This window comes from Pseudomonas sp. NFX224, assembly GCF_048565165.1.
Lineage (GTDB): Bacteria > Pseudomonadota > Gammaproteobacteria > Pseudomonadales > Pseudomonadaceae > Aquipseudomonas.
In genome coordinates, this window is record NZ_CP183416.1 from 461,371 (window position 1) to 689,573 (window position 228,203).

Below are 228,203 nucleotides of genomic sequence, written 5' to 3' on the forward strand. Positions count from 1 at the left end.
TCGACCACGCTGTTTACCGCCTCGGTTTTACCTCTGAGTCGCTGGGCATACTTCACCGCGCAAATCATCACGTGGGCGTTCCTTAATCCCTTCTACGATACCGGCATCGAAACGCGGACGCTCTCATGGGTGATGGCCCTCAGTTACACGACGTTCATTTGCGCACTGACCATCTACAGTTTCATCACCTTGCGCAAAGCCAAACTCTACAACTTCATCATGTCCAAGCTTCTACTGGATCAGGCGTACATCGACACACTGACTGAAATCCCCAATCGCCGATCGTTCATGACCCGCGCCGGCGAGCAATTGCACGCCACGCCGCGCGAACACGATCACTACCTGGCAATGATCGATATCGACAACTTCAAGAAGGTCAACGACGTCTACGGCCACGACATTGGCGATGAAGTGCTAAAGCGCATCGCGCAGGACATCAAAGCAGTGATGAGTCACTACGAATACGCGCGCCTGGGCGGTGAAGAGTTTGCAATTTATCTGGCGGGGGTACGCCGGGAAGATGTCGAGGCGTTGGCCGGCGAGCTTTGCCGGGTGGTGCGCGAGCAGCCGACACAGCATCCGGTGACCATCAGCATCGGCCTGGCCCGGGTGCTGGATGACGACACCTTGAATCAGGCGCTGGTCAAGGCCGATGCGGCGTTGTATGAGTCAAAACAAACGGGGAAGGATCGGTATACGTTTCATCAATAACCCTTGAATCGTCAGGCAGTCCACTATCGCCGGCAAGCCAGCTCCCACAGGGTTTACGCTGAACCTGTGGGAGCTGGCTTGCCAGCGAAAGGGCCCTAAAACCCGCGGCTAAATCACCCGCCGATGCGCATCAGCAATACCCGCTTCACCCGCCGCTCTTCCACCGACGTGACCGTCAAGCGCCAGCCTTCCCACTCATGGCTGTCACCGATCATCGGCAATCGATCCAGCAGACTCACGACCAACCCGGCCAAGGTTTGATAGTCCTCGGTTGATTCTGCGGAAAACCCGGTGTGCTGTCGAACCCGCGCCAGGTTCAATGCGCCGCTGACCACAAATCCGCCCTTCTCTTCGATCACGTCCGGGCCTTCGATTTCGCTGGCATCGGGTAGCTCACCGGCAATCGACTCAAGGATGTCGGTCATGGTCAGCACGCCGACGAAATCGCCGAACTCGTTGACCACGAACGCAATGTGCGTCGACGCCTTGCGCATCTGCTCCAGGGCATTGAGGATCGAATAGCTCTCCAGCAAATTGATCGTCTGGCGTGCAAGATGCGCCAGATCGGGTTCGTTGCCGGACAGGAACTCCTTGAGCAGTTCCTTCTTGTGCACGAAGCCCAACGGCTCATCCACCGCGCCGTTGCGAATCAGCGGCAGGCGCGAGTAGGAAGAATGCATCAGCCGCGTACGAATCGCCTCGGGGTCATCGGCCAGGTCAATGTGATCGACATCGGCGCGCACCGTCATCAGCGTGCGGATCGGCCGCTCCGCCAATTGCAGCACACCGCTGATCATCACCCGTTCGCGGCGGTCGAACAGTTCCTCGTTGGGCGCCTCTCCGTTGTCGAGCATGTCGGCAATGTCCTCACCGACTTCTTCCACGGCCAGCTTGCGCCCACCGAGCAAACGCATCACTGCGTGGGCAGTTCGTTCGCGCATCGGTCGCACGCCCTGCATCGAGCGTTTGCGCCGGGCCCGGGCGATCTGGTTGAACACCTCGATCAGGATCGAGAACCCGATGGCCGCATACAGATAGCCCTTGGGAATGTGGAAGCCCAGGCCTTCGGCGGTCAGCGCAAAGCCGATCATCATCAAAAAGCCCAGGCACAGCATGATCACAGTCGGGTGCGCGTTGACGAAACGGGTCAGCGGTTTGCTGGCGACGATCATCAGGCCGATGGAAATGATCACCGCGATCATCATCACCGCCAATTCATCGACCATGCCCACGGCGGTAATCACCGCATCAAGGGAGAACACCGCATCCAGCACCACGATCTGCACCACGATTGGCCAGAACAGCGCATAGGCCGTATTGGACGAACGCTGGCCGACATGCCCTTCGAGCCGTTCATGCAACTCCATGGTGGCCTTGAACAACAGGAACACACCGCCGAACAGCATGATCAGGTCACGCCCGGAGAAGCTCTTGTCGAACACCTCGAACAGCGGCTGGGTCAGGGTCACCAACCAGGAAATACTCGCCAGCAGGCCCAAACGCATCAACAACGCCAGGGACAAACCGATGATCCGCGCACGGTCGCGCTGATGCGGCGGCAACTTGTCCGCCAGGATCGCGATAAACACCAGGTTGTCGATGCCCAGCACCAGTTCCAGCACAATCAGTGTCAACAAGCCCAGCCATGCGGTGGGGTCAGCTAACCATTCCATAAAAACGTCTCGATCTCGTCAGTGAATTCAGAATGCCGGGCACGGCAAGGCGCGGCGCAGAGGCCGTGGAGTTGCAGTGTCATGGATGATCGAATGCCGAAAGACCGGGTGTTTTGCGTGCGTCAAGACCGCGCGCTGGCGCGAGAAGGAAGGATAACTGGGGGGCTCCGTGAGGGTGTTCATGCAAGTCCTGAAAGGAAAAAAGGACTTGAATCGTACAGCTACTGGCGACAAATCCTACAGCCGAAAATCATTTCAAGATCTGTAGGAAATCAAAAGATCGCAACCTTCGGCAGGCTAACTCGAATGTTTGATTCGTTCGATATACCGCACCACCGCTGGCGACTTCTCAAACCGCCGATGAATCAACGCCAGCCACGATGACGTGTTGCAGTCCGAAATTTGCCGATACACCACATTCGGCAAACTGACATGCCCGACCACCGACTCCGGCACCACCGCAACGCCCTGCCCCAGCGAAACCAACGCAATCACCGCCACCAAACCACCCGGTTGCGCGCCCAGCTTCGGTACGAACTCACCCTGCGCGGCCACTTGCAAAGTGCCGATCACTTGCTCTGGAAGGATGAAGTTTTCGTTTTGCAGATGCGCCGAAGTGATCACCGGCAAGCGAGTCAGCCACGAGTCGACCGGCAGTGCCAAGACAAAGCCCTCATCATCGAGGCGCACGCCTTCGACGCCCTCGGGCAAGGCCATCGGGCAGCGGATGTAACCGAGGTCGAAGCGCCCTTCGAGTATCATGTTCGGCAGGCTGGCCATCGGGCTTTCCCGCACGTTTAGGCTCACATCCGGGTATTCGCTTGCAAAACCCTGCACCTGTTTTTGCAGCAGCCCCAAGTACACCGCCGAGGCCACATAGCCCAATTCGATATGGCCGATATCGCCGCGACCGGCGCGCTGGGCATTGCGCTGAGCGGACTCGAATTGCCGCACCGTGGCTTCGGCCTCGATGACCAACGCCGCCCCCGCCTCAGTCAGGCTGACATCTCGCGCCTGGCGCAAAAACAGCCGCGTGCCCAGTTCCGCTTCCATGTCCTGAATCTGTCGGGTCAACGTCGGTGGCGCAATACCCAGTTGCTCGGCGGCACGGGTGAAATTGCGCTGCCGCGCGACGGCCAGGAAATAGCGGAAGTGGCGGATGTCCATATTGGCATTAGCTCAAAGGTAATGAAGTGATGATTGGCACCTAACAAAGCGCCGCTCAGCCAGCGATAAGCTGCACGCACCCTCACAGTAGAGAAGCCCTGCCATGTCCGTCAAACCCAAGGTGAGCCCACGTCTGACCTTGCTCACCGCCTCAGCCGTGTGCTCGCTGATCGTGCTCGACACCAACATCGTCGCCGTTACCTTGCCCAGCATCGCTCGGGACCTGGGGGCGAATTTCGCGGACATCGAATGGGTCGTCAGCGCCTACATGCTGGCCTTCGCCGCGCTACTGTTACCCGCCGGCAGCCTGGCCGACCGTTTTGGCCGACAGAAAACCTTGATGTGGGGGCTGGGCATTTTCATCCTCGCATCGCTGGGTTGCGGTGCCGCGCCGAATGCACTGTTTCTCGATATCGCCCGCGCCATCAAAGGCGTCGGCGCTGCGCTGCTGCTGACCTCTGCGCTCGCGTCCATCGGCCATACCTTTCACGATGAAATCGAACGGGCCAAGGCCTGGGCGTTCTGGGGTGGTTGCATGGGCGTGGCGATGACTGCGGCGCCGACCTTGGGCGGATTGATCACCGAATACGTCGGCTGGCGCTGGATTTTCTACCTCAACCTGCCGGTCGGTCTGTTTCTGATGTACATGGTCTGGCGCGCGGTGCCGGAATCCCGCGACGCCCAGGCTGCGCGCCTTGATCCGTGGGGCAGTCTCGCGTTCAGTGCCAGTCTGTTATGCCTGATCTGGGGCCTGATCGAGGCCAACCGAATCGGCTGGAACAACCCGCTCACTTATGCGCGCCTGATCGGCGGCGCGGCGCTGCTGGGGTTGTTCGTGGTGATCGAGCGCCTGCAGCAGCGGCCGATGATCGACTTACAACTGTTTCGCCATCCGCGCTTCATCGGCGCCTTGCTCGGGATGTTCTCCTACGCCGCGTGCGCCCAGGTGATGATGACGATGCTGCCGTTTTATTTGCAGAACGGTTTGGGTTTTACCGCGATTTCGGCAGGATTAGGCATGCTGCCGTTTGCAGTGACCATGTTGATCTTCCCGCGCATCGGCGCACGCCTGACTGGACGTGTGACCCCGGCGAACATGATGGCAATCGGCTTGACGCTGGTGGGCAGCGGTAATTTGCTCAGCGCCTGGGCGGTCAACAGCGGCGGTTACCCGCTCTTCGCCCTCGCAATTGCCGTGACCGGCGCCGGTGCCGGTTTGCTCAACGGTGACACGCAGAAAAACATCATGGCCTGCGTACCTCGGGAACGCACCGGCATGGCCTCGGGCATGAGCACCACCATGCGCTTCAGTGCGGTGATGCTGGCCATCGGCGTTTACGGCGCCCTGCTCGCCGGCCACACCGAACAACAGCTGTACGCTGGTCTGTCGAGTCAGGCTCCGGCGCTGCTCGAACAATCGAAGGATGTCGCCTCGCGGGTGGTGGCCGGTGACATGAGTGCGGCAATGAGTGTGTTGCCCGAAGCGGCGCGGACACTGGTCGAATCCCTGGCCCGGCAGGCTTTCGTCGCAGGTTTCGGTCTGCTGTTGTGGGTCGCGGGGCTCGCGGCATTGCTGGGTGCGCTGGTGGTGGGCACGCTGATGCGCAATCCGATTCCTGCGCCCCAACGGTCGTTAGTGCTTGAATGACGCCAGCACCCGCTCGGCGTTCGCATCGCAAGCCATGCCTTCGGGGCGTGTCTGGATGTTTTCGATCAAGTCCAGCAACTGCGCTTTGCTTTGAGCAAGGTGCAGTTGCATGGCTTCGATCTGCTCGATCTTGCGTTGCAGGCTGAAGCCGGCCTGTTGGGCGCACTGGATGACCCGCCATTTGACCCATAAAAAAGCCGCAACCTGAGTTGCGGCTTTTCTGTTTTACGCGGGAATCAGTGAGCGAACAGCGAGTTGCCCTTCTGCCCCGCCAATTTCTCCGGCTTGATCAGGAACCGTGCCAGTGCCGGCAACAGCCACAGTGCACCGAACATGTTCCACAGCAGCATGAAGGTCAGCATCAGGCCCATGTCGGCCTGGAACTTGATGGCCGAGAAGATCCAGGTGCACACGCCGATGGCCAGGCACAGACCGGTGAACAATACCGCTTTACCGGTGGACTTCAGGGTCTGGTAGTAGGCTTCTTGCAACGGCAGGCCGGCACGCAGGAAGCTTTCCAGACGGCTGTAGATGTAGATGCCATAGTCCACGCCTATCCCCACCCCAAGCGCCACGACCGGCAAGGTCGCGACTTTGACGCCGATGCCCATGAAGGCCATCAGGGCGTTGCCGAGCACCGAGGTCAGTACAAGCGGCAGCACGATGCACAACGTCGCCGCCCAAGAGCGGAATGTGATCATGCACATGACCGCCACGCAGATGTAGACCAGGATCAGGATGGTCAGTTCGGACTTCTTGATCACTTCGTTGGTGGCCGCTTCGATCCCGGCGTTACCGGCAGCGAGGATGAACTCCAGGTTTTCGGTGTTGTGCTCCTTGGCGAATTCCTGCACGGCATGCACCGCACGATCCAGGGTTTCAGCCTTGTGATCGTTGAGGAACACCAGCACCGGTGCCAGCGAGCAACTGTTGTTGTACAGGCCATCGGCACGGGCAATCGAGTTGTTCAGCACGTCCGGGTTGCGCGACAGGGTTTCCCACTTCAGGTTGCCCTCGTTCATGCCCTTGATCATTTGCTTGGACACGGTCACCAGGGAAATCGCCGACTGCACGCCCTCGGTGTTCTGCATCTTCCACATCAGCTCGTCGATCGGCGCCATGGCTTCATAGCGCGAGCAGCCTTCAGACTTGGTCTTGACCATCACCACCAAGACATCGGAACTGGTGGAGTAATTGCTGATGATGAAGTTGTTGTCCTTGTTGTAGCGCGAGTCCGGACGCAGTTCCGGTGCGCCTTGGTCAAGGTCACCGATCTTCAGGTTCTGGCTGCACCAGAGACCGCCGCCGAACGCGATCAGGGCCAGGGCGATCGACACCGGGGCCACTTTCGGGCTGGCGAAGTTCGCCAGCAGGCGCCAGAACGGATGCTCGCGGGTCGCGTCTTTCTTGCTGCGGGCCACGGCACGTTTGCTGATGCCGACGTAGGAAATCGCTACCGGCAACAGGATCAGGTTGGTGAACACGATCACCGCCACGCCGATGGACGCGCCGATGGCCAGTTCACGGATCACACCGATGTCGATGATCAGCAGCGTGATGAAACCCACGGCATCGGCGAGGATCGCGATCATCCCCGGCAGGAATAACTGGCGGAAGGTGCGACGCGCTGCGGTCAGGGCGTTGTCGGCCTCACTGGATTGCAGGGCAATACCGTTGATCTTCTGCACGCCGTGGGAAATACCGATGGCGAAGATCAGGAACGGCACCAGCATCGAGTACGGATCAAGCCCGAAACCGAAGAAGTGCATCAACCCCAACTGCCAGATCACCGCCACCAGCGTCGTGCTCAACACTGCCACGGTACTGCGCAGGCAGTTGGTGAACCACAGCAACAGGATCAGGGTAATGACGAAGGCGATTCCGAAGAACATCACCACCATCACCAGGCCATCGATCAGGTCGCCGACTTTCTTGGCGAAACCGACGATGTGGATCTTGACGTTGGGGTTCTGCGCTTCGAACTTGTTGCGGATCTTGTCTTCGAGTTCATGGGAGAACTTGCGATAGTCCAGCGCCAGCAACTTGCCCTGGTCCTGCGGGTCCGGATAGGACTCCAGCAGCGGGATATCGACAATGCTCGACTTGAAGTCATTGGCCACCAGGCGCCCGACCTGACCGGACTTGAGCACGTTGTTGCGCAGCAGGTCGAGGCTGGCCTGGGAACCGTTGTAGCTCTGCGGGATCACTTCACCGCCGGCGAAGCCTTCCTCGGTCACTTCGGTCCAGCGAACGCTCGGACTCCACAGTGACTTGAGGCCGGAACGATCGACGCCAGAGATGTAGAACACCTCGTCGTTGATCTGGCGCAGGGTCTCCATGTATTCCTTGGAGAAAATGTCACCGTCGGTGGCTTCCACAGAAATCCGCACGGTGTTGCCCAGGTTCGCCAGATCGTTGCGGTGCTCCATCATCTTCTGGATGAAGGGATGCTCCAGCGGGATCATTTTTTCGAAACTGGTGGACGGCCGGATCAGCGTCGCCTGCCAGAACAGGAAAATACTGACCAACAGGCAGATGACAATCACTGCCGGGCGGTTGTTGAAGATCAGGCGCTCAAGGAGTGTCGCCTTTTCCTGGTGGTGAGTACTCAAGGAAGTCATAGCTGCGCCTTCTTATTATTAACCCGGTTCACTTGCCCGATTCGGTGCCATTCGGCGAAGTGACGCGAACGCCGCCCTGTCCTGCCAGAACCAGATTGCCATTGCCTGCTGCCGTGACCGCCGAGACGGAAATGCGATCCGCACGGTTGACCACTTTGAAGGATTCGCCATCGTCGCCGCTGCGAATCACCGAACCGCCGTTACCGACGATCACGATGGAACCATCTTCGAGCAGCGTGCCACCGGACAGGCCAAACTCCAGGTCACCACGTTCGGCCTTGAGTTCGACTTGTTCCCAGTTACTACCGAAATCGGTGGAGCGATACAGATTGCCGCGCAGGCCATAAGCCAACAGCGTAGAAGGTTGTGCGGTGCCGATCACACCAAAAAGCGAACCTTCGTACGGGCCTTCGAGTTTTTCCCAGGTCTGGCCCCCATCGGCGGAGCGGAACATGCTGCCCTGCTCACCGACGATGAACAGACCGGAATCCTTGACCGCAGCGATGGCGTTGAGGTGGAACTGGTCTTCGTTGTCCAGGCGATCACTGACGTCTTCCCAGTGTTTGCCGCCGTCAGTGGTTTCCAGCAGCGCACCGTATGCGCCCACGGCAAAGCCGCTGTTGACGTCCTGGAACCAGACATCGAGCAGCGGCGATTCGCGTTTCAGATCTTCGAATTGCTTGGTCCAGGTGACGCCGCCGTCCTCGCTGGCGAGGATCTGCGCGTCATGGCCGACGGCCCAGCCGTGTTTGTCATCGACAAAAAACACTGAGGTCAGCAGTGCCCGGGTCGGCACCTTGGCTTGAGTCCAGGTTGCGCCCTGGTCATCGGAATAGAGAATGTGCCCGCGATCCCCGACCGCCACCAGACGCTTGCCTGCGTGGACGACATCGAGCATCAGGCTTTTGCTGGCCTTGGCCGATTCAATCGAATAAACAACGTCGGATGCCGGCGCGGCCGCGGCCAGCGCAGGTGCTGACAGCATGGCAGAGCCCAACAGCGAGAGCGCTGTAGCCAGCAACGCGAATTTGCGTAATGCCGGCGGGCGGCAGATACCCACACCCATGACAGGCTCACTCATAGACCTTCCCCCATTATTATTGTTAGGTCGTTCAACCTTTCTGGGCGCCGCAAGGGTGCTGACCGGGATCACCTGTTTCAGAGCATAGTCCTGAAACCCGCAATCCAGAGCCCCTTCGGAAGCTGGCTTATCCTATCGGTGTTTTTGAAGGGCTGACAATCGACGGCACGTTATGTTTTGTTAACCGGGGGCGTATGTGTTTTTGCTGAATGGTTGGGTATTAGGTGGGGTGATTGGGTTTTTGTGTTCGGTGTTCGGTGTTCGGTGTACATATCCATTTCTGCGGTAAAGGCCGCTGGCGGTTTCGCTCTTACAGCGACTCACTTTTCCAAACGCCGGAGTGCCGGCCCAGCGAAAAGTAAGCAAAAGGCTTTGCCCCAGCGAGGGGCCGGACGTTCGGGGCGAGACCTTTTGGTTCCTTTTGGGGCGTTTGCCAAAAGGGACTCGCCACAAGGGCGAAACCATAAGCCGCCGTTACCGAAGCAACGGATATGTACTCAATCAGCCAAGGCCTTGGTCGGCCCAAAGGCCGCCAAGTCCAAAAAAGCCAAGATCAAGCCAAACTCTTGCTAACCACCTCAAACACATCACTAGACAACTGCCCCGAAGCCCGAATCCGCTCCAGCTCCCCTTTCATCAACGCCTGACGAGCATCGTCATACTTGCGCCAGCGGGTCAAAGGCGCCAATTGGCGAGAAGCAATCTGCGGATTAAACCCGTTCAGCTCAATGACCAGATCCGCCAGGAAGCGATACCCGGAACCATCCGCCGCATGGAAGTTGATCAGGTTCTGCCCGGCAAACGCACCGACCAGCGCACGCACTTTGTTCGGGTTCTTGATGTTGAACGCCGGGTGCTGCATCAACTGACGAACCCGTTCCAGACCACCCGGCAACACACTGCCGGCCTGAACGCTGAACCACTGGTCCATGACCAATGGATTGTCCTTGAAGTGCTCGGCGAAGCTCGCCAGTGCCTTGGCTTTTTGCTCTTGGAACGGCGAATTGACCAACACGGCCAGCGCAGTCAGGCGTTCGGTCATGTTGTCGCACGCATCGAACTGCTCCAGCGTCGCGGCCAGCACTTCCGGTTTGCCGCTGAGCATCAGGTACGACAGCGCAATGTTCTGCAAGGCACGACGGGCAAAGTGCTCGGCTTCGGCCACGTATGGCGTTTGTTTGGACAGATCACGGTTGGCCTGATAACGCAGCCACAAGCCTTCGAACAACGCGTCCGCCAGTTGCTTGCGGGCAAATTCGCGGGCGGTGTGGATGGCGTCGACTTCCGCCACTTCGCTGATTTCGGTCAGGTACGCTTCGCTTGGCAGCGAAAGCATTTCGGCGACCATTGCCTGATCCAGCGACTCATCGGACAGCACGGTGCGCAAGGCCGAAACCAGGCGCTGATCCAGCACCAGCGCTTCGCCCTTCTGCTGCTGGGCAATCAATTCTTGCAGCACCTGCACCGACAGTTGCTGACCTGCATCCCAGCGATTGAAACCGTCGCTGTCATGCTGCATCAGGAACATCAACTGGTCGCGGTTGTACGGGAAGCTCAGTTTCACCGGTGCGGAGAAACCACGCAGCAACGACGGCAGCGGGTGTTCAACGATGTCGACGAAGGTGAAGGTTTGTTCGGCTTCAGTCACCGAGATCACACGGGTGATGCCCTGGGCGGCGGCTTCACCGGCCAGGCGCAGGGCAATCTCGTTACCTTTGCTATCAAGCAAGCCCAGTTCGACCGGGATCACGAACGGCAGCTTTTCCACTTTATCTGGGGTTTGCGGGCAGCTTTGACGGAAGGTCAGGCTGTAGGTTTTTGCCGCTGCGTCGTAGGACTCGCTGACCGCCAAACGCGGCGTGCCGGCCTGGCTGTACCAGCGTTTGAACTGGGTCAGGTCCACGCCATTGGCGTCTTCCATGGCCTTGATGAAGTCATCGCAAGTCACAGCTTGGCCGTCGTGGCGTTCGAAGTACAGGTCGCTGCCCTTACGGAAGCCTTCGGCGCCAAGCAAGGTGTGGATCATGCCGACCACTTCCGAGCCCTTTTCGTACACGGTCAGGGTGTAGAAGTTGGAAATCTCGATAAAGCTGTCCGGGCGCACGGCGTGGGCCATGGGGCCGGCGTCTTCGGCGAACTGGTGGGTACGCAGGTAAGCCACGTCCTGGATGCGCTTGACCGTGGCCGAGTTCATGTCGGCGGAGAAATGCGAATCGCGGAACACGGTAAAGCCTTCCTTGAGCGACAACTGGAACCAGTCGCGGCAGGTCACGCGGTTGCCCGACCAGTTGTGGAAGTATTCGTGGGCGACGATCGCCTCGACCCGCTGGTGCGCGGCATCGGTGGCGGTTTCGGCGCGGGCCAGCACGGCGCTGGAGTTGAAAATGTTGAGCCCCTTGTTCTCCATGGCGCCCATGTTGAAATCGTTCACGGCGACGATCATGAAGATGTCCAGATCGTACTCGCGACCGTAGACCTCTTCGTCCCAGCGCATGGATTTCTTCAGGCTGTTCATGGCGTGCTGGCACTTGTCGATGTTTTCCGGCTCGACATAAATGCGCAGCGCCACGGTGCGGTCGGTCATGGTGGTGAAGGTGTCTTCGACACACCACAGATCACCGGCCACCAGCGCAAACAGGTACGCCGGCTTCATGAACGGGTCTTCCCAGGTCGCCCAGTGCCGGCCGTCTTCACCGGGACCGCTGGCAACCGGATTGCCGTTCGACAGCAGCACCGGATAGCTGTGCTGCTCGGCGACCACGGTGGTGGTGAACTTGCTCATCACGTCCGGGCGATCAAGATAATAGGTGATTTTGCGGAAGCCTTCGGCCTCGCATTGGGTGCAGAACATCGTGCCGGACTTGTACAGGCCTTCCAGCGCCGTGTTGGTTTCCGGGTGGATGCGCACGCTGGTGTCGACCGTGAACGTGGTGCTGGTCGGGTGCAGCGTCAGGTGGTTTTCGGTCAGTTGGTAGTCAGCTTCGCTCAGCTCGCGGTCGGCCAGGGTCACCGACAGCAGGTCGAGTTGCTGGCCGTCCAGCACCAGCGGCGGCAGGCCCGGGCCACGCTCGGGGTTGCGGCGCATCACCAGTTGCGCGTGGACCAGGCTGTGGTCCTCGAACAACTCGAAGGTCAGGTGTGTTTCGTCAATCAGGTACTCGGGCGCCTGATAGTCCTTGAGGTAGATCATCTTCGGTTGTTCGGTGCGCATGCTGGAGTCCTTACTGATGCACGGCGAGCTGGTAGGCCGTGTACTTACGAATATTGATCACGCCGGTGTCGAAGATCAGGTACTGGCCCTTGATTCCCATCAGCGTGCCTTCGGCAATCGGCTGCTTGTCCAGGTTGAAGCTGACAATCTTGGCCGGGTATTGCTCGACCGGATAGCGGATTTCGAGCGGTTCAACATCGGTAATTGTCTGGATTGCTTGTAGGCCAAATCGTTCCTGCAATGTTTTCAGGCCATCGGCGCAGCTGTCGAACAACTGGTCGCGCACCTGCGGTAGATTCACCGACACCGCATCGCCCTTGAGCAAGGCGCGCCAGTTGGTCTTGTCGGCCACCTGACTGCGGAACAGGTCCTCGACGAAACCCGATTGCTGGCGGGTCGCGACGCGCATGATCGGCAAGGCCTGACTGGCGCCCTGATCGATCCAGCGCGTCGGCAACTGGGTGGCGCGGGTGATCCCGACTTTCACCCCGGATGAATTCGACAGGTAGACGATGTGATCGGTCATGCAGAACTTCTCGCCCCACTCCGGCTCCCGGCAAGTGCCGGCGTCGAAATGGCAGCGTTCCGGGCTCATGATGCACACGTCACACTGGGCCAGTTTGGTCATGCACGGGTAGCAGTAACCCTGGCTGAAACTGGTTTTGGTCTTGCGCCCGCAATGGGTGCAGTGGATCGCACCCAGGTATTCCAGGCGCACCGTGGTGCCGATCAACGGATTGACCGGAACTTCGGTGTCGCCCAGGCGAAATGCGTATTGCACGTTCGGCCCGTCCAGGCGCGCCGACATTTTACTGATTGCACCGCGGCCAATCTCGATCAATGGATGGCATCCGACTTGAACAGGATATTCGGCACCTGAATCGATTTTGAGCTGCATTCTTGCGGGCCCATGTAACCCGTGCGCTCTTCCTCGGGCAGGTTCTGGATTTCCCAGGCAATCATCGCTTGCAGCGACAGTTCGCGCTGTTCGGCGGTGAGTTTGCCACCGTCGGACCATTTACCGATTTCCACCGCCAGTTTCAGGCTCTGGTAAATGTCCGGGGTGATGTTCTTGATCATTTCGTTAAAAGAGGACATGGGGTCTCCGTCTCTTTATTGCATGTTCTGAAATTAGGCAGCCAGTTTACGGCGGTTGTACAAACCACCCAACAAACCGGTCAAGCATCCGACGAGCAACCCGCTGACATGGGCCGCGTTGGCGATTTCGCCGAAGCCAATCATCGAGACCAGCCCGGACAGGCACAGCAGCAGCCAGACCAGCATCATCACCAGCACGCCTCGGGGCAGGCGATAGGCGGGGTTTGGCGCCAGCAATTGAAATATCCAGCAGTGCCCAAGCAGGCCGTACAGCACGCCGGATAATCCGCCAAACAGGCTCGGGCCACTGAAAACGTATTGGGTGTAGTTGGAAACCAGGCTGAACAGCAAGGTCAGACCGACCAGATTGATGCTGCCCTGGCGCGATTCAATGCGCCGCCCCAGTTCCCAGTACCACATGCCGTTCATGGCCAGGTGCAGGATGCCGAAGTGGATCAGCATCGGTGTGACCAGACGCCACCACTGCCCCGCCGCCAGGCTATCGGCCAGTGGTGTGAAATGGATGTATTCACCGACGATGCGAAAATCAAGGAAGGTCAGCCAGCGCATCGTGTTGAGGTTGTCGCCGAGCATCGTCAGCGCACCGACCAGCACGCTCAGCAGCAGAATCGCAGCAGTTGCCTTGGCATAGCTCACCTGCTCGACGAAACCCGGGCGCTTCCTGGTTTGTGTCACCGGGATGTCCAGTTGCAGGTCGGGATCGCCCGCGGGAAAACGTTCGTACAAGGCGCGCACGTCTTCGCTGATGTTGTCCGGCACCCACAACACCTGCTCGCCCGACTCTTCGCTGACCCGATGCGGCACCTGCATGCGTTGCAGCAATTTGACGAAGCCGCTCAGGTCCACCGCCAGCGGCAGACGCAATACCGCCACAGAACTCATTGCAAAACCTCCGGTCGCTCGACATCGACCCAGACAAATTTATGCGGATCGAGCCGCGTTTCCTGATCCAGCCGATAGGCGACCAGTTTGCCGTAGAGCACGGCGCTGTAATCCAGACACGCCAGGTTCGGACGGATTGGCGCCGGTTTTCCGCTGCGCCAGTAGTGGCCGACGAACAGCAACGGCTCGTCGCTACCGTAGCGCAGCAAGCTGTTCTTTTCCGTCGAAGTCAGGGGCGTCCGGGCTACCGGCTCAGGCAAGGCATCTGGCTGAAACACGATATCCCCGTAGGTTTTCGGGTCGTCTTCCCAGAACTTGGTGCGGAAGAACGAACGCACCAGGCCATCGCCACTGGTCATGGTCAAGCCATGAGGCAGGCGCATGTCGGTGCCACGCAGCAGGCGGTCGAACACGGTGCAGGCAAAAGAGCCTGACTCGGCCGAAGCCTGGAGGAAATGTTCGTCGATACAACCGTTGGGGAACAACGCCCGCAGCGGTTCGATCAGACCGGCGTCCCAACAGGCATGCACCACGCGGAAACGCCCGGCATCGAGGAACAGCGGCAGTTCATAGAACCACTGCTGGAAGTCATGCCAGTCACCCGGATGGTGTTCAAATTGGGTCAGGGTTTCATGCAGCAAACGGGCATGGCGCGGCGTGTGTTCGCGCACGAACTGCTTGCCGCTGCCGGGAAGTGCTGGCGTGGCCCAGCCCAGTGCGTTGAATTCATGGTTGCCCATGATGCACAGCGCCTGACCGGCCTCGACCATGTCGTGGACGATGTGCAACGCCTCGCGAATCCGCGGGCCGCGGTCGATGATGTCGCCGACGAACACCGCCATGCGCGAGGCATGGCGCCAGACGCCACCTTGTTTGTGATAACCGAGCCGGTCGAGCAAATGCTCAAGGGTCAGAGCGCAACCGTGCACGTCACCGATCAGGTCGTAGCTACGCGCGGGATCGAGCATCAGTCGCCTCCACCACCCAACTTGCTGCCCCAGCCGAGCTTGGTCCGGCAGACTTCGTAGTAGTTGTGGTCGAGCGGATGGATCAGCCGCAATTTCTGCGCTTTCTTGCTGACGGTGATGGTGTCACCGGGCGCACAGGTAAAGTGGTTCTGGCCGTCACACGAGACTTGCGGGTAAATCTGCATATCCTTGGACACGACGATTTTCAGCTCACTGTTGCCATCGACCACAATCGGCCTGCCCGACAAGGTATGGGGGTACATCGGCACAATTACAATGGCGTCGAGCTTGGGATGCATGATCGGACCACCGGCGGACAGCGCATACGCCGTCGAACCGGTCGGCGTGGCAACAATCAGGCCGTCGGCCTTCTGGCTGCAGACGAACTGACCGTCGATGTACAGCTCGAATTCGATCATCCGCGTCGATTTACCGGGGTGCAGCACCACATCGTTCAGCGCATCGCCCTGACCGATGGCCTCGGCGTGACGACGGACTTCGGCCTGCAGCAGGAAGCGGTTTTCCACCAGATAGTGGCCGTCGAGCACTTCGGCGACTTTGATTTCCAGCTCGTCGGGGCGGATGTCAGTGAGGAACCCGAGGCTGCCACGGTTGATGCCCAGCACCGGAATATTGTGCTTGGCCAAGGCCCGGGCGGCGCCCAGCAGGCTGCCATCACCACCGACCACAATCACCATGTCACAGACTTCGCCGAGCATCTTGCGCGAAGACGTTTGCAGGCCGTGGCCCGGCAGGACTTCGGCGATGGTGTCTTCGAGGATCACGTGCAGGTGACGGTCGAGCAGAAAGCGTTTCAGTCGGCGGACGGTATCCAGCACTTGAGAACTGCCGAGGCGTCCGATGATGCCGATATTACGAAATTGCTCCATGGGGCTCCTGCTGGGAATCTGTGCGCGACGAAAAACACGATTATGGGTGAAAGCTGCGGATAGACAAAATCCTTTCAGCGCCAAGGATGTACTCCTGTTTGAGGCTATGCTCGCAAGATGATCCTATTTCCAGATTTGCTGCAGTTGCCCCACCAGTTGCGCCACCCCGAGGTGCGCGACCTGGCGTGGGTCATCCTCGCGCCGCCGATGCTCGCCGACACGCCGTGGCCGCAACGCCATCCGCTGGCCGGCAGCGACTGGGTGCAGGCACCGGAGCACCTGGAACACTGGCTGCGCCGACTGGATCAGGACAGCTACGGCCTGCTGCACTGGCTGGCCCAGGCCCGCACCCGGCGACTTGGCCTGTATTACGAACGCCTTTGGCAATTTGCCGTGCAGCATGCGCCCGGCATCGAACTGATTGCCGCCAACATGCCGATCCGCCGCGAAGGCCACACGCTGGGCGAACTGGACATGCTGCTGCGCGATCGCGACGGTGTGCATCACCTGGAACTGGCGATCAAGCTGTATCTCGGCCCGCAGCAGGGCGACGGGCACGACGCCGCGCAATGGCTCGGCCCCGGCTGCCATGATCGGCTGGACCGTAAACTGGCCCATCTGAGCGAGCATCAGCTGCCGATTTCGGCGCGCCCGGAGAGCCGCGAAGTGCTGGCGGCGCTGGATATCCGCCAGTTCAGCGCGCATTTGTGGCTGGGGGGTTACTTGCTTTATCCATGGCCGGGACCGGCGGCGTCTCCCCGTGGCGCACACCCGCAGCATTTGCGCGGTCGCTGGCTGCATCAAAAGGACTGGCCGGATTTTATCGAACAAAGCCCGCCCGGCCACTGGCAACCCCTGCCCCGCCATGCCTGGCTAGCGCCGGCGCACTACACCGCGGAGCACACTTGGGGCGCCGAACAACTGAAAGCATGGATGGCTGACCTCGACCCGTTGGCACCGGCACAATTACTGGTTCGACTGACGGAAAATGCCAGCGGTGACTGGGAAGAGGCCGAGCGGCTGTTTCTGGTGGCGGATCTTTGGCCGAATGTGCCGGGGCAAGGTTGAGCAAGGAGTTGAATGAACTACCGCTATCGCGAGCAGACTCGCTCCTACAGGGGAATGCATTTCAAATGTGAGGGAGCCTGCTCGCGATAGGGGCGACCCGGTCTAGAGGGACAACCGCACAGCCAGCGCTGCCAACGTCGCCAGCAACACCGGCACCGTCAACACGATCCCGACTTTGAAGTAATACCCCCAGCCGATCCGAATGTTCTTGCGCTCCAGCACATGCAGCCACAGCAACGTCGCCAGACTGCCGATCGGGGTGATTTTCGGCCCCAGGTCACTGCCGATGACGTTGGCGTAGATCATCGCCTCTTTCACCACGCCCGTTGCCTGACTCGCATCAATGGACAACAACCCGATCAGCACCGTCGGCAAGTTGTTCATGATCGACGACAGCAACGCGGTCAATACGCCGGTGCCCATCGCCGCGCCCCAGACGCCGTATTCGGCAAAGCCGTTGAGCCAACCTGCCAGATACCCGGTAAGTCCGGCATTGCGCAGGCCGTAGACCACCAGGTACATGCCCAACGAGAACACCACGATATGCCACGGCGCTTCTTTCATCACTTTGCGCGTGGAAATCTTTTGGCCGCCGGCCGCGATGGCCAACAACAAGGCAGCGCACACCGCTGAAATCGCGCTGATGGGAATGCCCAACGGCTCCAGCGCAAAACAGCCGAGCAACAGAATCACCAGCACCACCCAACCGGCATAGAACGTCGCCTTGTCGTGGATTGCACTTTCAGGGTGCTCCAGTTGTTCGGGATCGTAAGCCTTGGGAATGTCACGCCGGAAAAACCACATCAGCATCGCCAGAGTCGCGGCCACACTCACCAGATTGACCGCAATCATCACCGCCGCATAACGGTTGAAGCCGATGTTGAAGAAGTCTGCGGAAACGATGTTCACCAGGTTCGACACCACCAGCGGCAGGCTCGCAGTGTCGGCGATGAAACCCGCGCCCATGACGAACGCCAGGGTCGACGTCCTGGAGAAACGCAACGCCAATAGCATGGAAATCACGATGGGCGTGAGGATCAGCGCCGCGCCGTCATTGGCGAACAACGCCGAGACCAGCGCGCCAAGCAGCACCATATAGGCAAACAGCTTGCGCCCGTTGCCTCGCCCCCAACGGGCCACGTGCAGCGCAGCCCAGGCAAAAAAACCGGCCTCGTCCAGCAACAGGCTGATGATGATCAACGCGACAAAGGTGCCGGTGGCGTTCCAGATGATCTGCCACACCAACGGAATGTCAGTCAGGTGCACCACACCAAAAATCAGCGCCAGCACTGCGCCGAATACCGCGCTCCAGCCGACGCCGAGGCCTTTGGGTTGCCAGATCACCAACGTGATGGTCAGCAGGAAAATCAGTGACGCTACGAGCATTCAGGGCAACCTTGAAAAAAGAAAGACGGGCCGCCCCGGAACTCGCAGCAGCGACCCGTCACAACCGAATCACATGCCCCTCGATTGGCGGGACCTGCCCATGAAACAAGCGGGAAACCACGGCTTGCGCCGCTTCATAGCCGTGGCTCTCTTTCACCTCCAGCAACGGTCGTTCGCTGGCCGTCACTTTTTTGAAAAACTGCAGCAAGCCCTCGCCGATATGCTGGCTGACCCCTTCCGGCCCCCAATCTGCATTACGTTTGCGTATCTGGATCGGCGCAAAAAAGAACACCGGCTGCGGTCCCTCGATCGCCGTCAGCCGCGCTTCATGGGTGCTTTGCGCGGAGCCGGCGAAGCAACTGTAAATCAACTGTCCGGCAAAATGCTGGTGCACACTGTCTCGCAAATCAAGGTTGCCGGAAAAATCCACGTAAAGCGTTCGACGGTCGTTGGGCAGGCTCGCCAGTTCCTCGTACGACACCGTACGCTCGTAACAATCCAGACTCTCGACAAAGGCTTTGTTGCCGGCCGAGGTCAACCCCACTCTTTCCAGATCTGGGTGATTTCCCAAGCAGACGGCAGTGCCGTAGGCGGTTTTGCTCGATGCACTGGAAAACACCAGCCGAGTCGCACCGAAGAACTGCTTGTCTTGCAGGAAGTCGGCAAGCATCGAAGATGTCAGGAACAATGGCTTGAGCAAAATCTGCAGGTGCTCGGTATCGGGGCTGTAGTACGTGTCCCAACTGCAGCGGGTGTACTGGTTATAGGCCGACGTCAAACCTTGCCGGTGTTCGGCGCCGTCGTAGAAACCGCGCTCGGTCACCCGTTCCGGGCGCATCCACAGGTGGCTGGCAATCGGGAAATAGCCGTAGAAGCGCTCTCCGACCTTGATGCCCGGGACATCCGACGCGATGACATCGGCAAAACCCCAGGCCGGTACGTGGCCCCATTCCGCTAACCCGGTAGGAAAGAAGCCCCAGTAGTTCATAGAATTGCCATAAGCGGCGTAGGTAATGTTGTTGGTGGTCAGCGCGCAACGGTCAATCTTCAGAATGACTTCGCCCGCGGCGGGAACGAAACTGCGCGGAATCTGCTCGATGCGGCTTTGGTCCAGGGCATCTTTACGGGTAATCAGCCGTGTTACCGTGCTTGTGATTTGCATCCTTCAATCTCCTGCTGCGACACAGTGGCGGGTAGCACCAGCGTAGTGGCCGCCGATGAAGAACGGGTTCGGAAACAGCAAGGGCCGGTTGCCCACCCTCAATCCCCGTGCAAAACCGCTGAAACGGCCGACTCAGGCCCGGGCGATTTTCACCGTCGATGCGATTTATGACGCATTTGTTCGGATTTGGCTGCGAGACGGCTGGTCAGGCCTGACCACCCGCGAGGTGGCACTGGAAGCAGGTGTTGCGATCGGCACACTCTACGACTACTTCCCGAGCAAGGAAGCCCTGCTGTCGGGCTACATCCGCCATCGACTGGATATCCTGCTACAGGAACTGGATGAATTTGTCGTACAAGCCAACGACCAGGACTGGCCAACCCGGATCAAGCGTCTCATTCGCCTGACCTGCAACCCCGACGATGAGCGCCAACCCTTGTTCAACCACGCCGTGCTGCTCATCGAACACCAGATCGCCGAGCCCAAGCATCATCGAAGAGTGTTCGATGAGCTGACACAAAAATGGCGTGAAGCCTTCGCGGCCTGTGGCGACCTGCCAGCCCACCCCTCAGCAGCAACCATAGATGCCTGGGTAATCATGGCCTGGGGCGGCCGCCGGTATTGCGTGACCGCACAACCGGCGGCGGCACAAACCGCCGCCTGGTTGTCGGAAATGGAAACGATGATCAGTAGCCGACTGGCCAGCGCTCCGTAGCCTGGAGCGCTGGAAAACCGCAATCACATCTTTTTGTGTTGCTCGACCCACTGCCCGTAGGCATTGATGAAACTCTGCAGGAACGGCTTGACCGATTCCGACAGCTTGCCTGCCTCATCAAACGCCGAACCGGCTCCGCCCAGATAGGCTTCCGGTTGCTGCATCAACGGCACGTTGAGAAAAACCATGGACTGGCGCAAGTTGTGGTTGGCGCCGAATCCGCCAATCGCACCCGGCGATGCACTGATCACCGCTCCCGGCTTGCCGCTCCAGGCACTCTTGCCATAAGGGCGCGAGCCCACGTCAATAGCATTCTTCATAGGCGCCGGCACCGAACGGTTGTATTCCGGGGTCACGAACAGCACCGCGTCGGATGAACTCACTTGTTGTCGGAAAGTGCTGTAGGCTGCCGGCGGTGAATCACCATCGATGTCTTCGTTGTAGAGCGGCAAATCGCCTATTTCGACGATAGTGAGTTTGAGGTTGGCCGGCGCCAGATCAGCCAGGGCCAACGCAATCTTGCGGTTGATCGATGCTTTGCGCAGGCTGCCGACCACAACGGCGACGTTATAGACATTGCTCATGGAAGACTCTCGATTGTCCGTGGGGGGAGCCTGTAGTTATAGATGATCGGACGACGGTTCAACCAGTGAACTCAGGTATATCTGCGTCCTGATTATTTTTTTTATGTAGGAAAACTTACCGTGCTCGATGGCGGTCTACAAAGCCGCAAATCAAGCGTTTTATCTCCAGAGGTTCTAAGCAGATGGCAGCAGTACTCGTCGGTCAGTTCCATGCAAGAGACGCGGAAGGCCGCATTTATTCCGTGCATGAGTTCCACGACTCCACCCCGTCGGCAGGTTCGGCGCCTGTTACCACCTACAAACTGGCCATTGGCGATCGCGTCAACAAACTCGATGAAAACGAGTTTCAACTGGTGCAAACCGGCGTCACCCTGACCCGTGAACCGGAAACGAACGTCGTTTCATAACTCGATGTTATGAGCAGAAGTCATATGCGCGGACTTGGGTTAGGATTCAGCCACTGACTCCTTCACCTGCTGAACATGGACTTCACGCATGCGCTTACGCCATATCGAAGTGATCCAGGCGCTCCTGCAGACCGGTCACCTGGGCACCGCCGCCGAATGGCTGCAGTTGCCGGTGACCGAGGTCGAGCGCATTTTGCGCGACGCCGAGGATCAGTTGGGCTTCATGCTGTTCTCCAGCGTGCGCGGGCGCTTGCAGGCGACGCGCGAGGCGCGGGAGTTGCAGGTCGAAATCGCCCATGTCTACGACGCGCTCGAACCTGTGCAGCGTCTGGCCAACAGCCTCAAGCAATACCTCGCCCCTCCATTACGTATCATCTGCACCCCGCCGCTGGCCCAGCAATTGTTGCCGCAAAGCATTGCAGCACTGCGTCGACGCGTGCCCGATGCGCCTTGCACCCTTCTCAGCCAACCCACCCGTGACATCGTCAAAAGCCTGTTGCTGCGCGAAAGCGATCTGGGCCTGAGCCTGCATGATCCGGATCGTGCCGAGATTGATTGCCAGGTGATTGCCCAGGGCAAACTGCAACTGCTGGCGCCCCATGGCTGGCTGCAACCGAAACAGAAATACATCTCGCTGCAGGATCTGGCCGGTCAAGCGATGGTGGGCCTGGACGGTCATGACCCGCTCAGCCCGGCCCTCGAGCATAAACTGCACGCGCTGCGGCCGGCACCGGTGATTCAGACCCGGGTCCAGACCCATCAAATGATGCGCAGCATGGTCGAGGCCGGTGAAGGCCTGGCCATCGTCGACCCTTTCACCGCCCTCGGCGCCAAATCCGCCGGGCTCGATGCCTGCCCGCTCGCCCCCGCCGTTCCAATCAGCGTCTACGCCCTGACGTTGAAAAATGGCGAGCCTTCGCCCGCCGTCCAGACCTTGCTGGCAATCATCACGGAACAAGCCGCGGCGATGCTGGGGAACTGATCGGGTTTTCCAGTGCGTTATCGAACACGCGATACCAGAACAGCGCCACCTCGGCAGTATTGGGGTCGATGCCGCGATAGCGCATGTGGTCGATGCCGCCGATCACGTAACCGCACCGCTCATACAACCGGCACGCGCCAAGGTTGTTGTTCTGGGTTTCGAGCATGATGCCCGGCAGTTTTTTCTTGCGGCTCCAGAACTGCGCCACCTCCAGCAACGCCTTGGCCACGCCATGGCGTCGCGCCGGGGCATGCACGGCCAGTTCGTCGATGTGGGCGAAGCCGTTCCAATTGGTGCTGATCACTAGGTGGCCGACGGGTTCGTCATCCAGATAGGCCATGAAAATCGCACTGTCGGTGGCGTCACGAAAACTGCTGAACTCTTCAGGATCGATGCCATAGCATTTGCGGTAAGGCGTGATCGGCATGACCGGCCATTGCGCCACCGGCTGGCCTATTTTCGGCGCCCCGTAGACGGCGACTTCGAAACTGAAATCACTGCCCCAGATATAAGCGGCAAAACCTTCGTCGGCAACACGCACCGACAGCCCTGGATGATTTGGATTCATGACCGGTTGCATACTGGGAAAGGTCCTCATTCCTTGATGCAATCGACGGTGTAGTGCCGCCCACTGCCCTCGTCTTCATGTTGCAATCCGTGCACATCGGCGACGAACCCCGGGAAACTGCTATCGAATGTGCGAGCAAACGCCAGGTAGTCGATGATCGAGCGGGTTGACTCGGTAAAACGTTCACCGGGCATGATCAACGGAATGCCCGGAGGATACGGCACCAGCATCACGGCCGCGATCCGCCCGTCCAGAGCATCGATCGACACCGCCTCGACTTCGCCGCGCACCAGGTAATCATAGGCGTCCGCCGGCTTCATGGCGATTTCCGGCAGTACCGTGTACATGCGCTTGAGGTGTTTGGCCGTGGCATTGCTGCGATAGCAGGCGTGCAGTTGATCGCACAAGTCGCGTAGGCCCATGCCTTGATAACGCGCCACATTCTGCTGCGCCACGCACGGCAGGCAGTTCGCCAGACTGACATTGGCGTCGTAACTGCGCTTGAACTCCAGCAACTCGGTCAGCAGCGTGCTCCATTTGCCCTTGGTGATGCCCATGGAGAACAGCACCAGGAACGAATACAACCCGGTCTTTTCCACCACCAGCCCGCGCTCCCAAAGGAACTTGCTGACCACCGCCGCCGGAATTCCACGCTCGCTGAGTGCACCCCCGGCGGTCAAACCCGGCATCACCAGGGTGACCTTGATCGGATCGAGCAATACGTAATCGTCGGTCACGTCGCCGAAGCCGTGCCAGTCATCCTCCGGCTGCAACAGCCAGTCGTCAGTCACAACCCGGTCGATACCTTCCACCGACGGCGGCTGCCAGATAGAAAACCACCAATCATCCGCCGCGATGTGCTGACGCAGATTGGCCAGCGCCCGGCGAAAGCTCAAGGCTTCGTCGAACATTTCCTGCAACAGCGAACGTCCGGCCCCGCCCTCCATCATCGCCGACGCAACGTCCAGCGAGGCGATGATGCCGTACTGCGGCGAGGTGGAGATGTGCATCATGAACGCTTCGTTGAAGCGGTCACGGTCCAGTTGCCGGGCGCCACCGTCCTGCACGTGAATCATCGATGCCTGGCTGAATGCCGCCAGCAGTTTGTGAGTGGAATGGGTGGTGAACACCAACGGGCCATCGTCACTGCGGGACGTGCCCATGCCGTAACGCCCGGCGAAAAACTCATGGAACGCCGCGTAGGCGTACCAGGCCTCGTCGAAGTGCAGCACCTCGACACTGTTGCCCAGTTGTTGCTTTATCAACTCGGCGTTGTAACAGAGGCCGTCATAGGTCGAATTGGTCACCACCGCGAGCTTGACCTTCGGTGCCCGGCCTTTGGTCAGCGGACTGGCATCGATCTTGGCCTTGATCGCCTGCGGGCTGAATTCGCTCAGGGGAATCGGGCCGATGATGCCCAGCTCATTACGCTCCGGGCACAGGTACAACGGAATGGCCCCGGTCATGATGATCGAGTGCAGCACCGACTTGTGGCAGTTGCGATCCACCAGCACCAGGTCATCACGCGCCACCATGGAGTGCCAGACGATCTTGTTGGCGGTCGAGGTGCCGTTGATGACGAAGAAGGTATGATCGGCGCCGAAGTTGCGCGCCGCCCGGGCCTCGGCTTCCGCCAGTGGCCCGGTATGATCCAGTAGCGAGCCGAGCTCCGGCACCGAGACCGACAAGTCCGAACGCAGGGTGTTTTCCCCGAAAAACTGGTGAAACGCCTGCCCCACCGGGCTCTTGTGATACGCCACGCCGCCGCCATGCCCAGGGGTGTGCCAGGAATAATTGGAATCGGCAGTGTGCTGCACCAGCGCCTTGAAGAATGGCGGCAGCAGCCCGTCCAGATACTTGCGCGCTGCCCGCGCCACCTGCCGCGCCAGAAACGGCACGGTGTCCTCGAACAGGTAAAGAATCCCGCGCAGCTGATTGAGCTCGGCCATGGCGTCGGCGGGCGCGTTTTCCAGGGTCACTTGCTCGCCGAGGGCGAAGATCGGCAAATCCGGCGCACGCACACGCGCCAGACCGATCAACTCGGCCATATTCTGTAATAAATGAGAATGGGCGCTGGCGTCTTCCGCGGCGATCAGCATGCACGAGAGGCCGTGATGCGTCGACGCGACCAGGCGCCCTTCGGTGTAATCCATCGCCGAGACGATGCTGAAACCTTCCTGTTCCAGCTCCCGGGCGATACCCCGCACGCGATCGCCGGCGACAGTGTCGGCCTTGATGTCGCGATGGACAATCAGGACCGGGAATTTCAGATCTTTGTACATGAGGCTCAGTGTCCCGAAGCGGCAGACCAGAGCCTGCCAATCACCTCAGGGTAGAGGGTTGAAGCGGATGTGGCGAGCGCGACGCCCGTACTCGGTCACAAGATGCACCGTTTTGCGGCGAGGGAGCTTGCTCCCGCTGGGGGAGTTTGGTGACCGCTTCGCAGTCAAGCGGGAGCAAGCTCCCTCGCCACAAAAAGCATTTATAGGAAAATGAAGACCTACGCCTGCGCGTCCGCCTCGGCCAGTTGCAACCACAATGCCGGGGTTCCGGCGGATTTGCTGATGATTTCCAGGCGCGCTGCGTGCTGTGCCAAATCGTCTTCACTGGCGCGAATGATGCGGGCCGGCTTGCGGTCGGCCGGCAGACGACGGATTTCAGTGGCGGAGTTGTCCGAGCCATCACCGGAGCCATTGCCGTCGGATGCATTACCGGCCAGGGATAGGCTGGTCTGGCCGCCGGTCATGGTCAGGTAGACGTCGGCGAGAATCTCGGAGTCGAGCAAGGCGCCGTGGAGTTCACGGCCGGAGTTGTCGACGCCATAACGCTTGCACAACGCATCGAGGCTGTTGCGCTGCCCCGGATGACGTTCCCGGGCCATCATCAAGGTATCGAGGATCGAGCAGTGTTGCGTGATGTCCGCACGTTCGTGCTGGCCCATCAGGGCAAATTCGTTGTTGATGAAGCCAACGTCGAACGCCGCGTTATGGATGATCAGCTGCGCGCCCTTGATGAACTCGAAGAACTCTTCGGCCACCTCGGCGAAACGCGGCTTGCCCACCAGGAATTCGTTGGTGATGCCGTGGACGCCGATGGCGCCTTCGTCACTTTCGCGGTCCGGTTGCAGGTAAACGTGAAAATGCCGGCCGGTCAGGCGCCGACCGATCAACTCGACACAACCGATTTCGATAATCCGGTGGCCGTCGGTCACCGGCATGCCGGTGGTTTCGGTATCGAGTACAACTCTTCTCTCACCTGACATTTTTAAACCTCAAACTACTTGACCTATGCAATGCCGCGCATCTTAACATGAAAAGAAAATTTCGCCCTTGCAGAGCGGGTGCAATGATGAAAGCGCCAACCTAAAAAAATTTCAACTCCGCCTAAACACTATATGAATTGGCTACCCTCGAAAGGATAGACCTAGGCACTCCATTAATGGGAAAGAAAATATTTAGGGAGCAACCTTACAAAAAATCAGACTGAAAATTAAACGGACATTAATTGTCCCCTCAACAACCCGGCGCTAAACATTAGCAAAACCTTCCCACACTGCAAAAACTGTCGCACAGCTAAGATCCCGCAAAATCCATACAAAAAAAACATTACCCAAAGTCATCGATTTTGGCGCACCCAATTAAACATTATTCCGGAGCAACAGCCCCTCCTTTTAGTTTTTTTAGCGTGCCCACGTCGACGATGGAAGACAACAGCATCAATGCACGTGTCGCAATACGCTTCGACAAACTCACAAAAAGCTTTGCAGAAATCTCACCGGCGTGAATCATGCCGTGTTAGCGACTTTACTTCTAATACAGAGCCTAAGGTTGTCGAATATCAGACAATTCCGGCCCCCGTATCCGCGCCTCGGCCCTTTCTATTACAGCATTTAACATTTCTTTGAGATGGGGAGATGATTTGCCATCGAACAGACTCAACTCCAACTTGGCAATTACTTTGTTTTGTACGGCCTGCTCCAGCGATATCTCCTGAGGCGTCACTTCTTTATTAACAACTTTAGCAACCCCGGTAACCTTATCAAACTTATTAACCTTAACAACCTTATTAGAATCGGGAATCCATCGAATCTTTGGCGGCCCCATCACTTCAGTTATCTGCAAGCGCAGACTTTTGAGTTCTTTGCGCGTAGGACCACTGAACGTCTGTACCTGCGTTGGTGTTCCGTTTGTTCTTGCAGTTCGAGCTGCGTCTCTAAAGGCACCACTTTTCATAAGCCGAATTACAGTACTCCACGCTCGACCATTTGGATCAACACGATTTATTGGGTCCCCCGCACAATATGCATATGTATTCATTCCCCCTTTCCCAAACGGACTCAAACTGTCCGGACTGTTAAAGCGCTTCAATACCGGATTAAACGCCCGATAACCATTGCCCAAAAAATAATGCCCTGTCACTGGGTCCGGCCATTCGCCATTGAAGCCAACCAAGCTAAGTAAGCCACCTTCCGGGGTACGGTGGCCGTAGGGAGAGTAAGCAAATGCCTGGCGGTCAGTAGGGCGCAAACTGTGCAGAACTGAGCGTTGCAGGTCGGTGGCGAGCAAGGTGGAACAGGTAATGCCGCAGTCCCGTTGTTTTTGCGCCAACAGGAAAAGGTCGTGCTGAAAGATTGAGCATTGAACCTTGTCCTGCACTAAAGTGGCCACTCGGGATTTGTTGTAAAAGATCTGGTTATTTGACAGCAACGTCGGTTGTGCTTGAACCAGGCGATCCAACGGATCATAGCGATAGCGGCATAGCAAAGTAGCGTTCATAAATAGCTCTTAACGAACGTAAATCGAACGTTTAAGCTCAACGAATTTTACCAGTCTGTCTAGCTAGCAGAACTGCTAGGTACAACATCCGCAACGCTCATTTCACCGGTGCAATCGCAGCAATACGGGCACGGTCACCGAGGCCTTTTAGGTAGCCCCATTTAGCCCCCACCGCGATGTCAGCGACGCGGTAATCAATCCTGCTTGTACCCGCGCACTTCATCCACGCCACGGTTGGCCAATTGGTCGGCCCGTTCGTTGCCATGATGGCCAATGTGCCCGCGCACCCATTTCCAAGTGACGTTGTGGCGGTTGACCTGTTCGTCGAGCAGTTTCCACAGGTCGGCGTTTTTCACCGGTTCTTTCGCTGCGGTTTTCCAGCCGCGCTTTTTCCAGTTGTCCATCCACTCATTGATGCCTTTCATCACGTACTGGGAGTCGGTCACCAGCAACACATCGCACGAACGCTTGAGCTCTTCCAGGCCGCGAATCGCGCCCATCAGCTCCATGCGGTTGTTGGTGGTGTTGGCTTCGCCGCCCCAGAGTTCTTTTTCAACGCCCTTGCACACCAGCAACGCGCCCCAACCACCGGGACCGGGATTGCCTTTGCAGGCGCCATCAGTGAACAGTTCTACGCTATCGCTCATGCCAATCTATCCAGAAAATGCGTGACCCGCCGATCGTTGACCGACGACGCCCGAAGCCGGGACTTGCCCGGCCGAAAAAAAAGAAAAATCACGGTTCGATATTACGGCGGTTGACCTTGGCCATCGGCAACGGAATCAGCTTGCCCATCGGTTCGCGGCGTTCCTGGCGGACCGGTCGCAGCCCTACGACGATCTTGCGCGCGACCAATAGATAGAAGCCGCCGCCGGACAATTGCCAGTCACCGGCCTTGCGCTCCCAACCGGCCAGACGGGTCTGCCAGGCAGGTGAAGCCAACGGCGGACGATAGCACCCGAAGCGGCGTTTCTCCAGCGCGAAGCCCAGCAGGTTCAGCCAGTCGGCCACTCGTGACGGCGAAATGCAGCGAGCCTTGCCCAACCCGTCATGAGCAAACACATGACGCAGTCCCCACGTGCTCCATGGATTGATGCCGATGATCAACAGATGCCCGCCGGGCCGTACGCTGCTCGCGGCTTCACGCAGCAAACCGTGGGGCGACAGGCAAAAATCCAGCCCATGCTGCAACACCACCACATCGGCGGCATGCTCGCTCAACGGCCAGGCTTGTTCCTCACAGACAATCTCGACCCCCGGCAACGGCGCGCCCAAGCGCACATTGCGCTGGACTTGCGGCGCCGACGGCGGGGCCTGGGCCGACGGTCCGTAATGCACCAGATAGCCGCCGAAGAATCGTCCAAGCTCCTCTTCGAGCATGCGCCGTTCTTCGTCCAACAAAAATTGCCCGATAGGACCGGACAGCCACTCGCGGGCCGCGCTGATCAATGCCAGCCAGTCAGGATCGGCCTGAGCGAACGCTTTATCGGTCATTGCATTCTCCAACGCGCCAGGAAGCTCTAAGATGCGCCATTGTTTTCCGCTTGGCGAATCCGACGATGATACAGATCACTGCCCTGCCCGCCTTCACCGACAACTACATCTGGTTGTTACAAGACCCCGACACCCGGCGTTGCGCGGTGGTCGATCCGGGCGATGCCGCGCCGGTACAAGCCTGGCTCGCGGCAAATCCGACGTGGGTGCTCAGTGATATTCTGATCACTCACCACCATCATGACCATGTCGGCGGCGTCCAGGAACTGAAGAAAGCGACGGACGCAAACGTCTATGGCCCGGCCAGCGAAAACATCCCGGCGCGGGACGTAGCCCTCAAGGACAATGATCGCATCAGCGTGCTGGGCCATGATTTTGATGTCATTGCCGTGCCCGGCCATACCTTGGGCCATATTGCCTATTATCACAGCGGCCTGCTGTTTTGTGGCGACACCCTGTTCGCTGCCGGTTGCGGGCGTTTGTTCGAAGGTACGCCACAACAAATGCACACCTCGTTGTCGCGCCTCGCGGCTCTTCCCGAGGATACGCGGGTGTACTGCACCCATGAATACACCCTGAGCAATCTGCGCTTCGCCGCCGCCGTCGAACCGGGCAACCCGGACACCCTCGGACGCCTGGCCACCGTCACCCGACAACGGGAAGCCGGGGTCATCACGCTGCCCTCCACCGTCGCACTGGAAAAGCGCACAAATCCCTTTTTACGTACCGGCGAAACATCCGTTAAAGAAAAAGCGGATGAACGGACCGGCACCGATAACTCCGCGCCCGATATGGTTTTTGCTGTTTTGAGGGCGTGGAAAGACACGTTCTGAACAGCTTGCACGATGGTCCTAAAACGCGCAAAGGTTGACCGCAAGGGGGGCGCTTTCTAGAATCGCCCGACATTTTTGCCCGGAACTTACTTCCAGCCAATGTCGTCATCCATACGTAAGTCCATCAATTCAGACGCATTGACCCGCTTGGCTCAAGCCATAGCGGTGGCTGTGTCCGCCACATTGGCGGGCTGCTCCAGCCACGCTCCGCAGACTGAAGCGACACATACGCCAAACATTGCTGCCCGCGCCAAGCAGAAGCCCGTTTGGCTCAGCGAAAAGCCTAGCCCGCAGATCCCGCAGGATGTCTGGGAGCGCATGCGCCAGGGCTTCCAGTTGCAGGACAACCTGGGCGTCAACCCGCGCATCGAGCAACAGCGCCTGTGGTTCGCCAGCAATCCGTCGTTCCTTGAAAACGCCGGCGAACGCGGCAGCCTCTACATTCATTACATCGTCGAACGCCTTGAAGAACGCAACATGCCGCTGGAACTGGCACTGCTGCCGGTGATTGAAAGCGCCTACAACCCGATGGCCTACTCTCGCGCAGATGCAGTTGGCTTGTGGCAGTTCATCCCGTCCACCGGGCGTTACTTCAACCTGCGTCAGACCCGTTTCTATGACGGCCGTCGCGACATTACCGCGTCGACCACCGCAGCGATGGATTACCTGACCCGCCTGCATGATATGTTCAACGGCGACTGGCTGTTGGCCCTGGCTGCTTACAACGCTGGCGAAGGCACGGTCAGCCGTGCCATCGAGCGTAACGAAAAGCTTGGCTTGCCGACCGACTACTGGAACCTGCCGCTGCCCGCCGAGACCCAGGCCTACGTGCCGAAGCTGCTGGCCCTGTCGCAAGTGGTGATGGCACCGGAAGCCTACGGGGTGAACCTCAACCCGATCGCCAACGAGCCGTATTTCCAGGTCGTCGAAATCAACCAGCGCATGGACCTGTCCAAGGTCGCCGCGGTGGCTAATATCGACGAAGACGAACTGTTCCAGCTCAACCCGGCCTTCAAGCAACGCACCACCATCGACGGCCCCCAGCATCTGCTGGTGCCTACGTCCAAGGCGCAATTGCTGACCACCAGCCTGCAAACCATGCGTCCGGAAGAGCTGATCAGCAAGAAGTCGCTCAAGCCAGTGTTCGACGGCGCAGACAACACGGCAGTGGCCAGTGCCAAACGCAACTATCGGGTCAAGCGCGGCGACAACCTGGGCTCCATCGCCAAGGCCAACAACGTCGACGTCAAGGATATTCAGCGCTGGAACAAGCTCTCGGGCAAGAACCTCAAGCCCGGCCAGACCCTGGTCTTGCAGGACACCAGCAAACGCAGCTCGGGTCGCGTCAACACCGTGGTCGCGGCCAACTCCAAGACCAAAACCAAGAAGTCGCAATCGCAGTACAAAGTTCAGCGGGGCGATTCGCTATACATCGTGGCCAAGCGCTTCAACGTTGAAATGCAGCACCTCAAGCGCTGGAATCCGCGTGTCGGCCAGGCGCTGAAGCCAGGTCAGATGTTGACGGTGTCCAACCCGCATTGATCTCAAAGCCCCTTCCGAGGGGCTTTTTTCTACCCGCCCATCACAACCTGTAGCCGCTGGCGAAACCTGCGTCCGGCTTCGCCAGCGGCTACAAAAAGGCATCCCGTCATTCGGCTTGCGTTAGAGCATTAACGGCGCATTAACCCCCCGTCTTTTTCCTGTCCATACAAGCTGTTACTGTACGGGCCACCAAGCCCAAGCCGCCCGGATCGGATTTCTTATTTGAAGCGTCCCCTGCTCCTGCTCCTGATCAGCCTGGCCTTGAGTTCCACCGCAAGCGCGACGATCAGCGAAAGCCATGGTTATGCGCAGTTCGGCACGCTCAAGTATCCGGCCAGATTTACCCACTTCGATTGGGTCAACCCGCAAGCGCCCAAGGGCGGTACGTTGCGGGTGATGGCGTTTGGCACGTTCGATACACTCAATCCTTATACCTTCAAGGGCACCAGTCCGGTTGCCACGCCGAACTTCCTGCAATACGGCATCAACGAACTCAATGAACCGCTGATGGTCGGCACCGGCCAGTACGCACCGTCGGGTGACGAGCCCACCTCCAGTTATGGCCTGATCGCCCAGTCGGTGGAGTACAGCGAAGACCGCAGCTGGGTGGTGTTCAACCTGCGCCCCGAAGCGCGCTTCCACGATGGCACGCCGATCACCGCCTACGACGTCGCGTTCTCCTACCGCTTGCTGCTCAAGGAAGGCCATCCGCAGTACCGCACCAATCTTCAGGAAGTGTTGCGGGTCGACATTCTCAACCCGCAGCGCATTCGGTTCGTGTTCAAGCGCGCCGGCAATCCTTTGCTGATCCTGCGTCTGGGCGAGTTGCCGGTGCTGCCGCAGCACTACTGGAAAGGTCGCGACTTCAAGGCGACCACCTTCGAGCCGCCGCTGGGCAGCGGACCGTATCGCATGACCTCGGTGACACCGGGCCGGCAGATCGTCTTCGAGCGGGTCAAGGATTACTGGGGCAAGGATCTTTCGGTCAACCGTGGCAAGTACAATTTCGACCGCATGGAGGTCGAGTTCTACCGAGACAGCGACGTCGCGTTCGAAGCGTTCAAGGCCAGCGAGTTCGACATCTACATCGAGCATCAGGCAAAGAACTGGGCCAATGGCTATGGCTTTCCGGCGATACGCCGTGGCGAGGTGATCAAGGCGCAGATCCCGCACCAGATCCCGACCCAGACCCAGGGCCTGTTCATGAACAGCCGCCGCGCGACGTTTTCCGAGCCGCGGGTTCGCGAAGCGCTGGGGTTGATGTTCGACTTCGAGTGGACCAACCGCACACTGTTCAGCGGCGCCTACAAACGCGCGATGAGTTACTACCCCAACAGCGAGTTCTCCGCCACCGGCCTGCCGGTCGGCCGCGAATGGCTAATGCTCAAGCCGTACCGCGAACAACTCCCCGCCCGATTGCTCACCGAAGCGTTCAACCTGCCGCAAACCCAGGGCCAGGGCATTCCTCGCGAAACCTTGCGCAAGGCCTTGAGCCTGCTCGCCGAGGCGGGCTGGAAGCTCAACGGCCAGCGTTTGCAGAACGCGGCCGGGCAACCGTTGCGCCTGGAGATTTTGCTGGTCAATCCGAACCTGGAACGCATCCTCCAGCCTTACGTCGAGAACCTCGCCAGCATCGGCATCGACGCCCGGCTGCGCACGGTCGATCGCGCCCAGTACAAACAGCGCCTCGACCAGTTCGATTTCGACATGATCCTGATGACCCTTAACCAGACGCTCAGCCCCGGCCTGGAACAGTGGCAGTACTTTCACTCAAGCCAGGTCGGGATCAAGGGCAGCAAGAACTACGCGGGCATTGCCAATCCGGTGGTCGATCACCTGCTCGAACAACTGCTCGCGGCCAAGACCCGCGATGAGCAAGTCGCCGCCGGCAAGGCCCTCGACCGGGTGCTGCTGTGGCAGCACTACATCATTCCCAACTGGTATCTCAATTATCACCGCCTGGCGTACCGCAACCGGTTCGCCTTCGTCACCACGCCGCCCTACACCCTGGGCTTGAGCGCGTGGTGGTTGAAGTCTTCGGAGAAAGATCGATGAACCCCATCAGCGCCCTGCTCTTGCAGGCCAGCGCCCTGTTGTTCGTCGGGCTGGCCAGTGCCGCCCCGCAACATGCGTTGACCCTCTACAACGAACCGCCGAAGTACCCGGCCAATTTCAAGCACTTCGATTACGTCAACCCGGACGCGCCCAAGGGCGGCATCTTTCGCCAGGCCGGCTTCGGCGGTTTCGACAGCCTCAACCCGTTTATCAGCAAAGGCGTGTCGGCCAACGATATCGACCTGATCTACGACACCCTGGCCAGGCAGAGCCTGGACGAACCCTTCACCGAATATGGCTTGATCGCCGGCAAGATCGAAAAGGCCCCGGACAACGACTGGGTGCGTTTCTATCTGCGGCCCGAAGCGCGTTTCCATGATGGCCATCCGGTGCGCGCCGAAGACGTGGTGTTCAGCTTCCAGACGCTGATCAAGGACGGTGCGCCGATGTACCGCGGCTACTACAACGACGTCGAAGATGTGGTTGCCGAAGACCCGCTCACCGTGCTGTTCAGGTTCAAGCATAAAAACAACCGTGAGTTGCCGTTGATCCTCGGCCAATTGCCGGTGCTGCCCAAACACTGGTGGGCAACCCGTGACTTCAACAAGGGCAACCTGGAGATGCCACTGGGCAGCGGACCGTACAAGGTCGCCGAAGTGAAAGCCGGACGCTCGGTGCGTTATGAACGGGTCAAGGACTATTGGGGCAAGGACCTGCCGATCAATCGCGGGTTCTACAACTTCGATGTGATGACCACCGACTACTACCGCGACAACACCGTGGCGCTCGAAGGCCTCAAGGCCGGGCAGTTCGATTACTGGCTGGAGATGACCGCGAAGAACTGGGCCAACGCCTACAACATTCCGGCGGTCACCGAGGGCCGGCTGATCAAGGAACAAATCCCCAACGGCAACCCCACCGGCATGCAAGGCTTCGTCTTCAACTTGCGCCGCCCGGTGTTCCAGGACGTGCGCGTGCGCCAGGCCCTGACGCTGCTGATGGACTTCGAATGGACCAACAAGCAGTTGTTCAACGGTGCCTACGCACGCACCCGCAGTTATTTCGAAAACTCGGAAATGGCCGCCACCGGCCTGCCGGACGCCGATCAACTGGCGATACTTGACCCGTTCCGCGGCAAGATCCCCGAGCAGGTGTTCACCGAGGCGTTCCAGAATCCGGTCACCGACGGCAGCGGCATGATCCGCACCCAGCAACGCAAGGCCTATCATCTGCTGCAAGAAGCCGGCTGGCGCATCGTCGATGACAAAATGGTCGACGCCACCGGCAAACCGGCGAGTATCGAATTCCTGTTGGCCCAGACCGAATTCGAACGGGTGCTGCTGCCGTTCAAGCGCAACCTGAGCGACCTGGGCATCGAACTGGTAATCCGCCGGGTCGATGTCTCCCAGTACGTCAACCGTGTGCGCTCCCGGGATTTCGACATGATCGTCGGCAGCTTCCCGCAGTCCAACTCGCCGGGCAACGAACAGCGTGAATTCTGGATGACCGCCGCCGCTGACAAGCCCGGCAGCCGCAACTCCATGGGCCTGAAAGACCCGGTGGTGGACCAGTTGGTCGAGCAACTGATCAACGCCGATTCGCGCAAAAGCCTGGTGGCCCACGCCCGTGCACTGGACCGCGTGCTGCAATGGGGTTATTACGTGATCCCCAACTGGCACATCAAGACCTGGCGCGTGGCGTACTGGAACCACATCGGCCATCCGAAGGTCTCGCCTAAATATGACATTGGCACCGCCACGTGGTGGGTCAAGCCCGATGCCAAACCGGCGATAGAAATCGAAACCAAATTGCAAGCCGACCCTGCGGGCACGGAGTAATCAGATGCTGGCGTATATTTTTCGGCGACTGCTGCTGATCATTCCGACCTTGTTCGGCATTTTGCTGATCAACTTCGTGATCATCCAGGCCGCCCCCGGCGGGCCGGTCGAGCAGATGATCGCCAAGCTAGAAGGCTTCGAAGGCGCCACCAGCCGCATTGCCGGCGGCGGTGCCGAAGTGTCGGTGGCCGGTTCCGCCTATCGCGGCGCCCAAGGCCTCGACCCGGCGCTGATCAAGGAAATCGAGCACATGTACGGCTTCGACAAATCGGCGCCGGAACGCTTGTGGATCATGGTCAAGAACTATGCCTCCCTGGATTTCGGCGACAGCTTTTTCCGCGATGCCAAGGTCATCGACCTGATCAAGGAAAAGATGCCGGTGTCGATCTCGCTCGGGCTGTGGAGCACGCTGATCATGTACCTGGTGTCGATCCCGCTGGGGATCGCCAAGGCCACGCGACATGGCAGCCACTTCGACGTCTGGACCAGTTCGGCGATCATCGTCGGCTATGCGATCCCGGCGTTCCTGTTCGCGATCCTGTTGATCGTGGTGTTCGCCGGCGGCAGTTATCTGGACTGGTTCCCGTTGCGCGGGCTGACCTCGAACAACTTCGATGAGCTGAGCATGGGTGGCAAGATCCTCGACTACTTCTGGCACCTGGCCTTGCCGGTGACCGCGTTGGTCATCGGCAACTTTGCGACCATGACCCTGCTGACGAAAAACAGCTTCCTCGATGAAATCAACAAGCAGTACGTGGTCACCGCCAAGGCCAAGGGCCTGACCAATCACCGCGTGCTCTACGGCCACGTATTCCGCAACGCGATGTTGCTGGTGATCGCCGGTTTCCCGTCGGCGTTCATCGGGATTTTCTTCACCGGTTCGTTGCTGGTGGAAGTGATCTTCTCCCTCGACGGCCTCGGCCTGATGAGCTTCGAAGCCGCGATCAACCGCGATTACCCGGTGGTGTTCGGCACGCTGTTCATCTTCACCCTGCTGGGTCTGGTGGTGAAATTGATCGGCGACCTCACCTACACCTTTGTCGATCCGCGCATCGACTTCGAAAGCCGGGAGCATTGAGATGAACCTGTCCCCTCTCAATCGCCGCCGCTTCGAACTGTTCAAGGCCAACAAACGCGGCTGGTGGTCGCTGTGGCTATTTTTGATCCTGTTCGGCGCCAGCCTCGGCGCCGAGCTGATCGCCAACGACAAGCCATTGGTGGTGCATTACGACAACGGCTGGTACTTCCCGGCGCTCAAGCGCTACCCGGAAACCACCTTCGGCGGCGAATTCCCGCTGGAGGCCAATTACAAGAGTCCGTACATCCGCGAACTGCTCAAGGCCAAGGACGCCTGGGTGCTGTGGGCGCCGATCCCGTTCAGCTACCAGAGCATCAACTACGACCTTAAAGTCCCGGCCCCGGCGCCGCCCTCGGCGGACAACCTGCTGGGCACCGATGACCAGGGCCGCGACGTGCTGGCCCGGGTGATCTACGGCTTTCGCGTTTCGGTGCTGTTTGCCCTGACCCTGACCGTGCTCAGCTCGATCATCGGCGTGATTGCCGGTGCACTGCAGGGCTTCTACGGCGGCTGGGTCGATCTGGCCGGGCAGCGTTTCCTGGAGATCTGGTCCGGGCTGCCGGTGCTGTACCTGCTGATCATCCTCGCCAGTTTCGTCCAGCCGAACTTCTGGTGGCTGCTGGGGATCATGCTGCTGTTTTCCTGGATGAGCCTGGTGGACGTGGTGCGCGCCGAGTTCCTGCGCGGACGCAACCTGGAATACGTCCGTGCCGCCCGGGCGCTGGGCATGCAGAATGGCGCGATCATGTTCCGCCACATCCTGCCCAACGCCATGGTCTCGACCATGACCTTCATGCCGTTCATCCTGACCGGCGCCATTGGTACGCTGACCGCTCTGGATTTCCTCGGCTTCGGCTTGCCGGCCGGCAGCCCGTCGTTGGGTGAACTGGTGGCCCAGGGCAAATCTAACCTGCAAGCACCGTGGCTGGGCATGAGCGCGTTTGCAGTGCTGGCGTTGATGTTGAGCCTGCTGGTATTCATCGGCGAGTCCGCTCGCGACGCCTTCGACCCGAGGAAGTGAAATGAATCAGGACAATCTGATCGAAGTACGCGACCTCGCCGTCGAATTTATCGTCGGTGATCACAGCCAACGCGTGGTGGAAGGTGTCAGCTTCGACATCAAGCGCGGCGAAACCCTGGCCCTGGTAGGCGAAAGCGGTTCCGGCAAATCAGTGACCGCACACTCGATCCTGCGCCTGCTGCCCTACCCGCTCGCCCGGCATCCGTCCGGCACCATTGAGTACGCCGGCCAAAACCTGCTGAACCTGAAGGAAAAGACCATTCGTCACATCCGCGGCAACCGGATTGCGATGATCTTCCAGGAGCCGATGACCTCGCTCAATCCGTTGCACTCGATCGAGAAGCAGATCAACGAGGTGCTGGGCATCCACAAGGGGCTGGTCGGTAAAGTCGCGACCAAGCGTACCCTTGAGCTGCTGGAAATGGTTGGCATCCCGGAGCCGGAAAAACGCCTGAAAGCCCTGCCCCATGAGTTGTCGGGTGGTCAGCGTCAACGCGTGATGATCGCCATGGCCCTGGCCAACGAGCCGGAGTTGCTGATCGCCGACGAGCCGACCACTGCGCTGGACGTGACCGTTCAGCTGAAAATCCTCGAATTGCTCAAGGAATTGCAGGCTCGTCTGGGCATGGCGCTGCTACTGATCAGTCACGATTTGAACCTTGTTAAAAGAATTGCGCATCGCGTATGTGTCATGCAGCGCGGTTGCATCGTCGAACAGGCATCGTGCGAAGAGTTGTTCCGCGCGCCGCAGCATCCTTACACTCGGGTGCTGCTGGCAGCGGAACCCAGCGGGACACCGGCGACCAATGAAATCGGCCCGCCACTGCTGGCAGTCGAGGACCTGAAAGTCTGGTTCCCGATCAAGAAAGGCCTGCTCAAGCGCACGGTGGATTATGTCAAAGCGGTGGACGGCATCAATTTCAGCCTGCCCCAAGGCCAGACGTTGGGGATTGTGGGTGAAAGCGGTTCCGGCAAGTCGACGCTGGGGCTGGCGATCCTGAGGTTGATCGGCAGCAAAGGTGCGATCCGTTTTGAAAGCAAACAGCTAGACTGCCTGACGCAGCAACAAGTCAGGCCGCTTCGTCGAGAGATGCAGGTGGTGTTCCAGGACCCGTTTGGCAGCCTGAGCCCCCGGATGTGCGTAAGCCAGATCGTTGGCGAGGGTCTGCGGATCCACAAGATCGGCACCGAGGCGGAACAGGAACAAGCGATCATTGCGGCACTCAAGGAGGTAGGTCTGGACCCGGAAACCCGGAACCGCTACCCCCACGAATTTTCCGGTGGGCAACGGCAGAGAATCGCCATTGCCCGGGCATTAGTGCTAAAACCGGCGTTGATTCTGCTGGACGAGCCGACTTCGGCCCTCGACCGCACCGTGCAACGCCAAGTGGTGGAACTTTTGCGTTCACTGCAAAGCAAGTACAACCTGACGTATCTGTTTATCAGCCATGACCTGGCTGTGGTGAAAGCGCTGAGCCACCAGCTGATGGTGGTCAAGCATGGCCAAGTGGTCGAACAGGGAGACGCGCAAAGCATTTTTGCCGCCCCCCAACATCCCTATACACAGCAGTTGCTGGAAGCCGCTTTTTTGGCACCAGCCACTGCGCAATAACCTGAAAAGAGGAGCAACACATGGGTTTTCTCGCCGGTAAGCGCGTACTGATCGTCGGTGTCGCCAGCAAGCTGTCCATCGCATCCGGCATCGCTGCCGCCATGCATCGCGAGGGCGCTGAGCTTGCCTTCACTTATCAGAACGACAAACTCAAAGGTCGTGTCGAAGAGTTCGCACAAGGCTGGGGTTCGAGCCCTGAGCTGTGCTTCCCTTGCGACGTGGCCAGCGATGCAGAAATCGCCAAGGTCTTCGAAGAACTGAGCAAGAAGTGGGACGGCCTGGACTGCATCGTGCACTCCGTCGGCTTCGCCCCGGGCGACCAACTGGACGGCGACTTCACCGAAGCCACCACCCGTGACGGTTTCCGCATCGCTCACGACATCAGCGCCTACAGCTTCGTGGCCTTGGCCAAGGCCGGCCGCGAAATGATGAAAGGCCGCAACGGCAGCCTGCTGACCCTGTCGTACCTGGGCGCCGAACGCACCATGCCGAACTACAACGTCATGGGCATGGCCAAGGCTTCGCTGGAAGCCGGCGTTCGTTACCTGGCCGGCTCCCTGGGCCCGGACGGCACCCGCGTCAACTGCGTATCGGCCGGCCCGATCCGTACCCTCGCCGCTTCCGGCATCAAGAACTTCCGCAAGATGCTGGCCGCCAACGAAGCGCAAACCCCGCTGCGTCGCAACGTCACCATCGACGAAGTCGGCAACGCCGGTGCGTTCCTGTGCTCGGACCTGGCGTCCGGCATCAGCGGCGAAATCATGTACGTGGACGGTGGCTTCAACACCACGGCCATGGGCAACATCGAAGAGTGATCTTCGGTTAGCCATTAAAAAACCCGCCTGCTTTGGCGGGTTTTTTATGCCTGGGATTCAGTAGGCAAGCTCCTACTGGGGTTGTATCAGGCAATTGGCAAACAACTGCTGAATCGGCTGTTGTCGCTGGCTGTAGCGCTGCAACAAGACGATCTCTCGATAAAAGGTCAATTCGCCCAAACGGATCACCCTCACCTTTACCCCGCGCTCAAGCCACAACCCGGCCTCGGGCAACAGCGAAACACCCAAACCACACTCCACCATCTTCACAATGGCTTCCAGCTCATCCAGTTCCAGCGCAACGTGCACATCAATCTGTTGTTCACGCAGAAACCGCGTCACCAGTCGCCCGCCGAACGAGTTGCGGTCGTAGCGCACATGGGGGTGTTTGGCGAGTAACTGCAACGGGTCGTCGCCTTCCAGGTCGGCCGGCACGATCAGCACGAATGGTTCGCGGCGGATCACCTGTGCCGACAGCTCCTTGGGCAATTCGAATGGCGGTTTGATCATGATCGCCAAGTCCACTTCGCCAGTGTCCACCTGGCTCAATAAATTCAGCGACACACCGGGCACCAGTTTTGGTTCCAGCAACGGTGCTTGCTGGCGCAATCGCAGCAGCGTCTGGGGCAGTAACCCGGTTTGCACCGTCGCGACCGCGCCGATTTTCAGTTCGCCCCGGTACTCGCTAACGTCGTCGCTGACCGCCATGCGACTGAACGTCTCGAGCATTTCCCTGGCCATCGGCAGCGCGCGCTGCCCCGCCGCATTGAGCAGCGCCTGACGCCCGGTGCGATCGAACAAACGAATGCCGAGGGCCTGTTCCAGGTTGCGGATCTGCGCGCTGACCGCCGACTGCGTCAAACCGATGTGCATACCCGCCGCAGCGAACGTGCCGTAGCGTGCCACGGCGATAAAGGTCTTCAACTCGCGCAGCATGGCACACCTCGATTGATCGAAATAATTTGAGCTCGACGCAAAAACTATCGTCTTTCAATCAAAATGCATAGAGCTAAACTCGACTCAACTTCCCATGATCGAGGCTCGCCTGATGCAACTCTCTCCTTTTCACCTGGCCATTCCTGTCTACGACCTGGCCGCCGCACGGCACTTTTATGGCTCGGTGTTTGGCCTAGAAGAAGGTCGCTCCAGCGATCATTGGGTCGATTTCAACTTTTTCGGCCATCAACTGGTGATTCACCTGGCGCCGAAAAACGCCTCGCAGGAAGCCGCGCACACCAACGCCGTCGACGGCCATGACGTGCCGGTGCCGCACTTTGGTGTGGTGTTGGGGATGGCGGAATGGGAAACGCTGGCGGAGCGTTTGCAGTCGCTGGGGACGCGCTTCGTGATTGAGCCAGGGATTCGTTTTCAGGGGCTGGTGGGCGAACAGGCAACGATGTTTTTGTTCGATCCTTGTGGAAATGCGCTGGAGTTCAAGGCGTTCAAGGATATTGGGCAGTTGTTTGCCAAATAGCAGGATGAATGCGCAGGTTCGCATACACAGATCCTCTGTGGGAGCCAGCCTGCTGGCGATGGCGGTGTGTCTGCTGACACTTCTGTTGGATGTGCCGGCCTCATCGCCAGCAGCTAGCTCCCACAGGGGGGATGCATTCCAAATGTGGGCTATCGGCCCATCACCTTTTCAGCCCCAGCCAAAAGCTCTTCCACCGAACCATGCAGCGTCGGATCAAACTCGATCTGCCCGATGCTGAAACGAATATCAAACCCGCGTTGCACCGTGGCATTGCGTTCGTCGAGCATCTCTTCCAGCCGTGCCTTGATCGCCGTGAGATCCACGCTGCCGGAACCGGTCAGCAACGCGACAAAGGTCGCGCCTTCCAGCCGGCCGATCACATCGCTTTCCCGAAAGCCAATGCGCAGCACATCGGCGAAGGTTTTCAGAGCATCGTCGCCCTCGGCGCGGCCAAACAGGTAGTTGATGCGTTTGAACTCATCGAGGTTGAAAAACAGCAGCGTCGCTGGCCGCTCCAGTTGTGCGCTGGCCTCCAACCCCATATGAGCCAGCGCAATGAAACCGTGGCGATTAGGTAACAGCGTCAGCTCATCCATGCTTGCCATCTGCACACCCGTCAGCTCTTTTTCAGCCTTGCGGGCCAGGTCGCGCAGCAGTTCGCGTTCCTGTAACGGCGTGCGCAAAGGGTCTGCGCCTACGCCTTTTTTGTGCGGCTTACCTGAAATCAGCATCACATACTCCAGTGTGGGTATGTTCTTTAGAGCCCTCGATACCGGGTTTAACTCCCTGTTTACGGGCCGTTGGTCAGCTACCCACCACCGGACACGGCCCACCGGCATCCGCCCAGAGCTTGAATTGCGTGACGAATATGTCGTGCGCAACGGGCACCGGCGCGCGATTACCGCCCGGATTCCAGCCCCACAACACCAGTTTGTCTTCGCTGACATGTTTGATCAGCGCGGCGAAATCCCGGTCACCGTTGGCCTTGCGGTCCTTGATCATGCTGCACAGCTTGTCCGCTGGCAGGCCGATCCAGGCCATTTTGTGCGCCGCCGGCGGCAGGCTCCAATGCGGCGCACCTGGCGGCGCCTTGGGACCGTAACTGGCCGGTGGATTGGCTTCGGCGTGGCAAGTGGCGCAGGGCAAACCGGCCGCCCCTTTGCCGTCCATGCCGCGCACGACGTTCATCGCATGGGGCGTTCCGGCGTCGAACTGCAACGGCGAATCGCCGGGAATGTGGCAGTTCTGGCAACGCGGGCTCTGGAAGACTTGTCTCACGGTGTCGAAGGCTTTCAGCGCCTCCTTGTCATCGGCGAACAGCTCCGTTGCATAGATAAACAGGCAAAACAACAGTACCGAACCGAGCAACCAATGATGTCGTTTCATCTCACACCCCCGACAGCTGCAACGGCAGCTCACGCAGGCGTTGACCCGTCAGGGCGAATACCGCGTTGGCCACCGCAGGCGCCGTGGGCGGTACGCCGGCCTCGCCGATGCCACCGGGTTTATCGCTGCTGGGCACGATGTGCACTTCAACCACCGGCATCTCGTTGAGCCGCAGCACCTGATAGTCGTGGTAGTTGGATTGCACCACTTGGCCGCCCTTGAACGTCAGGTGACTGTGCAAGGTAAAGCCCAGGCCGAAGGCGATGCAGGACTCCATCTGCGCGGCAATACTCTGCGGATTGACCGCAATCCCGCAATCCACAGCGCACACCACCCGATGCACGCGAATCGCCAGGTTGTCCTGAGACACTTCGGCGACCTGCGCCACGTAACTGCCGAACGACTCATGCACCGCCACGCCCAAGGTATGGCCGTCCGGCAGCGGTGCTTTCCAATTGGCTTTTTCCACCGCCAGGTTCAACACGCCCAGGTGTCGCGGATGCTCCTTGAGCAGCGTTCGCCGGTACTCCACCGGGTCTTTGCCCGCCGCGCTGGCCAGTTCATCGATCAACGACTCCATGACAAACGCCGTATGACTGTGCCCCACCGAACGCAGCCAGAGCACACTGATGCCGGTTTTCGGTGAGTGCAGTTCAACCTGATGGTTGGCCATCCCCTCAAGATAGGGACTGTCCGCCACACCTTCGACCGAGGTCTTGTCGATACCGTCCTTGACCATGGCCGCTTCGAGCATGGTGCCGGCCATGATCGACTGGCCGACCATCACATGCTTCCACGCCACCGGCATGCCATCGGCGCCCAAACCGACCTGCGCCTGATGCAGGAAGGCCGAGCGGTAGTAGCCGCCACGGATATCGTCCTCCCGCGCCCACACGGTTTTCACCGGCCCGGCTGCGGCTTTCGCAACCTGTACCGCTTCGGCGACAAAATCCGAGGTGGGATTGGCCCGCCGACCAAAACCGCCGCCAAGAAACTCGGTATGGATCTCTACCTGCTCGGGTTTGAGCCCGGTGATCTTCCCGGCAATCATCTGATCCAGAGTCTGGAACTGCGTACCGGTCCAGATTTCGCACTTGTCCTTGCTGATTTTCACGGTGCAGTTGAGCGGTTCCATCGGCGCGTGGGCCAGGTAGGGCACGCTGTACTCGACGTCGATTTTCTTCGCCGCGTTTGCCAGCGCCGCCTGGGTATCCCCTGCCTGACTGGCCGGCAGACCGGGGGTAGCGGCGAGTTTGCGGAAGTCATCAAGCAGTTTCTGACTGTCGAGCCCGGTGTTCGGTCCCAGGTCCCACTCGACGTGCAGCGCATCGCGCCCCAGCTTCGCCGCCCAATAGTGATCGGCAATCACCGCCACGCCAGTCGGCACCTGCACCACTTTGTGCACGCCGGGTATGGCCAGCGCTTCGGCGCCTTCGAAGGATTTGACGCTGCCGCCGAACACCGGCGAACGGGCAACCATGGCGGTCATCAGCCCTTCGAACTGCACATCCATGCCGAATTTTGCACGCCCGGTGATTTTCTCCGGTGTGTCCAGGCGCTTGGTGGGCTTGCCGATGAGCGTCCAGTCCTTGGCTTCTTTGAGCTTGATCGACGCAGGGGCCGGCACCGGGAGCTTGCCGGCATCATCAGCCAATTCGCCGTAAGTAGCGTGCTGGTCGCCGGCAATCACCACGCCCGATTCGGTGCGAATCTGCGATGGCGCCACGTTGAAACGCTTGGCCGCCGCCTCGATCAACATCAATCGCGCTGCCGCACCGGCCTGGCGATAGCGATCGAACTCCATCCAGGTCGAAGTCGAACCACCGGTAATCTGCATCCCGCCAAAACCGGCCAAACCATAATCGGCGGCTGAGGCTGGCGAATGTTCGACCTTTATTTTCGACCAGTCGGCGTCCAGCTCTTCAGCGATCAGCATGGTCAGGCCCGTCCAGATGCCCTGGCCCATTTCCGAATGGCCGAGCAATACCGTGACGCTGTTGTCATTGCCGATGCGCAGGAAAGCGTTGGGTGCGAACACGTTGCCCTGGTTCTGCGCCGCCCCGGCAAAACGATGGGCACCGGGAATGACAAACGCCACCACCAGCCCGCCGCCCAACACGGCAGAACCCTTGAGAAAACCGCGACGCGATAACGGGTTGAGACTGTTCATGACCACCTCAACCCAACTCGGCGGCGCGTTTGACTGCCGCGCGAATTCTGGGATACGTGCCGCATCGGCAGATATTGCCCGACAGCGCCTGGTCGATGTCGCTGTCGGTGGGTTGTGGAATCTTCGCCAACAATGCTGCTGCCGACATGATCTGCCCGGACTGGCAGTAACCGCACTGCACCACGTCGAGCTCAGCCCAGGCTTGTTGCACCGGGTGCGAGCCGTCGGTGGACAGGCCTTCGATGGTAAGAATTTTCTGCCCATGGGCTACGGCCGTGGCGGGGGTGATGCAAGAGCGCAATGGAGCGCCATCGACGTGCACGGTGCAGGCGCCGCATTGGGCCATGCCACAGCCGAATTTGGTCCCGGTCAGGTGCGCGACATCGCGCAAGACCCAGAGCAACGGCATGTCCGCAGGGACATCCAGCTCCTGGTCCTGACCATTGATGTTCAGGGTCAACATTGCGAAGGTCCTCAGACTCACGGTGTTCTGAAGGGGGCGTCGCTGTGGTGATCTGGAACCTACGCGCGCCTCGGGTTATCCCTACAGCTAAGCGCAAATTGATCGGGTGGCTGGGGTGTATCGACCACCGGTCACGGAAGTTGTGTGGGCTCAGGTGTCCATTTCGGTTATTCAGGTAACGGCGACCTAAGGTTTGACCTGATTGCTAGCTCGCACTCATTTCTCTGTTGGAGCTGTCGGGTGCAACGAGGCTGCGATCTTTTGATGTGATACAGCCGCGATATCGGGTCGGCTGCCCGGCCGTCATCGCCAGCAGGCTGTCTCCCGCAATGGGTCAGTGTACATGCACCATAAACCGCCATTACCGCAGCAACGGATTTGTACCCAGTACAAAAACCTAAACCCTTGGCCGAAACAAAACCCCGCTATAACGCAACAAAAACACCCCAAACGCCAAACACCAAAGCAACGCCGACAACCCCAGCCCCCACCCGGAAAACGGCACCAACACCACCCGCAAAACACCTGCAAACAACACCAGAACAAACCCCGCGACAATCGCTCTCGAAGGATGCAAAGCGCGCCCGGTATGCCCCAGACTGACCCGCGCAATCATCGCCAGAATCAACCCACCCACACCACCCACCGCCAGCGAATGAGTCGCCAGACTCTGCTGCGGCAACCACCCCACGTGCCACGCCACCATGGCAAAAACTGCCACCACCAGCCAGGCATAAGACAAATACAACGACCACAACAACGGCACGCCCCACATGCCGAGGTCATGCCATCGCCACAGACGCAGCAGATGCAAACCACCCATCAACCAAAACACCGCTGCCAGCCAAAACCTGGGCACGTCATGCAAGCCAAGGGCAAATGTCAGCGCAACAAAAAAACCACTCACCATCAGGACCCGCGTGGGCCATGGATTGGCAATCGGTGAAGGCGGACGATTCAAACCACGCTGGATAAAAAACGGAATCACCCGCCCGCCAATCACACTCATCAGCGCCGCCACCAGCCACAACGCAGCCAACACACCACGCCGTTGCAGGCCGACGTCGTCGATCCAGAGGGCCCACAGCGTCATGGCCTGACACCCGGCCAACAGCGTGACCATCAACAGAATCGGATAATTGTCGCGCTTGCGGGCGGCCACCAGGTCGCGACCCAGCACCCCGGCCAGCAGTGGCAGGAAAGGTGATTGCAGCAACAGCAACACCGCAGGAGAAACCGGCAACAACCAGACGATCCGTGCCAGCAGCCAAACCAGCACCAGCCCGATCAACGGCCAGCCCTTGAGCCCCGGTCGGCCCGTCCAGTTCGGCACCGCCGTCAGCAGGAACCCGGCGATGATCGCCACAGCGAACCCGAACGGCATTTCATGCCGGTGCCAGGCGAGCATGCCGCCCACCGGTTGCGCGCCGGGTAATCGGCCATACAACCACAGTGCCCAGATCGCTACCGCCAGTGCGGCGAACGCGGCTCCCGCCAGGAAGAACGGACGAAAGCCAAGACTGAAGACGGGGGCAGCGGCCAGTTTGCGCATCAGGCCAGCGCCACTTTCAAAGGCTTGCTCAACCGGTGCTGGGACAACAGGCGCATCACATAGCCGATTTTCAGCAAGGTCGGGCCAACAATGGTCATGGCGTGCAACGACACCAGCGCCAGGATCGACAGGTGACCGTCATAAAGGTAAGCGCCATAGATCCCGGCCAGCAGCATCGCCAGGCCGACGCCGAGTACACGGCTTGAGAGCTGCAGAACATTCTGAGGATTGCTGAAGAAATGGAACATTTTCCGTACTCCTGTCGCAGTTCAGTTGTACGTCAGGTGTATCAAGTCCCGTGCCAGATTTTTAAGCCTTATAAATCAATTGCCTGATAAGACATGTGTCATATCGACTCGACCCATGAATAGTCTTAACGACAAATACCTGAGTCAAATTGACTTCTTTTTACACATCTCCCAACACACTTGTCGATCTACGGCACAACCAGACAAGCCGAGGCTGGCTACGCTGATAGTCCAGCATGCAAAAACCTGCCAAGGAGACCCGCCATGCTCCACGTTCAAAAACTCACGCCCTGCCTGTGGTTCGATGGTCAGGCTGAAGAGGCTGCGACGTTCTATTGTGCGATTTTCGATCACGCAAAAATCACCGCCATCACCCATTACGGCAAGGCTGGCCAAGAGGTTCACGGTCACGCCGAGGGCTCGGTACTGACGGTCAGTTTCGAACTCGATGGACAGACGTTCACCGGCCTCAACGGTGGCCCGAACTTTAAGTTCAACGAAGCGATCTCGTTCCAGGTCAATTGCCAGACCCAGGAAGAAGTTGACCATTTCTGGGGCCGGCTGTCTGCTGGCGGGCCGGTTGAGGCGCAGCAGTGCGGTTGGCTCAAGGATAAATTCGGCGTGTCGTGGCAGATCGTGCCGGTGGCGATGATGGAGATGCTCAAAGACCCCGACACGACCAAATCCCAGCGTGCCATGGCGGCGATGATGCAAATGAAAAAACTGAATATCGCCGAACTGCAACGAGCCTTTAATGGCGAGAGCTAATACACTCCGACGCTCATCTGCCAAGGACTGACCATGAAGCTCTCCAAGCCCAGGGACACCGACAAGGCCCCGCGTTTCTGGCGCGATGACGCCCTGCCCTTCATCGAGGCGCGCGCGATCGCCGATGGGCGCGAGGTCTGCTACACCCGGCACTCCCACGAGCACTTTTCCATCGGTGCGATCACCGCCGGGCGCAGTACTTATGTCCATGAGCAATCGCACTTCGAGGTCAGCGCCGGCACCGTGGTGCTGATGAATCCCGGTGACGTGCATGCCTGCAATCCGATCGACGACCAGCCCTGGTCGTACTTGATGCTGTACGTCGATACCGCGTGGCTCACTGACGTGCAGCATCAGCTCGGCTTCAGCGATGACCTGGCGTTTCGCCGATTTTCGATCACCCATACTGCTGACGTTGACCTGTTTGCGGGTCTGGATGGCTTGTATGACGTGCTGGTCGATCCGCAGCAGGATGTACTGCGCAAACACAGCGCGGCGGTGGAGTTTTTCAGCGAAGTGCTGCTACGCCTGAACCCCATCGATCAGCCATTGCGCGAGCCTAATTTCAAACTGGAACGCGCCGCCGATTTCATCCGCGAACACTGCACGCAGATGCTCAAGCTCGAAGACATTTGCGAGGCGGCGCAGTTGTCGCCGTCGTACCTGATCCGCGCGTTCAAGCAGCATTACGGCATGACGCCCCATGCCTTCCTGGTCAACCGGCGCATCCAGTTCGCCCGGGATCAGTTGCGCAACGGCAAGCTGATCGCCGATGTTGCACTCGAAGCAGGATTTGCCGATCAGGCGCATTTCCAGCGAGCGTTCAAACAGCATCTGGCGGCGACGCCGGGACAGTACCGCGGCTGATCAAGGCAACAACAGATACACCGCACTCACCGCCAGCAACACTGCCATGACCCGGTTGAACCAGCGCATGCCCGCCGGATTGTTCAGATAGCCACGCAAGAACGTCCCGGCATAGGCCCAGCACCCGACCGACACATAGCAGATCACCAGATACACCGCCGCGAATTGCCAGACTAAACGCGCCTCGCCATCGGCAACGAATGCGCCCATGCCGGCCACGCAGGCCAGCCAGGCCTTTGGATTGAGCCATTGCATGACCGCGCCATACAGCATCGACGGCGCGCGCCCCGAATCCTTCGCATCCAGTTGCCCGTTGTCGGCCGCCAGCTTGAAGGCCATGTACAACAGGAACGCCACACCGGCCCATTGCACGACCTGGGTCATGGCCGGCCAAATCTGCAACAGCTCGTGCAAGCCGAGCCCCATCAGCACCAGCAGCAACACAAACCCCAGGGTCGCCCCGGCCACGTGCCGCTGACTGGCCTTGAAGCCGAAACGCGCCCCCGAACTCAATGCCACGATATTCACCGGCCCCGGCGTGATCGAAGCGGCCAGCGCAAACGCGGCCATGGACATAATCAAACTCATCGCACACCTACTCTCAGTCAATTGAACCAGGCCCCAAGGTAAAGAGCCCGGTGGTGCACGTATTGAAGAAAACTGCCCTGAGCGCGTCTGTTACGAGTAATAGCCAACCACCCGCTTCACCTTCACCAACGCTTGGCGCAGCGAGCCCATATCCACCGAGCCCAGCGCCAGTCGGATCGCGTGCGGTACATGGGGGGTAATCGCAAAAGGTTCGGCGGGCGACACCGACACCTGCTCGCGCATCAACGCCATGGCGATCTGGTCGGCACGGGCGTCTTCGGCCAGCGGCAGCCAGATGAAATACGACGACGGATGGCTGATGGTCCTGAGCCCCCCAAGCACCTCCCGCGCCAGTGTTTGCCGGGCCTGAGCGTCCGTACGCTTTTGCGCTTCCAGTTTGAGCACGGTGCCGTCGTCGAGCCAGGCCGTGGCAATGGCCGTCATCACGCCCGGGGTGTTCCAGGTGGTCGCCATGATGGTGCGTTCAAATCCCGCGATCCATTGTGTCGGCGCAGCGATAAAGCCAACGCGCAAACCGGTGGCGATATTCTTCGATAAACCGCTGACGTACACGGTTCGCTCCGGCGCCATTTCAGCCAGCGGTGGCGGTACGTTTTCGGCGAGAAACGCATAGGCAGCGTCCTCGATGATCATCAGGTCGTGCTGACGCGCAATCGCCACCAACCGTTCGCGTTGCTCGACATCCATCACCCAGCCCAGCGGATTGTGCAACGTCGGCATCGCGTACACGGCGCGTACCGGACGGCTGCGGCACAGTTTTTCCAGCGCGGCCAAATCAGGTCCGTTGTCCGTCACGGGAATGGGCAGGACTTCAAGGTGCAGTGTCTCGGCCAGTGTCTTGAAACCCGGATAGGTTAGCGCGTCAGCGGCGATCACGTCGCCGGGCTTGAGCAGCGTCATCATCACCACCGCCAGGCCATGCTGGGCGCCACTGACGATCAACACCTGTTCGGCCGGCACATTCAAACCCCGCTCGTCCAGATGCCGAGCAACCGAAGCGCGCTCGTGCAGACGCCCGGCGTGGGGCTGGTAGCGCAGGAGAGCTTCCAGATCGCCGGACAACGCGAGCTGACGCAGCGCACTGCGCAACAGGTCGGCCTGACCGGGTAATGACGGATAGTTGAAGTTCAGATCGATCATGCCCGCCGCCACCACGGACTGCGAAATGCCCTGCCCCGGCGGCAGCGAAGTTTCCCTGACAAACGTCCCCCGCCCGGTTTCGCCGCTGACCAGACCCATGCCCTCAAGCTCGGCATACACCCGACTGGCGGTGACCAGCGCCAGACCGTGCTCGGTAGCCAATTGCCGGTGCGTAGGCAGGCGCGTACCGGGCGGCAGTTGCCCCGAGCGAATGTCGGCGGCAAAGGCGTCAACCAGGGTTTTGTAGCGGGAACGAGGCATGTCGAGATGTATCCATGACAATTTTTTGATTGTATTGATACTCAGCCATACGATGGCTTTCGTGCAATCAATAAGTGAGCGTGAGCCAAATGGAACGGACATCGAACCTGCAAAACCAGGTGCTGGACAGCAATGCCAGTGGCTGGATCAACGGTCTGATCGGTGTGGTGATCTTCAGCGGTTCGCTGCCCGCGACGCGGCTGGCGGTGCTCGAATTCGACCCGGTTTTCCTGACCGTGGCCCGCGCCACCATCGCGGCGATTCTGGCGCTGTGCCTGTTGCTGTTGTTCAAGGAAAAACGCCCTGCACGCCATCAAATCGTGCCGCTGATCATCGTGGCCCTGGGCGTGGTGGTCGGCTTTCCGCTGTTGACCGCGCTGGCCTTGCAGTACGTGACTTCGGCTCACTCCATCGTCTTCGTCGGCCTGCTGCCACTCGCAACAGCGGGGTTCGGTGTGCTGCGCGGCGGCGAGCGTCCACGACCGGTGTTCTGGATTTTCTCGGTGCTGGGCAGTCTGCTGGTGGTCGGGTTCGCCGCCTCCCAAGGCCTGACCGCCTCACCGCAGGGCGACATCCTGATGTTGTTGGCGATCCTGGCCTGCGGCCTCGGGTATGCCGAAGGCGCGAAGTTGTCGCGCACGCTTGGCGGCTGGCAAGTGATTTCCTGGGCGCTGGTGCTGGCGTTGCCGGTGATGGCGGCGCTGACCGGGTGGCGGATGCCGGCGTCGTTCAGCGGGATCAGCACGCCAGCGTGGTTCAGCCTGGCCTACGTGTCGCTGTTCAGCATGCTGATCGGTTTTGTGTTCTGGTATCGCGGCCTCGCCCAAGGCGGCATTGCCGCCGTTGGCCAACTGCAACTGCTGCAGCCGTTTTTTGGCTTGGCCCTCGCGGCGACCTTGCTGCACGAACACGTCAGCATTGGCATGCTTGGCGTCACGCTCGCGGTGATTCTCTGCGTCGCCGGGGCGAAGCGCTTCGCCAAATGAGCTCAAGGCACGGTGTCGACCTTGTGCGTTGTCACCGCAGGGTCCCGCCGGGCATTTTCCATGGCGGCCACCAGGTCCTTGGCACCCGAGCCCCATTTCGAAATGACCTTGAAGGCGTCGGTGAAGGAAACGTCCAGCGGATGCACACGGCTGGCTTCGAGGATGTACACCGCACCGGCCAGCGGCGTGGGCACCGACGGCACGAAAATGGTGTAACGACCGTCTTCAAACACTTCGATGATGAAGGCCGGGACCAGCGCCTCTTCGATCTCGACCAGCGCAGGTTTCCACACCGTTTGCTGGCTGTCTCCCGCCACCTGCTGCGTCAGGCTGCGGAACAGTCCGTAGCCGGGAATTCTTTCGAACACACCCTTTTCCGCTCGTTCGCGGGCCGCTCTACCCAATCGCGTGCGCAGGCCCGCGCCGATCAGGAAGCAGATCAACAACACCAGAATCAACGACAGGAATTGTTCGGCAGGCAGCCAATCCGGAAGGATTTTGGTGAAGGGCCGCACCAGTTGCCCGAGGGATTTCATGCCCTTGAGCAACACCAGAATCGCCAGGTAGATCGGGATGATGACCAGCAGACCAGCGATCACCCGCTTGGTGAAGTACGCAAGGACCTGTTTCATGTGCACTACCCTCGTCTTGGGACCGGGCCGCACGAACCGACGTCGGCTGATTGACGATAGTACGAGACCGCCAGCCTCACAAGGACAGTACCGGCACTGGGAAACAGCCCCTTGTACGGCGATTTCTGCCCATGACTGTATGGGTCAGGCACCCCGAAAGTCGTGATAAAAATACGGTTCTCGCTACAGGAGCCGCCCCCATGGACCTCGCCACCCTCACACTCTTCCTCCCGGCCTGCTTCGCCCTGAACATGGCGCCGGGGCCGAACAACCTGCTATCGGTCAGCAACTCGACCCGCTACGGCTACCGCACCGCGTGTGTGGCCGGGGTCGGCCGTTTGCTGGCGTTCGCCGGAATGATCGCCCTCGCCTCGGCGGGCCTGGCGGTGGTGCTGCAAACTTCGGAACTGCTGTTCTACGGAATCAAGATTCTCGGGGCTGCGTACCTGTTCTACCTCGCCTGGCAACTGTGGCGGGCGGACCCCGATATAGAAAACGTATCGACCGGTGCACAAGCCGGATTGCTGGCATTGGCCCGACAGGAGTTTCTGGTAGCGGCGGGCAACCCGAAAGCGATCCTGATTTTCACCGCGTTCCTCCCGCAGTTCGTCGACCCGACTCAAGCCATCACCGCGCAATTTGCGGTGTTGGGCGCAATGTTCCTGGTGCTGGAATGGATCGCCATCGCCGCCTACGCCTACATGGGCCTGCACATGCGCCGCTGGTTCGCCAAGCCGTCGGGAAAGCGGCTATTCAACCGTTGCTGCGCGGGTTTGTTGTCGGCAGCGGCCTCGGTATTGTTAATGGCACGGCGGGCCTGAATTCCCTGTCGATTTTCCGGTGGAGGCCGGCCATGACGCGTTCTATGCTGCGCCCATGAACCTACCAAACACGCTGCTTCCGCCCCACGCCGAGATGGTTCGCGCCATGCTCGAACGAGACACCGCCTACGAGGGGGTGTTCTTTACGGCGGTCAAGACCACCGGGATTTTCTGCCGCCCAGGCTGCACCGCACGCAGCCCGAAACCGGAGAATGTCGAGTTCTTCGCCCACGCCAATGAGTGCCTGGCGGCGGGCTATCGCGCGTGCCTGCGCTGCAAACCCATGGACGCCGCCGCGATCGCGCCGGACTGGGTGCAGAAGCTATTGAAATCGGTCGACATTGATTCCGAGCTGCGCTGGACCGATGCTCAGTTGCAGACCGAAGGCATCGAACCGCTGAAGTTGCGGCGCTGGTTCAAGCAGCATTTCGGCATGACCTTTCATGCCTGGCTGCGCACCCGGCGCCTGGGCATGGCGTTAGGCGGGATCAAGCAGGGCGATTCGATCGACAGCGCGGCGTTCGATTCAGGTTACGAATCCCTGAGCGGGTTTCGCGATGCGTTTCAGAAGTCCTTCCACATCACTCCAGGTCGCGCCGCCAACAGTGAGCCCTTGCTGTTCACCCGGCTGACCACGCCGCTGGGGCCGATGATCGCCATGGCCGAGCGTCGTGGACTGGTGCTGCTGGAGTTTCTCGACCAGCCTTCGCTGACCCGTGAAGTGGATGCGCTACAGAATCGCCATGGGTACGCCGTGGCACCGGGACACAACAGGCATTTGCAGCAAATCGAAGAGCAACTGGCCGCGTATTTTGCCGGTAACCGCACTGAATTCAGCGTGGCCCTGCACATGCCCGGCAGCGAGTTCTCCCGACAAGTCTGGGCCGAACTGGCAAAAATCCCCTACGGACGGACCACGTCCTACGGCGCTATCGCAGCGACGCTCGGCAAGCCTGGCGCCAGTCGCGCCGTGGGTCTGGCCAACGGGCACAACCGCCTCTCGATTGTCGTGCCCTGCCATCGGGTGATCGGTGCCGACGGCTCGTTGACGGGCTACGCTGGAGGCCAACCGCGCAAGGCGTTTCTGCTCAGGCTGGAACACGCGGCGGTGCAGATCACTGAACAACTCGCACTCTGATCCCCATAAGGAAGGAAATCCGATGGACAGGCTCGACAACCAACTCCACCAACTGCACCACGACGGCCTGCTGATCCTCACCAACGTCGCCGATGCCGCCGGGGCGCGGTTGGTGGAGCAACTGGGCAACAAGGCAGTGGCCACCAGCAGTGCGGCGGTGGCCTGGGTGCATGGCTATCCCGATGGCAACACCTTGCCCCTTGAGCGACTGGTGTCGACGGTCGAGTCCATTGCCCGGGTGATTTCGGTGCCGCTGACCGTAGACATCGAGGCCGGTTACTCCGATGACCTGGAGCGGGTTGCGCAGGTGATTGACGCGGTGATCGTCGCTGGCGCTGTCGGGATCAATATCGAGGACGGTTCTTCGCCACCCGAACTGCTGGTCCGCAAGATCGAGACCGCACGCCGGGTCGCCAATGAGCGCAAGGTGAATCTGTTTATCAATGCCCGCACCGATGTCTATCTCAGAGGCCTGGTGCCGGCCGAAGACCGGGTGGCCGAAACCCTCAGGCGGGCCACGCTGTATCAGGCGGCCGGTGCCAACGGGCTGTTTGCGGCAGGGGTCACCTCCGAGTACGAAATTGCGGCGCTGTGCAAGGGCACGTCGCTGCCACTCAATGTTCTCGGTTTCCCCGGCTTGCCATCGCCGCAAGCCTTGAAAGCCCTCGGCGTGCGTCGCTTGAGCGCCGGTTCGGGCATCGCCGAATTCCTCTACGGTGCCATGGCGGGTCTGGCCAAGGGTTTTCTGGAAACCGGAAAGCTCGACAGCCACGACCTCAAGGCACTCACCTACGGAGAAGTGAACGCGCTATTGCAGCCGTCCGCAAAAGCCTGAGCCCATGCCCGACCGTTATCGCCCCGCCACCGAGCTTCTCTCGTCTATCGATGACGATTGGCGTCGGCATATCACTGCCGTCGGCCCGTGCCTGCACCAACCCCACCCGGCGCGTGATCCCTATGAGTCGCTGGTGCGGGCGATTGCCTATCAACAACTGCATGCCAGGGCCGGGGATGCGATTGTCGGACGGCTGCTGGCGCTGTTTCCAGCGAGTGCGTTCCCACGGCCGGAGCAAATCGTCGCCACTGATTTTGACCGACTGCGCGGTTGCGGTTTTTCCGCCAGCAAGATCGCGACCATCCAGGGCATCGCCCAGGCGACGCTGGATGGCGTGGTGCCGGATTACGCCACGGCGCTGGCCATGGAGGATGAGGCGCTGATCGAGCGCCTGATCACGTTGCGCGGTGTGGGTCGCTGGACCGTCGAGATGCTGTTGATCTACAGCCTCGAACGGCCGGACATTTTGCCGGCCGATGACTTTGGCGTGCGTGAGGGGTATCGGCGGCTCAAGGGGCTGGAGGTGCAGCCGACGCGCAAGCAGATGATTGAGATCGGCTTGGCGTGGAGTCCTTATCGGACAGTGGCTGCGTGGTATTTATGGCGGGTTCCCACCCGATAGACCGCATCTCCCCCCTGCCGGAATCGGGGTGACCTCACAACCCCGATTTCAACCGACTGAACGCCCGGATCAATGCCCGGTTGAACGCCTTGCCATTGTCATTCTTGCTGTACAACGACGCACGAACCGCCTGCGCCGGATAGGTCCCCGGATCGTCTCGAATCGCCGGGTCGATCAGGCCATCCGCCGCCGTGATTGCATTGGCGTAGTGGATGGTGTCGGTGATCGGCGCGATCACTTCAGGGGTCATCAGGTAGTCCATCAATGCCAGTCCGGCCTGAGGATGCGGCGCGTCCTTGGGAATGACCATGGCATCGAACCAGATCAACGTACCCTCCTTCGCAATCCGGTATTTCAATGTGTATGGCTTGTTCGCCGCTTCCGCCTGACCTGCCGCGATAGCCACGTTGCCGTTCCACGACATCGCCACGCAGGTGTTGCCATTGGCCAGGTCGCTGATGTTCAGGTCGTTGTCGAAATAGCGGATGTACGGGCGAATTTTCGCCAGTTGCTGCTCGGCCAGTTTCAGGTCGTCGAGGTTCTGGCGATTGATGTCCAGGCCCATGTACTTCATGACGGCGGCGAACACTTCATTGGGATCGTTGAGCAGGCTGACCCCGCAATCGGCGAATTTCGACACCACGGCCGGGTCGAACAGCATCGCCCAACTGTCCGTGGGCGCATCGGCCAGACGCTGCTTGACCGCCTCTTGCTGGTAGCCCACACCGGTGGTGCCCCAGGCGTAGATGCCGGCGTAACGATTGCCCGGATCGAACACCGCCATGTGCTGGCGAAACTCCTCGCTGACCCCGGCAAAGTGCGGCAGTTGCTGCTTGTCCACAGTCTGGATCGCGCCGCTCTGAATCGCCCGGGACAGATGTTGCCCCGCCGTCAGTACCAGGTCATAGCCACTGCGGCCGGTGAGCAGTTTGGTCTCGACGGTTTCCAGGGAATCGAAGTGATCGACCACCACATGGATGCCGGTTTTCGCCTCGAAATTCTTCAGGGTGTCCGGGGCCAGGTACTCGCCCCAGATGTAAAGATTGACCACCGGTTTGGCGGTGTCAGCGGCCTGCACACACAGGGGTGCAAGCACCAGCATCAACGCTTGAGTCAGTTTGTGCAGGCCCATGGTTTACGCTCCCTTTTTGTTGCTGGAAGTGCCGGCGTATTGCGGCATGGTGATGCACGCGACGTTGCCGCCGCCGAGGAGAATTTCCCGGGAGTTCTCGATGCCGACGATAGTGTGCTGCGGGAACAGTTCGGCGAGAGTCGCCATCGCCACTTTGTCGTTACGGTCACCGAACAACGGCACCACGATCGAGCTGTTGCCGGCGTAGTAGTTGATGTACGACGCGCAGATTTTCGTCCCCGCCTGACGGGTATGGGTGCTGTCCTGTTGGTCCAGGCCTTCAGCCTCTTCAGCGGTCCATTCCAGCACATCCGGTTGCGGCAGTTTGTGCACGGTCAACTCACGGCCACGGCTGTCGCGCGTGCTGCGCAGGATGTCGTAGGCCTCCTGATAAATTTCCCACTGCGGGTCATCGCGATTGTCGGTCCATTGCAACACCACTTCACCGGGGCGCACGAAACAGGCGAGGTCGTCAACGTGGCCATCGGTTTCATCGAACTTGCAGCCGCGAGGCAGCCAGATCACTTGCTCGGCGCCGAGGTAGTCGGTCAAGCGGCGGGTGACTTCATCCTTGCCCAGATGCTGGTTGCGATTGCGGTTGAGCAGACACTGTTCGGTGGTGAGGATGCTGCCCTGGCCGTCGCTCTGGATGCCGCCGAGCTCGGCAATCAACGGTGCGCGATAACGGTCGAAGCGTTCGATTTCGAGGATCTTGCTGGCGATCTGATCGTCCTTGTCCCACGGGTAGTACAAGCCACCGTCGAGACCGCCATAGGCGTTGAATTCGAAGTCGACACCACGCACTTCGCCGCTTTGGTCGTTGGCCACAAAGCACGGGCCGCTGTCGCGGAACCAAGTGTCGTTGCAGGTCATTTCCACCACCCGCACTTGCGGCGGCAACTGCCGGCGGGCAGTGGCGAACTGCGCGGCGGAGGCACACACGGTGACCGGTTCGCTCATGGAAATCGCCGTGACGATCTGCACCCAGACTTTCTGCGCAGGCTTGGCGCCATTGCGCCACACGTCGGTGCGCTCCGGCCAGCCGAGCCAGCAACCGGACTTGGCTTCGAATTCGCCGGGCAGGCGGAAACCGTCGAGTTTGGGCGTGGAATCGAGCAAACGTGCCATGGGCAAACCTCATCAGGGGGATTGGAATGACCACAGGCTAAAGTCGCCGGCACCCTCCTCGCCAACGATGATTATTTCGGAACACTTGAATTTAACTCATCAATCAATCAACTGATCGTTGAACCATTGCAGCATCTGCGTCACCGCCGGGCGCTCCAGCCGCACGCGTTCGCACACCAGCGCATATTGGCCCAACGCAGTCATGCTCGAAGTAAACGGCCGTACCAGTCGACCGCTGAGCAGGTCTTCCTGCGCCGTCAGGTTGTCGCCCATGGCCACGCCCTGCCCCTGCGCCGCCGCTTCCAGCGCTAACCCGGCGTGGGCGAAATACAGTTGTCGTTCGGGGCGTTGATCGCCGGCATGACTGGTGAGCCAGGCGGTCCAGGTCTTGCCGTCCTGATCGTCGTGCAGCAGGCAATGGCGCGCGAGATCCTTTGGTGTTTTCAGCGTGCCCTGGTTGAACAGGCCGGGGCTGCACACCGGAAAGAACTGCAAAGCCGGCAATGGCCGGACGAAATACGCGCTGCTGTCCACCGGCCCGGTGCCGTAAGTGATTGCCAGGTCGATGTCCTCTCCCGGCGCCGTGGCGTCGATGGGCTGTTCGTAGAGATGCAGGGTGATGTGCGGATACCGCGCGTAGAAATCCGTGAGGCGGCTCATCAGCCATTTCTGCGCCAATTCAGCCGTCACGGCCAGGCGCAACACGGCGAGGGATGACGGATCGCGCAATTCGTCGCACGCCTCGCCGATCAGTTCGAAGGCTTGCTGCAGGCTTTGCATGAGGCGCCCGGCGGCCATGGTCGGGCGAATCTGCCGGCCTTCACGCACGAACAGCGACACACCGAGCTGCTCTTCGAGCTGGCGGATCTGGTGGCTGACAGCGCTGTCGGTCACGCAGAGCTCGACGGCTGCCCGGCCGAAGTGAGCGTGGCGGGCGGCGCATTCGAAGGTTCTGAGGGCTGCCAGGGAGGGTAAGCGTCGCATCGGGTCAAGTCCGGGGTTCGGGGATGTCCATGCTGACTTGATGGCCCCTGAGCGTCCAGTGGGACCGACCGAGTCGATTGCGCAACGGCATGAGCGGTTGGGGTTGAGTAAATAACGCCAACGACAACTTCCCACAAACCTTTTGCAATACACGTTACTTAACGCCAGAAAACAAAACTGCTTAATCTAGGCGTGCAGCACAACCCCACATCAAATCATAAGCATGGATAGCAAAATGAACATCGACACTGAACAATCGTTCGTCGCGACACTTAATATGTTCGACCACAAAGTGAATCTTCTTGAACTACTGCATGGCAAGCCTGCACTGGCCACCATCCACCTGTTCAGCGGTGGATTCTTTACCGGAAAACCTCAGACTCGTGATCACTCGAGTCTGTTAGGCATCCGGCCAAATGCCCAGTCCGGCCCAGTGCAACCACTGAAGTTGCACTTTCAGTACACCACCGCCGGTTACGTGATTTCCATAAGAAACGAAGGAGAACACTACAACAAGAAAATCAGCGAAAGTTGGATGGAAGTGCTCGGCACGGCGGATTCGGAAGATGATGAGCCGACAGTTTTTACTCTTGTGAATCAACAAAACAAGCCCGTCACCTTGAAAGACTTGCGGACAGTCCACATACCCATATCTCTAATGACTGAAGACAAAAAATATGTAGGCGGGTTTACTGTAAGGGGCTCACCTTATATTTACCTTGCCAACACCCATGAGCGTTCAAAAATAACCTTCATCGTCAGTATCCTGGAAAGAAAGGTGTCTCACTCTGTGGCCTGAGCCCTTCATTGATGGCAAAAAAAATCGGCCTGGATGGCCGATTTTTTCTGGGCATTTTTCGTCGATTACGCCGCCGGCACACCGCTGTGAAAGCGGAATTCCACGTCCGGCGATTCGATCAGTTCCTGCTCGGCAGCCCGGACCTTGTCGATCACCTGGGCGATGTCCTTGGCGTCGCCATACTGGTAGGCCAGTTTCAGGTAACCCTGGAAATGCCGCGCCTCGCTTTTGAGCAGGCCGAAATAGAACTTGCCCAGCTCTTCGTCCAGGTGCGGCACCAGCGCCTCGAAACGCTCGCAACTGCGGGCTTCGATGAACGCGCCAACCACCAGCGTATCCACCAGTTTCACCGGCTCATGACTGCGCACCACTTTGCGCAGGCCCGAGGCGTAACGCCCGGCGGACAGCTGACGCAGTTCGATCTTGCGCTTTTTCATCAGGCGCATGACTTGTTCATGGTGCACCAGCTCTTCCCGGGCCAGACGCGACATCATGTTGATCAGATCAACGTGAGAGTGATACTTGGCAATGAGGCTCAGCGCGGTGCTGGCAGCCTTGAATTCGCAATTCTTGTGGTCGATCAGCAGGGTTTCCTGATCGGCCAGCGCAGCCTGGACCCAGCCGTCGGGGGTGCGACAGCCAAGGAATTCGTGAATTTCGGGAAGGATCATGGGGCCCACGGGATAAAAGGTTCAAAACGAAGGGCGCCGATTATACCGGCCTGCGGGCAGACCACCAGTCGCCGACCGTTGATATGTATCAACACCCAGGCCCGCGGGCAGCAACTATAGTTGTGCAACGCCGTGCTTTTTCAAATTCAGGAGATCCCGATCATGCAAGCCATACGCAGCATTCTGGTGGTCATCGAGCCCGAACACGCGGAGAGCCTGGCGCTCAAACGGGCCAAGTTGATTGCCGGTGTGACCCAGGCGCATTTGCACCTGCTGGTGTGCGATCCAAAACATGATCACAGCGGCATGCTCGGTGTGCTCAAGGCCGCATTGCTGGAGGACGGCTACAGTGTCACCACTGAACAGGCCTGGAACGAAAGCCTGCATGAAACCATCGTCGATGTGCAGCAGGCCGAAGGCTGCGGACTGGTGATCAAGCAGCACTTCCCCGACAGTGCGTTGAAAAGAGCCCTGTTGACCCCCGCCGACTGGAAGTTGCTGCGCCATTGCCCGACTCCGGTGCTGCTGGTGAAAACCGCCGGCTCATGGAAGGACAAGGTGATCCTGGCGGCCGTCGACGTCGGCAACTCCGACCCGGAACACCGTCACCTGCACAACACCATCATCGATCACGGCTATGACATCGCCACCCTGGCCAAGGCCCACTTGCACGTGATCGCCGCCCACCCGTCACCGATGCTGTCGTCGGCCGACCCGACGTTTCAGCTCAGCGACACCATCGCGGCGCGCTATCGTGAACAGTGCAAGGCGTTCCAGGCGGAATTCGATATCGACGATGAGCACCTGCACGTCGAGGAAGGCCCCGCCGATGTGTTGATTCCGTTCATGGTGCACAAGCTGCAGGCAGCAGTGACGGTGATCGGCACCGTGGCGCGCAGCGGGTTTTCAGGGACGTTGATCGGCAATACGGCGGAAGTGGTGCTCGATGCGGTGGAGAGCGATGTGCTGGTGCTCAAGCCGCAGGAGATCGAGGACCATCTGGAGGAGATTGCCGGCAAACATTGAAGCCTGCCGGACATTTGTGGCGAGGGAGCTTGCTCCCGCCGGGTTGCGAAGCGACCCCTGCATTCGCGCAGACACACCGTGTCAGCCGAATTCGCGACGGCTACGCCGCCGAGCGGGAGCAAGCTCCCTCGCCACAGTTCGGTGGGTCAGCTGCCAAAGGCGTCCTGCAGGAATCCCGGCGCAATGTAGCGCTGGTAATGCGCCTCGGAGAGCAGGAAAAACTCCCGATCAATGGCATCGCGCAACGCCGGCAGGTTCCAGTCGCGGAACTCCGGCAACAACACCATCCCGTAGGCTTCCAGATTGTTGATCACCCGCGCGCCCCGCGCGATCAACTGATAGGCCCAGCAATACTCGGACTGATGCGGCACAAAGCGGATCTTGCGTTGTTCGAGCTGCGTTCTGAGCAGCGCCGGGTCAAAAATCTCCACCTTGGCCGCCATTACCTGAGACAACAGCTGCTCAAGACGCAGCCACACCGCGCGTTTTTCTTCCTCGTTGTAGCCGTTCCAATGAATCACTTCGTGGTGGAAACGCTTGCAGCCACGGCACACCAGGTCACCGTAAACAGTGGAGCAAAGGCCGACGCAGGGGGTCTTGATGGTCTGATTGGGCATAGGTAGGCAGAACGCGAAAAAGCAAAACAGGCCGGCATGTTAGCCCTTTGTCCGATATTCATCACCCCTCAAACTCAAGGGGTTAAGGTCTATGGCCCCCTGCCGGGCGCCACCACCAAAGTCCAATAAACACTGACTTACCTTTAATTTTTTTTTGCCGTAGAATCAGCCTGCCTTTTTAGGCGCCAATGTCCGTTAGAAGCTGTTTTCAAAGCGTCACGAGCACAGTCGTTCCTTCAGAGCGGTGTTGGCGAGGGGTTTTTCCAGCGGGGAAAAGCCCAACGCCAACCCTCATCAGCTCCCGTTCTGCAGGCGTAAAACTTTGAAAGCAGCTTCTGTAAGGAATTGTCGGTAATTCTGGCTAAGTGGCTCACAACGCCATGCAGCGCATGAGTACGGCAATTTCGGGATGAGCGTCCCGGACACCCATTTGGGACCACTGATGAGGGTAATAACTGTGCTTGAAGCCTACCGCAAACATATCGAAGAGCGTGCAGCACTGGGTATCGTTCCCCAGCCGCTTAACGCCGAACAAACTGCAGGCCTGGTCGAGCTGCTGAAAAATCCTCCGGCTGGCGAAGAAGCATTCCTCGTTGACCTGATCACCAATCGCGTTCCGCCTGGAGTGGACGAAGCAGCCTATGTAAAGGCCGGCTTCCTGTCCGCCATCGCCAAAGGCGAAGCCAAATCCCCCCTGATCGACAAGAAGCGCGCTGTTGAACTGCTCGGCACCATGCAGGGCGGCTACAACATCGAGACGCTGGTTAACCTGCTGGACGACGCCGAACTGGCTCCAGTGGCTGCCGAAGAACTCAAGCACACCCTGCTGATGTTCGATGCGTTCCACGACGTCGCTGAACGCGCCAAGAAAGGCAACGTTCACGCCCAAGGCGTGCTGCAATCCTGGGCTGACGGCGAGTGGTTCAAGAACCGCCCTACCCTGGCCGACAAGATCAGCCTGCGCGTATTCAAGGTCACCGGCGAAACCAACACCGACGACCTGTCCCCTGCTCCGGATGCCTGGTCCCGCCCGGACATCCCGCTGCACGCCCTGGCCATGCTGAAAATGGCTCGCGACGGCATCGTGCCTGACGCACAAGGCGTCACCGGTCCGATGAAGCAGATCGAAGAAATGCGCAACGCCGGTTTCCCTATCGCTTACGTCGGTGACGTGGTCGGTACCGGTTCTTCGCGTAAATCGGCCACCAACTCCGTACTGTGGTTCTTCGGCGACGACGTTCCTTACGTACCGAACAAGCGCGCAGGCGGCTTCTGCTTCGGCAGCAAGATCGCTCCGATCTTCTACAACACCATGGAAGATGCCGGCGCACTGCCAATCGAATTCGACGTTTCCAACATGCACATGGGCGACCTGATCGACCTGTACCCGCATGCTGGCAAAGTCTGCAAGCACGGCACCGACGAAGTCCTGACCACCTTCGAAATGAAGACCCCGGTCCTGTTGGACGAAGTTCGCGCCGGCGGCCGTATTCCGCTGATCATCGGCCGTGGCCTGACCGAGAAGGCTCGCGCCGAACTGGGTCTGCCAGCGTTCGACCTATTCAAGAAACCTGAAGCACCAGCCGAAAGCACCAAGGGTTTCACCCTGGCGCAGAAAATGGTCGGCAAGGCTTGCGGTCTGGCAGAAGGCAAAGGCATTCGTCCTGGCACCTACTGCGAACCGAAGATGACCACCGTAGGTTCTCAGGACACCACCGGTCCAATGACCCGTGACGAACTGAAAGACCTGGCGTGCCTGGGCTTCTCCGCTGATCTGGTGATGCAGTCCTTCTGCCACACCGCGGCTTATCCAAAGCCGATCGACGTGACCACCCACCACACCCTGCCTGACTTCATCATGACCCGCGGCGGCGTTTCCCTGCGTCCGGGCGACGGCATCATCCACTCGTGGCTGAACCGCATGCTGCTGCCGGACACCGTCGGTACCGGTGGTGACTCGCACACCCGTTTCCCGATGGGCATTTCGTTCCCGGCCGGTTCCGGTCTGGTCGCGTTCGCTGCCGCCACCGGCGTCATGCCGCTGGACATGCCGGAATCGATCCTGGTGCGCTTCAAAGGCAAAATGAAACCTGGCATCACCCTGCGCGATCTGGTTCATGCCATTCCTTACTTCGCCATCCAGAACGGTCTGCTGACTGTCGAGAAGAAAGGCAAGAAAAACGCCTTCTCCGGCCGCATCCTGGAAATCGAAGGCCTGGAAGGCCTGACGCTGGAGCAAGCTTTCGAGCTGTCCGACGCCTCGGCCGAACGTTCGGCTGCCGGTTGCACCATCAAGCTGTCGAAAGAGTCGATCACCGAGTACCTGCAGTCCAACGTGACCCTGCTGCGCTGGATGATCGGCGAAGGCTACGGCGATGCGCGTACCCTGGAACGTCGTGCCCAGGCGATGGAAGCCTGGATCGCCAACCCTGAGCTGATGGAAGCCGATGCCGACGCCGAATACGCTGAAATCATCGAAATCGATCTGGCCGACATCAACGAGCCTGTGCTCTGCGCGCCGAACGATCCGGACGACGCTCGTCTGCTCTCCAGCGTTGCTGGTGAGAAGATCGACGAAGTGTTCATCGGTTCGTGCATGACCAACATCGGTCACTTCCGCGCTGCCGGTAAATTGCTGGAACAGGTCAAGGGTCAGTTGCCAACCCGTCTGTGGCTGTCGCCGCCGACCAAGATGGACGCTCACCAACTGACCGAAGAAGGCTACTACGGCATCTACGGCAAGGCTGGCGCGCGCATGGAAATGCCGGGCTGCTCGCTGTGCATGGGTAACCAGGCACGTGTTGAGCCGAACTCGACTGTTGTGTCGACTTCGACCCGTAACTTCCCGAACCGTCTGGGTGACGGCGCGAACGTCTACCTGGCTTCGGCTGAGCTGGCTTCCGTGGCTTCCATCATGGGTCGCCTGCCGACCGTTGAGGAGTACATGGAATACGCTGGCAAGATCGACAGCATGGCGGCCGATGTCTACCGCTACCTGTCCTTCGACCAGATCGCCGAGTTCCGTGAAGCTGCAGCGAACGCCAACATCCCGGTCGTTCAAGCCTAACGTTACACAGCAATAAAAAACGCCGCCCATCGTGAGATGAGCGGCGTTTTTTTATGCCTTTCGAATCAAAAGATCGCAGGCTGCGATCTTTTGATCTTTACCTGTCAGGCACTCAGCGAGTAGACCAGCGCCGAAATGGCCACCAGGCCCACCGCCGTCACGAAGACGTTGGAGGCCTGACCACGATAACGAGCCATGGCCGGTACCTTGCGGATGGCGTACATCGGCATCAGGAACAGGATCGCCGCGATCACCGGGCCGCCGAGGGTTTCGATCATGCCGAGGATGCTCGGGTTGAGCGTGGCGACGATCCAGCACACCACCAGCATGAACGCAGCGGTCATGCGGTCCAGGGCCTTGGCCGACGGACGCTTGCCGCTCTTGACGATCAGGCCCTTGAGGCCTTCGCTGGCACCGATGTAGTGCCCCAGGAACGACTTGGAAATGGCCACGAAAGCAATCAACGGCGCCGCGAAAGCGATAGTCGGGTTGCTGAAGTGGTTGGCCAGGTACGACAGGATCGACAGGTTCTGCGCTTTCGCTTCAGCCAGTTGCGCTGGCGACAGGGTCAGCACGCAACTGAAGACGAAGAACAGCACCATCACCACCATCAAGGCGTGGGCGCGGGAGAGGATCTGCGAGCTGCGTTGTTCGGCGTGTTCGCCATAACGACGCTTCTGGTCCACGGCGAATGCCGAGATGATCGGCGAATGATTGAACGAGAACACCATCACCGGGATCGCCAGCCACAGGGTATGCAGCAGCGCCGATGGCGCCGGCACGCTGCTCGCGGTGGCGAGGATGCCGCCATTCCAGTGGGGAACCAGGTAAACCGCCAGGAACAGCAGCGCGACGATGAACGGATAGACCATCAGGCTCATGGCTTTGACGATCAATTGCTCACCGCAACGCACCACCGCCAGCAGGCCGAGGATCAGCACCAGCGACAGCACGGCGCGCGGTGGTGGCATGATGTGCAGTTGATGTTCGAGGAAGCTGCCGACGGTGTTGGTCAGCGCCACGCTGTAGATCAGCAGGATCGGGAAAATCGCGAAGAAGTACAGCAAGGTGATCAGCGCGCCGGCCCTGATGCCGAAATGCTCTTCCACCACTTCGGTGATGTCCGCGCCTTCACGACCGGACAACACGAAGCGGGTCAGACCGCGGTGTGCGTAGAAGGTCATCGGGAATGCCAGCAAGGCGAGGATCAGCAGTGGCCAGAAACCACCCAGACCCGCGTTGATCGGCAAAAACAGGGTTCCCGCACCAATCGCCGTGCCAAACAGGCCCAGCATCCAGGTGGTGTCTTGGCGATTCCAGCTCGAAAGGGTCGCTGGTGTCGCGTCTACATAGCGTTCGTTAACGCTATTGGCCTGATCATTCATCCGGTGGGATCTCCACATTCCGGTCACTTGCCACCCGGCCAGAACACGTCGGAGTACCCGACAGGCAGCGCCCTGGCCGAAACAGGGGCGCGATTCTGGAGTATTAGTGAACAGAAGCAAAGACTTAGGTGAGGAACGGTGGTGCCAACTCACGGTTTCTGGCCACATTAATCCCTGCTCGCGCCTACAGGGTTATGTGCACTGCCTGTCGTTGCGTTTCATCGCCGAACGACAATCCTCGCTTGATAAAGGTTTGGCGTCATGTATTTTAGACGCATCCACATCCCTTCTGGAGTCCTCACATGCCACTGGTTCGCGTCGATCTCAAGAAACAGCAGGACCCCACCTACGCCAAACGTGTTGGACAGTTGATCTACGCGGCCCTGCGCAGCGCCATTGATGTACCGGAAAACGATAACTTCCAGATTCTCAACGAACACGATGAGCAGCATTTCATCTTTGACCCGCAGTACCTGGGCATCCAGCGCACCGACAATCTGGTGATCATCCAGATCACCCTGAGCGAAGGCCGGACCCTGGAAAAAAAGAAACTGCTCTACAAAACCATCGTCGATGGCCTTAATGAGCAACTGGCAGTGCGTCCGGAGGATGTTTTCATTAATCTGGTGGAAGTGAAGAAAGAGAATTGGTCGTTCGGCAATGGCATTGCCCAGTACGCCCTCTGATTTTCAACTTTGATACCTGTGAGCCGCCAATGCCCCGAGTTTCCCGCAAGCAAGCCGACCTCAACCGCGAAATCATCGTCGACGCCGCCACGCGGCTGTTCCGCGAACGCGGCCTGCATGGCATCAGCGTTGTCGATGTGATGGCCGCGGCCGGCCTGACGCATGGCGGCTTCTATGGTCATTTCGAATCCAAGGAAGCGCTGGCCAGGGAAGCGAGCGAGCGGGCATTCAAACAGGTGGGCGAGCGCTGGCGGGAACGGGCCGCCTCCGGTGAGGATAAAGCCGCCTCGCGCCGGGCGCTGATTGACCCTTACCTGTCTGCGCACAGCCGTGACAACCCCGGTGACAGCTGCCCCGTCGTGGCCTTCGCCGGGGACATGTGCCATGAAAACGCCGACAGCGGCCTGCGCGAACCGTTCATGGAAGGCCTGAATCGACTGCTCGATTCATTCAGCAAACTGATGGACTCCGACGATGCCAGCGAAAACCGCCAGCAGGCGCTGGTGCAATATTCGATGATGGTCGGTGCATTAACGCTGGCCCGGGCCAGTCGGGGCGAAGCCCTGTCGGATGAAATCCTTGAGGCTACACGCCGTTTTCTGACAGCCGAAAAGCCTTGATCCCGCGCTTTCTCCTGAATATTCGGTATCGACAGAAAAATATCGCAGGCTTCGCCAGCTCCTACAATGAGTAGCACGGCTCCAGAAATGCTTGGCTTTGATCGTTGCCAAATCGTCCCGGAGCCAGCAATCTCAAGCGACGTTCGAGCCCGATATTCGATGCCCACAGGAGCCACGCATGCCCGCAACCGTTCTGGTACTGGTTGAAACCATCAATGATTACCTGCCTATCCTCGAACATCAGGGTTTTCACCTGATATTGGCCCCGACGCCCGCCGAGCGCGCCGAAGCCATTCACCGCCACAGCGGCCAGATCGATGCAGTCCTGACCCGTGGTCCGCTGGGCCTCTATGGCGACGAAATCGCCGCCCTGCCCAACCTGAAAATCATCTGTGTGATCGGCGCCGGCTATGAGATGGTCGACCTGCAAACCGCCGCCGACCGGGGCATTACCGTCACCAATGGCGCCGGGGTCAACGCCTCGTCCGTCGCCGATCACGCCATGGCCCTGCTGCTGTCACTGGTGCGGGATATTCCTCGCTGCGACGCCGCTGTGCGCCGGGGCGAGTGGCCGAAAATCATGCGCCCGTCCCTCGCGGGAAAACGCCTGGGCATTCTCGGCCTCGGCGCCGTCGGCATGGCCATCGCCAAACGCGCGGCCGCGGGCTTCGACATGAGCGTGTGTTACCACAATCGCCAACATCGCAGTGACGTACCCTACGATTTCTGCTCGACCCCCACCGAACTGGCGCGCGCCTCGGACTTCCTGGTCATCGCCACTCCGGGCGGCCTCGGCACCAAACACCTGATCAACCGCCAGGTTCTCGATGCCCTCGGTCCCAAGGGTTTTCTCGTCAACATCGCCCGCGCCAGCGTGGTAGTCACCGCCGACCTGATCATCGCGCTTGAGCAACGCCGAATCGCCGGTGCCGCACTGGATGTATTCGATGACGAACCCCAGGTGCCGGACGCGCTGAAATCCCTGCCCAACGTGGTGCTGACCCCGCATGTCGCCGGATTGTCGCCGGAAGCCACCCAAGGCACCGTCGAACTGGTGGGCCGCAACCTCGTGGCGTTCTTTTCCGGCCAACCCGTACTGACCCCCGTCGAGTTGCCGAAGAGCGTCACCAGCGCGGTCGTGTAGGACAATTCAAACAGCTGTATCAAAAGCAATGATTGCCCGGCAACACGATCACCTATAAGGGTCGCTCGTGGTTGTGGGCGCCGGGTGTGCGCATTAGATTAGCCAATAGTTTCAGGCCTCCAGAATAAGCAGAAGGGATAAGCATGGCGCTTACTGACCAGTCCACCCGTATCCGCTCCGGCGAAGAACTCGATGCCAGCCTGATCGATCCTTACCTCAAGGCGCACATTCCAGGGCTCAGCGGCCTGCCGCAAATCAGCCAATTCCCGGGCGGTGCCTCCAACCTCACCTATTTGCTCGAATACCCCGAACAAGAGTTCGTCCTGCGTCGACCGCCCTTCGGTCACAAGGCCAAGTCCGCCCATGACATGGGTCGCGAATTCCGCATCCTCAATCAATTGCGCGACGGCTTTGCGTATTGCCCGAAAGCCTACGTGCACTGCACCGACGAATCGGTGATCGGTGCCGAGTTCTACGTGATGGAGCGCGTCAACGGCATCATCCTGCGCTCGGAATTGCCAGCGGAACTGGGCCTGGATTCAGCGAAAACCGAAGCCCTGTGCAAGAGCTTCATCGACAAGTTCGTCGAGCTGCACCGGGTCGACTACAACGCCTATGGCCTGGGCGACCTCGGCAAACCGGAAGGCTATGTGGCGCGGCAGATCAAAGGCTGGAGCGATCGCTACGAAAAAGCCCTGACGCCCGATGCGCCACATTGGGAAGTGGTCAAGGCCTGGCTCAACGACAAGATGCCGGCCGATCACCCGACCTCCAGCATCGTGCATAACGACTATCGCTTCGACAACGTGATCCTCGACCCGAACAACCCGATGCAGATCATCGGCGTGCTCGATTGGGAACTGACCACCCTCGGCGATCCGCTGATGGACCTGGGCAACACTCTCGCCTACTGGATCGAAGCCGGCGACCCGGCCCCCGTGCAACTGATGCGCCGCCAGCCGAGCCACGCACCGGGCATGCTCACCCGCCGAGAATTCGTCGATTACTACGCCCAGAGTTCAGGTATCCAGATCGACAATTTCGATTTCTACTACACCTACGGCCTGTTCCGCCTGGCCGGCATCGTGCAGCAGATCTACTACCGCTTCTACCATGGCCAGACCCAGGACGAACGCTTCGCGCAGTTCATTCACATGAACAAGCTGCTGGAGCAGATGAGCCTGCAGGTCATCCAGAAATCCAGCCTCTGATCCGTTCCATTACAAGACTTACAACAAGGGAATCCCATGTCCAAGACTCAGTTGTTCGACCTCGACGGCAAGATCGCTTTCGTCTCCGGCGCCAGCCGTGGCATCGGTGAAGCCATCGCCAAACTGCTGGCCCAGCAAGGCGCCCATGTGATCGTGTCGAGCCGTAAGCTCGACGGCTGCCAACACGTGGCCGACGCGATCATCGCCGCCGGCGGCAAAGCCACCGCCATCGCTTGCCACATCGGTGAAATGGAACAGATCAGCCAGGTCTTCGCCGGTATCAAGGAACAGTTCGGGCGCCTGGACATCCTGGTCAACAACGCAGCGACCAACCCGCAGTTCTGCAACGTGCTGGACACCGACCTCAGCGCCTTCCAGAAAACCGTCGACGTCAACATTCGCGGCTACTTCTTCATGTCGGTGGAAGCCGGCAAGCTGATGCGCGAAAACGGTGGCGGCAGCATCATCAACGTCGCCTCGATCAACGGCGTGTCGCCGGGAATTTTCCAGGGCATCTATTCGGTGACCAAGGCTGCCGTGATCAACATGACCAAGGTCTTCGCCAAGGAATGCGCGCAGTTCGGCATCCGCTGCAACGCCTTGCTGCCGGGCCTGACCGACACCAAATTCGCGTCGGCACTGGTAAAGAACGAAGCGATCCTGAACACCGCGCTTCAGCAGATTCCGCTCAAGCGTGTAGCGGACCCAAGCGAAATGGCCGGCGCCGTGCTGTACCTGGCCAGCGATGCCTCCAGCTACACCACCGGCGTTTCGCTGAACGTCGATGGCGGCTTCCTGTCCTGATCCCTTTGGCAGGAGCGAGCTTGCTCGCTCCTGCAGGGAGCGCCATGTTACTGCGTCACGCAGCGCGTAGTGGTCGTAACCCGAGTCACCTCACCGTTTTCACCACGCACATCCCCCATCACATCGGTTTTATCCATAGGGCTCTGGCAGGTGCGCACGGGCGGTGGCAGCGCGGCGGGAGGTGGTGGCGGACTGGCACAGCCACCGAGAATCGCCACGCAGAATGCCAGCGACACAAGTGTACAAACGCGTTTCCCAAGAGTTTTCATAGGTTGACCCGCGATAAGTGAACGACACATTTTTTGTGACAACAGAACCGGCGTGCAAAATCCTCACACCTGTCATAAAAAAATAAATGCGAATCACCTAAAGCCCAATCATTGACCAATCCTTTGAAAACCTGGCATTTCTTACATCACCGGATCCGGGCGATGCAGGGTATTGCTCTCCAGTTCATAACGCAGTTCTTCGATCAGCGCTGTTGCCGCTTCCGCTGACTGCAGCTTCGCCATGTTCAAGCCACTGACCACCAGATCCACCTGCCCCGACACTGGGTGGTAGAGCTTGACCGTCAATGAGTGATCGCCGGTGATGCTGCAATCACAGGCCCGCGGAGAAAAACTGTGCTCGATCAGCATCCGTAACTGGGCCAGCGTAATCATTTCGATTGACCCTGGCGGCGTAATCCGTGGGGTTGCAGGTTCATCAGGCCGTTCCTTTAGCGGTTTCGAAGGAGGCAGGCAGGCCATCCAAAGACAACCGCCCGACGCCACCAGCCTAAAAGCCGCCACACCTGGACAACACATTAAATTGCACCCGGTGCCTTAGTGCATTTGCACCTTAACGCTGCCCCGTGTTTCGCCCTGCCCCTGCAAACAAACCACGCTCACGCGCCCAGACAATCGCCTCACTGCGGCTGTGCACATCCAGCTTTGAATAAACCGTTGCCACGTGATTACGCACGGTATTGGGCGCCAGCTTCAAACGGGCGGCGATTTCCTTATCGGCCAGGCCTTCACAGATAAGGCCCAGCACATCGCGCTCCCTGGCCGTCAGATCGGTGAAGGAGACGCTGGGTAATCGCGGTGAATTGACGCTTTTCACATTGGCCAGTTTTTCGATCAGCGTGCGGCTGAACCACGACGCGTCTTTCATCACCTCTTCGATGGCCGAGACCAATTCCAGCTCAGTGCGTTTGCGCTCGGTGATGTCCATCAACACCAGCAGGTAGCAGGGGCTGTCCTGAATGTTCACCGTGTCTGCCGACACCGCGCAATCAATCAATTCGGTGTCTTTGCGGCGCACGCGAACATCGATGCGATCCAGGCTTCCGGTTTTTTCCAGTGCTGCAAACAGCCGCCCCCGCGCGCTCTTGTCATCGAAGAAATCGATCTGCGCGATGCTCTCGCCCAGGACTTCTTCACTGGGGTAACCGAGGGTGCCGAGGAACGCTTCGTTGACATCCAGCACGATCTGATCCCCCGCACCGCACAGCAGAATCGGCACCGGTGACAGGCGAAAGGCCTTGGCAAAACGTTCTTCACTTTGGCGCAAGGCGACTTCAGCCTTGTGCCGCGGCTCCATGTCAACGAAGGAAAACAACATGCAAGGCTCATCGTTGAGCTCAAGGGGTTGGCCGGCAACGATCACCTGTTTGCCAGCGCCGTCCGCCATGCGCAACTCGGCCTGCATCTGCGGAATGGTTGCACCTTCACGCAAGCGTTGTTTGGCCAGGTCCTTGTTTTCGGCCTGTTCCAACACATCCAGCTCGTAGGCGGACGTGCCGATCACTTGGTCGCGGGCAAACCCGGTCATTTCGAGGAATCCGGGATTGACCTTGATGTAGCGCAAATCACTGAGGCGACAGATCACAGCCGGCGCGGGGTTGGCGGCGAAGGTTTTTTCGAAGCGCTGCTCGGCGCTGGCCCAGTCGGTGACGTCGTCCATGATCAACACCAGCGACTCGGGCTCGCCACGGCTGTCGGCCAGCACCAGACTGCGCACGCGATGAACCCAGTTGCGCTGTTCTTCCTCCTGCGCACAGGTCACATCGACCAACACGTCGCTGAAGGTTTCGCCCCGCGCAACGCGGTTGATGGGATAGCTATCGACGGGCACCACATGATTATTGCGATAGCGCAGGGCAAAGCGTTTGGCATAGGCCTTGGCATCGGCCCCGAGATCGCTGACTTGCTCGACGCCGTGCATGGCCAGCGCCGCGTCATTGGCCCAGAGAATGCTCTGGTCGGGGTCGAGCACAATCACCCCGTCGGACAGACCGGCGATGATCTGCTGCAACTGGCGGCGATTGGTTTCGGTGGTCAGGACGTCCAGGCTCATTGCGACTCCACACGTTGGGTAACCCTGTGAAATCTCCGACCGCCCGTTTTTCGGATAGTGCAAAGTACCTTGTGGGAGCTGTGCGTTAAGCAGGCCGATCTTGCAGGACCAGTTCGCGCAACGTATCGAGAAACAGCTTGAGCACCGGTGAATCATCGTCCGCACGGTAGGTGGCGTACAGCGGCACTTCCGGCAGCGCAGGTGTCAGTCGGCGAAACACCAGCCCGGCCGGCGCCAGTTGCTCGATGGAGGCCGGCAACAAGGCCACGCCGAACCCGGCGCGCACCAGGCTCAGCAGGGTTTGCACCTCGATCACTTGCTGGCGGATCTGCGGGGTGAAACCGGCCTGGATGCAGCACTGGAACAGAAAATCGGCGAACCGCGATTGCTTCAGCTCCAGAGCCACGAAGGGCTCCTGGGCCAGGTCTGCCGGCGCCAGGGTTTCACGGCTCGCCAACGGATGATCGACCGGCATCACCACGCGGATCGGCTCATAGATCAACAGTTCGTTGCGCAACTGTGGATCGTCATAACCGACCCGGAACACACAGGCGTCGATGCGTTTTTCCTTCAATGCCTTGACCTGCGCCGCCGGGGTCATTTCATGCAAGCGCCAGTTGACCTGCGGATAGCGCTCGCGAAACAAGTGCAAGGCCCGTGGCAGTACCCCCACCATCACCGAACTGATCATGCCGATTTCCAGCTCGCCCAACTGGCCGCGGCCGGTCTGACGCGTCAGGTCCAGCGCACGGTTGAGTTGCTCGAAAACCAGCGGCGCCTGCTCCTTGAGCATTTGCCCGGCGGCCGTCAGTTCGACCCGGTGATGGCTGCGTTCGAACAACGGCGTGCCCAGCTCCTCCTCCAGCAAACGAATCTGTTGGCTCAGGGGTGGCTGGCAGATGTGCAGCCGGGTGGCGGCACGACCGAAATGCAGCTCTTCGGCCAGCGCCATGAAATACCTCAACAAACGCAAGTCCATGCCCGTTATCCCAGGTTCAGTGGCGTTGAGCGCTGGCGCACCCCGGTCAGGCTGAATAAGGCATTGGCGATGGCCGGCGCCACCGACGGGCTGCCTAACTCGCCAACACCACCGGGTTTGCTCGGTTCGCCGTCGACCACCAGGATGTCCACCGCTGGCATGTCCGACATGCGCGTCACTCGATAATCGTGGAAATTACTCTGCACCACCCTGCCCTGTTTGATGTCCATTCGGTCGAACAACGCATGGCCAAGCCCCCACATCAAGCCGCCATAAATCTGCTCTTCAACACCACCGGGCGACACCGCCAGACCGCAATCGACCACACAGGTCAGTTTGTCGACCCTGATCACGCCGTCCTTTTTCGACAGGCGCGCCACCACCGCGATGAAGCTGGTGTAACCCTGATGGGTGGCGATTCCCAGCGCTGTGCCTTCCGGCAGTGGCTGGCCCCAACCGGCGCGCTCGGCGGCGCTTTTCAGCACCGCGACATGCCGTGGCCGATCGTGCATGTTGGCCAGGCGAAAGGCCAACGGGTCTTGCCCGGCGCCGTGGGCCAGTTCATCCATGAAACTCTCCACGGCGAACACATTGGGAATGAAACTCACCGAGCGATACCAGCCGCTGGGCACGTCGCTCTCATGCTTGACCCAGACCAGGTCCAGGTTCGCCGGCCGATAGGCAAAGTCCCACGCAGTGATGGCTTCGGTGGTGCTGTAATCCATCTTGTCCGGGCGCTCGAAGTAGCCCGGTTCCCATTGTTCCGGTGAAGCAGGCGACACCGCATTGAGTTGCAACGCCGTCAGACGACCCTGGCCATCCAGCGCGCCTTTGGCGCGGTGCAGCGTGGCCGGATGCATGAACAATGAACGCATTTCGTCTTCGCGGCTGTTCATCAGCTTCACCGGCACTTTGGCTTGCTGCGCCAGATAGGCGACTTCAAACAACCAGTATTTGGCCTCCCGCGCACCGAAGCTGCCGCCGGACACCAATTCGTTGATGGTGACGTTGGCCTTGTCGATCTTGCACACGGTTTGTGCCGCCTCCAGTGCCGATGACGGCACCTGCATCCCGCCCCAGTAAGTGATGGCGTTGTCCTTGACCTGCGCGGTGATGCAGATCGGCTCCAGCGGATTCTGCACTTTGTACGGCATGTGGTAGTCGGCTTCGAGCAGCTTCGCGGCACCCGGCCATTGTGCATTCACATTGCCCGCCGCCATGGTGGATACCCGTTGCGCGCCTGGGTCGTCCAGCGCTGCCGCCTGGGCCTTGGCCAGTTCATCGCTGTCGAAACCGGCCAGGGGCGAGTCGCTCCACTTCACGTTCAGTAGCGCTCGGCCCTGATGCGCCGCCCAATAGTTATCGGCCAGCACCGCAACGCCTTCCACGTTGCCGCCGAGCACATCCGGCCGCCCCGGCACCGCAATCACCTTGCGTACGCCGGGCACTTGCAACGTCGCGGCGGCATCCACCGACAGCACTTTTGCCCCCACCACCGGCGTGCGTTGAATCACCGCCACCAACATGTCCGGTAGCACCACGTCGATGCTGTATTTGAAGCGGCCGCAAACCTTGGCCTGGGCGTCGCGTTTATGCCGCAGTTTACCGATGTACTTGAACTGCGCCGGTTCCTTGAGCGTGACCTTGGCCGGTGTCGGCAGATGCACGGCAACATTGACCAGTTCGCCGTAACCGAGGCTGCGCTTGCTCGCCGCATGGACAACACGGCCCTCTTCGGTTGCGCAGCTGTCCGGACTGACTTTCCACTGTTTGGCCGCCGCCGCGATCAATAGCGCCCGGGCCGTGGCACCGGCCATGCGCAGACGATCGTATTCCAGCGAGACGCTGGTGCTGCCGCCGGTGGAAAAGACTTTCCAGACCGGATGAATGTAGGTCTCGAAAAACGGATCTTCCGGCGAGATCACCTGCACGGTCATCGGGTTGACGTCCAGTTCCTCGGCCACACAAGCGGCCAGGGCCGTGTGCGTTCCGGTGCCGGAATCGTGCTTGTGCACCACCAGTTTCACGGTGCCGTCGGGCAGGATTCGCACCCAGGCGTTGGGTTCGAACTCACCGGCCGGCGCCGGGGCTTTCGGGTCAGTCGCGGCCAGGCCCGAAGGCAGATAAAACGCAATCGCCAGCCCGCTGGCAACCGTCGCGCTGTGCTTGAGAAATCCGCGCCGCGAAAGGTCCATCGAAGGGATCGTCATCACGCCTCCTTCGGCGTGGACGCCGCGCGTTTGATGGCTTTGTTGATCCGCCCGTAGGTGCCGCAGCGGCACAGATTGCCGGACATGGCATTGCGAATCGAATCGTCGGTGACCGCCGCGCCGGTATTGAGCAGCGCGGCGGCGGACATGATCTGCCCGGATTGACAGTAACCGCATTGCGGGACATCTTCGGCAACCCACGCCAGTTGCAGCGGATGCTGTTCAGTGGCTGACAAGCCTTCGATGGTGGTGATGCTGTGCCCCGCCGCTGCGGCGACCGGTAGCTGGCAGGCACGCACCGCGACGCCGTCCAGGTGCACGGTGCAGGCACCGCACAGGCCCATGCCGCAACCGAACTTGGTGCCGGTGAGTTTCAAGTGGTCACGCAATACCCATAACAAGGGCATGGAGGGCAATGTCTCTACCAGCTCGTGTCGTTCGCCGTTTACCGTGAATTCGATCATTGTCAGGCTCCAAGAGAGCGGCCCGTCTTTGTGCAGGCCTGGTGATCGATTATTGGAAGCCTTGTGAAAACGGGGCCAGCGACGATTTCTGCCATCCTGTGTAAGTAGGACTAACAGCATGTACAAGCGATACCCGTCGGTGCAGTCCATGAGCGCGTTTATCCAGGCGGCGCGCAGCGGCAGTTTCTCCAGCGCGGCGCGCAAACTGGACCTGACCCACAGCGCCATCAGCCAGCAGATCCGCGCCCTTGAAGACTTCATCGGCCAGCCGTTGTTTGTGCGCGAAGGCGGCGGCAGCAACCTGACCGACGCCGGGCAGTTGTTCGCCAGTGTGCTGTCGGACGGCCTGGCGCAGATCGACCGGGCGCTGTCTTCGGTGAAGAACCGCAGCGTGGCGCAACGCCTGACGCTGGATATCGACAGTGAACTGGCCCAGAGCTGGCTCAACCCGCGCTTACCGCAACTGCTGGATCTGTTGCCCGATCATGAGGTGGTGTTGCTGTCGATGCCGCGCTCGGACCGCAGCGCGTTCGAACGCGTGGACCTGGCGTTGCGCTACGGTTATGGCGATTGGGACGATTGCGAGATGACGCAGATCTGCGGTGATCGGGTGATGGCGGTGGCTTCGCCTGAGCTACTGGAGCGCTATGGTTTGCAGCTGCCGTTGAGCCCGGCGCAGATCCTCGAATTGCCGTTGCTGGGTTACACGCGGCGCTCGTGGATTCCGTGGCTGGACGCGGCAGGCATGGCCCCCACCGAACCGCCGGCGCGGGTGGTGTTTGACAATGCGGCGAACCTGATTGCCGCTGCCGAGGCTGGCGTCGGTGCCGGATTGGTGCGTGGTTTGCTGGCGGCGGACGCATTGCGCAGCGGGCGTCTTGTGGCGTTGAACGAGGCGCAGATTGCGGCGCATTACAACCTGTATGCGGTGTGGCCGCCGGGGCAAGCCGAACGGGTGGCGCCGGTGGTTGAGGCGGTCAAGCAGTTGGCTTTGCGTACACAATCTTGACGCCATCGCTGGCAAGCCAGCTCCCACAGGTTTTGTGGTGTGTTTGACACCATCGATCACTGTGGGAGCTGGCCTGCCAGCGATGAGTCCCGCCCAGACATTACAAAACCATATCGAACACGTATCAACCCCTCGCCCAATTAATATTGTACGAACCCGACACCCCCTTCCAATACTTCCCCCCAAGCAGCCAGCGTCCCGAGCCGGATGCGACCAGGCGAGGGAATGCGTGATTGTTTGCGCATAGAAATGGCCGATTGCCCGGGACGTGGCTGCTGTGAACCGCAAGGTTCCCTACCCCGCTATCAGGAGATCGACTTCAATGATCATCGATATCAGCTGCTATCCCACCGATCTGGTGGACCTCGCCTGGAGGCATGACGGTGACCCGTTCACCGGCGAGCGTCTGCTGGAGATGATGGATGGCCCGTACATGGTCAACGGCAAGCCTCGCCGCATCGACAAAGCCTTCATCCAGCCCCCGCAAGGCAACACCATCTACACCTGGACCGACGGTGACCTGACAGGTCGCGAGTCCATCGACGCCTACATGGCCTACACCCTGAAAATGGTCCAGACCTACCCGGACCGCTTCATCGGCTGCTTCGTCTACAACCCGCGCTGCGGCGTGGAGAACGGCGTCGAGGCGATCGAGCGCTACGTCAAGGAACACGGTTTCAAGATGGTCCAGATGCAGGCCAACATGCACGCCTACCGTCCAGACCGTGCCCTGGACTGGGTGCGCCCGGCTTTCGAGAAATGCGCCGAGCTGGGCATCCCGGTCAAGCTGCACACCGGCGACGGGCCCTACAGCATCCCGTCGGAGTGGGTGCCGATGATCAAGGAATTTCCCAACGTCGATTTCATCATGGCGCACTTCGGCGTGCAGACCGGTGGCGTCTACGTGTTCGAACCGATGCAATGGGCGATGGAGCTGCCCAACGTCTACTGCGAATCGGGCTGGTGCCTGCAATCGCGGATCGTCGAGTTCGCCAAGGTTCTGCCGACGCACAAAATCCTGTTCGGCACCGACACCCCGCCGAACGAACCGGGCATGTGGCTGCGCCTGCTTGAAGTGTTGTGCCACGAGCCGCCTCAGGGCCTGAACCTCGACGAGGACACCCTCGAAGAATACCTGGGCAACAACACCGCCCGGATGATCGGCCTCGAACCGACCCCGCCGCCACGCACGGTTTGCGAAGCAGAGGCGCAGCTCAAGCGCCCCGTCACCACGCAACTGGCCAGGAGCTGAACCGATGATTATCGATACCCATCTGCACCCTACCAACCTGGTCGACGAGGCCTGGCGCCACACCGGCGAACCGTTCACCGGCGAGCGCATGCTCAAGCTGATGGACGGCCCGTACATGATCAACGGCAAACCGCGCCGCATCGACATGGGCTTCATCCAGCCGCCACCGGGTAACACCGGTTATCGCGACGGCAACCGCCGCGGACGCGAGGGCGTGCGTGACTACATGTCCTACGTCGCCGAACTCTGCGTGAAGTACCCGGACCGCTTCATTGGCAACTTCAACTTCAACCCGCGCTGGGGGCCGGAAAACGGTGCGGCGGAGCTGGAATTCCACATCAAGGAATACGGCTTCAAGATGCTCAAGCTGCACGCCAACATGCACGGTTATCGCCCGGACCGGGCGCTGGACTGGTTGCGTCCGGCGATGAAGGTCTGCGCCAAGTACAACATCGTGGTGCTGATCCATACCGGCGACGGCCCGTACACCATTCCGACAATGTTCTACCCGATCATCCGCGAATTCCCGATGGTCAATTTCATCATCGGCCACTTCGGTATCCAGACCGGAGGCAACTATTCGTTCGAAGCGTTCTGGATGGCCATGGACACACCGAACGTGTACTGCGAATCCGGCTGGTGCTTCCAGTCGCGGATCGTCGAGTTCGCCAAGGACCTGCCGCGCAACAAGATCGTGTTCGGCACCGACTCGCCGCCGAATGAACCAGGCATGTGGCTGCGTGAACTGGAAGTGTTGTGCTCGCCGGCGCCGCAAGGGTTGGGCATTGATGAGGATCACCTTGAGGATTACCTGGGCAACAACATTGCCCGGTTGTGCGGCATCGAACCGACGCCGCCACCCAAGGACCTGATCGAGGCGGACATTCGTCTGACCACGACGTACCTGTAACCCCGAAAACCTGCAGGAGCGAGCAAGCTCGCTCCTGCAACGAGGTGAAACCATGACCCTCCCCACACTCGGCGATACCCAGGACTTTCACGATTTTATCGATGCGTATCGCCGGCAATACCCGGACGATGTGCTCACGGTCCAGCATGCCCTTTCTGCCGATCAGGACGTCACCGCCCTGGTCGATGCCCTCGCCATCCAAGGCCGCGATCCGCTGCTGATCTGCGAAAAAGTCGGCAACTTCAGTGCGCCGGTGGCCACCAATCTGTTCGCCTCGCGCACCCGCATTGCCCGGCTATTTGGCGTCACCCCGGCGCAATTGCACGAGACGTTCCAAAAGCGCGCCAACAGCCCCATCGCCCCGCGCTACGTGGAAACCGGCCCGGTGCTGGATGAGATCTACGAAGGCGAAGCCGTGGACCTGGCGCTGCTGCCGATGCTCAAGCACTTCGACAGCGACCGCGGCCCGTACATCACCAACGCGATCATCATTGCCGAAGACCCGGCCACCGGCATTGCCAACATGAGCTATCACCGCTCGATGCGCCATACCCGGCAGACCCTCGCCACCAGCCTGCATTCACGCGGTCACCTGTGGCGCATGCTGCAAACCGCCCGCGAACGGGGCGAAGAATTGCGCGTGGCCATGGTGGTGGGCGCGCACCCGCTGTTCATGCTGGCGGCGGCGGCCCGTTTGCCGTTCGGCAGCGATGAACGTGCGGTGGCGGGCGGTTTGTTCGGTGCGCCACTGGAGCTGGTGAAAACCCCGCGTTATGGCATCGGTGTACCGGCCAGTGCGGAGTTTGTCCTGGAAGGCGCCATCGACCCGGCGGCTTATGCCGAGGAAGGCCCGTTCGGTGAGTTCAGCGGTTATTCCTCGGATCGCTCGACCAACAACGTGCTGCGCATCGACACCCTGATGCGACGCAAGGACGCCTGGCTGGTGGACGTGGTCGGCGGACGCTACGCCGAACACCTGACCCTGGCGCGGCTGCCTCGGGAAGCGGAGATGAGCGAGAAACTCAAGGCACGCTTCCCTGCTGTCACCGCCGTGCATTACCCGAATTCCGGCACGCATTTTCATTGCTATGTGGCGCTGGACCAAAGCCGTGACGGCGAGGCGCGGCAGATCATGCTAGCCCTGCTCGGCTGGGACCCGTACCTGAAAACCGTGATTGCGGTGGACAGCGATATCGACATCAGCGACGACAGCCAGGTGTTGTGGGCGCTGGCCACGCACTTCCAGCCGCACCAGGACATTTTTGTCATCGATGGTTTGCCCGGCAGCCCGCTGGACCCGTCGTCCTCGGTCAACGGCACCACCTCGCGCATGGGCCTGGACGCCACACGCGGCTCGGGTTTCGACGGCATCAAGGCGCAGCTGGATCAGGACGTGGTCGAGCGCGCGCGCCAACTGCTCAAGAGCTACGCGTCATGAACCGCCAACGCATGGTGGTTGGCATCAGCGGTGCATCGGGATTCATCTACGGCGTGCGCCTGCTGGAGTTGCTCGCCGAACTGAACATTGAAAGCCACTTGATCATCAGCCGCGCCGCGCTGCTGACCATGGCCCACGAAACCGACTACAAACTGGCCGACGTCACGGCGCTGGCCAGCCACTATCACCGCGCCGACGACGTGGCCGCCGGGATCGCCAGCGGTTCGTTCCGCTGCCTGGGCATGGTGGTCGCGCCTTGTTCCATGCGCACCCTGGCGGAAATCGCCACCGGCACCTCTTCAGGCCTGATCGGCCGGGCCGCCGACGTCACCCTCAAGGAACGCCGCACGCTGGTATTGATGGCCCGGGAAACGCCGCTGACCCTCGCCCACCTGCGCAACATGACGGCGGTCACCGAGATGGGCGGGATCATCGCCCCGCCCGTGCCGGCTTTTTACGCCCGCCCGCAAAACCTGGCGCAAATGGTCGATCACAGCCTCGGCCGTGTCCTCGACCTGTTCGGCCTTGATGCCGGCACCGCACGACGCTGGAGAGAACACCCGAATCCCTGTGGGAGCGAGCCTGCTCGCGATGAGGCCATGCCTGTCGCCAGCAGTGTTGGCTGACCCACCGAAATCGCTAGCAGGCTAATTCCCACAGTTGATCGCACTTCGACAAAACACAGGTAAGGAGCATCACATGAACACGCCATTCAACGCCCCAACCCCGAACACCAAAATCCCGGTGACCATCCTCACCGGCTTTCTCGGCGCCGGCAAAACCACCCTGCTCAACTACATCCTCAAGGAAAACCACGGACGGAAAATCGCCGTGATCGAAAACGAATTCGGCCAAGTCGGCATTGATGGCGACCTGGTGCTCAGTTCCGAAACCGAAGAGATCTACGAGATGGTCAACGGCTGCGTGTGCTGCACCGCCGAAGTCCGCGAAGACCTGGTGCGCATCGTCCGTGAACTGGTGGCGCGCCCGGTGCGCCTCGATCACATCCTGATCGAAACCAGCGGCCTGGCCGACCCGTATCCCGTAGCCCAGAGTTTCTTCATCAACGACCCGATTGCCGATGAAGTGGAGCTGGACGCCATCGTCACCATGGTCGACGCCAAGCACATCGCCCAGCACCTGGAAGACCTGCAACTCGACGGCGTCGACAACCAGGCCGTGGATCAGATCGTCTGCGCCGACCGCATCGTGATCAACAAAGTCGATCTGGTCAGCGCCGCCGAAGTGGCCTCCCTGAGCGACAAGATTCGCGGCCTGAACGCCACGGCGGATCTGGTGACCTCCAGTTATGCCGAGATCGACCTGTCGAAAATCCTTGGCATCGGCGCCTTCGAGTCCTCGCAAAAGCTCATGGAAATCGGCGCCGAACACAACCATCACGCCGATGAACAGCACCACGAACACGATGACCTGGACCATGAACACGACGCGAGCGTCACCTCGGTGGGCATCGCCGTGGACGGCGCGGTCAACCTGGGCGACTTCCACCGCTGGATCACTCAACTGCGCACCGAGCAGGCCGACACCCTGTACCGCATGAAAGGTGTGCTGGCGGTCGCCGATCAGGACCAACGCTATGTCCTGCAGGGCGTGCACAGCCTCGTCGAGTTCCGCGCCTCCACCTTGTGGGGCAACGAACCGCGCTCCAGCAAGATCGTGTTCATCGGCCGCGACTTGGACCGCGCGGCGTTGAACCAGGGCTTTACCGCCTGCCTGGCAGGTTAAAAAAGGCATCGGAGCCGGTGGATGGCGGTTCCGGGCACATGAATGACTGATGCCAGACAGTCAAGGCAACACCGAACCTGCGAGCGGCATCAGAACGAATACCCCTCTCTACCGAATGACAACAACAAGAGGTGTTTCCCCATGTCGTCAGCCACTACCCCGTCAAAACCCATCGCCACCCTCCATCCCGTCGACCAGGTGTTATCGGTGCGACAAATGCTCACCCTCGGCCTGCAACACATGGCCGTCTCGTACATCGGCGCCATCGCCGTGCCGTTGATTGTCGCCAGCGCCTTAAAGATGTCCCAGGCAGACACGGTGGTGTTGATCAGCACCACGCTGTTCTGCTCCGGCATCGCGACCTTGCTGCAAACCGTCGGTTTCTGGAAATTCGGTGTGCGCTTGCCGATTTTGCAGGGTGTGGCCTTCAGCAGCGTGGGCCCGGTCATCGCCATCGGCAGCAACCCGGAAGTCGGTTTTGCCGGGGTGTGCGGGGCGGTGATCGGCGCGGGGATTTTTACCATGCTCGCCGCGCCGTTCGTGGGGCGCTTGCGTCGCTTCTTCCCACCGGTGGTCACCGGTTGCATCGTTACGGTGATCGGTTTGCAGCTCTTCCCGATTGCCTACGAATGGGTCGGTGGCGGGCGGCATGCCGCGGACTTCGGCGCACCGACGTACCTCGCGGTGGCGGCGGTGGTGTTGCTGACCATTCTACTGGTCAACCGTTATGGCAGCCCGATGCTGCGCAACATGGCGGTGCTGGTGGGCATGCTTGTCGGTGCGGGCCTGGCTTACGGGATGGGCATGGGCAGTTTTCACAGCGTGCAGGAATCACCGTGGCTGACCGTGCCTTACCCGTTCTATTTCGGTCTGCCGACTTTCAGCCTGATTCCCATCGCCACCATGGTGGTGGTGATGATCGTGCAAATGGTCGAGTCCATGGGCCTGTTCGTGGCCATCGGTGACATCGTCGACAAACCGGTGGAAGACAAACAAGTGATCAACGGCCTGCGCGCCAATGGCCTGGCCAGCACCATTGCCGGGATGTTCGCTGCGTTTCCGTTCATTGCCTTCATGGAAAACGTCGGGCTGGTGATTCTCACCGGTGTGCGCAGCCGCTGGGTAGTGGCCGTCAGTGGCTTGCTGATGTGTTCGGTGGCGCTGGTGCCCAAGGCCGGCGCGATCATTGCGTCGATGCCGACCGCCGCCCTCGGTGGTGCCGGGATCGCCATGTTCGGCGTGGTCGCCGCCGCGGGGATTCAGACCCTGGCCAAGGTCGACTACGAGCGCAATCGCTACAACGTGCTGATCGTCGGCTTCACCATCGCCGCCGCCCTGGTGCCGGTGTTGGCGCCGGCCTTGTTCAAGCAATTACCTGAGTGGTCGCAACCGTTCCTGCACAGCAGCGTGGTGATCGCCTGCCTGGTGTCGGTGTTGCTCAACGCCACCCTCAACGGCGTCAGCGTACCTGATGCCACCGCCAGCAAATCCGCCACCCACAGCCTCTGACTGGAGCCGACCATGACTCAACTGCAAAACATCCTGATCAAGAACCCGGCGGCGGTGATGACCGGCCTGCGTGGCCCCCGTGCCCGGGCCGGGGCCGTGGACATCCGCATCGTCAACGGGCGCATCGCCGAAATGGCCGCAGGCCTTGAGGCGCAACCCGGTGAACGGGTGATCGATGCGCGCCATTCCATCGTTTATCCGGGCTGGATCAACACTCACCATCACCTGTTCCAGAACCTGCTCAAAGCCGTGCCTGAGGGTTTGAATCAAGACCTGCAAGGCTGGCTGGCCAGCGTGCCTTACCCGCGCCTCAACCGCTTTACGCCTCAACTGGCGCGGATCGCCGCACGGCTGGGCATGGCCGAACTGCTGCTGTCGGGGGTGACCACCTGCGCCGATCACCATTACCTGTATCACGCCAACGGCACCACCGAGACCGGCGACCTGCTGTTCGACATGGCCGATGAATTCGGCCTGCGTTTTGTGCTGTGCCGTGGCGGTGCGCTGGAATCAGCCAGCGCCCATCCAGGGTTTTCGAAAACCGCGCTGCAACCGGAAACCCTGGATCAAATGGTCGGCGATATCGAACGCCTGAAGTCGCTGTATCACCAGGACACCCCGAACGCGATGCGTCGGGTGGTGGTGGCGCCGACCACGCCAACCTTTTCGCTGCCGCCGACGCTGCTGCGCGAACTGGCGCACACCGCACGCGGGCTTGGCTTGCGCCTGCACACGCACTTGTCCGAGACGCAGAACTACGTGAATTTCTGCCGCGAAAAATACAACTGCCTGCCGGTGGAGTTCGTCGCTGAACACGAATGGCTCGGCCCGGACGTGTGGTTCGCCCACGCGGTACACATGCAGCCTGGTGAAATCCGCATGCTCGCGCAAACCGGCACGGGTGTGTCTCACTGCCCGGTGAGCAATGCCCGCCTGGGCAGCGGCGTGGCGCCGATCCCGCAGATGTTCGAGGCCGGGGTGCCGATTTCCCTGGGCGTGGATGGCGTGGCGTCCAACGAATCCGGGAGCATGGTCGGTGAAGCCAACACGGCATGGCTGATTCACCGGGCCGAACAAGGCGCCGCCGCGACCACCGCCGAAGACGTCATTCACTGGGGTACGGCGGGTGGAGCGCAGGTGCTGGGGCTTGGCTCGGTCGGAACGCTTGAAGCTGGGCAGGCAGCGGATCTGGTGATTTATGGCCTGGATCATCCACGCTTCTTTGGCTTCCACGACATTGCCGTTGCCCCCGTGGTGGCGGGTGAACCGATTGCGGTGAAGTACAGCCTGGTCGGTGGCCGGGTGGTGGTCGATGACGGCGTGATTCCGGGACTGGATGTGCAGCAGATGCGCGCCGAGGCGTGGGATGGGGTGCGGCAGTTGATGAGTGTGGATGACTGATCCAATCCCCCCGCAGGAGTTGCCGAAGGCTGCTCCTGCGGGGATCGCCTTCACTTTCAGGAACAGATGCCATGCCCGGTCTCAATGATCTTCTGCAAGCCATCGACACCGCCGCCCAAACCGGCGAAGAAACCATCCTCGCCACCGTGGTCAAGGTCGAAGGCTCGGCCTATCGCCGGCCCGGTGCGCGCATGCTCATTCCGCTGCATGGTCGTACCGTCGGCACCGTCAGTGGCGGTTGTCTGGAACAGGATCTGGCGAAAAAAGCCTGGTGGCTGACCGATTCCGGCGAACCTGTGGTACGTCGCTACAGTACCGGCGCCACCGAAGACGAGGACGACGAACAAAGCGCCCTGACCTTTGGCCTGGGCTGCAATGGTACGGTGTTCGTGCTGCTCGAACGCCTGCGCGCGAAAAACCCGTCGCCGGCTATCGACCTGTTGCGCCGAGTCCGCGACCGCCAGCAACCCGCCGCCATGGCCACGGTCATTGCCACTTCGCGCAATGCCTCGGCGCGGGTCGGTGACCGATGGTTGTCTGGTTTTGAGCCTGCCATGCGCAACGCGCCCTTGAACAACGCCATCGGCAACGACCTGCACAAGACCCTACTGCAGAAAAAGTCATCGATTCGGCTGTACACCGACGCCCGTGGCGAGATCGAAGTGTTCTTCGAATACATCGCGCCACCGCCACGGTTGGTGATCTTCGGTGCCGGTCATGACGCGCAACCGCTGGTGCGCATGGCCAAACTGCTGAACTGGCATGTTACGGTCATCGACAGCCGCAGCCACTTCGCCCGCCCCGAGCGCTTCCCCCAGGCCGATGCCGTGATCTTCGCCAACCTCGACAACCCGTTAGACCTGCACCCGCTGATCGACGGCGCCGCCGTCGCCGTCATGACCCACAGCTATCGCCAGGACCGCCATTGGCTTGCTCAAGCACAGCAAGGCGCGCCCGCCTATCTCGGCCAACTCGGCCCCAAGGAACGCACCGAACGTTTGCTGACAGACATCGGCCGCAGCCCTTCGGCGCTGCACTACCCGATGGGCCTGGACCTGGGCGGCGATGCCCCGGAAAGCGTGGCGCTGGCGATCCTCGCGGAGATGACCGCCGTGTTGAACCAGCGCCAGGGCGGGATGCTCAGGCACCGGGTCAAGCCGATTCATCAGGCGGATCTGGTGGTGAGTGAAAGTCTTCAGGTTGCAACGATGATTTGAAAATCAAAAGATCGCAGCGCAACGTTGCGATCTTTTGCTGTTTCAAGCCGCCAACTCGCCTTTTGCCACGGCTGCCGACGCCGCCAGCATCGCTCGCAACAACACCGCGCACCCGGCGGCCAGGTCATCCGGTGCGGCGTTTTCGATTTCGTTGTGGCTGATGCCGCCTTCGCACGGGACGAAGATCATCCCGGCCGGGCCGAGTTCGGCGAGGAAGATTGCGTCGTGCCCTGCTCCGCTGACGATGTCCATGTGCGACAGGCCCAGGCCTTGGGCGGCGGCGCGCACGGCTTCGACGCCCCCCTTGTCGAAGTACAGCGGCGGAAAGTCTGCCGTTGGCGTGAGTTCGAAGGTCAGGCCGTGTTCTTCGCAGGTGGTTTCGATGACTTCGCGCACTTCGGCGATCATCGAGTCCAGTCGCGCCGGTTCCAGGTGACGGAAATCCAGGGTCATGCGCACTTCGCCGGGAATGACGTTGCGTGAGCCCGGGTACGCTTGCAGGCAGCCGACGGTGCCGCAAGCGTGGGGTTGATGACCGAGGGCGGCACGATTGACCGCACCGACGATAACGGCGGCGCCGACCAATGCATCTTTACGCAGGTGCATCGGGGTCGGGCCGGCATGGGCTTCGACGCCGCGCAGTTTCAGGTCGAACCATTTCTGCCCGAGCGCGCCCATCACCACGCCGATGGTTTTGCGTTCGTCTTCGAGGATCGGGCCTTGTTCGATGTGCGCTTCGAAATAGGCGCCCACGGCATGCCCGCTGACTTTGCGCGGCCCGGCATAACCGATGGCGTTGAGCGCCTCACCGACGGTCACGCCCTCGGCGTCGACCTTGGCCAGGGTTTCTTCAAGGGTGAATTTTTCCGCGAACACGCCGGAGCCCATCATGCACGGGGCAAAGCGCGAGCCTTCTTCGTTGGTCCACACCACCACTTCCAGCGGTGCTTCGGTTTCGATGTTCAGGTCGTTAAGCGTACGCAGCACTTCGACGCCAGCGAGCACGCCGAAACAGCCGTCAAACTTTCCGCCGGTGGGTTGGGTGTCGATGTGGCTGCCGGTCATGACCGGTGGCAGGTTCGGATTGCGGCCAGGACGGCGGGCGAAAATGTTGCCCACGGCGTCAATGCTCACGGTGCATCCGGCCTCCTTACACCAGTTGACGAAAATGTCCCGCGCCTGCCGGTCGAGATCGGTCAGGGCCAGGCGACAGACGCCGCCCTTGACCGTAGCGCCGAGCTTGGCCAGTTCCATGAGCGACTGCCACAAGCGATCGCGGTTGATGTGCTGATGGGTGGACTGCAGAACGTCTACGGCCGCGTTCATGATGATCTCCTCAGGCTGTTCTTATGGATTTCTTCAGGCAATTTTTCGGTGTTTGTGCCACCGCTATCGCGAGCAGGCTCGCTCCTACAGGGGAATGCATTGCAAATGTGTGCGAGCCTGCTCGCGATGAGGCCAGTCCTCACACCGCTGATTTCGCAACAGACGGGCTAGGTCGCATCACGCTCAACCCGTAATAAATCAACCCGCCCAGCGCCGAACCGGTAAACCAGCCGTAGCTGTAGAACCAGCTGAACGCGTGGCTGCCCAACGACAACAACGTCAGCACCACCGGCACGCCAAACGCGATGAAGCCGCTCCAGTTCCACGCCGGGTACACGTCATCGCGATAAAGACCCGCCAGGTCCAGTTGCTGCTTCTTGATCAGGAAATAGTCCACCACCATGATCCCGGCGATCGGTCCGAGCAGGCTGGAATAACCAAGCAGCCAGTTGGAGTAGACCGACTCGAGGCTGACGTCCGAGACGATCAGGCCAAGCTTTTTCAACAACTCGTGCGCCATCAACCCCAGGCCGACCAGGCCGGTCAGGACCACGGCCTTGGTGCGGTTGATCACCTTGGGCGCAATGTTCTGGAAGTCATTGGTGGGCGAAACGATGTTGGCTGCCGTGTTGGTCGACAACGTGGCGATGATGATCAGCGCCATGGCAATGGCCACCCACACGGGGCTCTGGATATGACCGATCAGGGTCACCGGATCAGACACGGTCACGCCCACCAGCTTCACGGAAGCCGCGGTCATCACCACACCCAGGGACGCAAACAGGAACATGGTCAGCGGCAGGCCGATGATCTGCCCGACGATCTGATCCTTCTGGCTGTTCGCGTAGCGGCTGAAGTCCGGAATGTTCAGCGACAGTGTGGCCCAGAAGCCGACCATCGCCGTCAACCCCGCAGCGAAGTAACTGGCGACACCGGCGCCTTCGGGACGTTTGGCCGGGATCGCCAGCAGTTCGGTCATCGACACGTTCGGCATCGCCCACACCAACAGCCCCGCACCTACCGCCACCAGCAGCGGTGCGGACAGGGTTTCCAGCCACTTGATCGACTCGGCGCCGCGAATCACCACCCACAGGTTCAACGCCCAGAACACCATGAAGCCAATGACTTCACCGGTGCCGCCCAGGGATTTCCACCCCTCGAACACCGAGCCCAGAAACAGATGAATCGCCAGGCCGCCGAACATGGTTTGAATGCCGAACCAGCCACACGCTACCAACGCACGGATCAGGCACGGGATGTTCGAACCCAGGACGCCGAAAGACGAGCGCAGCAACACCGGAAACGGAATTCCGTACTTGGTGCCGGGGAAGGCGTTCAACGTCAGGGGAATCAGCACGATGATGTTGGCAAACAGAATCGCCAGCAGCGCTTCACCGACGCTCAGTCCGAAGTACGCGGTCAACACGCCGCCGAGTGTATACGTCGGCACGCAAATCGCCATGCCGACCCACAGCGCAGTGATGTGCCATTTATTCCAGGTTCGCTCATGCACCTTGGTGGGCGCAATGTCGTGGTTATAACGGGGACTGTCGAGGACATCGCTGCCGGCTTCAAGCTCAAACAAGCCGTCGCGCTCGGTCACTTGCGATCTGATCTGTTGCATGGCCGCTCCACTGTTCTTTTGATTATTGTTGCTCATCAGGGACTGGCGGAATCAATAAACGTGCCGAGTGCCCCGCTTGCGCATCGGGCAGTTCCATAAACACTTTGCAACTAACTGATGTTTATCAGTTTTATTCACTGACTCGACTATTTGCCGTGCCACTCAGGCCGAATGCCAGGCAAGTTGTCCGAACAGTCAGGACTCAATCTGGTGCGTTGATCTTTTTTTCAAAGTCGCGCATCAACCATAGACCGTACTCAAACAGCTGATTTCACATAAGAAATCTTGACCATTTTTCGATCCTGTCAAGTGCGTCAAATTGGTGAGAGGCCTCACCAATTTGGGGATTTACAGTTTTAGTTGTTATTTATCAGATAGTTAAAACAATCATAAGCTTATAAAAAATATTCTTGCTGATTCCTTCAACTGCAGCTAGCGTTTAATCCTGACAGCGTTGACAGGAATAACCCTGTTAGCACTTGCTTTATATAAAACACTAGAACCGGCATCAGCCGGTCATTGCCTGCGAGGAATCCGGAATGTCTCTGTTGATCCGTGGCGCTACCGTTGTGACCCATGATGAAAGTTATCGCGCCGATGTGTATTGCGCAGACGGCGTGATCAAGGCCATTGGCGAAAACCTCGATATTCCCGCAGGTGCCGAAATACTCGATGGCAGCGACCAATACCTGATGCCCGGAGGCATCGACCCGCACACCCACATGCAATTGCCCTTCATGGGCACCGTCGCCAGTGAAGACTTTTTCAGCGGCACGGCGGCGGGTCTTGCCGGTGGCACGACTTCGATCATCGACTTCGTCATTCCCAACCCGCAGCAATCCTTGATGGAAGCCTTTCATCAGTGGCGCGGCTGGGCCGAGAAGTCGGCGTCCGACTACGGTTTTCACGTCGCCATCACCTGGTGGAGCGAGCAGGTTCGCGAAGAGATGGCCGAGCTGGTCAGCCATCACGGCGTCAACAGCTTCAAGCATTTCATGGCTTACAAAAACGCAATCATGGCCGCCGACGACACGTTGGTGGCGAGCTTCGAGCGCTGCCTGGAATTGGGCGCCGTGCCGACTGTTCACGCGGAAAACGGTGAGCTGGTTTATCACCTGCAACGCAAGCTGATGGCCCAGGGCATGACCGGTCCGGAGGCGCATCCGCTGTCACGTCCGTCTCAGGTGGAAGGCGAAGCCGCGAGCCGGGCGATCCGAATTGCCGAAACCCTGGGCACGCCGCTGTACCTGGTGCACGTGTCGACCAAAGAAGCGCTAGACGAAATCACCTATGCCCGCAGCAAAGGCCAACCGGTCTACGGCGAAGTGCTGGCCGGGCATCTGCTACTGGACGACAGCGTCTACCAGCACCCGGACTGGCAGACCGCTGCCGGTTACGTGATGAGCCCGCCGTTCCGCCCACGCGGTCATCAGGAAGCGCTTTGGCATGGTCTGCAAGCGGGTAACCTGCACACCACCGCCACCGACCACTGCTGCTTCTGCGCCGAGCAAAAAGCCGCCGGCAAGGACGACTTCAGCAAGATCCCCAATGGCACCGCCGGCATTGAAGACCGCATGGCCGTGCTCTGGGATGAAGGGGTGAACACCGGGCGTTTTTCGATGCAGCAATTCGTTGCCCTCACCTCCACCAACACCGCGAAAATCTTCAACCTCTACCCGCGCAAAGGCGCGATCCGCGTCGGTTCCGATGCCGACCTGGTGCTGTGGGACCCACAAGGTACACGAACAATCTCGGCCAAGACCCATCACCAGCAAGTCGACTTCAACATCTTCGAAGGCAAGACCGTGCGCGGCGTGCCGAGCCATACCGTCAGCCAGGGCCGGGTGGTCTGGGCCGATGGTGATCTGCGCGCCGAGCGTGGTGCCGGGCGCTACATCGAACGGCCGGCGTATCCGGCGGTGTTTGATTTGCTGAGCAAGCGGGCTGAGTTGAATCAGCCAGTTGCCGTGAAACGCTGAGAGCGGCCTTCGGCCTATGGCGAGCAAGCTCGCTCCTACCGGGGAGCGAGCACGAAAAAAAACATGCCCATCAGAGGCAGCACCTCAATCACCGTGAGGCCAAAACCGTGATCAAGACCCTGACCCACCTCCCGCATCCTTACGAGAACGCGGCCGTTCTCGCCGGCCATTTCACCGATCTGGCGCCGCCGCTCAATGACCGTCAGGCACATCTGGAAGCCTCGCGCTGCCTGTATTGCTACGACGCGCCGTGCGTGAATGCCTGCCCGAGCGAGATCGATATTCCCTCGTTCATCCGCAACATTCATCAGGACAACGTGCAAGGCGCGGCACAGAAAATCCTCTCGGCCAACATCCTCGGCGGCAGTTGCGCCCGGGTCTGCCCGACGGAAATCCTTTGCCAGCAAGCCTGTGTGCGCAACAACGCCCACGAGTGCGCGCCAGTTTTGATCGGGCTGTTGCAGCGCTATGCCGTGGACAACGCGCACTTCAGTGAACACCCCTTCCCGCGCGCCGCCACCACCGGCAAACGCATCGCCGTGGTCGGTGCCGGTCCGGCCGGGTTGTCCTGCGCCCACCGCAGCGCCATGCACGGGCATGACGTAGTGATTTTCGAAGCCAGGGAAAAGGCCGGTGGCCTGAATGAATACGGCATCGCCAAATACAAACTGGTGGACGACTACGCACAAAAGGAACTCGATTTCCTGTTGGACATTGGCGGCATCGAAATCCGTCATGGACAAAAACTTGGCGAGAACCTGAGCCTCAGCGACCTGCATCAACAATTCGACGCCGTGTTCCTCGGCCTTGGCCTGGCCGCCAGCAAACAATTGGGCCTGGCCCATGAGGATGCACCCGGCCTGCTCGCCGCCACCGAGTACATCCGTGAATTGCGCCAGGCCGATGACCTGACCGAGTTACCGCTGGCCGACCGCTGCATCGTGCTCGGCGCCGGCAACACCGCCATCGACATGGCCGTGCAAATGGCCCGCCTCGGCGCTCACGACGTGAACCTGGTGTACCGCCGTGGCATCGAGGACATGGGCGCCACGCATCACGAACAAGACATTGCCAAAGCCAATCAAGTGCGTCTTTTGACGTGGGCGCAACCGGAAGACGTGTTGCTCGATGACCAAGGGCATGTGCGCGGCATGCGTTTCGCCCGCACGCATCTGGTTGAAGGCCGCCTGCAATCCACGGGTGAAACGTTCGAACTGGCGGCTGACGCGATCTTCAAGGCCATCGGCCAGGCCTTCGACGGCAGCGCCCTCGCCGACCCGCTGGCCCGTGAACTCAAACGTCAGGGCGAGCGCATTGAAGTGGACGAACACCTGCGCACCAGTATTCCCGGCGTGTATGCCGGTGGTGACTGCACCAGCCTCGACCAGGACCTCACCGTGCAAGCGGTGCAACACGGCAAGCGCGCCGCCGAGGCGATCAACGCTCAACTGATGCTCAACGTGGAGGCTGCGTAAATGGCCGATCTGTCGATTGTCTTCGCTGGCATCAAATCCCCGAACCCGTTCTGGCTGGCCTCCGCGCCGCCGACCGACAAGGCTTACAACGTGGTCCGCGCCTTTGAAGCGGGCTGGGGGGGTGTGGTCTGGAAAACCCTGGGTGAAGACCCGGCGGCGGTGAACGTGTCATCGCGCTACTCGGCGCACTTTGGTCCTAATCGCGAAGTGCTGGGCTTCAACAACATTGAACTGATCACCGACCGCTCGCTGGAGATCAACCTGCGGGAAATCACCCAGGTGAAAAAGGACTGGCCGGACCGCGCATTGATCGTGTCGTTGATGGTGCCTTGCGTCGAGGAATCCTGGAAACACATCCTGCCGCTGGTGGAGGCCACGGGCGCCGACGGTATCGAACTGAACTTCGGTTGCCCCCACGGCATGCCGGAACGCGGCATGGGCGCGGCGGTGGGTCAGGTGCCGGAGTATGTCGAACAGGTCACGCGCTGGTGCAAGACCTATTGCTCGCTGCCGGTGATCGTCAAGCTCACGCCGAACATCACCGACATCCGCGTCGCCGCCCGCGCGGCCCATCGCGGGGGTGCGGATGCGGTGTCGCTGATCAACACGATCAACTCGATCACCAGCGTCAACCTGGAGCGCATGGTTGCCAATCCCATGGTCGGCAGCCAGAGCACCCACGGTGGCTATTGCGGTTCGGCGGTCAAGCCGATTGCCCTGAACATGGTCGCCGAAATCGCCCGCGACCCGCAGACCCAAGGCCTGCCCATCAGCGGCATTGGCGGCATCGGCAACTGGCGCGACGCGGCTGAATTCATCGCTCTGGGCTGCGGCTCGGTGCAGGTGTGCACGGCGGCGATGCTGCATGGTTTCCGGATCGTCGAAGAGATGAAGGACGGCCTCTCACGCTGGATGGACAGCCAAGGCTACGCCAGCATCGCCGAATTTTCCGGGCGCGCGGTGGCCAACACCACGGACTGGAAGTACCTGGACATCAACTATCAGGTGATCGCGAAAATCGACCAGGAGGCGTGCATTGGTTGCGGTCGCTGCCATATCGCCTGCGAAGACACCTCGCACCAGGCCGTGGCCAGCCTGAAAAAAGCCGACGGTACCCACAGCTATGAAGTGATCGATGAGGAATGCGTGGGCTGCAACCTGTGCCAGATCACCTGCCCGGTCGAGGACTGCATCGAGATGGTGCCGATGGAGAACGGCAAGCCGTTTCTGGACTGGAATCATGACCCGAGGAATCCCTACCATGTTGCCGTCTGATCGCTGAAGATCAAAAGATCGCAGCCTCGTTTCACTCGACAGCTCCTGCAGTCGAGTGAAACGAGGCTGCGACTTATGGCTCCAACCCGATCCCCCGCAAAATCACACTCGTCACCGTCTGCACCGCCCGTTCGAACTGCATGTCCGACAGCGGTTGATGGTCATTGAGAATGTTCACCTGGTGATCGAAGTCGGCGTAGTGCTGGGTCGAGGCCCAGATCATGTACAGCAGGCTCGACGGTTCCACCGGCAGGATGCGTCCATCGTCCACCCATTGGCGGATCTTCGCTTCTTTCATCTTGGCCCAGTCGTACAGGCTCGCGTCCAGCGCCGTGCTCAGGGTCGGCGCGCCGTGGATGATTTCGTTGGCCCAGACTTTCGAACCATGCGGCCGGCTGCGGGAGTGGTTCATCTTGGCGCGGATGTAGCTACTGAGCACCACCCGCGGATCGTCGAACATCTCGAAGCACAGCGCGTCCTGTTTCCACACTTCCAGCAGATCGAACAGCACGGCGCTGTACAGTTCGGTCTTGGTGCTGAAGTAGTAATGCAGGTTGGAGCGCGGCAGTTGCACTTCGGCGGCGATGTCGGCCATGGCGGTGCTGCCGAAACCTTTCTCAGCGAAGACCTTCTCGGCCCCCAGCAGAATTTTCTCGACGTTACTGCGACGAATCTCGATCTTGTGATTGCCCATGAGGGCTCCCTGACAACAGCGTTAAACAAGACTAGCATCCGCTCTAGCTGGCGGCGACAAGGGAAAAGCAAACTTCGTACAACCCGCGTCGCCCGGCTAAACTGCCCCGAACCCACCGCTGAGGGACTCACCATGCGCATGAAAAAAACCCTGACCGCCGCCGCCCTGCTCGGTTCGCTGCTTGCCGCTTCATCGGTGTTTGCCCATGCCCATTTGCAAAGCCAGACACCCGCCGCCGACAGCACCGTGAAAGCCCCGGCGGAGCTGAGCCTGGTGTTTTCCGAAGGCGTCGAAGCCGACTTCTGCAAAGTCACGATCACCCACGACGGTGCCGATGTCCTGGTGAAAAGCCTGGCCACTCAAGGCCCGGATAAAAAGACCCTGGTCGTCACCCCGGCTGTGCCGTTGACTGCCGGTGACTACAAGGTCGAGTGGCATGTCGTGTCGGTCGATACTCACAAGAGTGAAGGCGCCTACGCGTTCGAGGTTGACCAGTAACACATGACCAGCGCGATGGTGCTGTGCCGTTTCCTGCATTTCACCGTGGTGCTGATGCTGTTCGGGATCTGGGTGTTCAGGCCGCTGCTCTTGGGGCGCGTCTCACACTTGGATCAGCCGCTGGCGTGTGCCAGTCGTTGGCTGGCCGCCGTGGCATTGGTCAGCGGGGTCGGTTGGTTGCTGCTGGTCACCGCGAGCATGGCTGGCGCCTGGGATGCGGCGCTCGAACCATCGACCCTGCGGCGGGTGCTGGGCCGGACTTTTTTCGGTGAAGTCTGGGGCTGGCACCTGCTGCTGAACGGTTTGCTAATGATCTTGCTACTGCTGCCATGGCCATCCAGTCGCCTCCTGCAGCTAACCCTGAGCGGCCTGTTGCTGGCGACCCTGGCGCCCGTCGGTCATGGCGCCATGCTTGATGGCATCGAAGGACGGTTGCTGATTCTCAATCAACTGATGCACCTTGCCTGCGTCGGCACCTGGCTCGGTGGCTTGATGCTGTTGGTCATGATCCTTCGGCAGCCTGAAGGCTATTCGGTCCGCGTGGTACTGCAGCGATTCAGCGGCGTCGGTTACGCCTTGGTCGCCGGGTTGCTGATCACCGGATTGATCAACGTACGGGCGCTTACCGGTGCATTCTGGCCGACGCCGATGCTGTCCGGTTTCGCGTTGATTCTGTTGATCAAGGTCGCGCTGGTGGCTGCGATGCTGGGATTGGCGCTGTTCAATCGGCTGCGCATCAACGACTGCGAGCAGCGGATGGCGACGTTGCGCAACAGTGTGATGCTGGAGTGGTTGCTGGGGCTTGGTGCGGTGGCTGCGGTCTCGCTGCTCGGCACCCTGCCGTCGATGATGTCGAACTGACCACCTCGCTTCTGCACGTTTTGTCATGGCCTCTGCAAGTCATCGTATAACTTCCGATTGACAACCCTCAAAAATCCCGCAAATATTCGCCCCAATGTTGTACGACGACGTATAACAAACAATAAAAACAAAAAAGAAATGGAGCGTTACAGTGAGCAAACTCGCCCGCAATTTTTCCGCCCGTAGTCCACGTCACACCTTCGCCCGTCGCCACACCCTTAGCCTGATCGGTTGCAGCAGCCTGGCCCTCGCCCTGCCCATGGCCAGCCACGCCGAAGGTTTCACCGATGACGCGAAAGCCACGCTGAACCTGCGCAACGCCTACTTCAATCGTAACTACACCAACCCGGCCTATCCGCAAGGCAAGGCTGAAGAGTGGACGCAGAGCTTCATCCTCGATGCCAAATCCGGTTTCACCCAAGGCCCGGTCGGCTTCGGCGTGGATGTGCTGGGGCTGTACTCGCAAAAACTCGACGGCGGCAAAGGCACTGGCGGCACGCAACTGCTGCCGATCCATGGTGACGGTCGTCCGGCCGACAACTTCGGTCGCTTGGGTGTCGCGCTCAAAGGCAAGATTTCGAAAACCGAATTGAAGGTCGGTGAATGGATGCCGGTGCTGCCGATCCTGCGTTCCGATGACGGTCGCTCGCTGCCGCAAACCTTCCAGGGCGGCCAGATAACCTCCACCGAAATCAGCGGCCTGACGCTCTACGGTGGCCAGTTCCGTCAGAACAGCCCGCGTAACGATGCGAGCATGGAAGACATGTTCATGAACGGCAAATCGGCGGCCTTCAGCTCGGACCGTTTCAACTTCGGCGGCGGCGAATACGCCTTCAACGAAAAACGCACTCAGGTCGGCGTTTGGTACGCCGAGCTCAGCGACATCTATCAACAGCAGTATTTCAACCTGAGCCACAGCCAGCCGATCGGCGACTGGACCCTCGGCGCCAACCTCGGCTACTTCATCGGCAAGGAAGACGGCAGCGCCCTGGCCGGCGACCTCGACAACAAGACCGCATTCGCCCTGCTCTCGGCCAAGTACGGTGGCAACACCTTCTACGTCGGCCTGCAAAAGCTCAGTGGCGATGATGTCTGGATGCGCGTCAATGGCACCAGCGGCGGCACCCTGGCCAACGACAGCTACAACTCCAGCTATGACAACGCCAGGGAAAAATCCTGGCAGGTGCGCCACGACTACAACTTCGTCGCCCTCGGCGTGCCCGGCCTGACCTTGATGAACCGCTACATCAGCGGTGACAACGTGCACACGGGAACCATCACCGACGGCAAGGAATGGGGTCGCGAAACGGAACTGGCCTACACGGTGCAGAGCGGTCCGCTGAAAAGCCTCAACGTCAAATGGCGCAACGCGAGCATCCGCAAGAACTTCAGCACCAACGAGTTCGATGAAAACCGGTTGTTCATCAGCTATCCGATCAGCCTGCTGTAAACACAAAACCAATGTAGGAGCGAGCCTGCTCGCGATGGCGGAGTTTCAGTCGACTTCGATGTTGAATGTCAGGCCGCTAATCGCGAACAGGCTCTCTCCTACAGGGTGCGCGGGGCATTGAAGAATTACCGCAGGCCTTCAGGACACGACCCTCCGTCCACTTCCACCAAAGTCGCGTTGACAAGCACCGGAAAGCCTAACGATACTTCTGCTTAGTCGTACGACAACCTACAACGATTCAATAACAATAACCGCTTGTCCAGGGATTCCCATGACGACCACTGCAACCGCCCGCACTCCCTTCAATCGCCTGCTGCTGACCGGCGCCGCCGGTGGCCTGGGCAAAGTCTTGCGCGAAAGCCTGCGCCCGTATGCCAACGTCATTCGCCTGTCGGACATCGCCGACATCGCCCCGGCCATCGATGACCGCGAAGAAGTCGTTCCCTGCGACCTCGCCGACAAGCAAGCCGTGCATCAACTGGTCGACGGCGTGGACGCGATCCTGCACTTCGGCGGCGTGTCGACCGAGCATTCGTTCGAACAGATCCTCGGCGCCAACATCTGCGGTGTGTTCCACATCTACGAAGCGGCACGCCGCCATGGCGTCAAGCGCGTGATCTTCGCCAGCTCCAACCACGTCATCGGCTTCTACAAGCAGGACGAAGTCATCGACGCCCACTCCCCTCACCGTCCTGACAGCTATTACGGTTTGTCCAAGGCCTACGGCGAAGACATGGCCACGTTCTATTTCGATCGCTACGGCATCGAGACCGTCAGCGTGCGCATCGGCTCGTCGTTCCCGGAACCACAGAACCGCCGGATGATGAGCACCTGGCTGAGCTTCGGTGACCTGACCCAACTGCTCGAACGTGCGTTGTACACCCCGAATGTCGGCCACACCGTGGTCTACGGCATGTCCGACAACAAGGACATCTGGTGGGACAACCGCTACGCCACGCACCTGGGTTATGCGCCGAACGACACTTCGGAAGTGTTCCGCGAAAAGGTTGAGGCCCAGCCGATGCCGGCGGTCGATGACCCGGCGCGCGTCTACCAGGGCGGCGGGTTCTGTGCAGCCGGCCCGTTCGGCGACTGACCCTGAAACGCTTACCACTTGATCCCCACAACAAAAACCAAAGGGAATGAGTTGCCATGCAAGCCGAATTGATTGTCGATGCCCGCAATGCCGTCGGTGAAAGCCCGGTCTGGGTCCCCGAAGAAAACGCCCTGTATTGGGTCGATATTCCCGCTGGGGGCCTGCAGCGCTGGAGCGCCGAAACCGGGCATGTCCACGCCTGGAAGACGCCGGAAATGCTCGCGTGCATCACCCGTCATCGTGACGGTGGCTGGGTCGCGGGAATGGAAAGCGGGTTCTTTCATCTGCACGCGCATAGCGATGGCAGCCTCGACAGCGACTTGCTCGCACACGTTGATCACGCCCGCACCGACATGCGCCTGAACGATGGTCGCTGCGACCGCCAAGGGCGTTTCTGGGCCGGCAGCATGGTGCTCAACATGGGCGCCAATGCCGCTGACGGTACGCTCTATCGCTACAGCGCCGGGCAACACGGACCGCTCGCTGCGCAACTGGGCGGCTTCATCGTGCCCAACGGCCTGGGTTTCAGCCCGGACGGTAAGACCATGTACCTGTCGGACTCGCACCCCAACGTGCAACTGATCTGGGCCTTCGACTACGACATCGCCAGCGGCACACCGTCCAACCGCCGCGTATTTGTCGACATGAATGACTACAGCGGTCGCCCCGACGGCGCGGCGGTGGATGCCGAAGGCTGCTACTGGATCTGCGCCAACGACGCCGGGTTGATTCACCGCTTTACCCCCGACGGCCGACTGGATCGCTCACTCGCCGTACCGGTGAAAAAACCCACCATGTGCGCCTTCGGCGGCAGTCGACTGGACACGTTGTTCGTGACCTCGATTCGCCCCGGTGACGACCACGACGAACAGTCGCTGGCCGGTGGTGTATTCGCCCTCAACCCCGGCGTCAATGGCTTGCCGGAACCTGTATTCAGCGATTTGCCTTAACCCCCTCTGCTACACCGCTGTGCCTTGAACAAAAAAACAATAAAACCGGAGACACAAACATGGACTTCAAACGCACCTTGCTCGCCGCAGCACTCCCGCTCGCCTTCTCGCTCAGCAGCGCCGCCCATGCGCTGGAAATCAAATTCGCCGACATCCATCCCGCCGGTTATCCGACCGTGGTGGCTGAAGAGCAACTGGGTAAAACCCTGGTGGCCGACAGCGACGGCAAACTGACCTTCAAGATGTTCGCCGGCGGTGTGCTGGGTTCGGAAAAGGAAGTGATCGAGCAGGCTCAGGTCGGCGCCATCCAGATGGCCCGCGTCAGCCTCGGGATCGTCGGCCCGGTCGTGCCGGACGTGAACGTGTTCAACATGCCGTTCATATTCCGTGACCAGGCGCACATGCGCAAAGTCATCGACGGCGAAGTCGGTGACGAGATCCTCGACAAGATCACCAATTCCGAATTCAACCTGGTCGCCCTGGCCTGGATGGACGGCGGCACGCGCAACCTCTACACCAAGAAGCCAGTACGCACCCTCGCAGACCTCAAGGGCATGAAAATCCGCGTGCAAGGCAACCCGATGTTCATCGAAACCATCAACGCCATGGGCGGCAACGGCATTGCAATGGACACCGGCGAAATCTTCAGTGCCTTGCAGACCGGCGTGATCGACGGCGCAGAAAACAATCCGCCGACCATGCTTGAACACAACCACTTCCAGAACGCCAAGTATTACAGCCTGACCGGCCACCTGATCCTGCCTGAGCCGATCGTGATGTCGAAGATCACCTGGAACAAGCTCACCCCTGAGCAGCAGGCGCTGGTGAAGAAAACCGCCAAAGCCGCACAGGCCCAGGAACGCACCTTGTGGGATGCGAAGTCGGCCAGCAGCGAAGAGAAGCTCAAGGCTGCGGGCGTCGAGTTCATCACCGTCGACAAGAAACCTTTCTATGAGGCAACCGCCTCGATCCGCGAGAAGTACGGCGCACCTTACGCCGACCTGATCAAGCGTATCGAAGCCGTTCAGTAACTCTCCCTGTATTCAAGAAAGGCCCGGCGCCACGGACGCAGCTGTATGTCCGTGTGCGCCCGGTTACGGTGGAACCCGATGAAGAATCTGCTGCTACGTTTCAATGACAAGCTCTACATGACCTGTATCTGGGTCGCCGGGCTCTCCGTACTGGCCATTGCGCTGATCATCCCTTGGGGCGTATTCGCCCGCTATGTACTCGGTACCGGCTCCAGCTGGCCTGAGCCCACTGCCATCCTGCTGATGATGGTGTTTACCTTCATCGGTGCCGCCGCCAGCTATCGCTCCGGCTCGCACATGGCGGTGGCAATGCTCACCGATCGCATGCCGCCGAATCTGCGCAAAGCCATGAGTGTGCTCTCCCAATTGCTGATGGCAACCATCTGCCTGTTCATGGCCATTTGGGGCACAAAGCTGTGCCTGTCCACCTGGAACCAGTTCATGAGCGCCCTTCCCACCCTGCGCGTCGGCATCACGTACATGCCAATTCCGCTGGGTGGCGTGCTGACGCTGATTTTTGTTCTGGAAAAACTCTTGTTCGGTGACCAGAGCAACCGTCGGGTCGTGCGTTTCGACATCGTTGAAGAAAACGAAGGGGCTGCCTGAATGGACGCTTTTATTCTGTTGGGCAGCTTTATCGTGTTGATCCTCGTCGGCATGCCAGTCGCTTACGCACTGGGGCTATCGGCATTGATCGGTGCGTTCTGGATCGACATTCCGTTCCAGGCACTGATGATTCAGGTCGCTGGCGGCGTGAACAAATTTTCGCTCTTGGCGATTCCGTTCTTCGTGCTGGCCGGTGCGATCATGGCCGAGGGCGGGATGTCCCGGCGTCTGGTGGCGTTTGCCGGGGTGCTGGTCGGCTTTGTGCGTGGCGGCCTGTCGCTGGTCAACATCATGGCCTCGACGTTCTTCGGCGCGATCTCCGGTTCTTCGGTGGCGGATACCGCTTCGGTCGGTTCGGTGCTGATTCCTGAAATGGAACGTCGCGGCTATCCGCGGGAGTTCGCCACCGCGGTGACGGTCAGTGGTTCGGTACAAGCCCTGCTGACCCCGCCAAGTCACAACTCGGTGCTCTACTCGCTGGCCGCGGGCGGCACGGTATCGATTGCCTCGCTGTTCATGGCTGGCGTAGTACCGGGCCTGATGATGAGCGCGTGCCTGATGGTGCTGTGCCTGATCTTCGCCAAGAAGCGCGACTACCCGAAAGGCGAAGTCATTCCGATGCGCGAAGCGCTGAAGATCTGTGGTGAAGCGTTGTGGGGCCTGATGGCGATGGTCATCATCCTCGGCGGCATTCTCTCGGGGATTTTCACCGCGACCGAATCGGCGGCCATCGCCGTACTGTGGTCGTTCTTCGTGACCATGTTCATCTACCGCGACTACAAGTGGAGCGAACTGCCGAAACTGATGCACCGCACAGTGCGCACGATCTCGATCGTGATGATCCTGATCGGTTTCGCCGCCAGCTTCGGCTACATCATGACCCTGATGCAGATTCCGGCGAAGATCACCACGATGTTCCTGACCCTGTCGGACAACCGTTACGTGATCCTGATGTGCATCAACGTCATGCTGCTGTTGCTCGGCACCGTGATGGACATGGCGCCGCTGATCCTGATCCTGACGCCGATCCTGATGCCGGTGATTCTCGGCATTGGCGTGGACCCGGTGCAATTCGGCATGATCATGCTGGTGAACCTGGGGATTGGTTTGATAACGCCGCCGGTGGGCGCGGTACTTTTTGTGGGGTCGGCCGTGGGTAAAGTCAGTATCGAATCAACCGTGAAGGCGCTGCTGCCATTCTATGGCGTGCTGTTCCTGGTGCTGTTGGCCGTGACTTACATTCCTGCTATCTCGCTGTGGTTGCCACATCTGGTGTTGTAATCCCTAAAAAAGATCGCAGCCTGCGGCAGGCTGCGATCTTTTCCTCCATTCAGCACAAGACAAAAACCATGATCCTTCTCGAACTCGAAGACGAATCAACTCGCCTCACCCTCGCTCCGGAGCTGGGCGGCAGCATCGTCAACTGGACCGTGCGCAGCACTGGCCAGCCGTTGTTGCGCCACGCGGATGCCCAGGCACTCAACACCGGATTACCGGGCAAGCTCGGTTGCTTCCCGCTGGTGCCGTGGTCCAACCGGATTGCCCAAGGCGGCTTCGACTGCCCCGATGGCTGGCTGGCCCTGCCCCCCAACAGCCTGACCGATCCCCTGCCGATTCATGGCAGCGCCTGGCAGCAACCTTGGCAAGTGGTGTCTTCCACCGCGCATGAAGTGGTGCTGCAACTCAACAGCGCCTGCCCCTTCGCTTACTGCGCCCGCCAACGCTTCCATCTGAGCGAAGGCAAACTGAGCATCGAATTGAGTGTGACCCATCAGGCCGAACAAGCGGCCTGGCATGGCCTGGGGTTGCATCCGTATCTACCCCGCACCGCCAACACCCGATTGCACGCACCCGCTCGTCAAGTCTGGCTATGCGATAGCGCCAAACTGCCGACACAGCTCGACAGCCTGCCCGCCGATTGGGATTTCCAGGCGCTCAAGCCGCTCCCCGACACACTGGTCGACAACGGCTTCTGCGAATGGGATGGCCACTGCCTGATCCGGCAACCGGATCTCGGTTATGAATTGCACTGCCAGGCAACCGGCAGCGATTACTACCTGCTCTACTGCCCGGTTGGCCTGGAGTTTTTCTGCATCGAACCGGTGAGCCATCCGGTCAATGCGCATCACCTGCCCGGCCGTCCGGGGTTACGTTTGCTGGAGCAAGGGCAAACCGCTGATTTGGGTTTCAGCCTGCAATATCGGGCGCTATAACGCACGCATCAACATGTAGATCGCGACCACCAGACAAACACTGGCAAACCCCACTTGCAACGCTCGCGCCGGCACCCGCGCGCAGAACCTGCGGCCAATGACCATGCCGACGATGCTGGAGACGATGAAGGCAATGCCCAACCCGTCGATGCGCACCCCGGCATGGAACGCGCCGATCACACCAATGGCCGAAATCAGACTGATCACCATGAGCGATGTGGCCACGATCCCGCGCATCTGCACGTCGGTCAGTTGCTTGAAGGCCGGCACGATCAGGAAGCCGCCGCCCACCCCCAGCAGCCCCGATACCACACCGGTCACTGCGCCGAGGGCGGCCAGGGTCGCGGTGCATTTGGCGGTCCAGGAAAAGCGTCCGGTGTGCTGATCGAGCATGCAGTTTTTCTGGCCCCAGTTGGCGTGACCGTGATCGCTCGGCCCCTCGTCCTTGCGCTCACGCCGCAGCATCCGCGCTGCCACCATGACCATCAGCAGGCTGAACAGGATCATCAGGATTTTTTCCGGCAACTGATGGGCGAAGTAGATGCCCACCGGCGAAAACACCGCGCCGAGTGCCGCAATCAACAACGCCGCGCGATAGCGCACCAGGCCATGCCGCAAACCGTCGATGGCCCCCACCGCCGCCGCGCTGCCCACCGCGAACAGCGCAACGGGCGCCGCCGTGGTCATGCTCCATCCCAGGCCGAGTACCAATGCCGGCACGGCGAGAATGCCGCCGCCGGCCCCGGTCAAACCCAGTACCAGCCCCATGACCACACCAAAAAAACTCGCCAGCAACATAAAACGCTCGTAATCCATGACAAAGGCCGGGAACGCCCGGTATCGATAGAGTGACAGGATAGAGCCCGTCCGGATTTTTCGTTAACAGAATTGACGCGGGGCTGGTCAGCGCAAGGAAAATGAAACTAACCTCATGACTTGTCCACGAAGAAACAACCCTCATGCCTGCCCTGATTGAAGCCTTTTTCGACGATGCCTCGTCCACCTACAGCTACGTGATCTACGAAGCGGATGGCGGGCAATGCGCGATCGTCGACCCGGTGCTCGACTACAACCCCGCCGCCGGGCGAACCACTACCGTGCAGGCCGACCGGATCATCGCGTTCGTGCGCGAGCACCGCTTGCAGGTGCAATGGTTGCTGGAAACCCATGCTCACGCCGATCACCTGTCCGCCGCACCGTACCTGCGCCGGGAACTGGGCGGCCAGATCGCCATCGGCCAGTCGATCTGTAAGGTGCAGAACGTGTTCAAGTCCCTGTTCAACCTTGAGCCGGAGTTCTGCATAGATGGCTCACAATTCGATCACCTGTTCGCCCCGGATGAATCATTTTCCATCGGCAACCTGAAGGCCACGGCCCTGCATGTGCCCGGCCATACGCCGGCGGACATGGCCTATCTGATCGGCAACGATGTGATTCTGGTCGGCGACACCCTTTTCATGCCGGACGTCGGCACCGCACGCTGCGACTTTCCCGGCGGCAACGCCAATCAGATGTTCGCCTCGATCCATAAACTGCTGGCCTTCCCCGCCAGCGTGCGCCTGTATGTCTGCCACGATTACCCGCCCGAAGGCCGCACCCCGCAGTGCGTGACCACCGTTGGCGAGCAGCGTAAAAACAACATCCACGTGCGCGACGGCATCGACGAAGCAGCCTTCGTCGCCATGCGCACCCGACGCGATGAGGGGTTGGGAATGCCGACGCTGTTGCTGCCGGCGATCCAGGTCAATGTGCGGGCGGGGAATTTGCCACCGGCCGAAGACAATGGCGTGACCTACCTGAAAATCCCGATCAATCAGCTGTGACGTCGGATCCTGCGACCTGCTTTTCCCATAGGCCGCTTGCCGAATTAAAGGTAAACGCCAGAGACTGGCCGTGGGAGATCAGATGTTCGGGTTCCCCCGGTTTCTGATGATGGCTGATTCGGGTGTCTGAGGTCGCCTTGTTGACGACCACCACCACACTCGTATCGGGTGCCAGAGTTGGCAGACAAATCAATGGCGCGTAATTACCAATCGACAGTGTGTAACGCACAAATTTCTCGCCGTCGCAGGGCGCCGGAATCAGATAGCCCTGTTCGTTGGGAGAATAGTCGCGAACCTGCAATTTCCATTGACGATTACCGTCTAAACACACGAAAGCCACAGCATCGCCCTTCGACAAACGAACTCGCGTCAGCCGGACATCACTGCCACTCATATCCAACTCAAATTCGCGAGAAGATTCCATACAAATCAGCAGTCGATGGAATTGTTCGTCGAGAATTCGCGGCAATGCGACGGTTTCGGCAGCGTGTTCGTCGCTGATCTTGAAAATGAGATGCCGTGCATCGCTCTGAATGCTGGCTTCGGCCGGACGGGCCAACTTGACGTCCGGAATGCCAAGCGCGCGGGCACGAAATTGGTTCGAATATATGATGTTATCCACTAATCGATGCCGAAGTGACCAATCCGTATGAATGATGAAATGCTTCATGATCGGATGATTGGCACTGCCCGCAGCAAACCACGACATCAACGAACCAGAAATGTCTTTGGCCCCATCGAAAGGCAAACTCATTCGGTGAGCCTGGATTGATCTGACTTCACCTGTCGGTTTGGTTTCATTGCCAACTCTACTGATAAAGGCGCCAAGTTCCCGGTCCGAAGGTGTGTTTGAACCAATCCAGCGCTGATTGACACCCGGCCAGAAAACTTCGTCTCTGGGTGTTGCGTAATAGGCAATAACGACATTTTTAAAGTTTGGCAAGGCCCATATTTGGGAGATTGTCAGGTTTTTGTATACCTGAGAAATAATCCTGTCGCCGAATTGTGCTTTAAGGATACCTGCCAGTTCATTATGGGCAGCTTCGGTAAATCCCTTAAATTGATGAAAGTCCAGTATTACAACTTCCCGTCGACGATCCCAGCCTACGCCATAATGAAAAGATTTCACGCCAGCAATGATATCGCCCTGAACAGTTCTCCCATTTACTGTTGAATGAAAAATACTAAACCGCCGAGGATCGCCCCATGGATAACCCGTAAAATGTTGGACCCTGAGATCCAGCACGCGGATACCTGCATTCAACTGATCATGGGGTGATACGTCCTGACAAACCTCCAGACTGGGTGCCCATTGGGCTTGTTTATCGAAACCGGCGTTGTGGGTGCCAGGCAGGATTGCCATATCAATCGGCAAGTTTCTCACGCCTATGTACGTGCTCATCCAGTGCGTTCGGTTATTATTGAAGGGTTTGCAAATTCCGCCGCTCCAACTCCCACCAGGGCACCACCCGGCGGTTACCGACACATCCCCGTCGTCCTGAGAAGGACCTGGCCCACCCTCCATTAAAGATTGAGGGTCAATTGACTGAATTTCAAAATCCCTCTCAAAAAATGGTTCAAAAACGGGTGTCACATACTCCTTTATATTACCTTCATCATCAAGATCATCAGGATGTATGTCCATTGTGCAAGCCAAGAATATTTTATCTATTGAACTTCCCATCTTTTTATTCGCCTCTAATTAATTAAGGAGCGATAAACATACTATTTACTTTCAAACCGGGCCTCGTAGAATAACTGTAAAGGCGGCGCTTACAACCCATACTAAATTTGTCGATGCACCGTCTTAATCATCACTTATCCAGCGTCATTCCATTCGCGGGCAATGGCAGTGCAGTTTTGTACCGCACCTGCTTGAGCGCAAAACTCGACCGAATGTTCGCCACCCCCGGCACCTTGGTCAGAAAGTCCATCATGAAGCGTTCCAGCGACTGAATGGTCGGCACCAAAACGCGGATCAAGTAATCCGGGTCGCCGGCCATTAGATAGCACTCCATCACCTCGGGGCGGTCTGAGATCGCTTCCTCGAAATGCTGCAACGCCTCTTCCACCTGCTTCTCCAGGCTGACGTGGATGAACACGTTCACGTGCAGCCCCAGCAGGTCAGCGTCGAGCAGCGTTACCTGCTCGCGAATCAGGCCCAACTCTTCCATCGCCTTGACCCGGTTGAAGCACGGTGTCGGCGACAGGTTGACCGAGCGTGCCAGGTCAGCATTGGTGATCCGCGCGTTCTCCTGAAGGCTGTTGAGAATGCCAATATCGGTACGGTCCAGTTTGCGCATGAGATAAAACCACCTGTTTTTTATGTTTATGCAGATTTTTTATCTGCAAATGATCTTTAGCGCAACGAAACAGAGAGAAATATTCTTCTTGGCCGGGCCTATGATTGTTGTAGGACAAGATTTCTTCCACAGAACGAAATCTGTCAGCTCACTACAAGAAATTCACAAGATCGAGCGTAGAAGCCATGACCCAAGCGTACGAACCGCTGCGCCTGCACGTCCCTGAACCTTCGGGCCGTCCCGGTTGCAAAACCGACTTCTCCTACCTGCATCTGACCGATGCCGGCACGGTGCGCAAACCCCCAATCGACGTTGAACCGGCCGACACGGCAGACCTGGCCCGCGGCCTGATTCGCGTGCTTGACGATCAGGGCAACGCCCTGGGTCCGTGGGCCGAAGGCGTGCCTACCGAGATTCTGCGCAAAGGCATGCGCGCCATGCTCAAGACGCGCATCTACGACAACCGCATGGTGGTTGCCCAGCGTCAGAAGAAAATGTCGTTCTACATGCAGAGCCTCGGCGAAGAAGCCATCGGCAGTGCCCAGGCCCTGGCCTTGAACATCGACGACATGTGCTTCCCGACCTACCGTCAGCAAAGCATCCTGATGGCCCGCGACGTACCGCTGGTGGACCTGATCTGCCAACTGCTGTCCAACGAGCGCGATCCGCTCAAAGGACGCCAGCTGCCGATCATGTACTCGGTGAAAGAGTCCGGTTTCTTCACCATTTCCGGCAACCTGGCCACCCAGTTTGTCCAGGCTGTGGGCTGGGGCATGGCCTCGGCGATCAAGGGCGATACCAAAATCGCCTCGGCCTGGATCGGCGACGGCGCCACCGCTGAATCTGACTTCCATACCGCCCTGACGTTCGCCCACGTTTACCGTGCGCCAGTGATCCTCAACGTGGTCAACAATCAATGGGCGATCTCCACCTTCCAGGCGATTGCCGGGGGTGAAGCCACCACGTTCGCCGGTCGTGGCGTCGGTTGCGGCATCGCTTCGCTGCGGGTCGACGGCAACGATTTCTACGCGGTCTACGCCGCCTCGGCCTGGGCCGCCGAACGCGCCCGCCGCAACCTCGGCCCGACCATGATCGAGTGGGTTACCTACCGCGCCGGCCCGCACTCCACCTCCGATGACCCATCGAAATACCGTCCTGCCGACGACTGGAGCCACTTCCCGTTGGGCGACCCGATCGCGCGTCTCAAGCAGCACCTGATCAAGGTCGGCCAGTGGTCCGAAGAGGAACACACCGCCGTCAGCGCCGAACTGGAAGCCGAAGTGATCGCCGCACAGAAAGAAGCCGAGAAATTCGGCACCTTGGCCGGTGGCCAGATTCCAAGCGCCGCGACCATGTTCGAAGACGTCTACAAAGAGATGCCGGAGCACTTGAAGCGCCAGCGTCAAGAGCTGGGGATCTGACATGAACGATCACAACAACAATATCCAGTTGGACACCGCCATGACCACGACCACCATGACCATGATCCAGGCCCTGCGCTCGGCCATGGATGTGATGCTTGAGCGTGACGACAACGTCGTGGTGTTCGGCCAGGACGTCGGTTATTTCGGCGGCGTGTTCCGCTGCACCGAGGGCCTGCAGAACAAGTACGGCACCTCCCGCGTGTTCGACGCGCCGATCTCCGAGAGCGGTATCGTCGGCGTGGCCGTGGGCATGGGCGCCTACGGTCTGCGCCCGGTGGCCGAGATCCAGTTCGCCGACTATGTGTACCCGGCGTCCGACCAGATCATTTCCGAAGCCGCCCGCCTGCGTTATCGCTCGGCCGGCGAGTTCACCGCACCGATGACCCTGCGCATGCCCTGCGGTGGCGGCATCTACGGTGGCCAGACCCACAGCCAGAGCATCGAGGCGATGTTCACTCAGGTGTGCGGTCTGCGCACCGTCATGCCATCCAACCCGTACGACGCCAAGGGCCTGCTGATCGCTTCCATCGAAAACGATGACCCGGTGATCTTCCTGGAGCCGAAACGCCTGTACAACGGCCCGTTCGACGGTCACCACGACCGCCCGGTAACGCCGTGGTCGAAACACCCGGCCGCGCAAGTGCCGGACGGTTACTACACCGTGCCGCTGGACGTCGCCGCCATTACCCGTCCGGGCAAGGACGTGACCATCCTGACTTACGGCACCACCGTGTACGTGTCGCAAGTGGCCGCTGAAGAAACCGGCATCGACGCCGAAGTGATCGACCTTCGCAGTTTGTGGCCGCTGGACCTGGAAACCATCGTCAAGTCGGTGAAGAAGACCGGCCGCTGCGTGGTCGTCCACGAAGCCACTCGCACCTGCGGTTTCGGCGCCGAACTGGTGTCGCTGGTGCAAGAGCACTGCTTCCACCACCTGGAAGCGCCAATCGAACGCGTCACCGGTTGGGACACCCCCTACCCGCACGCGCAAGAGTGGGCGTATTTCCCTGGCCCGTCCCGTGTGGGCGCGGCTCTGAAACGGGTCATGGAGGTCTGAATGGGCACGCACGTTATTAAAATGCCGGACATTGGCGAAGGCATTGCAGAAGTCGAATTGTCGGTGTGGCACGTCAAGGTCGGCGACATGGTCGTCGAAGATCAGGTACTGGCCGATGTCATGACCGATAAAGCGATGGTGGATATTCCATCGCCGGTCCATGGCAAGGTCATCGCCCTCGGCGGTCAGCCGGGCGAAGTCATGGCGGTCGGCAGTGTGCTGATCAGCATTGAAGTCGAAGGCGCGGGCAATGTTAAGGAGTCGGCGCAACCGGCACCTGTAAAAGAAGCGCCGGTCGCAGCGCCAACAGTCGAAGCCGTGGTGGAAAGCAAACCGGTCGCTGCTGCAACGCCGAAAGCCGCCGTTTGCCAGGGACCGATGGTCGCTCGCGAAGCCGACGAGCGTCCGCTGGCGTCCCCGGCCGTGCGCAAGCATGCGCTGGACTTGGGCATTCAGCTGCGTCTGGTGCGTGGGTCCGGCCCGGCCGGTCGCGTACTGCATGAAGACCTCGACGCCTACCTGGCGCAGGGTCAGTCCAATGCATCGACGGCCAGCAGCGCCTACACCCAACGCACCGACGAAGAACAAATCCCGGTAATCGGCATGCGCCGCAAGATCGCCCAGCGCATGCAGGACGCCACCCAGCGTGCCGCCCATTTCAGTTACGTCGAAGAAATCGACGTCACCGCCGTGGAAGAGCTGCGCACGCACCTCAACGAAAAACACGGTGCGACCCGCGGCAAGCTGACCTTGCTGCCGTTCCTCGTCCGCGCCATGGTCGTCGCCCTGCGCGACTTCCCGCAGATCAACGCCCGTTACGACGACGAAGCCCAGGTCATCACCCGCCTCGGCGCGGTGCATATGGGCATCGCCACTCAGGCCGACATCGGTTTGATGGTGCCGGTGGTGCGTCACGCCGAAGCCCGCAGCCTGTGGGACAGCGCGACTGAAATTTCTCGCTTGGCCACCGCTGCGCGCAACGGCAAGGCCAGCCGCGATGAGTTGTCCGGCTCGAGCATCACCCTGACCAGCCTCGGCGCGTTGGGCGGCATTGTCAGCACGCCGGTGCTGAACCTGCCGGAAGTAGCGATCATTGGCGTGAACAAAATCGTCGAACGGCCAATGGTGATCAAAGGCCAGATCGTGATCCGCAAGATGATGAACCTCTCCAGCTCCTTCGATCACCGCGTGGTCGACGGTATGGACGCGGCGCTCTTCATCCAGGCCATCCGTGGCTTGCTCGAACAACCCGCAACGCTGTTTGTGGAGTAAGGCATGCAACAGACTTTGAACACCAAGCTGCTGATCATCGGCGGCGGCCCTGGCGGTTATGTAACGGCGATCCGTGCCGGCCAGTTGGGCATAGCGACCATTCTGGTGGAAGGCCAATCCCTGGGCGGCACTTGCCTGAACATCGGCTGCATTCCGTCCAAGGCGCTGATTCATGTCGCCGAGCAGTTTCACCAGACGCAACACCACAGCCAGCATTCCGCTCTGGGTATCAGCGTTTCGGCACCGACCCTCGATATCACCAAGAGCGTCGAGTGGAAGGACGGCATCGTTGATCGCCTGACCACCGGCGTTGCGGCGCTGCTGAAAAAGAACAAGGTCCAGGTCGTTCAAGGCTGGGCCAAGGTGGTTGACGGCAAAACCGTCGACGTCGGCGACACGCGCATTCAGTGCGAACACCTGGTGCTGGCCACCGGTTCCAAGAGCGTTAACCTGCCAATGCTGCCGATTGGCGGGCCGATCATCTCGTCCACCGAAGCCCTGGCGCCGACATCCGTGCCGAAACGGCTGATTGTGGTGGGTGGTGGCTACATCGGTCTGGAACTGGGCATTGCCTATCGCAAACTGGGTGCGGACGTCAGCGTGGTGGAAGCGCAGGATCGCATCCTGCCGGCCTACGACGCCGAACTGACCCAACCGGTGCACGACGAACTGAAAAAACTCGGCGTGAAGCTTTACTTGAAACACAGCGTACGCGGCTTTGATTCTTCGAATAATACCTTGCAGGTTCTGGAGCCGAACGGCGACACCTTGAACCTGGAGACCGATCAGGTACTGGTGGCCGTTGGCCGTAAACCGAGCACCCAGGGCTGGAACCTCGAAGCGCTGAACCTGGACATGAACGGCTCGTCGATCAAGATCGACAACCACTGCCAGACCAGCATGCGCAACGTCTACGCCATCGGCGACCTCAGCGGTGAACCGATGCTTGCGCACCGGGCCATGGCTCAGGGCGAGATGGTTGCCGAGCTGATCAGCGGCAAGTCCCGTGAGTTCAACCCTACCGCCATTGCCGCCGTGTGCTTCACCGACCCGGAACTGGTGGTGGTCGGCAAGACCCCGGACGACGTCAAGGCTGCCGGCCTGGATTGCATCGTTTCCAGCTTCCCGTTCGCCGCCAATGGCCGGGCGATGACACTGGAATCGAAAAGCGGCTTCGTGCGTGTGGTCGCCCGTCGGGACAATCATGTCGTTGTTGGTTGGCAGGCGGTGGGCGTCGGCGTGTCCGAATTGTCCACGGCGTTCGCGCAAAGCCTGGAAATGGGCGCACGGCTGGAAGACATCGGCGGCACCATCCATGCGCATCCGACGCTGGGCGAGGCGGTGCAGGAAGCGGCGTTGCGGGCACTAGGCCATGCGCTGCACCTGTAACTGAGGGTGGCAGTGATGGATCCATCGCCAGCAGGCTGGCTCCCACAATTGGAATGCGTTCCCCTGTGGGAGCCAGCCTGCTGGCGATTTCTTGAGGCCAACTCGATTTATCTGTCTGTCATCCGATAGTCCGGGCTGCGAAACAGGCCCGGAATGAAGTATTGTTGTCCCCATCCAAAAAACGTCAGAAGCCTTGAACCGTTTCGACGGTTGTTCAGTGATAGAGGGTGTCATGGGTAACGAAAGCATCAATTGGGACAAGCTGGGTTTTGACTACATCAAGACCGACAAGCGCTATCTGTCGTACTTTCGCGATGGCGAGTGGGACAAGGGCACCCTGACCGAAGATAACGTGCTGCACATCAGCGAAGGCTCGACTGCCCTTCACTATGGCCAGCAATGCTTCGAAGGCATGAAGGCCTATCGTTGCAAGGACGGCTCGATCAACCTGTTCCGCCCGGACCAGAACGCCCAGCGCATGCAGCGCAGCTGTGCGCGCCTGCTGATGCCGATGGTGGAAACCGAGCAGTTCATCGAAGCCTGCAAAGAAGTGGTCCGCGCCAACGAACGCTTCATCCCGCCGTACGGCACCGGCGGCGCGCTGTACCTGCGCCCGTTCGTGATCGGCGTGGGTGACAACATCGGCGTGCGTACTGCACCCGAGTTCATCTTCTCGATCTTCTGCATCCCGGTCGGCGCCTACTTCAAGGGCGGCCTGACCCCGCACAACTTCCAGATTTCCAGTTACGACCGTGCCGCACCACAAGGCACCGGCGCCGCCAAGGTCGGTGGCAACTACGCCGCCAGCCTGATGCCGGGCTCCAAGGCCAAGAAAGCCAACTTCGCCGACGCCATCTACCTGGATCCGATGACTCACACCAAGATCGAGGAAGTCGGTTCGGCCAACTTCTTCGGGATCACCCACGACAACAAGTTCGTGACCCCGAACTCGCCGTCGGTACTGCCGGGCATCACCCGTCTGTCGCTGATCGAGCTGGCCAAGTCCCGTCTGGGCCTGGAAGTGGTTGAAGGTGACGTGCTGATCGACAAGCTGTCTGACTTCAAGGAAGCCGGCGCTTGCGGTACGGCTGCAGTGATTACGCCTATTGGCGGCATCGACTACAACGACCACCTGCACGTGTTCCACAGCGAAACCGAAGTCGGCCCGATCACCCAGAAGCTCTACAAAGAGCTGACCGGCGTGCAGACCGGCGACATCGAAGCGCCAGCGGGCTGGATCGTCAAGGTTTGACCTGACGCCCATCCGCAATAAAAAATCGCCGCCCTCGGTACTCGAAGGCGGCGATTTTTTTTGCCCGGTCGCAACACCGATCTAGCCGAGTTGCCCCACGCGTTCCGGGTCCGGCCAGAACAACGCGGCCTGGCCACAGCGAACGCCCTGTTCGTCCAGCAGCGTCCAGACACTGCCTTCATGAATCATGAACGCTTGCCCCATGCGGTCGACCCGATAACCGCTGTAGCCGTGGGCGATGCCCTTGGCCGTGACTTGCTCCAGCAAGGTCTGGCGCATTTCCCGATCCAGCGGTGATGCACTGAAACGCGAAGGCATGCCGATGAACTGCTCGCGCGGATATTGGAAACTGGCGAGCGCCTGCTCGTTGGCGTAATAAAACAGCGGATCGTCTTCGGTGCCATGGGCCAGCAAGGCGTAGGGTGCATGGGCATGCAACCACGCCAGGCGCTCGTCTTCGCTCAGCGAATCCGGTGCAGGCAAGTGTGCGCCGGTCCAGTGCCGATAAGCGGCATCCAGCTGTTGAACCATCTCCCGGAATTCATTGAATGGCGACATGGGGCTCCTGCTGATGAAAGGTGAGTCGCACCGACGCTACTGAAAACTCGCGATAAAAAACAGACCCGATTTTGTTTCTTTCAATCAGCTCACGGTTTTGAAGAGCGCTGTAAGCCGCTGTAAATCTTCTATTTTTCGCACAGTCAAAAAGACCAAAAACAGTCTTAATGACAACAACCCCATCGAGTCAAAATAACCCTCACCCGCCCCAAGCACCTGCGTTTCAAGCCTCTTCACATTGGCCTGATTCTTGGTACGTGACCTGTAAACGCTCACTGACCAAAGGAACATCGTTTATGAACAATACTTTTCAGGATCGTCTCGCCGTCGTCACCGGTGCCAGTTCCGGAATCGGTCTGGCCGTCACCGAGCGGCTGCTGGCTCAAGGTGCCCGCGTGTTGGCAATGTCACGCCAGATCGGCGGTCTCGGTGAATTGGCAGAACGCTTCACGACGCAACTATCGTGGGTGGCGGGTGATGTGACCCAACCGGACGATCTGGCGCGGCTGGCGAAACAGGCTGCAACCATGGGCCCGGTGAGCTATCTGGTGCCGAACGCCGGCATTGCAGAGCTCGCCGACGGCCTGGACCTGGCCGCGTTCGACCGGCAATGGGCGGTCAACGGCGCCGGTGCGCTTAACACCCTGGCCTGCCTGCGCGGGCAATTGGCGGCCTCCGCTTCGGTGGTGTTCATCGGCACCTTCCTGGCACAAGTGACCTTTCCCGGACTGGCCGCCTACATCGCATCCAAAGCGGCGTTGATCCACCATGCCCGCACCCTGGCGGTAGAACTGGCGCCGCACGGCATCCGCATCAACACCGTGTCGCCCGGCCCTACCGCCACGCCGATCTGGTCCACCCTGGGCCTGAAGAGCGAAGAGCTGAGCGACGTGGCCAACGCAGTCAACCTGCGGCTGTTAGACGGTCAGTTCCTGGAAGCCGGGGCCGTCGCCGACGTGATCCTGTTCCAGCTCGGCAACGGCGCCCGCAATGTCATCGGCCAGGACTGGGTGGTCGATAGCGGGTACACGATTCGCTAATAACCCTATAAATATCAATACGTGGAAGCACCAACATGATGTTTTTTCGAGGCTATTGTCGAGCGTTCTTCTGACATCGCCACCTGCAACCCAAACCGCGCGCTGATCTCCTTGCGACCCAGGGGTGGTCAGCGTCATCGCTCATCGCAAGCAGGCTCTCCCACAGATGTTTCAGAAACACCTTACATCTATAAAGTGCAGCCTGATTTAGCGTCCGCATCGCTACTAGAAAATGAAACAAGGACGCTCATGGCCGGCAGAACCGACATACCTCGGGTTAAAAACCCACCTCAAGGCGACGGACACCACGCCTCCAGCCGCTTCATGACCACCACCGAACTGGCGGAGCGGGACGCAAGCCAAAAAGCATATGACGATATGCTGGCGCGACAACAGGCATATGAAGACCGCCTCTTCAGGCAACCTCATCAACAGGAACAGCCAAGCCCTATGGGTTGTGTGTTCGCCAAAAGCTGCAAACTCCCCAACGGCGTGATCAATCATGACAACCGCGCCGGGTTTGTCCCGGTGGAGGCACTGGCTGACTACGGAAAGCTCTCCCTGTTAGGTGGCCGTGAAAGGGATTCAGCGGGAAATATTCCACTCAAAAAAATCGGTGGCAGCCGGTTACCTCCTGCATTGGGAACGCTTCTGTTAGGCCAGGCGGGTGTCACTGGCACCCGTGCTGCCGGTACCGCAGGCGTAGTGACGGGTGGTGTTGTCACTGGGGCATTGTTGGGAATGGTCGCCCTACTTTGGCCGTCGAGTTTGGGGGACAGTTCCCTCTATACGGAGGAACAGCTCAGGTCACTTCAGAAAGGCCGTACACGTGTCCGCCTACACGTAGAACAACAAGCTGATGGCAGCATCAAGGGATACGGATACAACACCCAGAATCGCCGCGATTGGGAAATGATTCCCGTGGTGCAGTTCGTGGCTCAAGGCGCTCAGCAAGTTGCGGACTTTGGCAACGGGACAACGTTGATATGGACACCTGCCGTTGACCCTTCCGACGCGTCGGGGATTCCACCGCTGGAAAGTGCCCCACAAGCCCCGCACATCTGGATTTATCCGCCTACTGAACAGGCAGATAACATCATCGTCGACCCGATCCACCCTCCTGAATACAACGACTTTATCCTTGTTTTCCGGCTGAATCTGGAGTCCAGCCGCTGTATGTTGTGATCTCAAGACCTGCTATCGGCGGTGATATAAAGTACCACCGACCGCCGCTGTCATTACCTGCATTTCCAGATGCCCTTCCTGTTAAATCAAAAAGCAGTGTTCAGGGCGGCGGAGGTAAACGAAGCCGATGGAAGGATCGAAAGGGTCGAATATTTGAATGGGATAGCAAGACTGGCGCAATCGAACTCTACGACAAACAAGGTAAGCATCTTGGTGAGTTCAACCACGAAACAGGTGACCAGATCGACCCCGCGACACCCGGCAGATTCACCGCGAAATAGATTCGGAGAGTAATTATGTTTTTATGGATTAGTGGCTTTTTCAAAGGTGATGACAAGGATGACTCATTAAAATACGAACTGACCGTTCAACCAGAGTTTGAAGGCGTTGTTATGGGTGTTCTTGGCTGGAAAAGTCTAGACGAAAGTGCGGATGGAGAGTGGTTGCTGTCCGACGAGCAAGTGCAAAAAATCGCTTCAGCTCTCAAAGAGCCGCTACCGTCTGAACTGGATCTCTTCATAGGGGTACGGGGCTAGAAAGTACTGTGCCGGAGGGAGGTGCGCAAAAATTCCGGAGAGCTAAAAAATGAGTTTTATCTATCGGGATCCATCAATTAGCCACGACGAAGCAGGCAGCCTTCTTGATAGCGACTTAGTAACGGACATTGTCACCGCGCTGATTTCGATTGGTTTGAATGAGCAGGACAACGTTTGGGCTCTGATCGTTTGCCTGAAACATCTTGAGAATGGAACTGAACCGATTGCAGCATCCGCCGTCACCGCGCTTGGTCATATCGCTCGCAGGCACGGAAAACTGGACAGGGAAGTGGTCCTCCCGGCACTCGAAACCGTAAAGCAAAAATTTCCTTCCCTGGAAGGAATTATCGCGGATACGCTCGATGATATTGACGCATTTACCTGACCCGACGAGCCTTCAAATACAGAACACTGTGGTGGGACTTACCGCCCACCACAACAGCTCAGCTATCACCCTCAATCATCCCGCGTCAAAACTTCCAGCAACTCAATCTCAAAAACCAGATTCGAATTCGGCGTGATCTTGCCCATCGTGCGCTCGCCGTAGGCCAGATGCGCCGGCACCAGCAACTTGCGCCTGCCACCGACCTGCATGCCCATCAGGCCTTGATCCCATCCTTTAATCACCCGACCGGTGCCAATCACGCATTGAAAAGGCTTGCCCCGGCTGTAGGAAGAATCGAATTCAGTGCCGTCTTCCAGCCAGCCACGGTACTGGGTGGTGATCAATGCGCCTTTGATGGCGGTTTTACCGTCACCCACCTGTAGATCGATTACCTGTAGCTCGTCATTCATTGATTTCACTCGTATGCTCGTTCGCCCAAGGGCCGATGGGCGCCGTTTTCCCAGATTTGCCGTCGATTGGCAACCTTTGCCCTCGCTTGACCACCGTTTGCGGCTGTTTGCCGAAGTTGTCCTGCACTAAGCTAACCATCATCCACACTTGGGGTTTATGACGCCATGATGGCCATCCCTGAATGACCCTGCTCTGGACCAGTGCCGCCATCGGCTCGGTGATGCTCGTTCTGATCGTCGTGCTGATTTGCCGCGAGCGCAAATTGCGCAGGCGACTCGCCGAGTACCGCGACATCATCAACAGCCTCGCCGAAGGTCAGAACATTCGTCAGGACGGCGACGCCGAGCGCTTCAAGCGCAGCCAATACTTCGCCCGCATTGGCACCTGGGACTGGGATGTCGACACCGACAAGCTCTATTGGTCCGAGGCGATCTACGGCATGTTCGGCTTCAAGATCGGCGAAGTGACGCCCTCCTACGCACTGTTCTGTTCCTGCGTGCACCCGGACGATCGGGCCAGGGTTCGCGCCGGCGAGTTGCGTTGCCTGGCCACCGGCGAAAACCACGACGAGGAATACCGCGTGGTCTGGCCCGACGGCACCATCCGCTGGTTGCGGGAAACCGGCAACGTGGTCAAGAACGACTGCGACGAAACGATCAAGATGATGGGCGTGGTGCGCGATATCACCGAGGAAAAAGCGTCGGCCAGTTACCTGCGACACCTGGCCCATTTCGACCCGCTGACCGGGCTGCCCAACAGGCTGGTGCTCGAAGAGCGATTATCCGAGGCACTGGAACGGGCGCGTGTCAGCGCAACCCGGGTGGCGCTGGTGTTTGTAGACCTCAACGGTTTCAAGGCGATCAATGACCATTACGGCCATGCCGCCGGCGACCGGGTGCTGATCACCACCGCCACCCGCCTGAAAAAAATCCTCCGCGCCACCGACACCGTCGCCCGCATCGGTGGCGACGAATTCGTGGTCATTCTCCAGGACCTGCCCCCAGGAGGCAGCCTGCAAGACGAAGCCCGCAGCATCTGCCAGAAAATCTTCGTCGAACTCTCCCCACCCATGACCATCGGCAGCGACCAGCGCCACATCGGCACCAGCCTCGGGGTCGCGGTGTTCCCGGATCATGCGCCGAGCATGGACCGGCTGATTCATATTGCCGACCTGGCAATGTATGAGGCCAAGCGCAGTGGGAACAATCAGTATCGGTTGGGCGAGCAGGCGGTCAGCCGGGCTGAATGAATGGCTGGATCTGCGCCGCTCACAGCATTGATCCACTTCGCACATCAATGCATGCCAACTATGCAATTAACATATCGATCCCCCTGCTCCACTATCCGCCCCAATAAGAACCGTGCGCCGCGTACACGCAGCGCACGTCATAAAAGCGGTGGAGTATTTATCGATGACAGCCTCAATTCCGCGCGGAAGCTCTCGCGCCAGCGCCATCTTCCGGGTCACCTCGGGCAACTTCCTCGAACAGTTCGACTTCTTCCTTTTCGGTTTCTATGCCACGCAGATCGCTGCGGTGTTCTTCCCCGCCAGCAGCGAGTTCGCCTCGCTGATGATGACCTTTGCCGTGTTCGGCGCAGGATTCTTGATGCGCCCGCTCGGCGCCGTGGTGTTGGGTGCCTACATCGATGATGTCGGTCGGCGCAAAGGGCTGATCGTTACGTTGTCGATCATGGCCAGCGGCACAATTCTGATTGTGCTGGTCCCCGGTTACGAAACCATCGGCCTGTTCGCCCCGGCCCTCGTGTTGATTGGCCGATTGCTCCAAGGCTTCTCGGCAGGCGCGGAATTGGGTGGTGTCTCGGTGTACCTCTCGGAGATCGCCACGCCGGGCAATAAAGGTTTTTTCACCAGTTGGCAGTCGGGCAGCCAGCAAGTGGCGATCATCGTCGCTGCGGCGTTGGGCTATGGCCTGAACCAATGGATGGCGCCGGCGATGATTGCCGACTGGGGTTGGCGGATTCCGTTCTTCATTGGCTGCATGATCGTGCCGTTCATTTTCTTCCTGCGCCGCAACCTGGAGGAAACCGAAGAGTTCGTCGCTCGCAAGCAGCGCCCGAGCATGGGCGAGGTGTTCCGCACGCTGGCGCAGAACTGGGTGATCGTGTTCGCCGGGATGATGATGGTCGCCCTGACCACCACCGCGTTTTACCTGATCACCGTGTATGCGCCGACTTTCGGCAAAACCGTGCTGCACCTGAGCACCTCCGATGCGCTACTGGTGACGTTGCTGGTGGGTGTGTCGAACTTCTTCTGGCTGCCGATTGGTGGCGCACTCTCCGACCGTATCGGCCGTCGTCCGGTGTTGATCACCATGGCTCTGCTGGCGCTGGCTTCGACCTATCCGGCGCTGTCGTACCTGGTGCAGGCACCGAGCTTCATCAACATGCTGTTGGTGCTGCTGTGGCTGTCGTTCATTTACGGCTTGTACAACGGCGCGATGATTCCGGCGCTGACGGAAATCATGCCGGTGCAAGTCCGAGTGGCCGGTTTCTCTCTGGCTTACAGCCTGGCCACCGCAGTGTTTGGCGGGTTCACCCCGGCGATGTCGACCTTCCTGATCCAGTACACCGGCGACAAGGCGGCACCCGGTTACTGGATGAGTATCGCTGCGCTCTGTGCGTTGTGCGCAACGCTGTACCTCTATCGCCGCACCAGCGGGCGCCTGCAACCCGCCCTTTCGTGAATCAGCCCTCTCAGAGAAATCGCCCATGAAAAAGCTATTCAATGTTGCGGCCCTTGGCTTGCTCGTCAGCCTGGCCTTCAGTGCTGCGGCACAGGCCGAAGAAATCCGTGTGATGACCTCCGGCGGCTTCACCGCGGCCTACAAAATTCTCGGCCCGAAATTCGCAGCGTCCACCGGCAACACCCTCGATACCGCACTCGGTCCATCGATGGGCAAGGCCCCGGAAGCGATCCCCAATCGCCTGGCACGCGGAGAGAAAGCTGACGTGGTGATCATGGTCGGCTACGCGCTGGCCGATCTGATCAAGCAAGGCAAAGTCGACCCGGCCTCTCGGGTTGAACTGGCCGATTCGCGGATCGGCCTGGTGGTGCGCGAAGGTGCACCGAAGCCGGACATCAGCTCGGTCGACAGCCTGAAAAAGACCCTGTTGGACGCCAAATCCGTGGCCTATTCCGACAGCGCCAGTGGCGTGTACATCGAGCAGCAATTGTTCAAACGCCTGGGTATCGAGGATCAGCTCAAAGCCAAGTCGAGCATGGTGCCGAAAATCCCCGTGGGCTCAGTGGTTGCCACGGGCGACTATCAATTGGGCTTTCAGCAGGTCAGCGAATTGCTGCCGGTGCCGGGCGTGAGTTTTGTGGCGAAGATTCCGGAATCGGTGCAGTCGGTCACCCGCTTTGCCGCCGGCATTCCGGTGGGTGCACAACACCCGGCCGAGGCCAAGGCGTTGCTTGAGTACATGGCATCGGCCCAGGCGCAACCGGACGTGAAAGCCACCGGCCTGGATTCAGTCAACCGCTGACCGCAGGCTCCCGGACTTTCATTTCCACCACCAGCCGTTCCAGTTCAAGTGCTGCCGGGGTCAGGGTTCGACCCCGGCGCTTGATCAAACCAACGCTGCGCATCACTTGCGGATCGGTCAGTGGCACCCGCGTCAGAATCGGGTGATCCGCTGCCGGCATCGCCATCAACGGCACCGCCGCAACACCCAACCCCGCCTCCACCAGTCCAATCATCGTCGTAACATGCCGGGTTTCGCAGATGCTCGGCCGTTGCGGCACCACGCCGGTCAATGCCTGATCGAGCAAAAAACGGTTGCCTGAGGTCTTGTCCAGCGAGATGTAATCCTGCTGATAAAACTCGTCCCAAGTCACGCTGCTGCGTCCGGCCAATGGGTGATCGCGCCGGCAGGCCACGACGTAGCTTTCCTGCACCAGCGGCAAGAAATCGACTTCGGCCTCCAGCGAGCCCATGAAGCTCAGGCCGAAATCCGCTTCGCCATTGACCACCGCGCTCAACACTTCATGGGCGCTGGAATCCAGCACCTTGACCTTGATCCGCGGAAATTGCCGGTGATAGTGCGCGACTACCCGCGGCATGAAGTAGTACGCCGCCGACGGCACGCAGGCGACGGTGACGTGGCCGAGCCGGGTCGAAGCGACTTCGCTGATGCCCAGCAGCGCCACATCCAGGTCGTCGAGCAAGCGTTCAACGCTGGGCACGAAACCCCGTCCGGCCTGGGTCAGGCTGACCTTGCGGGTGGTGCGTTCGAACAACCGGACACCGAGCGCGTCTTCGAGTTTTTCGATTCGCCGGCTCAGGGCTGGCTGGGAGATGCGTACCGTGTCGGCAGCCTTGCGAAAGCTGCCCTGCTCCACCACGGCGCGGAAGGCTTGCAGATCGTTGAGGTCGAAATTGATGGCCATGGAGTGAACTCAGCGCTCGGGTCAGATTGATCCGCTTATTCTATGAATGTAACCAATTAATGCAAAATGTAACAACTGAGTTCCGACGCTATGCTGACGCAACTGGGTCGAGCCTTTATCCTTGTCGCCCTTGCCGTACCGAGTTAATGGAGTTTTCGCCATGCCCCATGAAGGCAGTCTGTTGCAAGCCGCAGTCGTTTTTCTGCTCGCGGCCGTGCTCACCGTTCCCCTGGCCAAGCGCCTGCAACTGGGGGCGGTGCTGGGTTATCTGTTTGCCGGGGTGATCATCGGTCCGTCGGTGCTCGGTTTGATCGGCAACCCGGAAAGCGTCGCCCACATCTCGGAACTCGGCGTGGTGTTGCTGCTGTTCATCATTGGTCTTGAGCTGTCGCCCCGACGGTTGTGGGTGATGCGCAAGTCGGTGTTCGGCGTCGGCCTGGCGCAGGTGCTGCTGACGGGAACGGTGTTGGGCTTGCTGGCGCTGTATGTGTTCGGGCAGCCGCTGAACACCGCGATTGTGTTGGGCCTGGGTCTGGCCCTGTCGTCCACGGCTTTCGGCCTGCAAAGCCTGGCCGAACGCAAGGAGCTGACCAGCCCCCACGGGCGTCTGGCGTTCGCGATCCTTCTGTTCCAGGACATCGCCGCGATCCCGCTGATCGCCATGGTGCCGCTGCTGGCGGGCAGCGATCAAAATCTCAGCGCAGCCGACGATGTGAATCAGGGGCTGCGCGTGCTGGTCAGCATTGCCATTGTGGTGGTCGGCGGACGCTATCTGCTGCGGCCGGTGTTCCGCATCGTCACCAAAAGCGGTTTGCCGGAAGTGTCCACCGCGACCGCCTTGCTGGTGGTAATGGGCACCGCCTGGCTGATGGACCTGGCCGGTATTTCCATGGCCCTCGGCGCATTTCTCGCCGGTCTGCTGCTGGCGGACTCCGAATACCGCCACGAACTGGAAGCACAGATCGAACCGTTCAAGGGCCTGCTGCTGGGGCTGTTTTTCATGAGCGTCGGCATGGGTGCGAACCTCAGTCTGCTGCTGCGCGAGCCCATCGTGGTGTTGGGGCTGACGGTGCTGCTGATCGCCGTCAAGTTGCCGCTGCTGTTTATCGTCGGACGCCTCGGAGGCTTGAACAAGGTCAGCGCGATTCGCCTGGGCATCGTATTGGCAGCCGGCGGTGAATTTGCCTTCGTAGTGTTCAAGATCGGCCGTGATCACGGTTTGTTCGACCCGCGCCTGTATGGCCTGCTGGTACTGGCGATCACCTTGTCCATGGCCCTTACACCCTTGTTGCTGCTGGTCTGTGCGCGTCTGGCCAGCCCCAAGGTGCAGCCGGTGGTCGTTCCCGAGAAATTCCGTGAAATCGATGCCGATGAGCCTCGCGTGGTGATCGCCGGCATGGGTCGCATGGGCCAGATCGTCGCCCGTATCCTGCGGGCGCAGAACATCAGGTTCGTCGCCCTCGACACCTCGGTGGAAACCATCGAACTGTCCCGCAGCTTCGGCGGCGTGCCGGTGTTCTACGGCGACCCGATGCGCCCGGAAATCCTCAGCGCGGCCAAAGTCGGCGAAGCCGAATTCTTCGTCATCGCCACTGACGATCCGGACACCAACATCAAGACCGCCGAACTGGTGCGCAGGCTCTACCCACACATCAAGATCATCGCCCGCGCGCGTAACCGTCAGCATGTGCATCGGCTGATGGACGTGGGCGCCCACGCCGTGCGCGAGACCTTTCATTCCAGCCTGGAAATGAGCCGGCAGACGCTGATCGGGCTGGGTTTGACCCAGGCTCAGGCCGATGCGCGGATCAAGCGCTTCAAGCATCACGACGAACAGGTGCTCGAAGCCCAGCATGCGATTTATGACGACGCGGTGAAGGTCAAGCAAACGGCGCAAGAAGCGCGGGCGGAGCTGGCGAGGTTGTTTGAATCGGATCAGCTGGAAGAGCAGGCAGGTAAAAAGTGAGTGGGTGAACGAAAACGCGGTGCACTGGATAAATCTTAAATACCAAGGAACCCGACAATGTCTGCCGAGCAATCCTCCCCCGCCCTCAAGGAAATCTTCAACGCCGAACGCCTCCAGCACATCGCCAGCGAGATGACGGCGGTCTATCCGGAGTTCGACGCCAAGGCCTTCCTGAAACTGGCCATGACCGGCCTGGCGGAGCTGTCGGTGATGCAACGCATGGCCCGCGTCAGCGATTGCCTGCACGCGGTACTGCCGCTGGGTTTTGAAGCATCGCTTGAGGTATTGCGCGCCCTTGCGCCGCGTCTCAACAGCGGCTTTGTCAGCATGTGCCTGCCGCATTACGTGGCGACTTACGGTGCCGATCGCTTCGACGTGTCGATGGACGCGCTCAAGTACTTCACCGCCTTTGGTTCTTCGGAATTCGCCATTCGCCATTTCCTGCGCAGCGATCCCGAACGGTCGCTGAAGCTGATGCACGACTGGTCGCTGGACGACAACGAGCATGTCCGGCGCCTGGCCAGCGAGGGTTGTCGCCCGCGCTTGCCGTGGTCGTTTCGCCTGGAACAGGTTCAGGCCAACCCGAATCTGGCCGCGCGCATCCTCGACAACCTCAAGGCCGACACCAGCCTTTACGTGCGCAAGTCCGTGGCCAACCACCTCAACGACATCACCAAGGATCATCCCGATTGGGTGCTCGACCTGATCGAAGGCTGGTCGCTGGATAACAAACACACCGCGTGGATCGCCAAACATGCGCTGCGTAGCCTGATCAAACAGGGTAACCCGCGGGCGTTGGCGATCATTGGTGCGGGTGGCAAACCTGAAGTCGAGATCATCGATGTGCGAGTCCACCCGCCGGTGATTGGCCTGGGGGAGAAAATCACCCTGTCCTTCGCCGTCAAATCCACGGTGGCGGACAGCCAGCGGCTGGTGATCGACTACGCCATCGACTACGTGAAAGCCAACGGCAGCACTTCAGCGAAGGTGTTCAAGCTCAAGGGGCTGACGCTGCCAGGCAATGGCACTGAGCATTTGAGCCGTGGCCAGCATATCAAGGAGCTGACCACTCGCAAGCACTATGCGGGAAAGCATGCGGTGCATGTGATGGTCAATGGCGAGCGGCTGGCCAGTACGGCGTTTGAAATCCTCCCGTGAAACTCGGTTCCAACAAGGATGAAGCTCACCGTTAAATCACCTGTGCGTTCGAGCCCAGCAGCAAGTCCTGCTCGCGCTCACACAACTCCACCACGTAATCCCACATCACCCGCAACCGCACGGATTTGTGCAACTCGCGCCGGGTGCTGATCCAGTAACTGCGCAGGATGCTTTCATCGGGAAACAACGGCACCAGACCGGGGTCGGCACTGGCCATGTAGCACGGCAGCACGGCAATCCCTAAACCCGCGCGCGCAGCCTGCTGCTGGGCAATCACACTGGTGCTGTGAAAGACCACCTGCGGGTTGCGGCAGAAGCTGTTGAGGAACATCAATTCCTGGCTGAACAGTAAGTCGTCGACATAGCCGATCCACGCATGCCGCCCCAGGTCCTCGCGACTGCCCAGCGGTGGCGCACGATCGAGGTAATCCTGGCTGGCGTAAAGCGCCAGGCGATAGTCAGTGAGTTTGCGCGTGACCAGCATGTCAGCGGACGGACGTTCAAGGTGGATGCTGATTTCCGCCTCGCGGTTGAGGATGCTGACAAAGCGCGGCACCGCCACCAGTTCCACTTCCAGTCCCGGATAGCGCTCGAACAAGCCGTTCATGCGACTGGCGAGGAACATGATGCCCAGCCCTTCCGTGACCCCGACGCGAATCTTGCCCAGCGGCGCCGTGGACTGGGTGATTTCCTCCTGGGCCAGCAACGCGACGTTTTCCATGGCCTCGGCGTGTTTGAGCAGTGCTTCGCCGGCCGGCGTCAGTTCATAACCTTGGGCATGCTGCACGAACAGCGCAGTGCCGAGGCTTTTTTCAACGGCCTCGATATGCCGCGCCACCGTGGCGTGAGTGGTGTTCAAACGGCGGGCCGCGGTCAGCAAACGCCCGCTACGCTGTAGCTCGAGAAAAAACCGCAGGTCATTCCAGTCGAACATCGTCCATCCTTAGGTCGTCGTTGTTTAAAAACGCACAGCAGCTGCGCAAAAACTAACATTCTTTTGACGAAAGCTAACAACTAGGATGACCGACAACAAGAACAACAAGACGAGGCCAGGGATGCAGTCTTCCCTTGATGAATACGACTACATCGTGGTCGGCGCAGGACCGGCCGGTTGTTTGCTGGCCAATCGACTGTCGGCCAACCCGCAACACCGGGTGCTGCTGCTCGAAGCCGGTGGCCGCGACAACTATGCATGGATTCACATCCCCGTCGGTTACCTGTTCTGCATCGGTAACCCGCGCACCGACTGGTGCTTCAAGACCGAAGCGCAACCGGGCCTGCAAGGCCGCACCCTGAGTTACCCGCGCGGCAAAGTGCTGGGCGGCTGCTCGTCCATCAACGGCATGATCTACATGCGTGGCCAGGCTGGCGATTACGATGGCTGGGCCGCCGACGGCAACCCCGGCTGGCGCTGGCAGGATGTGCTGCCGCTGTTCAAGAAAAGCGAAAACCACTTCGCTGGCGATTCGGAATTTCACGGCGCCAGTGGCGACTGGCGGGTCGAACGCCAGCGTCTGTCGTGGCCGATTCTCGATGCCTTCCGCAGCGCCGCCGAGCAAAGCGGCATTGCCAGCATCGATGACTTCAACCAGGGCGACAACGAGGGTTGCGGTTACTTCCAGGTCAACCAGAAGGCCGGTATTCGCTGGAACGCGGCGAAAGCGTTTCTCAAACCTGTCCGCAATCGCCCCAATCTGACGGTGCTGACCGGCGTTGAAGTCGACCGCGTATTGCTGGAAAACGGTCGCGCGTCGGCGGTCAGCGCCCGCTGGCAACATCAGGTGAAGACCTTCAAGGCGCGCAAGGAAATCGTCCTCTGCGCCGGTTCCGTCGGTTCACCGAGCATCCTGCAACGCTCCGGCATCGGCCCTCGCCCGCTGCTGCAACGCCTGGGCATCGGCGTCGTCCATGAGTTGTCCGGCGTCGGCGGCAACTTGCAGGATCACCTGCAACTGCGCCTGATCTACACACTGGAGAACGCCCGCACGCTCAATCAGATCGCCGGCAGCGTATGGGGCAAGATGGGCATGGGCTTGCGTTATCTGTATGACCGCAGCGGCCCGCTGTCGATGGCGCCGAGTCAGCTCGGTGCGTTTGCGCGTTCCGGGCCGGAACAGACCTCAGCCAATCTGGAATACCACGTGCAGCCCCTGTCACTGGAGCGTTTCGGCGAACCGTTGCACGCATTCCCGGCGTTCACCGCGTCGGTCTGCGACCTGCGTCCGCAAAGCCGTGGCCGGGTGGACATCCGCTCGGCCAATCCGCAAGAAGCACCGTTGATTCAACCCAATTACCTGAGCCATCCGGAGGACTTGCGGGTCGCCGCCGATGCCATTCGGCTGACCCGGCGCATCGTCGCCGCGCCGGCCCTGAAGGCGTTCAAACCGGTCGAGTACCTGCCCGGTGACAGCCTGCAAAGCGAAGAAGAGTTACACGAAGCCGCCGCGCGTATCGGCACGACGATTTTCCACCCGGTCGGCACCTGCCGGATGGGCAATGACGTCGATGCCGTGGTCGACGCCGAACTGCGCGTGCACGGCATCCCGGGCCTGCGCATCGCCGACGCCTCGATCATGCCGCGCATCACCTCGGGCAACACCTGTTCACCTACGCTGATGATCGCGGAGAAAGCCGCGCAGCTAATCCTCAACCCCGATTCAAGGAGCATCGCCCCGCAAAAGGAACTGGCCGCACATCCGTGAACCCCCACGGACACTGCAGGAGCGAGCCTGCTCGCGATGAACCTGAGAGCGCCGCGTGGTGTCAGGTTTACAGCGTTATCGTTGACGACCATCGTCGGATCGCCGCCCGGATCAGGCTCGCCCCTACAGGGAAACAAATACATCCGATACATCGAAGTAGCGGCACCCGCCCACAAGGCAGGCGCCGACAGTGGAACAACAAAAACAATCACTGTGAGGGATACCGACATGTCAGAACACGTTCAGCCCCTGGAAGCCACGCGCAGCGCGGGCACCAGCCAGGAAACCCAGAAAGTCATCTTCGCTTCATCACTCGGCACGGTGTTCGAGTGGTATGACTTTTTCCTTTATGGCGCCCTCGCGGCGGTGATCAGCAAGCAGTTTTTCGCCGGGGTCAACGACACCACGGCGTTCATCTTCGCGCTGATGGCCTTCGCCGCCGGCTTCATCGTGAGGCCATTCGGTGCCCTGGTTTTCGGTCGGTTGGGGGACATGATCGGTCGTAAATACACCTTTCTCGCGACCATTGTCCTCATGGGTCTGGCGACCTTTTGCGTCGGTTTGTTACCGACCTACGCCAGCATCGGCATCGCCGCACCCATCATCCTCGTGGTGCTGCGCATGCTTCAGGGCCTGGCCCTGGGCGGCGAGTACGGCGGCGCTGCGACGTACGTGGCAGAGCACGCGCCGATGGGCAAACGCGGTTTCCACACCAGCTGGATTCAGTCCACCGCCACCCTCGGCCTGTTGCTGTCGCTGCTGGTGGTGCTCGGTTGCCGCTACTTCACCGGCGATCAGTTCGAAGTCTGGGGCTGGCGCATTCCGTTCCTGTTTTCGATCATCCTGCTGGGCATCTCGACCTGGATTCGCCTGAGCCTGCATGAATCCCCGGCCTTCGTGAAAATGAAAGAGGAAGGCAAGCTCTGCAAATCGCCGATCCGCGATTCCTTCGGCAAATGGGAAAACCTCAAGGTCGTGCTGATCGCCCTGTTCAGCATCAACGCTGGCCAAGCCGTGACCTTCTATGCGGCGCAATTCTACGTATTGTTCTTCCTCACCCAGTTCCTGAAAATGGACCCGGCCGTGGCCAACGGCCTGCTGATCGTCAGCGTGACCATCGGCGCGCCGTTCTTCATTTTCTTCGGCTGGCTGTCGGACAAGGTCGGGCGTAAACCGGTGCTGATGCTCGGCCTGTTACTGGCTACGGCGTTGTACTTCCCGATCTTCAAGACCCTGGCCCACTACGCCAACCCGGCCATCGACCTGGCCAGCCGCCAGGCACCGATCACCGTGCTGGCCGACCCGGCCACCTGCACCTTCCAGTTCGACCCGGTGGGCAAGGCGAAATTTGATAGCCCGTGCGACAAGGTCAAGACCTTCCTGGTCAAGCAAGGCCTGCCCTACCAGAGCGCAGCGGCCCCGGCCGGCAGCGGCGTGCAGGTCAGCGTCGGCGACGTGAAGATCGACGGTTTCGACGAAGCCGCCCTGCGTGGCGCGGTGACCCTTGCCGGTTACCCGCAACAGGCTGACATGCAGCAGATCAACAAGCCGATGATCGTGGCGCTGATCGTCGCGCTGATCATCATCTCCGCCATGTGCTACGGCCCGCTGGCGGCACTGATGGTCGAACTGTTCCCGACCCGCATCCGTTACACCTCGATGTCGCTGCCGTACCACATCGGTAACGGCTGGTTTGGCGGTTTCCTGCCGACCGTGTCATTCGCTTTGGTGGTGTACACCGGGGACATCTTTTACGGGCTGTGGTATCCGGTGTTGATCACCGGGGTCAGCCTGGTGGTGGGGATGATCTGTTTGCGTGAGACACGCAACGTGGATCTGGACAAGAACTGACAGCCAGCCGAAAAAAACGCCCCGCACAAGCGGGGCGTTTTGGTTAATCTGATCCAAAGGCTCAACGGCACTCACCAGACCGAGGCACCGGCATGATCATTTCTTCTGCATCCGACTATCGCGAGGCAGCTCGTCGCAAACTCCCACGTTTCCTGTTCGATTACATTGATGGCGGCGCCTACGCAGAACATACGCTGCGGGCCAACAGCGCCGACCTGAGCGGCATCAGCCTGCGCCAGCGCATTCTGAAAAACGTCGAAACCCTGAGTCTCGAAACCACCCTCTTCGATCAACCGCTTGCAATGCCGATCATCCTCGCACCGGTGGGCCTGACGGGCATGTTCGCCCGCCGTGGTGAGGTACAAGCCGTGAAGGCGGCGCAGAACAAAGGCATTCCCCTGTGCCTGTCCACCGTTTCGGTGTGTTCGATCGAGGAAGTCGTGGCACAAAGCGAACAAGCCATCTGGTTTCAGCTGTACGTGTTGAAGGACCGGGGTTTCATGCGCAACGCCCTGGAGCGGGCGAAGGCTGCCGGGGTGAAGAACCTGGTGTTCACCGTCGACATGCCCACCCCCGGCGCCCGCTACCGGGATGCGCACTCGGGCATGTCCGGGCCGTTTGCGTCTTCGCGGCGCATGCTTCAGGCCATGACCCGGCCCGACTGGGCCTTGAACGTCGGCCTCATGGGCCGCCCCCACGACCTGGGCAACATCTCGAAGTACCTCGGCAAAGCCGTGACGCTCGAAGACTACATGGGCTGGCTGGCCAATAATTTCGATCCATCGATCAGTTGGAGCGACCTGGAATGGATTCGCGATTTCTGGAAAGGCCCGATGATCATCAAAGGCATTCTCGATCCGCAGGATGCCAAGGACGCAGTGAGTTTCGGCGCCGATGGCATTGTCGTGTCGAACCACGGCGGGCGACAGCTGGATGGCGTGCTCTCCACCACCAAGGCCTTGCCGCCGATCAAACAAGCCATCGGTGACGACCTGACAGTGCTGGTGGATTCGGGCATCCGCTCGGGGCTGGACGTTGTGCGCATGCTGGCGCTGGGGGCCAAAGGTGTGTTGCTGGGGCGTTCAATGGCCTACGCGCTGGCTGCCGACGGCCAACGCGGTGTGGAGAACATGCTGGATATCTTTGCCAGGGAAATGCGCGTGGCGATGACGTTGACCGGGGTGACGTCGATTGGTCAGATTGATCAATCGACGCTGGTGGATATCCGGTCGCTTGCCTGAAGGTATCAATCACTCCTCGAGTTCGACGACCTCGAATTTCACCTGATCGGGATAAAACGCCATGTATTCACGGATCTGCGCAACCGACACCTTGGGATTCTCGTAACTCCACACGGCATTGGCACCTTCATGCCCGGGCACCTGCAAACTGAAATAGCTGGCGTCGCCCTTGTACGGGCAATAACTGGTGTGATCGGTGCGGGCGTAGTACTTCTCGTCGATGTCCTCGCGCGGCACGTAATACACCGGTGGGTAATTGGCCTCCAGCAACACCAGCGCGCGGGACGACGCGGCCACCTGGATACCGTGAAACTTCACCAACAGGCAGCCGGGCTGCTCGGCGATGGTGATGACAGGACTAGGACCGGTGCTTTTCATGGAAAACCTTCCTCATGACGGTGATGAGCCTGTAGGGGCAAGGCTTGCCCGCGATGGGCGACGCAGCAGCCCCAAAACCTGAGACCACGATCTATCAGGTATAACCCAAGTTTCGTCATCGCGACGGCTTCGCAGCCGAACGGGAGCGGGTATTCAGCGTTACCGCTCCCTGACACACCAGGCTGTACATCCATACAGATAAAGATTGCCCCAGCGCGCGTCACCCGCCATTCTGTGCACCTCCCGGACACTGATCGACGATGGTGGTTATGCGGCTGTACCTCTGTGAAAAACCTTCCCAGGCAAAAGACATTGCGGCCGTGCTCGGCGCCAGGCGCCGTGGCGACGGCTGCTGGCTGGGAACGGATGTCACGGTGACCTGGTGCATCGGCCATCTGCTGGAAACCGCACCGCCGGACGCGTACGACACGCGCTACAAGCGCTGGGTACTGGCAGACCTGCCGATCATTCCGGACAAATGGAAGATGACCGTCAAGCCGCGCACGGCCAGTCAGTACAAGGCCGTCAAACGCCTGCTTGGTGAAGCTTCGGAACTGATCATCGCCACGGACGCCGACCGTGAGGGCGAGATGATTGCTCGGGAGCTGGTGGAGCATTGCCGCTATCGCGGGCCGATCCAGCGCTTGTGGCTGTCGGCACTGGACGACGCCTCGATCCGCAAGGCGCTCGCGGCGCTCAAACCGGGGGCGGAAACTTTCAGCCTTTACCATTCGGCGCTGGGACGCAGCCGCGCCGATTGGCTGATCGGGATGAACATGAGCCGGTTGTTCACGCTGCTCGGGCGTCAGTCTGGGTATCAAGGCGTGTTGCCGGTGGGTCGGGTGCAAACGCCGACCCTGCGCCTTGTAGTGGATCGTGACCGCAGCATTGCCGATTTCGTACCGGTCGCTTACTGGGCCATCGATGTGCAACTCCTGCATGAAGGCACCGCGTTCACCGCGCAATGGCGTGCGGCTTCCGACGTTTGCGACGATCAGGATCGCTGCCTGAATCAGGCGCTGGCCCAGCAGGCAGCGGCGGCGATGATGGGCGCAGCGAGTGCCCGGGTGATCAAGCTCCGTACCGAACGGATGCGCGAAGTCGCACCGCTGCCATTCGATCTGGGCACCCTGCAGGAAGTCTGCTCGAAAAAACTCGGGCTTGGCGCCCAGGAGACCCTCGACGTTGCCCAGGCACTGTACGAAACCCACAAGGTCATCACCTACCCGCGCAGTGACTGCGGCTATCTGCCCGTCAGCCAGCACAGCGAAGCACCGGGCATTCTGGCAGCGTTACGCCAGGCCGATCCGGCGCTGAACACCTTGCACGACCACCTTGAACCCCAACGCCGCTCACGGGCCTGGAGCGATGCCAAGGTCAGTGCGCACCACGGCATCATCCCCACCGCCGCAGCGAAGAACCTTGAACGGCTGACCGGCAATCACCGAGCGGTCTACACGCTGATCCGCGCACGGTATCTGACGCAGTTCCTGCCCAATCACGAATACGATCGCACCCAGGCTGATTTCGATTGCGCCGCAGAAGCCTTGCGCGCGGTCGGCAAGCAGATCATCGAACCTGGCTGGAAGCGCGCCCTGCCCGAAGCCCTTGCTCCGGCCAAGGGCCGCGAAGCTCCGGCACCGCAGACGCTACCGAACCTCAAGGAAGGCATCGATTGCGCGGTAGCCAACGTGCAACTCAAGGACCTCTGGACTCAACCGCCAAAACCCTTCACCGAAGGCGATCTGATCAAGGCGATGAAAAACGTCGCCAAACTGGTGGAAGACCCGCTGCTCAAGCAGAAACTCAAGGACACCACCGGCATCGGCACCGAAGCGACCCGCGCCTCGATCATCCAGGGTTTGCTCGACCGTGGTTATTTGATCAAGAACGGCAAGGCACTTTCCGCCACCCCGGCCGCTTTCAGCCTGATCGATGCCGTGCCTCGCGCGATTGCCGATCCGGGTACCACGGCAATCTGGGAGCAAGCGCTGGACATGGTGCAGAGCGGGGAAATGAGCCTCGAAGAATTCGTCACCAAACAGGCTGCCTGGATGAGCAAGCAAGTCAGCCGCTGCGCCGGGTTGAACCTGACCATCAGCGGCCCGGCGAGTCCCGCCGGACGTGGTGCCACACCGTGGAAAAACAAACGCAAGCCCGCCAAACGCAAGGCTACGACCGGAGCCAGACGCAGCGCGAAGCCGGCGAGCAAGAGCTGATCGACCATACTGATCGTGCACCAGAACAGGAGCCCGCCAGCATGCCCTTGATTGAACTGCACGCCGCCCACCGCGATGAACTGGAAACCATTGAAAGCCTGATGCAGTTCTATACCTATGACTTCAGTGAGTGGTTGCCGCTGAAGCTGGGCGAACACGGTTTTTTCAATATTCAGCCCCTGCCCGACTATTGGCGAAATCCCTCGACCCAGGCTTTTTTGATCCGGGTCGACAGCGAACTGGCCGGTTTCGTAACCGTGGATGACGACACCCACCTGCCCGGCGCCCAATTCAACATGGGCTATTTGTTTGTGAGTCGACGCTTTCGTGGCCAAGGTGTCGCAATATTTGTCGTTTCCACCCTCTTGAGCCGATTCCCCGGTCAATGGCAGATTTTCCATCTCGATGCGAACCCGCCAGCGCAACTGTTCTGGACTACCGTGATGCCGGGACTGAGCCCAAGTGGATTCACCCGCCACCAGCAGATAATCAAGGGTTATCCCTGCACCCTCTACCGCTTTGAGGTTCCGCCGCTGTCGTCCTGACCGGCGCTTTCCACCCCTATTCCTAATTCCAGGCAGCTTTGTCTGACAATATGTAGTGCTTGAAAATATTCACTACAAAACCGTTGACGCCTTCGATTTGCCCTTGCATGATGCAGACGTCTCCCCGATCGGGAGTACACGCAACACGCTTGAGCAAGCTCGTCTGACCGCCGAGCTGTTTTTTCCGGATACACGCTGCCCACAAGGCAGATTGAAGAAGCTGACCTGGCCTGAACGTCCAGTACAAGGGCGAGAAGCGCTGGCGATCCATCCTCATGAAGCTTGTGGCCGACCCTGAAAGCGTCGGCAGGGGCCAACAGGTTATCGCCGCTTCTCTTCGTTGTGACGCTATTGCGTAGCAGTTATTCAACACGACTACATGCAACAGACGCGGGACCCCGTCGATTTCGACGGACGACTGCTGACGTCCTGGTTTCGGTGCCAGGGATCAACTAACCGATGGGCTACTTGTATTAGCGAATCAACTTTGAAAGATCACCAAATGGTCAAGGGGGCTTTATCATGAATCTGAACAATCAACCTACTATCGAAGAACTGGCTCGTATGTTCGCGGCGCAAAAAGACAGCCACGACAGCCATATCCTGTGGATCAGCAAGTCGGGCCAGGTTCATATCGACTGCCTGTCGCCGCATGCCCATGAAGCGGAGTTCGACCAGAACAACCAGAACCTGTTGGCCCGATTGAAGATGTACCGTCGCGGCCACGGTTATGTCGGCAAGAAAGCCGCCGCCGACAAGGACTTCATCGGTAATGTTCTGCAAACGCTAAAACAGGCGTGGGGCTCGATGCAGAACAACAACGAAGTTCGGGTGATTGATCGGTTCTACTAATTAAAATGAGTCGTTAATGACTGATTGATTAAAGGGCCTGCTCCTAATAAGAGCAGGCCCTTTTTTATGCCTGTTAGATAACCACTGCAGGCGCGCTCCTACGGTGGCTTTGTGGTGATTATGAAAGATCGGCCCCCAACACCAGATCCATAAACGCCAACGACGCCGCACTGTGATAGTTGTTCTTGCGCCGAAGCAGCGCGGCTGCGCGTTGTGGCACCTGCCCCGCCCACATCACTTTACGCAGCGCCCGGTCACCGCTGGCGATGGGTTCCGGAAGGATCGTCGCTACGGCGGTGTGGCGGATGACTTCGAGCAGCGTATTGACCGAGTTCACCTCGATGGCCACCTTCGGCGTGATCTGCACCTGGGTGAAATACGCGTCAATACAGGTGCGGGTGAAGAACTCCGGGGTCAATAAAGCAAACTGCAGTTGCGCCACCTGTTCAATCGTCAATGTGTCCTGGCGTTCGTACAACGGATGGGCCCGGCCAACCATCAACGCCAAGGATTCTGTAAACGCCTGGACCGATTCGATGTCAGCGTTTCTGACCTGATCGAACGCAATCGCGATGTCCAGCGAATCATCCATCAGGCCGGTTTCGATGTCGTCCATTGACAGTTCGAACACTTGCAGATGGATGTTCGGATAGCGCGCCACGAAATCGCGCACCAGCGGCCCCACCAGATACGCCATGAAGGTCGGGGTCATCGCCAGGCGCAAGGTGCCGCGGGACAAGTCCTTCACGTCATGCAACGCACGCTTGCCCGCCTCCAGCTCCACCAGCACCCGACGGGCGCATTCGATGTAGGCCTGGCCCGCATCGGTCGGCTTCACCGTGCGTGAAGTGCGGTCGAACAGGCTGACACCTAGGGCTTCCTCCAGTTGCCGGATCTGTTGCGACAGGGTCGGCTGGGACACGTGCAGCACTTCGGCAGCGCGGGTGAAACCGCCGTGGTCGGCCACAGCCAGCAAGTAACGCAAATGACGCAGCAACACGGGGCTCACCATCTATAGGCAGTGCTTATGCCTTGCATTGTATATCGGTCTTGGACGCTATGGGTTGATCGGCAGAAGATGGCGTCACACCCAAGCACATCCCCACTGCAACTGGAGAATCACCATGCAACAGTCCCACGCCTACAACGATGCAAGCCTGGCCCTGACCACCGAAATCCTTGATGCCAAGGCGCGCAAAAACCTCTCGTGGCAGGACCTGACTGACGGCACCGGCCTCGGCCTGGCCTACGTCACCGCCGCCCTGCTCGGCCAGCACCCGCTACCGGAAAGCGCCGCCAAAGTGATCGGCGAAAAACTCGACCTGAGTGCCGACTCCGTGGCTCGCCTGCAAATCATTCCACTGCGCGGCAGCCTGTCGGGTGTCCCGACCGACCCGACCATTTACCGCTTCTACGAAATGATCCAGATCTACGGCACCACCCTCAAAGCCCTGGTTCATGAGCAGTTCGGCGACGGCATCATCAGCGCGATCAACTTCAAGCTCGACATGAAGAAAGTCGAAGACCCGGAAGGCGGTCACCGCGCAGTCATCACCTTGGACGGCAAGTTCCTGCCGCTGCGCCCTTTCTAAACAACCGTTTTGCGTAGCAACTGCCGAGCCCGCGAGGCTGCGTTCGAGGACAACGTCCTCGCCGATCCTTGCGACTGCTTCGCAGCCGGACGCAGCCTCGCAGGCTCGACAGCTGCTACAGACTCAACCATGAGGAAATCCCCAATGAAAACACTCATCGAAGGTTTTCTGAAATTCCAGAAAGAAGCCTTTCCACAACGTACCGACCTGTTCAAACACCTGGCTACCACGCAACACCCAGGCACCTTGTTCATCACCTGTTCCGACAGCCGTGTAGTGCCGGAACTGCTGACCCAACAAGAACCCGGTGAGCTGTTCGTGATCCGTAACGCCGGCAACATCGTCCCCTCCTACAGCCCCCATCCCGGTGGTGTGTCGGCTACGGTCGAGTATGCCGTCGCCGTGCTCGGCGTAACCGATATCGTGATCTGCGGCCATTCGGATTGCGGCGCCATGACCGCTGTCGCCAAGTGCACCTGCATGGATCACTTGCCCGCTGTCAGCGGCTGGCTGCAACACGCCGAGTCGGCAAAAGTCATCAACGAGTCTCGCTCCCATGCCAATGAAGCAGCGAAAGTCAGCTCGATGGTGCGTGAGAATGTGATCGCGCAACTGGCGAACATCCAGACTCACCCGAGCGTGCGCCTGGCCCAGGAAAAAGGCCTGCTGAATTTGCATGGCTGGGTGTATGACATCGAAACCGGTTCGATCGATGCTCTCGATGGCAACAGCCGCCGTTTTGTATCGCTGGTCGAGCATCCGACCACTTGCGCCGTGTTTGGCCAAGCGGTCGATGCCGCGTGATGAAGGCAGGTCTTAGCGTTTGACGCCCAGATCGATCTGGGTCATGCGGCTGCGGATGGTGAACACGCCATCACCCGAGAGAATTGCGCTACGGGCAAACAGGCGACCGCTCTCCCAGTTCGACAGGCCCAGTTCCGGCTTGTTGAGTGCGTACTGGCCGTCGACCCAACGGGTAATGCCGTTGCCGACAAAGGGTGCGTTGACTGCGTTGTAGAAGCGCTCCTGGGTCGCTGCGTCTTCACTGATCAGCGACACGGTGAATTGCGGACTGTAGCGATTGAACAAGGCGATGGCGCTGTCCAGGTCGTCGACGATTTTCAGGCTGACTTCAGGGGTTTCTTCCCATTCCCACTCGCGGCCCAGTTGATCTTCGGGCAACGGTTCGGCCTGCGCTTCGGTCTGGTAGCCTTCGGCGCGGTACACCTCGACAGTTGCGTTTTGCCAATCGCCGGGCAGGAACGATTCGCTGCCTTCGACAATGTGCAACTTGCAGCCCTGGCCGCGCGCCTTGCCGGCCTGTTGCAATGCATCGAGAAACAGCGGCACCAGTTCGGCGGCACGGTCGCGGTGGATCAGGCACACGTTCAGGGTGTTGCAGACTTTGCGGTCGAGGGAATTGCGCACCACGCTGGCGAAGCGCGTAGCGTCGGCGCCGGTATCAGCAATCAGCCAGGCGCCACCGGTGCCGTGCAGGCTGACGGCGGTGCCGGCCTGTTGCGCGATGCTGCCCAACTGGCTGACGGCGCGACCCGATCCACGGGCCACGGCCAGCGACAGTCGCCGATCAGCGAACATCGCCCAACCGGCCGCATGGTTGACGCTCTCCACCAGCGACACCGCGCCGTTCGGCAATCCGGCATCGGCGAGCGCCGGGTTCAGTGCATGACTAACGATGGCTTGGGCGGTGCCCAACGCATCGCTGCCAATGCGCAACACGGCTGTGTTACCGGTGCGCAACACGCCGGCGGCATCGGCGAAGACATTCGGCCGGCCTTCAAAGACAAAGGCGACGATGCCCAGTGGCGACACCACTTGCTCGACTTTCCAGCCATCGTGCTCGACGCAACTGATTACCTTGCCACGCGAGGCGGACGCATCGCGCCAGGCGCGCAGACCGGCGATCATGTCACGGCGCATCCGCTCATCGGCCAACAGCCGCGTCGTCGAACGGCCACGGGCTTTGGCCCGCTCGATGTCGGCCTGGTTGGCAGCCTCGATCAAGGCCCAGCAATCCGGGGTTTCCAGGCGTTGGGCGAACAGATCGAAGAAGGTGCTGATCGCCTGATCCGACACCGCAGACATCGCTGTAAACGCCGCTTCCGCGCGCTCAATTGCAACCGCCGCCGCCTGCTGGTCAGCCACCGGGATCAGCAACAATTCGCCGCTGACCTGCTCCACCAGCAGGTGGTCTCCGGGCTGGAAGCGTGCCGCCAGTTCGGGGCTGACCACAGTGACACGATTACCAGCGAAAGGGATCGGTGTGCCAGCGACTAGACGTTCGAGCGCGAGAGACATGAAGCGGTTTCACCATGCAATGGGCGGGCGGAAAATGTATAGCAAAAGTCCGCGAGCGTCATCCGCCCCCCAACGCATGATTGCAGGCGTGGCCTCGGATCTCTACGTATCAAAGTGTGTACAGCTGCGCCCCTGACACAACTGGCCTTCAATCCCCGCCATTGACGACACATCGCAGATACACCCGCCTGATGAAATTCACTTGTCGCTAAACGGGCACATCGCCGCCCGACATCCCTGACTTGAAGGAGACCAACGTCCATGAGCACTTCCATTTCAACGGCCGTCAAAGGCCTGCACCTGAACCTTGACCGCGCCGGCAACTGGATCGCGCCACTGACCTTGCGGATCTTCCTCGCCTGGGAGTTTTTCGAATCAGGCCTGGAGAAATTCAACGGCGAAAACTGGTTCGCCGACATTCAGGATCGCTTTCTGTTTCCGTTCAACCACCTGCCGGCCACGTTGAACTGGGAGCTGTCGATGTGGGTGGAGCTGATCTGCGCCCTCGCCCTGTTGTTGGGCCTGGCCACGCGGTTTTCGGCGATCAGCCTGATCGTGGTCACCATCGTCGCCACCGCCGCCGTGCACTGGCCGGCCGACTGGTCGAGCTTGAGCGAACTGGCCCAGGGTTACTCGATCACCAACAAAGGGTACGGCAACTTCAAACTGCCGTTGATTTACCTTGCCGCGCTGGTTCCACTGGTGTTTGCGGGGCCTGGCAAGTTCAGCCTTGATGCGTTGCTGGCGCGGTTCTTCTGGCGTCGCAGCCACAGCTGAAACCACAAAAAACGGTAGGAGCGAGCAAGCTCGCTCCTACACAGGTTCAGCGAATGACCGAACGACTTCTTTTTGCGCGATCAAGGATTGGCCAACAGCTCAACCCGCGCCGTTGTCGATGACTCCCATGAAAATCGATAGACCGCAGACGCTGGCCCGGGATGACACAGCCCATTATCCGCATCCCCCCCAACAATCGACCACTGTGCCCGCGAGTTCTCCCCCAGTTCACGCGCTGCCTCGGGTTTGAAACACCGACTCAGCACCTCATCCGGCACCAGTGCGTAATCCTTCGGATGTTCGCGCAACCATTGCGCCGCCCGCTCAACGGTGGAATCGAGCATGCCGAAATGCACGATCGGCTGGCGGGCAAACAACCAGTGCCCTTCGCTCCAGTTGACCAGCACCAGATCGGCGCCGTGGGTCATGGTTTTGGCCTGCTCCATGATCGTTTGATTGGGGTTGATACCGTCCCTGACCGGTTCGACAAAGCCCCGGGCGAACCACAGCACGAACCAAGTGATGACCAGTGCAGGAAACGCGCGCCGAAAACGTGGTCGCTGGCGGAACCAGCGCTGTAGTAACCACGGCACCAACGGCGCGGCCACCAGCACTAATCCTGGCAGCGCCGGGTAAATGTACAACTTGCGCTTGCCGCTGCTGATGCAGAAAAACAGCACCACCAACGCCACCCAACCGAGCAGTACCAGCACACGGCCGTCGCGCTTTTGCAGCTGTCGGCGCCAGGCCGGCACCAGCCATGGCAGGACCAATACCAACGGCAGCCAATACTGCGGAATGACCTTGGTGAAGAAGTACCAGAACGGTTCGCGATGGTGCCATGCGGCGGCATAGCGCCCTGCGGTCTGGCGCAGGAGGATTTCCCGGGCATAGGCGATTTCATCGGCCGTGCCATTCAGGACGATGGACACGGCCAGGGGCAAGAGCCAGATCGCGATGGCGGCCAGCGTGACCACAAATCCGAGCAGCCACTTTCGCGTCTCGCCGGGCATCGCAACCACACCCGGCCAGCCCTTGCGCACCGCGTAGGCATACGGGATCAGCATCAACGCCGGAAGAAAACCCACGCCTTTGGTGATCACGCCGATGCCCATCGCCGCGCATCCCACGTAGAACCAGCGCCAGGCCGGTCCGAGCAGCAGATGACGCGCCAATCCGTACAGGCCCAGCGTGGTGAACAGAATCAAAAAGCTGTCGATCTGCCCGGTGCGCAGGATGCTGTAGGTCTGGTAAGTCGCCAGGTACAGCAGCGCTGCAATGCGGCCGATGCGTGGGTTCCATAACCTGCGGCCCAAGTCATAGACCATCGCCGTGACCGTCACCGCCGAAAACAGCCCCGGAATATAAAGCGCGATGTTGGGCATGCCGGTGAGCCAGACGAAAAACGCCACAGTCCACATGAAGATCGGTGGCTTGTCGCCGTAGATTTCCCCGGCGCGATGCGGAATCAGCCACGAACCGTTGTGCAGCATCTCCAGCGCGACGCCGAGGAAGCGTTCTTCATCGACGTTCTGCGCCTGACGCAACCCCAGCCCGGCGCCGATCAACAGTAAAGCAAGCAGCATCAGGCCCAGGCACTCGACCCTGGGCGACAGCGATCTGCGCATGACTTATTCCTTGAGGTCTTTGCTTTTTTTGATCAATTGCAGGTTGCGCAAATAGACGATCGAGCCAAAGGCCTGACCGACAATGAACACAGGATCCTGGCGGTAAATGGCGTAGGCGAACAGCAAGGTGCTGCCGACAATGCTCAAGTACCAGAAACTCACCGGAATCACGCTGCGCTTTTTGTATTCGCTGTACAGCCACTGCAAGACGAATCGACCTGTAAACGCGATCTGTCCGGCAAAACCGATCACCAGCCACAAGGCTTCTCGGGTCATGATCATCCTTCGAGCTCCTGGGCGTGGGTGTTCAGACGCGTGCGCTTGATCAGCCACCAGACGCCGATCAGGTCGAGAATGCCCACCAGCGCGCGATCAAGGTTGCCGTACTTGGACACCCCCGCCGTGCGCGGTCGATGGTTGACCGGGTGGACGATCATTCGGCCGTTATGGCGCTGGATCAATGCCGGAATGTAGCGGTGCATGTGATCGAAATACGGCAGGCGCAAGAAGGCGGCGCGCTCGATCAACTTCAAGCCGCAACCGGTGTCCGGCGTAGCGTCCTTGAGCAAGCGGCTGCGCAGGCCGTTGGCGAAACGCGAGGCCCAGCGCTTGCTCGCGGTATCGCGGCGGTTGGTGCGGTGGCCGGCCACCAATTGCACATCAGCGCTTGCGCGTTCGCTGCGCACCAGCGCCAGCATACCGGGAATGTCCGCCGGATCGTTTTGCCCGTCGCCGTCGAGCGTGGCCAGCCATTGGCCCCGAGCTTCGCGTGCCGCGTGGTAAAGCGAGGTGCTCTGCCCTAACGAGCGCTCGTGATGCAGGATGCGCAAGGCCGTCAGGCCGTTGTTTCTGATCTGCCGCAGTTCGTGCAAGGTCGCATCGTTGCTGCCGTCGTCGACGACGATGATTTCGTAGGCCTCGTCGGCCAATGCCACGCGGATTTCTTCAAGCAATGGCCTGAGATTGTTCGCTTCGTTTTTTGCTGGAATCAGTACCGATACAAAAATGTCCTGGCTCATGGAGTCCCCCTCGCCTTTTGGTTGTTGTGTTTTCTAGGCGAACGATTCATTTCTGATAAAACTGCCGATACCACTTCACAAACTCCCCGACGCCGGTTTCCACCGATACCTGCGGCCGAAAACCGACCCACGCTTGCAGTGCCGAGACATCGGCCCAGGTCTTGACCACATCACCGTCCTGCAACGGCATGAAATTGCGCCGCGCCTGCCTGTCCAATGCCAATTCCAGGCACTCGATAAAATCCAGCAGCGCCATGGGCTCACCGCGACCGATGTTGAACAATTGATTGATCCCCACGCCGGGCGGCCGCGAGCGCAGACGGGCGATGCTTTCGACGATGTCGTCGATGTAGGTGAAGTCCCGCGCCATTGCGCCCTGGTTGTAGACGTCAATCGGCAGGCCTTTGAGGATGGCCTCGGTGAATTTGAACGGCGCCATGTCCGGTCGACCCCACGGCCCGTAGACGGTAAAGAAGCGCAGGCCACTGGCCTTGAGGCCGTACAGATGGCAATAACTGTGGGCCAGTAATTCATTGGCGCGCTTGGTGGCCGCGTACAACGAAACCGGATGATCGACGGGGTCTTCGACGCTGAACGGCATTTTGCTGTTGCCGCCGTACACCGAACTGCTGGAGGCGTAGATCAAATGCCCGGGACGATGATGACGACAGGCTTCCAGCACATTGAGGAAACCCACCAGATTCGATTGGCCATAGACATCCGGGTGGTCCAGTGAGTAGCGCACACCCGCCTGAGCAGCCAAATGCACCACTTCGGTAAAACGCTGTTCGCGGAACAAATCCAGCAATGCCGGTTTGTCGACGATGTCCATTTTCAGGAAGCGAAAACCCGGCAAGGACGCCAGCTCCTTGAGCCGCGCCTGCTTGAGCGCTACGTCGTAGTAGTCGTTGAGGTTGTCGATCCCGACCACGTCATGACCGTCCAGGCACAAGCGCCTGGCCGTATGAAAGCCGATAAAACCGGCGGCGCCGGTGACGAGGACCGTCACGAGGCGTTCAGCCTGGAGGGCGCATCGAGCGATGCCGTGATGCTGTTGAAAAACCACACCTGCTTCATGTTCTGTTTCCACTCATGACGTTGCTGACCCTTGCTGCGTCATGAAGCTTGTAGAACAGAAATATTTCAGTTTCGGTAGTCTGGATAAATCACCCAGGGTTTTCCCGCATAACAGCGACTACTTCGCATCCCCGCCTTGCGGCTTGTAAAACTTGAACAAGCCGATGTTTGCCGTATTGGTGTACGCCTTGGCCCAGTCCGGTTTCACCGTGCGGTCATGAAAATACAGCGCGCCTTTCGTGCGATCGGGCAATTGCTTGTTCAGCGCCTTGCGCGCAATTTCCTTGGCCATTGAATACTGCACTTCTTCCTGGACCGAGTCCGGACGCCCATCGCACCACCAGGAAAACTGGCAGCTCTTGGTTTCCGAACCCTGCTTGACCACGCCGCAGACGGTGTCGGGAAAACCCTCGTGACCGAGACGATTCATGACCACGTTGGCCACCGCTTCCATGTCGGCCGAATCCTTGCCTTTGGCTTCCCAGTAGATCGAACGGGCGAGGCAAGTGATGGCGTCATCCAGCGGCGCTTTGCCCGCCGGGTCCACAGCCTGGACTTCAGGCTGGGTGATGGCTTCAGACTTGGGCGCTGGCGCGGGACTGCTGTTTTGCACTGCCTTTTGCTCCAACACCTCGGCCTTGTCTTCAGCGACTTTCTGTTTCTGCTCCTGGTCGGTGGCGAAAGCCGGAACGGCGAGGAGTGTCAGGGCGAGGCAGGTTGCTATCCAGTTGCAGCGCATGGTCGGATAACTCAATGGGCAGTGTTGCTTCAGTGTAGTAGTGAAATGATTGCACACACGGTGCCACCTCCCGTAAAAATGCATTGCCTGCGAGGGGGTAATTTCAAGCATCATGGGCGCAGTCAGCTCAAGGAGGATTTCCATGCATTTCCTGTCATCCACTCTGCGCCTTGCCGGGTTGTCACTGGGGCTGTCGTTTGCCGCCACCGCGCTGGCCAGCGACGAGTCGCAACTGATCGAATCGATCAACGTCTACCGCAGCCAGTTGCAGCGCTGCGCCGGTCAGGTCTCGTCGGAGCTGCCACCGCTGGCGGCCGACCCAAGACTGGTACTGTCCGCCGCCAGCATCGGCAATCTGCAGCAGGCCATGGCCACGGCCGGTTATCCAATGAAGAACGTGCAAGCGATCAGCCTGGCCGGGCCGCGCGATGCACCGTCGGCGATGAAAGCGATTCAGGAGAGTTTTTGCCAGATCGTGCTCGACCCGCAATTCGTCGACGTCGGGGTCAGCCGCCAGGACAATCAGTGGCGCATCGTGGTGGCCCGGCCGCTGCTGAGCGCACGCCTGGGCGATTGGCAGGCTGAAGGCCAGAAGCTATTGATCGAGCTGAACGCCGCACGAAGCAAACCACGCCAGTGCGGCACTCAAGCCTTCAACGCGACCACGCCGCTGACCTGGAACGCCACGCTGGCGACCGCCGCCGAAACCCAATCGCGCAGCATGGCCAACAACAACTATTTCGATCACAAGGACCGTGATGGCCGCACACCGGGCGACCGTGCGGAGCTGGCCGGCTACGACTTCCAGCAGATCGGCGAGAACATCGCCGCCGGCCAGGACAGCGTACGCAAAGTGGTCGACGGCTGGCTGGCCAGCCCCGGCCACTGCGCCAACCTGATGAACCCGCAGTTCCGCGATTTGGGTGCGGCGTATGCGGTGGATCCGAAGAGTGATGCGGGGATTTACTGGACGGCGATGTTTGGCGCGCAGTAAAAAGCTGAGGTTTGAGACTTAACCCGGCCAAATGAATCCATCATAGATCCGGTCGATCAGCCGGTTATTAATAGTGATTGGACGCCCCGACAAGTAGCTCTTAGCCTGCGCCAACAAGTCCGAAAACAACCGGATTCATACCTGTAGGAGCGAGCCTGCTCGCGATGGACCCAAGGACACCGCGTTTAACCTGAAAGCGCGCGTAATCGTTGACGACCATCGCGAGCAGGCTCGCTCCTACAGGTGCCAGGAGAAGCAATCATGTCAGAACGAGTCTTGATCGATGGGTTCTCCCGGCGCGTGGACTATCTACGGATGTCGGTCACCGACCGCTGCGATTTCCGCTGCGTGTATTGCATGGCCGAAGACATGCAGTTTCTGCCGCGCCAACAGGTACTGACCCTGGAAGAGATTTACCAAGTCGCACACAGCTTCGTCGCGCTGGGCACGCGCAAGATTCGCCTGACCGGCGGCGAACCGCTGATTCGTCCGGGCGTGGTGCAGTTGTGCGAAAAGATCGCCGCCCTGCCCGGCCTGCGGGAATTGTGCATGACCACCAACGGCTCGCAGTTGGCCAAACTGGCGCAGCCCTTGTTCGACGCCGGGGTCAAGCGCCTCAACATCAGCCTCGACTGCCTCGACCCGCAACGCTTTCGCGAGCTGACCCGCACCGGTGATCTGGCACAGGTCATCAAAGGCATCGACGCCGCCAACCAGGCCGGTTTTCGCAATACCAAGCTCAATTGCGTGGTGATGAAGGGCCGCAACGATCACGAGATCAATGATCTGGTGAGCTTCGCCATCGACCGCAACCTCGACATTTCCTTCATCGAAGAAATGCCCTTGGGCACGATCCACGAACACAGTCGCGCCGAATCGTTTTATTCCAGCGCCCAGGTCCGTGAAAAAATCGCCGAACGCTACACTCTGATTGATTCCGCCGAGTCGACCCAGGGTCCGTCGCGCTACTGGCGCCTGGCCGAAGCACCGCAGATTCGCGTGGGGTTCATTTCACCCCACAGCCACAACTTCTGCGGCACCTGCAATCGGGTGCGGTTGACCGTGGAAGGTCGCCTGTTGCTGTGCCTGGGCAATGAGCATTCCGTGAATCTGAAGGCCGTATTGCGCAGCCATCCGGGGCAGCCCGAACGCCTGGAGACAGCCATCATCGAGGCGATGAAACTCAAGCCTTATCGACACAATTTCGAAGTGAACGACGATGTCCAGGTGGTTCGCTTCATGAACATGACCGGCGGCTGAACACCATGATCGTCAGACCCAAACCCAACCTGATCGGCGTACTGACAACGCCGACCTCCCCACCGACGCCATCGTGCGCAATATCGAGCGTGACATTCTGGATGCACTGGGCGTGACAGAACTGCCGCCACAACTGGAACCGGTGGATTTTTGTCCTGAGCTGATACCCAGCTCAAGGCATCTGCACAAGGAGCACAGGCTTGAGCGTCTCACCGGAATCGGAACAAACCCAACCTGAAGCCATCAGCCTGCGCGAAGCCTTTGCTTTCTGGCTCAAGCTCGGCTTCATCAGTTTCGGCGGGCCGGCGGGACAGATTTCGATCATGCACCAGGAACTGGTCGAACGCCGACGCTGGATCTCCGAGCGACGTTTCCTGCACGCGCTGAACTACTGCATGTTGCTGCCCGGCCCCGAGGCCCAGCAACTGGCGACCTACATCGGCTGGCTGATGCACCGCACCTGGGGCGGCGTGATGGCCGGTGCGCTGTTTGTGCTGCCATCGCTGTTCATCCTGATCGCGTTGTCCTGGGTGTACCTCGCCTTCGGTGATGTGCCGGTGGTGGTCGGTTTGTTCTACGGGATCAAGCCTGCGGTGACCGCCATCGTGGTGCACGCCGCTCACCGCATCGGCTCGCGGGCGTTGATGAATGGCTGGATGTGGGCGATTGCAGCGGCGTCATTCGTGGCGATCTTTGCGCTGAACGTGCCGTTTCCATTGATCGTGTTTAGCGCGGCGCTGATCGGTTATTTCGGCGGGCGGCTGGCTCCGGAAAAATTCAGGACCGGCGGCCATGGCGCTGCCAAAAACGCCTTCGGCCCGGCCGTGATCGACGATGACACACCGACGCCTGAACACGCCCGTTTCAGCGGATGGAAACTGGCGCGTCTGGTCGCTATCGGGGCGATGTTGTGGGCACTGCCCATGGCCACGCTCACCGCACTGTTTGGCTGGGACGGCACGCTGACGCAAATGGCCTGGTTCTTCACCAAGGCTGCGCTGCTGACATTCGGCGGTGCCTACGCCGTGCTGCCGTATGTGTACCAGGGCGCGGTCAGTCATTACGGCTGGCTGACGCCGACGCAGATGATCGACGGCCTGGCGCTCGGCGAAACCACGCCGGGCCCATTGATCATGGTGGTGGCGTTCGTCGGGTTTATCGGCGGGTATGTGCTTGAGGTGTTCGGCCCGGATCAGGCGTTTGTCGCCGGCGCCGTTGCCGCGACACTGGTCACCTGGTTCACCTTCCTGCCTTCGTTCCTGTTCATCCTCGCCGGCGGGCCGCTGGTGGAGTCGACGCACAACGAACTCGGATTCACCGCGCCGCTGACGGCGATTACCGCAGCGGTGGTCGGGGTAATACTCAATCTGGCGTGCTTCTTCGGCTACCACGTTCTCTGGCCCAAAGGCTTCGACAACCCTCTCGACTGGCCCTCGCTGCTGATCGCGATCGCGGCGGCCATTGCCCTGTTTCGCTTCAAGCGAGGCGTGATCGAAGTGTTGATCGGTTGTGGGCTGATCGGCCTGGGTCTGCACCTGATGCGTTGAATGAACCATTTACACGCGCTGAATTCACCCCTAGTATCCAGTCACGCCCGGATGGCGGGTCACGCCTGCCACCGACGACTTCCAATGCCGGAAACATCCGTTATGAACCGCATTGTCAACCTGCCCATGGCCTTGAGCCGTTCCAAACTCCGTCACTCCGCACGTCCGCCGGATAGCACCCTGCTCGCCTGATCGCGCCCCAAACGCGTAGAGCCCCCTCCCTCGCTAATCCTTTGCCTGCATGCCCCGGGTCTTTGTATCCGTCGTCGTGCCGAGGCCTGAATCCGTGCGTCCGCAGGACGCCAACGTGAGTGACGAACCATGAAATTCGCAGCCCTTGAAGACGCCCAGACTTTTCTGGCAAACAACCCTGATATCGACATGATCGAGCTGTTTATTCTCGATGCCAACGGTGTGCCGCGCGGCAAGCTGTTGCATCGCGAAGAACTGTTGGCGGTGTATGAAAGCGGTCGTCCGCTGCCCAGCACCATCCTCGGCCTGACCTTGCAGGGCGATGATGTCGAGAACTCAGGACTGGTCTGGGATGTGGGCGATATCGACTGCCGCGCCTACCCACTTGAAGGCAGTCTGGTGCGTTTGCCATGGCGGCAGATTCCGACGGCGGCGGTGCAAGTCAGCATGCACCCGCAAGAAGGCATGCCCGCCAGCATCGCCGACCCGCGTCACCTGCTGATCAGCGTGATCGACCGCCTGAAGGCCGAGGGTTATCACCCGGTAATGGCCTGCGAGCTGGAGTTCTACTTGCTCGACGCCAAGCGCGATCACCACGGCCGCCCACAACCGGCGCTGGACGCTGATGGCGGTCGACCGCGACACACGCAGGTCTATGGCCTGCGCGAACTGGAGCAGATCGAACCGTTCCTAGCCGACCTGTACGCGGCGTGCAAACTCCACGGCATTCCGGCGCGCACGGCGATTTCCGAATACGCACCGGGCCAGGTGGAAATCACCTTGGAACACGGCGATGCGTTACAAGCGATGGACCAGGCCGTACGCTACAAACGCCTGGTGAAAGCCGTCGCCCACAAGCACGGCATGCAGGCGACATTCATGGCCAAACCGTTCGATCATCTGGCGGGCACCGGCATGCACATGCACGTCAGCATCGCCGATGCCGAAGGTCGAAACCTGTTTGCGTCTGAAGATCCGGCCGGTACGCCGCTGTTGCGTACGGCCATCGGCGGCATGCTCGCCTCACTGCTCGATTCGTTGTTGCTGTTCTGCCCCAACGCCAACTCCTACCGGCGTTTCCAGGCCAACAGCTACGCGCCGCTGGCACCGACCTGGGGTGTCGACAACCGCACCGTCAGCCTGCGCGTTCCGGGCGGCCCGGCCAACAGCCGTCACATCGAACATCGCATTTGCGGCGCCGACGCCAACCCGTATCTGGCGGCGGCAGCGATCCTGGCCGGCATTCATCGCGGCATCAGCGAAAACCTCGATCCGGGCGAACCGGTTGAAGGCAACGGCTACGCACAAGCCACGCAATTGCTGCCGACCGACTGGCTGACGTCACTGACCGCACTGGAAAACTCGGTGTGGGCGCGCGATGCGTTGGGGCAGGAATTTCTTGGGGTGTATCTGGCGGTCAAGCGTGCCGAGTATCGGCAGTTCATGGCTGAAGTGGGTGAGCAGGATTGGCGCTGGTATTTGACGGAGGCGTAATGCCTCAGTACCTCCAATCCTTGTGGGAGCGAACAGGCTCGCTCCCGCAGGTAAACCTGCTTACCTGGACAAAACCATGACCCAACAACGCTGCAATTCCTACTACACCGCCACCCTGAACCAGGACACCGATTACCCGACCCTGCACGGCCAGCACCGGGTTGACGTGGTGATCATCGGCGGCGGTTTCACCGGCGTCGCCACCGCCGTCGAGCTGGCGGAAAAAGGCCTGAAAGTCGCCATCGTTGAAAGCAATAAAATCGGCTGGGGCGCCACCGGGCGCAACGGCGGCCAGGTCACTGGCAGCCTCTCGGGCGATGAAGCCATGCGCAAGCAGATGCGCCGTACCCTCGGTGAAGAAGTCGACGATTTCATCTGGCACCTGCGCTGGCGCGGGCACCAGATCATCCAGCAGCGGGTCGAGAAATACGGCATCGCCTGCGACCTCAAACACGGCCACCTGCATGCTGCCTACAAGCCGAGCCACATGGACGGTTTGCGCAAGGATTACGACGAAGCCGTGCGGCGCGGCATGGGCGATGAGGTCAGCCTGCTCGACCGCAGTCAGGTGCGCGACCTGCTGCAAAGCGACCTCTATCACGGTGCGATCAAGAACACTCGCAACATGCACCTGCACCCGCTCAACCTGTGCATCGGCGAAGCGCGGGCGGCGGAAAGTCTGGGCGCGTTGATCTTCGAAAACAGCGAAGTGCTGGAAATCATCCATGGCGATACGCCCGGGGTGCGCACCGCCCATGGCCGCATCGACGCCAATCAGGTGCTACTGGCCGGCGACGTTTATCACAAACTGGAGCCGGGCAAACTCAAGGGCAAGATTTTCCCGGCCATGGGCGGCATCGTTACCACGGCGCCGCTCGGGGACCTGGCGAAGCAGATCAACCCCGAAGACCTCGCCGTATACGACTGCCGTTTCGTGCTCGATTACTACCGCCTCACCGCTGACGGGCGTCTGCTATTCGGTGGCGGCGCCAACTACAGCGGCAAGGATTCGCGCGACATCGCCGCCGAACTGCGCCCGTGCATCGAGCAGACGTTCCCGGCGCTCAAAGGCGTGGCCATTGATTATCAGTGGAGCTGCGCGATGGGCATCGTGATCAACCGCATCCCGCAACTGGGCAAGCTTTCGGACAACGTCTGGTATTGCCAGGGCTACTCCGGCCACGGCATCGCGACGACCCACATCATGGGCGAAATCATGGGCCGGGCGATCACCGGGCAGCTTGAACAATACGATACCTTCGCCGCGTGCCAGCACATTCGCGTGCCGATGGGTGACCTGCTCGGCAACCCAATGCTGGCGGCGGGGATGTGGTATTACCAGATGCTTGAGCGGTTGCGCTGAGCCATTGGGTATTGATGTTGTTTGTGCTGGCCCCATCGCGAGCAGGCTCGCTCCTACAGGGATCGCGAGTGTGCGCTTTTTTGCGTTCACTGAAGATCAAAACTGTAGGAGCGGGCTTGCCCGCGATGAGGCCGGAACATTCAGCGATCATGCATCATGCCTGCACCACCTCAATCCCCAGTGCCCGGTAATCCTCAACACTCCCCGACGCCACATGCCGCTCGGTAATCAGCGTGTGCAACCGTGAACACGGCGCGACCACAAACGGCTCCACTGCCCCCAGCTTGTCCGCCGTGGTAACGGCAATCACATGAGACGCACTGTCGAGCATCGCCTGCTTCACCGGCACTTCATCAAAATGCAGCGAGCTGATGCCGATTTCCGGGTGAATCGCACACACCCCGGTGAACAACACATCAGCCTTGATGCCTTCCAGCAAGCGCAGGGTTTCATGCCCGCTGGCCGACATCGTCGCCGGGTTGAGTTGACCGCCCGCCAGAATTACCTTGATCCCTTTGTACTCGGACAAAGTGATCGCCGTCATCGGTGACGCAGTGACCGCCGTCATGCAGATATCCGCCGGCAAGGAACGTGCAATCTGCAACGTGGTGGTGCCGGAATCGAACATCACGATCTGCCCGCTCTCCACCCGCCTGGCCGCCCACTGCGCCAATCGGGTTTTCTCCTCGTCGGTTTCGCTGATGCGGGTGAAGTAATCCTTGCCGGTGTCCTTGGGACGCGGCAGTGCTCCGCCGTGAACTCGTTGTACCAGGCCGGCCGTGGCCAGCTCCGACAGGTCGCGGCGGATAGTGTCCTCGGACACGGCGAAATGCTGGCTCAGCTCGGACGCCATGACTTTGCCGTCGCGTTCGAGGATCAAAAGGATTTTCTGCCGGCGCAGTTGAGGGAGTTCGGCTGCCGAGTGGTCGTGCATGCTTATGCCTGTTTGTGCAACTAAGTGCGGGTTTGTGCGAGATTAGACAAAGCCCGGTGCAAACACAATCAGGCGCTGGCGCAAAAAACCTCCAGGTATCATTTCCTTCGATCATTCAAATCATGAAGCCGAATTTTTTATTTAACGGCAGCCTGTTCAAAATGGCGCCCATCTCCCCCGTTCCGGATGAACACTTCATGAATCTTAATTTTGCTTTTGCCTGCATGATCGTGGTCTCGTTTACCATCGCGCTGGTACACACCTGATCCATGACAGGCCCGCCTTCGATTTACCCTCCACCTCAATGGAACGGGAAGATGTAGTTCATCCAGGCGGCCATGCGCAGCAGAATCTTGCGCATGACTGCAATGTGATGGAAGTGATGGCTGTACAGCGCAGCCTGCCCATAGGCGCCTCCCGGTATCTTCTCTCTGTACGCATCGAACGCCGGATCAGTGATTTCGATGATGACCGGCACGCGTCCAGCCGGCGGCGAGCCGGTAAAGCTCATCAGCGTGCCGGAAGGCTGGACCTGCCCTTCTCCAATCACGCCATAAACACTCTTGACCTTGCCTTGGAAAACCTTGCCCGGAATACCGTCGAAGGCCACTTCAGCCTCATCGCCCTCGGACAAACGCAACAGGCTGTTCTGCCGCATCCAGGCGGCTAAATATTGCCCCTCATCGGGAATGAACACCATGGATGGCCGCAACGGTAACTTGCTTGCCATCATGCCTGGACGCAAGGAAACATGAGTCACGAAGCCCTTGCTCGGCGCACGTACAGTCGAGTTGTCGAGTTCGTACTGGGCGCTGGCCAACTGCGCCTGCAAATCGTCGGTCCGCGCGACGGCGATATCCAGTTCACGCTGTGTGCCAAAGTTGCGTTTCATCAACTCCGTGATTCGCCCAAGATCGCCTTTGGCCGAAATTAACTGTGCCTTGAGCGACTTGATTCGGTTCTCGAACGGTGTGGGGTCGATCCGGAACAACACTTCGCCTTTCTCCAGCGGTTGGTTGGTCTTGACCGGCACGTCGATCACTTGACCGCTGACAACCGGGATCACCGGAACCGAGACGAAATACGAGCGCGCCACTTCGGAGTACGGATGGTTGTAGTTCATGGTGAAAATCAACGAGCCGATCAACACCACACCGCCGAGCACCGCCGTGGGCACCGTCCATTTATTCAGCGGAATCCGGAAAATCTTGAACAGCGCAATGCAGAAGGCGGCATAGGTCAGAACGAGTAGAAGATCCATGGCTCAATGACCTTTGCCGGGTTCGGTTGACACCGGCGCATCAGGAATTCCCTTGGTTCCTTCAATGCGTGCAATACGCAGCTGAAGTTCGCGCACCTGCTCTTCAAGATGAACTATATGGCTGGTCGCCGACTTGCCATCACCAAAACCCCAGCCGCGATCCTCGCGATAGGACATCGCCCAGATCCATAAAAAAGGCCAGAGCGCATGCAGCGTAAACAAACTCACCCAACCGGTGGCATGGATCGCGTCCTGATGAGGGTGATTGCGGTGCACGGCAATTTCATAGGGAATGTCGTGTAACACGATGATGCCGTAGAACAAGACCAATCCGACAAAGATCAACAGACCCAACGCCATGTAATCGAGCATGATTTCTTCCTTGTTCAGCCGCGTGTACTCAGAAGTGTGAGTGTAGTTCACCCATGAACCGGCCGACCAAGGCAGTTTTGAAGAAAAAAAAAGCCACCCGCCGGTAAGGTCGGGTGGCTTTTGCACAGGTCAGTTACTGGCGACGTGACCCGCAGTGCCAGACGTTACCAGCGCCTTCAACGAGGCATCGAACTGCTTCAGCGCATTCACTTGGAGATCGGTCTGCTGATCGATCTGCGCGGCAATCTGCGGCGCGGCCTTGCCGTGCACCCACACCGACGGCATTTTTTCGGCCCGCGAACCTTGGGCCTCGCCGATGTATTGCAGGTTGGCGTCATAGAACCTGGCGATGAACCGCGCTTCGACCTGATTATTGCGTTTCGACACGAGGCGGCTGTAGGTGTCGAGCATCACCACCACATCCGGGTGCGCCTGCACCGCCGCATCGAGGTTGTCGTAGACCGTCACCGAAGCGAACGCTTTCTGCAACGACCCCATCAACCCGTTGATGGCCCGCTGCGGATCGGAGCTGTCGACAAACGCCCGACTGATCTGCTTGTCCATCTCGGGATTCTGCGCGCCCTTGACCGCCACGGCGTGATAACTCTCAAGGTATTGCTGGGTATTGAGGGTGTTTTCGCTATAGAGCACCGCCACCGTTTTCGCCTGCTGCAAACTGGCGGTGCTGTCGGCAATCGGCAGGAAACGGCAGGCGGGATCGGCGGCAACGGCGGGAACAGAAACAGCGACGCTGCCGCTGAACACGGCAACAAAAGCCAGCAAGGTCGAGATTCTCATCGCGCTGATTCCTTCAAAGGCGAGATCGGTATAACGCTATCCTCCTCTGATGACAGAAAAACAGAACTTGCTTTCTTTAATGGTGGGTATCGAGCAAATGAATGATAGCTATGAGCGCTGCCGCCGAATGTAGAACCCCACTTGATACGTCCCCGATACTTCTCTCGAAGGCGCTGTTTCCCGCTTGTTACCTTAACGCTCCAGTTGTCACTTCTGCACCATCTGGCAGGCCAATAGAGTATGGCCTTCGGTGTGCTGCAGGGACGTGAATGCTGTCGGCTCTGCCTCGCACCGATCCCCCATCACGGAAGAGGTGAAATCATGAGCTTTGTAAAAGTGGAAAAAACCAGAGCAGCGCCCCGTCGGAAGCCGACGTGAAAAAAGCCATGGTCGAAGCGGGCGGACAACCGGGCGAGTGCACCGGCACCAACGCCGCCCGGACCCTGACCTACACCGGCGTGGTCAATCACACGGTGTATGAGAACACGCTGATCGAGGTTGCGAAGGGCAAACGCAACAGCTGGAACTTCGTCTGGGCCGACGCGCAGGCCGCCTGAAGATACGGCGGGACGGCCCGACGGTCGCCTCGCCGTATTTACCCAGTTGATACAAACCGGTTACCCGCCTGTAACGCCAAGACACTTAGCCACCCTGCCCCACGAACCTAGAGTGAAGCCCTCAATGGATTGACCGGGTTCACTGCCCGCCGCCCATTGATTGCCCAACACATCACCAAGGAAGAGGGAAACCATGAGCAAATCAATAGCTGTCAGCCAACAAAGCAAGCAGCTTCACAATGATGTGCAAGAAGCCGTCAAATCGATCATGGGTGCAACGCAACTGAAGGCCGAGGACTACGGCAGGGTATTGAGGTCGGCCCTGGCGGCTTCACAAAAAGTCGTCACCATCGAAATCGCCCCCGGCGACCTGACCCTGCTGAAGAAGTCCGGTTACAAGCTGTGCTTTGCCAAGAAAGTCGGCACCGAAGACTACAACGTGGTCTGGCAATCCTATGACGCCTACCTGAGCAACAACGAGTTCAGCTGGACCCCTCAATATCAGCTGTTCGCCTCCAACGTGTTCAAGGAAAACGTACAAGTCAAAGTCTCGACCAACATCGTCAATATCGGCCTGGGGCAAACCTCGACGCTCGATCAAAACGGCTTGCTGAGCCCTGCGGTCACTGGCGGTCCGGCCGTTTCCATGACTTTTGTGAACAACTATGCGCCGATCCATCCGGGCATCAACCAACTGTCCACCGGCATCGATGGCAACCAGCTCAGCACGCCGATCTACGTAGCCGTTAACCAGGTGGTCACCGGCAACACCGTGTTGACCCCCGTCGAGACCATCCTGGTGTGGTTCGAACAGAATGTTCAAACCAGCACCATGTTCAGTACCTCACGCTCCAAGGCGATCGAAATCGACCTGACGTTCGATAACACCGCAGATCGCCTTTACGAAGGCGGTGAATGGAAAACCGTTTAACCGTCGAACCGGGGCAACCTCGCGGTTGCCCCTTTTATTCGTCCAGACCGCCCTTGGCAAAGTACCCGGTCAACGACAGACAGATCGACTCCGCCAAATCCTCCTGGGTGGCGATGCCATATGGCTGGTTGCGATCAAACTGCGCCGACCAGCGAATCCGCCCCTGCGCCACATCCACCAGCCGCAACGAGGCCCGCACCCGCGCCGGCTCGACCCGCACGCTGCCCTCCAGGCAATAGCTATAGCGCCCGCCGCGCCCGACTTCGGGGGCTTTGACACTGCTGCGTGGCACCTTCATCAACACATGATTGGCCACGGTCTGCGCCTGTTCAAATGACTGGAACAAGCGACAGCTCAACTCCTCACACAAACCCCGGGCAAAGTCATCGCCATCACGGGTGATGCAAGTAAACGGCTGGATCTGCAACACCGGATGACGCGTGCCGATCACTTTGTGCCGCAGGCGTTGATACACCAGGCGATAACAACCCGGCGGAATGCACAGCCGCACCGGGTCCTGCTGGCCGCTGGTGGCGTAATGCGCCGCGAGCTTGCGGCGCAACCGGCCCACCTGCACCCGTACCACCGGATCATCGCCCGTGCAATACACCGCCGGGTCGCGACGAAACACCGCGATGCCGATGGCGTGCTCGGTAAGAGGCGCGTTGGAGGATTGCAGGTCGTGCTCGACCAGAAAGCGCAACAAACTGCCCATGCGCCGTGACTTGGCAAACAACGGACTGGCCAGCAACAACGACAGCAGCCGCTCCATTTCTTCTCGATCAAGCGGCTCGGGAACCCCGTCCGCACTTGATTCCATGCGTTTGATCACCATCGCCTGCCTCCGTGCAGGTTGTCGACAGGAATAGAAGTCGTAATCCGTGGGTACACGCGCAATGTGAGCTAAAAACGGGCTCGGGCGTTGCAACGACGAAGCTTAGCAGCCGTGCTGGGATGGGCAGGCGAATGCGGTGATAGCAACCTGACATCCGACGAACGTTAGATTTTGGGGCTGAAAAACACGTAGGAATTATCGCTTTATGATGAGGGGCATTGCTGCGACTGCTATGCGATGTGGGCGTAGGTTCCGCTTCCCGGCTCTGCCTTGCACATTCTGCGCAGATCCTGATTAACGACACAGGCAGTCGTGCTGCATTCTTTACAAGGGACGCATAAAAAAATCCGATGCCTGAACGGTCATCGGATTTTTTATCAACGATGGCAATGACAGCGTCCGTCAGCAACCGTAATCAGAAGTTCGCCGGCGTGTTGGCACTGATGATTTCCGCTTCATCCGCGCCGATATTGCGGAACCGATGCGGCAGCGTCGTCGGGAAGTAATAGCCATCCCCGGCGTTCAACACGCTGGTCTGCCCATCGACGGTCAGCTCAACCGTGCCGCGTGTCACCAACCCGCACTCCTCGCCTTCGGAATGCACGATCGGCTCTTCTCCGGAACTGGCGCCCGGCGCGTATTGCTCGCGCAGCAGGCGCATCTGCCGGCTCGGTACGGACGCGCCGATCAGCAGCAGGCGCAGGCCGTGGCGGCCCAGGTCCGGTTGTTCACTGGCGCGGAAGACGTATTGGTGTTCGCGCGGAGGTTGGTCGAAGGTGAAGAAGTCGGCCAGGGACATGGGGATGCCTTCGAGCAGCTTTTTCAAGGAGCTGACGGAAGGACTGACGCGATTCTGTTCGATCAGGGAAATGGTGGCATTGGTGACGCCGCTACGCCGGGCCAGCTCGCGCTGGGACAGTTTGTAGCTTTCGCGTACTAATTTGAGTCGTGAGCCCGTGTCCATGACAGCCTTATGTGCCAACCAGTAGGAGCGAGCCTGCTCGCGATTTCGATCTGACCTTCAACATTGATGTCGACTGAACCAACGCTATCGCGAGCAAGCTCGCTCCTACAGGGTTAATGGAAAGGTGGAGAGCAGGCGCGGATCACGCCGTTTTCCGGTCCCGCAAACGTGAAAGGCGGCTATTAAATCACGTTTGATGGTGTAGCTCAGCAGGTTCGATAAACGGCCGGAAAAATAGCCATTTGCCATGAAGTTGTACAACCTGTGGAGCAAGCTTGCTCGCGATAGCGGTGTGTCAGGCGACATCCATTTTAGCTGATATGCCCTCATCGCCAGCCTGGCTCCCACAAGGGATGTAAAAAACCGGCGGTACCTGATGGGGATAGCCGCCGGTGAGGTAACGCTTAGATCCCGAAACGGTCGCGCAGCGAGTAGTACACGGCGCCCATGGCGGTGAGCGGCGCGGAGAACTTGCGACCGCCGATCATCGGCATGTGCGGCAAGGATGCAAACGCGTCGAAACGCTCGGCGTCGCCGCGGATCATTTCCGAGATCAGCTTGCCGGCCAGGTGCGAGCAGGTCACGCCGTGGCCACTGTAGCCCTGCATGTAGTAGGCGTTTTTCTCGATACGACCGAATTGCGGCATGCGTGACATGGTCAGCAGGAAGTTGCCGGTCCAGCGGTAGTCGATCTTCACGTCCTTGAGTTGCGGGAAGGTCTTGAGGATTTTCGGCTTGATCAGTTGCTCGATGTCGTCCGGTTCACGGGCGCCGTAGACCACGCCACCGCCGTACAGCAAACGGTTGTCCTTGGTCAGACGGTAGTAATCGAGCAGATAGTTGCAGTCTTCGACGCAGTAGTTGTTCTTGATCAGGCTGCGCGCTTGCTGCTCCGACAACGGCTCGGTGACGACGATCTGCGAACCGCACGGCATGCTCTTGCTGGTCACACGATTGTCCAGGCCTTGCGGCAGGTAGGCGTTACCGGCGATCAGCAGGTACTTGGCCTTCACCACGCCTTTGGCGGTGCGCACGGTGATCGGTTCGCCGTAGGTGATTTCCACCGCCGCCGATTGTTCGTAGATCTTGCCGCCCAGGCCGATGATCGCCGAGGCTTCGCCGAGGGCCAGGTTCAGCGGGTGAATGTGACCGCCCTGCATGTCCAGCAAGCCGCCAACGTAGGCATCGGAACCGACTTCACGCTTGATGTCGGCTTCGCCGAGCATTGTCAGGTTCTTGTTGCCGTAGCGCTCCCAGCTCTTCTTCTGCTCGGCCAGGCCTTTGAGTTGCTTCTTGTTCATCGCCGCGAAGATGCCGCCCGGGCGGTAGTCGCACTGGATGTCGTAGTGTTGTATGCGCTGACGGATGATGTCGGCGCCTTCGAAAATCATGCTGCCGAGCACTTCGGCGGTCTTGTCGCCATAGCGCTCTTCGATCACATCAACGTCGCGACTGTAGGAATTGACCAGTTGCCCGCCATTACGGCCGCTGGCGCCGAAGCCGACTTTGGCCGCTTCGAGCACGGTCACGTTGTAGCCCGCTTCGGCGAGGAACAGCGCCGAGGACAGGCCGGTGTAGCCGGCACCGATCACGCAGACATCGCAGTCCACCGCGCCTTCCAGCACCGGGAAATCGCCGGTGAAGTTACGAGTGGCGGCGTAGTAGCTGTTTACATGCTGTTGGTTAAAAGAATCTTGTTTCATAGGTTTCTCCGATGGCCGCCGCAAAGAGCCGGCGACCGCCGCTTTATTGTTGTTAGAGCTTGATCCAGGTCGCTTTGAGCTCGGTGTACTTGTCGAACGCATGCAGCGATTTGTCGCGACCGTTACCCGATTGCTTGAACCCGCCGAACGGCGCGGTCATGTCGCCGCCGTCGTACTGGTTGACCCAGACGCTGCCGGCACGCAAGCCACGGGCGAAGGTGTGCGCCTTGCTCAGGTTGCTGGTCCATACACCGGCGGCCAGACCGTAGATGCTGTCGTTGGCGATTTGCAGCGCTTCTTGCTCGCTATCGAAGGTAATCACCGACAGCACCGGGCCGAAAATTTCTTCCTGGGCGATGGTCATGGCATTGGTCACGCCATCGAAAATCGTGGGCTCCACGTACTGACCGCCGGTGTCTTCGAGGGTGCGGCTGCCGCCCGCGATCAGCTGAGCGCCCTGCTCTTTGCCGATGTTGATGTAGCGCAATACGTTGTCCAGTTGACGCTGGTCAACGACCGCGCCGACGGTGGTTGCAGGATCAAGCGCGTGCCCCGGTTTCCAGCCTTGCAGAGCTTCCACCAGCAGCGGAATGAACTGCTCGCGGATCGAACGCTCCACCAGCAGACGCGAGCCGGCGGTGCAGACTTCGCCCTGGTTGAACGCAATGGCGCCGGCCGCAGCCTGTGCCGCCGCGCGCAAATCCGGCGCGTCGGCGAACACCACGTTGGCGCTCTTGCCACCGGCCTCAGCCCAGACGCGTTTCATGTTGCTTTGCCCGGCGTAGATCATCAGCTGCTTGGCTATTGCGGTGGACCCGGTGAAGGCCAGCACGTCGACGTCCATGTGCAGCGCCAGCGCCTTGCCGACGGTGTGACCGAAGCCCGGCAGGACGTTGAACACGCCTTTCGGAATGCCCGCATCCAGCGCCAGTTGTGCGATACGGATCGCGGTCAGCGGCGATTTTTCCGAAGGCTTGAGGATGAACGAATTGCCCATCGCCAGGGCCGGAGCGAATTTCCAGCTGGCCATGATCAACGGGAAGTTCCACGGCACGATGGCCGCCACCACGCCGGCCGCTTCGCGCGTCACCAGGCCCAGTTGATCGTGGGGCGTGGCAGCGACTTCGTCATAGATCTTGTCGATGGCTTCGGCGGTCCAGCGGATCGCGTTGGCGGTCGCCGGAATATCGATGCTCATGGCGTCGCTGATCGGCTTGCCCATGTCGAGGGTTTCGAGCAGCGCCAGTTCTTCCTGGTTGGCCAGGATCAGGTCGGCGAAACGGATCAAAATGCGCTTGCGCTCGGCCGGGGCCAGGTTGGCCCACACGCCGGATTCGAAGGCGCGGCGCGCGACGGCGACTGCCGCGTTGGCATCGGCTTCATCGGTGCTGGCGACGTTCGCCAGGAAACGACCGTCAACGGGGCTGACGCATTCAAACGTGGCGCCATTGGCGGCGGCGCAGTACTGGCCGTCGATGAATGCGCGACCTTCGATAGTTAGGGACTGGAAGCGTTGCTCCCAATCGCTGCGGGTGATTGTCATGGTTGTGACTCGACGCAGGAAAATAGGGGACGGCACGAATGGTGAGTAACCTGTGGCGAGGGAGCTTGCTCCCGCTGGACTGCGTAGCAGTCCCATATTATTGGGGCCGCTGCGCGACCCAACGGGAGCAGGCTCCCTCGCCACAGGTTAGGAGTACGGCTCGTCAAACGGTGTGCAAGTACCAGTTGTACTCAAGATCGGAGATGGAGTTCTCGAACTCGGCCAGCTCGCTTTCCTTGCACGCCACGAACACGTCGATGTACATCGGGTCGATGTAGCGGGCCATGACTTCGCTGTCGTCCAGCTCGCGCAGCGCATCACGCAGGTTGTTCGGCAAGCTCTGCTCGTTCTGCTCGTAGCTGTTGCCTTCCACCGGAGCGCCCGGTTCGATCTGGTTGGTCAGACCATGGTGCACACCGGCCAAAACCGAAGCCAGCAGCAGGTACGGGTTGGCGTCGGCGCCGGCGACACGGTGCTCAATGCGCACGGCATCCGGCGAACCGGTTGGCACGCGGACGGCCACGGTGCGGTTGTCGATACCCCAGCTCGGCGAGTTCGGCACGTAGAACTGTGCGCCGAAACGACGGTACGAGTTGACGTTCGGGCAAAGGAACGCCATCTGCGCCGGCAGGGTCTCGAGCACACCGCCGATCGCGTGACGCAGCGCGGCGTTCTGCTCGGGATCCTCGCTGGCAAAGATGTTGTTGCCTTCTTTGTCGAGAATCGAAATGTGCACGTGCAGACCGTTGCCCGCCTGGCCCGGGTACGGCTTGGCCATGAAGGTAGTGTCCATCTCGTGGTCGTAGGCGATGTTTTTCACCAGACGCTTGAGCAGGACGGCGTAATCGCAAGCCTTTATAGGGTCGGCCACGTGATGCAGGTTGACTTCGAACTGCGCCGGGGCGCTTTCCTTGACGATGGCGTCAGCCGGGATGCCCTGCTCTTTCGCGCCTTCGAGGATGTCTTGCAGGCAGTCGACGTATTCATCGAGGTCGTCGATCAGGTAGACCTGAGTCGACATCGGACGCTTGCCGGACACCGGCGAACGTGGGGACTGCGGACGACCGTTCACGTTGTCCTGGTCGATCAGGTAGAACTCGAGTTCGAACGCGGCGCAGATGGTCAGGCCCAGATCGTCGAACTTGCGCACGATATTGGCCAACACTTCACGCGGGTCAGCGAAGAACGGCTCGCCTTCCAGTTCGTGCATGGTCATCAGCAGTTGCGCGGTTGGGCGCTTCTGCCAAGGCTCGATGCTCAGGGTTCCGGGGATCGGATAGCAGATCCGGTCGGAGTCGCCGATGTCCAGACCCAGGCCGGTGCTTTCCACCGTGGAGCCATTGATGTCCAGAGCAAAGAGTGACGCCGGCAGGTTGATGCCTTTCTCGTAAACCTTATGAAGACTGGTGCGCTCGATGCGCTTGCCGCGCACCACACCGTTCATATCCGCAATCAGAAGGTCGACGTACAAAACCTCAGGATATTTCTTAAGGAATGCGTTTGCTTCGTTGAGTTGAACGGCACGCAGAGGGACCGACATGATGCACCTATTTTTTACTGTTAATTATTATGTTCACCGCCCTTTCACGCAGCCAGTCAATCCGAAAGGCAAAGTGAAGTCAATAGCGAACACTTGGCCTTTTAACGTTTATTTTCGGGCCTATCAGAGGCACGAGGGTGCCAGATCAGCCTTGAAACACGCGTAAATCCTGAGCATCGGACGTGTGGCGTTTAGAATTTTTTACATGGGAGTTGTTAATTAAAATCAACAAGGCTAAGCTCCGGAAAAGCTCGTTCAAGTGTGAAACTTCGAGGTGATAAAAATGGCATTCAAGCCATTGATCGGCGTTACTGCATGCGTCAAACAGATTGGCCTGCACCCCTACCATGTCAGCGGCGACAAGTACCTGCGTGCTGTCAGCGTTGCGGCGCTGGGGCTGCCCGTCGTCATTCCTTCCCTGGCTGAACTGACCGAAATCGAGGACCTGCTACCGCAGCTCGACGGTCTGTTGCTGACCGGCTCGCCATCGAATGTGGAACCCTTCCACTATCAAGGCCCCGACAGCGCCCCCGGCACAGAACATGATCCCCAGCGGGATCGCACCACCCTTCCCCTGATTCGCGCGGCCATTGCCGCTGGCGTGCCGGTGCTTGGCATCTGCCGCGGCTTTCAGGAGATGAACGTGGCGTTCGGTGGCAGCCTGCACCAGAAAGTCCATGAACTCCCCGGCTTCCTCGATCATCGCGAAGCCAATCACCCGGACCTGGCGGTGCAATACGCCCCGGCTCATGCGGTGAATGTGCAACCCGGCGGCGTGTTCGAAGCACTGGATCTACCTGCGGTGTTCCAGGTCAACTCGATTCACAGCCAGGGCATCGACCGCCTCGCTCCCGGCCTGCGCGCCGAAGCCGTTGCACCCGATGGCCTGATCGAAGCGGTCTCGGTCGAACACTGCAAGGCCTTCGCCCTCGGCGTGCAATGGCACCCGGAATGGCAGGTGCTGGACAACCCGCCTTACCTGAGGATTTTCCAGGCATTCGGCGAAGCATGCCGGCAACGGGCGGCGCTGCGTAATTTGCGCTGACTCAACCACCAGCACTCAATTTTCTGCCCCCGCGAGCGAGCAGGCGTGCCCTTGCGCGCCCGTCGCTCGCGACAACAACACACTGCAATAACAACAAGTACTACCAGGCAGCCAGGATGGCGGCGCCGAATAAACCCGGGGTGGGAAACACAATGCCCTTGTAGGAGCGAGCCTGCTCGCGCCTACAAGGGATCAGCGTGGACCGCTTCACGGGTTTGCAATCAACTATTAAGTCAGGCCGCGTTGGCCCGACGACTGAAACCTGTTGGGAGTTTCACATGGCAAACGCCTCCAGCATCTACAGGAAGGCTCTTGAAGGTCACCAGGCACCGAAAAAGGTGTTGGTGAAAGTCGACCGCGTCACCAAGAAATTCGACGAAACCACCGCTGTGGACGATGTATCCCTGGAAATCCATCAGGGCGAAATCTTTGCCCTGCTCGGTGGCTCCGGTTCCGGTAAATCGACGCTGCTGCGCATGCTCGCCGGTTTCGAACGCCCGACCGAAGGCCGGATCCTGCTCGACGGTGTCGACATCACCGACATGCCGCCGTACGAACGTCCGATCAACATGATGTTCCAGTCGTACGCCCTGTTCCCGCACATGACCGTGGCACAGAACATCGCCTTCGGCCTGAAGCAGGACCGTTTGCCCGCCGCCGAAATTGACGCCCGCGTAGAAGAAATGCTGCGCCTGGTGCACATGACCCAATACGCCAAGCGCAAACCCCATCAGTTGTCCGGCGGCCAGCGCCAGCGTGTGGCGTTGGCCCGCTCCCTGGCCAAGCGTCCGAAACTGCTGTTGCTCGACGAACCGATGGGCGCACTGGATAAAAAGCTGCGCTCGCAAATGCAGCTTGAGCTGGTCGAGATCATCGAGCGCGTTGGTGTGACCTGCGTGATGGTGACCCACGACCAGGAAGAGGCCATGACCATGGCCCAGCGCATTGCGATCATGCACCTGGGCTGGATCGCCCAGATCGGCAGCCCGGTCGACATTTATGAAGCACCGGTCAGCCGCATGGTCTGCGAATTCATCGGCAACGTGAACGCCTTCGACGGCACCGTGGTGGAAGACCTGGAAGGTCACGCGATCATCCACAGCCCGGACCTTGAACAGAAGATCTACGTCGGTCACGGTGTCAGCACGTCGGTGCAGGACAAGTCGATCACCTACGCGATCCGTCCGGAAAAACTGCTGGTCAGCACCACCAAGCCGGATGCCCGCTACAACTGGTCCAGCGGCAAGGTGCATGACATCGCTTACCTCGGTGGCCACTCAGTGTTCTACGTCGAACTGCCTGGCGGCAAAGTCGTGCAGTCGTTCATGGCCAACGCCGAACGCCGTGGCGCGCGTCCGACCTGGGACGATCAGGTCTACGTGTGGTGGGAAGACGACAGCGGCGTGGTGCTGCGCGCATGAGAACCTTCAATCAGCAATTCCTGCGCCTGGTGCCCAGTGGGCGAAACCTGGTCATCGGTATTCCGTTCATATGGCTGTTCCTGTTCTTCATGCTGCCGTTCTTCCTGGTGATGAAGATCAGCTTTTCGGAAGCCGCACTGGCCATTCCGCCCTACTCGGAGATCTACACTTTCGCCGAGCAGAAATTCAATCTGCTGCTCAACATCGGCAACTACATGTTGCTGGGCGAAGATGAGTTGTACCTCTCGGCGTATCTTGGTTCGTTGAAGGTTGCGTTGTTCAGCACGCTGGCATGCCTGGTGATCGGTTTCCCGATGGCCTACGCCATTACCAAGGCGAGCAAGGAAGCGCAAAACGTCCTGATGCTGTTGATCATGATGCCGACCTGGACCGCGATCCTGATCCGCGTTTATGCGTGGATGGGCATCCTCAGCAACAACGGTTTGCTCAACGGTTTCCTGATGTGGACCGGCCTGACTTCGCACCCGATCGAGATCCTCAACACCAACACGGCCGTGTACATCGGCGTGGTGTATGCGTATCTGCCGTTCATGATCCTGCCGCTCTACGCCAACCTGGTGAAGCACGACCAGAGCCTGCTGGAAGCTGCGTCGGACCTGGGTTCAAGCACCTTCAACAGCTTCTGGAAAATCACCGTGCCGCTGGCCAAGAACGGCATCATTGCCGGTTGCATGCTGGTGTTCATTCCGGTGGTGGGTGAGTTCGTGATCCCGGAACTGCTGGGTGGCCCCGAGACGCTGATGATCGGTCGCGTGCTGTGGCAAGAGTTCTTCAATAACCGCGACTGGCCGGTGGCATCCGCCCTGGCGGTGGTGATGCTGTTGATCCTGATTGTGCCGATTCTGCTGTTCAACCGCAGCCAGGCCAAAGAGATGGAGGCACGAGGATGAAACGCTTCGGATTTTCAAAGTTCATGCTGATTTTCGGCCTGTCGTTCATCTACCTGCCGATGCTGATTCTGGTGATCTACTCGTTCAACGCCTCCAAACTGGTGACGGTGTGGGGTGGCTGGTCGTTCAAGTGGTACGCCGGCCTGCTCGACAACTCGCAGTTGATGGGTTCGGTGGTGCGCTCGCTGGAAATCGCCTGCTACACGGCGATTGCCGCCGTCGCACTCGGGACGTTAGCCGCATTCGTCCTGACCCGCGTCACTCGCTTCAAGGGCCGCACGCTGTTTGGCGGTCTGGTGACCGCGCCGTTGGTGATGCCTGAAGTGATCACCGGTCTGTCGCTGTTGCTGCTGTTCGTGGCCATGGCGCAGTTGATCGGCTGGCCGATGGAGCGTGGCATCGTCACGATCTGGATCGCCCACACCACGTTTTGTGCCGCTTACGTCGCGGTGGTAGTCTCCGCCCGTCTTCGCGAGCTGGACCTGTCCATCGAGGAAGCGGCCATGGACCTCGGTGCGAAACCCTTCAAAGTGTTTTTCCTGATCACCATTCCAATGATCGCGCCGTCACTGGCAGCGGGCGGCATGATGTCGTTTGCCCTGTCGCTGGATGACCTGGTGTTGGCGAGCTTCGTGTCCGGCCCGGGCTCCACGACGTTGCCGATGGAAGTGTTTTCGGCGGTACGTCTGGGCGTGAAGCCCGAGATCAATGCCGTGGCCAGCCTGATCCTGTTGGCCGTATCGATCGTGACCTTCATGGTCTGGTACTTCAGCCGCCGCGCCGAAGCCAGCCGTAAACGCGCGATCCAGGAAGCGATGGACCAGACCGCCGCCGAATCGTGGCAACAGCCTAAAAAACAAATGGTAGAAGCGACGGCCTAAAACCACTGCTGAGTTAACCGTGGCGAGCGAGCTTGCTCGCGCTGGGCTTCAAAGCGGCCCCAACATTTTTTGTGAGTGCTACGCACTCAAGCGGGAGCAAGCTCCCTCGCCACAGGTTCTGTGTAAACCGATTATTGTTTTGTGCTTTTGAATAAAAAAGAATGGAGTTGTACCGATGAAAATGTTTGGCAGGACTCTGCTGACACTGTCCTTATTGGGCGCGATCGCCTCGGGCGCCCAGGCCAATGACAAGGTTCTGCGCGTCTATAACTGGTCGGATTACATTGCCCCGGACACCGTCAAGAAGTTCGAAGACGAGACCGGGATCCAGGTGACCTACGATGTGTTCGACAGTAACGAAACCCTTGAAGCGCGCCTGCTGGCGGGCAAGTCCGGTTACGACATCGTCGTGCCGTCCAACAGTTTCCTGGCCAAGCAGGTCAAGGCCGGCGTCTATCAGGAACTGGACAAGTCGAAGCTGTCGAACTGGAAAAACCTCAATCCGGTGCTGCTGAAAAACGCCTCTGCCAGCGACCCGGATAACGCCCACGCCTTCCCTTACATGTGGGGCTCGATCGGCATCGGTTTCAACCCGGAGAAGGTCAAGGAAGTACTCGGCGCCAACGCCCCGACCAATTCCTGGGACTTGTTGTTCAAACCGGAAAACGCGGAAAAACTCAAAGCCTGCGGTATCAGTTTCCTCGATTCGCCGACCGAAATGATCCCGGCCGCCCTGCACTACCTGGGCTACCCGGTGAACGATCAGGACAAGGCGCACATCGCCGAGGCCGAAGCACTGTTCATGAAGATTCGTCCGTCGGTGTCGTACTTCCACTCGTCGAAGTACATCTCCGACCTGGCCAACGGCAATATCTGCGTGGCCGTCGGTTACTCCGGCGACGTGCTGCAAGCCAAGGCCCGCGCCGAGGAAGCCGGTGACAAGGTAAAGATCGACTACAGCATCCCGAGAGAAGGCGCCGGCAGTTTTTACGACATGGTCGCCATCCCGCGTGATGCAGCGAACGTCGAGAACGCCTACTTGTTCATGAACTTCCTGATGCGCCCGGACATCATCGCCGAGATCACCAACAACATCGGCTACAGCAACGCCAACGCGGCGGCGACGCCGCTGGTGGATGAAGCGATTCGCAACGATCCGGGGTCGTATCCGCCGGAAGCAGTGATGGCGACGTTGTATGCCATTCCCGACCAACCGATTAGCGTGCAGCGGATCATGACCCGGGGCTGGACCAAGGTGAAGCTGGGTAAATAGTTCGCTTAACACAACGGCTGATTCTGACGCCGCCATCGCGAGCAGGCTCGCTCCTACATTTGAAATACATTTCCCCTGTGGGAGCGAGCCTGCTCGCGATGAGTCCAGAACATTCAACAACGATCTCAGCTTGACCGATTTACACACATGCAGCGCCTTACCACCGCTGCATCACTCACCTGGCTCCTCGGTTAAGGTGAAGTTTGGCGCCCTCGGGCGCCTTTTTTTCGACTTTACGCGTTGCCCAGCGGCCATTCGGCCAGTGCCCGATAACGCCCCTTGTGCGATTCGAACAGGATGAAGCGATCGGCACGCAGGAAAAATTCCGGCGACGTGGCGGATTCCGGGACCGGCGCGCGATAGTCGCGGGCCAGCGTCAGGTGCGGTCGAAATTCCCGTGGCGCATCCTCCAGCGCAAACGGCAACAACGCCTGTTCCAGGTCATACACCAACCGCAACAACGCCGGCGGTGCCTGCTCCGGCGCCAGAACCAACGCCCCTGCCCTGCGCCAGACATCCAATCGATCGAGCACCACGGTCAACCGCTCGCTCGACGTGCGCACCGACGCGGCAACCTCGCAGATACCGGCAATCTGCGCCGTAGCGACCGAACCCAGAAACTTCAGGGTCAGGTGAAAATTCTCCGCCGGCACCGGGCGTCCGCTCCTCAGCTGCAACGCACTGCGCCATTGGGCGATGGCCTTGCGTTGCGCCGGCGCGCAGTCCAGGGCGAAGAACAGCCGTTTGAACGGTTCACGGGATTCTTCATTCATGCGGGAGATCTCTTGCCGGATCCCTTGAGTCTACAACCGACAAGGCGATTCTGGCGCCTTGCGGCATGCGCGTTATAGTTCAAGCAAGCTAATCAACCGGAGGTGACCATGCGTCAAATCCTCAGCAAAGAGCCTTGGTGGGCCGCTCCACCCAAGCCCGGGCAGGACGAATACGAGCTGGAATGGGGCTGGCTGGTGCATTACAGCGAAGGGGAACCGCGCTTCGAGTTCATCCGCGAGCGGCCAACGGACAATGAGATCCGCAATCGCAAGAGTTGCAGGATCACCCCGGCGGCGGAGTGATCCTGCTTCGCACTGTCAGGCTTTGAAAACCAAGTCAAAACCACCGTAGATCATCCGTTGACCATCGAACGGCATCGGATTGACGTCCGGCTTCATGCGCGGGTCCTGCATCATTTTATCCATGCCGGCATTGCGCGTGGCCTTGTCCGGCCAGACAATCCAGCCAAACACCACGGTTTCGTCGTCCTGGCGCTTGACCGCCATCGGGAACGACGTGACCTTGCCCTCCGGCACGTCCTCGCCCCAGCATTCACCAATGCTCAGGGCACCGTTTTCCTTGAAGACGGCGGCGGCGATTTCGCAGTGTTTGAGGTATTGCTCGCGCTTGGCGGTGGGTACTGCCGCGACAAATGCATCGATGTAAGACATGAGTGTTCTCCTTGCTTCATGGGGCGATCTGCTGGTTAGTCGATTGACTGGGGCTCCATTCGACATTGCCGACATCCTGACCGACCGGCGGTTGCGCACTGCCGGCCAGGCTTCCCTCGATCTGTCCCGCCATGTACAGCGTACCCGCCATGACACCGCTGGTCGGGTTCTGTACCAATTTCATCCAGGCCTTGTCGAAGGTGTTGCCCAGGCTGCTGCGGATCAACGCCTCGCTGTCCGGGCGATCAGCGGCCTGAATCAATGCACGAATGCCCGCGACCCCCACGGTAATCAATCCCCCGGCCAGTTTGCCCGCTGCCGCCGCCACCGCACTGGCCGCCCCGCGCGGGGCCATTTCGGCTTCCATGCGCTGGCTGGCGCGCCTGGCCACGGGAGCCATGGCGGTGTCGGTCGAGTCGACGCCTTTCTCGCCACCGGCCTTGTGCACTTTATCGACCAACGCAGCGTAGGCCGGTAATTGGTTCAGCGGCTCGGCGTGGACAACCGTGTACAGCGAAGCATCCCGCGCCGATGGGGGGCCGAGGGCAATCGCCGGAACCTTCTGGATACGGCCGTTGAGTTGCGCTATCGGTACGCCGTGACGTTGGGAAATCTTGCGCAGTTCCTCTTTGAGAATATCCACGTAAAACGCGGCGGCCAGGCTGAGAATCGCGTCTGGATCGATCTCCACCGCCACCGGGGCCAAGACCTTTTCCTGGTATTGCTCCAGCAGATAAGCAGCCAGGCGCTTTTCCGAGGTGTCCTGTTCGCCCTTGGCGCTGATCGTGTACCAACTGACCTTCATCGACAGCCATTCCTGGGTCCAGTAGCTGCTGAACCAGGGGATGAAGTTCTCTTCGGTCAATTGATAGACCCGGGTGCGCCAGTAATCCATGGCGCCACGGGCGTAGATTCTGGTCTGCTCGGTGGCCGATTGCGATGCCGCGACAATTTCCCGGTCGACTTGCTGCCAAGTGCTCGGCGATATCATCACCTGTGGCACTTCCACTGGCGCGCGCGGTGCCGTGACGCATCCCGCCAACACCAAAAGCACGGCGACGATCAACGAACGCAGGTTCAAGATCGCGATTCCCAAAAGTCTGCGCCGAACCGAGTGCCCGGCGCTCAAAAGGCGCTGATTTGAGTATAGGTGGCGACCTCTGCTCACCCGGAATGATGTTGTACTCAATGCCGCCATCGCGAGCAGGCTCGCGATGAGGCCCTTGAGAACACCCAAAAACCCGACCATCACTCCCATCGATATTCACCATCGCCACGAATGCCTTCCGCTCCAAAAACGTCAGCGTAGGATCAATTTCAACCCAACACGAAACCCTGTAGCGGAGGGTCGAACCATGCTCATCCATCTCCTGACCTGCCTGGCCCTGACGGCCTTCACGTTGAGCGTATTGGCCTGGTTCGTCCTGTCCGAGGAGCGCACGTCATGATCACCGAAGTCACCCTGGCCGTGAGCTTCCCGGTATACGGCAATAACTATTACTCGCAGCCATTCGAGTCTCGTAAGGTGTTGACCCTGATGTTCGACGAAAAATTCGAAGCGCTGCTGATTCCGTCAGCCGGTCATCACTTCAATAACGAAGTGGTCGGCCTCAACGATCAGTTCCGTTTCCTCAACGATGTGCTGGCCGAGCATTTGCTTGAAATCGAGATGGCCCAGAGCGCCCCGCGTGCAGCACGCTCATTTACCTTCTAGGGCGCACCGCTTCCTGCTTGCCCGCACACATCACGCAAGCAGCCGCGCAACCAGCGATGCACCGGATCAGCATTCATCCGCGGATGCCAGAGCATCGCCACGGTAAATGCCGGCAGGTCCAGCGGTAGCGCAAAACTGTCCATGCCCGTTCGCAGGCTAGCGGTATGACGTTCGGGCACGCTGGCAATCAGGTCACTGCCGCGGGCCAATGCCAGCGCCGTCGAGAAACCGCCGACGATCGTCGTGATCTGACGCTTCAATCCGAGCGTTTCCAGGGCCTCATCAATCGGTCCTTTTTCCAATCCCCATCGTGACACGCTGATGTGGTCGCCCGCCGCATAACGCGCAGCCGTGATCGCGTCATCCCCCAGCCGATGTCCCAGGCGCACCACGCCGATGAAACGGTCGCGGAACAGACTTTGAGTGCGCAGCTCCGGGCTAGCGGCCTTCCCGACTACACCGGTTTCCAGATCGACCGTGCCGTCGCGCAGTGACGTGCTGTCCTTGTCGGGTTTATGCACGAAACACAGGCGCACGCCGGGTGCCTGTGCCGCGACAAGCGCGATCAAGGCAGTGCCGAAGTTTTCGACAAAGCCCTCACGGGTGCGCAAGGTGAAGGTGCGCTCAAGGTGCATGAGGTCAGGTTGCTCGGCCGGACGCAGCACCGCTTCTGCCTCTTGCACCAGTTGACTGACTCGCTCGCGCAATTCCAGTGCCCGTGGGGTCGGCACCAGACCACGCCCGGCCCGGACCAGCAGCGGATCGCCCATGGTTTCGCGAAGACGCGCCAGCGCCCGGCTCATCGCCGACGGACTCAGGCGCAAGCGCTTGGCGGCCCGCGCCACGCTGCCCTCGGTCAGCAATACATCCAGGGTAATCAGCAAGTTGAAATCGGGAGCAGACATGGATCACACCGTGCGCGAATGAAGTGGCGCCGTACGCACGTATTAAGTGCAATCAGTGCGCCTTCCGCCATGTTAGGCCCGGACGTAGATTTGCGGTAGCTCCAATCGGGAGTGGCCACGAAAGAGGAACAGCATGGACTCCACAACAGCCGTTATACCGGCGCTGTCAGTCAGATGGGCGCTGGTCAGCCTGTCGCTGTCGATGTTGCTGTCATCGCTCGGCACCAGCATCGCCAACGTGGGTTTGCCGACGCTGGCCGAGGTGTTCGACGCGTCGTTTCAGCAGGTGCAGTGGGTCGTCCTCGCCTACCTGCTGGCCATTACCACCCTGATTGTCAGCGTGGGTCGACTTGGTGATCTCATCGGACGGCGACGTCTGTTGTTATCCGGAATAGGTTTGTTCACGCTCGCTTCTGCCCTGTGCGGTCTGGCGCCGACCCTTAATCTGCTGATCGGCGCACGGGCGCTGCAAGGCCTCGGCGCAGCGATCATGATGGCGCTGACCCTGGCATTCGTCGGCGAGACAGTGAGCAAAGAACAGACCGGCAGCGCCATGGGCCTGCTCGGCACAATGTCGGCCATCGGTACGGCAATGGGGCCGTCGCTCGGTGGTGTGCTGATTGCAACGTTCGGCTGGCAGGCGATTTTCCTGATCAGCGTGCCCTTGGGCTTGTTGAGCCTGCTGCTCGCCCACCGCTACTTGCCCGCCGATCGGCAGACAGCAAAGCCCGCCGTTTTCGACCCGCTGGGTACGTTGGTGCTGGCCCTGACACTCGGCGCCTACGCGCTGGCCATGACCCTCGGACGCGGCCACTTCGGCGCGCTGAATATCGCCTTGCTGTTGGCGGCTTGCGTGGGTGTCGGTGTGTTTGTGTGGGTTGAAAAACGCGTGACTGCGCCGTTGATTCGGCTGACGATGTTCCGCGATCCGCAGCTCAGTGGCAGCCTGATCATGAGCCTGTTGGTGACCACGGTTCTGATGGCGACACTGGTGGTCGGGCCGTTTTATTTGTCCCAGGCGCTGGGGTTGAACGCCATCGGGGTCGGGCTGGTGTTGTCGGTCGGGCCATTGGTTGCCGCGCTGACCGGCGTACCTGCCGGGCGCATTGCCGACCGTTTCGGCGCCCGGCACATGACCTTCGCTGGCCTGATCGTCATCGCGCTTGGCTGTTTCCTGTTGTCGGTGCTGCCGAGCAGCTACGGGATTGGCGGCTACATCGCGCCGATGGTGGGGATCACATTGGGCTATGCCGTGTTCCAGACCGCCAACAACACGGCGGTCATGGCCGATATCCAGGCGGAGCAGCGGGGCGTGGTGTCGGGCCTGCTCAATCTGTCGCGCAATCTGGGGCTGATCACCGGGGCCTCGGTGTTGGGCGCGGTGTTCGCCATGGCGTCGGCTTCGGTCGACCTGAGTACCGCGCATTCCCAAGCCATCGCCAGCGGCATGCGCATGACGTTTACCGTCGCGTTGGGGTTGATTGGTATCGCCTGTCTGGTCGCGGTGGGCAGCCGGGCGCTGACCACGGGGCGTGGTCAGCGCTAAGCAGTCCCGAGCGCTTACTGCTCGATTTTCAACAACGGCGTGTCTTTCTTGACGATGTAGGTGGCCAGTTCCGAAGCCTCGACGGTGCCGACGTTCTTCGCCTTATGCACAGTGCCGGCCGGGATGTACAAGGAATCGCCGGCCTTGAGCGTAACGTTCGGCTGGCCTTGCAGTTCGTACTCGAAGGTCCCTGCAACCACGTGGGCGACTTCGACACCCGGATGCGAGTGTTTCGGCGACTCGACACCCGGATCGAAGTCGACCAGCACCTGAATCACTTCCCGGCCTTCTACATCGAGGTCGTGACGCACCAGATCCGTACGCTTGATGCCGGTCTGCCAACGCTTGGCGGGAGCCTGGCCGGCGTCGGCGTCGGCGGCTGGCTGGGTCTCTTGGGCCTGAGACAAACCAGCGAAAGCGGTGAGAGCCGCGGTGACGATGGCGACGCCGAGCAGGCTGCCGGCGTTGGTTTTGTTATTTCGGGACATCGCAATTCTCCAATGAGCGCGGGGTAAAACGTGCGCGGGGTACCGTTGTGCGGCAGCCCCATTACGCGGCCGGCGTGTATCGCGTTTGTGTCCCGCCGGGGCTGTTTTTGTATGTGCAAGTAGCGGTTGGCGAGGGAGATACGTTCAGATACACGGGCCCGTGAGCGACGCTCGACAATATTTTCAACTTTTGCTGATACCTTTTTCGCAGTGGTTCGGTGTGTAGGGAAATTCTCCTTTTTCCTTTGCACCCACAGGCATTGCCGAATGACATCCCGATCACTCCCGAACCGCCGCAAACTCCGTCCGGCCCGCATCCCCATGAATGCGCTGAGCCTGGCCATCGCCCTGTCCGCCATGGCTCCCGTGCACAGCGTCTGGGCCACCGACGCCAGCCAAAGCGCGGCCTCGCGCACTTACGCCATCGGCGCCGGTTCGCTGTCCAGCGTATTGGCGCAGTTTGCGGCGCAGTCAGGGGTGCTGCTGTCCTTCGATGCCGACTTGCTGAAGGATCAGAACAGCCAGGGCTTGCAAGGCAATTACACCGTGCAGTCCGGTTTCGCCCGGTTGCTGCAAGGCAGCGGCTATTCGCTGATCGCCACCGGCGCCGACAGCTACACCGTGGCGCCCCAGGTCAACAGCGGCGCGGCACTGGAGCTGGGCGCCACCACGGTCAGCGGGGTGGCCACCGAAGCCGACACCTATGCCGGCGGTCAGGTCGCCCGTTCGGCGCGCCTGGGTGTGCTGGGCAATCGCGATATCAATGACGTGCCGTTCAGCGTGGTCAGCTACACCGCCAAGACTATCGAGGATCAGCAGGCGCGAACCGTCGGCGATGTACTGCTCAACGACGCCTCGGTGCGCCAGTCAGCGGGCTTCGGCAACTTCTCCCAAGTATTCACCATCCGCGGTCTGCCACTGACCACAGACGACATTTCGTTCAATGGCCTGTACGGCGTGCTGCCACGGCAAATCATTACCACCGAAGCGCTGGAGCGGGTCGAGCTGTTCAAGGGCCCGAACGCGTTCATCAACGGTGTCGCGCCGGGCGGCAGCGGCATCGGCGGTAGCGTCAACCTGGTGCCCAAGCGCGCGCAGGACACCCCGACCCGCAGCGTGACCCTCGATTACGCCAGCGACAGTCAGGTGGGCGGGCACATCGACCTCGGCCAGCGCTTCGGTGAAGACAACCGCTTCGGCGCGCGGGTCAACCTCGCCCAGCACGGCGGCGATACGTCCGTGGATGATGAAAGCGAACACTCACAACTGATCGCCGTCGGCCTCGATTATCGCGGTGAGCGCCTGCGCGTCTCCACCGACCTCGGCTATCAGAAACAACGCATCAACAACGGTCGCTCGGTGGTCTATCCGAACGGCACCAAAGTCCCGCACGCACCGTCGGCCAAGGACAATTACGCTCAGGACTGGACCTGGTCGGAGCTCGAAGATACCTACGGAATGGTCAACGCCGAGTACGACCTCAACGACAACTGGACCGCCTACGCCGGCGGTGGCGCCAAGCACACCCGGGAAAACGGCGAGTATTCGTCGCTGTACGTCGCCAACGACGGCAGCGCCAAAGTCGGCTTCCTCTACTCACCCCATGACGAAGACAACAAAAGCGCGATCGCCGGTTTGAACGGTCATTTCAATACCGGCCCGGTCACGCACCAGATGAACTTCGGTCTGTCCGGTACCTGGGGTGAACAGCGCTCGGCGTTCGAAGCAATCCTGGTGGCCAACCGCGTCAACGGCAATCTGTACAACCCGGTGCAGGTGCCGCGCCCGACCAATACTTATTTCGGCAGCGATATCCACGATCCGCGCATCGTCGGCAAGAACCGGGTGAAAAGTGCCGCCGTGTCCGACACTCTGGGCTTTATTGACGACCGCATTCTGCTGACCCTCGGCGTGCGTCGCCAGACTATCGAAGTCGACGGCTGGAACACCACCAGCGGCGCGCGCACGGCAAATTACGAAGAGTCAATCACCACTCCGGTCTACGGTTTGGTGATCAAGCCTTGGGAGCATGTGTCCTTCTACGCCAACCGCATCGAAGGCCTGCAACAAGGCCCGACCTCGCCGTCCACCGGCGTCACCAACCCCAACGAAGTGTTCGCGCCTAACCGCAGCAAGCAGACCGAAGCCGGGGTAAAACTGGACTGGAACAGCTTCGGCGCAACGCTGGGTGTGTATCGCATCGAGATGCCGAACAGCTCGACCTCGACCGTCACCGGCAACCGCTTGCCGACGTTCAGCGTCGACGGCGAGCAAGTGAACAAAGGCGTAGAGCTGAACGTATTCGGCGAACCGCTTGACGGCCTGCGCCTGCTGGCCGGGGCGACCTGGATGGACACCGAACAGAAGAAAACCTCCAACGGCCTCAACGACGGCAACCGCGCCGCCGGTGTGCCGCGCTTCCAGTACAACCTCGGCGCCGACTGGGATGTGCCGGGCATTCAAGGCGCGGCCCTCAGCGGGCGCATGCTGCGCACCGGCGGCGAATACGTGAACGCCGCCAACAGCCTGAGCATCCCGGCCTGGACCCGCGTCGACCTCGGCGCCCGCTACGGTTTCAAGGCCGACGACAAATACATCACCCTGCGCGCCAACGTCGAAAACGTGGCGAACAAGGCGTACTGGTCCTCGGCCTCGACGTCCAACAACTACCTGACCCAAGGCGAACCACGGACGCTGAAATTGTCGGCGACGGTGGATTTCTAAAGGCTCGATACGCCGGTCATAAGGACATAATCGGCCACAGCCATCCGCAAATTTAATGAACCCTGCCCGCCCACGCTCACCTAACTGAATGACCATCAGGAGGTGACACATGCAATTTGAAACAACGTGGATCGTGCTCGCGGCTGTTCTTCTACTTGTTGAATTATGGGCGATCAATCGGCTGCGCAAGAGCGACGGCAAGGCGAGCACCAGAGGCGTCTGGATGGTGGTGATCGTGTTTGTGCCGTTGCTGGGGTTGATCGCTTGGGCCTTGGCCGGGCCGAAGCATGTCGCGCATGACCCGCAGTCTTCGCAGGCCCGACAATAATCCGAGACATGCATCAGGCTCAGGAGGTCGCTCATGACCGCTCAAACCTTGCTGCTTGAATGCAACGGGTGGGTGCCCAATAACCCGCGTCTGCCAGTGCTGGTTTACCCGAAGGCCATTGTCATTGAAGGCAATGACCCGGCGGTGCTGTTCGAGAAAACCTTCAGCGCCAATGGCTGGCCGCCGCAGTGGCGGGACGGGGTTTACAGCTATCACCACTATCACACCGAGGGTCATGAAGTGCTGGGCATCGCCAGCGGTCATGCGCGTTTAATGCTCGGTGGCCCTGAGGGCCATGTGCTGGAAGTCGGCCCGGGTGATGTGGTGCTGCTGCCTGCCGGCATCGGTCATTGCAACCTTGGCGCCAGCAATGATTTTCTAGTGGTTGGCGCTTACCCACCGGGCCAGCGCCCGGATATCTGCCGCGACGCGCCGAGCGTTGAACAACTTACGAACATCGCGAAACTGCCGTTTCCAGATCAGGATCCGGTACAGGGTGTGGATGGGGCGTTGACGCAATACTGGCGACACGCTTGAACATTTAACTCATTACGCATTTGCATTCCCCGAGCGAATAAACGAATACCGATCAATATCCGTTCGCAACTGCCACCCCTGCCCCTGCCAATACCTGGCCGCGGCGTCGTTGGTCTTGAACACGTCAAGGTGACACTTGAGGATCCCTTGTTCCTCAAGGCTCGACAGGCAACGCCCAACCAGTGCGTTGGCGATGCCTTGACGCCGATAGTCGGGAAGCACCAGTAAATGTTGCAGATAGCCTCGGCGACCGTCATGCCCGCACATCACGCAGCCGCACAACGCGCCGTCGACTTCTGCCACGAAGCTCATGCCGGGATTGCGTTGCAGATAACGCGCAGTCGATTCGCGGGAGTCGGCATCGCGCAATGAGATGCCCGGCGTGCTGCGCATGAGGTCGATGATCGCCTCGTAATCGTCCAGGGTCATGACACGGATGTTGAACATCGGTTTGGGCCTGCTGAATGACGGGCTCAGCAGCCTAACAAAAGCCTCTCCGGCGTTGTGTGAACAGCTGATGATTTGTATCGCTGTGTATTCACGACAGGCGTGCTTACACGGCGATACACAACCGGCGGTTCAAGACACATACGGCGTACATGAAGGTGGAAAAGTGCGCAGGTCGCCGTTCAACCTTTGCAGGAGCCATTCATGATCAATCAAATCGAAACCGTGCTGTACACCGGCAAGACCGTCACCACTGGCGGCCGTCAGGGCGAGTCGCGCAGTGATGACGGGCGCCTGGATATCAAGCTTTCCCCGCCTGGTTCTTCTGGCAGCGGCACCAATCCCGAGCAACTGCTGGGTGCCGGTTGGTCGGCCTGTTTCATCGGTGCGCTGGGCAAGGCGGCGGTTGCGTTGAAAGTCAGTCTGCCGGCTGACACCCGCGTTGCAACCGAGATAGACCTGGGCAAGACCGACAATGCGTTTTTCCTCCAGGCGCGCCTGAACGTCAGCCTGCCAGGCGTGGACCCGGTGCTGGCGCGCACCCTGGTGGACGCCGCTCACCAGACCTGCCCGTACTCCAAGGCGACCCGTGGCAACATCGACGTCACGATCAATCTGGTTTGATGGCATAACGCAGACAAACAAATGCCCCGGGAATCGGGGCATTTGATCTTGGCGAGCTGCATTTTCGCAGCGGCACAAGCCGGCTTCAAGAGCCAAGTAGGTGGCCAGCGCTGGTCTCTGGCTTACGAGGTTTATCAGGACTCTCACAGCAACAGCAATGTGCTGTCCTGCTTCACACGGCATAAGGGCTGGATCTCAGCGCGGAGATCTTTCTAACCGTGTACCCTTCGGAGCGCGCCCCACGCGTCCTCGCTATCCGCTTGCGCATCAGTCTGCGTTTTCACCTACACCTTCAGAGTAGCAAAGCACCCGAAGTGTGGGTCGCTGTTTTTAGACCGATTTCCTTTTTCAAGCGTCATGGCAGGACTCAAAAATGCTATGCCCGCCAAGGCTCATAATGTTCGCTGGCTATTACCGATGCCCTTGGCGATATCGATGCCCCAATCCATCGCCGCCTCCATGTCCAGCATGTGCGGTTTTGGATCGTGGTTTTCATCGATTGGCGTGCCGTCCGGCCGGTAGACACCGATAAACATCCCCAATGAACCGTCCTTCAATATTTCGGCTTTAACCCGAATGCTGCATCCGTTCGACAGCGTTTCCTTGTGATCCATATGGCGCTCAGTCATGGCAGTTTTCCTCCCGTCGCAGGATTTTCGACCCTACTGGCAATGCTAGCTCAGCCCCTGAAACCCGCTGATTTACGCTGTTGACCACTCAGCCTGACAGCGGCGAAATGCCACCTATACTAGAAGCCACCGCCCCTCCGGGGTCTGCGCATCCAACAAAAAAAAGCAGAGGTGGAACATGGTTTGGCAGCAAATCTACGATCCGTTCAGTAACCCGGTCATTTCTACCCTCATGGCCGCCGTGCCGGTGGTGGTGATGCTGGCCGCGCTGGCGTTCTTCCATGTCAAGGCTCACCTGGCAGCACTGCTCGCCCTGGCCTCGGCGCTGGTGATCGCCATCTTCGCGTTCGGCATGCCCGCCAACATGGCCGGTTCCGCTGCACTCTATGGCGCCGCCAACGGTCTGCTGCCGATTGGCTGGATCGTGTTGAACATCATCTTTCTGCACCGCCTCACCACCGAAAATGGCTCGTTCAAAGTGCTGCAGGATTCCCTGGCACGGATCACCGACGACCGGCGCCTGCAATTGCTGCTAATCGCTTTCTGCTTCGGCGCCTTCTTCGAGGGCGCGGCCGGCTTCGGTACGCCGGTGGCGGTGACCGGGGCGATTCTGATCGGTCTGGGCTTCTCGCCGCTGGCCGCCTCGGGCCTGGCGCTGATCGCCAACACCGCGCCGGTAGCCTTTGGGGCGCTGGGTACGCCGATCATTACCCTGGCCAAAGTCACCGGGCTGGATGAAATGGAGCTGTCGATGATGGTCGGTCGACAGCTGCCGTTCTTCTCGGTGATCGTGCCGTTCTGGCTGATCTGGGCGTTTGCCGGTTGGCGCAAGATGCTGGAGATCTGGCCGGCGATCCTCGTGGCCGGGGTCAGTTTTGCCATCCCGCAATTCCTCGTGTCCAACTATCACGGGCCGATGCTGGTGGACGTGATCGCCGCGCTGATTTCCATGGCTTGCCTGACCGGTTTCCTGAAAGTCTGGAAACCGGCCACCGTGCATACTTCCGCGGCCCTGACTGGACGGGTCGACGATTCCAAAATCGACGCTGAATATGAATCGAAAACTGAGCCCACCGCCGCGTTTTCCAGCGACTCGAAAAAAGCGGTGATGCGTGCGTGGATGCCGTGGATCATCCTCACCGTGTTCGTGTTCGCCTGGGGCACCCAGGGTTTCAAAAACATGTTCGACACCCGCCCGGCGATTGATCCGGCCACTCACTCGGCCAAGCTCGACCCGCAGGGCAAGCCAATACGCGAAGCCAATCCGGTCTTTGCCCCGGTGCTGACCTTCACCACCATTCACCAGCAGATCGAGAAAGTGCCACCGGTAGTACCGGCGCCGAAAGTCGAAGAAGCGGTGTACAAATTCACCTGGTTCACCGCCACCGGCAGCGGCATTCTGCTGGCAGCGATTGTCGGCGGATTGCTGATGGGTTATTCCATCCCGCAACTCATCCACCAGTACCTGCGTACGTTGTGGGTGGTGCGCTATTCATTGATCACCATCACCGCGATGCTTGCCCTGGGCTTCCTCACGCGTTACTCCGGGCTGGATGCAACCATGGGCCTGGCCTTTGCCGCGACGGGGATTTTCTACCCCATGTTCGGCACATTACTGGGCTGGCTCGGCGTGGCGTTGACCGGCTCTGACACCGCGTCCAACGTGCTGTTCGGCGGCTTGCAACGGGTCACCGCCGAGCAACTGGGTTTGAGCCCGGTGCTGATGGCCGCTGCCAACAGTTCCGGCGGGGTCATGGGCAAGATGGTCGATGCCCAATCCATCGTGGTCGCCTCCACCGCGACGCGCTGGTATGGCCACGAAGGGGAAATCCTGCGCTACGTGTTCTTCCACTCGATCATCCTGGCGATCCTGGTCGGTGGGCTGGTGACGTTGCAGGCGTATGTGGCGCCGTTCAGCCATATGGTGGTGGGCGGACATTGATTCCAGCGCAGCGCTTCCTTGCATAAACCTTAACCACGCCCGGGTTCACTGCCCGGGCGTAGCGTTCTACTTGGGTGATGGTTTTATTGAATGAATCGTCCGTCGAGCAGACAAAGATCCCATGGACAGCTGAGCCAGGCGGGCCAATGATTAAGACAGTGGATCGCGAAAACAGACCTCACATAACAACAAAACGAGGGTCGAGCGCCGATGAACATTCTCTACGATGAACGCGTTGACGGCGCCCTGCCTGACGTCGACAAAAACGCGTTGCTGCAAGCCCTGCAAACGCAGTGGCCCGATCTGGAAATCCTGCATCAGCAGGAAGAACTCAAGCCGTACGAATGCGATGGCCTGTCGGCGTATCGCACCACGCCGATGCTGGTGGTGTTGCCGCGGGACATCGCGCAGGTTCAAGGCGTGCTGCGCCTGTGTCATCAACGGCAGGTGCCCGTGGTTGCCCGGGGTGCCGGAACGGGTTTGTCCGGCGGCGCCTTGCCCCTGGAAAAAGGCGTGCTGCTGGTGATGGCGCGCTTCAACCAGATTCTGCACATCGACCCCGACGCCCGCACCGCACGGGTTCAGCCCGGGGTGCGCAACCTGGCGATTTCCCAGGCCGCCGCGCCACATGGTTTGTATTACGCGCCGGACCCGTCGTCACAAATCGCCTGTTCCATCGGCGGCAACGTCGCGGAAAACGCCGGTGGCGTGCATTGCCTGAAGTACGGCCTGACCGTGCACAACGTGCTCAAGGTCGACATCCTCACCGTCGACGGCGAACACTTGACGCTTGGCTCCAATGCCCTCGATTCACCCGGCCTCGATCTGCTGGCCTTGTTCACCGGCTCCGAAGGCATGCTCGGGGTCATCACCGAAATCACGGTCAAACTGCTGCCCAAACCGCAGTCCGCCAAGGTGCTGCTGGCGGCGTTCGATTCCGTGGAAAAGGCCGGCCGCGCTGTCGGCGACATCATTGCCGCCGGCATCATCCCCGGTGGCCTGGAAATGATGGACAACCTGGCGATCCGCGCCGCCGAGGATTTTATCCACGCCGGCTACCCGGTGGACGCCGAGGCCATTTTGCTGTGCGAACTCGATGGCGTCGAAGCTGACGTACGCGACGATTGCGACCGTGTGCGCCAGGTGCTGGAGCAGGCCGGTGCCACCGAAGTACGCCTGGCCAAAGACGAAGCCGAGCGCGTGCGCTTCTGGGCGGGGCGCAAGAATGCGTTCCCGGCCGTGGGCCGTTTGTCGCCGGACTATTACTGCATGGACGGCACCATTCCGCGCCGCGCCTTGCCCGGCGTACTGCACGCCATCAAAGAGTTGTCGGCCGAATATGGCCTGCGGGTGGCCAACGTGTTCCATGCCGGCGACGGCAACATGCACCCGCTGATTCTGTTCGATGCCAATACGCCCGGGGAACTGGAGCGCGCCGAAACCCTGGGCGGCAAGATCCTGGAATTGTGCGTGAAGGTCGGCGGTAGCATTACCGGTGAACACGGTGTGGGCCGCGAGAAGATCAATCAGATGTGCGCGCAGTTCAACAGCGACGAGCTGACCCTGTTTCATGCGGTCAAAGCAGCGTTCGATCCGAGCGGTCTGCTCAACCCCGGCAAGAACATTCCGACCCTGCACCGCTGTGCCGAATTCGGCGCGATGCATGTACACGCCGGGCAGTTGCCCTTCCCTGACCTGGAGCGTTTCTGATGCACGGCACAGGCGATTTCGATGACAGCGGCACGCTGCTGGAGCAAGTCAATCAGGCGTTGGAAAACGCCACGCCGCTGCGCATCCAGGGCTCCAACAGCAAGGCGTTTCTTGGCCGCGTGACCGCGGGGGAAATTCTCGACACCCGTTCGCACCGCGGCATTGTCAGCTATGACCCGACGGAACTGGTGGTCACCGTGCGCTGCGGCACACCGCTGGTTGAGTTGATGCAGGTGCTGGACGCCGCGCAGCAGATGCTGCCCTGCGAACCACCGTCATTCGGCGATGGCGCCACCGTGGGCGGCATGATTGCCTGCGGGCTGTCAGGGCCACGGCGTCCGTGGTCGGGATCGGTGCGCGACTTTGTCCTCGGCACTCGGGTGATTACCGGTCTCGGCAAGCATTTGCGATTCGGCGGCGAGGTGATGAAAAACGTCGCCGGCTACGATGTGTCGCGCCTGATGGCCGGCAGCTACGGGACATTGGGGCTGATCACCGAAGTCTCGCTCAAGGTCCTGCCCAAACCCCGGCAATCCTTGAGCATCAGCCTGCCAATGAACAGCGAACGCGCCATGCAGCATCTGGCGCAATGGGGCCAGCAACCCTTGCCGATCAGCGCCGCCTGCCATGACGGCGAGTATCTGCACCTGCGTCTTGAAGGTGGCAGAGGTTCGGTGACGGCGGCCCAGGACCGTTTGGGCGGTCAATGGCTGGACAACACCTATTGGGCCGACCTCAACGAACAGCGCTTGAGTTTCTTCGATGAGGACCAGCCGCTCTGGCGTCTGTCCTTGCCGCACAACACGCCTAAATTGTCGCTGCCCGGTCGGCAACTGATCGACTGGGGTGGCGCTCAGCGCTGGCTCAAATCCGATGCTGAAGCGACGTTCATTCGCCAGGTGGTCGAGGAAGTCGGCGGTCACGTGACCTGCTACAGCCACGGCCTGATCGACTGCCCCTTCCAGCCATTGCCCGGCCCGTTGCTGCGCTATCACCAAAGCCTCAAGCAACAACTCGACCCCCGGGGCATCTTCAACCCCGGTCGCCTGTACGCGGAGCTTTGAATCATGCAAACCACCTTGAGCGAAAGCGCTCGCCAACTGCCCCGTGCCGAAGAAGCCGACAGCATCCTGCGCACCTGCGTGCACTGCGGTTTCTGCAACGCCACGTGCCCGACCTATCAGTTGCTCGGCGATGAACTGGATGGGCCAAGGGGGCGCATCTATCTGATCAAACAGGTGCTGGAAGGCAACGAGGTCACCCAAAAGACCCAGCAGCACCTGGATCGCTGCCTGTCTTGCCGCAACTGCGAAACCACCTGCCCGTCTGGCGTCGACTATCACAATTTGCTGGATATCGGCCGTGCGGTGGTCGATGCGGCGGTACCGCGCCCAATCGGCCAACGTTTGTTGCGCGAGGGCTTGCGCACGCTCGTGCCCCATCCTGATCTGTTCAAAGGCCTGGTCAACAGCGGCCAGGTATTGCGCGCGCTGCTGCCCGACGCGCTGCAAAGCAAACTGCCGCGCAGCGCAGCACAGACCAAGCAGCGTCCCGCCACTCGCCATGCGCGGCACGTATTGATGCTTGAAGGCTGCGTGCAACCGGGCCTGTCGCCCAATACCAACGTGGCCGCCGCGCGCGTGCTGGATCGCCTCGGAATCAGCGTCACCCCGGCCCGCGAGGCCGGTTGCTGCGGGGCCGTGGATTATCACCTGGATGCCCAGGCTGCCGGCCTTGATCGCGCCCGCCACAACATCGACGCCTGGTGGCCGAGCATCGAACAAGGCGCCGAAGCCATCGTGCAGACGGCCAGTGGTTGCGGGGCGTTTATCAAGGATTATGGACATCTGCTGGAGCGCGATCCGGCTTACGCCGAGAAGGCGAAAAAAGTCAGCGCACTGGCCAGGGATCTGGTTGAAGTTTTGCGCGCTGAACCCCTGGAACAGCTCGGCATCCACAGCGCCCAGCGCCTGGCCTTCCACTGCCCCTGCACCTTACAGCATGCGCAAAAACTCGGTGGCGCGGTAGAAACGGTGTTGGAGCGCCTGGGCTTCAACCTGACCTTCGTGCCCGACGGTCACCTGTGCTGCGGCTCGGCGGGCACTTACTCGCTGACCCAACCGGAACTGTCCCGGCAACTGCGCGACAACAAGCTGAACGCACTTGAAAGCGGTTACCCTGAAGTCATCGTCACGGCCAACATCGGCTGTCAGTCCCACCTCGACGGCGCGGGCCGCACACCGGTCCGGCACTGGATCGAAGTGGTCGAAGCCGCATTGTCGCAATAGCGCCCTGGAGAACGCCCATGAAAAGCAAAGCCGTGCTGAGCCAGATTGAAGTGACCCGAATCCTCGCTGCGGCGCGGACCGAAGCACAGAACAATCAATGGCCAGTGACCATCGCGATCGTCGATGACGGCGGCCACCCGCTGGCCCTGGAACGCCTCGACGGCGCCGCTCCGATCAGTGCCTACATCGCCACCGAAAAAGCCCGCACCTCAGCCCTAGGGCGACGCGAGTCGAAAGGCTACGAGGACATGGTCAACGGCGGGCGCACTGCCTTTGTCTCGGCGCCGTTGCTGACGTCGCTTGAAGGCGGCGTACCGATCATCGTCGACGGCCAGGTGATTGGCGCGGTCGGCGTATCCGGAGTCAAGGCCGAGCAGGATGCGCAAGTGGCGAAAGCCGGGGCGCAGTGTCTGTAGGAGCGAGCCTGCTCGCGAAAAACCTGAGACCACCGCTGGCTGTCAGGTTCATTGCGTTATCGTTGACCACCATCGCGAGCGAGCTCGCTCCTACAGGAGGTCGTGTTCCATTCACCAAAAAGGAAGCGCACAGATGCCCCGTCTCACTGCGAAAGACTTTGCCCCCGAATTGCTGGAGCTCTACGACTATTACGCCCATGGCCTGATCAACCGGCGCGAGTTTCTCGACCGGGCGGCGTTGTTCACCCTCGGTGGGCTGACGGCCAGCGCTTTGCTGGCCTCCCTGAGCCCGAACTACGCCCTCGCCGAGCAGGTCGAGTTCACCGACCCGGACATCATCGCCGAGTACATCACCTACCCTTCGCCCAAGGGCCACGGCGAGGTTCGCGCTTATCTGGTGCGTCCGGCCAAGGCCACCGGCAAAGTCGCCTCGGTGGTGGTCGTGCACGAGAATCGCGGGCTCAATCCGTACATCGAAGATGTCGCCCGGCGTGTGGCCAAGGCCGGTTTCATCGCTCTCGCGCCGGACGGCCTGAGCTCGGTCGGCGGCTATCCCGGCAACGATGACAAGGGCCGTGCGCTTCAGGAAAAAGTCGACCCGGAAAAGCTCATGAATGACTTCTTCGCCGCCGTCGAATTCATGATGAAACACCCCGCCGGCAGCGGCAAAGTGGGCATCACCGGGTTCTGCTACGGTGGCGGTGTCACCAACGCGGCCGCCGTGGCCTACCCGGAACTCGGGGCGGCGGTGTCGTTTTATGGTCGTCAGCCAGAAGCCAAGGATGTTTCGCGGATCAAAGCGCCGGTGATGCTGCACTTCGGCGAATTGGACACGCGCATCAACGAAGGCTGGCCGGCCTATGAGCAGGCGTTGAAGGCTGGGGGCAAGACCTATGAAGCGTTTATCTATCCTGGCGCCAATCATGGTTTTCATAATGATTCGACACCGCGCTATGACGAGGCGGCGGCGAAGCTGGCGTGGGATCGGACGGTGGAGTGGTTTCGCAAGTATCTGGTTTAGGCGGGAGCCTTTTGTAGCCGCTGGCGCAGGCTGCGCCAGCGGCTACCGGGTGATTACTTCGGTTGCGCCACAGTCCGCAGATACGGTTTGTGGGTCTTGAAGCCGTCCGGATATTTCTTCTTCGCATCCTCGTCAGACACCGACGTTGGAATAATCACATCTTCACCCGGACGCCAGTTCACCGGCGTGGCCACGGTGTGTTTGGCATTGAGTTGCAGCGAGTCGAGCAAACGCAGCACTTCATCGAAATTGCGTCCGGCGCTCATCGGGTAGATCAGCATCGCCTTGATCTTTTTGTCCGGGCCGACCAGGAACACCGAACGCACCGTGGCATTGTCCACTGCAGTACGCGAGCCGCCGCTGGCGTTGGGGTGAATCATGTCGTAGAGCTTGGCCACCACCAGGTTTTCGTCGCCGATCAGTGGATAGTTGACGGCGTTGCCCTGGGTTTCCTCGATGTCACCGACCCACTTGTTGTGGTCACTGACCGGGTCGATGCTCAGCCCGAGGATTTTGGTGTTGCGCTTGTCGAACTCTGGCTTGAGTTTGGCCAGATACCCCAGTTCAGTGGTGCAAACCGGCGTGAAATCCTTCGGATGGGAAAACAGGATGGCCCAGCCGTCACCGATCCACTGGTGAAAATTGAGCGTGCCTTCGGTGGTGTCGGCGGTGAAATCCGGTGCTTCATCGCCAATACGGATTGCCATGTTCGATCTCCTTGCAGTCGTGAACAGAGGCGCCCGCGCAATGCTGTGGGCAGTCAGGAACCGATCTTCGCGAAACAGTATAGGAGAGCTTTCATGACATGCTGGCAAGCGGGAAAATCAGCATGGAGCCCCGGATTCATTGGCTATTCCACCAACGCAATCAACTGATGACGCTGGGCATCGGTGAGCATCGGGCCGAAACCGGCCCCGGCGTTTTCCGCCATGTAGCGCGGGTTGCCAGTACCGGGGATGACGCAGGTCACCGCCGAATGCGACAAGATGAATTTGAGCGCCAGTTGCGGCCAGCTCTTGACCCCGACTTGTGCGGCCCAGCCCGGCAGCGGTTTGTCCTTCAATCGACCGAGCAAGCCACCGCCGCCGAACGGCCGGTTGCAGATCACCGCCACACCGCGCTCGCGGCACAGCGGCAGAATGCGCTTCTCGACACCACGATCATCCAGCGCGTAGTTGATCTGCAAGAAATCCAGCGGCTCGGCTTTGAGCACCGCTTCCACCTCGTCATAGGCCGACGCGGTGTAATGGGTGATGCCGATGTAGCGGATGCGGCCCTCTTCCTTCCAGTGACGCAAGGTCGGCAAATGGATTTGCCAGTCCAGCAGATTGTGAATCTGCATCAGGTCGATGCGGTCGGTCTGCAACAGTTTGAAGGATTCTTCCATCTGCGCGATGCCTTCTTCGCGGCCCCGGGTCCATACCTTGGTCGCCAGGAACGCCGGCGAGCGCGGTTCGTGGATCGACAGCAGCTCGCCAGTGGTCTGTTCGGCACGGCCGTACATCGGCGAGCTGTCGATCACCGTCCCGCCCTTCTCGAACAATGCGTGCAGCACGGCGGGCAGTTGTTTGTAGGCCGGATCTGCGGGAGCCACATCAAAGCCGCGATAAGTGCCCAGCCCGACGATGGGCAGCGACTCTTTGCTGGAAGGAATGACGCGGGTCTGCATGGTCTTGCCTCCTGTTCCCGTCGACGGCGGGGTTTGCGCGCCGGTCGGACCGAACGTGAAGACCGCCGAAACACCGGCAGCCAGCGTGAGTATTTCTCTACGGGTGTACCCCACAGGATGGCTCATAAATCGTCCCTCGCCCGCCCATCAGGTTTCGACTTGTTGCGCCTGTCGCCGGGCCAGCCACAGACATAAACCGGCCCACAACCCGGCAAACGGCACGATGAACAGCGCCACCAGGCCGAACCCTGCGCCCATCGTCGTCAAACCGGCGGACAACCAGCCACTGGCGGCATCGCCGCCGCGATAGACCAGGGTCTCGATCACGTTCTTGGCCTTGTACTTCTCCTCGCGACTGACCACCGTCCACAACACTTCCCGCGCCGGGCGCACGATGGCGAATTCCACCGCGCGACGCAGGCCTTGGGCCAGCGCCACGGTGGCCGGCACCGGCGCCAGTGCCATGGCGGCGAATGCCACGATGGTCGCCAACGGCATCGCGACCAACGCTCCGCCAATGCCCACAAAACGGATCAACGGCGCCGTCAGCAGCAGTTGCAGCGTCAGGGTCAGTGCCGACACGATCAAATCGACGACGGCGAAGAATTGCGTCCGGCTGCCCGTATCAGCGTAGCTGCCAGCGACGATCCGTCCCTGCTCGAAATACAACAAGGTCGCGGCGCTGGTGTGCAGCAGCATGAACAGCACCAGCCCCAACAGGTACGGAGAGCGCAGGATCAGGGTGATGCCGGCGAGGATGCCGCCGCCCATGCGCCGTTCGTCGAGTAGTGGATTGCCCGACTGCGATTGCGTGCGCAGCAGCAACGCCCGATAGCAACGTACGGCGATTTCCAGCAGCAGTGCTGCGGCGACGGTCAATGCCAGTGGCCCCAGCTGTGTGGCCATGGTCGCCGCCAGCAACGGCCCGATAAACGTGCCGAGGGTGCCGCCCGCCGCGATGCATCCGAATAGCCGCCTGCCCTGCTCACTGGAAAAACGGTCGACCAGCACGCTCCAGAAGATCGAGACGATGAACAGGTTGTAGAGGCTGATCCAGACGAAGAACACCCGACCGACCGTCACCGGCGCGACGTGGTTGGCGATCAGCACGCCGAACACCAGCATCGACACGGCAATCACGCGGTAGATCAACGGCACGAACCGCGTGGCCGGCAGTCGTGACGCCAACGTACCGAACACCGGCACCATCAACAGCATTACCACGAAGGTGGCGGTGAACAGCCACTGCAACTTGTCGGCGCCACCCTCAAGACCCAGGGCATCGCGCAACGGGCGCACCAGGTAGTAGCTGGCGAGCACACAGAAATGAAAGGCGAAACCCAAGGCCAGGGCCGCTCTTTCCGATGGCAACACATTGAGCCATTTGAGACCGATGGGCATCGGCACCCTCCTATACCGCCAGCTACACTCTGACAGCACCCGGAGCCGTCAATGCCGCCCACTAACGTTAGCCGAATGTCTCGCACCCTGGTGTTACTCGTCGTCATCCCCGCAGCGGTGTACCTGGCGCTTTGTGTTGCGCTGTTCGTCTTTCAGCGTTCGCTCATCTACTACCCGCAACCCCGCGCCGTCGGCTCAACCGAAACGCTGCTCACGCTGCCGGTCGATGACGCGCAGGTGCTGGTTTCAGTCAGACCGTACGAAGGCCCCAAGGCGCTGATTTACTTCGGTGGCAACGCCGAAGACGTTTCGCGCAGCCTGCCGGCATTCGCCGAGGCCTTTGCTGATCATGCGCTGTATTTCATGCATTACCGGGGTTACGGCGGCAGCAGCGGTTCACCCTCCGAGGAGGCGATCGCTCGCGATGCCATGACCTTGTTCGACAAGGTCTACGCCGATCATCCACAAATTGCCGTGGTCGGCCGCAGCCTGGGTTCGGGGGTGGCCGTGCGTCTGGCCAGTTCACGCCCGGCCACGCGACTGGTGCTGATCACGCCGTACAACAGCCTTGAAGAACTCGCCGCCCGCCAGTTTCGCTGGTTTCCGGTGCAGTGGTTATTGAAGGACACATTCGAATCCTGGCGCTATGCCTCGCACATCACGGTGCCAACGCAGCTGATCGCTGCCGAACACGATGAAGTGATTCCGGGTTCAAGCACGCAACGGCTCTACAGCCATTTCGCCAAGGGCGTGGCAACGATGCAGGTCATCAAGGGCGCGGGACACAACTCGATCAGCGACAGCCCTGAGTATTTCAAGGCGCTGGGGGATGGGTTGTAGCGACAAAAAAAACGGTCCGGACAAGCGCGCCCACGCTTCCCGGACCAAAGGACTACACGCAATCAGAATCTCGGTTTAACGGCTTTCCATTCCGGCTTGTAACGCTGCATCTGCTTTACGTCATCGCGCTGGCGAATGCCGCAGGTCAGGTATTGGTCATGCAGCTTGCCCAGTTGGTCGTGATCCAGTTCCAGGCCCAGACCCGGCGCCCGGGTGATCTTCACGCAGCCATCGACGATCGGCAGCTTGCCGCCCTTGATCACCTCTTCGTCCGGTTCCTGCCACGGATAGTGAGTGTCGCAGGCGTAGTCGAGGTTCGGCACCGAGGCGGCGACATGGGCCATGGCCATCAGGCTGATGCCCAGGTGCGAGTTCGAATGCATCGACACGCCCAGGCCAAAGGTCTGGCACATTTTCGCCAGCGCCTGGGTGTCGCGCAGACCGCCCCAGTAGTGGTGGTCGGCGAGCACGATCTGCACGCTATTCTGCGCCACGCTACGGCGGAACTCGTCGAAATCGGTGACCACCATGTTGGTCGCCAGCGGCAGCCCGGTGCGCTTATGCAGTTCGGCCATGCCGTCCAGGCCCGGCGTCGGGTCTTCGTAATATTGCAGGTCATCGCCGAGCAATTCGGCCATGCGGATCGAGGTTTCCAGCGACCAGTTACCATTCGGGTCGATGCGCAGCGGGTAGCCGGGGAAGGCTTTTTTCAGCGCCTTGATGCACGACACTTCATGCTCCGGCGGCAGCGTGCCGGCCTTGAGCTTGATGCTCTTGAAACCGTAGGCCTCGATCATCCGCCGCGCCTGGGCGACGATCTGCTCTTCGTTCAGCGCTTCGCCCCAACTGTCAGGTTTGTAGGGTGAATCGACGTGCTGGGCGTACTTGAAAAACAGGTAAGCGCTGAACGGAATCTCGTCACGAATCGCCCCGCCCAGCAAGTCCACCAACGGCACGTTCAACGAATGCGCCTGCAAATCGAGGAACGCCACTTCGAACGCCGAGTAAGCATTGCTCACCGCTTTGCTCGCATGGGAACCGGGGGCCAGTTCCGCGCCGGCAAGGCTCGCCGGTTTGTTCGCTGCGACGGTAGCCTGAACGATGGCGCGCAGTTGATTGAGGTTGAACGGATCAAGACCGATCAGTTGGCTTTGCAGCTGTTGCTGGATCGCCAGCGCCGGAGCGTCGCCGTAACTTTCACCCAGACCGATGTAGCCATTGTCGCTTTCGACCTCGATGATCGAGCGCAGCGCGAAAGGTTCGTGAATGCCGCTGGCGTTGAGCAATGGCGGATCACGGAAGGCGATGGGGGTGACGGTGACTCGTTTGATTTTCAAGAGGTTGCTCCCGCTGGATCAGATTTCAGGGCTTGATGACTGACTGGCTTTTTTGCGCTGACGCCTTCTGGCGATGCGCCGGTCAACGCACGGAGGCTGTCGCCGCGAGGTGCGGTGCGGGCGAAGAAGATCACCACGGCGGCCACCAGCGATGTCGCGGCCAAACCGTACAGGCCGCCTTCGATGGAGCCGGTGGTCTGCTCCAGGAAACCGAACGCGGTGGGCGCGACGAAGCCGCCGAGGTTGCCGATGGAATTGATCAAGGCGATCACCGCCGCCGCGATGCGTGCATCCAGATAGCCTTGCGGGATCGGCCAGAACAAAGCCGAGGCCGCCTTGAATCCAATCGCGGCAAAGCAGATGGCGACGAAGGCGAATACCGGCCCACCGGTGGTGGACATAAACATGCCGAACGAGGCGATCACCAGCGTCACCGCCACCCACGCCTGCTGGTATTTCCACTTGCTGGCCATCGCAGCGAAGCCGTACATCGCGATGATGGAAATGATCCACGGGATCGAGTTGAACAGGCCGACCTGGAAGTCGCCGAGGTTGCCCATTTTCTTGATCATGCTCGGCAGCCAGAACGTGGCGCCGTAGATGGTCAGGGCGATGGAGAAATAGATGAAACAGAACAGCGCGATCTGCTTGTCGGCCAGCAACTTGAACATCGACGGTTTGACCGTCTGCGTGGCTTCGCGGGCTTGCTGTTCCAGGTCGATGGCTGTTGTCAGCGCAGTCTTCTCTTCATCGCTCAACCACTTCGCTTCACGCGGATGGGATTGCAGCCAGAACCAGACAAAACCGCAGAGCACGATCGACGCAAAACCTTCGATGAGGAACATCCACTGCCAGCCGTGCAGGCTCAAGCCGTTGATGTGCAGCAGCGCGCCGGACACCGGTCCGGAGATCACCGAGGCGATGGCCGAGCCGCTGAGGAAAATCGCCATGGCCTTGCCGCGTTCGGTCGATGGCAGCCACTGGGTGAAGTAGTAAATGATGCCGGGGAAAAATCCTGCTTCGGCGGCGCCGAGGATGAAACGCAGTACATAGAAGCTGGTTTCACCACGCACGAAGGCCATCGCCATCGCCGCAGCGCCCCAGGTGAACATGATTCGCGTCAGCCAGGCCCGTGCGCCGTAGCGTTGCAGCAGCATGTTCGACGGCACTTCGAAGATCGCGTAACCGACGAAGAACAGCCCGGCACCCAGGCCATAGGCGGCAGCGCCGATACCGAGGTCGGTTTCCATGTGGCTACGGACGAAACCGATGTTGACCCGGTCGATGTAGTTGACGATGAACATCACCACGAACAGCGGCAGCACATGGCGTTTGACTTTGGCCGCAGCGCGGGCCAGCACATTCGGGTCGGGTGGACTCTGCAGGGTTTTCAAGGGGCGACTCCCGATCATTTGTTTTTATAGGGATTGCTTGAGGCGTGGGCCGATCATGGACGCCGACATTGATCCCGTCTAATCTAACTTGGCATTCGATTGATACCTGGATTAGATCAATGTTCGAACTGACCCAACTGCGCTGCTTCACCACCGTCGCCACTGAACTGAATTTTCGCCGCGCTGCCGAACGGCTGAACATGACCCAGCCGCCGCTCAGCCGGCAGATTCAATTGCTCGAACATCACCTCGGCGTCGAGCTGTTCACCCGCAGCACCCGCAGCGTCGCCCTCACCGCTGCTGGCCGGGCATTCTTCATCGAAGCGCAGAACCTGCTGGAGCGCGCTCAACAAGCAGCAGTGACCGCACGGCGGTTTGCCGAGGGCGATATCGGCTCGGTCAACATCAGTTTTGTTGGCAGTGCGGTGTATGAGTTCCTGCCCAAGGTGATTGCCGAGGCGCGGCTGACGCAGCCGCACGTCAAGATCGACCTGTCGGAGATGAACACCTACCAGCAACACGAAGCCCTGCGCGCCCGCCGCATCGACTTGGGCATCGCCCGTGCGCCGTTGCTGGAGCCCGGCTACGCCACCGAATGCCTGGTGCGTGAGCCGTTCGTCCTGGCGGTTCCGAGCACGCACCCGTTGGCGACCGCCGCCACCGTGTCGGTCCAGGACCTGGACGCTCAACCATTCCTGATGTACTCCCACGCCGCCTACCCGCCATTCAACGAATTGCTGACCGGCATGCTGCGCTCGGCCCGCGTCGCCCCGGATTACGTGCAGTGGCTCGGTTCCTCCCTGACCATCCTCGCCTTGGTCAACGCCGCCATGGGCCTGGCCCTGGTGCCGCGTTGCGCAACCAGCGTGGTGTTCAAGAATGTGGTGTTTCGCGATATCGACCTGGGCGAAGGGGTGCAAAGCGAACTGCACCTGATTTGGCGCGAGAACAATGACAACCCGGCGTTTGCCATGTTGCTGGAAGGGATTCGGCGGGCGGTGCGTGAGGGTTGGGGCACATAGCTCAAGCCACAATACCTGCCATTTGCTACGAATCGCGTTATGGCTTGAGCTGGTGCACCGAGGCTGAACCTCGCAATAAAAAAGTGCACATCGCGGTTGTTCTGTCACTGCTCACCACCTCCAAAGCCCCGAAAGCAAGGCCTCGCCGGTTCTGGCCCGCTTCTTGCAAACACCCGTTACGCAGTCAACGCTGATTGCACCCTATACGACAAAGGCGCCGTGTAGCCCCCGTTTCGACGGAGGGCCGCATGGCGCCTTTTGCGTTTGCGAACCGATCAGGTGTGACAGAGTTTCGAGGGACGAGGATGGCCGACAAAACCGTACGCAGCGTTTGCCCCTATTGTGGCGTGGGCTGCGGCATCGTCATGCAGGTCGAAGGCAACCGGGTGGTCAAGGTCTCCGGAGACAAGACGCACCCGACCAACTTTGGTCGGCTCTGCACCAAAGGCACGACCTGCGGGCAAGCGATTGCCGACTCCGGACGGATGGAAAACGCCTACCTGCGCCAGGCGCGTGACCGCGACCCGGTGCGGGTCGCCATGGACCAGGCCATCAGCGAAACCGCCAGCAGACTGCGTGACATCCTCGACCTCCACGGGCCTGATGCGTTGGCCTTTTATGTGTCGGGACAGATGTCGCTGGAAGCCCAATACCTGGTCAACAAACTGGCCAAGGGCTTTGTCCGCACGAACAACATCGAGTCCAACTCGCGCCTGTGCATGGCCAGCGCGGGCAGCGGTTACAAGCTCTCGCTGGGTTCCGACGGACCACCCGGTTCCTATGAGGATTTCGACCGCGCGAACCTGTTCTTCGTGACCGGCGCCAACATGGCCGACTGTCACCCGATCCTGTTTTTGCGCATGATGGACCGGGTCAAGGCCGGGGCCAGACTGATCGTGGTCGATCCTCGACGCAGCGCCACGGCAGACAAGGCCGGCCTGTTCCTGCAAATTCGTCCCGGCACCGATTTGGCGCTGCTCAATGGTTTGTTGCATCTGCTGGTGAAAAACGGCCACACCGATCCGGACTTCATCGCCTCGTTCACCGAGGGCTGGGAAGCGATGCCCGGGTTCCTCGAAGACTACGCACCGGACAAGGTCGCCGCCCTTACCGGTCTCGCCGAAGCCGACATTCGCCAGGCGGCGCAATGGATCGGTGAAGCCGCCGAGTGGATGAGCTGCTGGACGATGGGGCTCAACCAAAGCACCCACGGCACCTGGAACACCAATGCCCTGTGCAACCTGCATTTGGCCACCGGCGCGATCTGCCGGCCCGGCAGCGGCCCGTTCTCCCTGACCGGCCAACCGAATGCCATGGGCGGTCGGGAAATGGGCTACATGGGTCCAGGCCTGCCCGGTCAGCGTTCGGCACTGGTCGAGGCTGACCGGGCGTTCATCGAGGACATGTGGCACATCCCCGCCGACAGCTTGCCGCGCACGGTGGGCGCAGGCACCGTGGACATGTTCGAGCAAATGGCCGCTGGCCGGATCAAGGCCTGCTGGATCATCTGCACCAACCCGGTGGCATCGGTGCCCAACCGGCGCAAAGTGATCGAAGGCTTGCAGGCCGCCGAACTGGTCATCACCCAGGACGCCTATCTCGATACCGAGACCAACCGCTACGCCGACATCCTCCTGCCCGGCGCACTGTGGGCCGAGGCCGAAGGCGTGATGATCAATTCCGAGCGCAACCTGACGCTGATGCAACAAGCCGTGGAGGCGCCCGGCGAAGCACTGGCCGACTGGCAGATCATTGCCCGGGTCGCGTGTGAAATGGGCTTCGCCGAGGCTTTCACCTACAGCTGCGCCTCCGAGGTGTTCGACGAGATCAAACAGGCCTGGAATCCCAAGACCGGTTATGACATCCGTGGCGCGAGTTACACGCGCCTGCGGGAAAAACCGCTGCAATGGCCGTGCGCGGAAAACGATGCCGAGGACCGCCATCCGATTCGTTACCTGAACAACGGCGTGAGCCAGTCACTCAAGGTCGAGGCCGATGGCAGCCGTCCCGCGATCGTCTTCGCCACCGAGCGCGGCAAAGGCATATTCCTCGCCCGCCCGCACATGCCGCCGGCGGAAATGCCGGATGAAGCGTTCCCCTTTGTCCTCAACACCGGGCGCTTGCAGCACCAGTGGCACACCCTGACCAAGACCGGCAAAGTCGCGACCCTGAACAAGCTGAACCCCGGTCCCTTCGTCGAGCTGCATCCGGAAGATGCCGCCAGCCTCGGCATTCGTGATAAGGACCACGTCGAAGTCCGCTCACAACGTGGCCGCGCCGTATTGCCGGCCGTGATCACCGACCGGGTGCGCCAGGGCAACTGCTTTGCGCCTTTCCACTGGAACGATGTGTTCGGGGAAAACCTCGCGATCAACGCGGTGACCCACGACGCGGTCGACCCGATTTCGCTGCAGCCTGAATTCAAGTTTTGCGCCGTCGCCCTGCAACGGGTGGAGCTGATCGAGCACCAGTTTCTTGAAATGCCGGAACCTGCCGCTCACAACCTGTCCCCCTTACCTGAGGAGCCCGTCATGTCGAGTATCGAAGCCTTTGCCGATATCGCCGGCATCAGTCGCCTGCCCTCTCCTGCGCTCAATGACCGTGAGCGGCTTTATCTGGCCGGTTTTGTCAGTGGCCTGCAGTCCACGGCAGGCCGGCAGGAGCTCGGTGTTCCGGTGCTGCCTGCCAACGCGCCGCTGGCGGCCGACACGCGGCTTTGGCTGGACGGTGTGCTGGGTGGTTTGTTCAGCCGCATGGATAGCGCCGAAGCGACACCGTCAGCGGTCAACAGCCAACCGGCCCTGACACTGTTGTGGGCCTCGCAAACAGGCAATGCCGAAGCCCTGGCCGAACGTTTTGCCGCACGCTTGCGCGAAAGTGGAATCGCGGTCGAGCTGAGCGCGATGGCTGACTTCCCCGCGAGCAAACTCGCCAGCACGCAAACCCTGGCCCTGATCAGCAGCACCTTCGGCGACGGCGATGCGCCGGACAATGGCGAAGGTTTCTGGCAAACCCTGAGCCATGCCGAAACACGCCTGGAGTCCCTGCGATATGCGGTGCTGGCGCTGGGCGATCCTAACTATGACCAGTTCTGCCAGCACGGCAAAAAACTCGATCTGCGTCTCCAGGAATTGGGTGCAACGCGGCTGCTGGAACGGGTCGATTGCGATACCGAATTCGAAGCGTGCGCGGACCAGTGGCTGGCCGATCTTCAGAAAACACTGCAACCGGTAACGGTCGAACCGGCACCGAGTGTTGTCGTCAGCCCGGTCGCGACGCCGTGCAAGGCCAAGCCTTTTGCCTCTCGCCTGCTGAGCAACCTGCACCTGAACCAGCAGAGCGCGAACAAGGAAACCCGCATGTTTTCCCTGGCGCTGGCCGATTCCGGGTTGAGCTATGAAGCAGGCGATGCCTTGGGCGTATTGCCGCGCAACTGCCCGGAACTGGTCGGCGAAATGCTGCAACTGACGAGCCTTGGCGCCGACACGTTGGTCAAGGTCGACAAGGTCGGTGAACTGCCATTGCATCAGGCATTGACTGAACACTTTGAAATCGCCCGGCCCAACAGCGACACCCTGGCGTTCATCGCCGAACGCAGCCGCAACCCGGCGTTGAAACAGCTGCTGGGCAGTGAGCGCAAGGCTGAGCTGAAAGACTGGCTCTGGGGCCGGCAACTGGCGGACGTGTTGCAGGAGTTTCCGGTCGACTGCTCAGCCAGTGAACTACTCGGCACCCTCAAGCGCCTGCAACCACGGCTGTATTCGATCGCCTCCAGCCCCAAGGCACACCCGCAGGAAGTCCATCTCACCGTGGCCGCCGTGCGCTACGGTAAACGCAAAGGCGTGTCCTCGACCTTCCTCGCCGACCGCGCGCAGAGCGCAGACGTGCCGGTGTTCGTCCAGCCGTCGAAGCACTTTCGCCCACCGGCGGATGGCAACCTGCCGATGATCATGGTCGGCCCCGGCACCGGCGTGGCGCCGTTCCGCGCCTTCCTGCAAGAACGCCGCGCACGGGGTGACAGCGGCAAGAACTGGCTGTTCTTCGGCGAGCAACACGCCGCCAGTGATTTCTACTATCGAGATGAACTGCAAGGCATGCAGCGCGATGGCCTGCTGACAGAACTCAGCCTGGCGTTCTCCCGCGATCAGACGCAGAAAATCTACGTGCAGGACCGCATCCGCGAACAGGGTGCCGAGTTGTGGCATTGGCTACAGGAAGGTGCGCAGTTGTACATCTGCGGCGATGCCAGCTGCATGGCCAAGGATGTCGACCAGGCCCTGCGCCGGGTCGCGCAGGATCACGGTGGATTGTGCACGGAGGGCGCTGCGGATTACTGGCGTCAGTTGAGTGAGCAGAAGCGTTATTTGCGGGATGTTTACTGAGAACTCGTGCGAGCGAACCTGCTTGCGATGGTGTGTCAATCGCATCGTTGTCGACTGATAGTCCATCGGGCAAACTCCGACGCTGGCGATTCGGGGCAAACACGATCCGTTCTTCATCCCGCCGGGCGCAGGTGGATACGGGTGTATCCGCCTGCAACACCCTCATTCAATTCACCTGTGAAAACGACCGCTAATCCGAGATTTTGCCATTTTTCAATAAAAACATATCTGTATGCTTAAATTGATATTGTCGAACGTTCCCATTACACGAGGGTGCCGTCATGAATATCAAAACCCTGGCTTTGATCCTGCTGGCCTTCTGTGCGCAACCGGCCTGGAGCCAGACGCCAGCCGCGTCTCCCGCCGCTGCCGACAGCGCCGCGCTGACCACGCGTCTGGCGTTGCGCGATTTGTGGGTCGAGCATATTTTCTGGATCAGAAACTATGCGCAGGCCAACCAGTCCGCCGACCAGAAGCAAGCCAAAGTCGCGGCTGATCAGGTGGTCGATAACGCGACCAGAATCGCCAACAGTATCGCCCCGCTCTACGGCCAACCGGCGGCCGATCAACTGCTCAAGTTGCTTGCCGGTCATTGGGGCGCGGTGAAACACTACAGCGACGCCACGGTCGCCAAGGACGCGAAGGGCAAGCAGGCCGCCGTGACCGAGTTGACCAGCAATGCCAGGGCGATTGCAGCGTTTCTGGCCGGTGCCAACCCGAATCTGCCGGAAGCGACGCTGGTGAATTTACTGTCGGCCCACGGTGGTCATCACATCGCGCAGATCGATGAGTTCGCCGCTCACGACTACGCTGGAGAAGCGCGCACCTGGTCGATGATGCGCACGCATATCCTGGCGCTGGCCGATGCTCTGACTGCCGCACTGGTCAAGCAATTCCCCGACAAGTTCTGACATCGCGCGAGGACACTCAATGCTGGAAGGACTGGGCCGAACACAGCAGGACTTGCTCAACGCGCTGCTGCACCATGCCAGTGGCATGAGCATTGACGAGTTGGCCGAGCACCTGGCGGTCACGCGCACGGCGATTCGCCAACACCTGGCGGCGCTGGAGCGTGACGGCCTGGTGCTGCGCGGCGAAACCCGCCCGACGGGGCGGCGACCAGAGCAGTTGTATCGGCTCACCGACCACGCCAAGGAGCAATTTCCCCGCCAGTATCAGTTGCTCGCCAGTGCACTGATCGATGAAGTGGCCGACATCATCGGCCCCGAGGCGCTGGCGACGCTGATGCGCAACCTGGGTCGCAAACTCGCCCTGGACCGCGAACATCAAGTTGTCGATGAAACGAAGATCGTGCAGCACATGAATCAAGCGGGTTATGAAGCCGAGGTGTTTTTTCGCTCGCCCGGTGATGCGCAAATCGTCGCGCACAACTGCGTGTTCCATCGTCTGGCCGCGGCACACCCGGTGGTCTGTGAACTGGATCTAGCGCTGATCGGCGCGTTGGGCGGTGGTGAGGTCGATCACACCGAGTGCATGGTTCGCGGTGGCCATGTCTGTCGATTCCAATTACGGCGGGTGGAATCTGCGCAACATGTTGAACCCGCTGAAGAGCGTTGAAACGCTCCCCTCAAGTACGTCCGTCGGACACACGCCCGTATCCACAAATAAACCCTCGCGCCCCGTGAACCTTGTTTCTGGGCGCCAGTCTTAGACCGGCGATTCCACTTCCTCCTATCGTTGTCATCTCATCAGAGCTGTCCGCACCATGCGCCAAACCGCCCTCGCCTTGCGCTTCACTTCGCTGTGCCTGTTGACCTCGCTTACTCTTTTCGCCAGCCCCGCCCACGCTGGCGCGGAGCGAGAACTGGTGGAAGCCATCAACGATTATCGAGCCCACCCGGAAAACTGTGCGCGGCGTCCCGCCCAACGCCTGTCGCCGCTGGCACTGAAGTCCAATCTGGCGCTGCCCATAGGTTATGGCGGCGGTTTGCGGGAGCGATTGAAAGATTCGGGGTATCAGGCGGTGGCCGTGCGTTCTGTCCGAGTGGTGGGTGCGCAGGATGCTGAAGAGGCTTTCGAACTGTTGGTGGAGGACCACTGCGCCGCGTTACTCGATGGTCAGTACGCCGACATTGGTGTCAGTCGCCGTGGCGGTGAGTGGCAAGTGGTGCTGGCGCAGCCGGTGCTGGACCGTCAGATGAGCGACACACGCAGCGTCGGCAAGACCTTGCTGGCACAGGTCAACGCCGCCCGCGCCAAACCGCGAATGTGCGGTCGCCAGCGTTTCGCCGCCGCCCGGCCCTTGGCCTGGAACGCGAGCCTTGGCGCCGCCGCGCAAGGGCACAGTAAAGCAATGGCCTACGGCAACTATTTCGCTCACCGCGACCCCGATGGTGACACCCCGGCCGACCGCGCAAGAGCGGCGGGTTTCCGTGGCCGGCAGATCGGTGAAAACATCGCCGCCGGCCAAGGCTCACCGAACAAGGCAATGGCTGGATGGCTCGCCAGTCCAGGGCATTGCGCCAACCTGATGAATCCGATGTTCACCCAGGTCGGTGCGGGTTATGCGACCGAGGCGCGCAGTGATGAAGGGGTTTACTGGACGATGTTGTTCGGGGCGAAATGATTGGCCTGATTCGCCACACCTCATCAGGCGGCTATTTGACCAGGCGGGTTTCCCTGGACGGTCGATAGCCGAAATAGGCGCTGTAGCACTTGCTGAAATGGCTCGGTGAAACGAAACCACAGGCAACCGAGACTTCAACGATGGTCAACGTGGTGTGCTGCAGCAATCGGCGGGCTTCGGTGATCCGCAAGTCCATGTAATAGCGCTGGGGTGTCGTCCCCAGCTGCTCTTTGAACAGACGCTCGATCTGCCGGCGGGAACGGCCGGCGTAGAGACAGAGTGCGTCCATCTCCAGCGGCTCCTCCAGATTGGCATCCATGAGATTGACCACTTCCCGCAACGGACCACAAACCGACACATTGAGCGTGGGTTTGATGCGCCGGTAACGCGAAGCTTCAAACGCCAGAATGTCTTCGATGCCGTCCGTCAGCGCTTTGTCGTGCAAGCCCTTGATCCACTCAAGCGCCATGTAAAACGCGCCATTTGGACTGGACGCCGTCAGACGGTCGCGATCAACAACATAGGCTTCGCTGGTGACCTGGGCCAGTTTGGCGATTTCCGCCAGCGCGGGACGGTGTTCCGGGTGAACCGCACAACGATAGCCGTCCAGCAAACCGGCTCGCCCGAGAAACCAGGCGCCATTCCACACGCCAGCCAACTTGACGCCCAGTTCGGCGGCGCTGATCAAGAGATTGATCAGCGTGTCGTCGGCCTTGAGGGCCGTGCGGTAACCACCGCAAACGACCAACAGGTCCAGGTCTTGAATCGCGGCATGACTGAGGCAAGCATCGGGACGAATGACCAACCCCAAATCGCTGATCACTTCCCCTTTCGTCAAACCGAACGTCTTCGTGGAAAACAGTTCAGGCCGCAGCAGATTGGCGGTGATAATCGTATCGAGTGCCTGGGTAAACGCCGGCAACGAGAAATGCTCCAGCAGCAAGAAGCCTGCCCGGGCCTTTACTGATTGGCCCTCATGCTCATTGAGGTAGCGAAGGTTTTTACCCTTCATGGCACCGCTGAACTGACGTCGCTCTACCAACGCTCGCCTCGCCTGGTCGTGTTCATTGGGTGTGATTCAACGCCTTTTCATGCATCAAAAAACACGCGCCTGCGGATGCTGGGCGCGTGCACTGTTTACGCCTGTTGAAACCCGTGAGCAAGTGGGTCTTCAATCGGCAGCAGACTATGGCGTTCAGCACCCCATCATTGCAAAGGCGAAAACGTCGCGGGCAAGTAAATCGTCGAGCGCATGTCGCGCAGTTGCGGGCCGGAGTTTTCCGGCGGCCAGACACCATCGGCCACCGCCTCGGCGCGTACTCGTTGGCGCTGTTCCAATGAAGCCCACGGCCAGATATGCAGATAGCGCGGCAGCGAGCCGTCGGTGGCGTAGAACGCCGCATACACCGGCGAATACTGCTCGGCGGTTCGCGGCTCGATGGCGTTGCTCCAGCCATCGAGGGTGGGCTGCAAGCCGCTGCTGACCAGATCGTAGACGCGCAGCTCGTAGTACGGGCCATGTTTGCCGGCGCTCAAAGGCTCGAGAAAGGGAAACAATGTGTAGTTTTCGATGCGCAGATCGGTGATGAATTCGTTGATACCGAACGCCTCGCCGCTCAACAAAAAGCGCTCGCGCTCGGCTTGCCTGACACGTTCATCTTCATAGCCGCGCAGCACGGCAATCTGGTTCAACTGCCCAATCTCCGAAGCCCAGCAACCCATCAACGTTCCACCGACATCCGGGCGATCCAGCGCAGCCTCGATTCGCAGCAGTGCATCGGCGACGGTCCGCACACGCACCGTCAAGGTAATCAGTTCAAAAAAACGCATAACGACTCCGGTAATGATCAGCCAGGGCACAGCCTATGCCAGCGTCCGGGGTCGAGATATTGAGAGGAACAGCCGCGCGCTAGGTGATTTCTTTATCGACGGGGGGGTTGGCCTTTCCAACTGTTCACGGTTTGTGGGCTAGTGCAGCGCTTTGGATATCGTGGAACTGGCCACGTTCAGGTATTCGCCAGACCCGATGCTGGCCCGCTACAGTGGCGCGACATTTTCAGGAAAACATTGAACATGGATGCTCTGCACCAAGGCAGCTGCCTTTGCGGCACCGTCAAATACTCTGTATCAACCGAGCTGAAAGCCCTCACTCACTGCCACTGCAACATGTGCCAAAAAGGCCATGGCGCTGCGTTCGCCTCGTATGCGAGTGCTCCTGCGTCGACGGTTTCCATCGTGGCCGGTACACAGATGCTCAAGGGTTATGAGTCGTCGAAGGGAGTCTTGCGTCAGTTCTGTTGCAACTGCGGCTCTTCGCTGTTCTGGTCTGATGCAAAGGGTGCCTTTTCGCAGTGGATATCGATTGCCATCGCTACACTGGACTCTCCGTGCTCGCCGACAAAGCAAAAACATGCCTGCGTTGGCTCAAAAGCGGGTTGGTACGCGATTGAAGATCGACATCCACAAACGGACTGAGTCATTCAGGGCCGACGTACCGCCCTCACCTTTCCACTACCGCCACCGCCGCAGAAAAACCGCTCGCCGCCGTCCGACTCAAGCCCCGAAACACCGATTCCGGCCGGCAGCTTGAGACTCTCCAGCACCTCACCGGTTTTCGCGTCGACGCGGCGCAGTTCGCTCTCATCGCCCTCCCACGTGCCATGCCAGAGCGAGTCCTCGACGAAGGTCACGCCCGTGACAAAGCGGTTCGATTCGAGGGTTCGCAGGATCTTGCCGCTCTGCGGGTCGATCTGGTGAATCTTGCGCTCGCGGTACTGCCCCACCCACAGAGAGCCCTCTGCCCATGTCATCCCGGAGTCGTTACCTGCGCCGGGGGCCGGAATGGTGGAGAGCACGCGCCCGGTTTGCGGATCGATTTTCTGGATGCGGTCTTCGGCAATCTGGAACAGATGCTTGCCATCGAATGCAGTGCCGGCGTGGGCGGCGACATCCAGCGTACGCACCGTTGCGCCGCTCGATGGGTCCAGGACGAGGAGCTTTCCAGTGGTGGCAAACCAGACGTTTTCACCATCCCAGGTAACGCCATGCACATCGTCGACACCTTCAAAAGGGCCATATTCACGGAGGATTTCAGCGGCTGACTGTTTCATCTCGGTATTCCTCGAAAGGGGTTGGTGGCGTTCATCCTAGCCACCGGGCAGCGGAACCGGGAGTAACAAGGTCGTCGCGAAACCTGGCACCGGTGGTGTCATCCAGCGCCGCGACCGTCCCTGCCCGAACGACTGCACCTTGCCCTGCGCAGCCAGTGTTTCGAGTACCCGCTGCACGCTGCGCTGGCTGCTGCCCAGCACCAGGGCAAGCGCCGAACTCGACCAGGCTTCACCGTCGACGAGCAACGCGAAGACCGCTGCATGTTTTTCTTCGACCGGTGGCGTGAGCAAGACAACGTCGGGGCAAACCTGTGTGACCAGGGTAAAGCCGCGCTGGGTGGCGATCACGTTGGCCAAGGGTTTGAGCGCGGCGCGCAATCGGCCGATTTCGACCCGCAATCGGGCGCGATGGGACTCATCGCTGAGCGTCAGGCGAAAGGCCCGGGCGACGAGGGTTTCCCGCGGCACATCGGCCGGCCAGGCTTCGGCCAGTGTCCGTACGAGGCTGAACAACACCGGCCGCTTCGACAGCGAAACCGACATGCCTGCGCCGCGTACCGCATAACGACAGGCATCGACCACCAGCGACGTCGAGTCAAGCAGGGCCTGCACGTCGTCGAGCAGCAAGGACCGCGATTCTCCATCGCTGATCAAATGTGCGGCGGGACTGTTAAGCATCCGCAACGCGTTTTCGACTTCCGCCACCAACGCGGGAATAGCCGACTGCTGCGCGGCGAGTTCGGCCCGGGCAAGCGCAGCCCGGGCAGCCTGCGAATGCAAGTGGCGCATGGCGATCCCCGCCGCGACCAGTTCATGGGTGGCCCGCAATGACGGCGGTAACGGTGAAGGGTCGAGTTGCGCGAGTTGTTCCTGCGCCTCATCCAGTTGCCCGATCAGCAACTGACGACGGATTTGCAGATACCGCGCGTGTGCCGCGTTCACCCAATCACCCTGACTCTCCAGCGTGACCCGCGCCACATCGAGTGCTTTTACCGGCCAGCCGAGGTCCCGTGAGGCCAGCGCGATCTCGGCTTCGGCGACGATGCAACGTGCGCGGGCCAGCGTTTCTTTCGGCCCGAACGCCCGAGCCGCCCGACGCACCAACGCCCTGGCCCGCACCAGATCGCCCAGCTGCGCCATCGCAATCCCGCGCAGCGCCAGCGCCGGGGCATCGTCGCGCAACGCAACCCGGTCCAGCGCGCCAAGCGGATCCCCCGCTGCCAGCGCCTGGGCGGCGGCGGTGATCAGCGAGTCCATCGCAGGCCTGTCATGGGAATCAGTCCCTCGTCGGATAGTCGTCTTGAGTCTATCTCAGGGAATCTGATGCTCCCGACAAATCAGCCCCACTTCCCTGGGCTCCAGTGGCTCCTGAGTCAAGCTGCAAAAAAACCGCTGCACCCAAGATGGCCGTTATCTGCATTTCGATGTGCTGATCGAGAACAGCGGCGAACTGGCAAAGTCTTACGCTCGTCGCTTCCTTGAAGAACAGGGTGTTCAGGACGAAGATATTGCCCAGGACCGCTGCCAGTTCTGCCCCGTAGAACCGGGTCATCCGCAAGTGGCGGCGGCCATCAGTGAACAAGGCTATTTCATCCTCAAACTGCAAGGTTGCCAGGAGTAATGCGATGAACACGTATCAACCCATGAACTGCGACTTGTACGACTATTTGGAGGTCGCCTGCATGCGCGGTTATCGACTGGATGTTGAGTTGAAGGACGGCACGCGGCTGGAGGCAAAGGCGCTGGATACGCGCACCTCCAGTGAAAAGGAAGAGTTCTTGCGCCTGGAAACGGCCAACGGCCAACAGGAGATCCGCCTGGATCAACTGCTGGCCATCACACCGCTGGACGCCAATGCGCAGTTCGCACGGGTGACCTTCACCGATGCCGTTTGCACGTTCTGAGGCAGGGATCAGACCAGCGACATGCCGCCGTCCACGTGCAACTCAATGCCGTTGACGAACGAACTGTCGCTGGACGCCAGGTACAGCGCCGCTTGCGCCAGTTCATCGGCGTCGCCCAGTCGACCGGCAGGAATCATGTCCGCCATCATCTGTTCAAACCCGGGACGGTCTGCTTGCGAAACGCCCAGTTTGCCGATGATCGCCGTATCGACCGGGCCGGGGCTCAGCACGTTCACGCGTATGCGCCGTGCGCGAAGCTCCAGCGCCCAATTGCGCGCAAACGCAGCGATGGCCGCTTTTGAACCGGCATACACCGCATGCCCGTCGAGCACTTTTGTGGCGGCCAGGGAGCTGGTCAAAATGATGCTGCTGCCGTCGCGCAACAACGGCACGATCGACTGCACACCGAAAAACACGCCACGGGTGTTGATGTTGAATTGCGCGTCGAACTCGTCGGGCGTGACCTTATGGGAAGGCGTCAGGGTGATGACCCCGGCGTTGGCCATGTAGATATCCAGCGCACCGAAGCGCGCCCTGACTTGCTCGGCCACCTCGGCGTGGTGCTCGAGGCTGGCGACATCGCCCTTGATGCCAATGGCGCCGTGACCGATGTGGCGAACGGCGTCGTCCAGCACCTCTTGCCGACGCGCCGTGATAATCACCTGCGCCCCCTCTTTGGCGAACAGGCACGCCGAGGCCAGACCAATGCCGCTGTTGCCGCCGGTAATCACCGCGACCTTTCCTTGAAGACGTTGCATCTGCTGACTCCGCTTGTTGAAGGAGCGCAGTATTATGTCGCGCGCCCCAACGCCAACCAGTCCAGAAAAAGGCACATCAGTTGTGCTCCGGAGTCACAAGATGCCCAGCCTGTTGAACCAGTCGGCCAGCCTGATTGCCTTCGTCCGCGCAGTAGAAGCCGGGTCGTTCAGCGCCGCGGCGCGCAACGCCGGGACCACGCCTTCGGCCATTTCCAAAAGCATCGCCCGACTGGAAGCAGAGCTGAATGCCAAGCTGTTTCGCCGCTCCACGCGGATGCTCAGCCTCACACCCGAGGGGCAGGCATTTTTCGAGCGTATGGCGCCGCTGTTGCAAGCCATCGATGATTCGGCCGATGCGCTGCGCCACACCGGCGGCGCGCGCGGTCACTTGCGGGTGAGCATGCCCAGCGACCTCGGACGTTTGCTGATGCCGAGAATCCATTCGGAGTTCCTCAGCGATCACCCCGAAGTGGGGCTGGACCTGACCTTGCTCGATCACCACGTCGACCTGATTCGCGAAGGCTACGACGTGATTTTCCGCGCAGGCACGCTCGCTGACAGTGACCTGAAAAGCCGCACCCTCGCCCGCCTCGACATGGCGCTGGTGGCCTCCCCGGCATTCCTGCGCGAATGGGGTAACCCGCGCACTGTCGAGGAGCTGCGCGAACTGCCCTTCGTGCGCTATCAGTTGAGGGGGCGAACCCTGCCCATTGTCTTTGCCGACGGTGAAACCCTGGTGCCACGAGGACGCATCGGCCCGGACTCGGGATTCGGCCTGCGTACCGGCGCGTTGGGCGACATGGGGGTCGCCTACTTGATGAAATGCACGGTGCAGCAAGACCTGGATTCCGGGGCGTTGATGCATGTGTTGCCCGACCACCCGCTGCCGGTGCTGGCGATTCATTCGCTGCATGCCTTCGGTGCGCTGACGCCGATCCGGATCAAGCTTTTTGCAGATTTTGTGCAGCAGGAGTTGTTACGGCTAGGCGGGCGCTAACAAACAAGTCATACGATCTCTTTGGCTTTCGGCACTAGACGGCCCGAACGATCATGGAATAGTTTGAGCGCCTTAAATCAATAAAACAGAAGCCTTCAGCGAACATCAACCTTGTCCCGTCGCATCGAATGCGGTACAACCCCATGACAGGTTGTACGACAACATAACAAAAATACTGGTCCACTCTCCGCAGTGGCGCACTTGATTCGAGATCCTGCCATGACCCTTCCGATGACCCGGCCAGAAACACCGCCGCCCTTTCCTCGCCATCTCGCCGTGCTGATTTTGTTGTGCATGGGTTGCGCCTTCGCCGGTAACCATGTCGCAGCGCGGGTGGCCTTTGATGACGGCGCCGGCGTATTGCTGGCGATTCTGATGCGCTCGGGCGGAACATTGTTGGTATTGGCCGCGCTGGTCATTTGGCAACGCCAGAGCTTGCGCTTGCCGTCTGGGGCATGGCGTTGGCAACTGCTGTTGGGGTTGCTGATTGCCACCCAGAGCCTGTGTCTGTATTCGGCCGTTGCCCGGGTGCCGGTGGCCCTGGCGTTGTTGGTGGCCAACGTCTTTCCGATTTTGCTGGCACTGCTCACCTGGGCGTTGGGTGGCGCACGCCCCACTGCGCGTACCGCCTCGCTGATGGGCCTGATTCTGCTGGGGCTGGTGTTTGTGCTGGACGTTCCGGGCCGCCTCGCCGACAACGCCAGCGTCGGACCGCAATGGTGGCTGGGCGTGACCCTGGCCTTCTGCGCCGCCAGCGTGTTTGCCTGTGCATTGTGGATCACCGATCACAAGTTGTCCGAGGTACGCGGCTCGGTCCGCAGCTTGCTGACGATCTTCATCGTGTTCAGCAGCATCAACCTCGCCGGCATGACCGGCGCCCTGCCCGGTGGCTTGAACCTGCCAGCGACCCAAACCGGCTGGCTGGCACTGGCGACGCTGGTCGTGCTGTACGGCACCGGTTTTATCGTGCTGTTCATTTCCGTGCCGCGCCTGGACATGCCACGCAATGCCCCGGTGATGAACATCGAACCGCTGGCCACGCTGCTGATGGGCTGGCTCGTGCTGGACCAGATGCTCAGCGCCGGTCAGGTGGTGGGCGGGGTGATTGTCGTCACGGGTATCGTGCTGCTGACTTATCGCAAGGCAAACACCTCTTCCAGCGTGAAGCGCCCTGTCGCGCAGCGTAGCTGAACCGGTTCAAACCCTGCCCTGCAAAAGCCCGCCGAGCCATCACTGGCTCAGCGGGCTTTTGGCTTTTTCAGCGAAACCAGACATTGCGGTGAGTCCGCTGACAAAGGTAGCATTGAGAACGACTCTCACTAACATCTGGAAATGAATCCGGTGCAACCTCCCTCGACCAGCAAGCTGAGTTACTTTTTCAGCGATCACCACCGTTGGCTGCTGCAGCATATCCAGCGACGGCTGCGCAATCACGCGGATGCCGAGGACACTGCCGCCGATACGTTTTGCCAGATGCTGATCGCCCGGGTCGATCCCGACAGCATCGAACAACCTCGCGCCTACCTCTCGACCATCGCCCGAAGGCTCATTTTCGATCGGCATCGTCGGCGCAAACTGGAGTTGGCGTATCTGGAGCGCCTGTCTGCCTTGCCCGAAATGGTGGCGCCTTCGCCGGAAGAGCAGTTGCAACTGATCGAGGCGCTGGTGGCCATTGACCGGGCGCTGGATGGTTTGCCGATGGTGGTCAAGGCGACCTTCCTCTACAGCCAACTGGACGGCATGAGTTACGTGGCCATCGCGAGCAAGCTGGGCCTGTCGGAACGCACGGTCAGCCGCTATATGAAACAAGCCTTGCGCCAGTGCTATCTGAGCGAGATGGCACCATGAGCACGCCGCGCCTGGACCCTGTCAGCGAGCAGGCCATCGACTGGATGGTGCGGCTGCGCGCCGGTACGCCTACTGCCGCGATGCAGGAACGTTTCAATGCCTGGTTGGGCATGGACCCCGCACACGCCCAGGCTTGGGCACAATTGCAGGAACGCCTCGGAGGTTCGTTCAACACGGTTCGAGCCCTCGACCGGCGCTTGCCGGGCCAAAGCGAGCACGCGCGCCAGATTCTCTTGCAGCCTCACGCTTCGCGGCGTGATGCGCTGCGGGTGATTGCCGGTCTTGGCCTGCTGGGTGGTGGTTTGTGGCTGGGCGCGCGCAGCCCGCTGGGCGATTCACTGCTTGCCGATCTGCACACCGGGCGCGGGCAACGGGAGAATTTCAATCTGGCCGACGGCAGCCGCCTGAGCCTGAATGCCGACAGCGCGGTGGATCTGCATTTCGACGACCAGCAAAGGCTGGTCATCCTGCGTCGTGGCGAATTGGTCATTCAGGTGGCGCCCGATCCCCGACGCCCCCTGCACGTGCGCACCGCCCAAGGCGAAGTGCGTGCATTGGGTACGCGTTTCCTGGTGTCCCAGGAACAAGACGCCAGTCGCGTGGTGGTGCTGGAACATTCCGTGGAAGCCAGGCTCTTTGATGGCACTCAGCGTGTCTTGCGCGAAGGCGAATCGGCCCTGCTCTACGCACGGCGCATCGAGCCAGTCAGCGGCGATCAGCAACATCGCGCCGACTGGCTCAGCGGCCGTCTCAACGTGCTGGACGAACCGCTGGAAAATGTCGTGCAAGCATTGCGTCCCTACAGCCGTGGATTTGTGCGCGTATCCCCTGAAGTTCGCGACTTGCGGGTCCAGGGCGTATTTCCGCTGAACGACCCCCTCCGGACCTTCGCGGCACTGGCCGAAACCCTGCCGATTCGGGTCGATCACTACAGTCCGTGGCTGACATTGATCCGGGCAAAAACACCCAAACAATAATTATTTTTGAAAATCACTCTTATTTGTGTCCGGTTTTCATCTCTCATCCCACCTATCTCCTGACACTTACACCTTCAGGAGAATGCTGTGTTCAACCCGTGGTCCCACTCGCTTTCCGTAGCCGTTGCCCTGGCAACGCTGGCCTGCCCTGCCCTGGCGCAGGCACAAACCCTGCCCTTCAACCTGCCCGCCGGCCCACTCGCCAGTACGCTGAATGCCATCGCCAGCCAGAGCGGGCACATCGTCTCGCTGGAGCCTTCGCTGGTACAGGGCAAACAGGCCCCGGCGGTCATTGGCCAGTTTTCCCCTGAAGAAGCCATGCAAAAGGCGCTGAGCGGCAGCGGCCTGCAACTGCGAGTGACCGAACAGGGCAACTTCAGCGTCGAGCCGGCCACGACCAACACCGCTGCACTGCAACTGGGCGCGACCAACATTATCGAAAACAGCGCCGACGCCACCACCGAAGGCTCGGGTTCCTACGCGGCCAAAGCGGTGACCATCGGCAAGGGCACCCACACGCTCAAGGAAATTCCGCAGTCGATCACCGTCATGACCCGCAAACAGATGGACGACCAGAACCTGGTCGATCTCAAGGATGCGGTCAACCAGACCACCGGACTGGTGGGCGTTCAGGGCGTCGGCAAAGGCCTGATCGTGACCTCGCGCGGTTTCCAGATCGATGACTGGCTGTACGACGGTGTGCCGATCCCGCGCAATACCTATGCGCTGGGTAACTGGGCCACACAGGACCTGATCTTCTTCGATCGCATGGAAGTGCTGCGCGGTGCGTCCGGTCTGCTTCAAGGCACCGGCAGCCCCGGCGGCGCCATCAATCTGGTGCGCAAGCGCGGCCAGACTGCACCGACCGTGACCGTCACCGGCAAGGCCGGCTCTTGGGATCACTACGGCCTACAACTGGATGCCGGCGGCCCGCTCAACCAGACCGGTACCGTGCGCGGGCGCATCGTGGCCGACGAAGACCAGAGCGACTCCTTTATCGATTACGAGTGGAGCAAGACCCACTCGTTGTACGGGGCGCTGGACATCGATCTGCGCGAAGACACCACACTGGGCCTGGCGGTCAGTCAATCCAATGGCGAATCGCGCCCGATGATCCGCGGTCTGCCGCGCTATGCCGGCGGCTCACCAGTCGATATTTCGCGCTCAACCTACACCGGCGCACGCTGGAACCATTCGGACATCGATGTCACCACGGTCTATGCCGACCTCGAACACCGCTTCAACGACGACTGGGCCTTCAAGGTCGGCGCCGTGCGCATGAGCGAAGACAACCAGGCGAAAAACCAGCGCGTGCAAAGTGCCGGCGATGGTCTGGAAGCCGATGGCAGCGGCGTGCAATACGCCGACTTCGTGACGGATTTTGATTCGACCAAACTCGGCCTGGACATGAACCTCGTCGGCCACTTCGACGCCTTGTCCATGCAGCATGAAGTGATGCTGGGCGGTAACTATTCCAAGTACACCTCGGACGACCGCTTCGCCCGCACCTTCAACGACAGCACCGACACGATCTTCGGCATCGACCACAACCGCCCGGAAATCAGCTACGAGAGTTTGATCAATACCGCCGGCGGTCGTGGTACGCCGAGCAAATACGACATCCGCCAAAAAGGCCTGTACGGCAGCTGGCGAGTCAAGCCGATCGAGCCGTTGACCCTGGTGCTCGGTTCGCGGGTGAGCTGGTATGACTACAGCTACAAGTCATGGACCCAGCTCTCGTTCAGTGACGTGGCCACCGCCAATCCGGAAAGCACCACCAACGAAACCGGAGAAGTCACGCCCTACGCCGGGATCGTCTACGACTTGAACCGCGAATGGGCGGTGTACGCCAGCTACACCGACGTGTTCGTACCGCAGGCCGTGCGCGACTCGGGCGGCTCAGTGCTCAAACCGATTATCGGCAGCAACTACGAAATCGGCCTCAAGGGTGAGCTGATGGATGGCCGGGTCAACACGTCCCTGGCGGTGTTCCGCTACGACCAGGAAAACCGTGCGGTCAACGACCTCGCTTCAGGTTTCGCCTGCGACGGTTGGTACTGCTCGACGGCCTCGGGCAAGGTGCGCAGCCAGGGGATCGACGCCGAGATCAGCGGCGAAGTGCTCACCGGTCTGCAACTGTTTGCCGGTTACACCTACAACACCACCAAGTACCTGGATGACCCGGTCAACGAAGGCAAAGTCTTCAGCACCTGGACGCCTAAACACATGCTGCGGGTCTGGAGCGACTACCAGTTCAGTGGCGACTGGAACCGTGTCAGCTCCGGCCTGGGCTTTACCACCCAAAGCCATACGCTGGGCTATGAACACACCTTCGAGGTGCCGGGCTACACCGTGTGGAACGCGCGGGTCGGCTATCAGTTGACGCCGGAAATCGGCCTGGCGCTGAACGCCAACAACCTGTTCGACAAGCACTACTACACGGCGGGCTACAACCAGCTCGACGGCAACAACAACTTCGGCGATCCACGCAATGTGATGTTCAGCGTGAAGTACACGCCGGAGTTTTGAGAGCAGCCCCTTTAGGAGCGAGCCTGCTCTCGATAGCGGTCTGCCCTTCAATATCATCGTTGGCTGTCAGGCCCTCATCGCGAGCAGGCTCGCTCCTACAGGGGATCAGTGTACCTGGGGCTTACTTGTCCGACTTGATCGCCGTCCACACCCGCGTGCGCACCCGCTCAAGCTTCTGTGGCAATGGCTGCACCACATAAAGGGTTGCCAGTGCCTCGCTGGTCGGCGTCAGGTTCGGGTTAGCGGTAATTTCCTTGTTGATCAGCGGCAGCGAGTCCTTGTTGACGTTCGGGTAACCGAGGAAGTCGCTGATCGGCGCGATCACTTTCGGGTCAAGCAGAGTGTTGAGGAATTCATGAGCCTCTTCGACATTCTTCGCACTTTTCGGAATGGCGAAGGTGTCGAACCAGATCGGCGCGCCCTCCTTCGGCAAACGCCAATCGACCACCACGCCGTTGCCTGCCTCTTTGGCGCGATTGCCGAACTGATAGAAGCTGCCGGAGTAACCGATGGCTACGCAGATATCGCCGTTGGCGATGTCAGTCATGTACTTGGCCGAGTTGAAGTAGGTGACGTAAGGCCGAATTTTCAGCATCAATGCCTTGGCTTTTTCGTAGTCGTCCGGGTTCTGGCTGTTCGGGTCCAGCCCGAGGTAATGCAGGGCCAGCGGCAGGATTTCCGAAGGTGAATCCAGCATCGCTACGCCGCAGGACTTGAGCTTCTCCATGTTCTCGGGCTTGAACACCAAATCCCAACTGTCCACCGGGGCATTCTCGCCCAGTGCCGCTTTGACCTTCGCCGGGTTGAAACCGATCAACACGGTGCCGTACATGTAAGGCACGCCGTACTGGTTGCCGGGGTCGTTGGCGTCGAGCAACTTGAGCAGCGCCGGATCCTGATGTTTCCAGTTGGGCAGCTTGGACTTGTCGAGTTTCTGGAACACACCGGCCTTGATCTGGGTTTCGATGAACTGATTCGATGGCACCACCAGGTCGTAACCCGAGTTGCCGGTCAGCAACTTGGCTTCCAGGGACTCGTTGGTGTCGAAGGTGTCCCAGGTCACTTTGATGCCGGTTTGCGTGGCGAAGTCCTTGGGCACGGACGGCAGGATATAGTCCGCCCAGTTGTAAACCCTCAGTTCGCGCTGTTCGGCGTGCACCGCGCTGGCCAGCAGCGTCAGCCCACAAACCGTGGCGCCCAGAATGCGTTTCATAGTGTCCATGGATCAGTTCCCCAATGTCAGCTCGTTGGTTTTTTTAATGTCTGTACACGGCAGTGGCCCTGGAAACGGCCGGGGCAAGGAAGCAAAGATCTGGTTTTGGATTCGGTCGGTGCTGGCAAATCAGCAATCCGGTTTCGATTCTTGCTGACAGGCTAGAGGGTTCCCAGCGTGTGATCGGCCAAAAGGGGATCGATATGGCCATTATCCGTGTCCGGATGTATCGGCAAGGGCGGCACCCTGCCCCGCCTTAGTGCAAAATACGCGGCCAAGGTTGAAATCCGGATCCCGTCGCGCAAGGCTGTGCAGCGAGTTCCGTTATGAAATCCATTTTTGAGAGAGCCGGTGGTAACCGCATGATTGAAGTCACCGAAGTTTCCATTGCCCAACTGCGCGCTGCGCTCGAATCCGGCCAAACCACATCGGTGGAGCTGGTCCAGGCCTACCTTGCGCGGATCGACGCCTACGACGGCGCCGACACCCCGACCGCCTTGAATGCAGTGGTGGTGCGCAACCCGGATGCACTCAAGGAAGCGCAGGCCTGTGATGCCCGTCGGGCCAAAGGCGAGACGCTGGGGCCGCTCGATGGCATCCCTTACACGGCCAAGGACAGCTACCTGGTCAAGGGGCTCACTGCCGCCTCGGGCAGTCCCGCTTTCAAAGACCTGATTGCCTACCGCGATGCGTTCACCATCGAACGGCTGCGCGGTGCCGGCGCCATTTGCCTGGGCAAGACCAACATGCCGCCGATGGCCAACGGCGGCATGCAGCGCGGGGTCTACGGCCGTGCCGAGAGCCCGTACAACGCCGGTTACCTGACTGCGCCGTTCGCCTCGGGCTCGTCGAACGGTGCCGGTACGGCAACCGCCGCCAGTTTCGCGGCATTCGGTCTGGCCGAGGAAACCTGGTCGAGCGGGCGCGGCCCGGCGTCTAACAACGGTTTGTGCGCCTATACGCCTTCGCGAGGGGTGATCTCAGTGCGCGGTAACTGGCCGCTGACGCCGACCATGGACGTGGTGGTGCCGTTTGCCCGGACCATGGCCGACTTGCTGGAAGTGCTGGATGTGGTGGTCGCGGAGGATTCCGATACGCGAGGCGATCTGTGGCGCCTGCAACCCTGGGTGCCGATTCCGAGCGTTGCCTCGGTGCGCCCTGCTTCTTATTTAGAGTTGGCGGTGAAACCCGATGCCCTGGCCGGCAAACGTCTCGGCGTGCCGCGCATGTACATTAACGCCGACGAGGACGCGGGCACGTCAGAGGCACCGGGTATCGGCGGCCCGACCGGTCAACGCATCAACACCCGTGCTTCGGTGATCGATCTTTGGAAACAAGCACGCAAAGCCCTCGAAGCTGCCGGCGCCGAAGTGGTCGACGTCGATTTCCCGCTGGTCTCCAATTGCGAAGGCGATCGTCCCGGTGCGCCGACCGTGTTCAATCGCGGGATCGTCTCCAAGGCGTTCCTGCACCACGAATTGTGGGACCTGACGGCGTGGGCGTTCGATGACTTCCTGCAGGCTAACGGTGATCCGAAACTGAACCGTCTGGTCGACGTCGACGGCCCGCTGATTTTCCCTCACGACCCGGGCACGCTGCCCAACCGCGAAGGCGACCTGGCTGCCGGCATGGACGAGTACGTGAAGATGGCCGAGCGCGGCATCACGCCGTGGGACCAGATCAGCACCGTGCCTGATGGTCTGCGTGGGCTTGAGCACACGCGCAAGATCGATCTGGAAGACTGGATGGATCGATTGGGCCTGGACGCGGTGCTGTTCCCGACCGTCGCCGACGTTGGCCCGGCGGATGCCGATGTCAATCCGGCGTCTGCGGATATCGCCTGGAGCAACGGGGTTTGGGTGGCCAACGGCAACCTCGCCATCCGCCATCTGGGCGTGCCCACGGTCACCGTGCCAATGGGTGTGATGGCGGACATCGGCATGCCGGTCGGCCTGACCTTCGCCGGCCGCGCCTATGACGATTCGGCGCTGCTGCGTTTTGCGGCGGCGTTCGAGGCGACGGGGAGCAAGCGTTTGGTGCCGCCGCGGACTCCGCCGTTGGCTGGCAAGTCATTGCGGTGACTGTCAGCCGACATTGATGTTGGATGTGATGGCCTCATCGCCAGCAGGCTAGCTCCCACAGGGTTATGCAGTGATCACAGCATTTGTGGTCGACAAAAATCCACTGTAGGAGCGAGCCTGCTCGCGATGGCGGTGTGTCAGCCCGCATCGATGTTGGATGTGATGGCCTCATCGCCAGCAGGCTAGCTGCTACAGGGTTTGCGGTGTCAGAACGGCACGGTCAGCTTCATCCAGTACGCATTCCCCTGTGCCCGGTTGCGCACTTCGGTTTCCTGCTCCCATTTGCCTGTGACGAACCAGCCATTCTTGCTGGTGTATTTGATTGACGGGCCGATGGCCAGCGAGCGTCCCTTGTTGTCTTCGATGGTCTCGCCGTTCTGGCGGTCGTCGGTGGTCTGGCGATAGTAGTAACCGCCAATGCCCAACACCCAACCATTGCCCATCCCCCAGCCGACGGCATAGTCGACATGAAACTCCTGGCCCGAACGGTAGTCGGTCGCCGGGTTTTCGCGGTTGAAGTCGTACATGATTTTCGCATCGACGTTGAGCCCGTTCGGGTCGACGTAGGTGATGGCGTAGACCGGTTCGATCACCCAGTAATTGCGCCCGGTGTTGGCCAGGTCGCCACGGTCGTAGCGACCGGTCGGGGCGATCATGTCGAGAGCGAGGATGCTGTGGAATTTTTCGCTGTGGTGAAAGCCCAGCGCCGGGCCGAAAATCACGTCACCCAGGCCTTGTTTGCTTTGCGACTGGCCGTTGAGTTCGACCTTGAGATCCACCAACGGCACGATCGCATGCAGTGCCACGCTGGCGCCGAACAAGGTGTAATCGCTGACCCAGATCAGTCGCGGGGTGATGGCGTTGGCGCGCACGCGAAAATCCACCGGGAGTTTCTTGCCGTCGTTGCCGCGCAGGTTGTCGGCTTCGTAGTGGGTGACGAACAGTTGCCCGTAAAACCCCGGCGGCGGCATCGCCCCGGACATGTAGTTTTCCGCGCCCAGCGGATAGGACGTGCCGCCGCCTTCAGTGGCGTGCACGGACAGCGATGCGGTCACAGCAGTAGCGATCACGAGCAGGTTTTGCAGTCGACGAGTCATTCGGTTCAGCCTTTATTGTTGTTATGGGTCGGGCACACCTCGCCCTCTCGGCAGATCGAGAAGGCGGGTTTACAGGTCAATCAAATGCGTTTGAACAACGCGGAACGCTGGGTGTTTTCACCACCGTCGGCAGCGCTGTAGAAGCGCTCCATGAAGATGTCGCGCTCAAACAGCCGTCCTTGCATCAGGCAGGTGATGGCCGAATCGATCATCACTGGCGGTCCGCACAAGTAGGCCTTGCGGTTGCTGAAGCGGCCGTCGAAATGCTGCTTCGCGGCGTCATGCACATAGCCCTTGAACCCCGTCCACTCAGGGTCCTCGACCGCCTGACTAAGGGCCGGCACATAGCTGAAGTTGCTGTGGTCCCGGGCCAGCGCTTCGAACAGTTCGCGGTTGTACAGTTCGCCACGGTTACGCGCGCCCTGGAACAACACGATCTGCCGGGTATCGCCGGCCTCCAGCAAATCGAGAATCATCGACTGCGGACTCGACAACCCGGAACCGCCGGCGATGAAAATCAGGTCGCCGCTCTGTGAACCACGGACGAAAAACTGCCCATACGGTCCGGACAATTCCACCCCATCGCCGACCTTCAAATCATCGTGAATCTTGCCGGTGGCCAGCCCGCCGTCGACCCGCCGCACGTGCAGTTCGACTTCGTCGGCACGGCTCGGTGGATTGGCCAGCGAGAACGCCCGCGTGCCTTCAATTCCGGGCAGTTGCAGGTTGATGTACTGCCCGGCCTGGAATGCCATCGGCCGATCGAGCTTGAGGTGCACGCCCTTGATGGTTGGCGACAGGTCGACCAAGGCGCTGACCACCGCGCGATAGTCCTCCACCGGATGGCCGAGGAAGTCCGGGTCGGCATCGATATCGGCCTCGATCACCATGTCGCTTTGCGGGATCGCACAGCAGGCCAGCACCTTGCCTTCATCGCGTTCCATGTCCATCAGCGCAAAGGACGAGGCGGCGCCAAGGTCGGCTTCGCCCTCCAGCACCTGGACCTTGCAGGTGGCGCAAGTGCCGTGGCCGCAGGCAAACGGCAACCAGACGCCCTGGCGCAACGCGGCCTGAAGAATGGTCTGCCCTTCTTCCACTTCGATCTGCTCGCCAGTGGGTTCAATGGTGACTTGGTAGCTCATCGCCGTGTCCTCAGTTGAAGCTGCCGGCAATGCCGTTCAAGCCGGGAGTATTGAGGTGCAGCAGGCTCTTGTGATCGATGCCGTTGGCGATCAGGCTTGCTGCGTTGTCCGGGGTGAACGGGTGGTCGTTGAGGCGCCACAGGGCCTGGCTGAAATCGACCTGCGGCGCATCCGGGTGCCGGGCAATCGAAGGCTTGACCACTTGTTCGATGAAGTCGCCGAACGGCATCGTCGGTGGCAGTGGAAAGGTAAACGGCGCGCAGAACATCAGGTGTTTTTCCCAGCACAGGTACACCAGTTGCAGGCCGTGGAAATTCTCCTGGCGGTCCAGGGGTTGGGCGCGGTAGGCGCCGATGGCGGTCACGGGCATGATCGTTTTCCTTATTGTTGTCAGTTGGAAGGTGGGAGCGAGCCTGCTGACGAAAGCGGTGTAACAGACACTTGAGCGGTGAATGTCGTGACCTCATCGCGAGCAGGCTCGCGCCTACAAAAGTCAGTGCTCAACCGGCCTTGAGCAGGTCCGGGTCGGCGGCGGTGGCCGGTGAGCTGTTGCGATCGTTCGGGTGCCAGTCCTGCCAGCGTCGGTGCTCGGTGGAGCCGAGGTACTCGAAGTTGTCCTGGCCGGGATTGATGTTGTAGTAGTCGCGCACCACTGACTCGACATCGCCGCCACCGCAGTTGCCCTGCAGGATCTGATGCACCGGCAGCCAGGCCTGGATGTACTTGGTCGGTTCGTATTCGAAAATGTCGCAGCAACCCTGAGAACAGAAGTGGTAGCGCTCGCCTTCGTGCTCGGCGCTGCGATGGCTGAGGGTGGTCTGGTCGTCCGGCTCGCCGAACGACAGCGGGATCTGGCAGATCTGGCAGAGCATCGGCAGGGTCGGGTTGTAGAAGCGCTCGCCCTTCTCTTGCAGCGCACGCCAGTGCTCGAAGCGCGGGCGGTAGATCTTGTCGAAGGTGTCGGGATATTTGGACGACAGCCAGTCCAACTCCTCGTCGGTGGGCATCCAGGTGTGGAAGTTGGTCGCCTGGCTGTACTGGTAGAAAATCGACCAGGCCTGGTGGCTGACGTGGTCCTTGGCGACGTTCGCCTCTTCGACGTGCTTGGGCGGACGGATGCCGTAGCGCTCCAGGTCCTTGAACAGCGCCCCGCCCGCCTCTTCGAAATACACGCCCCAGGCTTCGGACCAGGACATGACTTTGTTGGGCAACATGTAGTCCATCATCATTCCCACCAGCGTCAGCAGGCGGTAGCCCCGCCAGAACCACTTGTCGATCCAGCGCTGGATGATCGGCACGTTGTCTTCGTGCTGCTCCAGCAGAAACTTGATCACTTCCAGGCCCAAGGTCATGTGCCGCGCTTCGTCGGACTGTGCCGAGAAGCCAAAGGTCACCGTGGCCATGTCGCCGTTGAACGCCGCGCCAGACATGAACGGCACGAACAACAGGTTGGTCAGCACGTACTCGAACGAGAACGAGATTGCCGTGAGGAACTCGAACGGCCCCGCCGTGCGTGCGTCTTCGAAGAACGACTTGGGCACCGAGAGGAACCACACGCGGTCGTGCATATGCGCGAAGTCATGCAGGCCGTTGAAGTGCTTGTTGTAGTGACTCATCGCGTGGATCTGGGTCTGCACGTGACGCAGTTCGTCGATGGCCTGCATCTGGCAGGCAATGCGCGCACCGGCGCCACTGAACTGCCGGCCGACCCGGGCGAAACCCTGGTAAGCCTGGTATTCCAGCGGCGTGACACCGGACAGAAAGAGCTTCAGCGCATTGACATAGCGGGCGTCCGACAACGTGGTATGGCCGTTGTTTTGCGAGAACGCATCGAAGATCGCGTAGAGCTTTTTCTCTTTCTCGGCCTGGTATTTCCAGTAGGTGTCCATCGTCAGGCGGAACGGGTCTTCCCACTTGTCCCAGTCGGTGATCTTGATTCCTTCGAAGCGCTCGTGCGGGTAGATGTCTTCGTGGGTCTGGTAGCTAGGCTCCCAGTCCAGGTCACGGGTCATGCAACGGTATTTTTCTTTGGCATTGAGGCGTTTTTTCACGGCCATGATGGCGCTCCCGAATTTTTGTTGTGGATCGAACGGCGGTCGGTTCCGATCAGTTGTTCCAGTACAGCGAAAAGCTGTCGTCCTCTTCCACGACATTGCCGCCCAGGGTGATCACGTACATCAGCATTTCCTGGATGTCCCAGACGCTGCCGGTAAGCGCCTCGACCGTTTCGCGGCGGATGTCGAGGCGGCCCTCGGCCTCGATGCGGATCATCGATGGCTGGTGCTGGATCTCGGCGTGAGGGTTGTCCTGGACAATCGCGTCGACGATCGAGCGCGCGTAATCGGTGTCCTGCAGGTTCATGTAAACGAGCGAAGTCATGCGCGTTCTCCTGTCATGCCAAGTTTCTTCAGGCGTGCGCTGAACTCGGTGCAGACACCATCCAGTGCGGACGCGTCGAGGCCCATCGCCGCCAACGGTCGCAGCGCTTCGATGGAGCGGGCACTCCAGTGATCGACCCAGTCTTGCACCCGTGCCTTGTTGGCCGGGCTTTCGTTGATCACGACTTTGAGTAACGCATCGACCCAGCGCTGGCTTTCGGCAAACCACAGGCGCATGAATTCGGTCAGCATGCCGACCTGGCCGGCGCCGTTGGCCGACAGTTGCTCGTCGAGTTTGTGGAACAGCAACGGGTACACCAGGCCATCGCTGACCAGGTTCTGCGCCACGGTCAATTCGAACCAGTCACGCACCACCAGCGTGTCCTCGACATAGCGACGCATGCCTTGCCACCCCGCATCGTTGAGCCACTGCTGTTTGGCCTGGGCCAGCAGCAACACGTCGCCGTCATCGAGCATCAGGCCGATGCGCGACAGGTACTGGGCGATGCCGAGGCGGTCCATGGCCTGGAACATGTGCATCTGCGTAACGCTGGTGCCGAAGCCGTCGGCGGCGATGTTGCTGTTGTTCATGTTGGCGCCCATCTCGGCGTGGCGCAGGGGCAACAGCAGCTTGCTGATCAGTTGGACATTGGAGGCAGAGAGGCCGGCGAGCATGTCGCGCTTTTCGCAGAAGGCGTAATCGTGCTCGGCGTTTTCCTGCATCTTGGCCCGGGCCTGGACGTAGGCGCCGTAGTAGTACTGGCGCGGGTCGCTGACCGCGTACCAATCGGCCATGACTACCGCGGTGCGGGTGGCATCGTTGAGCAGTTTGTCCGGCTGCCACAGCGGCCGATAATGAAAATTGGTCGCCGACTCCAGGTCGAAACTGGCTTCCTGATAACGGCTGGCCACCTTGTCGCCAAACCGGCGACGGGTGTGGCTGAAGGTATTGCGGATCGTCTCGACGGTGGTCGTCTTGATCTCGACACTCATGGAGTGGACTCCTGTGGTTATTGTTCTGTCGCGTGTTGATCGGCCTGGTCGGCGTCGCGGGTTTCGCCGTAGCGCCACTTGCGCGCATCGGCGTCGAGGGCCGCGCACATCTGCGCGTCCATGTGCTGCACCCGGTTGCTTTCGCAGAACTGGTGGAACGCCTGGCGCGGCAATACCAACTCGACAAACAGGTCGGGAAAGCCGATGGCGAAATCGAATTCGACGAAGGTGTCGTCAGGTCCGCTGCGGACGCGGATGTAGCGCGGCATTTGATCGAATGGGCTGGCAGGCTGGCTCATGCTCGGGTACTCCCTTGTTATGTTCGGGGTACGGAGCAACAAGGGTGCCAGCGCTGCAAAAACGGTTGGAATGAATTTTTTATTCTTTTAAAAACAGATAATTAAATGAAAATATCCACTCCAGCCTAGCGACCAGCACACCACTGGCAGACAGGCCAGCGAACCGGCCAATTGATCATTTGCTCAATCGTCTCCAGGGCCTTCGAGCAAATGACTAATCATTCGACGATTGACATTTCGCTCGGTTTCAGGCCGCTTAGAAAAAGGAAACCCGACCTTGCCTTGCCTGAAAAACACCGGTCGCCAGGATGCGTAAACAAACCGCCATTGCCTGAGCGGAACGCATCTCCATCCCCAACATAACTACAATCGGGGCGCACTGAATGATCACCACGTACAAGGCTTCCCAGCACCCGCCGTCGCTCAAGGACCTGAGCGACCAGGTTCGCTTTCACGGGAGCGAGGGCAAAATCTGGCTGGACGAACAACGCATGTTGTTGATCCAGGTGTCGATGATGGCGTCGTGCAGACGCGAGCTGATCGAAATGCTTGGCGTCGAGCGCGCCAAAGGATTTTTCATGCGCCTGGGTTATCAGTCCGGGCTCAAGGACGCCGAACTGGCGCGCAAGCTGCGGCCTCAGGGCAGCGACCTGGAAATGTTCTTCACCGGCCCGCAACTGCACTCGCTCAAGGGCATGGTCAACGTCCGTCCGCAGGCGATCGACATCGATCTGGCGAACGGTCAGTTCTACGCCGACATCGAGTGGCAGGACTCTTTCGAGGTGGAGAACTGCCAGACCGAAAACCTGCATTCCGAACAGCCGGTGTGCTGGATGCTGCTCGGCTATGCCATCAGCTACAGCTCGTTTTTCCTCGGTCGGCAGATCATCTACAAGGAAGTCAGTTGCCGCGGTTGCGGCGACGCCCAGTGCCGGATCATTGGCAAGCCCGCCGAGCAGTGGGACGATGCCGAAGAGATCATGCGTTACTTCCAGAGCGACCCGATCATCGATGAACTGCAAGCGCTGCAAGTGCAAGTGGCCAACATGCGCCAGCGCCTGCAGATCGAGGCCGGCAAGTTCTACGGCATCGGCCAGTCGGCGATCTACCGCCGAACCTGCTCGCTGATCGACAAAGTGGCGCTGGGCAAGGCTTCGGTGCTGCTGCTGGGCGAAACCGGCGTGGGCAAGGAAGTCATCGCCCGCAGCCTGCATTTGCGCAGCGAACGGGCCGGTGGACCTTTCATCGCGCTGAACTGCGCCGCCATCCCGCCGGACCTGATCGAAGCCGAGTTGTTCGGCGTGGAAAAAGGCGCCTACACCGGCGCCCAGCAGTCGCGCATGGGCCGCTTCGAGCGGGCCAACGGCGGCTCGTTGTTTCTCGATGAAATCGTCGAATTGACCCCACGTGCGCAAGCCTCGCTGCTGCGGGTTTTGCAGGAGCAGGAGTTGGAGCGCGTCGGTGACTCGCAGACCCGCAAAGTCGATGTGCGGGTCATCACGGCAACCCATGAAGACCTGGAAAATGCCGTCAAGCAAGGGCGTTTTCGCGCCGACCTGTTCTATCGCTTGAACGTGTTCCCGGTGCGTATTCCGGCCCTGCGTGAGCGTCGTGAAGACATCCCGTTGCTGATCGAGCACTTTCTGGAAAAACTGCACGCCAGCTACCGGAAAAAAACTCTCGGCCTGTCCGACCGGGCCTTGCAGATGTGCCTGAACTACGACTGGCCCGGCAACATCCGCGAGTTGGAAAACCTGATGGAACGCGGTGTGATCATCACCGACGAGAACCAGAGCATCACCGTCGACGCCCTCTTCCCGCATTCGCCGCAGATGGCCGAAAGCATTGGCCTGGCCAGTGACGGACGGCTGGTGAAATCGACGCCCGCGCCTGGCCAGAACTGGATCGACACGATCATCGACAGCGGTATCGCGCTCGACTCGGTGGAAGACGCGCTGATTCACGCCGCCATGGAGCGCAGCCAGCAGAACGTCTCGGAAGCGGCCCGCCTGCTGGGCATGACCCGCCCGGCGCTGGCTTATCGTCTGAAAAAATCACCCACGGATACGCCCTCGTCCAAGGATTGATGGCTCTCCACAGGGTTTGGCGGTGTGGATTACAACAACGCAATCGCATAGTTGATGATGAAGCGGCTCTGATCCACATCGCGGCCCGTGTCGGTGTTCGACTGGCCGTTGCGCAACGAGAAGCCGACGTTCTTGAACGTGCCCGACTGAATCACGTGGTCCAGGGTCATGTCGCGCTCCCATTCGGACGGGTCCCCGGCGTTCTGCACTTTGATGTCAGTGCCCTTCAGATACGCGATCGAGGCCTTCAGAATGAATCGTGAAACGCTTAAAACATTTCGAGGCGTGATTATCAAACGAGGCGAAAGTAGTTTTCGTGCAGGGATAAGGGGTGTCGCACAGAGGTACGGGCAAGCGCTGTATTTGAAAATCCACCCTGGGGGTTTTCATCGATTTTGCCTCTCGTCTCGAACATCGCCGGGGGGCGAGCGATGGTCGATACTGCATTTCACCCCCCTGTACCGAGGAGATAAAAATGCCTCTGACCCTGTACTACCATCCGCTGTCGTCGTACTGCCACAAAGTGCTGGTCGCGCTTTACGAATACACCATCGAATTCGAACCCAGGATCATCGATCTCTCCGATGAAGCTGACCGCGCAGACCTGCAAGCGCTATGGCCACTTTGCAAATTCCCGGTCATCCGCGACCAGAGAAACCCGCAGGGCCTTGCAGAGTCGAGCATCATCATCGAGTATCTGGACCGCTTTTACGCCGGACAGCACTGCCTGCTGCCCAGTGATTGGGACACGGCGTTGCAGGTTCGTCTGTGGGACCGGTTTTTCGACCTGCACGTCCAGATGCCGATGCAACATATCGTCGCTGATCGCTTGTTCGCCACCCACGGCGATCTGAGCAAACAACGCGCCAGCCTGTTGACCGCCTACGGCATGCTCGACCGTCAGTTAGCCTCGCGAGCCTGGGTGGCCAGCCCGGACTTCAGCCTGGCCGATTGTGCCGCCACCCCGGCGCTGTTCTATGCCAGCACCCTTGTGCCGTTCCCCGACGATTGCCGGCACTTGAGCGCGTACTTCGAACGTTTGACCCAACGGCCGTCGGTCCAGCGCGTCATCGACGAAGCCAAGCCGTGGTTTTCTTTCTATCCGTATGCCGAGGCTATCCCGGAGCGATTTCGCTAGCCACGCTATCGACGCTACCGACTGTTGGCCCGCGCCTTGCTTTGGCTGAATTCGCCGGGGGATGTTCACGCGCATCCCCAGTGGCGCAATCGGCGACGGAGGTGGTCATGGCGGGGGAAGCAACGCTGACAGTATCGATGGCTGCGCTGGCAGCCATCGTGATCGTCATGGTGACGGTATTCGCGGCAGCAACGGCGGCCATGGTGACGGCAGCCAGCCTCACGGCCATCGGCATTGCAGAACGGGTCTTGCCGGACATCCAGCCCCTGGCGGCCCTGGCCCTCACGCCGCCCCAGGCCATGATCATGGCCACCCTGCAAGCCGGGAGCCTGTCGACCATCACCGAGCTCATGCAGCAGGTCAATCTGGCCATGATCATGGCCACTCTCTAGGCACCTCTTTCACCCGCAACACTCCCCATAAAGCCCACCATTCAAAGGGAATTTCCCCAATGTCGGGGGTACTTTCGCGCGGATGGTTGCGAGTGTGGCGATCAAGGCCTATGGTCCAGACGATGCATTGCCGCGACCGGTACAACAACTCATCGCCGGTTAGTGGCCACCCACCGAGGATCCACGCTGCGAGGTGACGACATGCCGAACGACTCCCGCCCTGCCGTGCTC

General features: G+C 60.1%; 211 protein-coding genes and 3 pseudogenes (2 of these 214 only partly in view). 120 read left to right on the plus strand and 94 right to left on the minus strand.

What is annotated here, in order from left to right; genetic code table 11:
- Positions 1-711 carry the 3' portion of a GGDEF domain-containing protein gene (locus tag ACNYC6_RS01890; protein ID WP_419710821.1) on the plus strand. 366 nt of this gene lie to the left of the window's left edge, so 711 of the gene's 1,077 nt are visible here — the last part of the coding sequence; its start codon lies off the left edge, out of view; the stop codon is at positions 709-711.
- A 113-nt stretch (positions 712-824) separates the two neighbouring features.
- Here the strand turns inward: ACNYC6_RS01890 and ACNYC6_RS01895 are convergent, their stop codons facing one another.
- Positions 825-2,384, minus strand: coding sequence for a TerC family protein (locus tag ACNYC6_RS01895; RefSeq protein ID WP_419710822.1), 1,560 nt, complete (start codon positions 2,382-2,384; stop codon positions 825-827).
- A 297-nt stretch (positions 2,385-2,681) separates the two neighbouring features.
- Positions 2,682-3,551 (minus strand): LysR family transcriptional regulator, encoded by an 870-nt coding sequence (locus ACNYC6_RS01900; protein WP_419710823.1) that lies wholly within the window; start codon positions 3,549-3,551, stop codon positions 2,682-2,684.
- A gap of 103 nt (positions 3,552-3,654) precedes the next feature.
- Here ACNYC6_RS01900 and ACNYC6_RS01905 point away from each other — a divergent pair, with 103 nt between their 5' ends.
- On the plus strand, positions 3,655-5,199 hold the full coding sequence (locus tag ACNYC6_RS01905; RefSeq protein ID WP_419710824.1) for an MFS transporter: 1,545 nt from the start codon (positions 3,655-3,657) through the stop codon (positions 5,197-5,199).
- On the opposite strand, the pseudogene ACNYC6_RS01910 reads toward ACNYC6_RS01905, so the two are convergent.
- The 9 genes and pseudogenes from ACNYC6_RS01910 to ACNYC6_RS01950 all read right to left on the minus strand — a co-directional run.
- A pseudogene (locus ACNYC6_RS01910) lies at positions 5,185-5,376 on the minus strand (MerR family transcriptional regulator); the annotation flags it as partial. The gene ACNYC6_RS01905 and the pseudogene ACNYC6_RS01910 overlap by 15 nt on opposite strands.
- Positions 5,377-5,435: 59 nt before the next feature.
- Positions 5,436-7,820, minus strand: a complete 2,385-nt coding sequence (locus ACNYC6_RS01915) for an efflux RND transporter permease subunit (RefSeq protein WP_419710825.1) — start codon at positions 7,818-7,820, stop codon at positions 5,436-5,438.
- Positions 7,821-7,848: 28 nt separating this feature from the next.
- A complete protein-coding gene (locus ACNYC6_RS01920) occupies positions 7,849-8,901 on the minus strand; it encodes a WD40/YVTN/BNR-like repeat-containing protein (protein ID WP_419710826.1) in 1,053 nt (350 codons plus the stop codon).
- A gap of 553 nt (positions 8,902-9,454) precedes the next feature.
- The gene (gene pepN, locus ACNYC6_RS01925) at positions 9,455-12,112 is read right to left on the minus strand and encodes an aminopeptidase N (protein ID WP_419710827.1); all 2,658 of its coding nucleotides are present in this window, start codon (positions 12,110-12,112) and stop codon (positions 9,455-9,457) included.
- Between the two features lie 10 nt (positions 12,113-12,122).
- Positions 12,123-12,953, minus strand: coding sequence for a DUF2797 domain-containing protein (locus ACNYC6_RS01930; RefSeq protein WP_419710828.1), 831 nt, complete (start codon positions 12,951-12,953; stop codon positions 12,123-12,125).
- Positions 12,950-13,210, minus strand: a complete 261-nt coding sequence (locus ACNYC6_RS01935; RefSeq protein ID WP_056855543.1) for a YeaC family protein — start codon at positions 13,208-13,210, stop codon at positions 12,950-12,952. The genes ACNYC6_RS01930 and ACNYC6_RS01935 overlap by 4 nt, the downstream gene beginning before the upstream one ends.
- A 33-nt stretch (positions 13,211-13,243) precedes the next feature.
- The gene (locus tag ACNYC6_RS01940) at positions 13,244-14,113 is read right to left on the minus strand and encodes a rhomboid family intramembrane serine protease (RefSeq protein WP_419710829.1); all 870 of its coding nucleotides are present in this window, start codon (positions 14,111-14,113) and stop codon (positions 13,244-13,246) included.
- Positions 14,110-15,084, minus strand: a complete 975-nt coding sequence (locus tag ACNYC6_RS01945) for a metallophosphoesterase (RefSeq protein ID WP_419712896.1) — start codon at positions 15,082-15,084, stop codon at positions 14,110-14,112. The genes ACNYC6_RS01940 and ACNYC6_RS01945 overlap by 4 nt, the downstream gene beginning before the upstream one ends.
- Positions 15,081-15,971, minus strand: a complete 891-nt coding sequence (locus ACNYC6_RS01950; protein WP_011333623.1) for an NAD(+) kinase — start codon at positions 15,969-15,971, stop codon at positions 15,081-15,083. Before ACNYC6_RS01950 ends, ACNYC6_RS01945 begins: the two co-directional genes overlap by 4 nt.
- A 117-nt stretch (positions 15,972-16,088) precedes the next feature.
- On the opposite strand from ACNYC6_RS01950, the gene ACNYC6_RS01955 reads away from it, so the two are divergent.
- Positions 16,089-17,039, plus strand: a complete 951-nt coding sequence (locus tag ACNYC6_RS01955) for a DUF1853 family protein (protein WP_419710830.1) — start codon at positions 16,089-16,091, stop codon at positions 17,037-17,039.
- A 102-nt stretch (positions 17,040-17,141) separates the two neighbouring features.
- On the opposite strand, the gene ACNYC6_RS01960 is transcribed toward ACNYC6_RS01955, so the two are convergent.
- On the minus strand, positions 17,142-18,425 hold the full coding sequence (locus ACNYC6_RS01960) for an arsenic transporter (protein ID WP_419710831.1): 1,284 nt from the start codon (positions 18,423-18,425) through the stop codon (positions 17,142-17,144).
- Between the two features lie 58 nt (positions 18,426-18,483).
- Positions 18,484-19,587, minus strand: coding sequence for a DUF2855 family protein (locus ACNYC6_RS01965; protein WP_419710832.1), 1,104 nt, complete (start codon positions 19,585-19,587; stop codon positions 18,484-18,486).
- A gap of 55 nt (positions 19,588-19,642) precedes the next feature.
- Here ACNYC6_RS01965 and ACNYC6_RS01970 point away from each other — a divergent pair, with 55 nt between their 5' ends.
- On the plus strand, positions 19,643-20,302 hold the full coding sequence (locus tag ACNYC6_RS01970) for a TetR/AcrR family transcriptional regulator (protein WP_419710833.1): 660 nt from the start codon (positions 19,643-19,645) through the stop codon (positions 20,300-20,302).
- Positions 20,303-20,325: 23 nt separating this feature from the next.
- Here ACNYC6_RS01970 and ACNYC6_RS01975 read toward each other — a convergent pair whose 3' ends face one another.
- The gene (locus tag ACNYC6_RS01975) at positions 20,326-20,886 is read right to left on the minus strand and encodes an NADPH-dependent FMN reductase (protein WP_419710834.1); all 561 of its coding nucleotides are present in this window, start codon (positions 20,884-20,886) and stop codon (positions 20,326-20,328) included.
- A 182-nt stretch (positions 20,887-21,068) separates the two neighbouring features.
- Here ACNYC6_RS01975 and ACNYC6_RS01980 point away from each other — a divergent pair, with 182 nt between their 5' ends.
- Both ACNYC6_RS01980 and ACNYC6_RS01985 read left to right on the plus strand, forming a co-directional pair.
- A complete protein-coding gene (locus tag ACNYC6_RS01980) occupies positions 21,069-21,293 on the plus strand; it encodes a hypothetical protein (protein WP_419710835.1) in 225 nt (74 codons plus the stop codon).
- Between the two features lie 88 nt (positions 21,294-21,381).
- Complete coding sequence (locus ACNYC6_RS01985; protein ID WP_419710836.1) at positions 21,382-22,275, plus strand: LysR substrate-binding domain-containing protein; 894 nt, start codon at positions 21,382-21,384, stop codon at positions 22,273-22,275.
- Here the strand turns inward: ACNYC6_RS01985 and ACNYC6_RS01990 are convergent.
- From ACNYC6_RS01990 to ACNYC6_RS02015, 6 genes are all read right to left on the minus strand, one after another.
- Positions 22,241-22,855 (minus strand): GNAT family N-acetyltransferase, encoded by a 615-nt coding sequence (locus tag ACNYC6_RS01990; protein ID WP_419710837.1) that lies wholly within the window; start codon positions 22,853-22,855, stop codon positions 22,241-22,243. The genes ACNYC6_RS01985 and ACNYC6_RS01990 overlap by 35 nt on opposite strands.
- Before the next feature lie 14 nt (positions 22,856-22,869).
- The gene (locus ACNYC6_RS01995) at positions 22,870-25,125 is read right to left on the minus strand and encodes an Orn/Lys/Arg decarboxylase N-terminal domain-containing protein (protein ID WP_419710838.1); all 2,256 of its coding nucleotides are present in this window, start codon (positions 25,123-25,125) and stop codon (positions 22,870-22,872) included.
- 218 nt (positions 25,126-25,343) lie between these two features.
- Positions 25,344-26,105, minus strand: a complete 762-nt coding sequence (dnaQ, locus tag ACNYC6_RS02000) for a DNA polymerase III subunit epsilon (RefSeq protein ID WP_419710839.1) — start codon at positions 26,103-26,105, stop codon at positions 25,344-25,346.
- A gap of 559 nt (positions 26,106-26,664) precedes the next feature.
- Complete coding sequence (locus ACNYC6_RS02005) at positions 26,665-27,618, minus strand: RHS repeat-associated core domain-containing protein (protein ID WP_419710840.1); 954 nt, start codon at positions 27,616-27,618, stop codon at positions 26,665-26,667.
- 194 nt (positions 27,619-27,812) lie between these two features.
- On the minus strand, positions 27,813-28,265 hold the full coding sequence (gene rnhA / locus ACNYC6_RS02010) for a ribonuclease HI (RefSeq protein ID WP_347905878.1): 453 nt from the start codon (positions 28,263-28,265) through the stop codon (positions 27,813-27,815).
- Between the two features lie 88 nt (positions 28,266-28,353).
- Positions 28,354-29,112 (minus strand): class I SAM-dependent methyltransferase, encoded by a 759-nt coding sequence (locus ACNYC6_RS02015; RefSeq protein WP_419710841.1) that lies wholly within the window; start codon positions 29,110-29,112, stop codon positions 28,354-28,356.
- 65 nt (positions 29,113-29,177) lie between these two features.
- Between ACNYC6_RS02015 and gloB the strand changes: the two genes are divergently transcribed.
- The 8 genes from gloB (at position 29,178) to fabI (ending at position 39,906) form a co-directional block, all read left to right on the plus strand.
- Positions 29,178-29,945, plus strand: coding sequence for a hydroxyacylglutathione hydrolase (gene gloB / locus ACNYC6_RS02020; RefSeq protein WP_419712897.1), 768 nt, complete (start codon positions 29,178-29,180; stop codon positions 29,943-29,945).
- A 99-nt stretch (positions 29,946-30,044) separates the two neighbouring features.
- Entirely contained in the window at positions 30,045-31,487 is a 1,443-nt protein-coding gene (locus ACNYC6_RS02025) for a transglycosylase SLT domain-containing protein (protein WP_419710842.1), read from the plus strand.
- A gap of 234 nt (positions 31,488-31,721) precedes the next feature.
- On the plus strand, positions 31,722-33,542 hold the full coding sequence (locus ACNYC6_RS02030) for an extracellular solute-binding protein (RefSeq protein WP_419712898.1): 1,821 nt from the start codon (positions 31,722-31,724) through the stop codon (positions 33,540-33,542).
- Positions 33,539-35,380 (plus strand): extracellular solute-binding protein, encoded by a 1,842-nt coding sequence (locus ACNYC6_RS02035; RefSeq protein ID WP_419710843.1) that lies wholly within the window; start codon positions 33,539-33,541, stop codon positions 35,378-35,380. The genes ACNYC6_RS02030 and ACNYC6_RS02035 overlap by 4 nt, the downstream gene beginning before the upstream one ends.
- A gap of 4 nt (positions 35,381-35,384) precedes the next feature.
- A complete protein-coding gene (locus ACNYC6_RS02040; RefSeq protein WP_034146535.1) occupies positions 35,385-36,458 on the plus strand; it encodes a microcin C ABC transporter permease YejB in 1,074 nt (357 codons plus the stop codon).
- Between the two features lies 1 nt (position 36,459).
- A complete protein-coding gene (locus ACNYC6_RS02045; RefSeq protein WP_416127152.1) occupies positions 36,460-37,479 on the plus strand; it encodes an ABC transporter permease in 1,020 nt (339 codons plus the stop codon).
- Position 37,480: 1 nt separating this feature from the next.
- A complete protein-coding gene (locus ACNYC6_RS02050; protein ID WP_419710844.1) occupies positions 37,481-39,091 on the plus strand; it encodes an ABC transporter ATP-binding protein in 1,611 nt (536 codons plus the stop codon).
- 20 nt (positions 39,092-39,111) lie between these two features.
- Positions 39,112-39,906 carry an enoyl-ACP reductase FabI gene (fabI, locus tag ACNYC6_RS02055; RefSeq protein WP_150768896.1) on the plus strand — a complete coding sequence of 265 codons (795 nt, stop codon included), beginning with the start codon at positions 39,112-39,114 and terminating at the stop codon, positions 39,904-39,906.
- Positions 39,907-39,978: 72 nt separating this feature from the next.
- On the opposite strand, the gene ACNYC6_RS02060 is transcribed toward fabI, so the two are convergent.
- Positions 39,979-40,842 (minus strand): LysR family transcriptional regulator, encoded by an 864-nt coding sequence (locus ACNYC6_RS02060; RefSeq protein ID WP_419710845.1) that lies wholly within the window; start codon positions 40,840-40,842, stop codon positions 39,979-39,981.
- 112 nt (positions 40,843-40,954) lie between these two features.
- Between ACNYC6_RS02060 and ACNYC6_RS02065 the strand changes: the two genes are divergently transcribed.
- A complete protein-coding gene (locus tag ACNYC6_RS02065) occupies positions 40,955-41,380 on the plus strand; it encodes a VOC family protein (protein ID WP_419710846.1) in 426 nt (141 codons plus the stop codon).
- A 149-nt stretch (positions 41,381-41,529) separates the two neighbouring features.
- Here ACNYC6_RS02065 and ACNYC6_RS02070 read toward each other — a convergent pair whose 3' ends face one another.
- From ACNYC6_RS02070 to ACNYC6_RS02095, 6 genes are all read right to left on the minus strand, one after another.
- Positions 41,530-42,111, minus strand: coding sequence for a GGDEF domain-containing protein (locus ACNYC6_RS02070; protein ID WP_419710847.1), 582 nt, complete (start codon positions 42,109-42,111; stop codon positions 41,530-41,532).
- A 73-nt stretch (positions 42,112-42,184) separates the two neighbouring features.
- Positions 42,185-42,766, minus strand: a complete 582-nt coding sequence (locus ACNYC6_RS02075; protein WP_419710848.1) for a hypothetical protein — start codon at positions 42,764-42,766, stop codon at positions 42,185-42,187.
- Between the two features lies 1 nt (position 42,767).
- On the minus strand, positions 42,768-44,936 hold the full coding sequence (locus tag ACNYC6_RS02080) for a molybdopterin cofactor-binding domain-containing protein (protein ID WP_419710849.1): 2,169 nt from the start codon (positions 44,934-44,936) through the stop codon (positions 42,768-42,770).
- 7 nt (positions 44,937-44,943) lie between these two features.
- Positions 44,944-45,399 carry a (2Fe-2S)-binding protein gene (locus ACNYC6_RS02085; protein WP_160389805.1) on the minus strand — a complete coding sequence of 152 codons (456 nt, stop codon included), beginning with the start codon at positions 45,397-45,399 and terminating at the stop codon, positions 44,944-44,946.
- A 397-nt stretch (positions 45,400-45,796) separates the two neighbouring features.
- Positions 45,797-46,951, minus strand: a complete 1,155-nt coding sequence (locus ACNYC6_RS02090) for an NnrS family protein (protein ID WP_419710850.1) — start codon at positions 46,949-46,951, stop codon at positions 45,797-45,799.
- Complete coding sequence (locus ACNYC6_RS02095) at positions 46,951-47,199, minus strand: transmembrane sensor/regulator PpyR (protein ID WP_419710851.1); 249 nt, start codon at positions 47,197-47,199, stop codon at positions 46,951-46,953. Before ACNYC6_RS02095 ends, ACNYC6_RS02090 begins: the two co-directional genes overlap by 1 nt.
- 264 nt (positions 47,200-47,463) lie before the next feature.
- Between ACNYC6_RS02095 and ACNYC6_RS02100 the strand changes: the two genes are divergently transcribed.
- The gene (locus ACNYC6_RS02100; RefSeq protein ID WP_419710852.1) at positions 47,464-47,967 is read left to right on the plus strand and encodes a VOC family protein; all 504 of its coding nucleotides are present in this window, start codon (positions 47,464-47,466) and stop codon (positions 47,965-47,967) included.
- 33 nt (positions 47,968-48,000) lie between these two features.
- Complete coding sequence (locus ACNYC6_RS02105) at positions 48,001-48,834, plus strand: AraC family transcriptional regulator (RefSeq protein ID WP_419710853.1); 834 nt, start codon at positions 48,001-48,003, stop codon at positions 48,832-48,834.
- On the opposite strand, the gene ACNYC6_RS02110 is transcribed toward ACNYC6_RS02105, so the two are convergent.
- Both ACNYC6_RS02110 and ACNYC6_RS02115 read right to left on the minus strand, forming a co-directional pair.
- Positions 48,835-49,422, minus strand: coding sequence for a LysE family translocator (locus ACNYC6_RS02110; RefSeq protein ID WP_419710854.1), 588 nt, complete (start codon positions 49,420-49,422; stop codon positions 48,835-48,837).
- A gap of 90 nt (positions 49,423-49,512) precedes the next feature.
- Positions 49,513-50,844, minus strand: coding sequence for a PLP-dependent aminotransferase family protein (locus tag ACNYC6_RS02115; protein WP_419710855.1), 1,332 nt, complete (start codon positions 50,842-50,844; stop codon positions 49,513-49,515).
- Positions 50,845-50,933: 89 nt separating this feature from the next.
- Between ACNYC6_RS02115 and ACNYC6_RS02120 the strand changes: the two genes are divergently transcribed.
- Positions 50,934-51,830 (plus strand): DMT family transporter, encoded by an 897-nt coding sequence (locus tag ACNYC6_RS02120; protein WP_419710856.1) that lies wholly within the window; start codon positions 50,934-50,936, stop codon positions 51,828-51,830.
- A 2-nt stretch (positions 51,831-51,832) separates the two neighbouring features.
- Here ACNYC6_RS02120 and ACNYC6_RS02125 read toward each other — a convergent pair whose 3' ends face one another.
- Positions 51,833-52,462: a DUF502 domain-containing protein gene (locus ACNYC6_RS02125; RefSeq protein ID WP_419710857.1), complete on the minus strand. Its 630-nt coding sequence runs from the start codon at positions 52,460-52,462 to the stop codon at positions 51,833-51,835.
- A gap of 200 nt (positions 52,463-52,662) precedes the next feature.
- On the opposite strand from ACNYC6_RS02125, the gene ACNYC6_RS02130 reads away from it, so the two are divergent.
- Genes ACNYC6_RS02130 through ACNYC6_RS02145 form a run of 4 tightly spaced genes read left to right on the plus strand, consistent with a single transcriptional unit; the run spans position 52,663 to position 55,878 of the window.
- Positions 52,663-53,283 (plus strand): LysE family translocator, encoded by a 621-nt coding sequence (locus ACNYC6_RS02130; protein WP_419710858.1) that lies wholly within the window; start codon positions 52,663-52,665, stop codon positions 53,281-53,283.
- A 55-nt stretch (positions 53,284-53,338) separates the two neighbouring features.
- Positions 53,339-54,421, plus strand: coding sequence for a bifunctional transcriptional activator/DNA repair enzyme AdaA (locus ACNYC6_RS02135; RefSeq protein WP_419710859.1), 1,083 nt, complete (start codon positions 53,339-53,341; stop codon positions 54,419-54,421).
- A 22-nt stretch (positions 54,422-54,443) separates the two neighbouring features.
- Entirely contained in the window at positions 54,444-55,256 is an 813-nt protein-coding gene (locus ACNYC6_RS02140) for an isocitrate lyase/PEP mutase family protein (protein WP_419710860.1), read from the plus strand.
- 4 nt (positions 55,257-55,260) lie between these two features.
- Positions 55,261-55,878 carry a DNA-3-methyladenine glycosylase family protein gene (locus tag ACNYC6_RS02145; protein ID WP_419710861.1) on the plus strand — a complete coding sequence of 206 codons (618 nt, stop codon included), beginning with the start codon at positions 55,261-55,263 and terminating at the stop codon, positions 55,876-55,878.
- Between the two features lie 34 nt (positions 55,879-55,912).
- Here the strand turns inward: ACNYC6_RS02145 and ACNYC6_RS02150 are convergent, their stop codons facing one another.
- The 3 genes from ACNYC6_RS02150 to ACNYC6_RS02160 form a co-directional block, all read right to left on the minus strand.
- Positions 55,913-57,010 carry an extracellular solute-binding protein gene (locus tag ACNYC6_RS02150; protein ID WP_419710862.1) on the minus strand — a complete coding sequence of 366 codons (1,098 nt, stop codon included), beginning with the start codon at positions 57,008-57,010 and terminating at the stop codon, positions 55,913-55,915.
- Between the two features lie 3 nt (positions 57,011-57,013).
- Complete coding sequence (aguA, locus tag ACNYC6_RS02155; protein ID WP_419710863.1) at positions 57,014-58,138, minus strand: agmatine deiminase; 1,125 nt, start codon at positions 58,136-58,138, stop codon at positions 57,014-57,016.
- 99 nt (positions 58,139-58,237) lie between these two features.
- Positions 58,238-59,122, minus strand: coding sequence for a LysR substrate-binding domain-containing protein (locus tag ACNYC6_RS02160; RefSeq protein ID WP_419710864.1), 885 nt, complete (start codon positions 59,120-59,122; stop codon positions 58,238-58,240).
- 235 nt (positions 59,123-59,357) lie between these two features.
- On the opposite strand from ACNYC6_RS02160, the gene ACNYC6_RS02165 reads away from it, so the two are divergent.
- Positions 59,358-59,921: a hypothetical protein gene (locus ACNYC6_RS02165; protein ID WP_419710865.1), complete on the plus strand. Its 564-nt coding sequence runs from the start codon at positions 59,358-59,360 to the stop codon at positions 59,919-59,921.
- 65 nt (positions 59,922-59,986) lie between these two features.
- Here ACNYC6_RS02165 and ACNYC6_RS02170 read toward each other — a convergent pair whose 3' ends face one another.
- Complete coding sequence (locus ACNYC6_RS02170) at positions 59,987-60,592, minus strand: tRNA-(ms[2]io[6]A)-hydroxylase (protein WP_419710866.1); 606 nt, start codon at positions 60,590-60,592, stop codon at positions 59,987-59,989.
- A gap of 162 nt (positions 60,593-60,754) precedes the next feature.
- On the opposite strand from ACNYC6_RS02170, the gene ACNYC6_RS02175 reads away from it, so the two are divergent.
- Entirely contained in the window at positions 60,755-61,618 is an 864-nt protein-coding gene (locus ACNYC6_RS02175) for a universal stress protein (RefSeq protein ID WP_419710867.1), read from the plus strand.
- Between the two features lie 146 nt (positions 61,619-61,764).
- Here the strand turns inward: ACNYC6_RS02175 and ACNYC6_RS02180 are convergent, their stop codons facing one another.
- Complete coding sequence (locus ACNYC6_RS02180; RefSeq protein ID WP_419710868.1) at positions 61,765-62,235, minus strand: DUF1289 domain-containing protein; 471 nt, start codon at positions 62,233-62,235, stop codon at positions 61,765-61,767.
- Positions 62,236-62,692: 457 nt separating this feature from the next.
- Here ACNYC6_RS02180 and acnB point away from each other — a divergent pair, with 457 nt between their 5' ends.
- Positions 62,693-65,302 (plus strand): bifunctional aconitate hydratase 2/2-methylisocitrate dehydratase, encoded by a 2,610-nt coding sequence (gene acnB, locus ACNYC6_RS02185; protein WP_419712899.1) that lies wholly within the window; start codon positions 62,693-62,695, stop codon positions 65,300-65,302.
- A gap of 104 nt (positions 65,303-65,406) precedes the next feature.
- Here acnB and ACNYC6_RS02190 read toward each other — a convergent pair whose 3' ends face one another.
- A complete protein-coding gene (locus ACNYC6_RS02190) occupies positions 65,407-66,687 on the minus strand; it encodes a serine/threonine transporter (protein ID WP_419710869.1) in 1,281 nt (426 codons plus the stop codon).
- A 302-nt stretch (positions 66,688-66,989) separates the two neighbouring features.
- On the opposite strand from ACNYC6_RS02190, the gene ACNYC6_RS02195 reads away from it, so the two are divergent.
- The 5 genes from ACNYC6_RS02195 (at position 66,990) to ACNYC6_RS02215 (ending at position 71,152) form a co-directional block, all read left to right on the plus strand.
- The gene (locus tag ACNYC6_RS02195; RefSeq protein WP_338580443.1) at positions 66,990-67,373 is read left to right on the plus strand and encodes a tautomerase family protein; all 384 of its coding nucleotides are present in this window, start codon (positions 66,990-66,992) and stop codon (positions 67,371-67,373) included.
- 29 nt (positions 67,374-67,402) lie between these two features.
- Positions 67,403-67,993, plus strand: a complete 591-nt coding sequence (locus ACNYC6_RS02200; protein WP_419710870.1) for a TetR/AcrR family transcriptional regulator — start codon at positions 67,403-67,405, stop codon at positions 67,991-67,993.
- Positions 67,994-68,171: 178 nt separating this feature from the next.
- Entirely contained in the window at positions 68,172-69,137 is a 966-nt protein-coding gene (locus ACNYC6_RS02205) for a 2-hydroxyacid dehydrogenase (protein WP_419710871.1), read from the plus strand.
- A gap of 143 nt (positions 69,138-69,280) precedes the next feature.
- Entirely contained in the window at positions 69,281-70,348 is a 1,068-nt protein-coding gene (locus tag ACNYC6_RS02210) for a phosphotransferase family protein (RefSeq protein WP_419710872.1), read from the plus strand.
- Positions 70,349-70,384: 36 nt separating this feature from the next.
- Positions 70,385-71,152: an SDR family oxidoreductase gene (locus tag ACNYC6_RS02215; protein WP_103393686.1), complete on the plus strand. Its 768-nt coding sequence runs from the start codon at positions 70,385-70,387 to the stop codon at positions 71,150-71,152.
- A 410-nt stretch (positions 71,153-71,562) separates the two neighbouring features.
- Here ACNYC6_RS02215 and ACNYC6_RS02220 read toward each other — a convergent pair whose 3' ends face one another.
- The 5 genes from ACNYC6_RS02220 to ACNYC6_RS02240 form a co-directional block, all read right to left on the minus strand.
- Positions 71,563-71,814, minus strand: coding sequence for a DUF1652 domain-containing protein (locus ACNYC6_RS02220; RefSeq protein ID WP_419710873.1), 252 nt, complete (start codon positions 71,812-71,814; stop codon positions 71,563-71,565).
- 178 nt (positions 71,815-71,992) lie between these two features.
- Positions 71,993-73,492 (minus strand): helix-turn-helix transcriptional regulator, encoded by a 1,500-nt coding sequence (locus ACNYC6_RS02225; protein WP_419710874.1) that lies wholly within the window; start codon positions 73,490-73,492, stop codon positions 71,993-71,995.
- Positions 73,493-73,577: 85 nt separating this feature from the next.
- Positions 73,578-74,471 carry a LysR substrate-binding domain-containing protein gene (locus ACNYC6_RS02230; RefSeq protein WP_419710875.1) on the minus strand — a complete coding sequence of 298 codons (894 nt, stop codon included), beginning with the start codon at positions 74,469-74,471 and terminating at the stop codon, positions 73,578-73,580.
- 5 nt (positions 74,472-74,476) lie between these two features.
- Positions 74,477-76,681 (minus strand): molybdopterin cofactor-binding domain-containing protein, encoded by a 2,205-nt coding sequence (locus ACNYC6_RS02235; RefSeq protein ID WP_419710876.1) that lies wholly within the window; start codon positions 76,679-76,681, stop codon positions 74,477-74,479.
- Positions 76,681-77,145, minus strand: a complete 465-nt coding sequence (locus ACNYC6_RS02240) for a (2Fe-2S)-binding protein (RefSeq protein WP_419710877.1) — start codon at positions 77,143-77,145, stop codon at positions 76,681-76,683. Before ACNYC6_RS02240 ends, ACNYC6_RS02235 begins: the two co-directional genes overlap by 1 nt.
- Before the next feature lie 118 nt (positions 77,146-77,263).
- On the opposite strand from ACNYC6_RS02240, the gene ACNYC6_RS02245 reads away from it, so the two are divergent.
- The 9 genes from ACNYC6_RS02245 (at position 77,264) to ACNYC6_RS02285 (ending at position 87,627) form a co-directional block, all read left to right on the plus strand.
- Positions 77,264-78,154 (plus strand): LysR substrate-binding domain-containing protein, encoded by an 891-nt coding sequence (locus ACNYC6_RS02245; RefSeq protein ID WP_419710878.1) that lies wholly within the window; start codon positions 77,264-77,266, stop codon positions 78,152-78,154.
- 322 nt (positions 78,155-78,476) lie between these two features.
- A complete protein-coding gene (locus tag ACNYC6_RS02250) occupies positions 78,477-79,406 on the plus strand; it encodes an amidohydrolase family protein (RefSeq protein ID WP_150700665.1) in 930 nt (309 codons plus the stop codon).
- A gap of 4 nt (positions 79,407-79,410) precedes the next feature.
- Positions 79,411-80,316, plus strand: coding sequence for an amidohydrolase family protein (locus ACNYC6_RS02255; RefSeq protein WP_053158646.1), 906 nt, complete (start codon positions 79,411-79,413; stop codon positions 80,314-80,316).
- A gap of 52 nt (positions 80,317-80,368) precedes the next feature.
- Positions 80,369-81,754 carry a UbiD family decarboxylase gene (locus tag ACNYC6_RS02260; protein ID WP_419710879.1) on the plus strand — a complete coding sequence of 462 codons (1,386 nt, stop codon included), beginning with the start codon at positions 80,369-80,371 and terminating at the stop codon, positions 81,752-81,754.
- Entirely contained in the window at positions 81,751-82,380 is a 630-nt protein-coding gene (locus ACNYC6_RS02265) for a UbiX family flavin prenyltransferase (protein ID WP_419710880.1), read from the plus strand. Before ACNYC6_RS02260 ends, ACNYC6_RS02265 begins: the two co-directional genes overlap by 4 nt.
- A gap of 73 nt (positions 82,381-82,453) precedes the next feature.
- A complete protein-coding gene (locus ACNYC6_RS02270; protein ID WP_419710881.1) occupies positions 82,454-83,500 on the plus strand; it encodes a CobW family GTP-binding protein in 1,047 nt (348 codons plus the stop codon).
- Positions 83,501-83,641: 141 nt separating this feature from the next.
- Entirely contained in the window at positions 83,642-85,009 is a 1,368-nt protein-coding gene (locus tag ACNYC6_RS02275; RefSeq protein ID WP_419710882.1) for a nucleobase:cation symporter-2 family protein, read from the plus strand.
- A 12-nt stretch (positions 85,010-85,021) separates the two neighbouring features.
- Complete coding sequence (locus ACNYC6_RS02280; protein ID WP_419710883.1) at positions 85,022-86,410, plus strand: amidohydrolase family protein; 1,389 nt, start codon at positions 85,022-85,024, stop codon at positions 86,408-86,410.
- 71 nt (positions 86,411-86,481) lie between these two features.
- Entirely contained in the window at positions 86,482-87,627 is a 1,146-nt protein-coding gene (locus tag ACNYC6_RS02285) for an XdhC family protein (RefSeq protein WP_419710884.1), read from the plus strand.
- 42 nt (positions 87,628-87,669) lie between these two features.
- Here the strand turns inward: ACNYC6_RS02285 and ACNYC6_RS02290 are convergent, their stop codons facing one another.
- Complete coding sequence (locus ACNYC6_RS02290; protein WP_419710885.1) at positions 87,670-88,953, minus strand: Zn-dependent hydrolase; 1,284 nt, start codon at positions 88,951-88,953, stop codon at positions 87,670-87,672.
- Positions 88,954-89,092: 139 nt separating this feature from the next.
- The gene (locus tag ACNYC6_RS02295) at positions 89,093-90,577 is read right to left on the minus strand and encodes an NCS1 family nucleobase:cation symporter-1 (protein WP_419710886.1); all 1,485 of its coding nucleotides are present in this window, start codon (positions 90,575-90,577) and stop codon (positions 89,093-89,095) included.
- A gap of 539 nt (positions 90,578-91,116) precedes the next feature.
- Here ACNYC6_RS02295 and hydA point away from each other — a divergent pair.
- The 3 genes from hydA to preA all read left to right on the plus strand — a co-directional run bounded on the left by hydA (position 91,117) and on the right by preA (position 95,306).
- On the plus strand, positions 91,117-92,556 hold the full coding sequence (hydA, locus tag ACNYC6_RS02300; protein WP_419710887.1) for a dihydropyrimidinase: 1,440 nt from the start codon (positions 91,117-91,119) through the stop codon (positions 92,554-92,556).
- Between the two features lie 107 nt (positions 92,557-92,663).
- A complete protein-coding gene (locus ACNYC6_RS02305; protein ID WP_419710888.1) occupies positions 92,664-94,031 on the plus strand; it encodes an NAD(P)-dependent oxidoreductase in 1,368 nt (455 codons plus the stop codon).
- Positions 94,032-95,306, plus strand: coding sequence for an NAD-dependent dihydropyrimidine dehydrogenase subunit PreA (gene preA / locus ACNYC6_RS02310; protein WP_419710889.1), 1,275 nt, complete (start codon positions 94,032-94,034; stop codon positions 95,304-95,306). It begins immediately after the preceding gene.
- A gap of 73 nt (positions 95,307-95,379) precedes the next feature.
- On the opposite strand, the gene ACNYC6_RS02315 is transcribed toward preA, so the two are convergent.
- Entirely contained in the window at positions 95,380-96,000 is a 621-nt protein-coding gene (locus ACNYC6_RS02315) for a TetR/AcrR family transcriptional regulator (RefSeq protein WP_419710890.1), read from the minus strand.
- A 132-nt stretch (positions 96,001-96,132) separates the two neighbouring features.
- Here ACNYC6_RS02315 and copC point away from each other — a divergent pair, with 132 nt between their 5' ends.
- The 9 genes from copC to ACNYC6_RS02360 all read left to right on the plus strand — a co-directional run bounded on the left by copC (position 96,133) and on the right by ACNYC6_RS02360 (position 104,705).
- A complete protein-coding gene (gene copC / locus ACNYC6_RS02320) occupies positions 96,133-96,498 on the plus strand; it encodes a copper homeostasis periplasmic binding protein CopC (protein ID WP_419710891.1) in 366 nt (121 codons plus the stop codon).
- A gap of 3 nt (positions 96,499-96,501) precedes the next feature.
- Positions 96,502-97,359: a copper homeostasis membrane protein CopD gene (gene copD, locus ACNYC6_RS02325; protein WP_419710892.1), complete on the plus strand. Its 858-nt coding sequence runs from the start codon at positions 96,502-96,504 to the stop codon at positions 97,357-97,359.
- 151 nt (positions 97,360-97,510) lie between these two features.
- Complete coding sequence (locus ACNYC6_RS02330; RefSeq protein WP_419710893.1) at positions 97,511-98,809, plus strand: OprD family porin; 1,299 nt, start codon at positions 97,511-97,513, stop codon at positions 98,807-98,809.
- A 271-nt stretch (positions 98,810-99,080) separates the two neighbouring features.
- On the plus strand, positions 99,081-99,905 hold the full coding sequence (locus tag ACNYC6_RS02335; protein ID WP_419710894.1) for an NAD-dependent epimerase/dehydratase family protein: 825 nt from the start codon (positions 99,081-99,083) through the stop codon (positions 99,903-99,905).
- A gap of 56 nt (positions 99,906-99,961) precedes the next feature.
- The gene (locus tag ACNYC6_RS02340; protein WP_419710895.1) at positions 99,962-100,855 is read left to right on the plus strand and encodes an SMP-30/gluconolactonase/LRE family protein; all 894 of its coding nucleotides are present in this window, start codon (positions 99,962-99,964) and stop codon (positions 100,853-100,855) included.
- 59 nt (positions 100,856-100,914) lie between these two features.
- Complete coding sequence (locus ACNYC6_RS02345; protein WP_419710896.1) at positions 100,915-101,886, plus strand: TRAP transporter substrate-binding protein; 972 nt, start codon at positions 100,915-100,917, stop codon at positions 101,884-101,886.
- 78 nt (positions 101,887-101,964) lie between these two features.
- The gene (locus ACNYC6_RS02350) at positions 101,965-102,492 is read left to right on the plus strand and encodes a TRAP transporter small permease (protein WP_419710897.1); all 528 of its coding nucleotides are present in this window, start codon (positions 101,965-101,967) and stop codon (positions 102,490-102,492) included.
- Positions 102,493-103,773, plus strand: coding sequence for a TRAP transporter large permease (locus ACNYC6_RS02355; RefSeq protein ID WP_419710898.1), 1,281 nt, complete (start codon positions 102,493-102,495; stop codon positions 103,771-103,773).
- 68 nt (positions 103,774-103,841) lie between these two features.
- Positions 103,842-104,705 (plus strand): aldose 1-epimerase, encoded by an 864-nt coding sequence (locus tag ACNYC6_RS02360; protein WP_419710899.1) that lies wholly within the window; start codon positions 103,842-103,844, stop codon positions 104,703-104,705.
- Here ACNYC6_RS02360 and ACNYC6_RS02365 read toward each other — a convergent pair.
- On the minus strand, positions 104,700-105,503 hold the full coding sequence (locus tag ACNYC6_RS02365) for a sulfite exporter TauE/SafE family protein (RefSeq protein WP_419712900.1): 804 nt from the start codon (positions 105,501-105,503) through the stop codon (positions 104,700-104,702). The genes ACNYC6_RS02360 and ACNYC6_RS02365 overlap by 6 nt on opposite strands.
- A gap of 161 nt (positions 105,504-105,664) precedes the next feature.
- Between ACNYC6_RS02365 and ACNYC6_RS02370 the strand changes: the two genes are divergently transcribed.
- Positions 105,665-106,528, plus strand: a complete 864-nt coding sequence (locus tag ACNYC6_RS02370) for an MBL fold metallo-hydrolase (protein WP_419710900.1) — start codon at positions 105,665-105,667, stop codon at positions 106,526-106,528.
- On the opposite strand, the gene ACNYC6_RS02375 is transcribed toward ACNYC6_RS02370, so the two are convergent.
- Both ACNYC6_RS02375 and bkdR read right to left on the minus strand, forming a co-directional pair.
- Positions 106,515-108,173 carry a hypothetical protein gene (locus ACNYC6_RS02375; protein WP_419710901.1) on the minus strand — a complete coding sequence of 553 codons (1,659 nt, stop codon included), beginning with the start codon at positions 108,171-108,173 and terminating at the stop codon, positions 106,515-106,517. The two genes, ACNYC6_RS02370 and ACNYC6_RS02375, sit on opposite strands and share 14 nt — an antisense overlap.
- A gap of 169 nt (positions 108,174-108,342) precedes the next feature.
- Complete coding sequence (bkdR, locus tag ACNYC6_RS02380) at positions 108,343-108,831, minus strand: Bkd operon transcriptional regulator BkdR (RefSeq protein WP_047528178.1); 489 nt, start codon at positions 108,829-108,831, stop codon at positions 108,343-108,345.
- Between the two features lie 185 nt (positions 108,832-109,016).
- Between bkdR and ACNYC6_RS02385 the strand changes: the two genes are divergently transcribed.
- The 5 genes from ACNYC6_RS02385 to ACNYC6_RS02405 all read left to right on the plus strand — a co-directional run bounded on the left by ACNYC6_RS02385 (position 109,017) and on the right by ACNYC6_RS02405 (position 115,225).
- Entirely contained in the window at positions 109,017-110,252 is a 1,236-nt protein-coding gene (locus ACNYC6_RS02385; RefSeq protein ID WP_419710902.1) for a 3-methyl-2-oxobutanoate dehydrogenase (2-methylpropanoyl-transferring) subunit alpha, read from the plus strand.
- A gap of 1 nt (position 110,253) precedes the next feature.
- Complete coding sequence (locus tag ACNYC6_RS02390) at positions 110,254-111,312, plus strand: alpha-ketoacid dehydrogenase subunit beta (RefSeq protein ID WP_338586402.1); 1,059 nt, start codon at positions 110,254-110,256, stop codon at positions 111,310-111,312.
- Positions 111,313-112,584 (plus strand): dihydrolipoamide acetyltransferase family protein, encoded by a 1,272-nt coding sequence (locus ACNYC6_RS02395; protein ID WP_419710903.1) that lies wholly within the window; start codon positions 111,313-111,315, stop codon positions 112,582-112,584.
- A gap of 3 nt (positions 112,585-112,587) precedes the next feature.
- Entirely contained in the window at positions 112,588-113,973 is a 1,386-nt protein-coding gene (gene lpdA, locus ACNYC6_RS02400; RefSeq protein ID WP_419710904.1) for a dihydrolipoyl dehydrogenase, read from the plus strand.
- 232 nt (positions 113,974-114,205) lie between these two features.
- Positions 114,206-115,225, plus strand: a complete 1,020-nt coding sequence (locus tag ACNYC6_RS02405) for a branched-chain amino acid aminotransferase (protein ID WP_419710905.1) — start codon at positions 114,206-114,208, stop codon at positions 115,223-115,225.
- A gap of 81 nt (positions 115,226-115,306) precedes the next feature.
- Here ACNYC6_RS02405 and ACNYC6_RS02410 read toward each other — a convergent pair whose 3' ends face one another.
- Positions 115,307-115,783 carry an MEKHLA domain-containing protein gene (locus ACNYC6_RS02410; protein WP_419710906.1) on the minus strand — a complete coding sequence of 159 codons (477 nt, stop codon included), beginning with the start codon at positions 115,781-115,783 and terminating at the stop codon, positions 115,307-115,309.
- A 296-nt stretch (positions 115,784-116,079) separates the two neighbouring features.
- On the opposite strand from ACNYC6_RS02410, the gene ACNYC6_RS02415 reads away from it, so the two are divergent.
- The 4 genes and pseudogenes from ACNYC6_RS02415 to ACNYC6_RS02430 all read left to right on the plus strand — a co-directional run bounded on the left by ACNYC6_RS02415 (position 116,080) and on the right by ACNYC6_RS02430 (position 118,929).
- Entirely contained in the window at positions 116,080-116,823 is a 744-nt protein-coding gene (locus tag ACNYC6_RS02415; RefSeq protein WP_419710907.1) for an SDR family NAD(P)-dependent oxidoreductase, read from the plus strand.
- 249 nt (positions 116,824-117,072) lie between these two features.
- Positions 117,073-118,289 (plus strand): annotated as a pseudogene (locus tag ACNYC6_RS02420) (colicin E3/pyocin S6 family cytotoxin).
- 15 nt (positions 118,290-118,304) lie between these two features.
- Positions 118,305-118,544 (plus strand): pyocin S6 family toxin immunity protein, encoded by a 240-nt coding sequence (locus ACNYC6_RS02425; RefSeq protein ID WP_419710908.1) that lies wholly within the window; start codon positions 118,305-118,307, stop codon positions 118,542-118,544.
- Positions 118,545-118,593: 49 nt separating this feature from the next.
- On the plus strand, positions 118,594-118,929 hold the full coding sequence (locus ACNYC6_RS02430) for a hypothetical protein (RefSeq protein WP_419710909.1): 336 nt from the start codon (positions 118,594-118,596) through the stop codon (positions 118,927-118,929).
- A gap of 71 nt (positions 118,930-119,000) precedes the next feature.
- Here the strand turns inward: ACNYC6_RS02430 and ACNYC6_RS02435 are convergent, their stop codons facing one another.
- A complete protein-coding gene (locus ACNYC6_RS02435) occupies positions 119,001-119,339 on the minus strand; it encodes an FKBP-type peptidyl-prolyl cis-trans isomerase (RefSeq protein WP_419710910.1) in 339 nt (112 codons plus the stop codon).
- Positions 119,340-119,521: 182 nt separating this feature from the next.
- Here ACNYC6_RS02435 and ACNYC6_RS02440 point away from each other — a divergent pair, with 182 nt between their 5' ends.
- From ACNYC6_RS02440 to ACNYC6_RS02450, 3 genes are all read left to right on the plus strand, one after another.
- Complete coding sequence (locus ACNYC6_RS02440) at positions 119,522-120,589, plus strand: diguanylate cyclase domain-containing protein (RefSeq protein ID WP_419710911.1); 1,068 nt, start codon at positions 119,522-119,524, stop codon at positions 120,587-120,589.
- Between the two features lie 163 nt (positions 120,590-120,752).
- The gene (locus tag ACNYC6_RS02445; RefSeq protein WP_419710912.1) at positions 120,753-122,045 is read left to right on the plus strand and encodes an MFS transporter; all 1,293 of its coding nucleotides are present in this window, start codon (positions 120,753-120,755) and stop codon (positions 122,043-122,045) included.
- A gap of 25 nt (positions 122,046-122,070) precedes the next feature.
- The gene (locus ACNYC6_RS02450) at positions 122,071-122,847 is read left to right on the plus strand and encodes a substrate-binding domain-containing protein (RefSeq protein WP_419710913.1); all 777 of its coding nucleotides are present in this window, start codon (positions 122,071-122,073) and stop codon (positions 122,845-122,847) included.
- Here ACNYC6_RS02450 and ACNYC6_RS02455 read toward each other — a convergent pair.
- The gene (locus ACNYC6_RS02455; protein WP_419710914.1) at positions 122,837-123,751 is read right to left on the minus strand and encodes a LysR family transcriptional regulator; all 915 of its coding nucleotides are present in this window, start codon (positions 123,749-123,751) and stop codon (positions 122,837-122,839) included. The genes ACNYC6_RS02450 and ACNYC6_RS02455 overlap by 11 nt on opposite strands.
- 160 nt (positions 123,752-123,911) lie before the next feature.
- Between ACNYC6_RS02455 and ACNYC6_RS02460 the strand changes: the two genes are divergently transcribed.
- Entirely contained in the window at positions 123,912-125,717 is a 1,806-nt protein-coding gene (locus ACNYC6_RS02460) for a monovalent cation:proton antiporter-2 (CPA2) family protein (protein ID WP_419710915.1), read from the plus strand.
- Between the two features lie 57 nt (positions 125,718-125,774).
- On the plus strand, positions 125,775-126,875 hold the full coding sequence (locus ACNYC6_RS02465) for a DNA alkylation repair protein (RefSeq protein WP_419710916.1): 1,101 nt from the start codon (positions 125,775-125,777) through the stop codon (positions 126,873-126,875).
- Between the two features lie 31 nt (positions 126,876-126,906).
- Here ACNYC6_RS02465 and ACNYC6_RS02470 read toward each other — a convergent pair whose 3' ends face one another.
- Entirely contained in the window at positions 126,907-127,809 is a 903-nt protein-coding gene (locus ACNYC6_RS02470; protein ID WP_419710917.1) for a LysR family transcriptional regulator, read from the minus strand.
- A gap of 121 nt (positions 127,810-127,930) precedes the next feature.
- Between ACNYC6_RS02470 and ACNYC6_RS02475 the strand changes: the two genes are divergently transcribed.
- The 3 genes from ACNYC6_RS02475 (at position 127,931) to lldD (ending at position 132,669) form a co-directional block, all read left to right on the plus strand.
- A complete protein-coding gene (locus ACNYC6_RS02475; RefSeq protein WP_419710918.1) occupies positions 127,931-129,577 on the plus strand; it encodes a GMC family oxidoreductase in 1,647 nt (548 codons plus the stop codon).
- A gap of 228 nt (positions 129,578-129,805) precedes the next feature.
- Positions 129,806-131,428, plus strand: a complete 1,623-nt coding sequence (locus ACNYC6_RS02480; protein ID WP_419710919.1) for an MFS transporter — start codon at positions 129,806-129,808, stop codon at positions 131,426-131,428.
- A 92-nt stretch (positions 131,429-131,520) separates the two neighbouring features.
- Entirely contained in the window at positions 131,521-132,669 is a 1,149-nt protein-coding gene (gene lldD, locus ACNYC6_RS02485; protein ID WP_419710920.1) for an FMN-dependent L-lactate dehydrogenase LldD, read from the plus strand.
- A gap of 9 nt (positions 132,670-132,678) precedes the next feature.
- Here lldD and ACNYC6_RS02490 read toward each other — a convergent pair whose 3' ends face one another.
- The gene (locus ACNYC6_RS02490; RefSeq protein ID WP_419710921.1) at positions 132,679-133,047 is read right to left on the minus strand and encodes a DUF427 domain-containing protein; all 369 of its coding nucleotides are present in this window, start codon (positions 133,045-133,047) and stop codon (positions 132,679-132,681) included.
- A 269-nt stretch (positions 133,048-133,316) separates the two neighbouring features.
- Between ACNYC6_RS02490 and ACNYC6_RS02495 the strand changes: the two genes are divergently transcribed.
- The 3 genes from ACNYC6_RS02495 (at position 133,317) to ACNYC6_RS02505 (ending at position 136,663) form a co-directional block, all read left to right on the plus strand.
- Positions 133,317-135,266 carry a DNA topoisomerase III gene (locus ACNYC6_RS02495; RefSeq protein ID WP_419710922.1) on the plus strand — a complete coding sequence of 650 codons (1,950 nt, stop codon included), beginning with the start codon at positions 133,317-133,319 and terminating at the stop codon, positions 135,264-135,266.
- A 41-nt stretch (positions 135,267-135,307) separates the two neighbouring features.
- Positions 135,308-135,811 carry a GNAT family N-acetyltransferase gene (locus tag ACNYC6_RS02500; RefSeq protein ID WP_419710923.1) on the plus strand — a complete coding sequence of 168 codons (504 nt, stop codon included), beginning with the start codon at positions 135,308-135,310 and terminating at the stop codon, positions 135,809-135,811.
- 522 nt (positions 135,812-136,333) lie between these two features.
- Positions 136,334-136,663 (plus strand): hypothetical protein, encoded by a 330-nt coding sequence (locus ACNYC6_RS02505; protein WP_416127218.1) that lies wholly within the window; start codon positions 136,334-136,336, stop codon positions 136,661-136,663.
- Positions 136,664-136,781: 118 nt separating this feature from the next.
- On the opposite strand, the gene cynR is transcribed toward ACNYC6_RS02505, so the two are convergent.
- Positions 136,782-137,663, minus strand: coding sequence for a transcriptional regulator CynR (cynR, locus tag ACNYC6_RS02510; RefSeq protein ID WP_419710924.1), 882 nt, complete (start codon positions 137,661-137,663; stop codon positions 136,782-136,784).
- 124 nt (positions 137,664-137,787) lie between these two features.
- Between cynR and cynS the strand changes: the two genes are divergently transcribed.
- Both cynS and ACNYC6_RS02520 read left to right on the plus strand, forming a co-directional pair.
- Complete coding sequence (gene cynS, locus ACNYC6_RS02515) at positions 137,788-138,255, plus strand: cyanase (RefSeq protein WP_419710925.1); 468 nt, start codon at positions 137,788-137,790, stop codon at positions 138,253-138,255.
- 144 nt (positions 138,256-138,399) lie between these two features.
- Positions 138,400-139,059 (plus strand): carbonic anhydrase, encoded by a 660-nt coding sequence (locus tag ACNYC6_RS02520; RefSeq protein WP_419710926.1) that lies wholly within the window; start codon positions 138,400-138,402, stop codon positions 139,057-139,059.
- Positions 139,060-139,071: 12 nt separating this feature from the next.
- Here the strand turns inward: ACNYC6_RS02520 and ACNYC6_RS02525 are convergent, their stop codons facing one another.
- Complete coding sequence (locus tag ACNYC6_RS02525; RefSeq protein WP_419710927.1) at positions 139,072-140,574, minus strand: aldehyde dehydrogenase family protein; 1,503 nt, start codon at positions 140,572-140,574, stop codon at positions 139,072-139,074.
- A 261-nt stretch (positions 140,575-140,835) separates the two neighbouring features.
- Between ACNYC6_RS02525 and ACNYC6_RS02530 the strand changes: the two genes are divergently transcribed.
- Complete coding sequence (locus ACNYC6_RS02530; RefSeq protein ID WP_419710928.1) at positions 140,836-141,351, plus strand: DoxX family protein; 516 nt, start codon at positions 140,836-140,838, stop codon at positions 141,349-141,351.
- Positions 141,352-141,431: 80 nt separating this feature from the next.
- Here ACNYC6_RS02530 and ACNYC6_RS02535 read toward each other — a convergent pair whose 3' ends face one another.
- The 5 genes from ACNYC6_RS02535 to ACNYC6_RS02555 form a co-directional block, all read right to left on the minus strand.
- Positions 141,432-142,979 carry an ArnT family glycosyltransferase gene (locus tag ACNYC6_RS02535; RefSeq protein WP_419710929.1) on the minus strand — a complete coding sequence of 516 codons (1,548 nt, stop codon included), beginning with the start codon at positions 142,977-142,979 and terminating at the stop codon, positions 141,432-141,434.
- A gap of 3 nt (positions 142,980-142,982) precedes the next feature.
- Positions 142,983-143,261, minus strand: a complete 279-nt coding sequence (locus tag ACNYC6_RS02540) for a lipid-A-disaccharide synthase N-terminal domain-containing protein (RefSeq protein WP_419710930.1) — start codon at positions 143,259-143,261, stop codon at positions 142,983-142,985.
- Positions 143,258-143,998 (minus strand): glycosyltransferase family 2 protein, encoded by a 741-nt coding sequence (locus ACNYC6_RS02545; RefSeq protein WP_419710931.1) that lies wholly within the window; start codon positions 143,996-143,998, stop codon positions 143,258-143,260. The genes ACNYC6_RS02540 and ACNYC6_RS02545 overlap by 4 nt, the downstream gene beginning before the upstream one ends.
- 46 nt (positions 143,999-144,044) lie before the next feature.
- On the minus strand, positions 144,045-145,007 hold the full coding sequence (locus tag ACNYC6_RS02550) for an NAD-dependent epimerase (protein ID WP_419710932.1): 963 nt from the start codon (positions 145,005-145,007) through the stop codon (positions 144,045-144,047).
- A gap of 186 nt (positions 145,008-145,193) precedes the next feature.
- A complete protein-coding gene (locus ACNYC6_RS02555) occupies positions 145,194-145,814 on the minus strand; it encodes a cell wall hydrolase (protein ID WP_419710933.1) in 621 nt (206 codons plus the stop codon).
- Between the two features lie 142 nt (positions 145,815-145,956).
- Here ACNYC6_RS02555 and ACNYC6_RS02560 point away from each other — a divergent pair, with 142 nt between their 5' ends.
- The 6 genes and pseudogenes from ACNYC6_RS02560 (at position 145,957) to ACNYC6_RS02585 (ending at position 152,664) form a co-directional block, all read left to right on the plus strand.
- Positions 145,957-146,808: a CAP domain-containing protein gene (locus tag ACNYC6_RS02560; RefSeq protein ID WP_338586352.1), complete on the plus strand. Its 852-nt coding sequence runs from the start codon at positions 145,957-145,959 to the stop codon at positions 146,806-146,808.
- Between the two features lie 261 nt (positions 146,809-147,069).
- Complete coding sequence (gene moaA / locus ACNYC6_RS02565; RefSeq protein ID WP_419710934.1) at positions 147,070-148,068, plus strand: GTP 3',8-cyclase MoaA; 999 nt, start codon at positions 147,070-147,072, stop codon at positions 148,066-148,068.
- Positions 148,069-148,111: 43 nt separating this feature from the next.
- Positions 148,112-148,219, plus strand: a pseudogene (locus ACNYC6_RS02570) (bestrophin); the annotation flags it as partial.
- Positions 148,220-148,268: 49 nt separating this feature from the next.
- Positions 148,269-149,615 (plus strand): chromate efflux transporter, encoded by a 1,347-nt coding sequence (gene chrA / locus ACNYC6_RS02575; RefSeq protein WP_419710935.1) that lies wholly within the window; start codon positions 148,269-148,271, stop codon positions 149,613-149,615.
- Positions 149,616-149,936: 321 nt separating this feature from the next.
- Entirely contained in the window at positions 149,937-151,301 is a 1,365-nt protein-coding gene (locus ACNYC6_RS02580; protein ID WP_248692667.1) for a glutamine synthetase family protein, read from the plus strand.
- A gap of 76 nt (positions 151,302-151,377) precedes the next feature.
- The gene (locus tag ACNYC6_RS02585; RefSeq protein WP_419710936.1) at positions 151,378-152,664 is read left to right on the plus strand and encodes an NAD(P)/FAD-dependent oxidoreductase; all 1,287 of its coding nucleotides are present in this window, start codon (positions 151,378-151,380) and stop codon (positions 152,662-152,664) included.
- A 154-nt stretch (positions 152,665-152,818) separates the two neighbouring features.
- Here ACNYC6_RS02585 and ACNYC6_RS02590 read toward each other — a convergent pair whose 3' ends face one another.
- The 4 genes from ACNYC6_RS02590 to ACNYC6_RS02605 all read right to left on the minus strand — a co-directional run bounded on the left by ACNYC6_RS02590 (position 152,819) and on the right by ACNYC6_RS02605 (position 156,029).
- Complete coding sequence (locus tag ACNYC6_RS02590) at positions 152,819-153,598, minus strand: DeoR/GlpR family DNA-binding transcription regulator (protein WP_419710937.1); 780 nt, start codon at positions 153,596-153,598, stop codon at positions 152,819-152,821.
- A gap of 301 nt (positions 153,599-153,899) precedes the next feature.
- On the minus strand, positions 153,900-154,859 hold the full coding sequence (locus ACNYC6_RS02595; protein WP_419710938.1) for an HlyD family secretion protein: 960 nt from the start codon (positions 154,857-154,859) through the stop codon (positions 153,900-153,902).
- A gap of 3 nt (positions 154,860-154,862) precedes the next feature.
- The gene (locus tag ACNYC6_RS02600) at positions 154,863-155,231 is read right to left on the minus strand and encodes a DUF3302 domain-containing protein (RefSeq protein WP_419710939.1); all 369 of its coding nucleotides are present in this window, start codon (positions 155,229-155,231) and stop codon (positions 154,863-154,865) included.
- Between the two features lie 129 nt (positions 155,232-155,360).
- Positions 155,361-156,029, minus strand: a complete 669-nt coding sequence (locus ACNYC6_RS02605; protein WP_419710940.1) for an ATPase — start codon at positions 156,027-156,029, stop codon at positions 155,361-155,363.
- Positions 156,030-156,403: 374 nt separating this feature from the next.
- Between ACNYC6_RS02605 and ACNYC6_RS02610 the strand changes: the two genes are divergently transcribed.
- Together ACNYC6_RS02610 and ACNYC6_RS02615 are read left to right on the plus strand one after the other, a co-directional pair.
- Positions 156,404-156,586 carry a hypothetical protein gene (locus tag ACNYC6_RS02610; RefSeq protein ID WP_419710941.1) on the plus strand — a complete coding sequence of 61 codons (183 nt, stop codon included), beginning with the start codon at positions 156,404-156,406 and terminating at the stop codon, positions 156,584-156,586.
- Between the two features lie 193 nt (positions 156,587-156,779).
- The gene (locus ACNYC6_RS02615) at positions 156,780-157,517 is read left to right on the plus strand and encodes a hypothetical protein (protein ID WP_419710942.1); all 738 of its coding nucleotides are present in this window, start codon (positions 156,780-156,782) and stop codon (positions 157,515-157,517) included.
- A gap of 34 nt (positions 157,518-157,551) precedes the next feature.
- Here the strand turns inward: ACNYC6_RS02615 and ACNYC6_RS02620 are convergent, their stop codons facing one another.
- From ACNYC6_RS02620 to ACNYC6_RS02640, 5 genes are all read right to left on the minus strand, one after another.
- Complete coding sequence (locus ACNYC6_RS02620; protein ID WP_419710943.1) at positions 157,552-158,352, minus strand: hypothetical protein; 801 nt, start codon at positions 158,350-158,352, stop codon at positions 157,552-157,554.
- Between the two features lie 415 nt (positions 158,353-158,767).
- The gene (locus tag ACNYC6_RS02625; protein WP_419710944.1) at positions 158,768-159,316 is read right to left on the minus strand and encodes a cupin domain-containing protein; all 549 of its coding nucleotides are present in this window, start codon (positions 159,314-159,316) and stop codon (positions 158,768-158,770) included.
- Positions 159,317-159,720: 404 nt separating this feature from the next.
- Positions 159,721-161,019, minus strand: a complete 1,299-nt coding sequence (locus ACNYC6_RS02630) for an NAD(P)/FAD-dependent oxidoreductase (protein WP_419710945.1) — start codon at positions 161,017-161,019, stop codon at positions 159,721-159,723.
- A gap of 52 nt (positions 161,020-161,071) precedes the next feature.
- The gene (locus ACNYC6_RS02635) at positions 161,072-162,562 is read right to left on the minus strand and encodes an aldehyde dehydrogenase (protein ID WP_419710946.1); all 1,491 of its coding nucleotides are present in this window, start codon (positions 162,560-162,562) and stop codon (positions 161,072-161,074) included.
- A gap of 163 nt (positions 162,563-162,725) precedes the next feature.
- A complete protein-coding gene (locus ACNYC6_RS02640) occupies positions 162,726-164,102 on the minus strand; it encodes a glutamine synthetase family protein (RefSeq protein ID WP_419710947.1) in 1,377 nt (458 codons plus the stop codon).
- A gap of 283 nt (positions 164,103-164,385) precedes the next feature.
- Here ACNYC6_RS02640 and ACNYC6_RS02645 point away from each other — a divergent pair, with 283 nt between their 5' ends.
- The 5 genes from ACNYC6_RS02645 (at position 164,386) to ACNYC6_RS02665 (ending at position 169,633) form a co-directional block, all read left to right on the plus strand.
- Entirely contained in the window at positions 164,386-165,147 is a 762-nt protein-coding gene (locus ACNYC6_RS02645; protein ID WP_419710948.1) for a gamma-glutamyl-gamma-aminobutyrate hydrolase family protein, read from the plus strand.
- Positions 165,148-165,425: 278 nt separating this feature from the next.
- Entirely contained in the window at positions 165,426-166,568 is a 1,143-nt protein-coding gene (gene potA, locus ACNYC6_RS02650) for a polyamine ABC transporter ATP-binding protein (protein ID WP_034148930.1), read from the plus strand.
- Positions 166,569-166,597: 29 nt separating this feature from the next.
- On the plus strand, positions 166,598-167,479 hold the full coding sequence (locus tag ACNYC6_RS02655; RefSeq protein WP_419712901.1) for an ABC transporter permease subunit: 882 nt from the start codon (positions 166,598-166,600) through the stop codon (positions 167,477-167,479).
- The gene (locus ACNYC6_RS02660; RefSeq protein ID WP_419710949.1) at positions 167,476-168,360 is read left to right on the plus strand and encodes an ABC transporter permease subunit; all 885 of its coding nucleotides are present in this window, start codon (positions 167,476-167,478) and stop codon (positions 168,358-168,360) included. The genes ACNYC6_RS02655 and ACNYC6_RS02660 overlap by 4 nt, the downstream gene beginning before the upstream one ends.
- Positions 168,361-168,535: 175 nt before the next feature.
- Positions 168,536-169,633: a polyamine ABC transporter substrate-binding protein gene (locus tag ACNYC6_RS02665; RefSeq protein ID WP_419710950.1), complete on the plus strand. Its 1,098-nt coding sequence runs from the start codon at positions 168,536-168,538 to the stop codon at positions 169,631-169,633.
- 233 nt (positions 169,634-169,866) lie between these two features.
- Here the strand turns inward: ACNYC6_RS02665 and thpR are convergent, their stop codons facing one another.
- A complete protein-coding gene (gene thpR / locus ACNYC6_RS02670; protein WP_419710951.1) occupies positions 169,867-170,406 on the minus strand; it encodes an RNA 2',3'-cyclic phosphodiesterase in 540 nt (179 codons plus the stop codon).
- Between the two features lie 108 nt (positions 170,407-170,514).
- Between thpR and ACNYC6_RS02675 the strand changes: the two genes are divergently transcribed.
- Positions 170,515-170,709 (plus strand): hypothetical protein, encoded by a 195-nt coding sequence (locus tag ACNYC6_RS02675; protein ID WP_419710952.1) that lies wholly within the window; start codon positions 170,515-170,517, stop codon positions 170,707-170,709.
- A 15-nt stretch (positions 170,710-170,724) separates the two neighbouring features.
- On the opposite strand, the gene ACNYC6_RS02680 is transcribed toward ACNYC6_RS02675, so the two are convergent.
- A complete protein-coding gene (locus ACNYC6_RS02680; protein ID WP_419710953.1) occupies positions 170,725-171,078 on the minus strand; it encodes a DUF1428 domain-containing protein in 354 nt (117 codons plus the stop codon).
- A 16-nt stretch (positions 171,079-171,094) separates the two neighbouring features.
- The gene (locus tag ACNYC6_RS02685; protein WP_419710954.1) at positions 171,095-172,159 is read right to left on the minus strand and encodes a hypothetical protein; all 1,065 of its coding nucleotides are present in this window, start codon (positions 172,157-172,159) and stop codon (positions 171,095-171,097) included.
- Between the two features lie 363 nt (positions 172,160-172,522).
- Between ACNYC6_RS02685 and ACNYC6_RS02690 the strand changes: the two genes are divergently transcribed.
- The gene (locus ACNYC6_RS02690; protein WP_419710955.1) at positions 172,523-172,792 is read left to right on the plus strand and encodes a hypothetical protein; all 270 of its coding nucleotides are present in this window, start codon (positions 172,523-172,525) and stop codon (positions 172,790-172,792) included.
- On the opposite strand, the gene ACNYC6_RS02695 is transcribed toward ACNYC6_RS02690, so the two are convergent.
- A complete protein-coding gene (locus ACNYC6_RS02695; RefSeq protein ID WP_419710956.1) occupies positions 172,789-173,697 on the minus strand; it encodes a LysR family transcriptional regulator in 909 nt (302 codons plus the stop codon). The genes ACNYC6_RS02690 and ACNYC6_RS02695 overlap by 4 nt on opposite strands.
- Before the next feature lie 133 nt (positions 173,698-173,830).
- Here ACNYC6_RS02695 and ACNYC6_RS02700 point away from each other — a divergent pair, with 133 nt between their 5' ends.
- Positions 173,831-175,243: an MFS transporter gene (locus ACNYC6_RS02700; RefSeq protein WP_419710957.1), complete on the plus strand. Its 1,413-nt coding sequence runs from the start codon at positions 173,831-173,833 to the stop codon at positions 175,241-175,243.
- Positions 175,244-175,257: 14 nt separating this feature from the next.
- Here the strand turns inward: ACNYC6_RS02700 and ACNYC6_RS02705 are convergent, their stop codons facing one another.
- On the minus strand, positions 175,258-175,731 hold the full coding sequence (locus ACNYC6_RS02705; RefSeq protein WP_419710958.1) for a cupin domain-containing protein: 474 nt from the start codon (positions 175,729-175,731) through the stop codon (positions 175,258-175,260).
- Between the two features lie 267 nt (positions 175,732-175,998).
- Between ACNYC6_RS02705 and ACNYC6_RS02710 the strand changes: the two genes are divergently transcribed.
- From ACNYC6_RS02710 to ACNYC6_RS02720, 3 genes are all read left to right on the plus strand, one after another.
- On the plus strand, positions 175,999-178,455 hold the full coding sequence (locus ACNYC6_RS02710) for a TonB-dependent siderophore receptor (protein WP_419710959.1): 2,457 nt from the start codon (positions 175,999-176,001) through the stop codon (positions 178,453-178,455).
- A 109-nt stretch (positions 178,456-178,564) separates the two neighbouring features.
- A complete protein-coding gene (locus tag ACNYC6_RS02715; RefSeq protein ID WP_419710960.1) occupies positions 178,565-178,783 on the plus strand; it encodes a PLD nuclease N-terminal domain-containing protein in 219 nt (72 codons plus the stop codon).
- Positions 178,784-178,816: 33 nt separating this feature from the next.
- Positions 178,817-179,320: a cupin gene (locus ACNYC6_RS02720; RefSeq protein ID WP_419710961.1), complete on the plus strand. Its 504-nt coding sequence runs from the start codon at positions 178,817-178,819 to the stop codon at positions 179,318-179,320.
- A gap of 12 nt (positions 179,321-179,332) precedes the next feature.
- On the opposite strand, the gene ACNYC6_RS02725 is transcribed toward ACNYC6_RS02720, so the two are convergent.
- Positions 179,333-179,767, minus strand: coding sequence for a GNAT family N-acetyltransferase (locus tag ACNYC6_RS02725; RefSeq protein WP_419710962.1), 435 nt, complete (start codon positions 179,765-179,767; stop codon positions 179,333-179,335).
- Between the two features lie 204 nt (positions 179,768-179,971).
- Between ACNYC6_RS02725 and ACNYC6_RS02730 the strand changes: the two genes are divergently transcribed.
- Positions 179,972-180,391: an organic hydroperoxide resistance protein gene (locus tag ACNYC6_RS02730; protein WP_419710963.1), complete on the plus strand. Its 420-nt coding sequence runs from the start codon at positions 179,972-179,974 to the stop codon at positions 180,389-180,391.
- Between the two features lie 392 nt (positions 180,392-180,783).
- Here the strand turns inward: ACNYC6_RS02730 and ACNYC6_RS02735 are convergent, their stop codons facing one another.
- Positions 180,784-181,020, minus strand: a complete 237-nt coding sequence (locus ACNYC6_RS02735; RefSeq protein ID WP_419710964.1) for a hypothetical protein — start codon at positions 181,018-181,020, stop codon at positions 180,784-180,786.
- 178 nt (positions 181,021-181,198) lie between these two features.
- On the opposite strand from ACNYC6_RS02735, the gene ACNYC6_RS02740 reads away from it, so the two are divergent.
- The 6 genes from ACNYC6_RS02740 (at position 181,199) to yghX (ending at position 188,397) form a co-directional block, all read left to right on the plus strand.
- Positions 181,199-182,962, plus strand: coding sequence for an L-lactate permease (locus tag ACNYC6_RS02740; protein ID WP_419710965.1), 1,764 nt, complete (start codon positions 181,199-181,201; stop codon positions 182,960-182,962).
- A 210-nt stretch (positions 182,963-183,172) separates the two neighbouring features.
- A complete protein-coding gene (gene glcD / locus ACNYC6_RS02745) occupies positions 183,173-184,672 on the plus strand; it encodes a glycolate oxidase subunit GlcD (RefSeq protein ID WP_419710966.1) in 1,500 nt (499 codons plus the stop codon).
- Positions 184,672-185,736, plus strand: coding sequence for a glycolate oxidase subunit GlcE (glcE, locus tag ACNYC6_RS02750; RefSeq protein ID WP_419710967.1), 1,065 nt, complete (start codon positions 184,672-184,674; stop codon positions 185,734-185,736). Before glcD ends, glcE begins: the two co-directional genes overlap by 1 nt.
- Before the next feature lie 3 nt (positions 185,737-185,739).
- The gene (gene glcF, locus ACNYC6_RS02755; protein ID WP_419710968.1) at positions 185,740-186,960 is read left to right on the plus strand and encodes a glycolate oxidase subunit GlcF; all 1,221 of its coding nucleotides are present in this window, start codon (positions 185,740-185,742) and stop codon (positions 186,958-186,960) included.
- Between the two features lie 17 nt (positions 186,961-186,977).
- Positions 186,978-187,376 (plus strand): heme-binding protein, encoded by a 399-nt coding sequence (locus tag ACNYC6_RS02760; protein WP_419710969.1) that lies wholly within the window; start codon positions 186,978-186,980, stop codon positions 187,374-187,376.
- A gap of 133 nt (positions 187,377-187,509) precedes the next feature.
- Positions 187,510-188,397 carry a YghX family hydrolase gene (gene yghX, locus ACNYC6_RS02765; RefSeq protein WP_419710970.1) on the plus strand — a complete coding sequence of 296 codons (888 nt, stop codon included), beginning with the start codon at positions 187,510-187,512 and terminating at the stop codon, positions 188,395-188,397.
- Between the two features lie 53 nt (positions 188,398-188,450).
- Here the strand turns inward: yghX and ACNYC6_RS02770 are convergent, their stop codons facing one another.
- From ACNYC6_RS02770 to ACNYC6_RS02780, 3 genes are all read right to left on the minus strand, one after another.
- On the minus strand, positions 188,451-189,104 hold the full coding sequence (locus ACNYC6_RS02770; RefSeq protein ID WP_338586285.1) for a peroxiredoxin: 654 nt from the start codon (positions 189,102-189,104) through the stop codon (positions 188,451-188,453).
- Positions 189,105-189,247: 143 nt separating this feature from the next.
- Entirely contained in the window at positions 189,248-190,192 is a 945-nt protein-coding gene (locus ACNYC6_RS02775) for an aldo/keto reductase (RefSeq protein ID WP_419710971.1), read from the minus strand.
- Between the two features lie 21 nt (positions 190,193-190,213).
- On the minus strand, positions 190,214-191,467 hold the full coding sequence (locus ACNYC6_RS02780; protein WP_419710972.1) for an NTP/NDP exchange transporter: 1,254 nt from the start codon (positions 191,465-191,467) through the stop codon (positions 190,214-190,216).
- Positions 191,468-191,518: 51 nt separating this feature from the next.
- Between ACNYC6_RS02780 and ACNYC6_RS02785 the strand changes: the two genes are divergently transcribed.
- A complete protein-coding gene (locus ACNYC6_RS02785; RefSeq protein ID WP_419710973.1) occupies positions 191,519-192,307 on the plus strand; it encodes an alpha/beta hydrolase in 789 nt (262 codons plus the stop codon).
- A 62-nt stretch (positions 192,308-192,369) separates the two neighbouring features.
- Here the strand turns inward: ACNYC6_RS02785 and ACNYC6_RS02790 are convergent, their stop codons facing one another.
- Both ACNYC6_RS02790 and ACNYC6_RS02795 read right to left on the minus strand, forming a co-directional pair.
- Positions 192,370-193,644, minus strand: coding sequence for a glucarate dehydratase family protein (locus ACNYC6_RS02790; RefSeq protein WP_419710974.1), 1,275 nt, complete (start codon positions 193,642-193,644; stop codon positions 192,370-192,372).
- A complete protein-coding gene (locus ACNYC6_RS02795) occupies positions 193,641-195,038 on the minus strand; it encodes an MFS transporter (protein WP_419710975.1) in 1,398 nt (465 codons plus the stop codon). Before ACNYC6_RS02795 ends, ACNYC6_RS02790 begins: the two co-directional genes overlap by 4 nt.
- A 119-nt stretch (positions 195,039-195,157) precedes the next feature.
- On the opposite strand from ACNYC6_RS02795, the gene ACNYC6_RS02800 reads away from it, so the two are divergent.
- The 5 genes from ACNYC6_RS02800 to ACNYC6_RS02820 all read left to right on the plus strand — a co-directional run bounded on the left by ACNYC6_RS02800 (position 195,158) and on the right by ACNYC6_RS02820 (position 203,029).
- The gene (locus tag ACNYC6_RS02800) at positions 195,158-196,060 is read left to right on the plus strand and encodes a LysR family transcriptional regulator (protein ID WP_419710976.1); all 903 of its coding nucleotides are present in this window, start codon (positions 195,158-195,160) and stop codon (positions 196,058-196,060) included.
- A 305-nt stretch (positions 196,061-196,365) separates the two neighbouring features.
- Positions 196,366-200,442 carry a molybdopterin-dependent oxidoreductase gene (locus ACNYC6_RS02805; RefSeq protein ID WP_419710977.1) on the plus strand — a complete coding sequence of 1,359 codons (4,077 nt, stop codon included), beginning with the start codon at positions 196,366-196,368 and terminating at the stop codon, positions 200,440-200,442.
- 281 nt (positions 200,443-200,723) lie between these two features.
- Positions 200,724-201,353, plus strand: coding sequence for a hypothetical protein (locus ACNYC6_RS02810; RefSeq protein WP_419710978.1), 630 nt, complete (start codon positions 200,724-200,726; stop codon positions 201,351-201,353).
- A 19-nt stretch (positions 201,354-201,372) separates the two neighbouring features.
- Positions 201,373-202,020, plus strand: a complete 648-nt coding sequence (locus ACNYC6_RS02815; protein WP_419710979.1) for a helix-turn-helix transcriptional regulator — start codon at positions 201,373-201,375, stop codon at positions 202,018-202,020.
- 148 nt (positions 202,021-202,168) lie between these two features.
- A complete protein-coding gene (locus tag ACNYC6_RS02820) occupies positions 202,169-203,029 on the plus strand; it encodes a CAP domain-containing protein (RefSeq protein ID WP_419710980.1) in 861 nt (286 codons plus the stop codon).
- 31 nt (positions 203,030-203,060) lie between these two features.
- Here the strand turns inward: ACNYC6_RS02820 and ACNYC6_RS02825 are convergent, their stop codons facing one another.
- The gene (locus ACNYC6_RS02825) at positions 203,061-204,071 is read right to left on the minus strand and encodes a GlxA family transcriptional regulator (protein ID WP_419710981.1); all 1,011 of its coding nucleotides are present in this window, start codon (positions 204,069-204,071) and stop codon (positions 203,061-203,063) included.
- 164 nt (positions 204,072-204,235) lie between these two features.
- Complete coding sequence (locus ACNYC6_RS02830; protein ID WP_419710982.1) at positions 204,236-204,859, minus strand: NIPSNAP family protein; 624 nt, start codon at positions 204,857-204,859, stop codon at positions 204,236-204,238.
- Between the two features lie 243 nt (positions 204,860-205,102).
- On the opposite strand from ACNYC6_RS02830, the gene ACNYC6_RS02835 reads away from it, so the two are divergent.
- The gene (locus tag ACNYC6_RS02835; RefSeq protein ID WP_419710983.1) at positions 205,103-205,504 is read left to right on the plus strand and encodes a GFA family protein; all 402 of its coding nucleotides are present in this window, start codon (positions 205,103-205,105) and stop codon (positions 205,502-205,504) included.
- A gap of 5 nt (positions 205,505-205,509) precedes the next feature.
- Here the strand turns inward: ACNYC6_RS02835 and ACNYC6_RS02840 are convergent, their stop codons facing one another.
- Both ACNYC6_RS02840 and ACNYC6_RS02845 read right to left on the minus strand, forming a co-directional pair.
- Positions 205,510-206,139: a glutamine cyclotransferase gene (locus tag ACNYC6_RS02840; protein ID WP_419710984.1), complete on the minus strand. Its 630-nt coding sequence runs from the start codon at positions 206,137-206,139 to the stop codon at positions 205,510-205,512.
- A 36-nt stretch (positions 206,140-206,175) separates the two neighbouring features.
- Positions 206,176-207,396: a helix-turn-helix domain-containing protein gene (locus ACNYC6_RS02845; RefSeq protein ID WP_419710985.1), complete on the minus strand. Its 1,221-nt coding sequence runs from the start codon at positions 207,394-207,396 to the stop codon at positions 206,176-206,178.
- Positions 207,397-207,565: 169 nt separating this feature from the next.
- On the opposite strand from ACNYC6_RS02845, the gene ACNYC6_RS02850 reads away from it, so the two are divergent.
- Positions 207,566-207,760, plus strand: coding sequence for a DUF2024 family protein (locus tag ACNYC6_RS02850; protein ID WP_419710986.1), 195 nt, complete (start codon positions 207,566-207,568; stop codon positions 207,758-207,760).
- 4 nt (positions 207,761-207,764) lie between these two features.
- Complete coding sequence (locus ACNYC6_RS02855) at positions 207,765-208,043, plus strand: Rho-binding antiterminator (RefSeq protein WP_419710987.1); 279 nt, start codon at positions 207,765-207,767, stop codon at positions 208,041-208,043.
- An 8-nt stretch (positions 208,044-208,051) separates the two neighbouring features.
- Here ACNYC6_RS02855 and ACNYC6_RS02860 read toward each other — a convergent pair whose 3' ends face one another.
- Positions 208,052-208,801 carry an SDR family oxidoreductase gene (locus ACNYC6_RS02860; protein WP_419710988.1) on the minus strand — a complete coding sequence of 250 codons (750 nt, stop codon included), beginning with the start codon at positions 208,799-208,801 and terminating at the stop codon, positions 208,052-208,054.
- A gap of 100 nt (positions 208,802-208,901) precedes the next feature.
- On the opposite strand from ACNYC6_RS02860, the gene ACNYC6_RS02865 reads away from it, so the two are divergent.
- From ACNYC6_RS02865 to ACNYC6_RS02885, 5 genes are all read left to right on the plus strand, one after another.
- Complete coding sequence (locus ACNYC6_RS02865; RefSeq protein WP_419710989.1) at positions 208,902-209,798, plus strand: LysR family transcriptional regulator; 897 nt, start codon at positions 208,902-208,904, stop codon at positions 209,796-209,798.
- 294 nt (positions 209,799-210,092) lie between these two features.
- Positions 210,093-210,989, plus strand: coding sequence for an EamA family transporter (locus ACNYC6_RS02870; RefSeq protein WP_419712902.1), 897 nt, complete (start codon positions 210,093-210,095; stop codon positions 210,987-210,989).
- Between the two features lie 150 nt (positions 210,990-211,139).
- The gene (locus ACNYC6_RS02875) at positions 211,140-211,646 is read left to right on the plus strand and encodes a sigma-70 family RNA polymerase sigma factor (protein ID WP_419710990.1); all 507 of its coding nucleotides are present in this window, start codon (positions 211,140-211,142) and stop codon (positions 211,644-211,646) included.
- Positions 211,643-212,623 carry a FecR domain-containing protein gene (locus ACNYC6_RS02880; protein WP_419710991.1) on the plus strand — a complete coding sequence of 327 codons (981 nt, stop codon included), beginning with the start codon at positions 211,643-211,645 and terminating at the stop codon, positions 212,621-212,623. Before ACNYC6_RS02875 ends, ACNYC6_RS02880 begins: the two co-directional genes overlap by 4 nt.
- Positions 212,624-212,710: 87 nt before the next feature.
- Positions 212,711-215,152 carry a TonB-dependent siderophore receptor gene (locus tag ACNYC6_RS02885; protein ID WP_419710992.1) on the plus strand — a complete coding sequence of 814 codons (2,442 nt, stop codon included), beginning with the start codon at positions 212,711-212,713 and terminating at the stop codon, positions 215,150-215,152.
- 121 nt (positions 215,153-215,273) lie between these two features.
- Here ACNYC6_RS02885 and ACNYC6_RS02890 read toward each other — a convergent pair whose 3' ends face one another.
- The gene (locus tag ACNYC6_RS02890; protein WP_419710993.1) at positions 215,274-216,374 is read right to left on the minus strand and encodes a polyamine ABC transporter substrate-binding protein; all 1,101 of its coding nucleotides are present in this window, start codon (positions 216,372-216,374) and stop codon (positions 215,274-215,276) included.
- Positions 216,375-216,727: 353 nt separating this feature from the next.
- Between ACNYC6_RS02890 and ACNYC6_RS02895 the strand changes: the two genes are divergently transcribed.
- A complete protein-coding gene (locus tag ACNYC6_RS02895; protein WP_419710994.1) occupies positions 216,728-218,446 on the plus strand; it encodes an amidase in 1,719 nt (572 codons plus the stop codon).
- A 206-nt stretch (positions 218,447-218,652) separates the two neighbouring features.
- Here ACNYC6_RS02895 and ACNYC6_RS02900 read toward each other — a convergent pair whose 3' ends face one another.
- The 7 genes from ACNYC6_RS02900 to ACNYC6_RS02930 form a co-directional block, all read right to left on the minus strand.
- Positions 218,653-219,543, minus strand: a complete 891-nt coding sequence (locus ACNYC6_RS02900) for a SphA family protein (RefSeq protein ID WP_419710995.1) — start codon at positions 219,541-219,543, stop codon at positions 218,653-218,655.
- 80 nt (positions 219,544-219,623) lie between these two features.
- Complete coding sequence (locus ACNYC6_RS02905) at positions 219,624-220,685, minus strand: NADH:ubiquinone reductase (Na(+)-transporting) subunit F (RefSeq protein ID WP_419710996.1); 1,062 nt, start codon at positions 220,683-220,685, stop codon at positions 219,624-219,626.
- 10 nt (positions 220,686-220,695) lie between these two features.
- A complete protein-coding gene (locus tag ACNYC6_RS02910; RefSeq protein ID WP_419710997.1) occupies positions 220,696-221,055 on the minus strand; it encodes a phenol hydroxylase subunit P4 in 360 nt (119 codons plus the stop codon).
- Between the two features lie 130 nt (positions 221,056-221,185).
- Positions 221,186-222,742 (minus strand): aromatic/alkene/methane monooxygenase hydroxylase/oxygenase subunit alpha, encoded by a 1,557-nt coding sequence (locus tag ACNYC6_RS02915; RefSeq protein WP_419710998.1) that lies wholly within the window; start codon positions 222,740-222,742, stop codon positions 221,186-221,188.
- Positions 222,743-222,791: 49 nt separating this feature from the next.
- A complete protein-coding gene (locus ACNYC6_RS02920) occupies positions 222,792-223,064 on the minus strand; it encodes an MmoB/DmpM family protein (RefSeq protein WP_419710999.1) in 273 nt (90 codons plus the stop codon).
- Complete coding sequence (locus ACNYC6_RS02925; RefSeq protein WP_419711000.1) at positions 223,061-224,056, minus strand: aromatic/alkene monooxygenase hydroxylase subunit beta; 996 nt, start codon at positions 224,054-224,056, stop codon at positions 223,061-223,063. The genes ACNYC6_RS02920 and ACNYC6_RS02925 overlap by 4 nt, the downstream gene beginning before the upstream one ends.
- A 17-nt stretch (positions 224,057-224,073) precedes the next feature.
- Positions 224,074-224,355, minus strand: coding sequence for a phenol hydroxylase subunit (locus ACNYC6_RS02930; protein ID WP_419711001.1), 282 nt, complete (start codon positions 224,353-224,355; stop codon positions 224,074-224,076).
- Between the two features lie 383 nt (positions 224,356-224,738).
- Between ACNYC6_RS02930 and ACNYC6_RS02935 the strand changes: the two genes are divergently transcribed.
- Positions 224,739-226,442 carry a sigma 54-interacting transcriptional regulator gene (locus ACNYC6_RS02935; protein ID WP_419711002.1) on the plus strand — a complete coding sequence of 568 codons (1,704 nt, stop codon included), beginning with the start codon at positions 224,739-224,741 and terminating at the stop codon, positions 226,440-226,442.
- A gap of 29 nt (positions 226,443-226,471) precedes the next feature.
- Here ACNYC6_RS02935 and ACNYC6_RS02940 read toward each other — a convergent pair whose 3' ends face one another.
- Positions 226,472-226,651, minus strand: a complete 180-nt coding sequence (locus ACNYC6_RS02940; RefSeq protein ID WP_419711003.1) for an OprD family outer membrane porin — start codon at positions 226,649-226,651, stop codon at positions 226,472-226,474.
- Between the two features lie 266 nt (positions 226,652-226,917).
- On the opposite strand from ACNYC6_RS02940, the gene ACNYC6_RS02945 reads away from it, so the two are divergent.
- The 3 genes from ACNYC6_RS02945 to ACNYC6_RS02955 all read left to right on the plus strand — a co-directional run.
- Positions 226,918-227,580 (plus strand): glutathione S-transferase family protein, encoded by a 663-nt coding sequence (locus ACNYC6_RS02945; RefSeq protein ID WP_419711004.1) that lies wholly within the window; start codon positions 226,918-226,920, stop codon positions 227,578-227,580.
- A 107-nt stretch (positions 227,581-227,687) separates the two neighbouring features.
- Entirely contained in the window at positions 227,688-227,972 is a 285-nt protein-coding gene (locus ACNYC6_RS02950) for a hypothetical protein (RefSeq protein ID WP_419711005.1), read from the plus strand.
- 201 nt (positions 227,973-228,173) lie between these two features.
- Positions 228,174-228,203, plus strand: the 5' portion of a protein-coding gene (locus ACNYC6_RS02955) for a pyridoxal-phosphate dependent enzyme (protein ID WP_419711006.1). 1,347 nt of this gene lie beyond the right edge of the window; 30 of the gene's 1,377 nt are visible here — the first part of the coding sequence; the start codon lies at positions 228,174-228,176; the stop codon falls past the right edge of the window.

What these genes read in the sequence shown, in the direction of transcription:
- ACNYC6_RS01895 (WP_419710822.1), bottom strand. Translation starts at nt 2,384, where the DNA reads ATGGAATGGTTAGCTGACCCCACCGCATGGCTGGGCTTGTTGACACTG.
- ACNYC6_RS01900 (WP_419710823.1), bottom strand. Translation starts at nt 3,551, where the DNA reads ATGGACATCCGCCACTTCCGCTATTTCCTGGCCGTCGCGCGGCAGCGC.
- ACNYC6_RS01905 (WP_419710824.1), top strand. Translation starts at nt 3,655, where the DNA reads ATGTCCGTCAAACCCAAGGTGAGCCCACGTCTGACCTTGCTCACCGCC.
- ACNYC6_RS01915 (WP_419710825.1), bottom strand. Translation starts at nt 7,820, where the DNA reads ATGACTTCCTTGAGTACTCACCACCAGGAAAAGGCGACACTCCTTGAG.
- ACNYC6_RS01920 (WP_419710826.1), bottom strand. Translation starts at nt 8,901, where the DNA reads ATGAGTGAGCCTGTCATGGGTGTGGGTATCTGCCGCCCGCCGGCATTA.
- pepN (WP_419710827.1), bottom strand. Translation starts at nt 12,112, where the DNA reads ATGCGCACCGAACAACCGAAGATGATCTACCTCAAGGACTATCAGGCG.
- ACNYC6_RS01935 (WP_056855543.1), bottom strand. Translation starts at nt 13,210, where the DNA reads ATGTCCTCTTTTAACGAAATGATCAAGAACATCACCCCGGACATTTAC.
- ACNYC6_RS01940 (WP_419710829.1), bottom strand. Translation starts at nt 14,113, where the DNA reads ATGAGTTCTGTGGCGGTATTGCGTCTGCCGCTGGCGGTGGACCTGAGC.
- ACNYC6_RS01950 (WP_011333623.1), bottom strand. Translation starts at nt 15,971, where the DNA reads ATGGAGCAATTTCGTAATATCGGCATCATCGGACGCCTCGGCAGTTCT.
- ACNYC6_RS01955 (WP_419710830.1), top strand. Translation starts at nt 16,089, where the DNA reads ATGATCCTATTTCCAGATTTGCTGCAGTTGCCCCACCAGTTGCGCCAC.
- ACNYC6_RS01960 (WP_419710831.1), bottom strand. Translation starts at nt 18,425, where the DNA reads ATGCTCGTAGCGTCACTGATTTTCCTGCTGACCATCACGTTGGTGATC.
- ACNYC6_RS01965 (WP_419710832.1), bottom strand. Translation starts at nt 19,587, where the DNA reads ATGCAAATCACAAGCACGGTAACACGGCTGATTACCCGTAAAGATGCC.
- ACNYC6_RS01970 (WP_419710833.1), top strand. Translation starts at nt 19,643, where the DNA reads ATGAAGAACGGGTTCGGAAACAGCAAGGGCCGGTTGCCCACCCTCAAT.
- ACNYC6_RS01975 (WP_419710834.1), bottom strand. Translation starts at nt 20,886, where the DNA reads ATGAGCAATGTCTATAACGTCGCCGTTGTGGTCGGCAGCCTGCGCAAA.
- ACNYC6_RS01980 (WP_419710835.1), top strand. Translation starts at nt 21,069, where the DNA reads ATGGCAGCAGTACTCGTCGGTCAGTTCCATGCAAGAGACGCGGAAGGC.
- ACNYC6_RS01985 (WP_419710836.1), top strand. Translation starts at nt 21,382, where the DNA reads ATGCGCTTACGCCATATCGAAGTGATCCAGGCGCTCCTGCAGACCGGT.
- ACNYC6_RS01990 (WP_419710837.1), bottom strand. Translation starts at nt 22,855, where the DNA reads ATGCAACCGGTCATGAATCCAAATCATCCAGGGCTGTCGGTGCGTGTT.
- ACNYC6_RS01995 (WP_419710838.1), bottom strand. Translation starts at nt 25,125, where the DNA reads ATGTACAAAGATCTGAAATTCCCGGTCCTGATTGTCCATCGCGACATC.
- dnaQ (WP_419710839.1), bottom strand. Translation starts at nt 26,105, where the DNA reads ATGTCAGGTGAGAGAAGAGTTGTACTCGATACCGAAACCACCGGCATG.
- ACNYC6_RS02005 (WP_419710840.1), bottom strand. Translation starts at nt 27,618, where the DNA reads ATGAACGCTACTTTGCTATGCCGCTATCGCTATGATCCGTTGGATCGC.
- rnhA (WP_347905878.1), bottom strand. Translation starts at nt 28,265, where the DNA reads ATGAGCGATAGCGTAGAACTGTTCACTGATGGCGCCTGCAAAGGCAAT.
- ACNYC6_RS02015 (WP_419710841.1), bottom strand. Translation starts at nt 29,112, where the DNA reads ATGACCGATAAAGCGTTCGCTCAGGCCGATCCTGACTGGCTGGCATTG.
- gloB (WP_419712897.1), top strand. Translation starts at nt 29,178, where the DNA reads ATGATACAGATCACTGCCCTGCCCGCCTTCACCGACAACTACATCTGG.
- ACNYC6_RS02025 (WP_419710842.1), top strand. Translation starts at nt 30,045, where the DNA reads ATGTCGTCATCCATACGTAAGTCCATCAATTCAGACGCATTGACCCGC.
- ACNYC6_RS02035 (WP_419710843.1), top strand. Translation starts at nt 33,539, where the DNA reads ATGAACCCCATCAGCGCCCTGCTCTTGCAGGCCAGCGCCCTGTTGTTC.
- ACNYC6_RS02040 (WP_034146535.1), top strand. Translation starts at nt 35,385, where the DNA reads ATGCTGGCGTATATTTTTCGGCGACTGCTGCTGATCATTCCGACCTTG.
- ACNYC6_RS02045 (WP_416127152.1), top strand. Translation starts at nt 36,460, where the DNA reads ATGAACCTGTCCCCTCTCAATCGCCGCCGCTTCGAACTGTTCAAGGCC.
- ACNYC6_RS02050 (WP_419710844.1), top strand. Translation starts at nt 37,481, where the DNA reads ATGAATCAGGACAATCTGATCGAAGTACGCGACCTCGCCGTCGAATTT.
- fabI (WP_150768896.1), top strand. Translation starts at nt 39,112, where the DNA reads ATGGGTTTTCTCGCCGGTAAGCGCGTACTGATCGTCGGTGTCGCCAGC.
- ACNYC6_RS02060 (WP_419710845.1), bottom strand. Translation starts at nt 40,842, where the DNA reads ATGCTGCGCGAGTTGAAGACCTTTATCGCCGTGGCACGCTACGGCACG.
- ACNYC6_RS02065 (WP_419710846.1), top strand. Translation starts at nt 40,955, where the DNA reads ATGCAACTCTCTCCTTTTCACCTGGCCATTCCTGTCTACGACCTGGCC.
- ACNYC6_RS02070 (WP_419710847.1), bottom strand. Translation starts at nt 42,111, where the DNA reads ATGCTGATTTCAGGTAAGCCGCACAAAAAAGGCGTAGGCGCAGACCCT.
- ACNYC6_RS02075 (WP_419710848.1), bottom strand. Translation starts at nt 42,766, where the DNA reads ATGAAACGACATCATTGGTTGCTCGGTTCGGTACTGTTGTTTTGCCTG.
- ACNYC6_RS02080 (WP_419710849.1), bottom strand. Translation starts at nt 44,936, where the DNA reads ATGAACAGTCTCAACCCGTTATCGCGTCGCGGTTTTCTCAAGGGTTCT.
- ACNYC6_RS02085 (WP_160389805.1), bottom strand. Translation starts at nt 45,399, where the DNA reads ATGTTGACCCTGAACATCAATGGTCAGGACCAGGAGCTGGATGTCCCT.
- ACNYC6_RS02090 (WP_419710850.1), bottom strand. Translation starts at nt 46,951, where the DNA reads ATGCGCAAACTGGCCGCTGCCCCCGTCTTCAGTCTTGGCTTTCGTCCG.
- ACNYC6_RS02095 (WP_419710851.1), bottom strand. Translation starts at nt 47,199, where the DNA reads ATGTTCCATTTCTTCAGCAATCCTCAGAATGTTCTGCAGCTCTCAAGC.
- ACNYC6_RS02100 (WP_419710852.1), top strand. Translation starts at nt 47,464, where the DNA reads ATGCTCCACGTTCAAAAACTCACGCCCTGCCTGTGGTTCGATGGTCAG.
- ACNYC6_RS02105 (WP_419710853.1), top strand. Translation starts at nt 48,001, where the DNA reads ATGAAGCTCTCCAAGCCCAGGGACACCGACAAGGCCCCGCGTTTCTGG.
- ACNYC6_RS02110 (WP_419710854.1), bottom strand. Translation starts at nt 49,422, where the DNA reads ATGAGTTTGATTATGTCCATGGCCGCGTTTGCGCTGGCCGCTTCGATC.
- ACNYC6_RS02115 (WP_419710855.1), bottom strand. Translation starts at nt 50,844, where the DNA reads ATGCCTCGTTCCCGCTACAAAACCCTGGTTGACGCCTTTGCCGCCGAC.
- ACNYC6_RS02120 (WP_419710856.1), top strand. Translation starts at nt 50,934, where the DNA reads ATGGAACGGACATCGAACCTGCAAAACCAGGTGCTGGACAGCAATGCC.
- ACNYC6_RS02125 (WP_419710857.1), bottom strand. Translation starts at nt 52,462, where the DNA reads ATGAAACAGGTCCTTGCGTACTTCACCAAGCGGGTGATCGCTGGTCTG.
- ACNYC6_RS02130 (WP_419710858.1), top strand. Translation starts at nt 52,663, where the DNA reads ATGGACCTCGCCACCCTCACACTCTTCCTCCCGGCCTGCTTCGCCCTG.
- ACNYC6_RS02135 (WP_419710859.1), top strand. Translation starts at nt 53,339, where the DNA reads ATGAACCTACCAAACACGCTGCTTCCGCCCCACGCCGAGATGGTTCGC.
- ACNYC6_RS02140 (WP_419710860.1), top strand. Translation starts at nt 54,444, where the DNA reads ATGGACAGGCTCGACAACCAACTCCACCAACTGCACCACGACGGCCTG.
- ACNYC6_RS02145 (WP_419710861.1), top strand. Translation starts at nt 55,261, where the DNA reads ATGCCCGACCGTTATCGCCCCGCCACCGAGCTTCTCTCGTCTATCGAT.
- ACNYC6_RS02150 (WP_419710862.1), bottom strand. Translation starts at nt 57,010, where the DNA reads ATGGGCCTGCACAAACTGACTCAAGCGTTGATGCTGGTGCTTGCACCC.
- aguA (WP_419710863.1), bottom strand. Translation starts at nt 58,138, where the DNA reads ATGGCACGTTTGCTCGATTCCACGCCCAAACTCGACGGTTTCCGCCTG.
- ACNYC6_RS02160 (WP_419710864.1), bottom strand. Translation starts at nt 59,122, where the DNA reads ATGCGACGCTTACCCTCCCTGGCAGCCCTCAGAACCTTCGAATGCGCC.
- ACNYC6_RS02165 (WP_419710865.1), top strand. Translation starts at nt 59,358, where the DNA reads ATGAACATCGACACTGAACAATCGTTCGTCGCGACACTTAATATGTTC.
- ACNYC6_RS02170 (WP_419710866.1), bottom strand. Translation starts at nt 60,592, where the DNA reads ATGATCCTTCCCGAAATTCACGAATTCCTTGGCTGTCGCACCCCCGAC.
- ACNYC6_RS02175 (WP_419710867.1), top strand. Translation starts at nt 60,755, where the DNA reads ATGCAAGCCATACGCAGCATTCTGGTGGTCATCGAGCCCGAACACGCG.
- ACNYC6_RS02180 (WP_419710868.1), bottom strand. Translation starts at nt 62,235, where the DNA reads ATGCCCAATCAGACCATCAAGACCCCCTGCGTCGGCCTTTGCTCCACT.
- ACNYC6_RS02190 (WP_419710869.1), bottom strand. Translation starts at nt 66,687, where the DNA reads ATGAATGATCAGGCCAATAGCGTTAACGAACGCTATGTAGACGCGACA.
- ACNYC6_RS02195 (WP_338580443.1), top strand. Translation starts at nt 66,990, where the DNA reads ATGCCACTGGTTCGCGTCGATCTCAAGAAACAGCAGGACCCCACCTAC.
- ACNYC6_RS02200 (WP_419710870.1), top strand. Translation starts at nt 67,403, where the DNA reads ATGCCCCGAGTTTCCCGCAAGCAAGCCGACCTCAACCGCGAAATCATC.
- ACNYC6_RS02205 (WP_419710871.1), top strand. Translation starts at nt 68,172, where the DNA reads ATGCCCGCAACCGTTCTGGTACTGGTTGAAACCATCAATGATTACCTG.
- ACNYC6_RS02210 (WP_419710872.1), top strand. Translation starts at nt 69,281, where the DNA reads ATGGCGCTTACTGACCAGTCCACCCGTATCCGCTCCGGCGAAGAACTC.
- ACNYC6_RS02215 (WP_103393686.1), top strand. Translation starts at nt 70,385, where the DNA reads ATGTCCAAGACTCAGTTGTTCGACCTCGACGGCAAGATCGCTTTCGTC.
- ACNYC6_RS02220 (WP_419710873.1), bottom strand. Translation starts at nt 71,814, where the DNA reads ATGATTACGCTGGCCCAGTTACGGATGCTGATCGAGCACAGTTTTTCT.
- ACNYC6_RS02225 (WP_419710874.1), bottom strand. Translation starts at nt 73,492, where the DNA reads ATGAGCCTGGACGTCCTGACCACCGAAACCAATCGCCGCCAGTTGCAG.
- ACNYC6_RS02230 (WP_419710875.1), bottom strand. Translation starts at nt 74,471, where the DNA reads ATGGACTTGCGTTTGTTGAGGTATTTCATGGCGCTGGCCGAAGAGCTG.
- ACNYC6_RS02235 (WP_419710876.1), bottom strand. Translation starts at nt 76,681, where the DNA reads ATGACGATCCCTTCGATGGACCTTTCGCGGCGCGGATTTCTCAAGCAC.
- ACNYC6_RS02240 (WP_419710877.1), bottom strand. Translation starts at nt 77,145, where the DNA reads ATGATCGAATTCACGGTAAACGGCGAACGACACGAGCTGGTAGAGACA.
- ACNYC6_RS02245 (WP_419710878.1), top strand. Translation starts at nt 77,264, where the DNA reads ATGTACAAGCGATACCCGTCGGTGCAGTCCATGAGCGCGTTTATCCAG.
- ACNYC6_RS02250 (WP_150700665.1), top strand. Translation starts at nt 78,477, where the DNA reads ATGATCATCGATATCAGCTGCTATCCCACCGATCTGGTGGACCTCGCC.
- ACNYC6_RS02255 (WP_053158646.1), top strand. Translation starts at nt 79,411, where the DNA reads ATGATTATCGATACCCATCTGCACCCTACCAACCTGGTCGACGAGGCC.
- ACNYC6_RS02260 (WP_419710879.1), top strand. Translation starts at nt 80,369, where the DNA reads ATGACCCTCCCCACACTCGGCGATACCCAGGACTTTCACGATTTTATC.
- ACNYC6_RS02265 (WP_419710880.1), top strand. Translation starts at nt 81,751, where the DNA reads ATGAACCGCCAACGCATGGTGGTTGGCATCAGCGGTGCATCGGGATTC.
- ACNYC6_RS02270 (WP_419710881.1), top strand. Translation starts at nt 82,454, where the DNA reads ATGAACACGCCATTCAACGCCCCAACCCCGAACACCAAAATCCCGGTG.
- ACNYC6_RS02275 (WP_419710882.1), top strand. Translation starts at nt 83,642, where the DNA reads ATGTCGTCAGCCACTACCCCGTCAAAACCCATCGCCACCCTCCATCCC.
- ACNYC6_RS02280 (WP_419710883.1), top strand. Translation starts at nt 85,022, where the DNA reads ATGACTCAACTGCAAAACATCCTGATCAAGAACCCGGCGGCGGTGATG.
- ACNYC6_RS02285 (WP_419710884.1), top strand. Translation starts at nt 86,482, where the DNA reads ATGCCCGGTCTCAATGATCTTCTGCAAGCCATCGACACCGCCGCCCAA.
- ACNYC6_RS02290 (WP_419710885.1), bottom strand. Translation starts at nt 88,953, where the DNA reads ATGAACGCGGCCGTAGACGTTCTGCAGTCCACCCATCAGCACATCAAC.
- ACNYC6_RS02295 (WP_419710886.1), bottom strand. Translation starts at nt 90,577, where the DNA reads ATGCAACAGATCAGATCGCAAGTGACCGAGCGCGACGGCTTGTTTGAG.
- hydA (WP_419710887.1), top strand. Translation starts at nt 91,117, where the DNA reads ATGTCTCTGTTGATCCGTGGCGCTACCGTTGTGACCCATGATGAAAGT.
- preA (WP_419710889.1), top strand. Translation starts at nt 94,032, where the DNA reads ATGGCCGATCTGTCGATTGTCTTCGCTGGCATCAAATCCCCGAACCCG.
- ACNYC6_RS02315 (WP_419710890.1), bottom strand. Translation starts at nt 96,000, where the DNA reads ATGGGCAATCACAAGATCGAGATTCGTCGCAGTAACGTCGAGAAAATT.
- copC (WP_419710891.1), top strand. Translation starts at nt 96,133, where the DNA reads ATGCGCATGAAAAAAACCCTGACCGCCGCCGCCCTGCTCGGTTCGCTG.
- copD (WP_419710892.1), top strand. Translation starts at nt 96,502, where the DNA reads ATGACCAGCGCGATGGTGCTGTGCCGTTTCCTGCATTTCACCGTGGTG.
- ACNYC6_RS02335 (WP_419710894.1), top strand. Translation starts at nt 99,081, where the DNA reads ATGACGACCACTGCAACCGCCCGCACTCCCTTCAATCGCCTGCTGCTG.
- ACNYC6_RS02340 (WP_419710895.1), top strand. Translation starts at nt 99,962, where the DNA reads ATGCAAGCCGAATTGATTGTCGATGCCCGCAATGCCGTCGGTGAAAGC.
- ACNYC6_RS02345 (WP_419710896.1), top strand. Translation starts at nt 100,915, where the DNA reads ATGGACTTCAAACGCACCTTGCTCGCCGCAGCACTCCCGCTCGCCTTC.
- ACNYC6_RS02350 (WP_419710897.1), top strand. Translation starts at nt 101,965, where the DNA reads ATGAAGAATCTGCTGCTACGTTTCAATGACAAGCTCTACATGACCTGT.
- ACNYC6_RS02355 (WP_419710898.1), top strand. Translation starts at nt 102,493, where the DNA reads ATGGACGCTTTTATTCTGTTGGGCAGCTTTATCGTGTTGATCCTCGTC.
- ACNYC6_RS02360 (WP_419710899.1), top strand. Translation starts at nt 103,842, where the DNA reads ATGATCCTTCTCGAACTCGAAGACGAATCAACTCGCCTCACCCTCGCT.
- ACNYC6_RS02365 (WP_419712900.1), bottom strand. Translation starts at nt 105,503, where the DNA reads ATGTTGCTGGCGAGTTTTTTTGGTGTGGTCATGGGGCTGGTACTGGGT.
- ACNYC6_RS02370 (WP_419710900.1), top strand. Translation starts at nt 105,665, where the DNA reads ATGCCTGCCCTGATTGAAGCCTTTTTCGACGATGCCTCGTCCACCTAC.
- ACNYC6_RS02375 (WP_419710901.1), bottom strand. Translation starts at nt 108,173, where the DNA reads ATGGACATACATCCTGATGATCTTGATGATGAAGGTAATATAAAGGAG.
- bkdR (WP_047528178.1), bottom strand. Translation starts at nt 108,831, where the DNA reads ATGCGCAAACTGGACCGTACCGATATTGGCATTCTCAACAGCCTTCAG.
- ACNYC6_RS02385 (WP_419710902.1), top strand. Translation starts at nt 109,017, where the DNA reads ATGACCCAAGCGTACGAACCGCTGCGCCTGCACGTCCCTGAACCTTCG.
- ACNYC6_RS02390 (WP_338586402.1), top strand. Translation starts at nt 110,254, where the DNA reads ATGAACGATCACAACAACAATATCCAGTTGGACACCGCCATGACCACG.
- ACNYC6_RS02395 (WP_419710903.1), top strand. Translation starts at nt 111,313, where the DNA reads ATGGGCACGCACGTTATTAAAATGCCGGACATTGGCGAAGGCATTGCA.
- lpdA (WP_419710904.1), top strand. Translation starts at nt 112,588, where the DNA reads ATGCAACAGACTTTGAACACCAAGCTGCTGATCATCGGCGGCGGCCCT.
- ACNYC6_RS02405 (WP_419710905.1), top strand. Translation starts at nt 114,206, where the DNA reads ATGGGTAACGAAAGCATCAATTGGGACAAGCTGGGTTTTGACTACATC.
- ACNYC6_RS02410 (WP_419710906.1), bottom strand. Translation starts at nt 115,783, where the DNA reads ATGTCGCCATTCAATGAATTCCGGGAGATGGTTCAACAGCTGGATGCC.
- ACNYC6_RS02415 (WP_419710907.1), top strand. Translation starts at nt 116,080, where the DNA reads ATGAACAATACTTTTCAGGATCGTCTCGCCGTCGTCACCGGTGCCAGT.
- ACNYC6_RS02425 (WP_419710908.1), top strand. Translation starts at nt 118,305, where the DNA reads ATGTTTTTATGGATTAGTGGCTTTTTCAAAGGTGATGACAAGGATGAC.
- ACNYC6_RS02430 (WP_419710909.1), top strand. Translation starts at nt 118,594, where the DNA reads ATGAGTTTTATCTATCGGGATCCATCAATTAGCCACGACGAAGCAGGC.
- ACNYC6_RS02435 (WP_419710910.1), bottom strand. Translation starts at nt 119,339, where the DNA reads ATGAATGACGAGCTACAGGTAATCGATCTACAGGTGGGTGACGGTAAA.
- ACNYC6_RS02440 (WP_419710911.1), top strand. Translation starts at nt 119,522, where the DNA reads ATGACCCTGCTCTGGACCAGTGCCGCCATCGGCTCGGTGATGCTCGTT.
- ACNYC6_RS02445 (WP_419710912.1), top strand. Translation starts at nt 120,753, where the DNA reads ATGACAGCCTCAATTCCGCGCGGAAGCTCTCGCGCCAGCGCCATCTTC.
- ACNYC6_RS02450 (WP_419710913.1), top strand. Translation starts at nt 122,071, where the DNA reads ATGAAAAAGCTATTCAATGTTGCGGCCCTTGGCTTGCTCGTCAGCCTG.
- ACNYC6_RS02455 (WP_419710914.1), bottom strand. Translation starts at nt 123,751, where the DNA reads ATGGCCATCAATTTCGACCTCAACGATCTGCAAGCCTTCCGCGCCGTG.
- ACNYC6_RS02460 (WP_419710915.1), top strand. Translation starts at nt 123,912, where the DNA reads ATGCCCCATGAAGGCAGTCTGTTGCAAGCCGCAGTCGTTTTTCTGCTC.
- ACNYC6_RS02465 (WP_419710916.1), top strand. Translation starts at nt 125,775, where the DNA reads ATGTCTGCCGAGCAATCCTCCCCCGCCCTCAAGGAAATCTTCAACGCC.
- ACNYC6_RS02470 (WP_419710917.1), bottom strand. Translation starts at nt 127,809, where the DNA reads ATGTTCGACTGGAATGACCTGCGGTTTTTTCTCGAGCTACAGCGTAGC.
- ACNYC6_RS02475 (WP_419710918.1), top strand. Translation starts at nt 127,931, where the DNA reads ATGCAGTCTTCCCTTGATGAATACGACTACATCGTGGTCGGCGCAGGA.
- ACNYC6_RS02480 (WP_419710919.1), top strand. Translation starts at nt 129,806, where the DNA reads ATGTCAGAACACGTTCAGCCCCTGGAAGCCACGCGCAGCGCGGGCACC.
- lldD (WP_419710920.1), top strand. Translation starts at nt 131,521, where the DNA reads ATGATCATTTCTTCTGCATCCGACTATCGCGAGGCAGCTCGTCGCAAA.
- ACNYC6_RS02490 (WP_419710921.1), bottom strand. Translation starts at nt 133,047, where the DNA reads ATGAAAAGCACCGGTCCTAGTCCTGTCATCACCATCGCCGAGCAGCCC.
- ACNYC6_RS02495 (WP_419710922.1), top strand. Translation starts at nt 133,317, where the DNA reads ATGCGGCTGTACCTCTGTGAAAAACCTTCCCAGGCAAAAGACATTGCG.
- ACNYC6_RS02500 (WP_419710923.1), top strand. Translation starts at nt 135,308, where the DNA reads ATGCCCTTGATTGAACTGCACGCCGCCCACCGCGATGAACTGGAAACC.
- ACNYC6_RS02505 (WP_416127218.1), top strand. Translation starts at nt 136,334, where the DNA reads ATGAATCTGAACAATCAACCTACTATCGAAGAACTGGCTCGTATGTTC.
- cynS (WP_419710925.1), top strand. Translation starts at nt 137,788, where the DNA reads ATGCAACAGTCCCACGCCTACAACGATGCAAGCCTGGCCCTGACCACC.
- ACNYC6_RS02520 (WP_419710926.1), top strand. Translation starts at nt 138,400, where the DNA reads ATGAAAACACTCATCGAAGGTTTTCTGAAATTCCAGAAAGAAGCCTTT.
- ACNYC6_RS02525 (WP_419710927.1), bottom strand. Translation starts at nt 140,574, where the DNA reads ATGTCTCTCGCGCTCGAACGTCTAGTCGCTGGCACACCGATCCCTTTC.
- ACNYC6_RS02530 (WP_419710928.1), top strand. Translation starts at nt 140,836, where the DNA reads ATGAGCACTTCCATTTCAACGGCCGTCAAAGGCCTGCACCTGAACCTT.
- ACNYC6_RS02535 (WP_419710929.1), bottom strand. Translation starts at nt 142,979, where the DNA reads ATGCGCAGATCGCTGTCGCCCAGGGTCGAGTGCCTGGGCCTGATGCTG.
- ACNYC6_RS02540 (WP_419710930.1), bottom strand. Translation starts at nt 143,261, where the DNA reads ATGATCATGACCCGAGAAGCCTTGTGGCTGGTGATCGGTTTTGCCGGA.
- ACNYC6_RS02545 (WP_419710931.1), bottom strand. Translation starts at nt 143,998, where the DNA reads ATGAGCCAGGACATTTTTGTATCGGTACTGATTCCAGCAAAAAACGAA.
- ACNYC6_RS02555 (WP_419710933.1), bottom strand. Translation starts at nt 145,814, where the DNA reads ATGCGCTGCAACTGGATAGCAACCTGCCTCGCCCTGACACTCCTCGCC.
- ACNYC6_RS02560 (WP_338586352.1), top strand. Translation starts at nt 145,957, where the DNA reads ATGCATTTCCTGTCATCCACTCTGCGCCTTGCCGGGTTGTCACTGGGG.
- moaA (WP_419710934.1), top strand. Translation starts at nt 147,070, where the DNA reads ATGTCAGAACGAGTCTTGATCGATGGGTTCTCCCGGCGCGTGGACTAT.
- ACNYC6_RS02580 (WP_248692667.1), top strand. Translation starts at nt 149,937, where the DNA reads ATGAAATTCGCAGCCCTTGAAGACGCCCAGACTTTTCTGGCAAACAAC.
- ACNYC6_RS02585 (WP_419710936.1), top strand. Translation starts at nt 151,378, where the DNA reads ATGACCCAACAACGCTGCAATTCCTACTACACCGCCACCCTGAACCAG.
- ACNYC6_RS02590 (WP_419710937.1), bottom strand. Translation starts at nt 153,598, where the DNA reads ATGCACGACCACTCGGCAGCCGAACTCCCTCAACTGCGCCGGCAGAAA.
- ACNYC6_RS02595 (WP_419710938.1), bottom strand. Translation starts at nt 154,859, where the DNA reads ATGGATCTTCTACTCGTTCTGACCTATGCCGCCTTCTGCATTGCGCTG.
- ACNYC6_RS02600 (WP_419710939.1), bottom strand. Translation starts at nt 155,231, where the DNA reads ATGCTCGATTACATGGCGTTGGGTCTGTTGATCTTTGTCGGATTGGTC.
- ACNYC6_RS02605 (WP_419710940.1), bottom strand. Translation starts at nt 156,029, where the DNA reads ATGAGAATCTCGACCTTGCTGGCTTTTGTTGCCGTGTTCAGCGGCAGC.
- ACNYC6_RS02615 (WP_419710942.1), top strand. Translation starts at nt 156,780, where the DNA reads ATGAGCAAATCAATAGCTGTCAGCCAACAAAGCAAGCAGCTTCACAAT.
- ACNYC6_RS02620 (WP_419710943.1), bottom strand. Translation starts at nt 158,352, where the DNA reads ATGGTGATCAAACGCATGGAATCAAGTGCGGACGGGGTTCCCGAGCCG.
- ACNYC6_RS02625 (WP_419710944.1), bottom strand. Translation starts at nt 159,316, where the DNA reads ATGGACACGGGCTCACGACTCAAATTAGTACGCGAAAGCTACAAACTG.
- ACNYC6_RS02630 (WP_419710945.1), bottom strand. Translation starts at nt 161,019, where the DNA reads ATGAAACAAGATTCTTTTAACCAACAGCATGTAAACAGCTACTACGCC.
- ACNYC6_RS02635 (WP_419710946.1), bottom strand. Translation starts at nt 162,562, where the DNA reads ATGACAATCACCCGCAGCGATTGGGAGCAACGCTTCCAGTCCCTAACT.
- ACNYC6_RS02640 (WP_419710947.1), bottom strand. Translation starts at nt 164,102, where the DNA reads ATGTCGGTCCCTCTGCGTGCCGTTCAACTCAACGAAGCAAACGCATTC.
- ACNYC6_RS02645 (WP_419710948.1), top strand. Translation starts at nt 164,386, where the DNA reads ATGGCATTCAAGCCATTGATCGGCGTTACTGCATGCGTCAAACAGATT.
- potA (WP_034148930.1), top strand. Translation starts at nt 165,426, where the DNA reads ATGGCAAACGCCTCCAGCATCTACAGGAAGGCTCTTGAAGGTCACCAG.
- ACNYC6_RS02660 (WP_419710949.1), top strand. Translation starts at nt 167,476, where the DNA reads ATGAAACGCTTCGGATTTTCAAAGTTCATGCTGATTTTCGGCCTGTCG.
- ACNYC6_RS02665 (WP_419710950.1), top strand. Translation starts at nt 168,536, where the DNA reads ATGAAAATGTTTGGCAGGACTCTGCTGACACTGTCCTTATTGGGCGCG.
- thpR (WP_419710951.1), bottom strand. Translation starts at nt 170,406, where the DNA reads ATGAATGAAGAATCCCGTGAACCGTTCAAACGGCTGTTCTTCGCCCTG.
- ACNYC6_RS02675 (WP_419710952.1), top strand. Translation starts at nt 170,515, where the DNA reads ATGCGTCAAATCCTCAGCAAAGAGCCTTGGTGGGCCGCTCCACCCAAG.
- ACNYC6_RS02680 (WP_419710953.1), bottom strand. Translation starts at nt 171,078, where the DNA reads ATGTCTTACATCGATGCATTTGTCGCGGCAGTACCCACCGCCAAGCGC.
- ACNYC6_RS02690 (WP_419710955.1), top strand. Translation starts at nt 172,523, where the DNA reads ATGATCACCGAAGTCACCCTGGCCGTGAGCTTCCCGGTATACGGCAAT.
- ACNYC6_RS02695 (WP_419710956.1), bottom strand. Translation starts at nt 173,697, where the DNA reads ATGTCTGCTCCCGATTTCAACTTGCTGATTACCCTGGATGTATTGCTG.
- ACNYC6_RS02700 (WP_419710957.1), top strand. Translation starts at nt 173,831, where the DNA reads ATGGACTCCACAACAGCCGTTATACCGGCGCTGTCAGTCAGATGGGCG.
- ACNYC6_RS02705 (WP_419710958.1), bottom strand. Translation starts at nt 175,731, where the DNA reads ATGTCCCGAAATAACAAAACCAACGCCGGCAGCCTGCTCGGCGTCGCC.
- ACNYC6_RS02710 (WP_419710959.1), top strand. Translation starts at nt 175,999, where the DNA reads ATGACATCCCGATCACTCCCGAACCGCCGCAAACTCCGTCCGGCCCGC.
- ACNYC6_RS02715 (WP_419710960.1), top strand. Translation starts at nt 178,565, where the DNA reads ATGCAATTTGAAACAACGTGGATCGTGCTCGCGGCTGTTCTTCTACTT.
- ACNYC6_RS02720 (WP_419710961.1), top strand. Translation starts at nt 178,817, where the DNA reads ATGACCGCTCAAACCTTGCTGCTTGAATGCAACGGGTGGGTGCCCAAT.
- ACNYC6_RS02725 (WP_419710962.1), bottom strand. Translation starts at nt 179,767, where the DNA reads ATGTTCAACATCCGTGTCATGACCCTGGACGATTACGAGGCGATCATC.
- ACNYC6_RS02730 (WP_419710963.1), top strand. Translation starts at nt 179,972, where the DNA reads ATGATCAATCAAATCGAAACCGTGCTGTACACCGGCAAGACCGTCACC.
- ACNYC6_RS02735 (WP_419710964.1), bottom strand. Translation starts at nt 181,020, where the DNA reads ATGACTGAGCGCCATATGGATCACAAGGAAACGCTGTCGAACGGATGC.
- ACNYC6_RS02740 (WP_419710965.1), top strand. Translation starts at nt 181,199, where the DNA reads ATGGTTTGGCAGCAAATCTACGATCCGTTCAGTAACCCGGTCATTTCT.
- glcD (WP_419710966.1), top strand. Translation starts at nt 183,173, where the DNA reads ATGAACATTCTCTACGATGAACGCGTTGACGGCGCCCTGCCTGACGTC.
- glcE (WP_419710967.1), top strand. Translation starts at nt 184,672, where the DNA reads ATGCACGGCACAGGCGATTTCGATGACAGCGGCACGCTGCTGGAGCAA.
- glcF (WP_419710968.1), top strand. Translation starts at nt 185,740, where the DNA reads ATGCAAACCACCTTGAGCGAAAGCGCTCGCCAACTGCCCCGTGCCGAA.
- ACNYC6_RS02760 (WP_419710969.1), top strand. Translation starts at nt 186,978, where the DNA reads ATGAAAAGCAAAGCCGTGCTGAGCCAGATTGAAGTGACCCGAATCCTC.
- yghX (WP_419710970.1), top strand. Translation starts at nt 187,510, where the DNA reads ATGCCCCGTCTCACTGCGAAAGACTTTGCCCCCGAATTGCTGGAGCTC.
- ACNYC6_RS02770 (WP_338586285.1), bottom strand. Translation starts at nt 189,104, where the DNA reads ATGGCAATCCGTATTGGCGATGAAGCACCGGATTTCACCGCCGACACC.
- ACNYC6_RS02775 (WP_419710971.1), bottom strand. Translation starts at nt 190,192, where the DNA reads ATGAGCCATCCTGTGGGGTACACCCGTAGAGAAATACTCACGCTGGCT.
- ACNYC6_RS02780 (WP_419710972.1), bottom strand. Translation starts at nt 191,467, where the DNA reads ATGCCCATCGGTCTCAAATGGCTCAATGTGTTGCCATCGGAAAGAGCG.
- ACNYC6_RS02785 (WP_419710973.1), top strand. Translation starts at nt 191,519, where the DNA reads ATGCCGCCCACTAACGTTAGCCGAATGTCTCGCACCCTGGTGTTACTC.
- ACNYC6_RS02800 (WP_419710976.1), top strand. Translation starts at nt 195,158, where the DNA reads ATGTTCGAACTGACCCAACTGCGCTGCTTCACCACCGTCGCCACTGAA.
- ACNYC6_RS02805 (WP_419710977.1), top strand. Translation starts at nt 196,366, where the DNA reads ATGGCCGACAAAACCGTACGCAGCGTTTGCCCCTATTGTGGCGTGGGC.
- ACNYC6_RS02810 (WP_419710978.1), top strand. Translation starts at nt 200,724, where the DNA reads ATGAATATCAAAACCCTGGCTTTGATCCTGCTGGCCTTCTGTGCGCAA.
- ACNYC6_RS02815 (WP_419710979.1), top strand. Translation starts at nt 201,373, where the DNA reads ATGCTGGAAGGACTGGGCCGAACACAGCAGGACTTGCTCAACGCGCTG.
- ACNYC6_RS02820 (WP_419710980.1), top strand. Translation starts at nt 202,169, where the DNA reads ATGCGCCAAACCGCCCTCGCCTTGCGCTTCACTTCGCTGTGCCTGTTG.
- ACNYC6_RS02830 (WP_419710982.1), bottom strand. Translation starts at nt 204,859, where the DNA reads ATGCGTTTTTTTGAACTGATTACCTTGACGGTGCGTGTGCGGACCGTC.
- ACNYC6_RS02835 (WP_419710983.1), top strand. Translation starts at nt 205,103, where the DNA reads ATGGATGCTCTGCACCAAGGCAGCTGCCTTTGCGGCACCGTCAAATAC.
- ACNYC6_RS02840 (WP_419710984.1), bottom strand. Translation starts at nt 206,139, where the DNA reads ATGAAACAGTCAGCCGCTGAAATCCTCCGTGAATATGGCCCTTTTGAA.
- ACNYC6_RS02845 (WP_419710985.1), bottom strand. Translation starts at nt 207,396, where the DNA reads ATGGACTCGCTGATCACCGCCGCCGCCCAGGCGCTGGCAGCGGGGGAT.
- ACNYC6_RS02855 (WP_419710987.1), top strand. Translation starts at nt 207,765, where the DNA reads ATGAACACGTATCAACCCATGAACTGCGACTTGTACGACTATTTGGAG.
- ACNYC6_RS02860 (WP_419710988.1), bottom strand. Translation starts at nt 208,801, where the DNA reads ATGCAACGTCTTCAAGGAAAGGTCGCGGTGATTACCGGCGGCAACAGC.
- ACNYC6_RS02865 (WP_419710989.1), top strand. Translation starts at nt 208,902, where the DNA reads ATGCCCAGCCTGTTGAACCAGTCGGCCAGCCTGATTGCCTTCGTCCGC.
- ACNYC6_RS02870 (WP_419712902.1), top strand. Translation starts at nt 210,093, where the DNA reads ATGGGTTGCGCCTTCGCCGGTAACCATGTCGCAGCGCGGGTGGCCTTT.
- ACNYC6_RS02880 (WP_419710991.1), top strand. Translation starts at nt 211,643, where the DNA reads ATGAGCACGCCGCGCCTGGACCCTGTCAGCGAGCAGGCCATCGACTGG.
- ACNYC6_RS02890 (WP_419710993.1), bottom strand. Translation starts at nt 216,374, where the DNA reads ATGGACACTATGAAACGCATTCTGGGCGCCACGGTTTGTGGGCTGACG.
- ACNYC6_RS02895 (WP_419710994.1), top strand. Translation starts at nt 216,728, where the DNA reads ATGATTGAAGTCACCGAAGTTTCCATTGCCCAACTGCGCGCTGCGCTC.
- ACNYC6_RS02900 (WP_419710995.1), bottom strand. Translation starts at nt 219,543, where the DNA reads ATGACTCGTCGACTGCAAAACCTGCTCGTGATCGCTACTGCTGTGACC.
- ACNYC6_RS02905 (WP_419710996.1), bottom strand. Translation starts at nt 220,685, where the DNA reads ATGAGCTACCAAGTCACCATTGAACCCACTGGCGAGCAGATCGAAGTG.
- ACNYC6_RS02910 (WP_419710997.1), bottom strand. Translation starts at nt 221,055, where the DNA reads ATGCCCGTGACCGCCATCGGCGCCTACCGCGCCCAACCCCTGGACCGC.
- ACNYC6_RS02915 (WP_419710998.1), bottom strand. Translation starts at nt 222,742, where the DNA reads ATGGCCGTGAAAAAACGCCTCAATGCCAAAGAAAAATACCGTTGCATG.
- ACNYC6_RS02920 (WP_419710999.1), bottom strand. Translation starts at nt 223,064, where the DNA reads ATGACTTCGCTCGTTTACATGAACCTGCAGGACACCGATTACGCGCGC.
- ACNYC6_RS02925 (WP_419711000.1), bottom strand. Translation starts at nt 224,056, where the DNA reads ATGAGTGTCGAGATCAAGACGACCACCGTCGAGACGATCCGCAATACC.
- ACNYC6_RS02930 (WP_419711001.1), bottom strand. Translation starts at nt 224,355, where the DNA reads ATGAGCCAGCCTGCCAGCCCATTCGATCAAATGCCGCGCTACATCCGC.
- ACNYC6_RS02935 (WP_419711002.1), top strand. Translation starts at nt 224,739, where the DNA reads ATGATCACCACGTACAAGGCTTCCCAGCACCCGCCGTCGCTCAAGGAC.
- ACNYC6_RS02945 (WP_419711004.1), top strand. Translation starts at nt 226,918, where the DNA reads ATGCCTCTGACCCTGTACTACCATCCGCTGTCGTCGTACTGCCACAAA.
- ACNYC6_RS02950 (WP_419711005.1), top strand. Translation starts at nt 227,688, where the DNA reads ATGGCGGGGGAAGCAACGCTGACAGTATCGATGGCTGCGCTGGCAGCC.